At 64.2% G+C, this 228,803-nt stretch carries 221 protein-coding genes, 6 tRNA genes and 5 pseudogenes (2 of these 232 running past the window's edge); 113 read left to right on the top strand and 119 right to left on the bottom strand.

Translation table 11 applies throughout. The features are described 5' to 3' along the window. Positions 1-1,022, bottom strand: the 5' portion of a protein-coding gene (locus P0Y64_14600; GenBank protein WEK42599.1) for a Xaa-Pro peptidase family protein. 226 nt of this gene lie to the left of the window's left edge; the window shows 1,022 of its 1,248 coding nt (coding positions 1-1,022); its start codon is at positions 1,020-1,022; its stop codon lies beyond the left edge, outside the window. A gap of 94 nt (positions 1,023-1,116) precedes the next feature. On the opposite strand from P0Y64_14600, the gene P0Y64_14595 reads away from it, so the two are divergent. Continuing rightward, the gene (locus P0Y64_14595; protein ID WEK42598.1) at positions 1,117-2,439 is read left to right on the top strand and encodes a dicarboxylate/amino acid:cation symporter; all 1,323 of its coding nucleotides are present in this window, start codon (positions 1,117-1,119) and stop codon (positions 2,437-2,439) included. 38 nt (positions 2,440-2,477) lie between these two features. On the opposite strand, the gene recG is transcribed toward P0Y64_14595, so the two are convergent. Then, positions 2,478-4,532 carry an ATP-dependent DNA helicase RecG gene (gene recG, locus P0Y64_14590; protein ID WEK42597.1) on the bottom strand — a complete coding sequence of 685 codons (2,055 nt, stop codon included), beginning with the start codon at positions 4,530-4,532 and terminating at the stop codon, positions 2,478-2,480. A 71-nt stretch (positions 4,533-4,603) separates the two neighbouring features. Here recG and P0Y64_14585 point away from each other — a divergent pair, with 71 nt between their 5' ends. Both P0Y64_14585 and mfd read left to right on the top strand, forming a co-directional pair. After that, a complete protein-coding gene (locus P0Y64_14585; GenBank protein WEK42596.1) occupies positions 4,604-4,870 on the top strand; it encodes a succinate dehydrogenase assembly factor 2 in 267 nt (88 codons plus the stop codon). Positions 4,871-4,931: 61 nt separating this feature from the next. After that, a pseudogene (gene mfd, locus P0Y64_14580) lies at positions 4,932-8,404 on the top strand (transcription-repair coupling factor). On the opposite strand, the gene P0Y64_14575 reads toward mfd, so the two are convergent. Continuing rightward, positions 8,355-10,001 (bottom strand): EAL domain-containing protein, encoded by a 1,647-nt coding sequence (locus P0Y64_14575; GenBank protein ID WEK42595.1) that lies wholly within the window; start codon positions 9,999-10,001, stop codon positions 8,355-8,357. The pseudogene mfd and the gene P0Y64_14575 overlap by 50 nt on opposite strands. A gap of 113 nt (positions 10,002-10,114) precedes the next feature. On the opposite strand from P0Y64_14575, the gene moaA reads away from it, so the two are divergent. The 10 genes and pseudogenes from moaA (at position 10,115) to P0Y64_14525 (ending at position 18,357) form a co-directional block, all read left to right on the top strand. Beyond that, a complete protein-coding gene (moaA, locus tag P0Y64_14570) occupies positions 10,115-11,128 on the top strand; it encodes a GTP 3',8-cyclase MoaA (GenBank protein WEK42594.1) in 1,014 nt (337 codons plus the stop codon). Further along, positions 11,125-11,904: an NAD kinase gene (locus tag P0Y64_14565; GenBank protein ID WEK42593.1), complete on the top strand. Its 780-nt coding sequence runs from the start codon at positions 11,125-11,127 to the stop codon at positions 11,902-11,904. The genes moaA and P0Y64_14565 overlap by 4 nt, the downstream gene beginning before the upstream one ends. A gap of 67 nt (positions 11,905-11,971) precedes the next feature. Further along, a tRNA-Asn gene (locus tag P0Y64_14560) sits at positions 11,972-12,046 on the top strand. Between the two features lie 148 nt (positions 12,047-12,194). Then, positions 12,195-14,259 (top strand): annotated as a pseudogene (locus P0Y64_14555) (S9 family peptidase). A 124-nt stretch (positions 14,260-14,383) separates the two neighbouring features. Further along, positions 14,384-14,458: transfer RNA gene (locus tag P0Y64_14550), tRNA-Gln, on the top strand. 219 nt (positions 14,459-14,677) lie between these two features. Beyond that, positions 14,678-15,172, top strand: a complete 495-nt coding sequence (locus P0Y64_14545; GenBank protein ID WEK42592.1) for an RcnB family protein — start codon at positions 14,678-14,680, stop codon at positions 15,170-15,172. Positions 15,173-15,369: 197 nt separating this feature from the next. Continuing rightward, on the top strand, positions 15,370-16,020 hold the full coding sequence (locus P0Y64_14540; protein WEK42591.1) for a PepSY-associated TM helix domain-containing protein: 651 nt from the start codon (positions 15,370-15,372) through the stop codon (positions 16,018-16,020). Between the two features lie 11 nt (positions 16,021-16,031). Further along, the gene (locus P0Y64_14535; GenBank protein ID WEK42590.1) at positions 16,032-16,505 is read left to right on the top strand and encodes a DUF2271 domain-containing protein; all 474 of its coding nucleotides are present in this window, start codon (positions 16,032-16,034) and stop codon (positions 16,503-16,505) included. A gap of 32 nt (positions 16,506-16,537) precedes the next feature. Further along, positions 16,538-17,374, top strand: coding sequence for a DUF4198 domain-containing protein (locus tag P0Y64_14530; protein ID WEK42589.1), 837 nt, complete (start codon positions 16,538-16,540; stop codon positions 17,372-17,374). A gap of 98 nt (positions 17,375-17,472) precedes the next feature. Next, positions 17,473-18,357: an FAD:protein FMN transferase gene (locus tag P0Y64_14525; protein ID WEK42588.1), complete on the top strand. Its 885-nt coding sequence runs from the start codon at positions 17,473-17,475 to the stop codon at positions 18,355-18,357. 28 nt (positions 18,358-18,385) lie between these two features. Here the strand turns inward: P0Y64_14525 and P0Y64_14520 are convergent, their stop codons facing one another. The 7 genes from P0Y64_14520 to secG all read right to left on the bottom strand — a co-directional run bounded on the left by P0Y64_14520 (position 18,386) and on the right by secG (position 28,465). After that, positions 18,386-19,816: an efflux transporter outer membrane subunit gene (locus P0Y64_14520; GenBank protein ID WEK42587.1), complete on the bottom strand. Its 1,431-nt coding sequence runs from the start codon at positions 19,814-19,816 to the stop codon at positions 18,386-18,388. Further along, positions 19,809-20,735 (bottom strand): efflux RND transporter periplasmic adaptor subunit, encoded by a 927-nt coding sequence (locus tag P0Y64_14515; protein WEK42586.1) that lies wholly within the window; start codon positions 20,733-20,735, stop codon positions 19,809-19,811. Before P0Y64_14515 ends, P0Y64_14520 begins: the two co-directional genes overlap by 8 nt. 224 nt (positions 20,736-20,959) lie before the next feature. Next, positions 20,960-24,196 (bottom strand): efflux RND transporter permease subunit, encoded by a 3,237-nt coding sequence (locus tag P0Y64_14510; protein WEK42585.1) that lies wholly within the window; start codon positions 24,194-24,196, stop codon positions 20,960-20,962. Between the two features lie 121 nt (positions 24,197-24,317). Next, positions 24,318-25,682 carry a HAMP domain-containing sensor histidine kinase gene (locus P0Y64_14505; protein ID WEK42584.1) on the bottom strand — a complete coding sequence of 455 codons (1,365 nt, stop codon included), beginning with the start codon at positions 25,680-25,682 and terminating at the stop codon, positions 24,318-24,320. Further along, positions 25,672-26,349: a response regulator transcription factor gene (locus P0Y64_14500; protein WEK42583.1), complete on the bottom strand. Its 678-nt coding sequence runs from the start codon at positions 26,347-26,349 to the stop codon at positions 25,672-25,674. Before P0Y64_14500 ends, P0Y64_14505 begins: the two co-directional genes overlap by 11 nt. A gap of 28 nt (positions 26,350-26,377) precedes the next feature. Beyond that, a complete protein-coding gene (locus P0Y64_14495; GenBank protein ID WEK42582.1) occupies positions 26,378-28,012 on the bottom strand; it encodes a CTP synthase in 1,635 nt (544 codons plus the stop codon). Positions 28,013-28,099: 87 nt separating this feature from the next. Beyond that, entirely contained in the window at positions 28,100-28,465 is a 366-nt protein-coding gene (secG, locus tag P0Y64_14490) for a preprotein translocase subunit SecG (GenBank protein ID WEK45061.1), read from the bottom strand. A gap of 203 nt (positions 28,466-28,668) precedes the next feature. On the opposite strand from secG, the gene P0Y64_14485 reads away from it, so the two are divergent. The 8 genes from P0Y64_14485 to eda all read left to right on the top strand — a co-directional run bounded on the left by P0Y64_14485 (position 28,669) and on the right by eda (position 35,939). After that, a complete protein-coding gene (locus tag P0Y64_14485; protein ID WEK42581.1) occupies positions 28,669-29,040 on the top strand; it encodes a MarR family transcriptional regulator in 372 nt (123 codons plus the stop codon). Between the two features lie 100 nt (positions 29,041-29,140). Further along, positions 29,141-29,302, top strand: a complete 162-nt coding sequence (locus tag P0Y64_14480) for an SH3 domain-containing protein (GenBank protein ID WEK42580.1) — start codon at positions 29,141-29,143, stop codon at positions 29,300-29,302. After that, positions 29,299-30,219 (top strand): N-acetyl-gamma-glutamyl-phosphate reductase, encoded by a 921-nt coding sequence (gene argC / locus P0Y64_14475; GenBank protein ID WEK42579.1) that lies wholly within the window; start codon positions 29,299-29,301, stop codon positions 30,217-30,219. Before P0Y64_14480 ends, argC begins: the two co-directional genes overlap by 4 nt. A 13-nt stretch (positions 30,220-30,232) precedes the next feature. After that, positions 30,233-31,699 (top strand): glucose-6-phosphate dehydrogenase, encoded by a 1,467-nt coding sequence (zwf, locus tag P0Y64_14470; GenBank protein ID WEK42578.1) that lies wholly within the window; start codon positions 30,233-30,235, stop codon positions 31,697-31,699. 34 nt (positions 31,700-31,733) lie between these two features. Next, positions 31,734-32,441 (top strand): 6-phosphogluconolactonase, encoded by a 708-nt coding sequence (gene pgl / locus P0Y64_14465; protein WEK42577.1) that lies wholly within the window; start codon positions 31,734-31,736, stop codon positions 32,439-32,441. A 106-nt stretch (positions 32,442-32,547) separates the two neighbouring features. Next, positions 32,548-34,359 carry a phosphogluconate dehydratase gene (gene edd, locus P0Y64_14460; GenBank protein WEK42576.1) on the top strand — a complete coding sequence of 604 codons (1,812 nt, stop codon included), beginning with the start codon at positions 32,548-32,550 and terminating at the stop codon, positions 34,357-34,359. A 3-nt stretch (positions 34,360-34,362) separates the two neighbouring features. Continuing rightward, complete coding sequence (gene glk / locus P0Y64_14455) at positions 34,363-35,328, top strand: glucokinase (protein ID WEK42575.1); 966 nt, start codon at positions 34,363-34,365, stop codon at positions 35,326-35,328. Then, positions 35,328-35,939, top strand: coding sequence for a bifunctional 4-hydroxy-2-oxoglutarate aldolase/2-dehydro-3-deoxy-phosphogluconate aldolase (gene eda / locus P0Y64_14450; protein ID WEK42574.1), 612 nt, complete (start codon positions 35,328-35,330; stop codon positions 35,937-35,939). Before glk ends, eda begins: the two co-directional genes overlap by 1 nt. A 13-nt stretch (positions 35,940-35,952) precedes the next feature. Here eda and P0Y64_14445 read toward each other — a convergent pair whose 3' ends face one another. After that, complete coding sequence (locus P0Y64_14445; protein ID WEK42573.1) at positions 35,953-36,849, bottom strand: NAD-dependent epimerase/dehydratase family protein; 897 nt, start codon at positions 36,847-36,849, stop codon at positions 35,953-35,955. Continuing rightward, positions 36,846-37,951: pseudogene (proB, locus tag P0Y64_14440) on the bottom strand (glutamate 5-kinase). Before proB ends, P0Y64_14445 begins: the two are co-directional and overlap by 4 nt. A gap of 85 nt (positions 37,952-38,036) precedes the next feature. Here proB and P0Y64_14435 point away from each other — a divergent pair. Then, complete coding sequence (locus P0Y64_14435; GenBank protein WEK42572.1) at positions 38,037-38,324, top strand: hypothetical protein; 288 nt, start codon at positions 38,037-38,039, stop codon at positions 38,322-38,324. A gap of 9 nt (positions 38,325-38,333) precedes the next feature. On the opposite strand, the gene P0Y64_14430 is transcribed toward P0Y64_14435, so the two are convergent. Both P0Y64_14430 and purF read right to left on the bottom strand, forming a co-directional pair. Next, positions 38,334-39,053, bottom strand: coding sequence for an SDR family NAD(P)-dependent oxidoreductase (locus P0Y64_14430; GenBank protein WEK42571.1), 720 nt, complete (start codon positions 39,051-39,053; stop codon positions 38,334-38,336). A gap of 13 nt (positions 39,054-39,066) precedes the next feature. Further along, positions 39,067-40,524, bottom strand: coding sequence for an amidophosphoribosyltransferase (gene purF, locus P0Y64_14425; GenBank protein ID WEK42570.1), 1,458 nt, complete (start codon positions 40,522-40,524; stop codon positions 39,067-39,069). Positions 40,525-40,639: 115 nt separating this feature from the next. Here purF and P0Y64_14420 point away from each other — a divergent pair, with 115 nt between their 5' ends. Beyond that, entirely contained in the window at positions 40,640-40,891 is a 252-nt protein-coding gene (locus P0Y64_14420) for a Rho termination factor (protein ID WEK42569.1), read from the top strand. Positions 40,892-40,901: 10 nt separating this feature from the next. Here the strand turns inward: P0Y64_14420 and mltG are convergent, their stop codons facing one another. The 6 genes from mltG to P0Y64_14390 form a co-directional block, all read right to left on the bottom strand. Then, positions 40,902-41,870: an endolytic transglycosylase MltG gene (mltG, locus tag P0Y64_14415; GenBank protein ID WEK42568.1), complete on the bottom strand. Its 969-nt coding sequence runs from the start codon at positions 41,868-41,870 to the stop codon at positions 40,902-40,904. 46 nt (positions 41,871-41,916) lie between these two features. Further along, a complete protein-coding gene (fabF, locus tag P0Y64_14410) occupies positions 41,917-43,176 on the bottom strand; it encodes a beta-ketoacyl-ACP synthase II (protein WEK42567.1) in 1,260 nt (419 codons plus the stop codon). 153 nt (positions 43,177-43,329) lie between these two features. Next, a complete protein-coding gene (locus tag P0Y64_14405; protein ID WEK42566.1) occupies positions 43,330-43,566 on the bottom strand; it encodes an acyl carrier protein in 237 nt (78 codons plus the stop codon). A gap of 91 nt (positions 43,567-43,657) precedes the next feature. Continuing rightward, the gene (gene fabG, locus P0Y64_14400) at positions 43,658-44,398 is read right to left on the bottom strand and encodes a 3-oxoacyl-[acyl-carrier-protein] reductase (protein WEK42565.1); all 741 of its coding nucleotides are present in this window, start codon (positions 44,396-44,398) and stop codon (positions 43,658-43,660) included. Positions 44,399-44,411: 13 nt separating this feature from the next. Then, on the bottom strand, positions 44,412-45,371 hold the full coding sequence (gene fabD / locus P0Y64_14395) for an ACP S-malonyltransferase (GenBank protein ID WEK42564.1): 960 nt from the start codon (positions 45,369-45,371) through the stop codon (positions 44,412-44,414). A gap of 50 nt (positions 45,372-45,421) precedes the next feature. Further along, entirely contained in the window at positions 45,422-46,852 is a 1,431-nt protein-coding gene (locus P0Y64_14390) for a glycosyltransferase family 39 protein (GenBank protein ID WEK42563.1), read from the bottom strand. A gap of 191 nt (positions 46,853-47,043) precedes the next feature. Between P0Y64_14390 and rpsF the strand changes: the two genes are divergently transcribed. Genes rpsF through rplI form a run of 3 tightly spaced genes read left to right on the top strand, consistent with a single transcriptional unit; the run spans position 47,044 to position 48,304 of the window. Beyond that, a complete protein-coding gene (gene rpsF, locus P0Y64_14385) occupies positions 47,044-47,475 on the top strand; it encodes a 30S ribosomal protein S6 (protein WEK42562.1) in 432 nt (143 codons plus the stop codon). Beyond that, complete coding sequence (gene rpsR / locus P0Y64_14380) at positions 47,475-47,699, top strand: 30S ribosomal protein S18 (GenBank protein WEK42561.1); 225 nt, start codon at positions 47,475-47,477, stop codon at positions 47,697-47,699. Before rpsF ends, rpsR begins: the two co-directional genes overlap by 1 nt. A gap of 11 nt (positions 47,700-47,710) precedes the next feature. After that, positions 47,711-48,304, top strand: a complete 594-nt coding sequence (rplI, locus tag P0Y64_14375) for a 50S ribosomal protein L9 (protein ID WEK42560.1) — start codon at positions 47,711-47,713, stop codon at positions 48,302-48,304. 187 nt (positions 48,305-48,491) lie between these two features. Here rplI and P0Y64_14370 read toward each other — a convergent pair whose 3' ends face one another. The 3 genes from P0Y64_14370 to glmU form a co-directional block, all read right to left on the bottom strand. Beyond that, positions 48,492-48,842 (bottom strand): hypothetical protein, encoded by a 351-nt coding sequence (locus tag P0Y64_14370; protein ID WEK42559.1) that lies wholly within the window; start codon positions 48,840-48,842, stop codon positions 48,492-48,494. A gap of 112 nt (positions 48,843-48,954) precedes the next feature. Continuing rightward, positions 48,955-50,778, bottom strand: coding sequence for a glutamine--fructose-6-phosphate transaminase (isomerizing) (gene glmS, locus P0Y64_14365; protein ID WEK42558.1), 1,824 nt, complete (start codon positions 50,776-50,778; stop codon positions 48,955-48,957). A 41-nt stretch (positions 50,779-50,819) separates the two neighbouring features. Next, a complete protein-coding gene (gene glmU, locus P0Y64_14360) occupies positions 50,820-52,190 on the bottom strand; it encodes a bifunctional UDP-N-acetylglucosamine diphosphorylase/glucosamine-1-phosphate N-acetyltransferase GlmU (GenBank protein ID WEK42557.1) in 1,371 nt (456 codons plus the stop codon). 62 nt (positions 52,191-52,252) lie between these two features. Here glmU and P0Y64_14355 point away from each other — a divergent pair, with 62 nt between their 5' ends. Both P0Y64_14355 and P0Y64_14350 read left to right on the top strand, forming a co-directional pair. Then, entirely contained in the window at positions 52,253-52,915 is a 663-nt protein-coding gene (locus tag P0Y64_14355; GenBank protein ID WEK42556.1) for an HAD-IA family hydrolase, read from the top strand. Next, positions 52,912-53,271 carry a hypothetical protein gene (locus tag P0Y64_14350; protein WEK42555.1) on the top strand — a complete coding sequence of 120 codons (360 nt, stop codon included), beginning with the start codon at positions 52,912-52,914 and terminating at the stop codon, positions 53,269-53,271. Before P0Y64_14355 ends, P0Y64_14350 begins: the two co-directional genes overlap by 4 nt. Here the strand turns inward: P0Y64_14350 and P0Y64_14345 are convergent. The 4 genes from P0Y64_14345 to P0Y64_14330 are packed head-to-tail and all read right to left on the bottom strand — an operon-like array spanning position 53,240 to position 55,792. Next, positions 53,240-54,265, bottom strand: coding sequence for a nucleotidyltransferase family protein (locus P0Y64_14345; GenBank protein ID WEK42554.1), 1,026 nt, complete (start codon positions 54,263-54,265; stop codon positions 53,240-53,242). The two genes, P0Y64_14350 and P0Y64_14345, sit on opposite strands and share 32 nt — an antisense overlap. After that, the gene (locus P0Y64_14340; protein ID WEK42553.1) at positions 54,262-55,113 is read right to left on the bottom strand and encodes an HprK-related kinase A; all 852 of its coding nucleotides are present in this window, start codon (positions 55,111-55,113) and stop codon (positions 54,262-54,264) included. The genes P0Y64_14345 and P0Y64_14340 overlap by 4 nt, the downstream gene beginning before the upstream one ends. Continuing rightward, entirely contained in the window at positions 55,110-55,373 is a 264-nt protein-coding gene (locus P0Y64_14335; protein WEK42552.1) for an HPr-rel-A system PqqD family peptide chaperone, read from the bottom strand. Before P0Y64_14335 ends, P0Y64_14340 begins: the two co-directional genes overlap by 4 nt. An 8-nt stretch (positions 55,374-55,381) precedes the next feature. Next, complete coding sequence (locus P0Y64_14330; protein WEK42551.1) at positions 55,382-55,792, bottom strand: hypothetical protein; 411 nt, start codon at positions 55,790-55,792, stop codon at positions 55,382-55,384. Between the two features lie 182 nt (positions 55,793-55,974). Between P0Y64_14330 and P0Y64_14325 the strand changes: the two genes are divergently transcribed. The 9 genes and pseudogenes from P0Y64_14325 (at position 55,975) to P0Y64_14285 (ending at position 64,603) form a co-directional block, all read left to right on the top strand. Beyond that, positions 55,975-57,201: an ATP-binding protein gene (locus P0Y64_14325; GenBank protein WEK42550.1), complete on the top strand. Its 1,227-nt coding sequence runs from the start codon at positions 55,975-55,977 to the stop codon at positions 57,199-57,201. A 62-nt stretch (positions 57,202-57,263) separates the two neighbouring features. Further along, entirely contained in the window at positions 57,264-58,313 is a 1,050-nt protein-coding gene (locus P0Y64_14320; protein WEK45060.1) for a substrate-binding domain-containing protein, read from the top strand. A gap of 16 nt (positions 58,314-58,329) precedes the next feature. After that, positions 58,330-59,706 (top strand): phosphate ABC transporter permease subunit PstC, encoded by a 1,377-nt coding sequence (gene pstC, locus P0Y64_14315; GenBank protein ID WEK42549.1) that lies wholly within the window; start codon positions 58,330-58,332, stop codon positions 59,704-59,706. Next, positions 59,699-60,959: pseudogene (pstA, locus tag P0Y64_14310) on the top strand (phosphate ABC transporter permease PstA). The gene pstC and the pseudogene pstA overlap by 8 nt, the downstream one beginning before the upstream one ends. Further along, a complete protein-coding gene (gene pstB / locus P0Y64_14305; protein ID WEK42548.1) occupies positions 60,959-61,729 on the top strand; it encodes a phosphate ABC transporter ATP-binding protein PstB in 771 nt (256 codons plus the stop codon). Before pstA ends, pstB begins: the two are co-directional and overlap by 1 nt. 11 nt (positions 61,730-61,740) lie before the next feature. Further along, entirely contained in the window at positions 61,741-62,427 is a 687-nt protein-coding gene (gene phoU / locus P0Y64_14300; GenBank protein ID WEK42547.1) for a phosphate signaling complex protein PhoU, read from the top strand. After that, positions 62,427-63,119, top strand: coding sequence for a phosphate regulon transcriptional regulator PhoB (gene phoB / locus P0Y64_14295; protein ID WEK42546.1), 693 nt, complete (start codon positions 62,427-62,429; stop codon positions 63,117-63,119). The genes phoU and phoB overlap by 1 nt, the downstream gene beginning before the upstream one ends. Positions 63,120-63,234: 115 nt before the next feature. After that, positions 63,235-63,618, top strand: a complete 384-nt coding sequence (locus P0Y64_14290; protein ID WEK42545.1) for a hypothetical protein — start codon at positions 63,235-63,237, stop codon at positions 63,616-63,618. 85 nt (positions 63,619-63,703) lie between these two features. Beyond that, entirely contained in the window at positions 63,704-64,603 is a 900-nt protein-coding gene (locus P0Y64_14285; GenBank protein WEK42544.1) for an SDR family NAD(P)-dependent oxidoreductase, read from the top strand. A gap of 55 nt (positions 64,604-64,658) precedes the next feature. Here the strand turns inward: P0Y64_14285 and P0Y64_14280 are convergent, their stop codons facing one another. Then, complete coding sequence (locus P0Y64_14280; protein ID WEK42543.1) at positions 64,659-65,009, bottom strand: DUF2794 domain-containing protein; 351 nt, start codon at positions 65,007-65,009, stop codon at positions 64,659-64,661. Then, complete coding sequence (locus P0Y64_14275) at positions 65,009-65,698, bottom strand: serine acetyltransferase (protein WEK42542.1); 690 nt, start codon at positions 65,696-65,698, stop codon at positions 65,009-65,011. The genes P0Y64_14280 and P0Y64_14275 overlap by 1 nt, the downstream gene beginning before the upstream one ends. Before the next feature lie 153 nt (positions 65,699-65,851). Here P0Y64_14275 and P0Y64_14270 point away from each other — a divergent pair, with 153 nt between their 5' ends. Then, positions 65,852-66,622, top strand: coding sequence for a sulfite exporter TauE/SafE family protein (locus tag P0Y64_14270; GenBank protein WEK45059.1), 771 nt, complete (start codon positions 65,852-65,854; stop codon positions 66,620-66,622). Positions 66,623-66,685: 63 nt separating this feature from the next. Here P0Y64_14270 and P0Y64_14265 read toward each other — a convergent pair whose 3' ends face one another. Next, on the bottom strand, positions 66,686-67,207 hold the full coding sequence (locus P0Y64_14265) for a carboxymuconolactone decarboxylase family protein (GenBank protein ID WEK42541.1): 522 nt from the start codon (positions 67,205-67,207) through the stop codon (positions 66,686-66,688). A gap of 71 nt (positions 67,208-67,278) precedes the next feature. Beyond that, positions 67,279-67,824 carry a peroxiredoxin gene (locus P0Y64_14260; protein WEK42540.1) on the bottom strand — a complete coding sequence of 182 codons (546 nt, stop codon included), beginning with the start codon at positions 67,822-67,824 and terminating at the stop codon, positions 67,279-67,281. 161 nt (positions 67,825-67,985) lie between these two features. Here P0Y64_14260 and P0Y64_14255 point away from each other — a divergent pair, with 161 nt between their 5' ends. Further along, positions 67,986-68,888, top strand: coding sequence for a hydrogen peroxide-inducible genes activator (locus tag P0Y64_14255; protein WEK42539.1), 903 nt, complete (start codon positions 67,986-67,988; stop codon positions 68,886-68,888). A gap of 18 nt (positions 68,889-68,906) precedes the next feature. Here P0Y64_14255 and P0Y64_14250 read toward each other — a convergent pair whose 3' ends face one another. The 3 genes from P0Y64_14250 to pgsA are packed head-to-tail and all read right to left on the bottom strand — an operon-like array spanning position 68,907 to position 70,140. After that, on the bottom strand, positions 68,907-69,341 hold the full coding sequence (locus P0Y64_14250; GenBank protein ID WEK42538.1) for a molybdenum cofactor biosynthesis protein MoaE: 435 nt from the start codon (positions 69,339-69,341) through the stop codon (positions 68,907-68,909). Then, positions 69,338-69,589, bottom strand: a complete 252-nt coding sequence (moaD, locus tag P0Y64_14245; protein ID WEK42537.1) for a molybdopterin converting factor subunit 1 — start codon at positions 69,587-69,589, stop codon at positions 69,338-69,340. Before moaD ends, P0Y64_14250 begins: the two co-directional genes overlap by 4 nt. Further along, the gene (gene pgsA, locus P0Y64_14240) at positions 69,589-70,140 is read right to left on the bottom strand and encodes a CDP-diacylglycerol--glycerol-3-phosphate 3-phosphatidyltransferase (GenBank protein WEK42536.1); all 552 of its coding nucleotides are present in this window, start codon (positions 70,138-70,140) and stop codon (positions 69,589-69,591) included. The genes moaD and pgsA overlap by 1 nt, the downstream gene beginning before the upstream one ends. Positions 70,141-70,298: 158 nt before the next feature. Here pgsA and P0Y64_14235 point away from each other — a divergent pair, with 158 nt between their 5' ends. Then, positions 70,299-71,594, top strand: a complete 1,296-nt coding sequence (locus P0Y64_14235; GenBank protein WEK42535.1) for an MFS transporter — start codon at positions 70,299-70,301, stop codon at positions 71,592-71,594. A 20-nt stretch (positions 71,595-71,614) separates the two neighbouring features. Here P0Y64_14235 and xth read toward each other — a convergent pair whose 3' ends face one another. The 3 genes from xth to katG all read right to left on the bottom strand — a co-directional run bounded on the left by xth (position 71,615) and on the right by katG (position 75,043). Further along, positions 71,615-72,385 carry an exodeoxyribonuclease III gene (xth, locus tag P0Y64_14230; protein ID WEK42534.1) on the bottom strand — a complete coding sequence of 257 codons (771 nt, stop codon included), beginning with the start codon at positions 72,383-72,385 and terminating at the stop codon, positions 71,615-71,617. Between the two features lie 8 nt (positions 72,386-72,393). Then, entirely contained in the window at positions 72,394-72,720 is a 327-nt protein-coding gene (locus P0Y64_14225; GenBank protein WEK45058.1) for an iron-sulfur cluster assembly accessory protein, read from the bottom strand. Between the two features lie 121 nt (positions 72,721-72,841). Continuing rightward, a complete protein-coding gene (gene katG / locus P0Y64_14220) occupies positions 72,842-75,043 on the bottom strand; it encodes a catalase/peroxidase HPI (protein ID WEK42533.1) in 2,202 nt (733 codons plus the stop codon). 229 nt (positions 75,044-75,272) lie between these two features. Here katG and P0Y64_14215 point away from each other — a divergent pair, with 229 nt between their 5' ends. Beyond that, positions 75,273-76,787 carry a DUF4403 family protein gene (locus P0Y64_14215; GenBank protein ID WEK42532.1) on the top strand — a complete coding sequence of 505 codons (1,515 nt, stop codon included), beginning with the start codon at positions 75,273-75,275 and terminating at the stop codon, positions 76,785-76,787. Between the two features lie 9 nt (positions 76,788-76,796). Here P0Y64_14215 and P0Y64_14210 read toward each other — a convergent pair whose 3' ends face one another. Then, entirely contained in the window at positions 76,797-76,964 is a 168-nt protein-coding gene (locus tag P0Y64_14210; protein WEK42531.1) for a hypothetical protein, read from the bottom strand. Between the two features lie 90 nt (positions 76,965-77,054). On the opposite strand from P0Y64_14210, the gene P0Y64_14205 reads away from it, so the two are divergent. Together P0Y64_14205 and P0Y64_14200 are read left to right on the top strand one after the other, a co-directional pair. Then, positions 77,055-77,585 (top strand): gamma carbonic anhydrase family protein, encoded by a 531-nt coding sequence (locus P0Y64_14205; protein ID WEK42530.1) that lies wholly within the window; start codon positions 77,055-77,057, stop codon positions 77,583-77,585. 87 nt (positions 77,586-77,672) lie between these two features. Next, entirely contained in the window at positions 77,673-78,644 is a 972-nt protein-coding gene (locus P0Y64_14200) for a nitronate monooxygenase family protein (protein WEK42529.1), read from the top strand. A gap of 51 nt (positions 78,645-78,695) precedes the next feature. Here P0Y64_14200 and P0Y64_14195 read toward each other — a convergent pair whose 3' ends face one another. The 3 genes from P0Y64_14195 to P0Y64_14185 all read right to left on the bottom strand — a co-directional run bounded on the left by P0Y64_14195 (position 78,696) and on the right by P0Y64_14185 (position 79,779). Next, positions 78,696-78,908 carry a hypothetical protein gene (locus tag P0Y64_14195; protein WEK42528.1) on the bottom strand — a complete coding sequence of 71 codons (213 nt, stop codon included), beginning with the start codon at positions 78,906-78,908 and terminating at the stop codon, positions 78,696-78,698. A gap of 116 nt (positions 78,909-79,024) precedes the next feature. Then, positions 79,025-79,486: a DUF1465 family protein gene (locus P0Y64_14190; GenBank protein ID WEK42527.1), complete on the bottom strand. Its 462-nt coding sequence runs from the start codon at positions 79,484-79,486 to the stop codon at positions 79,025-79,027. 95 nt (positions 79,487-79,581) lie between these two features. Next, positions 79,582-79,779 (bottom strand): DUF465 domain-containing protein, encoded by a 198-nt coding sequence (locus P0Y64_14185; GenBank protein WEK42526.1) that lies wholly within the window; start codon positions 79,777-79,779, stop codon positions 79,582-79,584. 187 nt (positions 79,780-79,966) lie between these two features. Between P0Y64_14185 and P0Y64_14180 the strand changes: the two genes are divergently transcribed. Beyond that, positions 79,967-80,125, top strand: a complete 159-nt coding sequence (locus P0Y64_14180; GenBank protein WEK45057.1) for a YdcH family protein — start codon at positions 79,967-79,969, stop codon at positions 80,123-80,125. A 43-nt stretch (positions 80,126-80,168) separates the two neighbouring features. Here the strand turns inward: P0Y64_14180 and P0Y64_14175 are convergent, their stop codons facing one another. From P0Y64_14175 to P0Y64_14165, 3 genes are read right to left on the bottom strand one after another with little or no spacing between them, the layout of a single operon-like run. Beyond that, complete coding sequence (locus P0Y64_14175) at positions 80,169-81,575, bottom strand: coniferyl aldehyde dehydrogenase (protein WEK42525.1); 1,407 nt, start codon at positions 81,573-81,575, stop codon at positions 80,169-80,171. Between the two features lie 13 nt (positions 81,576-81,588). Continuing rightward, a complete protein-coding gene (locus tag P0Y64_14170; protein ID WEK42524.1) occupies positions 81,589-82,023 on the bottom strand; it encodes a hypothetical protein in 435 nt (144 codons plus the stop codon). Then, positions 82,020-82,784, bottom strand: a complete 765-nt coding sequence (locus P0Y64_14165) for an A24 family peptidase (protein WEK45056.1) — start codon at positions 82,782-82,784, stop codon at positions 82,020-82,022. Before P0Y64_14165 ends, P0Y64_14170 begins: the two co-directional genes overlap by 4 nt. 78 nt (positions 82,785-82,862) lie before the next feature. Here P0Y64_14165 and P0Y64_14160 point away from each other — a divergent pair, with 78 nt between their 5' ends. Beyond that, the gene (locus P0Y64_14160; protein WEK42523.1) at positions 82,863-84,050 is read left to right on the top strand and encodes an acetyl-CoA C-acyltransferase; all 1,188 of its coding nucleotides are present in this window, start codon (positions 82,863-82,865) and stop codon (positions 84,048-84,050) included. A gap of 47 nt (positions 84,051-84,097) precedes the next feature. Here P0Y64_14160 and P0Y64_14155 read toward each other — a convergent pair whose 3' ends face one another. Beyond that, complete coding sequence (locus tag P0Y64_14155; GenBank protein ID WEK42522.1) at positions 84,098-84,898, bottom strand: queuosine precursor transporter; 801 nt, start codon at positions 84,896-84,898, stop codon at positions 84,098-84,100. Positions 84,899-84,904: 6 nt separating this feature from the next. Here P0Y64_14155 and P0Y64_14150 point away from each other — a divergent pair. Further along, positions 84,905-84,981, top strand: a tRNA-Arg gene (locus tag P0Y64_14150). A gap of 66 nt (positions 84,982-85,047) precedes the next feature. Here the strand turns inward: P0Y64_14150 and P0Y64_14145 are convergent. The 6 genes and pseudogenes from P0Y64_14145 to P0Y64_14120 all read right to left on the bottom strand — a co-directional run bounded on the left by P0Y64_14145 (position 85,048) and on the right by P0Y64_14120 (position 89,332). Continuing rightward, a pseudogene (locus P0Y64_14145) lies at positions 85,048-85,902 on the bottom strand (IS5 family transposase). A gap of 64 nt (positions 85,903-85,966) precedes the next feature. After that, complete coding sequence (locus tag P0Y64_14140; GenBank protein WEK42521.1) at positions 85,967-86,386, bottom strand: OsmC family protein; 420 nt, start codon at positions 86,384-86,386, stop codon at positions 85,967-85,969. Between the two features lie 86 nt (positions 86,387-86,472). Beyond that, entirely contained in the window at positions 86,473-86,811 is a 339-nt protein-coding gene (locus tag P0Y64_14135; GenBank protein ID WEK42520.1) for a GNAT family N-acetyltransferase, read from the bottom strand. Positions 86,812-86,854: 43 nt separating this feature from the next. Beyond that, positions 86,855-87,733 (bottom strand): pirin family protein, encoded by an 879-nt coding sequence (locus P0Y64_14130; protein WEK42519.1) that lies wholly within the window; start codon positions 87,731-87,733, stop codon positions 86,855-86,857. A 48-nt stretch (positions 87,734-87,781) separates the two neighbouring features. Beyond that, entirely contained in the window at positions 87,782-88,414 is a 633-nt protein-coding gene (locus P0Y64_14125; protein WEK42518.1) for an isochorismatase family protein, read from the bottom strand. 42 nt (positions 88,415-88,456) lie between these two features. After that, positions 88,457-89,332: a pirin family protein gene (locus tag P0Y64_14120; protein WEK42517.1), complete on the bottom strand. Its 876-nt coding sequence runs from the start codon at positions 89,330-89,332 to the stop codon at positions 88,457-88,459. 109 nt (positions 89,333-89,441) lie between these two features. Between P0Y64_14120 and P0Y64_14115 the strand changes: the two genes are divergently transcribed. Further along, positions 89,442-90,332: a LysR substrate-binding domain-containing protein gene (locus P0Y64_14115; protein WEK42516.1), complete on the top strand. Its 891-nt coding sequence runs from the start codon at positions 89,442-89,444 to the stop codon at positions 90,330-90,332. Between the two features lie 940 nt (positions 90,333-91,272). Here P0Y64_14115 and P0Y64_14110 read toward each other — a convergent pair. Next, positions 91,273-92,775 (bottom strand): hypothetical protein, encoded by a 1,503-nt coding sequence (locus P0Y64_14110; protein ID WEK42515.1) that lies wholly within the window; start codon positions 92,773-92,775, stop codon positions 91,273-91,275. A 487-nt stretch (positions 92,776-93,262) separates the two neighbouring features. Between P0Y64_14110 and P0Y64_14105 the strand changes: the two genes are divergently transcribed. The 14 genes from P0Y64_14105 (at position 93,263) to P0Y64_14040 (ending at position 105,865) form a co-directional block, all read left to right on the top strand. Further along, positions 93,263-93,454, top strand: coding sequence for a Flp family type IVb pilin (locus P0Y64_14105; GenBank protein WEK42514.1), 192 nt, complete (start codon positions 93,263-93,265; stop codon positions 93,452-93,454). A 242-nt stretch (positions 93,455-93,696) separates the two neighbouring features. Next, on the top strand, positions 93,697-94,575 hold the full coding sequence (gene cpaB, locus P0Y64_14100; protein WEK42513.1) for a Flp pilus assembly protein CpaB: 879 nt from the start codon (positions 93,697-93,699) through the stop codon (positions 94,573-94,575). Further along, positions 94,547-96,034: a type II and III secretion system protein family protein gene (locus P0Y64_14095; protein ID WEK42512.1), complete on the top strand. Its 1,488-nt coding sequence runs from the start codon at positions 94,547-94,549 to the stop codon at positions 96,032-96,034. The genes cpaB and P0Y64_14095 overlap by 29 nt, the downstream gene beginning before the upstream one ends. Positions 96,035-96,039: 5 nt before the next feature. Next, positions 96,040-96,342, top strand: a complete 303-nt coding sequence (locus P0Y64_14090; protein ID WEK42511.1) for a hypothetical protein — start codon at positions 96,040-96,042, stop codon at positions 96,340-96,342. 1 nt (position 96,343) lies between these two features. Next, positions 96,344-97,861 carry a pilus assembly protein TadG-related protein gene (locus P0Y64_14085; GenBank protein WEK42510.1) on the top strand — a complete coding sequence of 506 codons (1,518 nt, stop codon included), beginning with the start codon at positions 96,344-96,346 and terminating at the stop codon, positions 97,859-97,861. Further along, positions 97,858-98,373, top strand: a complete 516-nt coding sequence (locus P0Y64_14080) for a TadE/TadG family type IV pilus assembly protein (protein WEK42509.1) — start codon at positions 97,858-97,860, stop codon at positions 98,371-98,373. The genes P0Y64_14085 and P0Y64_14080 overlap by 4 nt, the downstream gene beginning before the upstream one ends. Then, the gene (locus tag P0Y64_14075; GenBank protein WEK42508.1) at positions 98,370-98,993 is read left to right on the top strand and encodes a pilus assembly protein; all 624 of its coding nucleotides are present in this window, start codon (positions 98,370-98,372) and stop codon (positions 98,991-98,993) included. Before P0Y64_14080 ends, P0Y64_14075 begins: the two co-directional genes overlap by 4 nt. Positions 98,994-99,003: 10 nt before the next feature. Beyond that, positions 99,004-100,209 (top strand): AAA family ATPase, encoded by a 1,206-nt coding sequence (locus P0Y64_14070; protein ID WEK42507.1) that lies wholly within the window; start codon positions 99,004-99,006, stop codon positions 100,207-100,209. Next, the gene (locus P0Y64_14065) at positions 100,206-101,573 is read left to right on the top strand and encodes a CpaF family protein (GenBank protein ID WEK42506.1); all 1,368 of its coding nucleotides are present in this window, start codon (positions 100,206-100,208) and stop codon (positions 101,571-101,573) included. The genes P0Y64_14070 and P0Y64_14065 overlap by 4 nt, the downstream gene beginning before the upstream one ends. Continuing rightward, a complete protein-coding gene (locus P0Y64_14060) occupies positions 101,570-102,574 on the top strand; it encodes a type II secretion system F family protein (GenBank protein WEK42505.1) in 1,005 nt (334 codons plus the stop codon). Before P0Y64_14065 ends, P0Y64_14060 begins: the two co-directional genes overlap by 4 nt. A gap of 4 nt (positions 102,575-102,578) precedes the next feature. Beyond that, positions 102,579-103,547, top strand: coding sequence for a type II secretion system F family protein (locus P0Y64_14055; protein WEK42504.1), 969 nt, complete (start codon positions 102,579-102,581; stop codon positions 103,545-103,547). Positions 103,548-103,551: 4 nt separating this feature from the next. Further along, complete coding sequence (locus P0Y64_14050) at positions 103,552-104,523, top strand: LytR C-terminal domain-containing protein (protein ID WEK42503.1); 972 nt, start codon at positions 103,552-103,554, stop codon at positions 104,521-104,523. Further along, on the top strand, positions 104,520-105,332 hold the full coding sequence (locus tag P0Y64_14045; protein ID WEK42502.1) for a hypothetical protein: 813 nt from the start codon (positions 104,520-104,522) through the stop codon (positions 105,330-105,332). Before P0Y64_14050 ends, P0Y64_14045 begins: the two co-directional genes overlap by 4 nt. Next, on the top strand, positions 105,329-105,865 hold the full coding sequence (locus tag P0Y64_14040; GenBank protein WEK42501.1) for a prepilin peptidase: 537 nt from the start codon (positions 105,329-105,331) through the stop codon (positions 105,863-105,865). Before P0Y64_14045 ends, P0Y64_14040 begins: the two co-directional genes overlap by 4 nt. On the opposite strand, the gene P0Y64_14035 is transcribed toward P0Y64_14040, so the two are convergent. Both P0Y64_14035 and P0Y64_14030 read right to left on the bottom strand, forming a co-directional pair. Then, positions 105,858-106,484 carry a response regulator transcription factor gene (locus tag P0Y64_14035; protein ID WEK42500.1) on the bottom strand — a complete coding sequence of 209 codons (627 nt, stop codon included), beginning with the start codon at positions 106,482-106,484 and terminating at the stop codon, positions 105,858-105,860. The genes P0Y64_14040 and P0Y64_14035 overlap by 8 nt on opposite strands. After that, entirely contained in the window at positions 106,462-108,000 is a 1,539-nt protein-coding gene (locus P0Y64_14030; GenBank protein ID WEK42499.1) for a histidine kinase, read from the bottom strand. The genes P0Y64_14035 and P0Y64_14030 overlap by 23 nt, the downstream gene beginning before the upstream one ends. A gap of 372 nt (positions 108,001-108,372) precedes the next feature. Between P0Y64_14030 and P0Y64_14025 the strand changes: the two genes are divergently transcribed. Then, complete coding sequence (locus P0Y64_14025; GenBank protein ID WEK42498.1) at positions 108,373-109,170, top strand: DUF2569 domain-containing protein; 798 nt, start codon at positions 108,373-108,375, stop codon at positions 109,168-109,170. Positions 109,171-109,283: 113 nt separating this feature from the next. Here the strand turns inward: P0Y64_14025 and P0Y64_14020 are convergent, their stop codons facing one another. Continuing rightward, complete coding sequence (locus tag P0Y64_14020) at positions 109,284-109,964, bottom strand: PEPxxWA-CTERM sorting domain-containing protein (protein WEK42497.1); 681 nt, start codon at positions 109,962-109,964, stop codon at positions 109,284-109,286. Between the two features lie 312 nt (positions 109,965-110,276). Between P0Y64_14020 and P0Y64_14015 the strand changes: the two genes are divergently transcribed. Together P0Y64_14015 and P0Y64_14010 are read left to right on the top strand one after the other, a co-directional pair. After that, positions 110,277-112,622: a TonB-dependent receptor gene (locus tag P0Y64_14015; GenBank protein ID WEK42496.1), complete on the top strand. Its 2,346-nt coding sequence runs from the start codon at positions 110,277-110,279 to the stop codon at positions 112,620-112,622. After that, on the top strand, positions 112,622-113,305 hold the full coding sequence (locus tag P0Y64_14010; GenBank protein ID WEK42495.1) for a phosphatase PAP2 family protein: 684 nt from the start codon (positions 112,622-112,624) through the stop codon (positions 113,303-113,305). Before P0Y64_14015 ends, P0Y64_14010 begins: the two co-directional genes overlap by 1 nt. Here the strand turns inward: P0Y64_14010 and P0Y64_14005 are convergent. Genes P0Y64_14005 through P0Y64_13995 form a run of 3 tightly spaced genes read right to left on the bottom strand, consistent with a single transcriptional unit; the run spans position 113,298 to position 116,357 of the window. Then, positions 113,298-114,647, bottom strand: a complete 1,350-nt coding sequence (locus tag P0Y64_14005) for a HAMP domain-containing sensor histidine kinase (protein WEK42494.1) — start codon at positions 114,645-114,647, stop codon at positions 113,298-113,300. The genes P0Y64_14010 and P0Y64_14005 overlap by 8 nt on opposite strands. After that, entirely contained in the window at positions 114,640-115,314 is a 675-nt protein-coding gene (locus P0Y64_14000) for a response regulator transcription factor (GenBank protein WEK42493.1), read from the bottom strand. Before P0Y64_14000 ends, P0Y64_14005 begins: the two co-directional genes overlap by 8 nt. Before the next feature lie 38 nt (positions 115,315-115,352). Next, positions 115,353-116,357 (bottom strand): YncE family protein, encoded by a 1,005-nt coding sequence (locus P0Y64_13995; protein WEK42492.1) that lies wholly within the window; start codon positions 116,355-116,357, stop codon positions 115,353-115,355. A 153-nt stretch (positions 116,358-116,510) separates the two neighbouring features. On the opposite strand from P0Y64_13995, the gene P0Y64_13990 reads away from it, so the two are divergent. The 3 genes from P0Y64_13990 to P0Y64_13980 are packed head-to-tail and all read left to right on the top strand — an operon-like array spanning position 116,511 to position 121,941. Next, the gene (locus tag P0Y64_13990; GenBank protein WEK42491.1) at positions 116,511-117,869 is read left to right on the top strand and encodes a TolC family protein; all 1,359 of its coding nucleotides are present in this window, start codon (positions 116,511-116,513) and stop codon (positions 117,867-117,869) included. Beyond that, positions 117,866-118,897 (top strand): efflux RND transporter periplasmic adaptor subunit, encoded by a 1,032-nt coding sequence (locus P0Y64_13985; GenBank protein ID WEK42490.1) that lies wholly within the window; start codon positions 117,866-117,868, stop codon positions 118,895-118,897. The genes P0Y64_13990 and P0Y64_13985 overlap by 4 nt, the downstream gene beginning before the upstream one ends. Continuing rightward, positions 118,894-121,941: an efflux RND transporter permease subunit gene (locus P0Y64_13980; protein WEK42489.1), complete on the top strand. Its 3,048-nt coding sequence runs from the start codon at positions 118,894-118,896 to the stop codon at positions 121,939-121,941. Before P0Y64_13985 ends, P0Y64_13980 begins: the two co-directional genes overlap by 4 nt. Positions 121,942-122,893: 952 nt before the next feature. Here the strand turns inward: P0Y64_13980 and P0Y64_13975 are convergent. From P0Y64_13975 to folE, 11 genes are all read right to left on the bottom strand, one after another. After that, on the bottom strand, positions 122,894-123,580 hold the full coding sequence (locus tag P0Y64_13975) for a TetR/AcrR family transcriptional regulator (GenBank protein WEK42488.1): 687 nt from the start codon (positions 123,578-123,580) through the stop codon (positions 122,894-122,896). A gap of 60 nt (positions 123,581-123,640) precedes the next feature. Further along, positions 123,641-123,946, bottom strand: coding sequence for an AMP-binding protein (locus P0Y64_13970; protein WEK45055.1), 306 nt, complete (start codon positions 123,944-123,946; stop codon positions 123,641-123,643). Then, positions 123,910-124,515 (bottom strand): AMP-binding protein, encoded by a 606-nt coding sequence (locus tag P0Y64_13965; GenBank protein WEK42487.1) that lies wholly within the window; start codon positions 124,513-124,515, stop codon positions 123,910-123,912. The genes P0Y64_13970 and P0Y64_13965 overlap by 37 nt, the downstream gene beginning before the upstream one ends. 113 nt (positions 124,516-124,628) lie before the next feature. Further along, a complete protein-coding gene (locus tag P0Y64_13960) occupies positions 124,629-125,840 on the bottom strand; it encodes a DUF3089 domain-containing protein (GenBank protein WEK42486.1) in 1,212 nt (403 codons plus the stop codon). Beyond that, positions 125,837-127,159, bottom strand: a complete 1,323-nt coding sequence (locus tag P0Y64_13955) for a family 1 glycosylhydrolase (protein WEK42485.1) — start codon at positions 127,157-127,159, stop codon at positions 125,837-125,839. The genes P0Y64_13960 and P0Y64_13955 overlap by 4 nt, the downstream gene beginning before the upstream one ends. Positions 127,160-127,185: 26 nt before the next feature. After that, positions 127,186-128,709 carry a carboxylesterase family protein gene (locus P0Y64_13950; protein ID WEK42484.1) on the bottom strand — a complete coding sequence of 508 codons (1,524 nt, stop codon included), beginning with the start codon at positions 128,707-128,709 and terminating at the stop codon, positions 127,186-127,188. A gap of 243 nt (positions 128,710-128,952) precedes the next feature. Beyond that, positions 128,953-130,467: a M20/M25/M40 family metallo-hydrolase gene (locus tag P0Y64_13945; GenBank protein ID WEK42483.1), complete on the bottom strand. Its 1,515-nt coding sequence runs from the start codon at positions 130,465-130,467 to the stop codon at positions 128,953-128,955. 306 nt (positions 130,468-130,773) lie between these two features. After that, the gene (gene ettA, locus P0Y64_13940) at positions 130,774-132,453 is read right to left on the bottom strand and encodes an energy-dependent translational throttle protein EttA (protein ID WEK42482.1); all 1,680 of its coding nucleotides are present in this window, start codon (positions 132,451-132,453) and stop codon (positions 130,774-130,776) included. Positions 132,454-132,548: 95 nt separating this feature from the next. Continuing rightward, on the bottom strand, positions 132,549-132,899 hold the full coding sequence (locus tag P0Y64_13935) for a dihydroneopterin aldolase (GenBank protein WEK42481.1): 351 nt from the start codon (positions 132,897-132,899) through the stop codon (positions 132,549-132,551). Further along, entirely contained in the window at positions 132,892-133,638 is a 747-nt protein-coding gene (locus P0Y64_13930) for an SDR family oxidoreductase (GenBank protein ID WEK42480.1), read from the bottom strand. The genes P0Y64_13935 and P0Y64_13930 overlap by 8 nt, the downstream gene beginning before the upstream one ends. Next, positions 133,638-134,252, bottom strand: coding sequence for a GTP cyclohydrolase I FolE (folE, locus tag P0Y64_13925; GenBank protein ID WEK42479.1), 615 nt, complete (start codon positions 134,250-134,252; stop codon positions 133,638-133,640). Before folE ends, P0Y64_13930 begins: the two co-directional genes overlap by 1 nt. Before the next feature lie 232 nt (positions 134,253-134,484). On the opposite strand from folE, the gene P0Y64_13920 reads away from it, so the two are divergent. Together P0Y64_13920 and P0Y64_13915 are read left to right on the top strand one after the other, a co-directional pair. Beyond that, the gene (locus P0Y64_13920; GenBank protein WEK42478.1) at positions 134,485-137,454 is read left to right on the top strand and encodes a TonB-dependent receptor; all 2,970 of its coding nucleotides are present in this window, start codon (positions 134,485-134,487) and stop codon (positions 137,452-137,454) included. Positions 137,455-137,678: 224 nt separating this feature from the next. After that, positions 137,679-137,939, top strand: a complete 261-nt coding sequence (locus P0Y64_13915) for an SWIB/MDM2 domain-containing protein (GenBank protein ID WEK42477.1) — start codon at positions 137,679-137,681, stop codon at positions 137,937-137,939. Positions 137,940-138,113: 174 nt separating this feature from the next. Here the strand turns inward: P0Y64_13915 and P0Y64_13910 are convergent. The 5 genes from P0Y64_13910 to P0Y64_13890 all read right to left on the bottom strand — a co-directional run bounded on the left by P0Y64_13910 (position 138,114) and on the right by P0Y64_13890 (position 140,608). Next, positions 138,114-138,190 (bottom strand) — tRNA-Arg (locus P0Y64_13910). Between the two features lie 156 nt (positions 138,191-138,346). Further along, entirely contained in the window at positions 138,347-138,775 is a 429-nt protein-coding gene (locus tag P0Y64_13905; protein ID WEK42476.1) for a DUF1178 family protein, read from the bottom strand. After that, positions 138,772-139,596 carry a carbon-nitrogen hydrolase family protein gene (locus tag P0Y64_13900; protein ID WEK42475.1) on the bottom strand — a complete coding sequence of 275 codons (825 nt, stop codon included), beginning with the start codon at positions 139,594-139,596 and terminating at the stop codon, positions 138,772-138,774. Before P0Y64_13900 ends, P0Y64_13905 begins: the two co-directional genes overlap by 4 nt. Beyond that, entirely contained in the window at positions 139,593-139,850 is a 258-nt protein-coding gene (gene grxC / locus P0Y64_13895) for a glutaredoxin 3 (protein WEK45054.1), read from the bottom strand. Before grxC ends, P0Y64_13900 begins: the two co-directional genes overlap by 4 nt. Positions 139,851-139,882: 32 nt before the next feature. Beyond that, positions 139,883-140,608 carry a ComF family protein gene (locus P0Y64_13890; GenBank protein WEK42474.1) on the bottom strand — a complete coding sequence of 242 codons (726 nt, stop codon included), beginning with the start codon at positions 140,606-140,608 and terminating at the stop codon, positions 139,883-139,885. 103 nt (positions 140,609-140,711) lie between these two features. Here P0Y64_13890 and P0Y64_13885 point away from each other — a divergent pair, with 103 nt between their 5' ends. Continuing rightward, complete coding sequence (locus P0Y64_13885) at positions 140,712-141,545, top strand: methyltransferase domain-containing protein (GenBank protein WEK42473.1); 834 nt, start codon at positions 140,712-140,714, stop codon at positions 141,543-141,545. Here the strand turns inward: P0Y64_13885 and P0Y64_13880 are convergent. The 4 genes from P0Y64_13880 to P0Y64_13865 form a co-directional block, all read right to left on the bottom strand. Then, a complete protein-coding gene (locus tag P0Y64_13880; GenBank protein ID WEK42472.1) occupies positions 141,542-142,732 on the bottom strand; it encodes an NAD(P)/FAD-dependent oxidoreductase in 1,191 nt (396 codons plus the stop codon). The two genes, P0Y64_13885 and P0Y64_13880, sit on opposite strands and share 4 nt — an antisense overlap. A 9-nt stretch (positions 142,733-142,741) precedes the next feature. Beyond that, positions 142,742-142,921 (bottom strand): hypothetical protein, encoded by a 180-nt coding sequence (locus tag P0Y64_13875; GenBank protein ID WEK42471.1) that lies wholly within the window; start codon positions 142,919-142,921, stop codon positions 142,742-142,744. 72 nt (positions 142,922-142,993) lie between these two features. Next, positions 142,994-143,884 (bottom strand): glycosidase, encoded by an 891-nt coding sequence (locus P0Y64_13870; protein ID WEK42470.1) that lies wholly within the window; start codon positions 143,882-143,884, stop codon positions 142,994-142,996. 1 nt (position 143,885) lies between these two features. After that, positions 143,886-144,653, bottom strand: coding sequence for an SDR family oxidoreductase (locus tag P0Y64_13865; GenBank protein ID WEK42469.1), 768 nt, complete (start codon positions 144,651-144,653; stop codon positions 143,886-143,888). A gap of 297 nt (positions 144,654-144,950) precedes the next feature. On the opposite strand from P0Y64_13865, the gene P0Y64_13860 reads away from it, so the two are divergent. From P0Y64_13860 to P0Y64_13845, 4 genes are all read left to right on the top strand, one after another. Then, positions 144,951-145,340: an alpha-L-fucosidase gene (locus P0Y64_13860; GenBank protein ID WEK42468.1), complete on the top strand. Its 390-nt coding sequence runs from the start codon at positions 144,951-144,953 to the stop codon at positions 145,338-145,340. After that, positions 145,318-146,424, top strand: a complete 1,107-nt coding sequence (locus P0Y64_13855; protein ID WEK42467.1) for an alpha-L-fucosidase — start codon at positions 145,318-145,320, stop codon at positions 146,422-146,424. The genes P0Y64_13860 and P0Y64_13855 overlap by 23 nt, the downstream gene beginning before the upstream one ends. Before the next feature lie 232 nt (positions 146,425-146,656). Next, on the top strand, positions 146,657-147,343 hold the full coding sequence (locus P0Y64_13850) for a spermidine synthase (protein ID WEK42466.1): 687 nt from the start codon (positions 146,657-146,659) through the stop codon (positions 147,341-147,343). Positions 147,344-147,509: 166 nt separating this feature from the next. After that, positions 147,510-148,700: a cupin domain-containing protein gene (locus P0Y64_13845; protein WEK42465.1), complete on the top strand. Its 1,191-nt coding sequence runs from the start codon at positions 147,510-147,512 to the stop codon at positions 148,698-148,700. Between the two features lie 68 nt (positions 148,701-148,768). Here P0Y64_13845 and P0Y64_13840 read toward each other — a convergent pair whose 3' ends face one another. The 5 genes from P0Y64_13840 to P0Y64_13820 form a co-directional block, all read right to left on the bottom strand. After that, the gene (locus tag P0Y64_13840; protein WEK42464.1) at positions 148,769-149,623 is read right to left on the bottom strand and encodes a S1/P1 nuclease; all 855 of its coding nucleotides are present in this window, start codon (positions 149,621-149,623) and stop codon (positions 148,769-148,771) included. 234 nt (positions 149,624-149,857) lie between these two features. Continuing rightward, entirely contained in the window at positions 149,858-150,826 is a 969-nt protein-coding gene (locus P0Y64_13835; protein WEK42463.1) for a c-type cytochrome, read from the bottom strand. A 216-nt stretch (positions 150,827-151,042) separates the two neighbouring features. Then, entirely contained in the window at positions 151,043-151,828 is a 786-nt protein-coding gene (locus P0Y64_13830; protein WEK42462.1) for a sulfite exporter TauE/SafE family protein, read from the bottom strand. Then, entirely contained in the window at positions 151,825-153,486 is a 1,662-nt protein-coding gene (locus tag P0Y64_13825; protein ID WEK42461.1) for a TIGR01244 family sulfur transferase, read from the bottom strand. The genes P0Y64_13830 and P0Y64_13825 overlap by 4 nt, the downstream gene beginning before the upstream one ends. 60 nt (positions 153,487-153,546) lie before the next feature. Continuing rightward, positions 153,547-154,473, bottom strand: a complete 927-nt coding sequence (locus tag P0Y64_13820) for an MBL fold metallo-hydrolase (protein WEK42460.1) — start codon at positions 154,471-154,473, stop codon at positions 153,547-153,549. An 80-nt stretch (positions 154,474-154,553) separates the two neighbouring features. Between P0Y64_13820 and P0Y64_13815 the strand changes: the two genes are divergently transcribed. The 3 genes from P0Y64_13815 to P0Y64_13805 are packed head-to-tail and all read left to right on the top strand — an operon-like array spanning position 154,554 to position 156,119. After that, positions 154,554-155,174, top strand: coding sequence for a peroxiredoxin (locus P0Y64_13815; GenBank protein ID WEK42459.1), 621 nt, complete (start codon positions 154,554-154,556; stop codon positions 155,172-155,174). After that, on the top strand, positions 155,171-155,557 hold the full coding sequence (locus P0Y64_13810) for a metalloregulator ArsR/SmtB family transcription factor (protein ID WEK42458.1): 387 nt from the start codon (positions 155,171-155,173) through the stop codon (positions 155,555-155,557). Before P0Y64_13815 ends, P0Y64_13810 begins: the two co-directional genes overlap by 4 nt. Positions 155,558-155,573: 16 nt before the next feature. Further along, positions 155,574-156,119 (top strand): DsrE family protein, encoded by a 546-nt coding sequence (locus P0Y64_13805; protein ID WEK42457.1) that lies wholly within the window; start codon positions 155,574-155,576, stop codon positions 156,117-156,119. 12 nt (positions 156,120-156,131) lie between these two features. On the opposite strand, the gene P0Y64_13800 is transcribed toward P0Y64_13805, so the two are convergent. From P0Y64_13800 to P0Y64_13780, 5 genes are all read right to left on the bottom strand, one after another. Next, positions 156,132-156,208, bottom strand: a tRNA-Pro gene (locus P0Y64_13800). A 70-nt stretch (positions 156,209-156,278) separates the two neighbouring features. After that, on the bottom strand, positions 156,279-157,208 hold the full coding sequence (locus tag P0Y64_13795) for a LysR substrate-binding domain-containing protein (protein ID WEK42456.1): 930 nt from the start codon (positions 157,206-157,208) through the stop codon (positions 156,279-156,281). Positions 157,209-157,211: 3 nt separating this feature from the next. Further along, the gene (locus P0Y64_13790; GenBank protein WEK42455.1) at positions 157,212-159,059 is read right to left on the bottom strand and encodes a CocE/NonD family hydrolase; all 1,848 of its coding nucleotides are present in this window, start codon (positions 159,057-159,059) and stop codon (positions 157,212-157,214) included. A 2-nt stretch (positions 159,060-159,061) separates the two neighbouring features. After that, positions 159,062-160,462, bottom strand: a complete 1,401-nt coding sequence (locus P0Y64_13785) for a YfcC family protein (GenBank protein ID WEK42454.1) — start codon at positions 160,460-160,462, stop codon at positions 159,062-159,064. Between the two features lie 28 nt (positions 160,463-160,490). Continuing rightward, the gene (locus P0Y64_13780) at positions 160,491-163,364 is read right to left on the bottom strand and encodes a TonB-dependent receptor (GenBank protein WEK42453.1); all 2,874 of its coding nucleotides are present in this window, start codon (positions 163,362-163,364) and stop codon (positions 160,491-160,493) included. Positions 163,365-163,563: 199 nt separating this feature from the next. On the opposite strand from P0Y64_13780, the gene P0Y64_13775 reads away from it, so the two are divergent. After that, on the top strand, positions 163,564-164,610 hold the full coding sequence (locus tag P0Y64_13775; protein WEK42452.1) for a CapA family protein: 1,047 nt from the start codon (positions 163,564-163,566) through the stop codon (positions 164,608-164,610). Here the strand turns inward: P0Y64_13775 and P0Y64_13770 are convergent. Then, a complete protein-coding gene (locus tag P0Y64_13770) occupies positions 164,573-165,646 on the bottom strand; it encodes a putative sulfate exporter family transporter (GenBank protein WEK42451.1) in 1,074 nt (357 codons plus the stop codon). The two genes, P0Y64_13775 and P0Y64_13770, sit on opposite strands and share 38 nt — an antisense overlap. 108 nt (positions 165,647-165,754) lie before the next feature. Between P0Y64_13770 and P0Y64_13765 the strand changes: the two genes are divergently transcribed. The 4 genes from P0Y64_13765 to P0Y64_13750 all read left to right on the top strand — a co-directional run bounded on the left by P0Y64_13765 (position 165,755) and on the right by P0Y64_13750 (position 171,512). Continuing rightward, positions 165,755-166,639 carry a LysR substrate-binding domain-containing protein gene (locus P0Y64_13765; GenBank protein ID WEK42450.1) on the top strand — a complete coding sequence of 295 codons (885 nt, stop codon included), beginning with the start codon at positions 165,755-165,757 and terminating at the stop codon, positions 166,637-166,639. A 96-nt stretch (positions 166,640-166,735) separates the two neighbouring features. Further along, on the top strand, positions 166,736-169,225 hold the full coding sequence (locus tag P0Y64_13760) for a TonB-dependent receptor (GenBank protein ID WEK42449.1): 2,490 nt from the start codon (positions 166,736-166,738) through the stop codon (positions 169,223-169,225). Between the two features lie 45 nt (positions 169,226-169,270). Next, the gene (locus P0Y64_13755; GenBank protein ID WEK42448.1) at positions 169,271-170,827 is read left to right on the top strand and encodes a long-chain-fatty-acid--CoA ligase; all 1,557 of its coding nucleotides are present in this window, start codon (positions 169,271-169,273) and stop codon (positions 170,825-170,827) included. A 1-nt stretch (position 170,828) separates the two neighbouring features. Beyond that, entirely contained in the window at positions 170,829-171,512 is a 684-nt protein-coding gene (locus tag P0Y64_13750) for an acyl-CoA dehydrogenase family protein (GenBank protein ID WEK42447.1), read from the top strand. On the opposite strand, the gene P0Y64_13745 is transcribed toward P0Y64_13750, so the two are convergent. The 3 genes from P0Y64_13745 to P0Y64_13735 form a co-directional block, all read right to left on the bottom strand. Continuing rightward, positions 171,500-172,648 (bottom strand): acyl-CoA dehydrogenase family protein, encoded by a 1,149-nt coding sequence (locus P0Y64_13745; protein WEK42446.1) that lies wholly within the window; start codon positions 172,646-172,648, stop codon positions 171,500-171,502. The two genes, P0Y64_13750 and P0Y64_13745, sit on opposite strands and share 13 nt — an antisense overlap. A 53-nt stretch (positions 172,649-172,701) precedes the next feature. Beyond that, on the bottom strand, positions 172,702-173,448 hold the full coding sequence (locus P0Y64_13740; protein ID WEK42445.1) for a LuxR C-terminal-related transcriptional regulator: 747 nt from the start codon (positions 173,446-173,448) through the stop codon (positions 172,702-172,704). Between the two features lie 91 nt (positions 173,449-173,539). Then, complete coding sequence (locus tag P0Y64_13735) at positions 173,540-173,761, bottom strand: hypothetical protein (GenBank protein WEK42444.1); 222 nt, start codon at positions 173,759-173,761, stop codon at positions 173,540-173,542. On the opposite strand from P0Y64_13735, the gene P0Y64_13730 reads away from it, so the two are divergent. From P0Y64_13730 to P0Y64_13715, 4 genes are read left to right on the top strand one after another with little or no spacing between them, the layout of a single operon-like run. Further along, positions 173,751-174,629 carry a hypothetical protein gene (locus tag P0Y64_13730; GenBank protein WEK42443.1) on the top strand — a complete coding sequence of 293 codons (879 nt, stop codon included), beginning with the start codon at positions 173,751-173,753 and terminating at the stop codon, positions 174,627-174,629. The genes P0Y64_13735 and P0Y64_13730 overlap by 11 nt on opposite strands. A 47-nt stretch (positions 174,630-174,676) precedes the next feature. Further along, on the top strand, positions 174,677-175,057 hold the full coding sequence (crcB, locus tag P0Y64_13725) for a fluoride efflux transporter CrcB (GenBank protein ID WEK42442.1): 381 nt from the start codon (positions 174,677-174,679) through the stop codon (positions 175,055-175,057). Beyond that, positions 175,054-176,148, top strand: coding sequence for an RluA family pseudouridine synthase (locus tag P0Y64_13720; protein WEK42441.1), 1,095 nt, complete (start codon positions 175,054-175,056; stop codon positions 176,146-176,148). Before crcB ends, P0Y64_13720 begins: the two co-directional genes overlap by 4 nt. Continuing rightward, positions 176,148-176,756 (top strand): FMN-binding negative transcriptional regulator, encoded by a 609-nt coding sequence (locus P0Y64_13715; protein ID WEK42440.1) that lies wholly within the window; start codon positions 176,148-176,150, stop codon positions 176,754-176,756. Before P0Y64_13720 ends, P0Y64_13715 begins: the two co-directional genes overlap by 1 nt. 4 nt (positions 176,757-176,760) lie before the next feature. Here P0Y64_13715 and P0Y64_13710 read toward each other — a convergent pair whose 3' ends face one another. Continuing rightward, positions 176,761-176,961 carry a hypothetical protein gene (locus P0Y64_13710; GenBank protein ID WEK42439.1) on the bottom strand — a complete coding sequence of 67 codons (201 nt, stop codon included), beginning with the start codon at positions 176,959-176,961 and terminating at the stop codon, positions 176,761-176,763. A gap of 179 nt (positions 176,962-177,140) precedes the next feature. Between P0Y64_13710 and P0Y64_13705 the strand changes: the two genes are divergently transcribed. The 3 genes from P0Y64_13705 (at position 177,141) to P0Y64_13695 (ending at position 178,302) form a co-directional block, all read left to right on the top strand. After that, positions 177,141-177,362 (top strand): hypothetical protein, encoded by a 222-nt coding sequence (locus P0Y64_13705; protein WEK42438.1) that lies wholly within the window; start codon positions 177,141-177,143, stop codon positions 177,360-177,362. Next, complete coding sequence (locus tag P0Y64_13700; protein ID WEK42437.1) at positions 177,359-178,054, top strand: ATPase; 696 nt, start codon at positions 177,359-177,361, stop codon at positions 178,052-178,054. The genes P0Y64_13705 and P0Y64_13700 overlap by 4 nt, the downstream gene beginning before the upstream one ends. A 77-nt stretch (positions 178,055-178,131) precedes the next feature. Then, the gene (locus tag P0Y64_13695) at positions 178,132-178,302 is read left to right on the top strand and encodes a hypothetical protein (GenBank protein ID WEK42436.1); all 171 of its coding nucleotides are present in this window, start codon (positions 178,132-178,134) and stop codon (positions 178,300-178,302) included. 4 nt (positions 178,303-178,306) lie between these two features. Here P0Y64_13695 and gmk read toward each other — a convergent pair whose 3' ends face one another. From gmk to P0Y64_13675, 4 genes are all read right to left on the bottom strand, one after another. Next, positions 178,307-178,963 (bottom strand): guanylate kinase, encoded by a 657-nt coding sequence (gene gmk, locus P0Y64_13690; GenBank protein ID WEK42435.1) that lies wholly within the window; start codon positions 178,961-178,963, stop codon positions 178,307-178,309. Between the two features lie 101 nt (positions 178,964-179,064). After that, positions 179,065-179,295 carry a hypothetical protein gene (locus P0Y64_13685; GenBank protein ID WEK42434.1) on the bottom strand — a complete coding sequence of 77 codons (231 nt, stop codon included), beginning with the start codon at positions 179,293-179,295 and terminating at the stop codon, positions 179,065-179,067. A gap of 47 nt (positions 179,296-179,342) precedes the next feature. Then, positions 179,343-180,734 (bottom strand): class II fumarate hydratase, encoded by a 1,392-nt coding sequence (gene fumC / locus P0Y64_13680; GenBank protein WEK45053.1) that lies wholly within the window; start codon positions 180,732-180,734, stop codon positions 179,343-179,345. Between the two features lie 133 nt (positions 180,735-180,867). Beyond that, positions 180,868-181,356 (bottom strand): ClpXP protease specificity-enhancing factor SspB, encoded by a 489-nt coding sequence (locus tag P0Y64_13675; protein WEK42433.1) that lies wholly within the window; start codon positions 181,354-181,356, stop codon positions 180,868-180,870. A gap of 106 nt (positions 181,357-181,462) precedes the next feature. Between P0Y64_13675 and hisB the strand changes: the two genes are divergently transcribed. The 6 genes from hisB (at position 181,463) to P0Y64_13645 (ending at position 185,138) form a co-directional block, all read left to right on the top strand. After that, positions 181,463-182,050 carry an imidazoleglycerol-phosphate dehydratase HisB gene (gene hisB / locus P0Y64_13670; GenBank protein WEK42432.1) on the top strand — a complete coding sequence of 196 codons (588 nt, stop codon included), beginning with the start codon at positions 181,463-181,465 and terminating at the stop codon, positions 182,048-182,050. Beyond that, positions 182,047-182,367 (top strand): YciI family protein, encoded by a 321-nt coding sequence (locus tag P0Y64_13665; GenBank protein WEK42431.1) that lies wholly within the window; start codon positions 182,047-182,049, stop codon positions 182,365-182,367. Before hisB ends, P0Y64_13665 begins: the two co-directional genes overlap by 4 nt. Further along, positions 182,364-182,969 (top strand): imidazole glycerol phosphate synthase subunit HisH, encoded by a 606-nt coding sequence (gene hisH / locus P0Y64_13660; protein ID WEK42430.1) that lies wholly within the window; start codon positions 182,364-182,366, stop codon positions 182,967-182,969. Before P0Y64_13665 ends, hisH begins: the two co-directional genes overlap by 4 nt. Further along, complete coding sequence (gene hisA, locus P0Y64_13655; GenBank protein ID WEK42429.1) at positions 182,966-183,700, top strand: 1-(5-phosphoribosyl)-5-[(5-phosphoribosylamino)methylideneamino]imidazole-4-carboxamide isomerase; 735 nt, start codon at positions 182,966-182,968, stop codon at positions 183,698-183,700. Before hisH ends, hisA begins: the two co-directional genes overlap by 4 nt. After that, on the top strand, positions 183,700-184,467 hold the full coding sequence (gene hisF / locus P0Y64_13650) for an imidazole glycerol phosphate synthase subunit HisF (protein ID WEK42428.1): 768 nt from the start codon (positions 183,700-183,702) through the stop codon (positions 184,465-184,467). Before hisA ends, hisF begins: the two co-directional genes overlap by 1 nt. A gap of 86 nt (positions 184,468-184,553) precedes the next feature. Then, positions 184,554-185,138 (top strand): YdeI/OmpD-associated family protein, encoded by a 585-nt coding sequence (locus P0Y64_13645; protein ID WEK42427.1) that lies wholly within the window; start codon positions 184,554-184,556, stop codon positions 185,136-185,138. Between the two features lie 63 nt (positions 185,139-185,201). On the opposite strand, the gene mutL is transcribed toward P0Y64_13645, so the two are convergent. After that, positions 185,202-186,974 (bottom strand): DNA mismatch repair endonuclease MutL, encoded by a 1,773-nt coding sequence (gene mutL / locus P0Y64_13640; GenBank protein ID WEK42426.1) that lies wholly within the window; start codon positions 186,972-186,974, stop codon positions 185,202-185,204. Positions 186,975-187,126: 152 nt separating this feature from the next. Between mutL and P0Y64_13635 the strand changes: the two genes are divergently transcribed. The 7 genes from P0Y64_13635 (at position 187,127) to P0Y64_13605 (ending at position 193,442) form a co-directional block, all read left to right on the top strand. Beyond that, positions 187,127-188,167, top strand: coding sequence for a rod shape-determining protein (locus P0Y64_13635; protein ID WEK42425.1), 1,041 nt, complete (start codon positions 187,127-187,129; stop codon positions 188,165-188,167). A gap of 32 nt (positions 188,168-188,199) precedes the next feature. Further along, complete coding sequence (mreC, locus tag P0Y64_13630; GenBank protein ID WEK42424.1) at positions 188,200-189,084, top strand: rod shape-determining protein MreC; 885 nt, start codon at positions 188,200-188,202, stop codon at positions 189,082-189,084. After that, positions 189,081-189,593 carry a rod shape-determining protein MreD gene (locus P0Y64_13625; protein WEK42423.1) on the top strand — a complete coding sequence of 171 codons (513 nt, stop codon included), beginning with the start codon at positions 189,081-189,083 and terminating at the stop codon, positions 189,591-189,593. Before mreC ends, P0Y64_13625 begins: the two co-directional genes overlap by 4 nt. Then, the gene (gene mrdA, locus P0Y64_13620) at positions 189,590-191,689 is read left to right on the top strand and encodes a penicillin-binding protein 2 (GenBank protein ID WEK42422.1); all 2,100 of its coding nucleotides are present in this window, start codon (positions 189,590-189,592) and stop codon (positions 191,687-191,689) included. The genes P0Y64_13625 and mrdA overlap by 4 nt, the downstream gene beginning before the upstream one ends. Next, positions 191,686-192,798, top strand: a complete 1,113-nt coding sequence (gene rodA, locus P0Y64_13615) for a rod shape-determining protein RodA (protein ID WEK42421.1) — start codon at positions 191,686-191,688, stop codon at positions 192,796-192,798. The genes mrdA and rodA overlap by 4 nt, the downstream gene beginning before the upstream one ends. 110 nt (positions 192,799-192,908) lie before the next feature. Continuing rightward, positions 192,909-192,984 (top strand) — tRNA-Lys (locus P0Y64_13610). Between the two features lie 185 nt (positions 192,985-193,169). After that, positions 193,170-193,442, top strand: a complete 273-nt coding sequence (locus P0Y64_13605) for a hypothetical protein (GenBank protein ID WEK42420.1) — start codon at positions 193,170-193,172, stop codon at positions 193,440-193,442. Between the two features lie 85 nt (positions 193,443-193,527). On the opposite strand, the gene P0Y64_13600 is transcribed toward P0Y64_13605, so the two are convergent. The 5 genes from P0Y64_13600 to P0Y64_13580 form a co-directional block, all read right to left on the bottom strand. Beyond that, the gene (locus tag P0Y64_13600; GenBank protein ID WEK42419.1) at positions 193,528-195,042 is read right to left on the bottom strand and encodes a fatty acid--CoA ligase family protein; all 1,515 of its coding nucleotides are present in this window, start codon (positions 195,040-195,042) and stop codon (positions 193,528-193,530) included. A gap of 208 nt (positions 195,043-195,250) precedes the next feature. Then, positions 195,251-196,045 carry an enoyl-CoA hydratase/isomerase family protein gene (locus P0Y64_13595; protein WEK42418.1) on the bottom strand — a complete coding sequence of 265 codons (795 nt, stop codon included), beginning with the start codon at positions 196,043-196,045 and terminating at the stop codon, positions 195,251-195,253. A 47-nt stretch (positions 196,046-196,092) separates the two neighbouring features. After that, complete coding sequence (locus tag P0Y64_13590) at positions 196,093-197,310, bottom strand: CoA transferase (protein WEK42417.1); 1,218 nt, start codon at positions 197,308-197,310, stop codon at positions 196,093-196,095. A gap of 3 nt (positions 197,311-197,313) precedes the next feature. Continuing rightward, a complete protein-coding gene (locus tag P0Y64_13585) occupies positions 197,314-198,591 on the bottom strand; it encodes an MFS transporter (GenBank protein WEK42416.1) in 1,278 nt (425 codons plus the stop codon). Positions 198,592-198,733: 142 nt separating this feature from the next. Further along, positions 198,734-200,938 (bottom strand): TonB-dependent receptor, encoded by a 2,205-nt coding sequence (locus P0Y64_13580; GenBank protein ID WEK42415.1) that lies wholly within the window; start codon positions 200,936-200,938, stop codon positions 198,734-198,736. A gap of 106 nt (positions 200,939-201,044) precedes the next feature. On the opposite strand from P0Y64_13580, the gene P0Y64_13575 reads away from it, so the two are divergent. Then, a complete protein-coding gene (locus P0Y64_13575; GenBank protein WEK42414.1) occupies positions 201,045-202,001 on the top strand; it encodes a LysR family transcriptional regulator in 957 nt (318 codons plus the stop codon). Between the two features lie 4 nt (positions 202,002-202,005). On the opposite strand, the gene P0Y64_13570 is transcribed toward P0Y64_13575, so the two are convergent. After that, on the bottom strand, positions 202,006-202,947 hold the full coding sequence (locus P0Y64_13570; protein WEK42413.1) for a 2-hydroxyacid dehydrogenase: 942 nt from the start codon (positions 202,945-202,947) through the stop codon (positions 202,006-202,008). An 88-nt stretch (positions 202,948-203,035) separates the two neighbouring features. Here P0Y64_13570 and P0Y64_13565 point away from each other — a divergent pair, with 88 nt between their 5' ends. From P0Y64_13565 to P0Y64_13555, 3 genes are read left to right on the top strand one after another with little or no spacing between them, the layout of a single operon-like run. After that, positions 203,036-204,076, top strand: a complete 1,041-nt coding sequence (locus P0Y64_13565; GenBank protein WEK42412.1) for an aldo/keto reductase — start codon at positions 203,036-203,038, stop codon at positions 204,074-204,076. 6 nt (positions 204,077-204,082) lie between these two features. Then, positions 204,083-205,102, top strand: a complete 1,020-nt coding sequence (locus P0Y64_13560; protein ID WEK42411.1) for an aldo/keto reductase — start codon at positions 204,083-204,085, stop codon at positions 205,100-205,102. Between the two features lie 8 nt (positions 205,103-205,110). Then, on the top strand, positions 205,111-205,983 hold the full coding sequence (locus tag P0Y64_13555) for an NAD(P)-dependent oxidoreductase (protein ID WEK42410.1): 873 nt from the start codon (positions 205,111-205,113) through the stop codon (positions 205,981-205,983). A 2-nt stretch (positions 205,984-205,985) separates the two neighbouring features. Here P0Y64_13555 and P0Y64_13550 read toward each other — a convergent pair whose 3' ends face one another. Further along, positions 205,986-206,597 (bottom strand): hypothetical protein, encoded by a 612-nt coding sequence (locus P0Y64_13550; GenBank protein WEK42409.1) that lies wholly within the window; start codon positions 206,595-206,597, stop codon positions 205,986-205,988. 210 nt (positions 206,598-206,807) lie between these two features. On the opposite strand from P0Y64_13550, the gene P0Y64_13545 reads away from it, so the two are divergent. Next, positions 206,808-207,680 (top strand): alpha/beta hydrolase, encoded by an 873-nt coding sequence (locus P0Y64_13545; protein ID WEK42408.1) that lies wholly within the window; start codon positions 206,808-206,810, stop codon positions 207,678-207,680. A 116-nt stretch (positions 207,681-207,796) separates the two neighbouring features. After that, entirely contained in the window at positions 207,797-208,081 is a 285-nt protein-coding gene (locus P0Y64_13540) for a hypothetical protein (protein WEK42407.1), read from the top strand. Between the two features lie 50 nt (positions 208,082-208,131). Here P0Y64_13540 and P0Y64_13535 read toward each other — a convergent pair whose 3' ends face one another. The 11 genes from P0Y64_13535 to P0Y64_13485 all read right to left on the bottom strand — a co-directional run bounded on the left by P0Y64_13535 (position 208,132) and on the right by P0Y64_13485 (position 221,476). Continuing rightward, a complete protein-coding gene (locus P0Y64_13535) occupies positions 208,132-208,608 on the bottom strand; it encodes a MarR family winged helix-turn-helix transcriptional regulator (GenBank protein WEK42406.1) in 477 nt (158 codons plus the stop codon). A 365-nt stretch (positions 208,609-208,973) separates the two neighbouring features. Then, positions 208,974-210,548 carry an AMP-binding protein gene (locus P0Y64_13530; protein WEK42405.1) on the bottom strand — a complete coding sequence of 525 codons (1,575 nt, stop codon included), beginning with the start codon at positions 210,546-210,548 and terminating at the stop codon, positions 208,974-208,976. Between the two features lie 202 nt (positions 210,549-210,750). Continuing rightward, positions 210,751-212,424 carry an AMP-binding protein gene (locus P0Y64_13525; GenBank protein ID WEK42404.1) on the bottom strand — a complete coding sequence of 558 codons (1,674 nt, stop codon included), beginning with the start codon at positions 212,422-212,424 and terminating at the stop codon, positions 210,751-210,753. Between the two features lie 123 nt (positions 212,425-212,547). Continuing rightward, positions 212,548-212,751: a hypothetical protein gene (locus tag P0Y64_13520; protein WEK42403.1), complete on the bottom strand. Its 204-nt coding sequence runs from the start codon at positions 212,749-212,751 to the stop codon at positions 212,548-212,550. Between the two features lie 329 nt (positions 212,752-213,080). Beyond that, positions 213,081-213,821, bottom strand: a complete 741-nt coding sequence (locus P0Y64_13515; protein WEK42402.1) for an enoyl-CoA hydratase/isomerase family protein — start codon at positions 213,819-213,821, stop codon at positions 213,081-213,083. A 40-nt stretch (positions 213,822-213,861) separates the two neighbouring features. Next, complete coding sequence (locus P0Y64_13510) at positions 213,862-215,907, bottom strand: 3-hydroxyacyl-CoA dehydrogenase NAD-binding domain-containing protein (GenBank protein ID WEK42401.1); 2,046 nt, start codon at positions 215,905-215,907, stop codon at positions 213,862-213,864. 79 nt (positions 215,908-215,986) lie between these two features. Beyond that, positions 215,987-217,282 carry a MaoC family dehydratase N-terminal domain-containing protein gene (locus P0Y64_13505; GenBank protein ID WEK42400.1) on the bottom strand — a complete coding sequence of 432 codons (1,296 nt, stop codon included), beginning with the start codon at positions 217,280-217,282 and terminating at the stop codon, positions 215,987-215,989. A gap of 32 nt (positions 217,283-217,314) precedes the next feature. Next, positions 217,315-218,520, bottom strand: coding sequence for an acyl-CoA dehydrogenase family protein (locus P0Y64_13500; GenBank protein WEK42399.1), 1,206 nt, complete (start codon positions 218,518-218,520; stop codon positions 217,315-217,317). A gap of 3 nt (positions 218,521-218,523) precedes the next feature. Continuing rightward, the gene (locus P0Y64_13495; GenBank protein ID WEK42398.1) at positions 218,524-219,627 is read right to left on the bottom strand and encodes an acyl-CoA/acyl-ACP dehydrogenase; all 1,104 of its coding nucleotides are present in this window, start codon (positions 219,625-219,627) and stop codon (positions 218,524-218,526) included. 45 nt (positions 219,628-219,672) lie between these two features. Next, a complete protein-coding gene (locus P0Y64_13490; protein WEK42397.1) occupies positions 219,673-220,455 on the bottom strand; it encodes an SDR family oxidoreductase in 783 nt (260 codons plus the stop codon). A gap of 40 nt (positions 220,456-220,495) precedes the next feature. After that, positions 220,496-221,476, bottom strand: coding sequence for a nitronate monooxygenase family protein (locus tag P0Y64_13485; GenBank protein ID WEK42396.1), 981 nt, complete (start codon positions 221,474-221,476; stop codon positions 220,496-220,498). A gap of 107 nt (positions 221,477-221,583) precedes the next feature. On the opposite strand from P0Y64_13485, the gene P0Y64_13480 reads away from it, so the two are divergent. From P0Y64_13480 to P0Y64_13470, 3 genes are all read left to right on the top strand, one after another. Beyond that, entirely contained in the window at positions 221,584-222,555 is a 972-nt protein-coding gene (locus P0Y64_13480) for a nitronate monooxygenase (protein WEK42395.1), read from the top strand. A gap of 119 nt (positions 222,556-222,674) precedes the next feature. Continuing rightward, positions 222,675-223,454, top strand: a complete 780-nt coding sequence (locus P0Y64_13475; protein WEK42394.1) for an enoyl-CoA hydratase-related protein — start codon at positions 222,675-222,677, stop codon at positions 223,452-223,454. Beyond that, positions 223,451-224,431, top strand: a complete 981-nt coding sequence (locus tag P0Y64_13470) for an NADPH:quinone oxidoreductase family protein (GenBank protein WEK42393.1) — start codon at positions 223,451-223,453, stop codon at positions 224,429-224,431. Before P0Y64_13475 ends, P0Y64_13470 begins: the two co-directional genes overlap by 4 nt. Before the next feature lie 39 nt (positions 224,432-224,470). On the opposite strand, the gene P0Y64_13465 is transcribed toward P0Y64_13470, so the two are convergent. The 3 genes from P0Y64_13465 to P0Y64_13455 form a co-directional block, all read right to left on the bottom strand. Continuing rightward, positions 224,471-225,526: an acyl-CoA/acyl-ACP dehydrogenase gene (locus tag P0Y64_13465; protein ID WEK42392.1), complete on the bottom strand. Its 1,056-nt coding sequence runs from the start codon at positions 225,524-225,526 to the stop codon at positions 224,471-224,473. After that, entirely contained in the window at positions 225,523-226,719 is a 1,197-nt protein-coding gene (locus P0Y64_13460) for an acyl-CoA dehydrogenase family protein (GenBank protein ID WEK42391.1), read from the bottom strand. Before P0Y64_13460 ends, P0Y64_13465 begins: the two co-directional genes overlap by 4 nt. Before the next feature lie 211 nt (positions 226,720-226,930). Further along, complete coding sequence (locus tag P0Y64_13455; GenBank protein WEK42390.1) at positions 226,931-227,827, bottom strand: GntR family transcriptional regulator; 897 nt, start codon at positions 227,825-227,827, stop codon at positions 226,931-226,933. A gap of 39 nt (positions 227,828-227,866) precedes the next feature. Here P0Y64_13455 and P0Y64_13450 point away from each other — a divergent pair, with 39 nt between their 5' ends. Both P0Y64_13450 and P0Y64_13445 read left to right on the top strand, forming a co-directional pair. Further along, entirely contained in the window at positions 227,867-228,664 is a 798-nt protein-coding gene (locus P0Y64_13450) for an enoyl-CoA hydratase/isomerase family protein (GenBank protein ID WEK42389.1), read from the top strand. A gap of 53 nt (positions 228,665-228,717) precedes the next feature. Further along, positions 228,718-228,803, top strand: the 5' portion of a protein-coding gene (locus tag P0Y64_13445; protein WEK42388.1) for an acyl-CoA/acyl-ACP dehydrogenase. 1,009 nt of this gene lie beyond the right edge of the window; 86 of the gene's 1,095 nt are visible here — the first part of the coding sequence; its start codon is at positions 228,718-228,720; its stop codon lies beyond the right edge, outside the window.

The raw sequence follows: 228,803 nt of genomic DNA, 5'->3' as shown, positions 1-228,803 counted from the left end.
CCCGGAAGCTCGTAACCGGGACCATAGCCCCATTTGGTATAAGCAGCGCGCACCGCATCATCGACCGATCCGGCTGGCGCGCCGATCTTCGCCGCCGCCAGCGCGATACGCTGCCCGTCCGCCACCTGAGCCCATAATTTGCGCTGCGCCGCATTCGCCGTTCCGTGCACCCAGCTCCGCGAGATATCCGACTGATACCCCTGCACCGTGCAACCACAATCCATGAGCACGACCTGCCCATCCGCCACGCGATGCACCTCGCGGCTGCCGTGCGGATAGGCGGAGGCTTCCCCGATCAGGGCCATAGAGAATTCCACATCGCCGCCCAGCCGTCGGGTCGCGGCTGTCATCAATGCCCCAATCTCCGCGCCGGTCATGCCCTTTTCGACGCGTGGATGGAGCCAGCGATAGGCTGCGATCGTCACATCGGTTGCCGCCTGCATCAGCGCGAGTTCCGCCGGTCTCTTGATCATGCGACAACCCCGCACGATCGGATTGGCGGAGATTAGCTTTGCTTCGGGCAATGCACGCGCAAGGCCATCGAAGGCGAAGAAGCGCGCCGTTTCCTCGATCCCCACCGGCCGGCCACCGAGCTTGCGATCGCGCAGGAAGCCCGCGACCACGGCGAGCGGATTTTGATCCTCCTGCCATACGCGCACCTCTGCGGGGACGGCGAGCGTTTCGCGCACCGAAGGTTCCTCGAAGAACGGGGTGACGATGCAAGGCTCGCCCTCAACGGGGATGATCGCGGCGGTGAGCCGCTCGCTGCGCCGCCAGGCGACACCGGTGAAATAGATCATGCTCGATCCCGGCTCGATCAAGATCGCGCCAATGCCGTGATCGCGCATCAACGCCTGCGCCCGCGCCAGTCGCGCGGTGCGTTCAGGCGCGTCGATCGCTTTCACATCGGTCGTGATGTCCTTGAGCACGGCCAGATCTGGTTCGGCGGCCCGGACCGCTTCCCCCAGATTGACGAGCGGCAACAGCGCAGCAGCACCCAACAGGCCCCGTCGCGTCGGCATAAAGCGGTCGATCATCATAAGCGAAAACGATACGGTGCTTGACCGCGCTGTCGCAATCCCCTTTGCCTCCAGCCGATTTTTTCCGGGAGTATCCATGGGCAAGAGGCTAACCACCTATATCTTGATCGCGCTGGTGCTGGGCCTCGTCTGCGGGCTGGCACTCAACACATCGATCGGAGACGGCAGCGCCGCATCGCAGGCGCGGCTAGACACGCTCGCCGGCTACTTTTCGATCGTAACCACCGTATTCCTGCGCTTGATCAAGATGATCATCGCCCCGTTGGTTTTCGCGACGCTTGTCTCCGGCATCGCGCAGATGGGGGATACCGCGGCGCTCGGCCGGATCGGGGCACGCAGCCTCGGCTGGTTCATCGGCGCAAGCTTTCTGTCGCTTGGCCTCGGTCTGGTGCTGGTCAACATTTTCCAGCCCGGCGTCGGCGTTCACCTGGCGTTGCCCGCCACCACGGCCGGAAGCGGAGTTGAAACCGCCGCCTTCAATCTGAAGGATTTCATCGCCCATATCTTCCCGACCTCGATGGTCGACGCGATGGCGAAGAACGAGATTCTCCAGATCGTGATCTTCTCGGTCTTCGTCGGCGTCGCGATCACGGCGGTGGGTGAGAAAGCGGCGCCGCTGGTCCGCGCGATCGATGCGCTCGTCCACGTGATGTTGCAGATCACCGATTATGTGATGCGTTTCGCGCCGTTCGCGGTGTTCGCCGCCGTCGCCGGTACGCTGACCGAGCGCGGACCGAAGGTGATCGGCCAGCTCGCCTATTTCATGGGCACCTTCTATCTCTCGCTGTTCGTCCTATGGGCCATCCTGATCGGCATCGGTTTCCTGTTTATCGGGCGACGCATCACTGATCTGGTCCGTTACGTGCGCGAGCCGTTGCTCGTCGCCTTCTCCACCGCCTCTTCCGAAGCAGCCTATCCACGTATGCTGGAAGCACTCGACCGCTTCGGCGTTCCGCCGCGCGTCGCAAGCTTCGTGCTGCCGCTGGGCTATTCGTTCAACCTCGACGGATCGATGATCTACATGGGGTTCGCGGCGATGTTCATCGCACAGGCCTATGGCATCCACCTGCCGATCGAGACGCAGATCACAATGCTGCTGGTGCTGATGGTGACATCGAAGGGCATCGCCGGCGTGCCGCGCGCCAGCCTTGTCGTGATCGCCGCGACACTGCCGATGTTCAATATCCCGGAGGCCGGGCTGCTGCTGATCCTCGCGGTGGATCACTTCCTCGACATGGGGCGCACCGCGACCAACGTGATCGGCAACGCCGTGGCCAGCGCGGTCGTGGCGAAATGGGAGGGCGGTTTCGATCCGCCGCAGCCGATCGACATCGAACCACTTCACGCGCCATCTGGCGGTGGACCGGCTCGCGACGTGGATAGCTTCCGCGGGCTTTGAGAATATGGCCGTTTCCCCCATCGGGAAGCGGCCGAACCTCATCCTGAACGCAGCAGCGCCACGCCCGCATCGCGCTCGAACAGATAGAGCGCGGTGCGGGCGGCCTGCCCGCGATCCGCCGCCAGCCCGCCGTCACGATCGATCAGCAATCGCGCGTCATCGGTGGCAGGCGGGAGCAATTCCCCGAGCAAATCGCTCGTCGCGAGCCGGAACATCGCCTCCCCCGATTGCCGTGTGCCGAGCAGTTCGCCCGCGCCACGCAGCCGGAGATCCTCCTCCGCGATACGGAAACCATCATTGGTCTCGCGCATCAAAGCGAGCCGCGCACGCGAGGTTTCGGACAAGGCATTCCCGCGCAACAGCAGACACACCGAATGCCCCCCACCGCGCCCGACGCGCCCGCGTAACTGATGGAGTTGCGCCAGCCCGAAGCGGTCGGCGTGTTCGATCACGATCAGCGTGGCATTAGGCACGTCGACACCGACCTCGATCACCGTCGTCGCAACCAGCACGCCATGCTGCCCGGCGGCGAATGCGCTCATCACCGCATCCTTCTCCGCGCCTTTCATGCGACCGTGAACGAGCCCGACGCGATCCCCGAAACGGCTGGCCAACGCGGCCGCCCGCGCCTCGGCGGCGGCGAGATCGCTTTTCTCGCTCTCTTCAACCAGCGGGCAGACCCAATAGGCCTGCTTGCCCTCAGCCAGATGGCGGCCGAGCGCTTCGACCACCTCGTCCAGCCGCTCCTCGCTGATCACCCGCGTTTCGACCGGCTCGCGGCCCGGCGGCATCTCGTCGAGCCGGCTCTGGTCCATCTCGCCATGCTGCGCGAGGGTGAGCGTGCGCGGGATCGGCGTGGCGGTCATCGCGAGCAGGTGCGGCGTGGTGCGCCCCTTCGCGGCCAGCGCCATGCGCTCGGCGACGCCGAAGCGATGCTGCTCGTCGACCACCACGAGCCCGAGATCGCGATAGCCGACCGCCTCCTGAAAGATCGCATGGGTGCCGACGAGGATATGGATCGAGCCGTCCGCGAGCCCCATCAGTGTCGCCTCCCGCGCTCGCCCCTTGTCGCGCCCGGTGAGCACCGCAATCTCGATCGGCAGCCCGGCGAGCGTACGCCGCAACGTCTCATAATGCTGTCGGGCGAGGATTTCGGTCGGCGCGAGCATCGCGCCCTGCGCACCAGCTTCGACCGCGATCAGCATAGCGCCATGCGCGGCAACCAGCGTCTTGCCCGAGCCGACATCGCCTTGCAGCAGCCGCAGCATCGGCGCCTCCTGCGCGAGATCGCCCTCGATCTCCCGCACCGTCCGCGCCTGCGCGCCAGTTAGCGCATAGGGCAGCTTGAGCATGTCCCGCAGCCGTCCGTCGCCGGCGAGCGCGCGGCCGCGCCGTTTGCGGCTGTCCGCGCGGACCAGCATCAGCGCGAGCTGGTTGGCGAACACTTCGTCATAAGCGAGCCGCGTCCGCGCCAGCTGATCGGCCGGATCGGTGTGGATGCGGGTGATTGCCTCGCGCCAGCCCGGCCAGTCGCGCTTCGCCTTCAGCCCCGGCTCGATCCACTCGGACAGATCTGGTGCGCGGGCCAGCGCCTGCTCGATCAGTCCGGCGAGGCGGCGCGAGGTGATCCCTTCCGACAGCGGATAGATCGGCTCGCGCTCGCGAAACCCCTCATCGCCCTCGATATCGGGGTGGATGATCTGAAGCTCCTGCCCGTAACTTTCGAGCTTGCCGGAGATGCGCACCGATTCGCCGATCGTGTAGAGCTTGCGCACCCAGCCCGAGGATCCACCGAAATAAACCAGGCTCACCGGATTGCCCGCCGCATCGGTGGCATGGACCCGCGTCGGCGCACGCGCGCTGCCGGTGCTGCGGATATCGCGCGGCACCAGCGTGATCGCGATCGTCCGCCCCGCATCGCTGGCGTCCAGCGTCTCGCGCGGCAGGCGATCGACCCATCCGGTCGGCAGGTGGAACAGCAGATCCACCACGCGCGCGATCCCCAGCCGGTCGAGCGGCTTGGCCAACGCCGCCCCCACGCCCTTCAGCGCGGTGATCTCTGCGAACAGCGGATTGAGGATATCTGGTCTCATGCCTACATGGCGCATTACCCGCACCCGACGCGCGCCGCCAGCGCCCGCCGGGCAATTGACGTTGAGGACCGATGGACCACGCAATCCGCCTAAAGCGCCTGAAATTCCGTTCGTGGCATCGCGGCACGCGCGAGGCCGACATGATGATCGGCGGCTTTTTCGATGCTCACCACGTCGACTGGAGCGCCGCTGAACTGGACTGGTTCGAGACTTTGCTGGAAGAGCAGGACGTGGACATCATGGGTTGGGCGATCGGCTCCATCCCCTGCCCGCCGCAATGGGATGGCCCGATGATGCAGGCGATGCGCGGGCTGAATTACGTGCAGGTTCCCGAATAGCGGGAACGCCGCGCCTCCCGATCCCTTTCAGCCCTCCCTTCCACGGAGGGGAGAGATTTCCATGCCCGACCTGAAACAGATCCTTTCCGCCACCCAATCGCTGACGCTCGCCGGCGTGCCCGCGGGCTTCCTGCCGTCGCTGCTGGCGGATCTCGCGCGCGCGGCGCCGACGAAGCGGGCGGTGTTCATCGCGCCGGACGAGGCGGCGATGCGGGCAATTGCGGGGACTGCGCACTTCTTCGCGCCGGAGCTGGAGATCGTCGAATTTCCGGCATGGGATTGCCTGCCTTACGATCGCGCCTCCCCCACGTTACGCGTGATGGCGGAGCGGATCGGCGCGCTGCATCGCCTGCAGCACAAGCCGCGCGCGCCGCAACTGGTGCTCACCACCGCCAATGCCGCGACGCAGCGCACGCTCACCCCGTTCCGCATCCGCCAGCTCGTCGCCAATCTGAAGCCGGGTGAGCGGATCAGCCTCGACCGGCTCGCCGCGCTGCTTCAGGCGAACGGCTATGTCCGCACCGATACCGTCCACGACGCTGGCGAATATGCGATTCGCGGCGGGATCGTCGATCTGTTCCCGAGCGGCGAGGAACAGGCGCTGCGGCTCGATTTCTTCGGCGACGAGATCGAGAGCGTCCGCACCTTCGATCCAGACGACCAGCGCACCACTGGGCGGATCGACGGCTTCACCCTGCTCCCCGCATCCGAGGCGCTGCTGGACGAGGACAGCGTCAAACGCTTCCGTAGCCGCTACCGCGAGACTTTCGGCGCGACCGCGACCGGCGATCCGCTCTATCAGGCGGTGAGCGATGGGCGCCGGCTGGCCGGCATGGAGCATTGGCTGCCGCTGTTTGAGGAAAAGCTCGCCACATTGTTCGATCATCTCGGCCACGATGCACTGGTGATCCGCGACAACGGAGTTACCGCCGCCGCAGAGGGCCGGTTGGAAGCGATCGCCGACTATTACGAGAACCGCAAACGCGCCGAGGCCGCGCAGCCCGGCAGCTATCGCGCGCTGCCCTGCCAGGACGCTCTACCTCGACGATGGCGAATGGCGCGCGGGCGCTGGACGCGGCGACCGCGCATCGTGACGACCGCCTTCCATGAACCCGAATCGGCCAGGGTGGTCGATTTCGGGGTCGACGGCGCGCGCGATTTCGCGCCCGAGCGCGCATGCCGGCGTGACCATATGTCTACGAGGCGGTGGTCTTTGCGCACCTCGCCAAGCTGCGCAAGGACGGGCTGCACGCCGGTGCTGGCGAGCTATTCGATCGGCGCGCGCGACCGGCTCGGCGACGCTGCTCACGGATCACGGGCTCCACGGCGCCAAGCCGGTCGAGACGTGGCAGGAGGCACTTGGGGGTCGGCGAGACGCAGGTCGCGCTGGTCGTCCTGCCGCTCGATCACGGCTTCACCGCGCCGCGCGTCGGGATGCTGACCGAGCAGGACATGCTCGGCGACCGGCTTGTTCGCCGCCACAAGCGGCGCAAGTCGGCCGACGCCTTTCTTGCGGAACTGGCGACGCTCTCGCCTGGCGATCTCGTCGTCCATGTCGATCACGGAATCGGCCGATATGAGGGGCTGACCTCGATCCCGGTGGGCAAGGCGCCCCACGATTGCGTCGCGCTGACCTATGCCGGTGGCGACAAGCTCTACGTGCCGGTCGAGAATCTCGAGGTCCTCTCACGCTACGGCTCGAGCGAGGAAGGCGCCGCGCTCGACAAGCTCGGCGGCGAGGCTTGGCAGCGGCGCAAAGCGCGGATGAAGGAGCGCATCCGCGAAATCGCGGGTGAGTTGATCGCGATCGCAGCCGAACGCGCGCTGCGCTCGGGCGATGTCGCGGAGCCGGATTCGAGCGGTTATCCGACGTTCGTCGATCGTTTCCCGTATGAGGAAACCGACGATCAGGATCGCGCGATCGAGGATGTGCTGGGCGATCTTTCCGCCGGCAAGCCGATGGACCGGCTGATCGTCGGCGATGTCGGCTTCGGCAAGACGGAGGTTGCATTGCGTGCCGCCTTCGTCGCCGCGATGGCGGGAATGCAGGTGGCCGTAGTCTGCCCCACCACATTGCTCGCGCGCCAACACTACCAGAATTTTGTCACCCGCTTCGAAGGCTTCCCGCTCAACATCGGCCGGATCTCGCGTCTCGTCAGTGCCAATGAAACGAAGGCGACCAAGGAGCGTGTCGCATCGGGCGACATTGATATCGTCGTCGGCACCCATGCGCTGCTCGCCAAAAGCCTTGAATTCAAGCGGCTCGGCCTTGTCATCGTCGACGAGGAACAGCGGTTCGGCGTCACCCACAAAGAACGGCTGAAGGCGCTGAAAAGCGACGTCCATGTGCTGACGCTCACCGCCACACCGATCCCGCGCACATTGCAGATGGCGATGTCCGGCCTGCGCGAGCTATCGGTGATCCAGACGCCGCCCGTCGATCGCCTCGCGGTACGCACCTATGTGATGCCATGGGATCCGGTGGTGCTGCGCGAGGCACTGCTGCGCGAGCATTATCGTGGCGGCCAGAGCTTCCTCGTCACCCCGCGCATCGCGGACCTGCCGGATATCGAGGAATATCTGCGCAACGAGGTGCCCGAAATCCGCTACGTCATCGCGCACGGCCAGATGGCGGCGAGCGAGGTAGAGGAGCGGATGAGCGCCTTCTACGACAAGAAGTTCGAGGTGCTCGTCTCCACCACGATCATCGAGAGCGGGATCGACATCCCCTCCGCCAATACGATGATCATCAACCGCGCCGATCGCTTCGGCCTCGCGCAGCTCTATCAGCTACGCGGACGCGTCGGGCGTTCCAAGACGCGTGCTTACGCATATCTCGTCACCCCGCCGGAACGGCAGATGACCGATGCGGCGGAAAAGCGGCTGAAGGTGCTTTCCGATCTCGACACGCTGGGGGCAGGATTCCAACTCGCCAGCCACGATCTCGACATCCGCGGCGCGGGCAATCTGCTCGGCGACGAACAATCCGGTCATATCAAGGAGGTCGGCTACGAACTCTACCAGTCGATGCTGGAAGAGGCGATCATGGACGCCAAGGCCGGCGGCCTCGCCCAGCGTCCGCGCGATTTCTCGCCGCAGATCACCGTCGACGCACCGATCCTGATCCCGGAAGATTACGTGCCGGATCTCGATCTGCGCATGGGCCTTTATCGCCGTCTGAACGAGCTGGACGACAAGCGGGCGCTCGAGTCATTCGCCGCCGAGATGATCGACCGCTTCGGCAAGCTGCCCGAGCCGACCGAAAATCTGATCCGGGTGATCGAAATCAAGATGAACGCCAAAAAGGCGTGCGTCGCGAAGATGGATATCGGACCGAAGGGCGCGCTCGTCACCTTCCACGATGATCGGCCCCCGAACGTCGACGGGCTGCTCGCTTATGTCCAGCGGCTCGGCGCGATCGCCAAGCTGCGCCCGGATTCGAAATTCGCGCTGACCCGCGCCTGGCCGGACCCGGATGCCCGGCTCAACGGTGCGCTGCAATTGTCGAAGGGGCTGGCGAAGGCCGCGGGTTGAGCGTCCAGGCGGCAAAGAGCGTGGCCAGCGCGTCGCTGTCGAGCGGCCCCGCGCAGAGATAGCCCTGATAGAGATCGCCGCCCTCACCCGCGAGCATATCGCGCTCGATCGCCGTCTCCACGCCTTCCGCGATCGTTGCGAGGCCTAGCGCATGCGCCATCGCGATCACGCCGCGCACGATCACCCGGTCACGCGCGGAACCGGCGATGTCGCGCGTCAGGCTGCGGTCGATCTTGAGATAATCGAGCGGCAACGCCTTCAGATAGGCGAGGCTGGAATAGCCGGTGCCGAAATCGTCGATCGCAACCCGCACTCCCTGCTCCCGCAGCGCGCCGAGCGCGGCTGCGGCGATATCGAGGTCGCTGATCAAACCGGTTTCGGTGATTTCGGCCGTCATCCGTCCGCGTACGATTCCGCTCGCCGTCACGTGATCGACGAAGCGCTGTGCGAAATCGGGGCGCGCCACATCGGCGGCAGTGACATTCACGGCGATCCGCAGATTCCGCAGCATCGCCGGCCATTGCGAGGCGATCGCGAGCGAGCGGACAAGGATATGCTCCGATAGTGCTGCGCCGAGATCGGCTCGATCGGCCGCCGCGAACAAGGTTTCCGCTCCCAATGTGCCGAGTGACGGGTGATCCCATCGCGCCAGCGCTTCCACGCCGGTGATCGCGCCTGAGGCAAGCGCCACCTGCGGCTGGAACAGGATCGCGATCTCGTTGCGATCGATCGCGCGGTGCAGATCCGCGGCAAGGCGCGCGAGCGGCGCCGCATAGGTGCGCGATGCCTGCCGCACCGCCGCGCTGTCGCTACCGCGCGCGGCATCCAGCGCATCACGGGCGCGGGCCGGCAGCTCCGCAACCGAGCCGCCACGCGCCACGCCGATCCGCGCGCCTAGGTTGATCATCGCATCGCCGGTATCGAATGGACGCGCGAGCGCGGCCTCGATCGCGTTCAGCGCCTGAACGATGGCGGCTTCGTCGGTGGCGAGCGCAATCTCGAATGCTGCGCCATCGCCACGCGCTATCTGACGATCATCGGGAGCGATACCGCCCAACGCATCGACGATTCGCGCAAAAGCCGCAGCCAGCAACGCGTCGCCGATCGAGCGCCCAAACGCCGCATTGACGATATCGAAGCGGGTCAGGCTGATCGCCAGCATCGCCGGCGAGCCTCCTTCAGCGTCCCGGGTCGCAAGGAAACGCGCGACCTCGCCGGGGGCCGCTTCCTCGCCGCGCCGCGCGAAGGCCTGTCGTCGCACGCGCCGGGCATGCCGCGCAGCAAAGCGCAGCATAAGCAGCAAGGCGGCCGGCTCCTCACCAATCACGATATGTGTCGCACCAGCATCATAAGCGGCGGCCGACATGCTATCCGAGTCGAGGATCGCGACCAGTGCCGCCTGTTCTTCGAACGCGACCGGCGCCAGTGCGGCGAGTGTCGCCAGCCCGGCGCGCGCATCCACTAGCCGGACGAGCGGCGCGGCATCGCTGCTCAGCCAACCGGCCGCTGCAAGCAGCGGCTCCAGGTCGCCGCGCGCCGCATCGGGGGCGATCGCGATCGTGGTGGTGGGCTTCGGAAAGCGCGGCTGACCCTTCATTAAGGATTTGTTAGCGCCCCAAGGCCCGCTCGCCAATCATTTCATGACCGATCCGGGCCGATATTTACCGCAGACTTGCCGCACCGGGCCGGAGCGCCTAGCTCTCCAGGGCGATGGCGGCCACCGATCTTCATGCGCCCGGCGCGCTCGTCGACGGCTTCGGACGTGGGATTAGCTATCTGCGCGTCTCCGTTACCGATCGTTGCGACCTGCGCTGTCGCTATTGCATGGCCGAACGCATGACATTTCTGCCGCGTAGCAAATTGCTCGCGCTGGAGGAGATCGCGATCATCGCCGAACGCTTCATCGCGCGCGGGGTTCGCAAAATTCGCCTCTCCGGCGGCGAGCCACTCGTAAGACGCGACGTTATCGATCTGGTTCGTCGGCTCGGCACGCATGTCGGGCATGGGCTCGACGAACTCACGATGACCACCAACGGCACGCGGCTCGCGGATCACGCCCAGGCGCTGTTCGACGCCGGCATCCGCCGCATCAACGTCAGCCTCGACAGCCGTGACCCGGATCGTTTTCGCTTCATCACCCGGCACGGTGATGTGGCGCAGGTGCTCGACGGAATAGCGGCGGCGCGGGCTGTTGGTCTGCGGGTGAAAATCAACATGGTCGCGCTAAAGGGCCTGAACGATGAAGAAATTCCGGCCATGCTCAATTGGTGCGTGACCGAAGGGTTGGATCTGACGTTGATCGAAACCATGCCGCTCGGCGCGATCGACGAAGATCGCATCGACCGCTTCCTTCCTCTCACCAACGTGTTCCAACAGCTTTCGGCGAGTCATTCGTTCGTTCGCGAGATGCAGGGCACCGGCGGCCCCGCGCGTTACTGGCGCGTGGCGGGCAGCGATACACGGCTCGGGCTGATCTCTCCGCTCACGGCCAATTTCTGCGACGGATGCAACCGCGTGCGACTGACGACCGAGGGGCGGCTATATTCCTGTCTTGGCCATGACGATCAGATGGACCTGAAGGACGCATTGCGCTCGGGGGGAGTCGCTGCACTCGACTCCGCGATCGACGAAGCCGTCGCCGCCAAGCCGCGGCGCCACGATTTCAACATGACGCCCGGTGCTGCCCCCGCGGTTTCGCGCCACATGAGCGTGACAGGCGGATGACGAGCTATCCCCGGCGGGCGCTGGTCGCCTCGCCCACCGCCACAGCGCAGGCTGCCCGCGCCGAATTGTTCGACGCATGGGATTGGTGCTCGATCGAAGAGGCCGATCTGGTCATCGCACTGGGTGGCGACGGCTTCATGCTCCAGACGCTGCATTCCATGCTGGAGGCACGCCGCCCCCCGCCCCCGGTATTCGGCATGAATCTGGGCACGGTCGGCTTCCTGATGAACGAGTGGCGGCAGCATGGCCTGGATGACCGGCTCGATCGCGCGCGCGCCTTCAAGGTCACGCCGCTGTTGATGACTGCCACCGGCATCGATGGCCGCATCCACACGCTGCCCGCGATCAATGAAGTATCGCTGCTCCGCGAAACACGGCAGACCGCAAAGATCGAGGTGACGGTCAACGACCGCATCGTGCTGGAGGAACTGGCCTGCGACGGCATCCTCGTCGCCACCCCAGCCGGATCGACCGCCTATAATCTCTCGGCGCATGGGCCGATTCTGCCGCTCGGCTCGGCGCTGCTGGCGCTCACCCCGATCAGCGCGTTTCGTCCTCGGCGCTGGCGCGGTGCGATCCTGCCGGAGCGGGCCCGAATCTCGCTGCGCATCCTCGATCCCGATAAGCGCCCCGTCTCTGCCGTGGCCGATCAGCGCGAAATCCGCGATGTCTCACAGGTGGATATCGCGATGGATCGCGCGCGCGAACTCACCCTGCTGTTCGATCCCGAACACGCGCTCGACGACCGGATTACGATGGAACAGTTCATCGCGTGAAAATCCTGATGAAACTGGGGTTGCATCTAAAATTTTGACGGGTATAGACGCGCCTCCCGCACGGCATTCCCTGATAGCTCAGCGGTAGAGCTCTCGACTGTTAATCGAGCGGCCGTAGGTTCGAATCCTACTCAGGGAGCCACCGTGCGGACTTCATCGCCTTGCTGATATGACAGCCGCACGGCGACCGCCGTGCCCGAGAACGGGCGCCAAGCCCGCGATCACATCATACTTGCCACCGCCAGCGCCGCGACGCATCCCTTCCGCCATTATAAACGGGGGAATCATCGATGCGCCTTCTCGCAGCACTTCTTCTCGCGACGGTCGCCGTGCCCGCAATGGCGCAGGCACAGCCGAGCGCGAAACCAGCCGAGGCGCCGACCCGCGCCTTCACCGGCAACGATCTGTTCCAGCTATCGATCGCCGCCGATCCGCAAATCAGCCCTGACGGGCGCAGCATCGTCTATGTCCGCCGGTCCGGCGACGTAATGTCGGATCGTATGCAATCCTCCTTATGGCTGATCGACGTCGCGACCGGGCGGCAGAAACCGTTCGCCGCGAGCGGCTCAAGCCCGCGCTGGTCACCGGACGGCACCCGAATCGCCTATGTCGCGTCAGACGGTGCCAACCCGCAATTGTTCGTCCGCTGGTTGGGCAATGACGCGGTGACGCGCGTAACCGCGCTTCCGAACGATCCCAACTCGCTCGCCTGGTCGCCGGATGGGCGCCGCCTCGCCTATATCGCTACGGTCGCGGGCGACGCCATGACGCTGGGCAAGGCGCCCGCCAAACCCGAAGGCGCAAAATGGGCCGAGCCGCTGGAGGTGATCGACCGCATCACCTACCGCGCCGATGGCGGCGGCTATATCAAGCCGGGCAACGATCACCTCTTCGTCGTCTCGGCGGACGGCGGTGGCGCGCGCCAGCTCACCTTCGGCAAGTTCGACGACAATGGTCCGCTTTCATGGAGCCCGGACGGCCGCGCCATCCTGTTCTCAGCGATTCGCACCCCCGATGCCGAGCGTCAGGTGTTGAACAGCGAGGTGATCTCGGTCGACACCGCGACCGGCGACTTGCACACCCTCACCAGCCGGGATGGCCCGGATGCCGCACCGCGCTTCTCGCCGGATGGATCGAAAGTCGCGTGGCTCGGGTTCGACGATCATCGTCGCAGCTATGAGAATACGCAGCTCTACGTCGGCGGCCGGGCAGCGGAAAACCCGCGCTCACTGACCCCGTCGCTGGATCGCGGGATCGAGGATGCTAGCTGGGCGGCGGACGGCAACAGTCTCTATGCGAGCTATGACGATCACGGGAAGCGCAAGGTGGCGCGGATCACGCTCGATGGCCGCGCCTCGACCATCGTCGAGAACGTCGCTGGCGGCGGGATCGACCGGCCTTACACCGGGGGCGATTTCTCCGTCTCTCGTAATGGCGTGATCGCCTATACGGGCGGCGAGGCGAACGCCCCGGCAGATGTGTGGGTCTCCTCGGGCGGAAAGGCCCGACGGCTCACGGATCTCAACGCGAACCTGCTCGAAGCAAAGACGATGGCGCCGGTGCGCAAGATCGCCGTCACCGCGCCGGACGGCCGGGCCATCGACGCGTGGCTCGCCACCCCCGCCAGGGCGCCAGCCGGGACAAAAGGTGCCGTTGATCCTCGAGATCCACGGCGGCCCCAACAGCGCCTACGGCCCCAGCTTCTCCACCGATGTGCAGCTTTATGCCGCCGCCGGTTATGCGGTGCTGTGGACCAACCCGCGCGGCTCGACCTCCTACGGTGCGGAATTCGCCAATCTGATCGACAAGAATTATCCGAGCCAGGATTATGACGATCTGATCGCCTCGGTTGACGCCGCGATCGCGGACGGCACTGCTGATCCGGACAATCTGTTCGTCACCGGCGGATCGGGCGGCGGGGTGCTCACCGCCTGGATCGTCGGTAAGACCGATCGCTTCAAGGCTGCCGCGACACAGAAGCCGGTGATCAACTGGGCAAGCGAGGCGCTGACGATGGACAACACGTTGTTCACCTCACGCTATTGGTTCGCCAAACTGCCGTGGGAAGATCCAATGAGCTATTGGAAGCGTTCGCCGCTCAGCCTCGTCGGCAACGTCAAAACGCCAACGCTGGTGGTGGTCGGCGGCGAGGATTATCGCACGCCGGTAAGTGAGAGCGAGCAATATTATGCCGCGCTCCAGATCCAGGGCGTCCCTACCGCGCTGGTAAAGGTGCCCGGCGCCAGCCACGGCGGCCTCGCCGCCCGCCCGTCCCAGAGCGCCGCCAAGGCTTCGGCGATAATCGCGTGGTTCGATCGCTATCGCGCGAATCGAGCGAAGCCTAACGCCGAGTGAAACGAAAAAGCGCCGCGCATCGACGCTAATGTCGGTGCGCGGCGACTGGCGTGAGCAATGATCCCTCCAGCGGCAATTGCGGTTCCCGCGAACGCACGCTAAGGGGCCCCTCCGCAACCGATGCTGGGGCGTCGCCAAGTGGTAAGGCAGCGGCTTTTGATGCCGCCATTCGCAGGTTCGAATCCTGCCGCCCCAGCCAGTCGGAAATTCCGAAAAGTGCTTTGACGATCCGGGATCCCGGGCGGGCGCACGCCGACAGCGGCCTCATCTGATTCCGCGCCTCGCTCGAGCATGGCTTGGCGACACGAAATCGTCGCATCCCGTTACCGTGAATTCATCCAGCAGACACGCTCCGGCTGACTCGGCGCTGCTATATCGGCGCATGCCGTTTATCCGCTGATCGATGAAGGAGCATTTTATGCAGAGAATCTCCATGCGCTCACGCGATTTGCTCTACGTTACGCTGATGCTGCTGGCGACGACTGCCGCCGGTACCGCCGATGCGCAACGACGGGAGGGCGAGCACGGCGGCATGCCGCCGATGGGTCATCAAATGATGGCAGAGCCGATGCGCGCGCCGCAAGGCTACGCCCCAATCATGCGTCCACCCGAAACCGCGAACCGCCCGCAGACGATGGATCGCGATGCCTATCGGCATAATTTCACGGCACCGCAGGCCTATCGCATTGGGCCGTATCACCCGCCGCATGGCTACGCCTATCGTCGCTATGCCTACGGCCAGATTCTGCCCCGGCTATATTGGTCACCGGACTATATCCTGTCCGACTATTGGTTGTTCGGGCTGGATTTGCCGCCGGTCGGTTTCGAATGGGTTCGCTACGGTCCGGATGCATTGCTGATCGACATGACGACCGGAGAGGTGGTGCAAACGGTATATGCCATTTTCCCGTAGGCCCCCGCTTTGGCTCCAATCAAAACAAAATGGCCCTCGGATCATTCCGGGGGCCATTTGTACGAATATTCCTGTTCGTATCTTCCGCTGTATCGGATAAAATGAACAACAACGGCTTGCTTAAAATCGGCAATCTTATCGCGAGTGCATCGCAATAGCCGTTGCTCAACGCCCCACGGACAGGCTAGGGGCGATTGGTGACCAGTTCCACATCCCCCTCTCACGCCCCTCGGGCGCCACGCCGGCGATGGCGAAGCTGGTGGCTGAAACAGCTCCACACCTGGCATTGGGTGAGCGCTGCGCTATCGCTGATCGGGATGCTGTTGTTCGCCATCACCGGCATCACACTGAACCACGCCGCAACGATCAGCGCCTCCCCGGTTGTCACCCAACGTTCTGGCGAACTTCCGTCCCCGTTGCGCGCGCAACTGGCCCGTCCTCATGCTGACGCGGCGGCCCTTCCTGCTGCCGTCGCAACGGCCGTGGAAAATGCGGTCGGCCTCGATCCGGCCGGCCGTGCGGGCGAATGGTCCGACGGAGAGGTCTATGTCGCCTTGCCGCGTCCGGGTGGAGACGCCTGGGTGAGCATCGATCGTGGAAATGGGAAGATCACCGCAGAAGTGACCAATCGCGGCTGGGTTTCCTATCTGAACGATCTCCACAAGGGGCGGAACGCGGGCGGCGCGTGGTTCTGGTTCATCGACATTTTCGCGATCGCCTGCATCCTGTTCACGCTCACCGGCCTGTTGCTGCTGCAACTCCACGCTCGGCATCGCCCCTCGACCTGGCCGTTGGTCGCGGCGGGGCTGGTGATTCCGGCGCTGATCGCCATTCTGCTGATCCATTGAGAGGATTTTCGATGCGTCCAACCCTGATGCTTACCCTCGGCGGGGTTATTGCCGCCCCCGCCAGCGCGGGCACGATCACCGTCACAGTGACACGCTTGTCGGTCGCGGAATATCATCGCCCATATGTCGCCGTGTGGCTGGAGCCTGCCGCTGGCGGCCCGGCGCGCACGCTTGCGGTATGGTATGACGTGAAGAAGGGCGGCAACGAGCCAGGCACGAAATGGTTGTCCGATCTGCGTGCCTGGTGGCGCAAGGGCGGCCGCAGCCTCGCGATGCCGGCGAACGGGGTCAGCGGAGCGACCCGCGCGCCCGGCCAGTACCAGATCCCGCTCCCCGCCGATCTCAAGCCCGGCGCTTATGTGCTGAACGTAGAGGCGGCGCGCGAAACGGGTGGGCGCGAAATCGTGACAGTGCCGCTGACGGTGCCCGGTGCGAAGGGCCGCGCCAGCGGCAGCCACGAGCTTGGCGCGATCGAGATCCGCTGACCGTTCAGCGATGATTTTTCTGGGAGGATGATATGAAGAGCCTGACCACCCGCCTGCTCGCCGCGGCCGCACTCCTATCGGTGCCGGCGGGGCTTTCCGCGCATCGCATGTGGCTCCTGCCGTCGGGCACCGTCTTTTCTGGCACTGATAGCTGGGTGACGGTGGACAGCGCCGTCTCGAACGATCTGTTCTACGCCGATCATCAGCCGGGGCGTCTGGAACAAATGAAGGTCTGGCAGCCCGACGGCGCCGCTGGCGAAATCCAGAACGGCTCGACCGGGCGTTATCGCTCGGTGTTCGACGTCAAGCTCGACAAGCCGGGCACATGGAAGATCGGCAGCGAAATGAGCGGCTTCTCCGGAACCTTCAAGGCGGACGGCGTGGAAAAGCGCATCGGCCGTCGCGGGCCGCCGCAGCCCGGCGCGCCCGCACCGCTGACGATCGCCGACATCCCGGCGAACGCCACCGAGGTGAAGGTCAGCGAAACGCTCAGCCGCAACGAGATTTTCGTGACGGCGGGCGAACCGACGACGACGGTGTTCAAGCCGACTGGCAAGGGCCTTGAGTTCGCGCCGATCACCCATCCCGACGAGCTGGTCGCCGGCGAGCCGGCGCGCTTCCGCTTCTTGATCGACGGCAAGCCGGCGCCGGGTTTGAAGGTAACGGTGATCCCGGGCGGCAAACGCTATCGTAACGCCGAGGGTGCGGTCGAAGTGACCACCGCGAACGACGGCATAGCGACAGTCAACTGGCCGACCGCCGGCATGTATTGGCTCAATGCCACCGCCACCGATGCCAAAGCGAGCAACCCCAAGGCGACCGAGCGCCGCATGAGCTACACCACCACCGTAGAGGTGATGACCCCCTGAGCGGCGGCCCGCGCATCGCCTTGCCGGCGGCGATCGATCCCGCCGTCCTTGCGGGGCACGATCACACCGCGCCTATCGTTACGCTGGAAGGCGAAACGATGGGCACGCGTTGGCGTGTCCTCGCAGCCAAGCCGCATGCCGCTGATCCCGCCGCCATCGAAAGCGCGATCATCACCCGGCTCGCGGGGTTGGTCGCGGAAATGAGCCATTGGGACGAAGGCTCCCTGCTCAGCCGTTTCAACCGGGGGTCTGCTGGTGAGTGGATCGCGCTCCCACCCGATTTCGCGACGGTAGTGGCACGCGCGCTCGCGCTCGCCGAGCTTACCGGCGGCGCATTCGATCCCGCGATTGGCCGATTGGTGGATCTGTGGGGCTTCGGCCCGCCCGGCCAGCAGCCTACACCGAACGAGGCGGCGATCACGGCTGCGCGAGCACAATCCGGCTGGCGGCGGCTGGCGTGGGATGCTCCGGCCCGGCGTCTGCGCCAACCCGGTGGCATCGCCCTCGATCTGTCGGGCATCGCCAAGGGCCATGCGGTCGACGCTGTGGCCGACCTGCTGGGGGCGCACGGGGTCCGGCACGCGCTGATCGAGGTCGGCGGGGAATTGGTCGGGCGGGGTATTCGCCCCGACGGGGAGCCATGGTGGGTCGATCTGGAAAATCCGCCCGATGCCTCGCTCGCCCCGCTGCGCATCGCGCTCCATGGGCTCGCAGTGGCGACATCCGGTCGCTATGTGCGCGGCGATCACAATATCGATCCGCATACCGGTCGCCCGCCCGCCAATGACGTGATCGCCGCGAGCGTTATCGCCACCGCAGCGATCGATGCGGATGCGTGGGCGAGCGCCTTGGCCGTGCTGGGCGGCGAAGCGGGGATCGCGCTGGCGGATCGCCATGGCATCGCGGCGCGCCTTGTCTGCGATAACGGAGCGCAAATCGAGGAACGCCTGAGTGCGACGCTACGCGCAATGCTCGTCGATTAGCGCCCCCCGGGCCAACCACTGGTCTTGTTTATCCAGCGACCTTCTTCGCGGCCCCGTCCCATCCGCCGCCGAGCGCGCGCATCAATCCCACCTCTGCCTGCGCACGGCGCGTTTCCAGTGACAGCGCCCGCTGCCGCAGCGTTAGCGCCGTGCTCTGCGCAGTGACGACGTCGAGATAGGTCGCCGCGCCCTTCACATAACGGTTGAGCGCGATGCGTTGCGCCTGCTCGGCGTCATCCGCGGCCTTGTCCTCATTGCCTTGCCCGGCGCCGAGCCGATCCAGCAGGACGAGCTGATCCTCCACGTCCTGAAACGCCTGCAGCACTAGCGCACGATAGCGCGCGGTCGCCTCGGCCCAATTCGCCTTGGCCTCGGCTAATTTGGCGTGCCGCCGCCCGCCCTCGAACAGATTGAGGATCGCGCCCGGGCCGATCGACCAGAACAGGTTCGGCGCGGAAATCAGCCCGGCGAGCGCGGTGCTCTGGAAGCCACCGGCTCCGCCCAGAATGATCGACGGGAAGAATGCCGCCTTCGCCACCCCGATCCGTGAGTTGGCGGCGGCGACCTCTCGCTCGGCGGCAGCCACATCGGGTCGTCGTTCGAGCAAGGTCGAAGGCAGCCCCGGCGGGATCGCCGCGATCCTGAACCGCGTGTCAGCGGCGGCGAGTGTGAAGTCTGAGGCCGGGGTGCCGGTGAGGCTCGCGATCGCGTGCTCGGTCAATGCGCGTGCCGAGCGAAGCTCCTCCACCTCGGCTCTCGCATCTTCCAGCAGCGATCCGGCCCGCGCGGTATCGACGCCCGAGGCAATGCCGCCATTGAAGCGACGCTCGACCAATGCGTCCGCCTGCTGGAAGCCGTCGACCGACTGAGCGAGCAACGCAAGCTGCCGATCCTGCCCTCGCAGCCGGACATAATCGAGCGCGAGTTGCGCCTGAAGGCTCAGCCGCACATCGGCCAGCGTGTCGCCACTCGCCTCCATCTCGGCCTTGCCCGCCGCAACCGAATTACGCACCCTGCCCCACAGATCGGGATCGAAAGAGATCGCGCCGCCGACCGTCTCTGCGCCATAAAGGTCCGGCTGGTTCGATCCGCGCAGCGGGCGATCGTCGGACTGACGGTTGCTCGTCAGGTTCGTGCTCAGCCCGATTTGCGGCATCAGCCCGGATTTCGCCTCGCGCAGATAGGCCCGCGCCTGATCGTAGCGCGCCAGCGCGATCGCCAGCGTGGGATTGCCGGTGGCGACGCGCTCCTCAAGTCGATCAAGCTCCGGATCGCCGAGCAGCGTCCACCACTGCGCCGGCAACGCGGCGGCTGGGGTCGCCGTTTTCCACGTCCCGTCTTCCTTGAAATGCGCGGGCGTGGATATCGTCGGCGGGTGATAGGCTGGCGCCAGCGAGCAACCGCCAACTGTGCACGCCACCGCCGCCAGCGCGATCGAACCGAACCGGCGCCTAGCCACGCGCACCGCCTCCGACACGCACCAATTCGCCCTCCGCCAGCGAATCCGGCGGGTTGTCGACGATCCGCTCGTCCGCGTGGAGGCCGGCGAGAATCTGCACCGTCTGCCCCTTATCCAGCCCGATCTGGACATGGCGCAGCCGAACCCGCTGGTTCGCATCGACCGTCGCCACCTCACTCCCGCCAGCACGGAACAACAGCACGCTGGACGGCACCTCGACGCCGCCGCTCTGCCCCGGAATATCGAGCGACACCTGCGCGAATCCGCCGGGTTTCAACAGGTCGCCCGGATTGTCTGCCTGAAGCTCGACCTGAAACGCTCCGGTCTGCGCGTCGACCGCACCGGAGGTACCGGTAACGTGTGCCGGGAAGCGGCGTCCGGGAAATGCCGGCACCGCAAGCGTCGCCGCCATGTCCGGATGAACCGCCGCCGAATCCGCCTGCGGTACGCTTACGTAAACGCGGATACGCCGCGTATCGGCGACCGCGAACATCGGTTGCTGGCTGCCACCGCTGCCGGGGCCGACAAGGTCTCCGATATCGGCGTTGCGCGCGGTGACGACGCCCGCGAACGGCGCGCGGACAACGGCGAATGATTTCATGGCTTCCAACCGGCCGACCGCCGCCTGCGCCTCGCGCACCGCTGCGATTTTCACCGCAAGGTCACCGTTTTTCTCATCCGCTTCCTGTTTCGAAACGGAAGCGGTGGTGAGCAGATCGTTCCAGCGCGCCGCCGTGCTGCGCGCGAGGCCGGCATGCGCCCTGGCGCTGGCCAGCGCAGCGCGCGCCTCGACGATCTGTTGATCCAGTTCCGGCGTGTCGATCGTGCCGAGCGGAGTGCCGGCGGCGACGGTTGCACCGATATCCTGCGACCATCCGCGCACATACCCGCTGACCTCGCGCGTAAAGCTTGGCCGCATTCCACGCCTGCATCGTGCCGGGCAAGTCGAGCGTATCCGTCGCCGCACCGCCCTTCGCCGCGATCAGGTGAACGGTGGGAATCGACTGCGCGTCGGAAACCTTGGTCGCGGCATCGACATCATGCGAACGCGTCAGCGCGCCCGCGCCCACCACTACTGCCGCGAGCAGGGCAGCGGCGATGGCCGCCGTCTTCAGCCCGCGCGGGGCGGCTGCACTCGCCTCTTCAGGCATGAACCGGGTCTCCAATGGGATCGTGTTGCGGAAGGGAAGGATCGATCGTGTCGGCCGGCCGCTTGCGGCCATGGGCCATCGCAAAGACGACGGGAACGAACACCAACGTGGCGATGGTCGCGCAGATCAGCCCGCCAACCACGGCACGGCCGAGCGGGGCATTCTGCTCGCCCCCCTCGCCCAGCCCCAGCGCCATCGGGGCCATGCCGATGATCATCGCCAGCGCGGTCATCAGCACCGGGCGGAAGCGTGTCGCTCCTGCTTCGATCGCGGCGCGAAACGCATCGCCGCACGCTTCCAGCCGCTCGCGGGCGAAACTCACCACCAGCACGCTGTTCGCGGTCGCCACGCCCATGCACATGATCGCCCCGGTCAGTGCCGGCACGGATAGCGGCGTGTGCGTCGCGAACAGCATCCACACGATCCCGGCGAGCGCCGCCGGCAGCGCGGAGATGATCACGAACGGATCGAGCCAGCTCTGGAAATTGACGACGATCAGCAGATAGATCAGCACGATCGCCCCGGCGAGACCGATCAGCAGCCCGGTGAAGGCGGTGTTCATCGTCTCCACCTGCCCGCGCAGCGCCACCGTCGCGCCCTTGGGCACCGCGCTATGCGTATCCTTCAGCACCTTCTGGATATCGCCCGCCACCGCGCCGAGATCGCGCCCCTGCGTCGTCGCATAGACGTCGAACACCGGCTGCACCGCATAATGCGACACCACCGCCGAACTCGCCTCGCGATGCAGCGTGCCGAGCGCGCCGAGCACCTGAAATGATCCGGGATTCGCGCCCGATACCGGCAGGTTATCGAGCTGCGACAGGCTTTCGGTGCGATATTGCGGCGCCTGCACCACGATCGGATAGGACACGCCGTTTTTGGGATTGAGCCAGAAGGTCGGCGCGATCTGGAAGCTGCCGGCAAGATCGACCGAAAGGTTGCGGGTCACGTCATTCTCGGTGATGCCCACACGATCAGCCTGTGCGCGATCGACGTTGAAACCGAGTTCGGGATAATTCTCCGCCTGTTGCACGCGCACATCGGCGATGCCGGGGATACGGCTCATCCGTGCGGCAAGCTGCCGGGCATAGGTCTCACCACCCTTCGTGTCCGGCCCCGCGACCTGCACGTCGATCGGTGCGGGCGCGCCGAAGTTCAGGATCTGGGTAACGATATCGGCTGGCAGGAAGGAGAAGGTCGATCCGGGGAAAGCGCTCGCCAACACCGGCCGCAGCTTGCGGACATAGCCAGCGGTCGGCGCATGCCCCTCTTTCAATGTGATCAGGATATCGCCGTCCTGCGGACCGACCCCGCCGGTGTTCGAATAGGCGCGGTTGATCCCGCTCACTGGCAGGCCGATATTATCGACGATCGCGCCGAGCTGATCGGGCGGCACGACCTGCCGGATGCGATCCTCGATATGGTCGAACAGCGCCGCAGTCTCCTCCAGGCGCGTGCCGACCGGCGCGCGGACGTGGAGATTGATCTGCCCCGAATCGACCGCCGGGAAGAAATTCCGCCCCAGCATCGGCACCAGCGCGAACGACAGCAGCACCACGGCAAGAAAGCCGATCACGAAGGGCTTGCGTCGCGCGAGCGCGAATTCCAGCACGGCTAGATACCAGGTCCGCACCCGCTCGAAACGCGCCTCGAACCCGTGCTGAAAGCGCCGTAGCGGATTGCGCGTATTCGGCCGTCCCGCCTTTGCGTCATGCGTCGCCATCACCTCGATCGTGTGCGGCGTGGCGTGATCGCGCAGCAGGTAATTGCCCATCGTCGGCACCAATGTTCGCGAGAGCACGAACGAGGCAATCATCGCGAACACCACCGCCATCGCCATCGGCGCGAACAGGAAGCCGGCGACCCCCGGCAGGAAGAACATCGGCAGGAAGGCGATGCAGATGCACAGCAGCGAGACGAACGCCGGTCCCACGATCTGCTGCGCCCCATCAAGGATCGACTGGCGCACCGGCTTGCCCTGTTCGAGATGCCAATTGATGTTCTCGATCGTTACCGTCGCATCATCGACAAGGATGCCGACCGCGAGCGCCAGCCCACCCAATGTCATGATGTTGAGCGTCTGCCCCGCTGCCGCCAGCCCAGCGATCGCCGCGAGGATAGCGAGCGGGATCGACGTCGCGATGATCACCGTCGAGCGCCACGAGCCGAGAAACAGCAGGATCATCAGGCTGGTCAGCGCGGCCGCGATCATCCCTTCACGCACCACGCCTGATACGGCAGCCTTCACGAACAGGGATTGATCCGCCAGCAGATTCACGTTGAGCGATGCCGGCAACGTCTCGCGCAGCTTGGGCAAAAGCGCCTTCACCTGATCGACGATCGCGATGGTCGAGGCGGAGCCGCTTTTCAGCACCGTCATCAGCACCGCGCGGCCGCCGTCGACGCGCACCACATTGCGTTGCGGCGGCGATCCGTCGCGAACATGCGCGACATCACCGATCGTCACCGTTGCGCCATCGACCGTCTTGATCGGCAGGCGGTTGAGATCGTCGATCACCGACGGGCTGTTATTGAGCTTCAGATTGTATTCGTACTGGCCGATCTTGGCGGTGCCGGCGGGGACGATCTGGTTCTGCGCCGCCAGCGCCGCCGCCACGTCAGTCGCGGACAGGCGGTGTGCCGCCAGCGCCGCGGGATCGATATCGATCTGGATCTGCCGCTCCTTGCCGCCATAAGGCGACGGGATCGCGGAGCCCTGCACCGAAGCGAGCGAGGGGCGGATGAAGTTCTGCCCGAGGTCATAAATCTTCTGCTCGGACAGCCCCTTCCCCGACAGCGCGAGTTGCAGGATCGGCACGGTCGAGGCGTTGTAATTCAACACCATCGGCGGCGTGATGCCCGGCGGCATCTGCTTCAGCACGGTCTGCGACGCGGCCGTCACCTGCGCCGTCGCGGTGCGGATATCGACGCCGGGGCGGAAGAAGATCTTCACCACGCCGATCCCGGCGAGCGACTGGCTTTCGATGTGATCGATATCGTTGACGGTCGAGGAAAGCGAGCGTTCGTAATAATATACGACCCGCCCGGCCATGTCCTCCGGCGGCAGCCCGCGATAGGTCCACACCGCCGCGATCACCGGAATTTTGATGTCCGGGAAGATATCGGTCGGCGTGCGCAGCGCCGCCGCCCCGCCGAACAACAGGATCATGATGGCGAGCACGACGAACGTATATGGCTTGCTGAGCGCGATCTTGACGAGCTGGAGCATGTGCTTCCCGATGACCGGTCACGATTGTCGACGGCGCCCCGGACGAGGGGGGTGTCCGGGGACGCCGGCGACGAAGCGGCCTAATCTGCTCACGCGCGGGGATTGGCGAGTGAAATGAATTTCACCTCGCGGAAGGTGACGTCTCCATCGCACGGATGCGCGCGATCAGGCCCGGCTGCGCGTCGAGCAGATCGAGCCGCAGCCCGTGGAGGCCGAGGATTGCGGAAACGACGCTCAGCCCCAGCCCCGATCCGGGTGCGCTCGCGCTGTTGCTGCCGCGATGAAAGCGCCGCAGCACCGCTTCGCGCTCGTCGGCGGGGATGCCGGGCCCGTCGTCGCGCACATCGAGATGCCAGGCGGCGCCTTCGGTAGTGGACACGATGACACGCCCGCCCGCGCGGCCGAACTTGATCGCATTGTCGATAAGGTTGCTGATCGCCTCGAACAGCAATTTCTCATCGCCATGGATGGGCAACGGCGCGCAGGCGATGGTCAGCGTGATGCCGCTATCCTCTGCCAGCGGTTCGTAAAGCTCCCCCACTCGCGATGCGATCGTACCGAGATCGATCGGCGCGAAACCCGCGCGACGATGCCCCGCCTCCAGTTCGGAAATGCGCAGCAGCGCGGCAAAACGCTCCAGCACCGTATCGAGATCGTCCACCGCGTCGCCCAGCCGTTCGCGCCGATCCGGCGGCAGGGCGTCATCGAGCGCGATGCGATGCAGCCCGGCCCGCACGCGGGTCAGCGGCGTGCGCAGATCGTGGGCGATCGCATCGGTCACCCCCTTCACCTGCGCGATCGTCCGCGCGACATCCTCCACCATCGCGTTCACCGTATCGGCGAACAGATCGAGTTCGTCGTGCCGCCCCGCGATCGGCATCCGCGTCGCCAGATCGCCCGCCGCGATCGCCCGGCTCGCTGCCTGAAGATCGCGCACCCGCCGCAGCGGCGCGATGCTGAGGCCAATTGCGGTGAGGCCGACCCCCAGCACGATCGCGAGCCCGCTCCACACCAGTATCTCCAGCATCCTCAGCCGCAGGTCGCGGATCTGGCTGATGTCGCGGCCTACCAGCAGCGTCTCGCCACTGACGGTGCGCCGGGCGAGCAGCCTGATGTCACCGATCCCGCCGTCCGCATCCTCCACATCGACCGGGCGGTCATAGTCGAGCGACGGCGGGGCGGAGAGCGTGCCGGCGATCCGCTCGCCATCGCCACTGATCAGCCCGAAATAATTGAGCCCCGGCTCGTCGCGCGCACTTTCCAGCCGGACGCGTTCCGGTAGCGCCTGCGCCGGGGTCGCCAGCACCCGGCCCGCGATGTCGGCGAGGATGCGATCGCTGCGACTGGTCAGTTCCTTCGCGGTCAACAGATAGATCGTGCCGAGCAACAACACGATGCCCACCGCAAAGGTCGCGCCCAGCATCGCCGTCAGCCGGAACGCGCTGGTGCGGCGGATATCCGCGAAGCGCAGCCGGTCAGCCAGCATCGAGCCGATAGCCCTCGCCCTTCACCGTCGCGATCGCGGACGGCGCGCCCGCCGAATCGAGCTTCTTGCGCAGCCGCGCGATATGCACGTTGATGAGGTTCGCGCCGGGATCGAAATAATAACCCCACACCTGTTCGAAGATGATGCGGCGGCTCACCGTCTCCCCGCGATTGCGCATCAGAAATTCGAGCAGCCGGAATTCCATATGCAGCAATCGCACCGGCACACCGGCGACGCTCACGGTTCGGCGCGCGAGGTTTAGCTCGATATCACCGGCGCGCAGCACCATGACGTCAGCACGCTCACGATGGCGGCGGATCAGCACCTCCACGCGCATCGCCATCTCGTTGGGGGCAAAGGGTTTGACGAGATAGTCGTCGCCGCCCGCGCGCAGGCCGGCGATCCGTTCATCGACATCGCTCAGCGCGCTGATCATCAGCACCGGCACCGCGACGCGGCGTTCGCGCAGGATGCCGACGACCTCCAGCCCCTCCATGCCGGGGAGCATGCGATCGAGCGTGATCGCATCGAAGCTTTCGCGGGTGGCGCGCTCCAGCCCGATCGCGCCGTTATCGACGGTAACGACGTCGTGCCCGTGCGCCGCCAGCTCCGCCGCGATTTCCCGCGCGGTGCTGTCGTCGTCCTCGATCACCAGAATGCGGGCCATCGCGTAACGATAACCCGCGAGCCGCCGGTTAGACCAGTCGGCTCTGTTTCAGGGCGGCCTCGATGAAGCTCGCAAACAGCGGGTGCGGATCGAACGGCTTGGATTTCAGCTCCGGGTGGAACTGGACGCCGACGAACCACGGATGATCCGGCCGCTCGACGATTTCCGGCAGCGTGCCATCCGGCGACATGCCGGAGAAGACCAGCCCACCCTGCTCCATCACCTCGCGATAGGCGGTGTTGACCTCATAGCGATGGCGATGCCGCTCATGGATCGTCGTGGCGCCATAGATGGAGGCGATGCGGCTGTTGCCGCTCAGCGATGCCTCATAAGCGCCCAGTCGCATCGTGCCGCCGAGATCGCCGGTCGATTCGCGCTTCTCCAGCCCGTCGCGGCCCATCCATTCGGTGATGAGACCGACCACCGGCTCGTCCGTCGGCCCGAATTCGGTCGAAGAGGCATTGGGGATGCCGCCGAGATCGCGGACGCCCTCGACGCAGGCCATCTGCATGCCGAAACAGATACCGAAATAGGGAATTTCACGCTCACGGGCGAAGCGCACGCTTGCGATCTTGCCCTCCGCGCCGCGCTCTCCGAACGCGCCGGGGACGAGGATGGCGTTGCACGGTTCAAGGTGCGCGGCGATTTCCGCGTCGTCGCCCTCGAACAGCTCCGCATCGATCCAGCGGATATTGACCTTCACCCGATTCGCGATCCCGCCATGGACCAGCGCTTCGTTGAGCGATTTGTACGCGTCCTGAAGGCCGACATATTTGCCGACCACGCCGATCGTCACCTCGCCCTCCGGATTGGTCAGGCGATCGACAATCTCGGACCAGCGCGACAGATCGGGCGGCGAGGATGGCGTGATGCCGAAAGCGCGCAGCACTTCCGAATCGAGCCCCTCGGCATGATATTGCAGTGGCACCGCATAGATGCTCTTCGCATCCAGCGCCGGGATGACGGCGGATTCGGGAACGTTGCAGAACAGCGCGATTTTGGCGCGCTCGCCCGCCGGCAGCGGCTGTTCACAACGGCAGACCAGCACATCGGGCTGTACGCCCAGCGCCGCCAGTTCGCGCACCGAATGCTGCGTCGGCTTGGTCTTCAGCTCGCCCGCCGCCGCGATATACGGCACCAGCGTAACGTGGATCGAGATCGCATTGCCGCGACCAACCTCGTTCTTGAGCTGGCGAATCGATTCGATGAACGGCAGCGACTCGATGTCGCCCACCGTGCCGCCGATTTCGCACAGCACGAAATCGAGATCGTCCGTCTCCGCCTTGGCGAAATCCTTGATCGCATCGGTAACGTGGGGAATCACCTGCACCGTCGCGCCGAGATAGTCGCCACGCCGTTCGCGCTGGATGATCTGTTGATAGATTCGGCCAGAGGTAATGTTGTCGCTCTGACGCGCCGCTACCCCGGTGAACCGTTCATAATGGCCGAGATCGAGGTCGGTTTCCGCCCCGTCGTCAGTCACATAAACCTCGCCGTGCTGGTAGGGGCTCATCGTCCCCGGATCGACGTTGAGATACGGATCGAACTTGCGGATGCGCACGCGATATCCGCGTGCTTGCAACAACGCTGCGAGCGATGCTGCCATGAGACCCTTGCCGAGCGAGGAGACCACGCCGCCGGTGATGAAAATGAACCGCGCCATGGGAGGTAACGCCTAGCCTTGAACCAGTGAAAAGGACAAGCGCCTGCGATCACGCAAGCGCGAAGAAATCAGCACGAACCGAAAAAATCAGCGCGCGAGCGGCACGCCGTTATCAGCCGCCGGGGGAGCCTGCTCCTGCGGCGCCGCTGCCGCCGGGGCGCCGCTTGCCGGCTGTGGCGCCTGTTGCGTCACCGGCGCGCGTTGCAGCGACGTGTCGACCGAAGTGGAACGATGCGTCGCCGAGACCACCGCCAGGATGATCGAAAGCGCCACGAACAAGGTGGCGAGCACCGCGGTCGCGCGGGTCAGAAAATCCGCTGCCCCCCGCGCCGACATCAGGCCAGCCGGGCTGCCGCCCGTGGTGAGCCCGCCGCCCTCCGATCGCTGCATCAGGATCACCGTCACCAGCGCGGCGGCGATAATGGCATGAACGACGAGGAGAAAGCTGAACATCTGGATTCCGGAAAAACGGCCCTCGGGCTGACCGCCGGGCACATAGGCGAGCGCACCGCCAACATCAACCGTCGGCAATTCGATACACCCCTGAAACCAGTGACGCACTCCGGCGTTTAAGCGGAATGGAAATGTCCACCCTGCCCCCTGTGTATCGGATTGTCCCAGTGCCGAGTTTTTCCAAGCGTGCGTTGAGTTCGTGGATGAGCACTCTGGTGGATTATGTGCGGTCCGGGGAGCCGGATCTCACCAATCGCCAGATGGCGCTGCTCCTCGTGGTTTATATCAACCCGGGCCCTCATACAGTGCGGGGACTCGCGCAAAATCTGAATGTCTCGAAACCGGTTGTCACGCGCGCCTTGAATAGATTGGGCGCGCTCGGCTATCTGCGCCGTCAGCGCGACGACAGCGACAAGCGCAATATCTTTGTCGCGCAGACATCCGAAGGGGCAAATTTTCTTGAGGAGTTCGGCCAACTCATCGGCGACGCAAGGCGATCGCCCGTCCGAACCACGGGGCGCGCCCAGGACGTTCGCATTGACGGGTCGCTCACGCCCGCTCGACCCGCGGACTAACGCGGTACGGCCAGACATCGCCGATGTCCGGCTCGCCGCTTACGTCTTTGCGCCGCATTACGCCGCCGCCGTGGCACGAACCGTTTCGACGGAAGCTACCTTGCGCGCAGGCCGCTCGGCTGATTCCGAAGCACTTGCGACGCTGGCCGCCGGGGAGCCGTTCGAGCTGCTCGACGTGACCGGCGGCGACGGCTGGGGAATCGCGACGCGGCACGGGCTCGTCGGCTATCTCGACGCCGCAATCCTGGGGCAGCCGGAATGACCGCCTCGGTTTTCATCGACGGCGCGGTCGGCACCACGGGCCTTGAGATCCGCGAGCGGCTCGAAGGACGCGACGGACTTTCGCTGGTCATACTCGATGAGGCCCGGCGCAAGGATCGCGAGGCTCGGCGCGAGGCGCTGAACGATGCCGATTTCGTCATCCTCTGCCTGCCCGACGACGCTGCGCGCGAAGCGGTCGCGCTGATCGATAACCCGCGCACACGCGTTATCGACGCATCGAGCGCGCATCGGGTGGCAGATGGGTGGACCTATGGCTTCCCCGAACTCGGCTTCGACGTGGCGAATGCGCGGCTGGTCTCCAATCCGGGCTGTTGGCCGAGCGGCTTTCTCGCGCTCGTCGCGCCGCTGGTGCGCGCCGGGCTGATCCCCGCCGATTGGCCGCTGATCTATTCCGGCGCTTCGGGCTATTCCGGGGGTGGAAAGGCGATGATCGCGGAGTTCGAAAGCGGGGCCGCCGCCACCGCTTATCGCGCTTACGGGCTCAGCCTCGCGCACAAGCATCTGCCGGAAATGCGCGACCATGCCGGGCTTGCCGCCGCGCCGGTGTTCCTACCCGCCGTCGCCGCTGTCCATCGCGGGATGCTTGGCGAAGTGGCGCTGCCGCTCGCCGCGATCCCCGGTTCGCCGTCGCTCGATGCAATCCGTGACACGCTCACGGCCGCTTATGCGCATGGCGGCGTGATCCGCGTGGCGCCGCAATCGGATGAATCGATGATCCGCATCGAGGAAGATGCCGGCACCGACCGCATGACGCTCCACGTTTTCGGCAATGCCGCGAACGGCCATGCACGCCTGATCGCCACGTACGACAATCTCGGCAAGGGCGCCTCGGGCGCCGCGGTGCAGAGCTTGAACCTGATGGCCGGACTGGACCCGCTCGCCGGCCTGACCCTCTGATCCTTCGGGAGAGATGATGCAGCGCAACCCCGTTTCCAAGCTCCTGCTGTTCGGAGCCACCGGCGATCTGGCACAGCGCATGCTGTTGCCCTCGCTGTATGGCTTGCATGCCGATGGCCTGTTGCCGCCCGGGCTCACGATCACTGGCTCCGCGCGTTCAGAGCTGGCCGACAAGGACTTTCGCAAATTCGCCAAGGAGGCGCTCGACAAGTTCCTTCCCGCCGATCGCAAGGACGAGAAGGCCGTTGATGGCTTCCTCGATCGGCTGTTCTATCAGCCGGCGGACCTTGCCGATGCCAAGACGTTCCAACCGCTCGCCGACAAGGTGGGCGATGTATCGGGCGGCCTCGCGATCTTCCTGTCGACCGCGCCGTCGCTGTTCGAGCCGGCGGTAAGGGGCCTCAAGTCGGTTGGCCTTGCGGGCGATACGGTGCGCATCGGGCTGGAAAAGCCGCTTGGCTATGATCTCGTCTCAAGCCGCGAGATCAACGACACGGTGGCGCAGGTTTTCCCTGAGGACCGTATCTTCCGTATCGATCACTATCTCGGCAAGGAGACGGTGCAGAACATCCTCGCGCTGCGTTTCGGCAATTCGTTCTTCGAGCCGGTGTGGAATGCGCGCGGGATCGACAATGTGCAGATCACCGTGTCCGAAACGGTCGGGCTGGAGGCGCGCGCCAGCTATTACGATGGCGCCGGCGCGCTGCGCGACATGGTGGCGAACCATATGTTGCAGCTCGTCGCGCTGATCGCGATGGAGCCGCCCGCCCGGTTCGACACCGGCGCGATCCGCGACGAAAAGGCCAAGGTATTCCGCTCACTCCGCCAGATGAAGCCGGAGGAGGTGCCGCACAACACGGTCATCGGCCAATATACCGGCGGCGCCGTGAACGGAGAAATCGTAAAGGGTTACGACGAAGAGCTGGGACGAGATTCGAACACCGAAACGTTCGTCGCGGTGAAGGCGCATGTCGATAACTGGCGCTGGCAGGGCGTGCCCTTCTATCTGCGCACCGGCAAGCGGATGCCCGCTCGGCGCTCCGAAATCGCGATCCAGTTCAAGCCTGTGCCGCATTCGATGTTCGCCGGGCGCGGCGGGTTGCTCCAGCCGAATATGCTGATCATCCGCTTGCAGCCGGAGGAATATATCCAGCTGCTCGTCATGGCGAAGGAGCCGGGGCTCGATCGCGACGGCATCCGCCTGCGCGAAGTGCCACTGAACCTCAGCCTCGATGCGGAGTTCGCGGGCAAGCGCCGGCGCATCGCCTATGAACGGCTGCTGCTCGATCTGATCGAGGGCGATCAGACCCTGTTCGTCCGCCGCGACGAAGTGGAGGCGCAATGGACGTGGATCGATGCGATCCGCGCCGGCTGGGCCGCGAACGATATGAAGCCTAAACACTATCCGGCCGGCACCTGGGGCCCCTCCGCCGCGATCGCGCTGACCGAGCGCGACGGCGTGACCTGGCAGGACGACTAATTAATTCGCGGCATATGCCGCTACGGGAAGAGACATGAGCGACGAAATCGAATGGTGGGAATATGACGACGCGGCCGAGTTCGCTGCGGCGGTCGCGGGCGATATCGGCTTCATCATCGAAAGCGCGATCGACGCGCGCGGCGCGGCGGTGATCGCGCTTGCCGGCGGCAAGACGCCGGTGCCGATCTACGAAAAGCTCGCCGCGACCAAGCTCGACTGGAAGCGCGTGACGATCCTGCCGACCGATGAGCGCGTGGTGCCGCTGGGCGATCCGCTGTCGAACGTCACGATGCTGGGCAAGACCTTCATTCCCAAGGGTGCGCGGGTGATCCCGATCGTTCCCAAGGCGATGGACGATTACAAGGCCGCCGGCCGCTCGGCCGATGCGCTGTTGCAGGATCTGCACTGGCCGCTCGATCTGTGTCTGCTCGGCGTCGGCGGGGACGGACACACCGCCTCGATCTTTCCCGGCCCCGATTATGATGAGGCGCTGAACGGCCCGCGCGAGCGCCGCGCGTTGGGCGTGATGCCCGATCCGCTTCCGCCCGAGGCGCCGGTGGCCCGCGTCACCATCTCCCGTCAGGGCATCGTCACCGCGCGTGCGTTGATGATCGCGGTAACCGGGGCGGCGAAGAAGAAGGTGATCGAGAATGCGATCGCTGAAGGCGCCGGATCGCCCTATCCGATCGGGCGCGTTCTGGCGGATGCGGAATTGCCGGTGGATATCCACTGGGCGCCATAAGCTCCCGGCGCGCACCTCTCTCCATCGGTTCGGGTCGAGCCATCGCAAGCTGATCAGGGCGTTATGCTCTTGGACAAGCTCGCCCCGAACAGGGTAGGAAAATATCATGAATCCGGTCGTCAGCGCGGTCACCGATCGCATCATCCAGCGCAGTCGTGATAGCCGCGCGCGCTATCTCTCGCTGCTGGAGCGCGGGCGCGAAGCATGGATCGGACGTCCCTCGCTCGGCTGCGCCAATCTCGCCCATGCCTATGCCGGCACGCCGGAGGATCGCGAGGCGATGAAGGCCGATGCCGGCATGAATATCGGCATCGTCACCGCCTATAACGACATGCTGTCCGCCCATGCGGTCTATTATCGCTATCCCGAGCTGATGAAGCTGTGGGCGCGCGAGGTTGGCGCCACGGCGCAGGTCGCGGGCGGCGTGCCCGCGATGTGCGACGGCGTGACGCAGGGCTATCCCGGCATGGAGCTGTCGCTGTTCAGCCGCGACACGATTGCATTGGCCACGGCGGTGGCGCTTTCCCACGGCACGTTCGAGGGCGCGCTGCTGCTCGGCATCTGCGACAAGATCGTGCCGGGCCTGTTGATGGGCGCCCTGCGCTTCGGCCATTTGCCGATACTGCTCGTCCCCGGTGGGCCAATGCCCTCCGGCTTGCCGAACAAGGCCAAGGCGGCGGTGCGCGAACGCTATGCGACCGGCGAATGCGGGCGCGAGGAACTGCTGGAGGCGGAGATCGCGGCCTATCACGGGCCCGGCACCTGCACCTTCTTTGGCACGGCCAACACCAATCAGATGATGATGGAGGTAATGGGGCTGCACATCCCGGGCGCTGCCTTCGTCAACCCCAACACCAAGCTGCGGCAGGAACTCACCCGCGCCGCGGTCCACCGCGTCGCCGGGCTTGGCTGGCGCGGCGCGAATTATCGTCCGCTGGGTGCCTGCGTCGATGAGCGCGCGATCGTCAATGCGGCGGTAGGCCTGCTCGCGACGGGGGGATCGACCAACCATCTGCTTCACGTTCCCGCCATCGCGCGCGCGGCGGGTATCGTGATCGATTGGGAGGATTTCGACCGGCTTTCCGGCGCGGTGCCGCTGATCGCACGAGTCTATCCCAATGGCGCGGCGGACGTGAACGCATTCGAGGAAGCGGGTGGGATGCCGTTCGTGATCCGCGAACTGATCGCCAGCGGTCATCTCCACGGCGATATCGTGACCGCCGGCGGCGACACGCTGGCGGAAGCCGCGCGCAAGCCCGCGCTGGATGATGACAAGCTCATCTGGCGCGATCCGGGCGCGAGTGGCGACGATACGATCCTGCGCCCCGCCGATGCCCCATTCTCACCGGATGGCGGGATGCGCATCCTGCAGGGCAATATCGGCCGGGCCTGCATCAAGGTTTCAGCCGTCGAGCGTGATCGCTGGATCATCGAGGCGCCCGCGCGCGTGTTCGACGATCAGCTTGAGGTGCTAAGTGCGTTCCAGCGCGGCGAGCTGGAACGCGATGTGGTGGTGGTTGTCCGCTATCAGGGTCCACGCGCCAATGGGATGCCGGAGCTGCACAAACTCACCCCGCCGCTCGGTGTGTTGCAAAACAAGGGTTTCCGGGTCGCTCTTGTCACCGACGGTCGCATGTCTGGTGCGAGCGGCAAGGTGCCGTGCGCGATCCATTCCTCGCCGGAGGCATTGGGCGGCGGCGCGATCGGGCTGATACGCGACGGTGATCTGATCCGGCTCGACGCGGTGGCGGGCACGCTCGATGCATTGGTCGATCCCGTCGAATGGGCCTCGCGCGAACAGGCGCCGGCGCCCGCTCCAGCCGACGGCTTCGGGCGGGAATTGTTCGGTATGTTCAGAGGCCTGGCCGACGAAGCTGAAAAAGGCGCGAGCGCGATACTCGCGGGTGCGGGGCTTTAGGTGATGGAAACAGTCGCAGTCGATATCGGGGGCACTCATGCGCGCTTCGCCATCGCCGAAGTGGCGGACGGCAAGGTGGTGCACCTCGGCGAGCCGGTGACGCTCAAGACAGCCGAGCACGCATCGTTGCAGACGGCATGGCAGGCGTTTGCCGCGACGCTCGATCGCCCCCTGCCCGGCGCTGCCGCGATTTCGGTCGCGTCGCCGATCACAGGCGACGTGATCCGCCTCACCAATAATCCATGGGTGATCCGCCCGTCGCTGATCCCGGAGCGGCTCGACGCCGAAATATATACGATCATCAATGATTTCGGCGCGGTTGGTCACTCGGTTGCGCAACTTCCGGACGATCAGTTCGAGCATCTTTGCGGTCCGGACACGCCGTTGCCGCCCAGCGGTGTCACCACGGTCTGCGGCCCCGGCACCGGCCTCGGGGTGGCACAGGTGCTGCGCGCCGCCGGCCGCTATCACGTCCTCCCGACCGAGGGCGGGCATATCGATTATGCGCCGCTGGATGCGATCGAGGATGCGCTCGTCGGGCGCCTGCGCTCAACCTATACCCGCGTATCCGCCGAGCGGGTCTGCGCCGGTCCCGGCATCGTCGCGATCTATGAAACGCTCGCCGCGCTGGATGGACGCGCTGTCCCCAGCCGCGATGACAAGGAAATCTGGCAGGAAGCACTCGAAGGCAGCGATCCGATCGCGCTGGCCGCGCTCGATCGCTTCTGTCTCGCGCTCGGCGCGGTGGCGGGCGATCTCGCGCTGGCACACGGCGCTAACAGCGTGGTGATCGCGGGCGGCCTTGGCCTGCGCATCAAGGATCGCCTGCTCCGCTCCGGCTTCGAGCATCGCTTCATCGCCAAGGGGCGCTTCCAATCGATGATGGCGGCGATCCCGGTCAAACTCATCACCCATCCCCAGCCCGGCCTGTTCGGCGCCGCGGCGGCTTTCGCGCAGGAGCATAGCTGATGTCCGCAACCATCGAGGCGATCATGCGCACCAGCGCGGTGATCCCCGTCCTCGTCATCGATGACGCGGCAACCGCGCGACCGCTCGCCGAAGCGCTCGTCGCGGGCGGGCTGCGCGTGCTGGAGGTGACGTTGCGCACCCCCGCCGCGCTCGATGCTATCCGCGAGATGAAGCAGGTGCCCGGCGTGATCGTCGGTGCGGGCACCGTCGTCTCCACCGAACAGTTCGAGCAGGTGATGGACGCCGGTGCGGAATTCATCGTCTCCCCCGGCCTCACGGAGCGGCTGGCGCAACCGATCGTCGCCAGCGGCGTACCCTTTCTGCCGGGCATCGCGACCGCCGGGGACATCATGCGCGGGCTCGACCTCGGCCTTACGCATTTCAAATTCTTCCCGGCGGAAACGAGCGGCGGGCTGAAGGCGCTGAAGGCGTTGGCTGCCCCGTTCCACCAGTGCCGCTTCTGCCCAACCGGCGGGATCACCGAAGCCAGCGCGCCTGACTGGCTGGCGTTCGATCGCGTGCTGTGCGTCGGCGGAAGCTGGGTGACCCCCGCGGGCGCGTCAATGGCTGAGGTGACCGCAAAAGCGCGCGCTGCGGCGGGGCTCCGATAAAGAGCCGCGCCAGCTACACCAAACCGGCCGCGCGATAGCTTTCGACCGTTTCTTTCAGCCCCGCATCGCCCGCGATCCGGGGTGTCCAGATCTCGGCTGTGGGGCGTTTGGCAGGGTCGACCGTCCAATCGGGGTGACAAAAATAGGCCACCCGGTCGGCGGTGAGTTTCGCGTTTTTGCCGCGCATCAGTCCATCGATCCGCGCGCCAAGCCGCAATAGTGCAGGCGGCAGCGCGATCGGACGAACCCTGCGCCCCAGCGCAGCCCCGATCGCCACCGCGAACTCGTGATGGGTCCAGCCGCCCTCACGCCCATCATCTACCTCATAGATGGCGCGCGACGCGGGCGTTTCCGCCAGCTTCACCAGCAGCCGCGCGAGATCGTCGACGTGGATCCACGAAACCCGCCCCGGCGGCGGCGTGATCGAGAAGCCCGACCGGGCGAAGCGGAATACGTCCAGCATTTCCATATCGCCCGGGCCGTAGATTCCAGGCGGCCGCACCATATCCCATGCAAGGGCGGATGCCGCGATCACGGCCTCCGCCTCATGTTTCGACCAGCCATAGATCGAAAGCTGCGGCTCGCGCGCCGAAAGCGAGGAGACATGGACGAAGCGCGTCCCCGGCGCCGTCGCCTCCACGATCGCGCGCGTCCCGTCGATATTTCCCGCGACGAAGCCCGCGCGATCAGGCGCGTTCACCACGCCCGCGATATGGATCACCGCATCCGCCTGTGCCGTCAGCGTGGCGAGCGCGGCCGGATCGTCGAGCGCGCCGGCGATCCACGTCACGCCGTCCCGCGCGGGCTGTGCGCGTCGGGCGAGCGCCCGCACTTGGTACCCCGCCTCCAGCGCCCGGCGGATCACATGCCCCCCAACGAACCCGGTCCCCCCGGTGAGGGCGAGGATCACAGCAATGCCATATGGTTGCGATGGATCAGCGCCGCGCGCGGGGCGTAGCCGAGGATCGCTTCATGTTCCTCGCTGCGCCGGCCGAGCAGCTGCGTCACCTCCGCCGCATCATATTCGGCAAGGCCACGCGCCACCGCGCCGTCCGGCCCTTCGATCGTCACCACATCGCCGCGTGCGAAACGCCCGGTCACGCCGGTCGCGCCCGCCGCGAGCAGGCTGCGCCCCTCCACCAAAGCCTTCACCGCGCCGGCATCGACCGCGATGGCCCCCTTCGCGGTCAGTCGCCCGGCAAGCCACGCCTTGCGCGCCCGCGCGCGCTTTTCGGGGACGAAGATCGTATGCCGCGCGTCGGTCGACAAAGGGCGCTCGATCCGCCCGGAGGCGATCGCCAGCGCCACCCCGGCGCCGCCCGCGATCCGCGCCGCTTCGATTTTTGACACCATGCCGCCAGAGCCCATGCCGGATGCCGAGCCGGTATCGGCCATCGCCGCGATCTTCGCATCGATCCGCTCGATCCGCGCGATATGCTGCGCGCCGGGTTGCGCCGGGTTGCGATCGTAAAGCCCGTCGATGTCGGACAGGAGCACCACGCCCTTGCGCGCCAGCCGCCTGCGCCACCCGCGCCGCGAGCCGATCATTGTCGCCGAAACGGATTTCCTCCGTCGCGACGCTATCATTCTCGTTGATGACTGGCACTACGCCGAGCTGAAGCAGCCGCCCCAGCGTCGCGGAGGCGTTGAGATAGCGCCGTCGATCCTCCAGATCGTCAAGCGTGACGAGGATCTGCGCCGCCGTCAGCCCGCTCCCCGCCCAGCACTTCCGCCCAGGTATGGCCGAGCGCGATCTGGCCGGTCGCTGCCGCTGCCTGCGCGTCCTCAAGGCTTGCCCGTCCGCCCTTGGCCAGACCCAGCCGCCGCGCCCCAAGCGCGATCGCCCCGGGACGACACGACGGCGACCTGTTGCCCGGCACGCGACTCGTTCGGCGATGTCGGCCGCGATGCCCTTCCAGCCAGGTGCGACGCACGCCGCCTTCGGCATCGACGAGCAACGCCGATCCGATCTTCACGACGATCCGGGGACAGGTATCAGGGGGAAACAGCATCACGCTGGCGTTAGCGCGTGGCGCGCGCGCCGCCAATCATTCTCATGGTAATGGATGGGTAAGGCCCGCGCCCTAGCTAGTACGAATGTTGACCATCGCACTTCTCGCCGCCTCGCTTCAGGGCGGCGCCATCGGCGGAAACACCCCCGCCTACGAACAATCGTTCCGCAAATCGTATCGCGAAAGGGCTGTTAAACAGTGCGTTACGAAAGCACGGAATGCACCCGCCAGAATCGACGTGCCCACGGTCTGCGGCTGCGTTGCCGATCATCAACTCGCCACCAAAACGGTCGCGCAGCTTCAGAAAAAGCCCGCGCGTGGCGAATTTCGGCCGATCATCGCGCAATGCCTTCGCGAGCATCCGCCAAAATAGGCCCGAAAATCAGGCTTCGACGCGCTCGAAATGGTTGTTTTCAAAACCGTCGACGGCCAGCGCAACGATGCGCGCCGCAACCACGCCCGGCTCTTTCACCGAAGCCGGGTCTTCACCCGGATAGGCGCGCGCGCGCATCACGGTGCGCGTCGCGCCGGGATCGACGATCGCCGTGCGGATGCGGCTGATCTCGCCCACTTCGTCACCATAAGCGGTGATAAGCGTGTCCATCGCCGCCTTGGATGCACCGTAAGCGCCCCAATAAGCGCGCGGCTTGCGCCCGACGGAGGAGGTGATCGCGATTACCTTGCCCGCATCGGATTGCTTCAGCATCGGATCGAACGCCTGAATCAGCGCGACTTGCGCGGACACGTTGAGCGTCAGCACCTGCGCCAGTTCCTTGGGATCGATCGCCGGCACTGATGCCAGCGTGCCAAGCATTCCGGCGTTGAGCACCAGCACGTCGAGCGCTTTCCAGCGCTCGCCCACCGCAGCGGCCAACCGCGCGATCGCATCGGTCTCGGTCAGATCGAGCGGCGCGATCGTCGCCGATCCACCCGCATCGAAAATCGCCTGCTCGATCGCCTCCAGTTCCTTCGCGGAACGCGCGGTGATCACGACATGCGCACCCTGTGCAGCAAGCGCGGTGGCGGTCGCCGCCCCAATGCCGCGCGAGGCGCCGGTAACGAGCGCGAGCTTCCCCGCGAGCGGCTTGTTCTGGTCGGTCATATCAGGCTCGGGTTCAGGCGACGCGTTCTTCGAGCAGGGCGAATTGATCGACCTCCGCCAGCTCGTCATGATCGGTCAGCACGGTGGGATAATCGCCGGTGAAGCAGGCGTCGCAATATTGCGGACGCTCTTGGGTGCGCCCCTGTTCGCCCAGCGCTTTGTACAGCCCGTCGATCGAGACGAAGCCGAGCGAATCCGCGCCAATATATTCAGTCATCCTGGCGAGATCGAGCTTCGCGGCGAGCAGCTTTTCGCGCTCGGGCGTATCGACGCCATAGAAGCAGCTATGCTTGGTCGGTGGGCTGGCGATGCGCATGTGCACCTCGATCGCGCCGGCTTCGCGCATCATCTGCACGATCTTCACGCTGGTGGTGCCACGCACGATCGAATCGTCGATCAGCACCACCCGCTTGCCCTTGATCAGCGCACGATTGGCATTGTGCTTCAGCTTCACGCCCAGGTGGCGAACCTTGTCGCCCGGCTGGATGAAGGTGCGGCCGACATAATGCGAGCGGATGATCCCCAGCTCGAACGGAATGCCCGATTCCTGCGCATATCCGATCGCGGCGGGCACGCCCGAATCCGGCACCGGGATCACGAGATCGGCGTCGACCGGCGATTCGAGCGCCAGCTCGGCACCGATCGCTTTGCGCACCGAATAGACGGACAGATCGTCGACGATCGAATCCGGGCGCGAGAAATAAACCCATTCGAAGATGCACGGCCGCGCCGCCGCCTTCGCGAACGGGTGGATCGAGCGCATCTCCGCGCCCTGCACGATCACCAGCTCGCCCGGTTCGACCGAGCGGACGAATTCCGCGCCGACCACGTCCAGCGCGACGGTTTCAGACGCGAACATGATCGCATCGCCGAGCTTGCCGATCACCAGCGGCCGGATGCCCAGCGGATCGCGGCAGGCGATCATCCCTTCCGGCGTCATCACGATCAGCGAATAGGCGCCCTCAACCTGCTTCAGCGCATCGATGAAACGATCGAGCAGCGAGCGATAGCTGGAGGTGGCGACAAGGTGGATGATTGTTTCGGTGTCGCTGGTCGACTGGAAGATCGAACCGCGCCGCACCAATTCGCGCCGCAACCGCATCGCATTGGAAATATTGCCGTTATGCGCAATCGCAAACCCACCGGTGGCGAGATCGGCATATAAGGGCTGAACATTGCGCAGCGCCGTTTCGCCCGTGGTCGAATAACGGACATGTCCGCAGGCGACCGAGCCGGCGAGCGCGCGAATCACGCTGTCGCTGTCGAAATTGCCCGCGACATGGCCCATCGCGCGATGGGTGCGGAACTGCGTACCGTCGAAAGCGGTAATTCCCGCCGCCTCCTGGCCACGGTGTTGCAAAGCGTGAAGGCCCAGCGCCACCAGAGCGGCGGCGCTATCAGCGCCTGACACCCCGAAGATGCCGCACTCTTCGTGCAGATGGTCGTCGTCGAAAGGATTCGTGGTCAGCATTACGGGGCTCGCGTCGTGCGAGGCCGCATATAGTGCCTGTCTCCGATTTGTCACTGTCGGTTCCGGAGCAATTGCCGTTGCTGGTCGTTTTCCCCGAAAACAGCAGGAGACCGGCATGGCACGGGACCACGGCCCGCAGATCAAGGACGACAAGCTTTACGAGGCGTTGCTCAAGCAAGGCGATTCGAAGGAAAAGGCCGCGCGCATCGCCAATGCCCATGCCGCCGGCACGCTGCATCCACGCGGGCAGAAGCTGGAGACGCGATCGAAGGAGGATCTTTACAGCGAGGCGCGGAAGATCGGAATCGCGGGCCGCTCAACCATGTCGAAAGCGGAACTGGTGAAGGCGATCCGCGGGCACGGGTGAGGCTTCTCGCCTACATTTCCCCGCGCGCACGGCGGATGGCGTACCATTTCTTCACATTCGCATTGTGCTGATCGAGCGTGTTGGCGAACACATGGCCGCCGGTGCCGTCAGCTACGAAATAGAGCGCGGCGGTCTGCGCCGGATCCAGCACCGCATCGATCGAGGCGCGCCCGGGATTGGCGATCGGGCCAGCCGGCAGGCCGGCTTCGGCATAGGTGTTATACCCGTTTTTCGCGCGCAGCTCCGATTGCAGGATGCGGCGGCCGAGCGGCTTACCTTTGGTGATCGGATAGATCACCGTCGGATCGGCCTGGAGCGGCATCCCGCGCTTCAGGCGATTGGCATAAACCGCGGCGACCTCACGCCGTTCGCTCGGCTTGCCGGTTTCCTTCTCTACGATCGAGGCGAGGATGATCGCCTGTTCCGGGGTGGTCACCGCGATCCCCGGCTTGCGCCGCTTCCACGCTGCGGCGAGATAGTCGCGCATCGCCTTTTGCATCCGTGCGACCACCGCCGCACGCGTATCGCCCGTCTGATAGGCATAGCTGTCGGGCAGGATCGAGCCCTCCGCCGGAACCGGCACCTCGCCAACCAGCCCGTCGGCGCTCATCAGCGCCTCGTGAACGAGGATCGAAGGATAGCCTTCCGGCACCGGGATCAGCCGCTGGCGGACCTTGCCTTCCTGCATCAGCGCCAGCACCTCGGAGGCGCTGGCGTGAGCGGGAATGGCATATTCCCCGGCCTTGATCGGCTGGCCATTGCCGAACACGCGGGCGTAACCCCGGAAACGCGTCGCCGATCGGATAGCCCCGGCCTTTTGCAGCTCAGTCGCGGCGCGGGAGAGCGATGCGCCCTCCGGCACGATGACCGCGACCGGCTTGGCCGCCGGGCCCGCACCGCTCCAATCATGCGCCAGCCACGCAAGCGCGGCGATGCCCAGCAGGCCGAGCAACATTCCGAAGCAACCGAGCTTGCGCATGGATATTCCTATACCCGCGCCACCGAAGCGGCGCGGGCGTTGCGGATTAAACCGCCTTCATCACCAGCGAGGCGTTGGTGCCGCCGAAGCCGAACGAATTGTTCAGCACCGCGCGCACCTTCCGCTTCTTCGCGACATGCGGGACGAGGTCCACGCCGATGCAATTCTCGCTCGGATTGTCGAGGTTCAGCGTCGGCGGCACGATCTGATCCCGCAGCGCGAGGATGCAGAAGATCGATTCGACCGCCCCGGCGCCGCCCAGCAGATGCCCGATCGCCGACTTGGTCGACGACATCGACAGCCCGCCGAGCGCGTCGCCGAACAGCCGGCGCACCGCGCCCAGCTCCAGCTCGTCGCCAAGCGGGGTCGAGGTGCCGTGCGCGTTGATATAGTCGATGTCGGACAGCGCGAGGCCGCTCTTGCGCATCGCCATTTCCATCGAGCGGAACGCGCCCGACCCTTCCGGGTGCGGCGCGGTGACGTGATAGGCATCGCCCGATAGGCCGTAGCCGATCACTTCCGCATAGATTTTCGCGCCGCGCGCCTTCGCCCGCTCATATTCCTCGAGCACGACGACGCCAGCGCCCTCGCCCATCACGAAACCGTCGCGATCACGATCATAGGGGCGGCTCGCCTTTTCCGGCGCGTCGTTGAAATTGGTCGAGAGCGCGCGCGCCTGCGCGAAGCCGGCGATGCCGAGCGGGCAGATCGCGCCTTCCGCGCCGCCCGCCAGCATCACGTCGGCATCGTCCATCGCGATCATCCGCGCGGCGTCGCCGATCGAATGCGCGCCGGTGGAGCAAGCGGTGACGACCGCGTGATTCGGCCCCATCAGCCCGTATTTGATCGAGACCTGACCGGAGATCAGGTTGATCAGCCGCCCGTGGACGAAATGCGGCGAAACTCGGCCCGGCCCCTTTTCGTGGAGCACGATCGATTCGCTCGCGATGCCCGGCAGGCCACCGATGCCCGCGCCGATCGAGCAACCGGCGCGCAGCCGTTCGGCTTCGCTCATCTCGGTCAGGCCGGCGTCTTCCAGCGCTTGCCCGGCGGCATCGATGCCGAAGATGATGAAAGGATCGACCTGACGCTGAATCTTGTGATCGACGCGCTTCGACGGATCGAAGCCATATTCGTGATCGGCCGGCTTCACCTCGCAGGCGATGCGGCATTTCTGATCCGACGCATCGAAATGGGTGATCGGGCCAGCGCCCGAACGTGCGGCGATGATATTGGCCCAGGCCGTCTCGACATTACTGCCGAGCGGGGTGACCAGGCCTAGGCCGGTGACGACGACACGACGCATTGCAACTCTCCGAAAAATGACAACAGGCCCAGCCCGTTGGGGGCTGAGCCTGTCGAAACCCTGTCCTGCCCGCTTCCCGTTGCCGGTGAAAGGCAGCCCTTCGACAAGCTCAGGGCAATAAGGACAGTCGGGTCTGAGAAATCAGCCCCGGAATCAGCCCTTGTGCTCGTCGATATAGCTGATCGCGTCCTTTACGGTCGTGATCTTCTCGGCGGCATCATCGGGGATCTCAACACCGAATTCTTCCTCGAACGCCATCACCAGTTCGACGATGTCGAGACTGTCGGCACCGAGATCGTCAATGAAGCTGGCATCTTCGGTCACCTTATCGGCTTCGACGCCGAGATGCTCGACGACGATCTTCTTCACGCGGTCGGCGGTCTCGCTCATTCTCGTGCCCTCATATCGTTTGGGGGTTATTGGTTCCTGAACGCAGCTAGAACGGCTAGCGGTTCGTGGCAAGCGGGCGATAGCGATTGCGTTACACCATCGCCATGCCGCCATTCACATGCAGCGTCTGGCCGGTGACATAACCCGCTTCCTTCGACGCCAGATAGACGACGGCGGCGCCAATGTCTTCCCCTGTTCCAAGATCACCTGCCGGAATTTTTCCGAGAAGCGCAGTTTTCTGCGCCTCCGGCAGCACTTCGGTCATCGCGGAACGGATGAATCCGGGGGCCACGCAGTTCACGGTGATGTTACGGCTCGCCAGTTCCTGCGCCAGCGCCTTGGACATGCCGACCAGCCCGGCCTTGGACGCGGCATAATTCGCCTGCCCCGGATTTCCGGTCTGCCCGACGACCGAAGTGATCGAAATCACGCGGCCGAAACGCTGCTTCATCATCGGCTTCGCGGCGGCGCGAATCAGCCGGAAGGCGGCTTCGAGGTTGACCGAGATCACCTGCTGCCATTCGTCATCCTTCATCCGCATCGCGAGATTGTCGCGCGTGATGCCGGCATTGTTGACGAGGATATCGAGTCGGCCGCCGAGTGCTTCGACCGCCGCCGGAACCAGCGCGTCGACCGCCGCCGGATCGGAGAGATTCGCCGGCACCGCGACGTGATCGCCGCCAAGGCTGTCGCGGAAAGCGTTGAGTTTTTCGGCATTCGAGCCGGAAACGGCGAGCCGTGCGCCCTGCGCCGCCAGCGCCTGCGCGATGGCCGATCCGATTCCGCCCGAAGCGCCGGTGACCAGCGCGGTCATGCCTGTGAGGTCGAACATATCAGTCTCCAATTCAGAGCGTCTTCAGCAGCGCTTCGATGTCGTCCATCGTCACGATGCTGGTGGCGTTGGCGTCTGGCGCGATGCGCTTCACCATCGGGGCGAGCACCTTGCCGCCGAATTCCACGAACGTGTCGACGCCGGCTTCCTGCATCGCCAGCACCGATTCGCGCCAGCGCACCATGCCGGTAACCTGCCGCACCAGCCCGGTGCGGATAAGGTCCGCTTCCACGACCGGCGCGGCATCGACATTGCAGTAAAGCGGCACAAGCGGCGCGGCGAGGCGCGCGTCGGCCAGCGCCTTTTCCATCGCCTCGGCGGCCGGCTGCATCAACGGGCAGTGGAACGGCGCGGAAACCGGCAGCAGCAGCGCACGCTTCGCGCCGTGATCCTTGGCCAGCGTGATCGCGCGCTCGATCGCGTCCTTATGACCGCTGATCACCACCTGCGACGGATCATTGTCATTGGCGACGGTGCAGATTCGCTCGCCACCGCCCTCGGCGCGGATCGCCTCGACGGCGGCATTGGCGATCGCCTGCGCCTTTTCGAGATCGGCGCCGAGCAGCGCGGCCATCGCGCCCTCGCCCACCGGCACGGCGGCCTGCATCGCCTGCCCGCGCAGCTTGAGCAGCCGCGCCGTCGTGGCGAGATCGAACGTCCCCGCCGCGCACAGCGCGCTATATTCGCCCAGCGAATGGCCCGCGACGAAATCGGCCTTGTCGGCGAGCGAGACGCCTCCCTCGCGCTCCAGCACGCGCAGCGTGGCGATGGCATTGGCCATGATCGCCGGCTGGGCGTTTTCAGTGAGCGTCAGATCCTCGGCCGGTCCGTCAGTCATCAGCTGGAACAGCTTCTGGCCGAGCGCGTCGTCGACTTCCTGGAATACTTCGCGCGCGTGGCTGCTAGCGTCGGCGAGCGCCTTGCCCATGCCGACAGACTGGCTCCCCTGCCCTGGAAAAATGAACGCGCGCATGATGCCCTCCTTGATCGAAGGGCGCGGTTAGGCGCGACAGCGGCGCGGGGTCAACTATGCGTGCGGACGAGCACCATTTCCGCATCCGGCGCGAACATGCGCCGCGCGATCGCCTGCGGGACGATCGGCTCCAGACCAAGTGCGCGGAGCACCCCGCCAAGCCGCGTCGGCGGCGAGGGATAGCGCGTGACGACCACCCCTGCCGGCGCCTCGCTCGCCGGCATCACGATCAGGCCGCCGGGGGTGGCGGGCGCGTAACGCAGATTGTCGATGCCAGCGAAGGTCATCGGAATTCGCGCGCGGCGCACTTCATGCGATTCGCCCGCCACGATTTCGGTCGGGTGACGGCGCGCGGCATCGACCAGCGCCTCCATCTCCCAGCGCGGATGCATATTGCCGACGCTCATCAGCAACAGGTCGCTGCCGATGATCGCGACGAGCAGCAGCGCCCGCCATCTTCCCGCGAGGCGATCGAGCCATAGCGCCAGCACCACCACCGCCACGATCGCCGCCAGCGTGAAGTATCGCGGGTTGAGCACCAGCTTGGTGTAGAGTGCGGCGACCAGCACGAAGCTCGCCCCCGCCATCGCGGTGAGGATCGTCAGCTGCCGGCGCTGCGCCTCTCCCAGCCCGCGCGCCGCGCCAAGCGCCAGCGCCAGCCCCGCGAGCCAGAACAGCAACCCGAAATCGTCATTGATCAGCAACACCAGCAGCGGATCGATCGGCGGCCACAGCAGGAAATTGCCCTCCATATTGGCCGCCCGGTCGATATGTTCGTCGTGGTGGAAGGCGATTGCGTAGCGGCGCAGCGGATCGCCGGTCATCGCATATTGAAAAAGCGCTTCCGCCCCGAGCGTCAGCGCGAGCCCCACGCCGGCGGCAACGAGCACGCGTCGCGGCACCGGCCGCCCGATCAGGAACATCGGCACGAAAGCCACCAGCGCCAGCACGCTCGTCTCGCGGCACAGGATCGCGATCCCGAAGCACAGCCCCGCGCCTCCGCCCCGCCACAACCCCACGCGGTCGTCCGTCGCGCGCCCGAGCAGCATCGCCCCCGCGATCAGCGCCGACACCTCAAGCAGATCGACACTGACGGTCGAGGCATGGAAGACGACGACGGGCAGCGTCGCCGTCAGCAGCGCGGCGATCCATCCCGCGCGCTGGCCGCCGACACCGCGAGCGAAAAACCCGACAAGCACGACAAGCACGACGTAGAACAGCACCGCCGTCACCGCGAAGGCGGCGTAATTGCGCCCGACCGTCGCGATAACGCCCGCGAAGGTCAGGATCAGCGGAAAGCGGGTGGACCAGTGATCCGCCCCGGCAACCGGGGGATGCTCCAGCCACGCCTGCGCACCGACATAATAGAGCGAATCGTCCGATGCGATGAAGCCGACCCAGCCGATCCATAGCGCCAGCCCTACCGCCACGATCAGTATGGCCGGCCAATGCCAGGAAATCCGCGAATCCGATCGTGTCATGCGGCGCGCCTACGGGGGAAGCGGTGGAGATTCGGTTTAAACGCCGCCGCGCTTGCCTTTCCGCCGGTTTCCGCTAAGGGACGCGCCTCTCACGGCGATGGAGCGATCCGTCGCTCGCGAGTTGTTTGAGACGACAGCCGGAGGGGCATGGCATGGGGCCATGTCAGCGATCGGCCAACGAAGGAAAGCACATGGCTCTTTACGAGCACGTGTTCCTTGCGCGCCAGGATTTGGCACAAGCGCAGGTGGACGCGCTGGCGGAATCCGCCACGAAAATCGTCGAAGCCCATAACGGCAAGGTCGTGAAGACCGAGACCTGGGGGCTCCGCAGCCTTGCTTATCGCATCGCGAAGAACCGCAAGGCGCATTACGTGATGCTCGAAATCGACGCCCCCGGCGATACCGTCGCCGAGCTGGAGCGCCAGAGCCAGATCAACGAAGACATCATCCGCTACATGACCATCAAGGTCGACGGCCACGAAACCGGCCCGTCGGTGATGATGCGCAAGCAGGAGCGTGATCGTGAGCGTCGCGCCGAGCGTGGTGACCGCGGCGATCGTGGTGATCGTGGCGACCGCGGCGGTGATCGCCCGCGTCGTGATCGCGAAGAGGAAGTTGCATAATGGCCCGTCCGTTTTTCCGCCGCCGCAAGAGCTGCCCCTTCTCCGCGAAGGATGCGCCCCGGATCGACTATAAGGACATCCGTCTGCTTCAGGGCTTCGTCTCTGAGCGTGGCAAGATCGTTCCGTCGCGCATCACCAGCGTGTCGGCCAAGAAGCAGCGCGAACTCGCCCAGGCGATCAAGCGCGCGCGTCACCTGGGCCTGCTGCCCTACGTCGTTAAGTAAGGAACGCTCACATGGACGTTATTCTGCTTGAGCGCGTCGAGAAGCTCGGCTCCATCGGCGATGTGGTGAAGGTTAAGGACGGCTTCGCCCGTAACTACCTGCTGCCGAACAAGAAAGCGATGCGGGCCAATGAGGCCAATCGCAAGGTGTTCGAGGCCAACCGCGCCCGGATCGAATCCGAAAACGCTAACCGTCGCGGCGATGCCGAGAAGGAAGCGAAGAACTTCAACAACGTGTCCGTGACGATCATTCGTCAGGCATCGAACACCGGCCAGCTTTACGGCTCGGTCGCGGTGCGTGACATCATCGAGGCGCTGGTTGCTGACAAGCACAAGGTCGCCAAGAGCCAGATCGTGCTCGATCGCCCGATCAAGGCGATCGGCGTATACGAGGTGAAGGTCGCGCTTCACCCGGAAGTCGCGGTGACGATCAAGGTCAACGTCGCACGTTCGCCGGAAGAGGCCGAACTGCAGGCGTCGGGCGTAGACGTTGCGGCACAGATGTTCGAGGAAGGTCGCGATCAGGGCGGCTTCACCGAGGACTATGATCCCAATGCAGAGCCGGGCGCCAGCGCCGAGGTTCAGTCGGAGGAGGAGCAGGCGTAAGCCCGCTCCCTTCGGGGATATGAAAAAGGCCCGTCGGAGCGATCCGGCGGGCCTTTTCGTTGGTGAGAGAAACGCGATTTCGGAAGCCCCGCTATCGATCCAACGATTTGCAGTCGCATCATTTTAGCAGAAAATCGGTTTCCCCTTCTCGCACGATGCGCAGTGATCGAACCGCGTGTAACCCGCCTCAATTATCGCAGGCGGCATAATCCCCCGCGCGACAGGCGGCGACCGCGCGGCGCCATTCGGCCATTTCACGCTCATAACGCGCGCGATCGCTGGCATAGCGCGCCATGTCGCGATCATGATCGCGCGACGCCGCCGTGTAACCGGCATAATCGCCGCCCGCGCGCACCGTGCGCCAACGTGGCCCCGTGATCGCCGCGCCCGCCTGAACGTTGAGCTGCCGTGTCGCCTCGCTGTCGCGTGCGCGCGCCGCGGCGCTGCGCATCGCCGGATCGCGCGCATCATCGGCACCGGCCACCCCCGGCAACATTGCCGCGACCATCGCAGCGCAGATAAATCGCTTGTTTCTCATTGCTGGTCCCACCCCAATATTCCGATTGAGGCTATCAGCGGCATGCGCGGCGCGGCAAATCGAAAGCGACGAACCCCACTCTATTCGTCGCTTTCGTCACGCCGGTCCGGGTTCACTCAACCGTCACGGATTTCGCCAGATTGCGCGGCTGATCGACATCCGTGCCCTTGGCGACGGCGACGTGATAGGCGAGAAGCTGCACCGGCACCGCATAGACGAGCGGGGCGATCAGCGGATGCACCTTGGGCATGGTGATCGTCGCGATGCAGCCCTCACCCGCCGCTTCCACACCGTCATAGTCGCTGATCAGCACCACCTTGCCGCCGCGCGCCTGCACTTCCTGCATGTTGCTGACGGTCTTGTCGAACAACGGGCCGCTCGGCGCGATGACGATCACCGGCACATTCTCGTCGATCAGCGCAATCGGGCCGTGCTTCATTTCACCCGCCGCATAACCTTCGGCGTGAATGTAGCTGATTTCTTTGAGCTTCAATGCGCCTTCCAGCGCCAGCGGATAATCCGTCCCGCGCCCGAGATAGAGCACGTCGCGCGCACCGGCGACCACGCCGGCCATCGCCTCGATCGCCTCGTCATAGGCCAGCGCGGCGTTGAGCGCGGCCGGCGCTTCGGACAGATGCTTGACGATCGCTTTCTCGTCCGCCGGGGTCAGCTTCCCCTTGGCGCGGGCGAGATTGGCGGCGAGCGCGGCCAGCACCGCAAGCTGGCAGGTGAATGCCTTGGTCGAGGCCACGCCGATTTCCGGCCCGGCATGGGTGGGCAGCAGCAGATCAGCCTCGCGCGCCATCGAACTGGTCGGCACGTTTACCACCGCCGCGATCGTCTGCCCCTCGCTGCGCGCATGGCGCAGCGCCGCGAGCGTGTCGGCCGTCTCGCCCGACTGGCTGATGACGATCATCAGCCCGCCCGGCTCCATCACCGGCGCGCGATAACGGAACTCGGATGCGACATCGAGATCGACCGGCACGCGCGCGAATTGCTCGAACCAGTATTTCGCGACCATCCCGGCATAGAAACTGGTGCCGCACGCCACGATCGTGACGCGCTTGATCGCCGACAGATCATATTCCGGGATCGGCAGCGTAACGCGATCCTCCATGCGCTGGAGATAGGCGCGCAGCGTCTGGGCGACGACGATCGGCTGCTCGAAGATCTCCTTCTGCATGAAGTGGCGATGGTTGCCCTTGTCGATCAGCGCCCCCGTCACGCCCGAAATGGTGATCGCGCGCTCGACCGGATTGTTGTCGCGATCGAACACCTGCGCGCCGTCGCGCGTGCACACCACCCAATCGCCCTCATCGAGATAGGCGATGCGCTGCGTCAGCGGCGCGAGCGCCAGCGCGTCGGAGCCGAGATAGGTCTCGCCATCGCCATAGCCGACCACGAGCGGCGAGCCGAGCCGCGCGCCGATCAGCAATTCGGGATGATCGCGGAACAGGATCGCCAGCGCGAATGCGCCGTGGAGCCGCGGCAGCACCTCGCTGACCGCTTCCGCCGGGGCCATCCCCGCCTCGATCTTCTCGCTGACGAGATGCGCGACCACCTCGGTATCGGTTTCGCTGGTGAACACACGTCCCCGCGCGATAAGTTCGTCACGCAACGGCTTGAAATTCTCTATAATTCCGTTGTGGACCACCGCGACATACTCGGTCGCATGGGGGTGCGCGTTGTTGGTGGTCGGGCCGCCATGGGTCGCCCAGCGAGTGTGCGCGATGCCGACATCGCCGGGCAGCGGATTGGCGGCAAGTTCGCGCGCCAGATTGACCAGCTTGCCCGACGCGCGCCGGCGATCGATCGCGCCGTCGCGAACCGTCGCGATCCCGGCCGAATCATAGCCGCGATATTCCAGCCGCTTCAGCCCGTCGAGCAGCCGATCGGCCACGTCTTCATTGCCCAGAATGCCCACAATGCCGCACATGACTGCCTCGATCTTCCAGAGTGTTCAGTTGATTTGGGAAACTATTTGGCCGCTTTCTTACGCGCCGTCATCTGTTGACGGAAACGGGCCGCCCAGCCGGGCTTTTCTTCCTGCGCCGGGCGAACGAGCGCAAGCGCATCCGCGCCCACATCGCGCGTCACTACCGCACCGGCCCCGACGATCGCACCGTCGCCGATCGTCACCGGCGCGACCAGCGCGGAATTGGAGCCGATGAAGGCCCCCGCGCCGATCTTCGTACGATATTTGAAGAAACCATCGTAATTGCAGGTAATCGTTCCGGCACCGATATTGGCACCCGCTCCCACCTCCGCATCGCCGAGATAGGTGAGGTGGTTCGCCTTGGCGCCTTCGCCCAGCACCGCTTTCTTCATCTCGACGAAATTGCCGACGCGTGAGCGGGCGTGCATCACCGCGCCGGGCCGCAGCCGTGCATAAGGACCAACCGAGCAACCCGCGCCGATTTCCGCCCCTTCGATATGGCTGAACGCGTGGATCGTCGCGCCGTCCGCCACCGTCACACCGGGGCCGAATACGACGTTGGGCTCCACCGTCACGTCGCGGCCAATCGCCGTGTCATAGGCGAACCACACCGTTTCCGGCGCGATCAACGTGGCGCCATCGGCCATCGCCTGCGCGCGCCGCCGCTCCTGCCAGGCCCGCTCGACGATCGCCAGTTCCGCGCGGCTGTTGACCCCGGCGACCTGCGCCTCATCCGTTTCGATCACGGCGGAGGGGCGACCATCCGCCCCCGCCAGCATGACGATATCGGGGAGGTAGAATTCGCCCGCCGCATTGTTGTTGTCGACCCGCGCGAGCAGCTGGAACAGATCTTCCGAACGCACCGCCATCAAGCCGGAGTTACAGAGCGTTACCGCACGTTCCTCGGCCGTCGCGTCCTTGAACTCGACCATTTTCGCGATGCGCCCGTCGCCATCGGCGATGATCCGGCCATAAGCGCCGGCATCGGCCGGGCGGAAGCCAAGCACCACCATCGCGGGCCGATCCGCCGCGTGGAGCCGATCGAGCATCCGTTGCATCGTCTCCGTGCTGACCAGCGGCACGTCGCCGTAAAGAATGAGCACGTCACCGGCGAAACCGTCGAGCGCCGTTTCCGCCTGATGCACCGCATGTCCGGTGCCGAGCTGCTCGGCCTGATGCGCAACCTCCGCGCCGACCGGGGTGACCGCCGCCTCGACCTGCTCGCGCCCGGCGCCGACCACCACCACCGTGCGCGCCGGCTTCAGCGCGGCGACGCAATCCAGCAGATGCAGCAGCATCGGCCGCCCGGCGAGCGGGTGCAGCACCTTGTGGAGATCGGACTTCATCCGCGTCCCCTTGCCGGCGGCGAGGACGATGGCGGCAACGGGGGCGGCGATCGGTCTGTCGTTCATAAAGTGCGCTTTCGCATTGGATGCTTGCCATTTCCAGAGCGCTGCTGTCTGGCACCTGTCCGATGCATGTTTTTCCGTTCACAATCGTGGGTTTCGATCTCGATGGCACGCTGCTCGATACGAGCGCGGATTTGGCGGCGGCGGTAAATCACGCGCTGGCCGTTGATGGTCGCGCGCCCGTGCCGGTCGATGCTGTCCGGGCGATGATCGGCGGCGGGGCGCGGCGTATGCTCACCCAAGCGCTGACCGTCACCGGCGGGTATGACGAGCCGCTGCTGGATCGATTGTTTCCGTTGCTGCTCGATTTCTACGCGGCAAATCTGGTGGTCGATACCATCCCTTTTCCGGGCATGATCGCCGCGCTGGACGCGCTGGCGGCGCGCAACGTCACGCTGGCGGTGATGACCAACAAGCGAGAGGATTTCGCCCGGCCGATCCTCGACGCGCTCGGCCTCAGCAACCGTTTCGCGACGATCATCGGCGGCGATACTCTCGGCGTCGGCAAGCCTTCGCCTCTGCCGATCGAGGCGATGATCGCGCGCTGCGGCGGCGGTCGCGCGGCGTTCGTCGGGGATTCGAGTTTTGACGTCGATGCCGCGCATGCCGCCGGGATACCCGCGGTCGCTTGCGCGTTCGGCTTCCTCAACCAACCGGTCGAGACGCTCGGGGCGGAAGCCGTGATCGCGCATTTCGACGAACTGATCTCCGCACTCGAGAAACTATGACCCATCAAGAACGCCTGACCTTCTGGCGATTGCTGCTCGCGATCGCGCTGACCTTCGCGATCACGATGGCGTTGCTGCCGCAGCCGCCCGCGCTTCCCGTTGGCGACAAATGGCAGCATATGGCGGCATTCGGCACGCTGACGGTGCTCGCCATCCTCGCTTATCCCAAGGCATCGCTGCTTCAGGTCGGTGAGCGCCTCTCCTTCCTCGGGGCGCTGATCGAGGTGGCGCAGTCGCTCCCCGCGCTGCATCGCGATTGCGACATCATGGATTGGGTGGCGGACACGACGATCATCATCGGGGTGATCGCCGTCGTCGCCATCTTCAGGCATTTCCGGGGCGACGCCGGCTTTTGATCCACAGGTGCCGCGCCAGCATCATCGGCGGCATCCGCAGCCAATGCGAACGGACGTAAAAGGCGAAGCGGGTCGCGGGGTATGTCCCTCGGCCCCAGCCATCGCGCGCTAGCAGGCGACGGCGCGCCAGCGTGTCGAAACTTTGCTCGGCTTTCCCGTCCGGCACGGGCGTATCGAACAGCTTCCCCGCAAGCCTGAGCGACCGCGCGACCGCGCGCGCCGCCTGATGCTCCACCGCGCGCGCGCGTAGCTTGGTGAGATAATCGCCGTCACGGTGCAGGAATTCGCGCACCAGCCGATCGATATCCCACAGGTTGCGCAGCCCGCCCGACAGATCGCCATCGGCGAACAAATGGATCGCGGCATGGATCACGATATCCTCCGCCGACAGGATCGACAGGCCGTTGCCGAGCGGCTCGGCCGCAGCGATCAGCTTCATGGCGTCGGGCGTCGTCCGCGCGGTCGGCGGCAAAATGGTGTGGTGGACGTCGATCATCCGATCGCGATCGCGGTGGATCAGCGGTGGCAGTTCGTGCATCCAGCGCCGGTAATATTCATCGTCATAGGGATCGGGCTTCACCCATTCCCATCCCGCATCCAGCAACGCCGCCTCGGCCGCATCGAGCGCCGTGCGCGGGACGAGGATATCGAGATCGCCGATATGCCGCCCCTGCCCCGCGTCGAGCCCCGCCGCGACAAAGGCAGTGCCCTTGAGCAGCACGATCGGGCAACCCAGCGGCGCCAGCGCGCGCCGCGCCATCTCCGCCTCCCACAAAGCCTGCCGCCGCCCCTCCTCGGCCGACTGGATCGCGGCGGCGAGTATCGCGTCGACGCGTGGCGGCACCGGCAACCCGCACAGCCGGAACGCGAGCGAGCCGATCAGCAACTCCGCCCGCGCCACCGCGATCACCTCCACCCATTGCGCCGCATCGAGCGAGCGCGCCGTTTCGGGTGCCGCGAGCAGCCGGCAGAGCAGCGCCGCCGCCCGGCTCACGCCGCCGCCTCGATCGCGGCGATCGCGGCATCCGCATCGGGATAGTCCAGCGCGAACGCCGGCACCGTGCTCACGAAACGCGTCAGCGCGTCGAAGCCGCGTTCGCCCAGCGCGACATAATTGGTCGACGCCTGCGTCAGCCGGACGAACGCCTCACTGGCGCCAACCGGCCGTGCGTCCATCGTGAAGCCGAAACGCGGGAATACCAGAAGCGCCGGCCGCGCGGGCGTGTCCATCGCGGCGATTGCGGTCGCATCGGGAACGAGGTGGCGAATGTCGCCTTTCGGGGTTTCGCGCATCAACGGGCCGAAACCGGCGTTCGGCAGCGCCGCGCGCACCACCGCGATCGCGGCGTTCTTCAGGCTCACCAGCCGGGGAAAGGCGTGAAGCAACCCGGTCTCCGGATCGACCAGCGCGAATTCGTCCCCCATCAACCGCCAGCCCCGCGCCGCGAACAACGCCGCCAGCGTCGATTTGCCCGCACCGGATTCGCCGGTCAGCACGATCGCGCGCCCGTCTCGCTCCACCGTCGCCGCATGGAGCAGCAGGAAGCGCCGCTCGCCGAGCGCCAGTTGCAGGTTCATCGCCATCTCGGCGGCAAGCAACCCGTGCGCCAGCGGCAGGGGCGCGGCATCGGGCAGCATATAATCCCCCGCGATCGCCACCGACGGGCGCACGAAGCGCCGCCATGGCCGCGTCGCGGAGAGGCGGACGCTGTAATCGGGGATGCCGCCCACAGACGCCGGATAATCGGCGTAAAGCGTGCGCAGCTGATCGATCGGCGCGCGCCAATCCGATCCGACGCGAAAGGATGCCGGCCCGATACGGACGGAATAGACGTGCCTCATCCCGCCTCGATCAACCCGGCGGCAACCAGTTCGTCGAGCCGCTCGATCAGCGCGCCGCGCTCATCGGCGGCGAGCCCGAACGTCTCCGCCAGCGCATCCAGCGTACGCCATTCGCCCGCCATCGCCTCCAGCAATTCCGGCACCGGCGCCACGACGATATGGGTGATGCCCGACGCGCGCTGATAGATTGCGGTCAGATCATCGAGCGGCGCGATGCGCAGGCCATCCGGGGCCGGCGCGCGATAGCGCGTCGCGGCCATTCGCGTGCTTATTTCCGCAGCATCTGGAGCGAGGCGAAACAGGTGAAGCCCGCCGTCCCGCGCTGCAACCGCCCGACATATTTCATATAGGCGCGGCTGCGTTCGTAATCGACGCCGGGCAGCGTGCCGCCGGTCGCCATCGCGCGGCGCACGTCTTCCCCGTTCAACGGCCGGACCGGCGGCGCGAATGCATTCTTGGTCCCCGCCGGCACGACATTGCCATTGGCATCGATGAAGCCGCCGGCGCGGCTCGGATCGGGAACAGGTATCTCGCAGGTGAGCACCGAACCCGCCGTCTGCGCCAGCGCCGGGCGGATCGAGACAACCGCCGCCGCTCCCGCCGCGCCGAGCATCAGCGCGCGGCGCCGCGTGGCGCCTTCGGCGCGCGGTTCGTCGGCGATGTTTTTCTCGTCGCTCATCAGGTGTGTTGCACTTCCACAATCGGCCGAATCAAACAAGTCGGGCGCACGAACCGTATCGCACCGGGACGTTTACGATCTCATTTACGCGCGATGGCACGCGGGCTCATTTACGCGCGACCGCGCATGAACTCATTTGCGCCCGGATGCGCGCAGGCTCGCGATCGGCTACAGCCCGCGCCGTGCTCGACGGAATCACTCCTCGCGGCTGGCTCGCCGCCGGCATCGTCGCCGTGACGGCGATGGTAACCTATTCGCTGTCGAACGACTGGCAGGTGCCGCTCGTCACGCTCGCGGGCGGGCTGGTCGCGCTGCTCGCTGCGTCGCAAATGCGCGAAGAGCACGACGCGGAGGCCGCAGCATTCGCGCGCGAAATCGCCACCCCCGCCCCGGCGATCGATGTGGCGATCGACGCGATCGTGGAGCCGGTGCTGCTGGTGGAGGGCACACGCGTGATAAGTGCGAACCGTGCAGCGCGCGCGCTCCTCGGCCCCCATGTCGCGGGTGAGGATGTGCGCACGGCGATCCGCCATCCGGCGGCGGTGACGCACCTTTCCGAGCCGCGCCACGGCGAGACGCTTCCCCCGATCGAACTGGTCGGGCTCGGCGCACTCGATCAGCGTTGGGAGATGCGCGCGAACACGATCGGTGGCGATCGGCGCCTCGTTCACCTGATCGACCGCACCGAAAGCCATGCCGCCGAAAAGATGCGTGTCGATTTCGTCGCCAATGCCAGCCACGAACTGCGCACCCCGCTCGCCTCGATCCTGGGCTATGTCGAAACGCTGGCGGACGAGGCCGGCGAAGATCCGGAAATCCGCGCTCGCTTCCTGCGCATCGTGTTCGACGAGGCGCGCCGGATGGAGCGACTGGTCGAGGATCTGATGAGCCTCTCCCGCATCGAGGCGGATAAATTCCGCCAGCCATCGGATTCGGTCGATTTCGCGCGGCTGATCGGGGAAGTGACGCGCGCGCTGGGGGATGCGCGCGATGGACGCGGAAAGGATATTTCGCTTCACGTCACGCCCGGCCTGCCCGCCGTGACGGGGGATGCGATCCAGCTTTCCCAGCTGCTCCACAATCTGATCGGCAATGCGATGAAATATGGGCGCGCGGGCACGCCGATCCGTGTCGAAGCGGCGCCGGCGGCATCGGGCATGATCCGGCTGGTCGTGGCCGATCAGGGAGACGGCATCCCGCCCGAGCATCTGCCCCGCCTCACCGAGCGTTTCTATCGCGTCGATGCCGGGCGGAGCCGCTCGCTGGGCGGAACGGGGCTCGGCCTCGCGATCGTCAAACATGTTGTCGAACGGCATCGCGGACGGCTCGATATCGCGAGCACGCCCGGCGAAGGCACCCGCGTCACGGTGATGCTGCGGGCAGCCGATGCCGCTGTCATATTGGCGTAACCTTAGTGTCACACTGGCGGGCCCGAAACGAACGCCGCCAGCCGACGGCGATTGGGAACATGATGATTCGCCGCCTCGCTTTACTTATGATGATACCGCTTTCGCTCAGCGCCTGCCGCGATCAGGCCTCGGGCGGCGGCGGTGGCGTGCGTCAGCAGATCAAGGCTGTCGGGTCGTCGACCGTCTATCCCTTCACCACCATCGCCGCCGAGCAATTCCTCGCCAACGCGCCGGATGCGAAGCCGCCGGTGATCGAATCGACCGGCACGGGCGCGGGAATGAAGTTGTTCTGCGCGGGGATCGGTGCGGCGCACCCCGATATCGTGAACGCGTCGCGCCGGATGAAGCGCGCTGAATATGATAGCTGCGCGAAGAACGGCGCGGGGCAGTTGCTCGAAATCCAGATCGGCATCGACGGCATCGCGTTCGCCGAATCGAAGCGCGGCGCGAAAATGTCGCTAACGCCGGCGGAACTCTATCGCGCGCTCGCCGCGACGCCGAACGGTCGTCCGAACACCGCACGGACCTGGCGCGACGTGAACCCCGCGCTCCCTGCCACGCGGATACAGGTCTATGGGCCGCCGTCGACCAGCGGCACGCGCGACGCGCTGGCGGAGCTGATCCTCGCGCCGGGCTGCGAACAGTTCGATCCGCAGGCGGCTGAACTCCGCAAGCGCGATCCCGCCGCCTTCGCGGTGCGCTGCCAGCGTATCCGCGAAGACGGCGCCTATATCGACGCGGGCGAGAACGATAATCTGATCGTGCAAAAGCTCGCCGCCAATCCCGATGCGATCGGCGTATTCGGCTACAGTTACCTGGAAGAAAACGCCCCCACCATCGATGGTGTGCCGGTCAACGGCGTACGGCCAACTTATGCGACGATCGCGGACGGCAGCTATCCGGGCGCCCGGCCACTCTATATCTATGTGAAGCAGGCGCATTTGCCTGCGGTGCCGGGCCTGCGCAAATTCGTCGCGCAATATGCGAAGCTGTGGGGCGCCAACGGACCGCTCGTCCGGCGCGGACTGATCGCTGCCCCGCCGGCGACACAGGCTCGTTCCGCCGGGATCATCAGCAACGAGATCGCGCTCGACCCGCGAGAGTTGAAGTGATGCGCGAGAGCCTGCCATGTCACCGCTAGCACTGTTGTTCCTGATCGCCGCATTGGGCGCGGCCGGCTGGTTCAGCGCCCGCGCGCGCGCAGTGCGCTTCCGGCTGGCGACGCCGGGGCGGTTCAGTTCGCTGCCAGGTCATCACGCCACGTTCGTTGCATTGTGGACGATCGTGCCTCCGCTGCTGTTCCTGCTGATATGGCGATTGATCTCGCCCGCGATGGTGACCGATGCGGTGCTGGCAACCGCCGCCGCCAGTAGCCTCCCCGCCCCCGGCTTCGAACGCGCGGCCATCCTGTCCGAAGCGCGCAACCTCGCAAATGGGCAGCTTTATGGCGCGTTCCATGCCCTCTCCGCCACGCTCGCCCCCGCCTATGCCGCCGCGCAGCAACGCTACGATCTGATTGCGGCCGCCGTCGCGCTGCTGCTCGCATTCGGCACCGGCGCTATCGCCTTCCTGCGCGTCGCACCCGGCTTCTCGGCGCGGACGCAGGTGGAGCGGCTGACGATGGGGCTGCTTCTGGCCGCTTCGCTGATCGCGATCCTGACAACGATGGGGATCGTTGCCAGCCTGTTGTTCGAAAGCGCACGTTTCTTCTCGATTGTGCCAATCAGTGATTTCCTGTTCGGCACCCATTGGTCACCGCAGGTGATCGACCCGAACGACCCGGGCGCCTCGCTCGGCGCAGTGCCGCTGTTCTGGGGCACGTTCTTCATCGGCGCGGTGATCGCGATGATCATCGCCATCCCGTTCGGGCTGATGAGCGCGATCTATCTCACACAATATGCCCGACCGGCCACACGGCGCTGGATGAAGCCGATGCTGGAGATTCTCGCCGGCGTGCCGACCATCGTTTACGGCTATTTCGCCGCGCTCACCGTGGCGCCCGCGGTGCGGAGCCTTGGCGTATCACTCGGCGTCGCCTCCGCCTCGTCGGAAAGCGCGCTCGCGGCGGGGATGGTGATGGGGGTGATGATCATCCCTTTCGTCTCATCGCTCGCCGACGATTCGCTCGCCGCCGTGCCCGCCTCGATGCGCGACGGCAGCCTCGCGCTCGGCGCGACGCCATCGGAAACGATCCGCAAAGTGTTGCTCCCGGCCGCGTTGCCCGGCGTGGTCGGCGGCGCGCTGCTGGCGATCAGCCGCGCGATCGGCGAGACGATGATCGTGGTGATGGCGGCGTCCGGCGTCGCGACACTGACGCTCAACCCCTTCGCCAGCACCACCACCGTCACCAAGCAGATCGTCGACCTGCTGACCGGCGAAGCGGAGTTCGACAGCGCCAAGACGCTGGCCGCTTTCGCGCTTGGCCTTACCCTGTTCATCGTCACCCTATTGTTCAACATCGTCGCGCTTGTGATCGTGAAGCGATATCGGGAAGCATATGAATAACGGCCAGTCCAGAACGCCGACCGACTGGTCAGGCGCGCGGATGCAGCGTCGCATCGCCGGCCGCTATCGCGCGGAACGACGCTTCCGATTGCTCGGCATGGCGGCGATAGCAATGTCGGCTGCGTTTCTGATCTTCCTGCTCGGCTCGATGCTGGTGCGCGGGATTGGCGGGTTCACCGAGACACGGATCGCGCTTCCGCTCGACCTCAAGGCGGCGAATTTGGCGATCGATCCGACGCGAGTGAAAGGGCGCGGCGCAGATCTGGCGCTGACCGGAGCGGGGCTGGAAGGCGCGGTGGACGCTGCCGCCAATGCCGCCTGGCCAAGGCTGGGCGGCGCGGAACTGCTCTCCGACGGCGCGTGGCTGCGTGTCCGCGAGGCAGTGAAAGGCGATCCCTCGCTGCTCACCCGTCGCGCGACGCTCGAAGTGCCGGCCGCAAGCGCGATCGACATCGCGTATAAGGGCATCGGCACGCCCGAGGCGGAGGCAACGGTGGCGGCACTCGGCGGCCAATTGTCGCGCGGGCTGAACCTCGATTTCCTAACCGCCGCGGATTCTACGGACCCAACCCGCGTCGGCATCTGGGGTGCGCTCAAAGGCTCGCTGATGACGATGTTCGTCACCATCGCGCTTGCTTTTCCGATCGGTGTGTTCGCCGCATTGTACCTTGAGGAATACGCGCCGCGAAACCGCTGGACCGATCTGATCGAGGTTTCGATCAACAATCTCGCAGCAGTGCCGTCGATCATCTTCGGCTTGCTCGGGCTCGCGGTGTTTCTCGGCACGTTCGGCCTGCCTCGCTCCGCCGCGCTGGTCGGCGGGCTGACGCTCGCGCTGATGACGATGCCGGTGATCGTCATCGCCGGGCGCAACGCGATCAAGGCGGTGCCGCCCTCGATCCGCGATGCTGCGCTGGGCGTCGGCGCATCGCCGGTGCAGGTCGTCTTCCACCACGTCCTGCCGCTGGCGACTGCCGGGTATCCTCACCGGCACGATCATCGGCACCGCACGCGCGCTGGGCGAGACGGCACCGCTGCTGATGATCGGGATGCGCGCCTTTATCGCGGCAGCGCCCGAAAAACTCACCGACCCTGCGACGGTGCTGCCGGTACAGGTGTTCCTGTGGTCCGACGAGGTGAACCGCGGCTTCGTCGAGAAAACCTCCGCCGCCATCATCGTTCTGCTGGTGCTGCTGCTCGCGATGAACGGCCTCGCCATCTATCTCCGCAACAAATTCGAGACCCGCTGGTAATGCGCGACAACAAGCCGCCCAAGATGACCGCCGGACACGTCAACGTGTTCTATGGCGACAGCCAGGCGATCACCGACGTGTCGATCGATATCCTGCAGGATGACGTCACAGCGTTCATCGGCCCGTCCGGCTGTGGCAAATCGACGTTCCTGCGCACATTGAACCGGATGAACGACACCGTCGCCGCCGCACGCGTGACAGGGGATATCCGGCTCGATGGCGCGGATATCTACGCGAAGGAAATGGACGTGGTGCAGCTCCGCGCCCGCGTCGGCATGGTGTTCCAGAAGCCGAACCCCTTCCCCAAATCGATTTACGAAAATGTCGCTTATGGCCCGCGCATCCATGGGCTGGCCAAGGGCAAGGCAGATCTCGATCGCATCGTCGAACAGTCGCTCGCCCGCGCCGGATTATGGGGCGAAGTAAAGGACCGTCTCAACGATTCCGGCACAGCACTTTCCGGCGGCCAGCAGCAGCGGCTGTGCATCGCGCGCGCGATCGCGGTCGATCCCGAGGTGATCCTGATGGACGAGCCGTGCAGCGCGCTGGATCCGATCGCGACCGCGCGGATCGAGGAGCTGATCCACGAATTGCGCGGCCGCTACGCGATCGTGATCGTGACGCATAATATGCAGCAGGCCGCGCGTGTGAGCCAGAAGACGGCGTTTTTCCATCTCGGTCAGCTGATCGAATATGGCGACACATCCGACATCTTCACCAACCCGCGTGAGGAACGCACCAAGGACTACATCACCGGCCGCTACGGCTGAGAGGATTTGCGATGTCAACCGGACAGAAACATACCGTCAAGGCTTTCGATCAGGATATCGGCCAGCTACGCGGGCTGATCGGTGAGATGGGCGGCCTCGCGGAACATGCCATCACCGACGCGATCACCGCCCTGCAACGCGGCGACCTGGAACTAGCGCGCCGCGTGCGTGAAAACGACAAGGCGCTCGATGCGCTGGAGATGGAGGTGGAGCGCACCGCCGTCCGCATCATCGCGTTGCGCGCGCCGATGGCCAACGATCTGCGCGAAGTAGTCGCCGCGCTGAAGATCGCCAGCGTGGTCGAGCGGATCGGCGATTACGCCAAGAACATCGCCAAGCGCATTCCGATGATCGAGGGCGAGAACCGGATCGAGCCGCTCTCGCTCATCCCCGCGATGGCGAAGATGGCGGCGGCGATGGTCCATGACGTGCTCGATGCGTTTGCCGCGCGCGATGCCGAAGCGGCACTTGCGGTCTGCGCGCGCGACGATGCTCTCGACGATTTCTACGACAGCATCTTCCGCACGCTCGTCACCTACATGGTCGAAAATCCCAAGACGATCAGCCAGGTGGCGCATCTGCTGTTCGTTGCGAAGAACCTGGAACGGATCGGCGATCACGCCACCAATGTCGCCGAAATGGTGTATTTTGCCGCCACCGGCACCCGGCTGGCCGATCGAGAGAAGGTAACCAACTGATGCCCCGCGCTCACATGTTGCTGGTCGAAGATGATGCCAGCCTCGCCGAACTGCTGATCTGGCACTTCAAGCGCGAGGATTTCGATGTCGCGCATACCATCGACGGCGAGGAAGCGCTGTTGATGGCGAAAGAGAAGGTGCCGGATATCGTCCTGCTTGACTGGATGGTGGAAGGCATTTCCGGGATCGAGGTGTGCCGACGATTGCGTCGCGCGGCGGAAACCCAAAACGTGCCGATCATTATGCTCACCGCGCGCGGGGAGGAGGAGGATCGCGTGCGCGGGCTGGAAACCGGCGCGGACGATTATGTCACCAAGCCCTTCTCCCCGCGCGAGCTGGTCGCGCGCGTCGGCGCGGTGCTACGCCGTGTGCGGCCGGGGCTGGCAGGCGAAGCGCTGAGCTATGCCGATCTCGAAATGGATACCGTCGGCCACAAAGTACGGCGCGGTGGCGAGGTGATCCCGCTTGGGCCGACCGAATTCCGCCTGCTCAAGCATTTCCTCGAACATCCGGGCCATGTCTTTTCGCGCGAACGCCTGCTCGATAGCGTATGGGGGCATGACAGCGACATCGAGAGCCGCACCGTCGACGTCCACATCCGCCGATTGCGCAAGGCCATCAACGAAGGCGGACGGCAGGACATCATCCGCACCGTTAGATCAGCCGGTTATGCATTGGACTCCGACGGATAAAAATCGCGCGGCACTGTTGAATCGCTAGCGAAACGATGGAGCCAATCGCGCGCTCGCGCGTTGGCCGGCTGCGTAATTTCGACGCGAAGTGCGATTCCTGACAGGAGATTCCCACATGAAATCCATTCTTCTGGCGGCCGCCGCGCTGCTTGCTGCCCCTGCGGTGGCGCAGGGCCAGACGCCCCCGCCCGCCGACAGCAGCGGCCAGATCGGCGGCTTGCAGCCAAACGCCCCAGCGCTTCAGGGAACCCCGGCCCCTGGCTCGTCCGTCGTCTTCAAGCAGGCGCCCTCTCCTGACGCAGCGTTCCCGCCGCCGGCGGCGCAGGAAAGCTATCCGATTTGCAAGAAGGGTCAGTTCGACAAATGCCAGCAGGCCGGCACCGGCGACGGGCATGTCGACAAGGCCGCGCCGAAGCATCACGCGAAGAAGCGTATGCACAAAGCCGTGGTGAAGAAGGCCACCACGACGACGGCGACCGCGACCACCACCACGAAGTAAGGCACCGTCGCAACCGGGCAGTTGCGCCCGTTTGAATGATGAGTATGGGAAGGCGCTTCATTCCGATCGAAGGAGCGCCTTTTCCATGACCATTCGTTTCGACGACAAGGTAGCCATCGTCACTGGGGCCGGCGGCGGCCTGGGGCGCGAATATGCGCTTGAGCTTGCCCGTCGCGGCGCGAAGGTCGTCGTAAACGACCTCGGTGGTGATCGCACCGGCACCGGCGCTTCCGACGCCGCGCAAAAGGTGGTCGCGGAGATCGAGGCTGCGGGCGGCTCCGCCATGGCGAATGGCGCCAGCGTCACCGAATATGATCAGATGATCGAGATGGTCGCACGCGCCAAGGAAAAGTGGGGCGGCGTTCATGTCCTCATCAACAACGCCGGTGTGTTGCGCGACAAGACGTTCGCCAAGATGGAGCCGGCGGATTTCGAATTCGTCGTCAAGGTCCATCTGATCGGCTCGGCCATGGCCACCAAGGCGTGCTGGGAAACCTTCCGCGAACAGAATTACGGCCGTGTGCTGATGACCGCTTCCTCGACCGGCCTGTTCGGTAATTTCGGTCAGGCGAATTACGGCGCGGCGAAGCTCGGGCTCGCCGGGCTCACCAAGACGCTGTATCTCGAAGGCGCGAAGAACAACATCAAGGTCAACACGATCGCCCCGGTCGCGGGCACGCGCATGACCGAGGATCTGTTCCCGGAAGAGGCTTTCAAGGCCTTCTCCCCCGACAAAGTGGTTCCGGCGGCGCTGTTCCTCGTCAGCGAGGATGCGCCGACCAACCAGATCGTTGGCGCGGGCGCAGGCGTGTTCCAGGCCAGCTATGTCACGCTGACGCAGGGCAAGCTGCTCACTGGTGACGATCTGTCCCCCGAAGGCATCCAGAAGCATTGGGCCGAGATCACGGATCGCACGGGCGAGACCGTGCCCGAATCCGGCGCGGCGCAATCGATGCTGATCGGCAAAAAGCTCGCCGGCGGCTGATCCGCGCGGCCATTTTCTCTCCTTCCCCGGCAGCGCATTGTCGGGGAAGGAGGGATCAACTCTCGACCAGTTTGAGCAGGCGGCGCTCGACCGGCGCCAGTACCGGGCCAAGCTCGTGCCCGCGCTTCAGCACCGCGCCTGCCTCATTGACCAGCGCCCACATCCCCTGCCGGTTGCGCAGCGCGGGGCGCTTCTCGATGCGGAATTCAGGACGCTCGGCCGCACGGCGAAAAGCAGCGAAAATCGCGGCATCGCGCCCAAGATCGATCGCATAATCCCGCCAATGCCCGGCGGCGACCATCCGGCCATAAAGATCGAGAATCCGCGTCAGCTCCAGCCGCTCGAAACCGATCTGGCTCGGCCGCCCCTGCCCCGCTGCGGCCGGAAAAGGGGTGACGACCCCCATCAGGCGCGGGTCGCCGCGCGATCGGTGCCGGCCTGTTCCTCCATCAGCGCATCGAGCCGGCGACGCATCACCTCCAGCTCACAGCGCAGCAATTCCACCTTCTGTGTCGCGGGATCGAACACGTCGCTGCAAGGTGTACCATAAGGTACGAACTTTGGTTCGCTCGCCTGCCCGCCTTCCACCACCGTCGCGCGCGCCGGGATGCCGACCATCACCGCACCCTCCGCGACGTCCTTGGTCACCACTGCATTCGCGCCAACGCGCGAGCGGCGACCGATCGTGATCGGGCCGAGCACCTGCGCGCCCGATCCAATGATCGCGCCGTCAAGGATCGTCGGGTGGCGCTTTCCGGCAACGCCGTTATCCGGGCTGGTGCCACCAAGCGTAACGCATTGGTAGATCGTCACATCGTCGCCGATCTCGGCCGTCTCGCCGATCACGACAAAGCCGTGATCGATGAAGAAATTGCGTCCGATCGTTGCACCGGGATGGATGTCGATCGCGGTCATGAAGCGGGAAAAATGATTGACCAGCCGCGCCAGGAAATAGAGCCGCGAGCGATAGAGCCGATGCGCGACGCGATGCCACGCCAGCGCCCATACGCCCGGATAAAGCAGGATTTCGAGCCGGGAATGCGGCGCGGGATCGCGCGCCCGGATCGAATCAAGATATGCCGTCAGTCCCGCCATGACGCGTCTTCCCCTAGAAGACCGAGCATTTAGGCGCTCGCCCGCACGATTTCCAGCAGCGCGCCGATATCATTGCGCCGCAACCAAGGCGCGGCCTTCGGGTTTGCCTTTCTTCCGACCATCCGCGACAGAACATTATCCACGGGAGAAAGTATCTTGGACCTGACGCTCGCCAGCGCCGATGCCTTGCTGCCGTTCATCCTTGTCGGCTTTGCGGCGCAGATCGTCGATGGCGCGCTCGGCATGGCGTTCGGCATCATCTGCAATACCTTGCTCGTCGCGGTAATGGGCATGGCGCCGGCACGCGCATCCGCCAATATCCATATCGTCGAGACCTTTACCACCGCCGTCTCGGGCATCAGCCACCTGCTCCATGGCAATGTCGACCGGCGGCTGTTCCTGCGGCTGCTGATCCCCGGGCTGATCGGCGGGATCAGCGGCGCCTATCTGCTGAGCAATATCGACGCGAGTGTCGTGAAGCCGTTCGTGCTCGGCTATCTGGTGCTGGTAGGCCTGTATCTGCTGATCCGCGCCGCGACATTGCGACACCGTCAGGCGCGACCGAAGGTGGTCGAGCCGCTCGGGCTGATCGGCGGCTTTCTCGATGCCGCGGGCGGCGGCGGATGGGGACCGGTCGTGACGTCCAACCTGCTGGTGCAGGGGGTAGAGCCGCGCCGGGTGGTTGGCACGGTCAATGCGGTGGAGTTCTTCCTCACCGCAGCTGTTTCCGCCACTTTCATCTATGAACTCGGCGTGCGCGATTTCGCCACTGCAACGGTTGGGTTGCTGATCGGCGGGGTGGTCGCCGCGCCGTTTGGCGCCGTGATGGCGAAGCGCATCCCGACGCGTGTGATGCTTGTGCTGGTCGGCATCGTTCTGACGCTCACCAGCAGCTACGGCATCCTGCACACATTCTTGTTCTAGGAGCGCCGTCGGCCGGCCTCACCGCAAAGGATGCGGCCAGGCCGGCCAGCGCGCGGCGAGCGTTCAGGCCGTCGCAGCATGGACGGTCGCGACCGCCTTCATCACCGCGCCAATCCGCGCCGCGGTCTGAATCATCTCTGCTGTAGCGCCAGACTTCTTCAGCACATGCTCATGCGAATCGATGCACATCCCGCAGCCGTTCATCGCGCTGACCGCGAGGCTGAACAGCTCGAAATCGACCTTGTCGATCCCCGGCGCGCCGATCACGTTCATGCGCAGCTTCGCCGGCATCTTGCCGTATTCCTCGTTCGAGGCGAGGTGGACGAAGCGATAATAGACGTTGTTCATCGCCATCACCGCCGCCGCCGCGCGTGCCGCATTGGCAGCTTCCGGAGACAGCTTGTCGGCCACTTCGGCCTCGGTCGCGTCGACCAGCGGCTTGTGCCCCGAACCATGCGCGCAGGCCAGCAGTGTGCCGTATTTGCGCTGATCGTTCAGCACCGTCTCGTTAAGCAGTGACCCGACATTGAGCCGGATATCCTTGGCGAAATCGGGCAAGCTGCCCGCGAATTCCTTGAGCGCCATTTTCTATCTCCGTTGGGCAGTAAAAAGGGCGCGGCACCGCAACGGTCCCGCGCCCTCGACAGGATCAGGGATTACGCTGCGAGTTGCAGAACGTCGTCGCCCTTGTTCCAGTTGCACGGGCACAGCTCATCGGTCTGCAGCGCGTCGAGCACGCGCAGCGTTTCCGCCGGATTGCGGCCGACGTTCAGGCCGTTGACCTGCACCGCCTGGATCACATTGTCCGGGTCGATGATGAAGGTGGCGCGGAACGCGACATGCTCGTTCTTGTCGAGAATGCCGAGCGCTTCCGCCAGCTTCGCGCCATTGTCGGCGAGCCACGGGAAGTCAGCCGCCGCCAGATCGGCGTCGGACTTGCGCCACGCAAGGTGGACGTGCGCGGTATCGGTCGAGGCGCCGATCAGCACGGCGTCACGATCCTCGAAATCGCCCTTGAGCTGGCTGTAGCCAACGATCTCGGTCGGGCAAACGAAGGTGAAATCCTTCGGCCAGTAGAACAGCACCTTCCACTTGCCCGGATAGGCAGTGGTCAGGTCAAGCGTCTCGCCGGCGGGCAGCGCATTGACGCCCTGCTGGACGGGAACGGTAATGGCGGGGAAGGTATCGCCGATGGTCAGCATGCTTATGGCCTCCTGGTTATAGAATCCGGGCCTCCATCGCATCCATCTCCTATTTTCGTTACGCGGGCGATTCGTTCGCCTCTTGCGCAATCAGGCATATAGGCCTTCGCTTGATCGATCCAATGGTCTATTCCGCTCATCTCAATCGATAGAGGCGATCAGTGGCGCAGACCTACCTTCCCACGCTGAAGCAGCTCCAATATCTGATCGCGCTCAAGGAGCATGGCCATTTCGGCCGCGCGGCGGAAAGCTGCTACGTTACGCAATCGACCCTGTCGGCCGGACTGCGCGAACTGGAGGCATTGATCGGCGTCACGCTGGTGGAGCGCACCCGCCGCGTCGTGCGCTTCACCCCGCTCGGCGAGCGGATCGCGGCCAAGGCGCGCAAGGTGCTGCGCGAGGCGGAGGAACTGGGTGATATGGCGCGCGCCGCCGGCCGCCCGTTGTCCGGCGAGATGCGGATGAGCGTGATCCCGACGATCGCCCCCTTCCTGCTGCCGCGCATCCTCCCGCGGCTGCGTTCCGACTATCCCGACCTAAAGCTGTTCCTGCGCGAAGAGCCAAGCGCGGCGGCGTGCGAATCGCTCAACAACGGGCGCGCGGATTGCGTGCTGCTGGCGCTGCCATATGCCTGTGGCGAGGTGGCGACGCAGGCCTTGTTCGACGACCGCCTGTTCGTCGCTTTCCCTGAGGGTGAATTGCCCGGCGTGGCGACGCCTGTTTCGGCGGAAGAGATCGATGAGACCAGGCTGTTGCTGCTCGAAGACGGCCATTGCCTCAAGGAACATGCGCTGGCGGCCTGCAATCGCCCGGAATTGCGTGCCGAAGCACAGATGCTCGGCACCTCGCTCCACACGATCGTCCAGATGGTCGACAACGGGCTGGGCGTGACGATGCTGCCTGAAATGGCGCTGAAGGCGGGCATTCTCGAGCATACCCATATCCGCGCGCGGCCACTCGCTGGCGAGCATCCGTTACGCACGATCGCGCTGGCGTGGCGCAAAGCTTCACCACGCGAGCGCGATTTCCTGTTGTTGGCGGAAGTGTTGGCGGAACAGCGCTAACCTCATTCCGTCTCGCGGTCAGCGCGACCATTTCTCCGCCGCGCGGTGATCGCCCTCGCGCTGATCGACCCAGCGCGCCTCCGCCCCTCGCCTCTCGCGCTTCCAGAACGGCGCATCGGTCTTGAGCCGGTCGATCAGGAACGCGCAAGCCTCCAATGCGGCGGCACGATGCGCCGCGCAGGTGCCAACAAACACGATCCGCTCGCCGGGCCGCATCGCGCCGACGCGGTGGACGATCGACGCGGCACTCAGCGACCAGCGCGCCGCCGCCTCATCCGCCAGCCGCGTCAGCGCCGCCTCGGTCGCGGCGGGGTAATGTTCGAGCGTCAGTTCTTCCACGCCGTCATCGGCGCGCACCAGCCCCGTAAAGGTCGCCACCGCCCCGCCCCGCTCCACCCGCGCATGTTCGCTGGCGATGTCGATCGGCTCGTGCGAGACACGGATGAAGATCATCCGCCCGTCACCGGCGGAAACAGCGCCACCTCGCGCGCACCCGCGATCGGGGCATCGAGCGGCACGAACGCCTGATCCACCGCCGCGCGCAACCGCTCCCGATCGGCAAAGGCGGCGGCGTGGCCTGCGCTGCGCTGCGCCAACCAGTCGACCAGCGCTGAGACCGTCGCAATTTCCGCTGGCGGATCAAGCTGCTCCTCCGCCACGCCGATGCGTTCGCGCACCCAGGCGAAATAAAGCAGCCGCATCAATCCATGTGCTTCAGGCCGACGCGCAAATAGTCCCAGCCGGTGACGATGGTGAGCGCGGCCGCCCCCCACAAGGAAACGAGCCCGACCAGCTTCACCCACGCCTCTCCCGGCACTGCACCGCCGAGGATCAGCGCACCGAGCGCGACGAGTTGCAGCGTTGTCTTCCATTTCGCCAGCCGCGAAACCGGCACGGAGACTTGGAGTTGCGCCAGAAATTCGCGTAACCCCGATACCGCGATCTCGCGCAGCAGGATGACGAGCGCGGCGATCAGGTGAATGCCACCGATATCCCGTGTCGCCACCAGCATCAGGATCACGGCCGAAACCATGATCTTGTCCGCAATCGGATCGAGAAATACGCCGAGCTTAGATACCGTGCCCTGAGCGCGCGCGAGATAGCCATCGAAATAGTCGGTGATGCCCATCAGGCAATAAAGCGCAAAGGCCAGCCAATAGCCCGCCGTCCACGCCGGCCACCACAGGCACGCGACAAGCAACGGCAGCGCGACGATTCGCGACAGGGTCAGCAGGTTCGGCACGGTCAGCATCGCGACAGGACTTAGGCACCCTATCCCCGTGCCGCAACGGCTTCGGCGCAACCCGCCGATCATATCCGCCCCATCCGCGATGTTTAGCGGTTGGCGTCAGTCCCTGCGCTGGTCTATGCCTCCACCAAATCCGTATGTAGCAGGGCATAACCAGCGTCATGATCAACGCCCTCGGGCTTCTCAAGCGTCGACGTTTTTTGCCGCTTTTCTCCACGCAGTTCCTGGGGGCGTTCAACGATAATCTGTTCAAGACGGCGATGGTGCTGTTCGCGACCTATGAGATTTTCGCGGACTCCCGACAGGAAAGCTTTTTCAATGCGCTGGCGGCGGGGCTGTTCATCCTGCCCTTCTTCCTTTTTTCCGCGCTGGCCGGGCAGATCGCCGACACCACGGACAAGGCGCGGATCATTCGTTATGTGAAGATCGCGGAATTCGGCATCATGGCGATGGGCAGCGCGGGGCTGTTGCTCGCGCGCGCCGGGGTTCCGACGATTCCCGTAATATTGATGCTTACGGCGGTGACCGGGCTCGGCGTTCATTCCACCTTTTTCGGCCCAATCAAATACGCGATCCTGCCGCAACATCTGGACGAAGACGACGTGCTCGGCGGCACCGGACTTGTGGAAGCCGGCACCTATCTCTCGATCCTGATGGGCACGATACTCGCCGGCCTGATCTATCATTCGGTCGCAATCGTCGCACTCGTCACTTTCGCGGTAGCGCTCGCTGGTTATCTCACCGCGCGTCAGGTGCCCCCCGCGCCACGGCTCGGGCCGCCGCTTACGCTCGATCTCAACCCGTTTCGCGCCTCTTGGCGGTTGATTAACGGGACAATGCACATCCCGCGGCTGTTCCTCGCGATCTGCGCGATCAGTTTCTTCTGGACGATCGGATCGGTGCTGGTGGTGATTTTTCCGCCGCTGGTGAAGAATGTGCTGACATCGGACGCCAGCGTGGCCAGCCTGGTGCTGGCGATCTTCTCCGTTGGCGTCGCGATCGGATCGGTGGTCATCAACCTGATGCTGCGCGGGCATATTTCCGCGAAATATTCGCCCGCCTCTGTGATCGCCATGGCCGGCGCGGTGCTGGCCTTCTGGTTTTCGGTACGCGGCTGGGCACCGGCACCCGCCGGTACTCTTTACGGGGTCGAAGGGTTCATCCACCATCCCGGCGCGGCGTTCATGCTGCTGTCGCTGGTTGGCATCGCGGTGTTCGGCGGCATGTTCGTCGTGCCGCTCTATGCCTTTCTGACCACCACCGTGCCCAAGGATCAGACGGCCCGGACAGTGGCGGCGAACAACGTCGTCAATGCTGGCGCGATGACGATCGGTTCGGCGGTCGTCGCCGGGCTGACCGCGATCGGCGTCACCGCCAACGATCTGCTGCTGGCGATCGTCGCAATGTGCTTCGTCTCAGCGTGGCTGGCGCAAAAGCTGCACCTCGCTTGCGACTGAGGCGGACGGCCTGACGCGCCCTAGCGGATCTTCACCCAGGTCGGCGCATGGTCGCTGGCCTTTTCACGACCGCGATACTCGCGATCCACGCCAGCCTCGACCAGTCGATCGGCGACCGCCGGGCTGAGCAGCAAGTGATCGATGCGGAACCCCGCGTCGCGCTGCCACGCACCCGCCTGATAGTCCCAGAAAGTCCACACCCGGCCTTGCGGATGGCGCGTGCGCAGCGCGTCCGTCCACCCCTGCGCGAGCAGCGCGCGATAGGCCGCACGGCTTTCCGGCTGCATCAGCGCATCCTCGGCCATCGCGCGGGTGGAATAGACATCATCGTCGTTCGGGATGACGTTATAGTCCCCCGCCAGCACGACCGGCACCTCCTCCGCCAGCAGTGCCCGCGCGCGAGCCGCGAGCCGCTCCATCCAGCGCAATTTATAATCGAATTTCGGTCCCGGCTGCGGATTGCCGTTGGGGAGATAGATGGATGCGACCACCAGCCCATCGACCTCGCATTCGAGATAGCGGCTGTGCTCATCCTCGGGCTCGCCATCCAGCCCACGCTGGCGCTCGATCGGATCGGCCCCGCGAGCGAGGACGGCGACGCCGTTGAAGCCCTTTTGCCCGTGCCACACCGCGCCATAGCCGGCGGCACGGATATCGGCCTCCGGGAAGGTCTCGTCGCTCGACTTCAATTCCTGAAGGCAGACGATATCGGGCTGCTGCTCGGTGAGATATTCCACCAGACGCGGCAGGCGCGCCTTGATGCCGTTCACATTATAGCTGACGATCTTCACGCGCGCGATCAGACCGAAAAGCTGGTGCCGCAGCCGCAGCCAGACGCCGCGACCGGGTTTTCGACCTTGAACGCCGCGCCACCCAGCGATTCGACATAATCGACCAAGGCCCCGCGCACGAGATCGATGCTCACGTCATCAACCACCAACGTCACGCCATCGGTTTCCGCCACGACGTCACCCGGCTCGATCGCATCGGCGAGGCCGAAGCGATATTGGAAGCCGGAACAGCCCCCGCCCTCCACAGACAGTCGCAGGATCGCGGGCTTGCCCTGTTTCGCGGCGATCGCCGCGACCCGCGCGGCGGCGGACGAGGTGAGCGCGATTTCGGAAATGACGGTAGCCATGGATGCGAGATAGGCGGTGCCGTGCCAGTCGGCAACCGGCACGCGCGTTTAGCTGGCAGCGGCGCCGACCCGCTCCCCCGTCGGGAAACGAGCCGGCCCGCATCGCGGCTCAGGCGATATCGAACCGATCGAGGTTCATCACCTTGCCCCACACCTTGACGAAAGCGTCGACGAAGCGGTCCGCGGCGTCGTCAGTGGCATAAGCCTCCGCCAGCGCACGGAGTTGCGCGTTCGATCCGAAGATCAGATCGACGCGCGTGCCGGCCAGTTTCTTCTCGCCCGTCTTGCGATCATGCGCGGCGAACGTGCCGTCGCCAGCCGCCGTCCATTTCATCGCCGTGCTCGTCTTGAGCAGATTGGCGAAGAAATCGTTGGTCAGCGTTTCCTTGCGCTCGGTGAACACGCCGAGATCGGAGCCGCCATGGTTCGCGCCCAACACACGCAGGCCGCCAACCAGCACGGTCATCTCCGGCGCGGTGAGCGTCAACAGATGCGCCCGATCGACCAGCGCTTCCTCCAGCGAAAGATCGGTTCCGCCGCCCGTATAATTGCGGAAGCCGTCAGTTTTCGGCTCCAGCGGGGCGAAGGATTCCGCGTCGGTCTGTTCGGCGGTCGCATCGGTGCGACCCGGCGAGAACGGCACCTTCACGTCGCGTCCCGCCTTCTTCGCTGCCGCCTCTACCGCCGCATTGCCGCCGAGCACGATCAGATCGGCGAGCGACACTTTCTTGCTGCCAGCGTTGAAATCACGCTGGATCGCCTCGAGCTTGGCTAGCGTGTCGGCGAGTTCGGCCGGCTCGTTGACCGCCCAATCCTTCTGCGGCGCAAGGCGGATGCGCGCGCCATTGGCGCCACCGCGCTTGTCCGTTCCCCGGAAGGTCGACGCGGACGCCCAGGCCGTCTTGACCAGCCGCGAGATCGAGAGGCCGGAAGCGAGAATTTTCGCCTTCAGCGCCTCGGCATCGGCAGCGTCGATAAGCGGATGGGAGACCGCCGGCACCGGATCCTGCCAGATACGTGGTTCGGCGGGCACCTCGGCACCGAGCAGCAATCCGTGCGGCCCCATGTCGCGGTGGGTGAGCTTGTACCAGGCTTCGGCGAACGCATTCGCGAAGGCCGCCGGGTTTTCGTGGAAGTGCCGCGAAATCTTCTCATAAGCAGGGTCGAAGCGCAGCGAGAGGTCGGTCGTCAGCATCGTCGGGCGATGCCGCCTCGACGGATCGTGCGCGTCGGGCACGGTTTCCGATGAATCCTTTGCGACCCATTGTTGCGCGCCCGCCGGGCTTTTCGTCAGTTCCCATTCGTGTTCGAACAACGCATCGAAAAAGGTATTATCCCACTTTGTCGGGGTTGCAGTCCAGGTAACCTCAAGCCCGCTGGTGATCGTATCGCCCGCATTGCCGGTGCCATAGCTGTTGGCCCAGCCCAGCCCCTGCTGCTCGATCCCCGCACCCGCCGGCTCCGGGCCGACATATTGATCGGGCGTTGCCGCACCATGGGTCTTGCCGAAGGTGTGGCCGCCGGCGATCAGCGCCACCGTCTCTTCATCGTTCATCGCCATGCGCGCGAACGTCTCACGGATATCATGCGCGGCCGCGAGCGGATCGGGATTGCCGTCCGGCCCCTCCGGGTTGACGTAGATCAGCCCCATCTGCACCGCCGCCAGCGGGTTCGAGAGGTCGCGCTCACCCGAATAGCGGCTGTTCGGCTTGTCGCTGGTGGAAAGCCATTCGCGCTCCGGCCCCCAGCGCACCGCGGTTTCCGGCTCCCAGATGTCGGTGCGCCCGCCACCGAAGCCAGCAGTTTCGAAGCCCATCGATTCGAGCGCGCAATTGCCCGCGAGGATCAGCAGATCGCCCCATGAAAGCTTACGGCCGTATTTCTGCTTAACGGGCCAGAGGAGCAGCCGCGCCTTGTCGAGATTGGCGTTATCCGGCCAGCTGTTGAGCGGGGCGAAACGCTGCGTGCCGTGGCCACCGCCACCACGCCCGTCGCCGATGCGATAGGTGCCCGCGCTATGCCATGCCATGCGGATGAACAGCGGCCCATAATGGCCGAAATCCGCCGGCCACCACTCTTGCGAGTTGGTCATCAGCGCGAAGATGTCCTGCTTTACGGCAGCGAGATCGAGCGTCTTGAATTCGGCGGCATATTCATATTCCGTCCCCATTGGGTCGCCCGCCGGCGGGTTCTGATGCAGGATCGAAAGATCGAGCATGTTCGGCCACCACAACCGGTTGGTCATCTCGAACAGGACGGCATCGCCTTCCAGCTTTCCGCCGTTCATTGGGCATTGTGCTTCGACGTTCATCGCTCTCCGCTCCTATGGTTATGCTCTTTCTGCCAGCGGATGATTGCGCGCGTCTGACAGACTGTCCAATCGCTAAATTCCCTGAGACTGATCGAATGATCGCCTCATGCGGTGAAAGGCCCCGGAACCGGGGAAGGCCAGGCTCGTTTCACGGCCGCATGTCGTTCTCAGGAAAAAATGCCGCGCCGCTATCGACGGATAGCCGAACTCGCGGCACGATAAGCGCGATATGAGCGGCCCCGGCGTTTCGCATCGCAAGTTCGGTCTCGTGGCGCTTGCCGTCACCGCCGCATTCTCGACGCTCGCCGGATGCCATCGCAAGCCCGCGCCGCCGCCTCCGCCACCACGACTCGAAACCCCGGTGCAACTGCCGGAAACGCCATCGACCCTCTCGCTGCCGATTACGGCGCGGCTCAGCGATCTGGAGCGCACGCTCAACCGGGAAATGCCGCAGACTTTGTGGTCGATCGATCGCGTGGAGGACAAATGCGTGCCCGCGCAGCGGGTCGCAGTGTTCGGCAAACGGATCAAGGTAACGCCCGATCTGCGCTGCCGTATCATCGGCACGGTGCGGCGCGGGCGCGTCACGCTGGGCGGCAGCGGGAAGACGCTACGCCTTACGCTCCCCGTCCATGCAACGGTGAGCGCGGAGGATATCGGCGGGTTGATCCGTCGCGAAACCGCGACCGGCGCAGCGACCGTGCACGCCGACGTGCAGCTCGACATCAAGCCCGACTGGACACCCACCGCAAAGGTCGCGATCGACTATGACTGGACGACGCCTCCGGGCGTAACGCTGTTCGGCAAGCGCATCACCTTTGTCGACAAGGCCGACGACAAGCTTACTGGCGTTGTCACCAAGCTGGAGCGCGATCTGCCCAAGCAACTCCGCGCGCTCGATGCGCGCAAAGAAGCGGCGGAGGCGTGGCGGGAGAGCTTTACCTCGCTGGAGCTGAACCGCGAAAACCCGCCCGTATGGCTCCGCATCATCCCCACGCGGATTGGTTTCGCCGGCTATCGGGTGCGCGGCCGCAATCTGGAGCTTACCGCGACGGCGGAGGCGCTGACGCAGACTTTCGTCGGCGATCGCCCCGCCGATCCGACGCCCACCCCTCTTCCCAATCTCGTGCGACAGGCGAAGCAGCCGAAGCTCGCCTTCCAGATTCCGGTGCTTGCCGATTATGCACAACTCGAGCCGGTGGTGGCGCGCGCACTCGCCAAACTCGCCGCGCGCGGGATCACCATTCCCAAGGCCGGGCCGGTAGATGCGCGGTTCGGGGATATCACGATCTACGCCACCGAAGGGAACCGGCTCGCGGTCGGCATATCGGTCGATGCGAAGTTGAAATCGGGGCTGATCGATCGCACCCGTGGCCGGGTCTGGCTGACCGGCGAACCCTATAACGACGCCAATTCCGAGCTGGTCGAAATCCGCGACTTGCGCGTCGCCGCCAATACCAATCGCAACACGGTAAATCTGCTGATCCAGCTTTTTCAGACGCCCGAGGTGGTGGAGGCGATCCGCGAGTCGCTGACACAGGATTTCGCGAAAGATTATGCCAAGGTGCTGCGCTCCGCCCGCGCCGCCATTGCCGAGCGTCGCCAGGGCGATTTCGTGCTTCGGGCCGATATCGGCGAGGTTTCGCACGGGCGCGTCATCCCCACCGGGCAGGGATTGTTCATGCCGGTGCAGGCGTTCGGTACGGCGAGTATTTCCTATCGGCCGCGCGCGCCCAAACGATAACGATCCGTCCTAGGCCAGAAAGGTCCAGAAGCAGATGAAGAAGGCGGTGAAGCTCAGCACGAACAGTTTCAGATCGTGATCATCGCCGCGCGGCGCAGGAAGAACGCGAGGCGGCGGCAGGGACCGGCGAAACGGATGACCTGCGGCTTCATTGGTGAGGACCAGCTGTCGTTTCATGACGCAGAGTTAATATTCTGTTTACGATTTGCGCCATGGCTAAAGAGCGTTAACGCCGGACTGTCCTGACGTGGCACATAAGGAGGGAAGATGCCGCTCTACGAATTCCACGGAAAACGGCCGAATTGCCACGCCACCGCCTGGGCCGCCCCAAGCGCCGACCTGATCGGCGACGTCGTGCTGGCGGAGGAAGCCAACGTGTGGTTCGGCGCGGTGATTCGTGCGGACAACACCACGATCGCGGTGGGCGCGCGCAGCAATATTCAGGACGGGGCGATGCTCCATTCGGATCCCGGCGCGCCATGCACGATCGGCGAGGATTGCACCGTCGGCCATCACGCGATCCTCCATGGCTGCACCGTCGGCGATCGCGCGCTGATCGGCATGGGCGCGATCGTGCTCAATCACGCGGTGATCCCGGAAGATTGCATCGTCGGCGCGGGCGCATTGGTGACGGAGGGCAAGACCTTTGAGCCCGGCAACCTGATCGTCGGCTCCCCCGCGAAAGCGGTGCGCAAGCTCGATGAAAAGACCATCGCCTTCCTCAAGCTCTCCGCGCAAAGCTATGTAGGCAAGGCGCGCGAGGCGACGACGGACCTCAAGCGCATCGATCCGGTATGATATGCGCTCATCGGACCGATGCGGGAAATTCGAGCCGCGTGAGGATGGTCATGGACAGATGGTAACGGCGTTGACATAACGCGAGTTATGTCGATACCAGCAATCCTCTCCCGCCTCCGCCTTCCCATCATCGGTTCGCCGCTGTTCATCATTTCCGGTCCGGATCTGGTGATCGCGCAATGCAAGGCCGGCATCGTCGGCTCCTTCCCCGCGCTCAACGCACGGCCGCAAGGTTTGCTCGACGAGTGGCTCCATCGCATCACGGAAGAACTCGCCGCGCACAATCGCGCGCACCCCGATCGGCCCGCCGCGCCGTTCGCGGTCAACCAGATCGTCCATAAGTCGAACGACCGGCTGGAGGCCGATCTCGCCACCTGCGAAAAATGGCAGGTGCCGATCACCATCACCTCGCTTGGCGCACGCGAGGAGTTGAATCAGGCGGTTCACAATTGGGGCGGCATCACCTTCCATGACGTGATCGACGATCGCTTCGCGCGCAAGGCGGTCGAAAAGGGCGCGGACGGGCTGATCCCGGTCGCGGCCGGCGCGGGCGGCCATGCCGGGCGCCTTTCCCCCTTCGCGCTCGTTTCAGAGATTCGTCAGTGGTTCGATGGCCCCGTCGCGCTTTCGGGGTCGATCGCGACCGGCGATGCGGTGCTCGCGGCACAGGCGATGGGCGCGGACTTCGCCTATATCGGCTCGCCCTTCATCGCCACGGCGGAAGCCAGCGCCGATGAAGGCTATAAGCAGGGCATCGTCGAAAGCCGTGCAGCCGATATCGTCTATTCAAACCTGTTCACCGGGGTTCACGGCAATTATCTGCGCGGCTCGATCGTCGCCGCCGGGCTGGATCCGGACAATCTGCCCGAGGGCGATTATAAGACGATGAACTTCGGCCAGAGCAACGGCTCCAAGGCAAAGGCCTGGCGCGACATCTGGGGTTCGGGACAGGGCATCGGCGCGGTTACCAAGGTCGAGCCGGTCGCCGATCGGATCGATCGGATCGAGCGCGAATATCTGGCGGCGCGCGCACGTCTCGGGCTGTCGGCGGCCGCTTAAGCCGCGAAGGCGGCGCGCGGATACGTTCGAACCGCGCGCCGCCGGTCGGTTTCAGTTCTGGGAATCGTCGCTGGGGGGCGCCGCATCCGCCTCGGCGTTGTCATCGCCGCTCAGCATTTCCTTGATCTTGCCGACGCCTTCAAATCCGGCGACCGCGGCGGCGGCTTTGGCCAGCATCCCGGCATTGGGATCGACAGCCTCCAACCCTTTGTCCGCCGCATATGCGCCGGCGGCTTCCTCGATGAAGTTAGTGATTTCGCCCATCGGTTTGACTCCTCGCGACCGAGATCGGCCACGTCGCAAACATCCCAATGCGCCACGCCGGAGTCGAGTTAATCATCGGTCACCTGTTCCCCAGCAACCGGTAAAATTCGATAGTTTCAGAAGGCCAGCGACAGGCGATCGAGCATGCGCCGCGCCGGGCTTTCGTCCGGCATTCCGACAAGCTGCGCCGCATCGAGTCGCGCGACGCGCCGGTGCAGTTCGATGCTCGACGCCACCATCTGTCGCGCCTGTTCCGGCAGGTCGCGGAGCAGATCGCTTTCGGTCGTCGGCGCATCGCCCAGCCTGCGCGATGGATCGAGCGCGTCGCGGGGGGCAAGCTCGCCCTGTTGCACCGCGCGCTGGGTCAGCAACCAGGCGATGACATGCATCAGCCGCGTCGTCACCTTCAGCGATTCGCAGGAGAAGCTGACGCGCATCATCGGCGGAAGCGCCTCGCGCTCGACGCGGCCGCCCTCGTCGAAATAGCTCCGCGCCTCGTCGGCCAGCAGCATCGCTTCTGTATAAAGACCGTCGATCAGCCGGCGATGTACCGCCGAATCATATTGTCCTGCGCCCATATATGATGGGTGACAGGTTTTGCGTTTTTTGGCCACGGCCGCGGTGATGATCGTGCCTTCGCCTCACGTCCCAAACAGAAACAGGCGATCCGGGCCTAGGCGATGATATCGGGGATCAACTGATCCTCCAGCGCCGCGATCTCATCGCGCAGGCGGAGCTTGCGCTTCTTGAGGCGCGCCATCTGCAGTTGATCGACCGTCCCACCGCTTCCCAGCGCGACGATCGCCGCGTCGAGATCGCGATGCTCGGTCCGCAACGTGTTCAACCGTGCCGCTATGTCGCTGTCGTCCACCCGCTCACCCTCCGCGGGCAACCCTAGCAGAATCCGGCCTGGCTGTGGGCGACAATTTGTCGTGTCGCGCACGCAATATCGCACTGTCGCCGCCGCCCGCCGAAACCTCGCAAAATCAATGGCGACATTTGCCGCGAACGGTGATTTACTCATCCGTTCCTTCAACCTGACAAAGGAGGTTCCTGTCATGCAAACCGCGCATCTTTCGGCTCTTGAGGCCAAACATGCGGTGCTGGACCGGCGAATTGAGGAGGAGGAGCATCGACCGATGCCCGATACATTTCTGGTCGCGGACCTCAAGAAACAGAAATTGCGCGTGAAAGAGGAAATCTCCTCGGCGCATTGATGCCCACACGGGGCGCCCCGGATGACGGGGCGCCCTTTTTACGTCAGCCGATCTGCTTCGCCGCCGTCTTCCGTGTCGCGGCACCATAAGGCGGTTTGAGCCCCGCAAGCTTCGCCACATCGAGTCGTGATTGTTTGAACACGCTCTTCGGGTGGCTGAACGTCACGAAACCGTCGCGGCCGTGATAAGCCCCCATCCCCGATGGTCCGACCCCGCCGAACGGCAGATCCTCCATCGATACGTGGAACACCACGTCGTCCAGCGTCACGCCGCCCGAAATCGTGCGATCGAGCACACGGCGGCGCTCGCCTGCGTCCGGCCCGAAATAATATAGCCCGAGCGGCCGATCGCGGCGGTTGATCTGCCCGATGGCATCCTCGATCCCGTCATAGCGGCGCACCGGCAGGATCGGGCCGAAGATTTCCTCCTGCATCAACGTCATGTCGTCGGTCACATCGCGGACGATATGGAGCGGCATCTTGCGCGAATTGGTGCTCGCGAAATCCTCGCCCGCAGGATTGACGACCTCCACGGTCGCGCCCTTCGCACGGGCATCGTCGATCCACGCGTTGAGCCGCTGATAGTGCCGGTCGTTGACGATGCTGGTGTAATCCGGATTGGCGAGCAGCGTGGGATACATCGCGCTCGCGGCGCCCTTGAGGCTCTCGACCAACTCCCCTTCGCGAGCCGACGGGACGAGCACATAATCCGGCGCGAGGCAGATCTGCCCGGCGTTGAGCATCTTGCCCAGTGCCACGCGTTGCCCGACCTGCCCCAGATCCGCGCCGCCGCCGACGATCACCGGAGATTTACCGCCCAATTCCAGCGTGACCGGCGTCAGATTATCCGCAGCGGCATGGAGGATATGCTTGCCGATCCCGGTCGCGCCGGTGAACAGCAAATGATCGAACGGCAGTTCGGCGAAAGCCTTGCCCACCTCCGGCCCGCCGGAGATGAACACCAATTCGGTCGGGTCGAAATATTTACCGACAATCTCTTCGAACAGCGCGGCGGTGGCCGGGGTATATTCGCTCGTCTTCACCATCGCGCGATTGCCCGCCGCGAACACGCCGGCGAGCGGGGCCATGACGAGATTTACCGGGAAGTTCCACGGCGAGATCACGCCGACGACGCCCTTGGGCTGATATTCCACCCATGCTCGTGCGCCGAGCAGGCCGAGCGGGAATTGCACCGAGCGCCTGTCTCGCCTCGCCCAGCGATCGACATGCTTGAGTGCGTGGTTCAGCGGCCCGATCGAACCCGCGATATCGGTGACCATCGTCTGGTCCGCGCTGCGATGCCCGAAATCCTCCGACAGCGTGTCGCAGAAGCGTGCGGCATTGTCTCGAATCATCGCGATCGCGCGCTTCAGCCGATCCTTGCGCAACGCAAGCGGCTCGGGCAACGCGGCCATGAAGCTGTCACGTTGCGCCGCAAGTATCTCCTGCATCCTCGCCCTCCTGTTATTTTTTTGCGCAGCCGATCAGGCCACCCACCGGCAGCACGATACCATCCTTCGCGCCGCGGTCGATCCTTAGTGTGGCGGAGGATATCAACGCGCCGTCGGTCAACGCCTCCCCGCTGACCAGCGCCATATCGAGCGTGATGGTCACGTCGCCCAGGCGATATTCGCTGGAGGGCGTAAATCCGAAATTCACCGCGCCGCTCTGCGCGACGCGCGGATAATCGGCGACAACACCGTCCAGCGCGAGGCGCATCCCGCCAGGCTCCGCCGTGGCCATCGCGGCCAGCGTCCGGGTGGTGCCGGTCGTGAACAGATATGCCGCGCAGCCATGCGCGGGCAGCGCCTGGGGCGCGAGGCGACCGATCGGCAGGCCGTCGATCGACGCCGGCCGCGCAGGGGGATCGGCCAGTAACGCGAGAAGAAGCGCGATCATCCGGTCATCCCTATCATCATCAACCACGCAGGATAAGCCGCGATAGCCAGGAACGCGCCAAACGGGAGTTTCGCGTCCGCCGCCACCGCTTTCCCGCGCGCGCGTTCAAACAGCGCCAGCCCGAGCCCGACCAGCGCGGCGATCATCACCACCACCGGCAATAGCCGCCAGCCGAGCCACAGCCCGATCGCGCCGAGCAATTTTGGATCGCCCCCGCCAAGCCCCTCACGCCCTCGCACCACGCGATATAGCCGCGCGATCACCCACAGGCTGAGGAACCCCGCGATCCCGCCGATCACGCGCTCCTCCAGCGGCGGCGAGACGCCGAGCGCCCCCGTGGCCAACCCGAGCAGCGCCACCGTGCCGGTGAGCACATCGGGCAGCCACAACACCGCCACGTCCAGCGCGGCGAGCGTCAGTAACAGCCATCCGAACACCGCTCCCGCCACCCCCACCAGCCCCGGCGCTACATAGCCGGCCAGCGCCCCAATCAGCGCACAGCCAAGCTCGATCTGCCAGTGGCGCGGGTCGATCGCGCTCCCGCAGCTCCGGCATCGACCACGCGATGCGACCGCGCTCAGCAGCGGCACCAGTTCCATCACGCGAAGCGTCCGCCCGCACGCGTCGCATGCCGATCGACCGCGCGTTACGCCGCGCCCCTCCGGCCAGCGGATCACGATCGTCGCGAGGAAACTCCCCGCGATCGCGCCCGCCATCGCGAGCAATATCGGCCAGACCCATCCGGGCGGTGAAGCCAGCATATCCATCCTACCCGTCCTATCGTTTGAAAAGCGCGCCGTCCCCGCCTAGATCGCAGGCAAAATCAACGGAGCAGCGAAATGACCACCGATCCCGTCGTGATTCTCTCCTATGCCCGCACCCCCATGGGGTCGTTCCAGGGCAGCCTCGCCGGCGCGTCGGCGACCGAATTGGGCGCCACCGCCGTCAAGGCCGCCGTCGAGCGCGCGGGCGTCGCGGGCGGCGATGTCGAGCGCATCTACATGGGCTGCGTGCTCCCAGCCGGGCTCGGGCAGGCCCCGGCGCGTCAGGCGGCGCTGAAGGCGGGCCTGCCGCAATCGGTCGAGGCGACCACGGTGAACAAGATGTGCGGATCGGGGATGCAGGCCGCGATCATGGGCGCGGAGGCGCTCGCGGCCGGCACCGTCGATCTGATCGTCACCGGCGGCATGGAGAGCATGACCAACGCGCCCTATCTGCTCCAGAAGCATCGCGGCGGCGCGCGGCTCGGCCATGATCGCGTGATGGATCACATGTTCCTCGACGGCCTGGAAGACGCTTACGAACCCGGCAAGGCGATGGGTGTGTTCGCCGAAGCAACCGCCGGCGAATATCAGTTCACTCGCGTCGCGCAGGACGATTACGCCATCGCCTCGCTCACCCGTGCGCAGGCCGCGCAAACCTCCGGCGCGTTCGATCGCGAGATCGTCGCGGTCGAGGTGAAGGGCCGCAAGGGCGTCGAGACGATCGACAAGGACGAACAGCCGCTGAAGGGCGACGCGTCGAAGATCCCCAATCTCAAGCCCGCTTTCGCCAAGGATGGCACGATCACCGCCGCCAACGCCTCGTCGATCTCGGACGGCGCGGCCGCGCTGGTGCTGACGCGCGAAAGCGTCGCCGCCGCAAAGGGGCTGAAGCCGGTCGCGCGGATCGTCGCCACCGCAGCCCATGCGCATGAACCGGCGAAATTCACCACCGCCCCGGTCAACGCGATCGAGAAGGTGCTGGCAAAGGCTGGCTGGAAGGCAGCCGAGGTCGATCTGTTCGAGGTTAACGAGGCATTCGCCTGCGTCTCGATGATCGCGATGCACGATCTCGGGCTCGATCATGCCAAGGTGAACGTCAACGGCGGCGCGACCGCGCTCGGCCATCCGATCGGCGCGTCGGGCGCGCGGATCATCGCCACGCTTATCGCGGCGCTTCAGAACCGGGGCGGCCGCAAGGGCGTCGCGTCGCTGTGCATCGGCGGCGGCGAAGCCACGGCAGTGGCGCTTGAACTGGTCGACTGAGCCGCATCCTCCCTCGTCACCCCGCGCGCCGGGGTGACGAGGGAGGCTTACACTTTCGCGCGGAACGGCGTGAAATTGGTGTGACGATCATAGACGTCCACGCCCTCGCGCCGCTTCAGGAAACCGACCACCGCATAGGTGAAGGGGGTCAGCAGCACCTCCCACGACACTTTGAGCACGAACTGGCTCAGCATCACCAGCAGCATCGCATGGACCGGCCAGTCCGGCGCGCCGAAAAAGGCGAGCGGATAGAAGATCAGGCTGTCCACCGCCTGCCCCACCACCGTGCTGCCGATCGTGCGGGTCCACAGGTGCTTGCCCTCGGTCCAGATCTTCATCTTGGCGAGGACGAAACTGTTGGCGAACTCCCCGGCCCAGAACGCGCAGATCGAGGCCGCAACGATGCGCGGCACCTGCCCGAACACGCTTTCGTAAGCCGCCTGCCCCGTCCATCCTGCATCGGGCGGCAGCTTCACCACCACCCACGACATGAACACCATGAAGATCATCGCGCCAAAGCCGGCCCAGATGCAGCGCCGCGCGCGGGCATAGCCATATACCTCGGTCAGCACGTCGCCGAGCACATAGCTCACCGGAAAGAACAGGATACCCGCCCCGAACGGCCATAGCCCGATCCATGGCAAGTCGATCACCGCGCGCTTCCCCGCGCCGATCACGTTCGACAGCAACAGGATGGTGACAAACGCCGCCATCACGAAATCGAAATAACGGAAATGCCCGCCTGCAACCGCTTGCGCGTCCACCGCCTGAAGCGGTTCGTTCTCTACCCCTGCCATATTGGCATGATGCAACCAGTTTCGCTCGCCCGCAATCCGCGCTAGGCGCATCAGCGGGCGCCCGTAGCTCAGTTGGATAGAGCACGAGCCTTCTAAGCTTGGGGTCGCAGGTTCGAATCCTGCCGGGCGCGCCAGTCCTGTGTAAAAGGGCTTTGTTGCATAACGTCGAGCCAGCGTAAGCAACTCGTTATTCGTGATCATTATGCGATGCGGACCGTGTTCGGCGCTCCTATTTCGGAGAAGCGATTGAGGATTGTGGCGCGGACTTTGAGCTCCGTTGCCTGACGGTGGAAAGTGCGCGCGGCGACACGCTCGCCAAGCAGCTTGAAACAGTGCATCTTGGTTTCGACCAGGCTGCTGCGGTGGTAGTGGTTCCGCTTCTTCCAGACGGTGCGGGCAAGCCGCTTGATGGCGCGCAGCGCTTCATTGCGGGCATCGACGCCGGGCCCCTTCTTTATCCACGTCTTGCCATTGCGGCGAACCGGAATGACCGGATCGGCACCATGTTCGTCGATGGCCGCGTGGCAGTCGCGAGTGTCATAGGCGCCATCGCCTACCGCATTGACCCTGACTGCGATCGCCCGAATGTCCCGGCTCTGCGCATCTATCGCGATGTGCACCTTGCGTCACTGGCGACGACAAGACGCACCGTGCTTCCTTGTTTTCCACGCGCCTTCGCCCGTCATCTTGATCCCGGTGCTGTCGACCAGAAGGTGCAGGCCACCGGTGCTGGGTCTCCCGCCCCGGTCCACCGACAAGGTCTCCTGCCGGCGGCACAGCGTCGTATAATCCGGCACCCGCCAGTCCATCCTGAGAAGACTGGCAAACAGGCCCGTCACTTACCGCAGCGACAGATGTAACAGCCCCTTCAGCGTGAGACAGAACTCGATCACGCGATCGGAAAATCGCTGCAGTCGACCAGGACGGCCGTCCGCCGCCGCGAACCAATCCATCCCAGGATCAAACCACACTTCCACTGAACCGCGCCGCTTCAGCGCAACATTATACTCGGGCCAATTGGTCGTGCGATACTGTGCGGGCGTCGGCTTGGGCATCCCGTCCATCTATAACAAGCGAATCCATCAACTTGTTATGCAACAGAGCCGACGGGCTCTAAGGTTACGCTACCACCGTTCGAATCCTGATCGTTCCCGTGAGCGTCTTGTGGACCGGGCAATTCTCAGCGACGTTAAACAGTTTCAACCGCTGCTCGTTCGTCAGTCGCGGACCGGTCAGGACAACCTTCTTGCGGAATTCGTCGATAGTCTCGTCGGAACCCGCCTCCAACCGCTTGCCGTGCTCTACCTCCACCTCGACATGCTCGAGCGGCCAATCATGCTGTCGGGCGAACCAACGCACGGTTATCGCCGTACATTGCGCCAAGGCTGCGGTCAGCAAATCATAGGGCGTTGGGCCAAGATTAGCTCCGCCACGCGCGATCGGCTCGTCGCCGAATATATGGTGACCGGATACGTCGATCGCCACCGCGAGCGGACTACCCTGCGCATCATGGACCCTCGCCACCGTCTTCTCTGCCATTGCCTAGCTCCCTGCACGCATGATCCTGGCGACAAAACCGGCCACGAACGCCTGCTTAAGCGACACTACTGCGACGGAGATGCCGGTCATTTTCTCTCTCCGCTTCCGATCCGGGGCATTTCGCCTGGAGCAACCGTCATCACGTCCTGCCACTCGGGATGCTTTTCGTATCGCGCACGGACATAGGGGCATAGCGGGATAATCCTGAACCCGTTCTCCCGCGCATCGGCGATGAGGTAATCGACCAGCGCCGCTGCGGCACCGGTACCTTTCAACGCGTCGGGCGCGCCGGTATGATCCGCGCTGATCAGGCCCGGCCCACGATGGGTGAAGGTAAGTTCCGCTTCCGCTGCGATCCCCGTGACACGGGCCACATAGCGGCCGTGGCGATCGCCGTCCTCCTTGGTGACAATGATATCGCTCACCGTCTTTTCTCCCTTTCGTGCATCACGCGCCCATCTGCCCGGATCATGCCGGCATTTCCGGCATCGGGATATATTCCCGATCGTCGCCCACCGGCAGCTTCATGCGCTGTTGCCGCCAGTCCTCGGCCGCCTGCTCCAGCCGCTCCTTCGATGAGGACACGAAATTCCACAGCAGGAAGCGCTCGCCGATCGGCTCGCCGCCCATCACCATCACCGTCGCCGGCTGGCGCGCGAGCACGTCGACGCCGTCACGCCCGGCCAGCACCGCCATTTGGCCCGCGGCCAGCACCGTGCCGTCAACCTCGATCTCGCCGCTGGCACAATAGACGGCGCGCTCCGGATAGGTTCCGCCAACCGAACGCCGCGCGCCCGGCGCCATTTCCCAATGCTGGTAGGACAGCGGCGAATGGACCCGTACCGCAGCCTTCATGCCGTCGGTTTGGCCGGCGATCAGCCGTCCGCGTACCCCATCCTCATCCCATTCGGGCAAGTCCGCCCCTTCGTGATGATCGAAGGTGGGATCACTTTCCTCCGCGTCGAGGGGGAGTGCCACCCACGCCTGGATGCCGTGCATATTGGCACCGTGGGTCCGCGCATATTCCAGCCGTTCGCTATGGGTGATGCCGCTGCCCGCGACCATCCAGTTGACCTCGCCGGGGCGGATCTCCTGATGATAGCCCAGGCTGTCGCGGTGAGTGATCGCGCCGGCATAGAGATAAGTGACGGTTGCGAGCCCGATGTGCGGATGCGGCCGCACATCGAGCGAGCGCGGAATGCCCGACGCAAGTTCGAGTGGCCCCAGATGATCGAAGAAGATGAAGGGGCCGACCATCCGGCGCGCGTGGAACGGCAGCACGCGGCCGACGATGAAGCCGCCGCCCAGATCCCGGCTGCGTCGGTCGATGATGCGTTCGATAGTCATTTGCCCTCTCCTAATTCACCACCACGATTGCGGGGATCGGCTGATCGCTCAGCCCTTGAAATCCTTCTCCGGGTTCGATCCGTCCCAATTCTCGAAGACATGCATGAAGCCGGGCACGGTTTCAGCGCGCGCCCAATCACGCTGCAGCTCGCAATAGAGTTGAGTCTTGCTGATCAGCTTGCCACCCGCCTGTTCGATGCGGCGCAGCGCGGCCTCATGCGCCGCGACCGAGGTGCCGCCGACCGCATCAACCACCACATAGACATCATAACCCTCTTTCAGCGCATCCAGCGCAGGGAACGCGAGGCAGGCTTCGGTCCATAGCGCCGTCATGATCAGTTTCCGGCGACCGGTGGCCTCAACCGCTCGCTTGAACTCGATATCTTCCCAAGCGTTGATCGTTGTCCGATCATAAACGGGAAGGTGGCCGAGTACCTCCTGGATCTCGGCGATCGGCGGCTTGTTGCGACCCGTCGCCACGTTCACCGTCGAATGGATAATCGGCAAACTGTAATTCACGGCGGCGCGGGCGGTGTTGACGATGTTGAACACCAGTTCGCGCCGATCACTCGAACGGATCGAGGAAACCTGGACCGGCTGATAGTCAATGATGATGAACGCCGAATTCTCCGGCGTCAGCAGGTGATCGGTCGCGGGATCGCGAATTGCCTCACTGGTCATTGCACTCACTCCTTGCTTGAATTTGTCTGTTCATTTGCCGGATCAGGCGGTCATCATCCGACCAAAGCGGCCACTGTTAAAATCGTCGACCGCTTCGCGAATCTCGGTTTCGCTGTTCATCACGAACGGACCATAGCCGACGATCGGCTCGTCGATCGGTTCTCCGGTCAGCACCAGCAACATGGCATCGCCATCGGCGTCGATCGTGGTGCCATCGCCATCACGCGAGAGCAGCACCATCTCGGCTTCGCCGGCCGCCTGACTGCCGCCCACGGTGACGTGCCCGGACAGCACGATGATCGCGGCGGTATGTCCTTGCGGCAGATCGAGCTTCACCGAGCCCCCCGCCGTCAGGCGCAGATCCCACATGTTGATGGGCGTGAAGGTGCGCGCCGGCCCTTTGGTTCCCGCGAACTCGCCGGCGATGATCCGCGCCTTCCCGGCGCCATCGGGCAAAGAGACGACTGGAATATCAGCGCTGTTGATCGCCTGATAACCGGGCGTCACCATCTTGTCCTTTGCCGGCAGGTTTACCCAGAGCTGGATCATGCGGAACGGGCCGCCTGACCTGCTGAAGCCCGGCGAGTGGAACTCCTCATGCAGAATGCCGCCGCCAGCGGTCATCCACTGGACATCGCCGGGGCCAATCGTGCCGCCCTTGCCGGTCGAATCCCGATGCGAAACCTCGCCCTCATAAACGATCGTCACCGTCTCGAACCCACGATGCGGATGTTCACCGACGCCACGCGGCGCCACGCCCGTGCCAGGCTCGAAATAATGTGGGCCGGCGAAATCGAGTAGCAGGAACGGGCTGATCTGCTCACCGAGCGCGTTGTACGAAAACAACGACCGCACCGGAAAGCCATCACCGACCCAATGCCGGTTCGGATTGCTGTAGCGCCCCAGGATCGTCTTCATATCGCTTCTCCTCATCCGCGATCTGGTCGCGGGAACGAGCAAATTATGGGTGCAAGACAATCACGCCGCCAGATTGTGATTTTGGACAGTCAGTCCTATCAATAGGACAATGCAAGACCTCAATGACCTCTATCTATTCGTGCAGGCGGTCGATCATGGCGGGTTCACCGCTGCCGCACGCGCGCTGGGGTTGCAGAAATCGAAAATTAGCCGTCGCATCGGTCTGCTAGAAGATCGGTTAGGCGTCCGGCTGATCCAGCGCTCGACCAGAAGCTTCTCGATCACCGAGATCGGCCAGGAATATTACCGCCGCTGCCTCGCCATGCTGGTCGAGGCGGAGGCGGCCCAGATCGTAATCGACCAGTCGCGCGCCGACCCGTGCGGCATTGTACGACTCAGCTGCCCAACCGCGCTGCTAGCGTTCCAGTTCGGCGAACTGCTCGCGCGTTTCATGGCGCATTACCCTGAGGTCGAGCTGCATGTCGAAAGCACCAATCGGCGCGTCGATGTGATCGGTGAAGGTTTCGATCTCGCCATTCGTGTCCGGCCGCCGCCGCTGACTGAGAGCGATCTGGTCATGCGGCGTTTCGACGAGCGGACGATCCATATCGTCGCCAGCCCGGCATTGCTCCACGGCCGGCTCATCGCGACCCCCGCCGATCTCACCGCCCTCCCCAGTCTCGATTCACGCTCGCCTTCAAGCGAACATCGCTGGCATCTGATCCATGTCGACGGCAGCGTGGCCGAGGTGCGCCACAAACCACGCCTCGTCATCGACGATATGGCGGTCCTGCGCGAAGCCGCGCTGGCGGGCGTCGGTGCGGTGCGCCTGCCGACGATGGCGGTGCTGGATGACCTTCAGGCCGGAAGGCTGATGAAGGTCCTGCCGAATTGGCGCCCCCCCAACGAGATCGTCCACGCCATCTTCCCGTCGCGGCGCGGACTGTTGCCATCGGTTCGCGCATTGCTCGATTTCCTTGCCGCCGAATGCGCCGCCTAGCCCAAACCATTTCGAGCGGCGCCTGATGGCCGACATCGCGGCGCCAGGCTGGCGCGCGCGGTGCGATCCTGGATCCTGATTTCCTTGAGCGTTCTTGCCATTTCCTGCTGTCCGCAAGCTGGACGGAATACTAACCGGATTTCGTCAAACCAGCAAAGATGGGTACGGACTAAGTATTTATATTACAATATTTTAAATGACATTCGAGAGTATTTTTGGGGCCCCTCTCACACAGCGAAAACGGCCCCCTCGCTCGCTGCCGGATATGGCAAGTTTCCCAAATCGCACAACGTTTCGGACAACTTCGCGCAATCGAGTTTGCCGGGATCGGGGCAACCCTGCCAACGCCGGTACATTCCCGTTCTATGATGGCAGTGGCACAATCGCCCGCGCGGCAATCTCCTCCAATCCGTCAGCGATATAGTAACTGTAGTGTTTCTCGATCATCTCGACACTCGTGTCCGATAACCGACTGCGAGTAGCGACCTTCGCCGAGATAGGCGCACACCAACCACCAACCCCAAGCTTGGCTTTGCGGTAACCAATGTGGACATCGGAATCGAGCTGCCGCCAGTATCTTCCTGGCTTGAGTTTCGTTCTTACCGCTCGGGTCGCAAGCGACGTTTCTGTGAGGAGTTTTGCCAACGCAAGGCCACCAAACTTGTCAAATATATGGCTATGACCGGCCGGGAACGAGCGTGAGCATATTTATATAAAATATTATTTTTAATTGATATTTATTGATGACGAGGGACATCAAAATCCCGTTTTTGCCGCGTTCCAAAGGCAGAGGCCCCAGGTTCGAAACCTGCCGGGCGCGCCATTTCCATATCCCCTGCGGGCACGGATGCCCACACCACGTCGCATGGAAATGCGCTTCCCTCCACGGCCGAAGATTATAGCGGCATATCGGGGCGGTGCGGCGGATCGCGCTCGATGGTTACCGGGTGGCGGAGAGCCCCGGCCGCATCTGGGCGACGTGGACGACAGCCCATTTGTCGGCGTAAATCCGCTTCCATCCGCGATCGCGATCGAGAACTTTTACGAGCGGATTGTCGGGCGGCAGGATCGTCCAGGCGAATTTCCACTTCGCTTCCGCCGCTCGCCAGCGCGCAACGTCTCCCTTCGCGATTTTGAAGTAATCGACGGTGAACTCGTCGCCATACATGTCCGAGCGGCCGTCGATGAATGGCGCGATCCCTTCGAACGCGAGCAGCCCGCCAAAACTATATTCGTTGAAAACCGGCTGGTCGCGCAGCGCCGCCGGCAATGCGCGTAGCGCCGTCATCGGGACACCATAGCTATCGGGCCGCTCGAACGGCACGAACAGGCGATATGAAGTGGCACCGCAGAAGAGCAACACCCCAACCGCCAGCATCGGCGCGAGCTGCCGACGATCGCGCCACACGCGCGGCAGCAGCGCCGGGCGCGGCCGGTCCGCGCCCTCCGCCCAGGCGCGCCCGATCGGTTCGGCGAGGATCAGCACCGCCAACGTCACCAATATCATCTGGTTGCGCGTGTGCTCCAAGGTGATGTTCAGCGCGACCAACAGGATCAGCAACCGCATCACCGGGATGCGGATGGGACGGAACAGCACGAAGAACAGGCCGCTCAGCAACAATATCTGTAGCGAATTCACCTGACCGAAATTCGCCGGCCGCCATTCCGATATCAGCGGCAGCAGCGCCAGGCCGTTGACATGAAACGGGTATAGCAGCCCTTCGATGCCAGCAGGCGTGGCCAGCGCGGCCGCGAATATCGCCAGCCCGAACACGCCCCATTGTCGTATCACGCGGAGCCGGGCGGCCGGGGCAGCGGCAAACAGCGCCTCCAGCCCGAAGCCGCCAGCCAGCGCCAATCCAAAGATGAAACTGCCATGGGCATTGGCCCACACGATCATCAGCAACGCCAGCGCAAGCGGCGGCGCTCGCCCGCCCTCACGCGCACGCATCAGCGCGATCGTCCATCCGGCGAGCATCGGCAAGGCGATCAGATGCGGCCGCGCCAGCAGCGACTGCATCAGCCCGAGCGAGAGATAGAGCAAACTAAGCGTCGCCGCCCCTGCGCGCTGCCAGCGAAGCAGGTGGAGCGCAACGATGGCGTAAAGCACTGCGGTCGCCGTGCTGAACAACAGGATCAGCCCCGCCCATCCGCCTGCACGCCATGCGCCATACATCAGGACTTCGGACAGCCATTCGTGCGCGATCCACGGTCGGCCGCGTGCGGAAAAGGAAAAAGGATCGACATGCGGGACGGCGCGATGCTCGACGATCCAGCGCCCCGCGGCGATATGCCAGCCGGTATCGCCGTCCCTGAATGCCGAGGATAGCGCAATAACAAACGCAAAGGCGCCAAGCGCGGCAAGCAGAACGAAAAGAAAGTCCGGCAGGTCGGCGTTACCGTCGCCTTTTCCCGCAGCCTTATTGCGCCCAAGCTGCCACATAGACCACCCTCCCCCCGAGATCACATCCGCCGACAGCCCGAGTCGCGACAGCAAATTCTACGCATCGTTCCTTTACACTTCATCCAGCAACTGCAATAAGTTGGATGGAAGCGACACCAAAGGTTAATTCATACAATTTCTGCATATATCGAAAGATATATCGGTTATGACACTCGACCATTGTGGTACATTTTTCTTCCGATTTAAAATAACTTCGTACCGAAGTATTTACGAAAATCGGAAACGTTAAACATTTATAAAATAACGATTTTATTTTAGATGGTTAACAAATCATTTCTACAACTCATTGTGATTCAATAATAAATTAAGCATCATTGACTTTAACAGGTGCTACACCCCTTTTTGTCTCCACATTCCGATGGTGATCGGACCAGGTCAGGCCGGTGGAAGAGCCGGACGAGTTGATCCAACGCCGCCCTGGAATGCCGAAACCGGGCTGTCCGGTTGAGAAAACGGGGAATTGGACATGAGCACTATCAAGCATCTTCTGAAAGACGACAGCGGCGCTTCGGCGGCCGAATATGCGCTGATCCTGGCGATCGTCGGCACCGGCATCGCCGCTGCTGCCTATACGCTGGGCGGTTCGATCAGCAACGCGATGAACAAAGCCTCGAACTGCATCAACAGCGCTGGTGGAAACGTTGCACCCACGTGCTGATCATCTGATGCAGCATTCGCGCGGATCTGGCCCGGTTCGGACTACCGGCGGATCGGGTCAGTTCCCGCGAACCACTGATGAAGTATTGAGCGAGATAATGGACGACGCGAAGATCCAGGCTACGAACGAAATTCGCAACCAAATCAGCGGCGCCTGTTAATCGCAAGAACAGGGGCGCGGAAAACCGTGTCCCTAATCCTGACCAACGGGGGCGGGGCATGCGAGGACAAGGACTCATAATTTTGGGCGTCGCGATCCTGCTGGGGTTCGCGGCGGTTTTCCTTGCCAATTCCTATCTTGGCCGGGTCGAGCAGCGACAGGCCAACTCACCGCAGGGAACCGTGAAGGTGGCGGTGGCGCGTGTACCGCTGGAATTCGGCGCGCAGATCACTGCGGACAAGGTGCGCCTGGTCGATTGGCCGGCGGAGGCGCTGCCGGTCGGCACGTTCACTTCTCTCCCGCAGCTTCTGCCGATGAACCATACCCGCGTCGTGCTGCGCCCCATGACCGCGAACGAGCCGATCCTGCGCTCCAAGATTTCGGGCGAAGGTGGTCGCGCCGCGATCTCCGCCGTGCTGAGCCCCGACAAGCGAGCGGTTGCCGTTCGCGTTGGCGATGTGGCCGGCGTGGGTGGTTTCGTGCTGCCCGGCGACGTGGTCGACGTGCTGGTGACGCGCACTCCGACGGGGCCGAACAGCGGGGGCCGCCAGATCACGGACGTTCTGTTGCAGAAGGTTCGCGTCATCGCGGTCGATCAGGACGCCAACGACAATTCCGACAAACCCGCCATCGGCAAGACGGCGACGCTGGAGGTGGCGCAGGTCGATGCCCAGAAGCTCGCGCTCGCGCAGCAGGTGGGGCAGCTAAGCCTCGCGCTGGCCAATCCGGCGGCGGACGTGACCCCCGTGGTGGGGACGGTCAGCACCGAAGATCTGCGCGACGGCGCGTTCGTCGCCGGCGTCGCCGATGCGCGGCCCCGCTATCAGCCAAGACCGGTGGTTTACACGCGCCCGCCACGCGTCGCGCGGCCCGCCGCTCCCAACCCCGACCTCGCGACGATCACGGTCGTCCGCGGCACCAAGGATAGCAGCTATGAGGTGGGTAGCTATGTCGGTCGCTGATTTCAGGGTGGGTATGGTGGCGCTGGCCACCGCCACCGCCACATCATTGGCCCCTGCCCCGGCGACGGCGCAGGCGGTGCGCGCGGCGGACGCGGATCTGCGCGCCGGGCAACTCGATGTGCCGACGGGCAAGAGCCAGGTGCTCACCGCCGACCATCCGTTCGCCAAGGCGCTGATCGGCGACGCGGAAATCGCGGATGTCCTGCCGCTTACCAACCGCTCGCTCTATGTGCTGGGCAAGAAGCTCGGGACGACCAGCCTGACGCTCTATGATCGCAACAACAATCTGATCTCCGTCGTCGATGTCTCGGTCGGGCCGGACGTGATCTCGTTGCGGCGCCAGTTCGCGGAGCTGATGCCGGCCGAAAAGATCGGGGTGCAGATGTCGGGGGATTCGGTCGTGCTGACCGGCACCGTTTCGAGCGGCCCGGCGGTCGATCGCGCGAAACAGATCGCCACCACCTATGCCGGCGACAAGATCGTCAATCTGTTGTCGGTCGGCGCATCGCAGCAGGTGATGCTGGAGGTGCGGTTCTCCGAAATGAACCGCACGGTCGCCAAGAACCTTGGGATCAACACCGCGTTCACCAACGGCAACGGGCTGCATACCTTCCAGGGCGGGATCGGCAGCACGGGCGGCAACACCGCATTGCTGACCAACCAGAACGGCACGCCGACGGTCAATCTGTCCGGGGTGCTCGATACGTTCGGCATCGTCTCCAAAGGTATCACGCTCGGCAATCTGAACATCTTCACCGCGCTCGACGCGCTGGAGCGCAAGGGGCTGGTGACGACGCTGGCCGAGCCGACGCTGGTCGCCCTGTCCGGCGAATCCGCCTCGTTCCTGGCTGGCGGCGAGTTTCCGGTTCCCGTCGCGCAGTCGAACGGCGGCAACGGCACGAGCACCAACGGCACCAGCAGCGCGATCACGGTGGAATTCAAGCCATTCGGCGTCAGCCTCGCCTTCACGCCCACGGTGCTCGACGACAATGTCATCAGCCTGATCGTGGCGCCGGAGGTCAGCTCGATCGACCCGTCGGCCTCGATCAGCGTCAACGGGCTGACCATTCCGGGGCTCCAGACCCGGCGCGCCCGAACGACGCTCGAATTGCGCGATGGCCAATCGTTTGCGATCGCCGGCCTGCTGCGCAAGGATTTTCAGGACACGGTGCGCCAATTCCCGCTGCTCGGATCGATCCCGATCATCGGGACGCTGTTCCGCTCAACCGGGTTCCAGCGGCAGGAAACCGAACTCGTCATCATCGTAACACCGCGATTGGTGAAGCCGGTTCCCGTCGCGCAGATGCGCCTGCCGACTGATCGCGTCCAACCGCCCGGCGAGTTCGACATGTTCCTGATGGGACGGACAGACAAAGCCGTCGGCACCAATCCCCTGGACCCGAATGCACCGCCCGGAGGCGGCTTCACGGATCCCAACGGCTATTCGCCACGGAGGTGATCGTCATGCGCCTGATAGTTCCGGTGACCCTGGTCGCGAGCGGACTGGCGACCGCCTGCACCCCGTTCGACACCACCCTCGGCAACGCGGTGAAGACCAATTACGCGCTTCAGACGATCAATCCCGATCCACGGCCGGGAACCGCCGATCCGGCGGTGATGGAGGGAGGATCGGGCACCCACGCCGCCGGTGCGATCGAGCGTTATCGCAAGGGGGCTGTAAAGCAGCCCCAATCGATGCAGACCGGGCGTTCCTCAAGCTCCGGCGCCGCAAGCGGCGGCGCCGCGCCGAACCCCGGAACGAACTGACATGCGGCGCGCGGCTTTCCGCATCGGGAAGTCGGAAAGCGGCTCGGTCGCGCCCATCGTCGCGATCGCGCTGTTCGCGGTGGTCGGCGGCGCGGGGATCGCGTTCGATTATGCCCGGCTCGCCGCGCTCGATACGGAACTCCAGAATGCGGCGGATCACGCTGCGCTGGCTGCCGCCGCGCAGCTCGATGGGAAAAGCGGTGCGCAGACCCGCGCGACCTCTTCGGCGCAGAATTTGATCACCAACCTCGCCCTTTTCGCCAATGATGGCACCAATCGAACGGTGACCGTGCCCACCGTCACCTTCTATCAGGACAAGGCGAAGGCGACGCTGGCCACCGGCGACGGCAATTCGAATTTCGTCCAGGTCACGGTGGGGGCAAGGCGCGCCTTTTACGCCCTGACGCCCGTGGTCGGCGCCCTGCAATCCGGGTTGCTTTCGGCCAAGGCGTTTGCGGGTGTGGCTTCCGGGATCTGCAAAGTTCCGCCGGTGATGATCTGCAACCCGCAGGAAACGAGCACGAACAAGTCCTTCGATCCCAGCACACTGGTCGGCGCGGGGCTGAATCTGGTCGCGGGCGGCGCGTGGACGCCGGGCAATTTCGGCTTTCTGGATACTGGCGGCAACGGCGCGAAGAATCTCAGTTCGGCGCTTGGCTGGATATCCCCTCCCGGCGACTGCCAGCCGGTGACCGGCGTCACCACCGAGCCTGGTGCGAACGCCTCCGTCCTCGCCGCCCTCAATACGCGCTTCGACATCTACGACAATGGCGCGCAGACCTGCCCCAGTGGAGGCGTCTGTCCGCCGTCGGCGAATGCGGTCAAGGATCTCGTCAGGAAAAATGGCAACGGCAACAATGTCTGCACGTTGAGCAACAGCGGCTGGCAGGTCTCGAACAATCCCTATCTGCCGAGCAGCGCGACGACGCCGCTGACGAACGCCCAGATGCCCGACGCAATGGGCTATCCGCGCGACATGTGCCACGCGGTCAGCTCCACCGGCACCTGTGCCAACGGCCGGATCGGCAACGGATCGTGGGATCGCAACGCCTATTTCTACGTCAACTACGGTTCGGCGTTCGACTGGCGGACGGCGATGACGAACGCCGGCTACAATTCCAATAACGTAACCCGGTATCAGGTCTATCAATGGGAACTGACCAACGCGGCCTCGCGCATCAATACGCCGCGCGCGGTCGGCAGCCTCACCTCCTATGGCGCGCCGATCTGCTGGAGCGGTTCGCCCTCGGGCGGGATTGCGCCGGGCGGCAGCAACGTCGATCGCCGCCGCATCTCCGCGGCTGTCATCAACTGCCAGCAATATGGCGTAAACGGCAAGACGACCAACGTGCCGGTGCAGGCATGGGTTGAGCTTTTTCTCGTCGAGCCCTCGGCCAAGCGATCGCGCACCGGCGCGAGTGACATCTATGCCGAGATCATCGGCGAAACCAATTCCGGCAACGCGGGGGGCACGGCCGGACAGGTGGTACGCAAGGACGTGCCATATCTGATCGAATGAGCCTGCGCCGCGCCTCGATCGCGTATCGCGCTTTTGCCTGTCGCCGGGGATCGGCGGCTGCGGAGATGGCGCTCGTCACGCCGCTGTTCCTGATCCTCAGCTTTGGCGCCGTCGATCTCGGCAATTATTTTCTGTCGGAGCATGTCGTGGTCAAGGCAGCGCGCGATGGTGCGCGTTATGCCTCTCGTCGCGATTTCACCCAATATAGCTGCTCGACCGTATCGACCAACGTTCGCGACAACACCAGAAATCTGGTTCGCACCAACACGCTGGACGGCACGGGGGGAGCACGACTGGTCGGCTGGACCGATCCGAGCACGATCACCGTTTCGGTCACCTGCAACAGCGATCCGACGTATCGCGGCGGGATCTATGCCACGAAGACGACCGGGGTTCCTGTCGTCACGGTGCGCGCCGCGGTCCCTTACGCATCGCTGTTCAGGGCGTTCGGCTTCTCCAAACTCACCTTGACGCTCAACGCCAGCGCGCAGGCCGCGGTGGTGGGCGCATGACCGCGCTGCGCGCCCTGTTCCGCTCCGAGCGCGCCGCGACGGCGGCGGAGTTCGCGCTGCTGATCCCGCTGTTGCTGACCTTCGTGCTCGGCACCATCGACGTCGGCCGCTACCTCTGGACCTGCAACAGGGCCGAAAAAGCCACCCAGATGGGCGTCCGCTATGCCGTGGTGACGGATATCGTGCCGAGCGGACTTTCGACTTATGATTTTGTCGGCGTCAGCGGGCTGGCGCAGGGCGATCCGATATCATCGGGGGCCTTCACCAAAGCATATTGCACCGAAGCAAGCAGCGGCACCGTCAGCTGTGTCTGCGTTCCATCGTCCTGCCCGTGGGGCAGCAGCACGAACAAAACCGCCTTCGACAATATCGTCGCTCGCATGCGGATGGCTTATCCGGCGCTGAGCGCAAGCCATGTGCTGATCAACTATGATTATGCCGGGCTCGGCTACGCCGGCGATCCTAACGGAATCCAGGTTTCACCGTTGGTCACGATCAAGCTTTCCGGGATGAACTTTACGCCGTTGCTGTTTCGATTTTTCGGAAGGGCGACACTTCCACTGCCGGCATTCAGCGCCTCGCTGACGCTCGAAGACGGCAGCGGCAGTGTCGGAAACTAGGAGTGGTGTGGTGGGAGTGCTAGAGTTGTCCGAATTCGAGCCAAACAGCTGGGCGATCCGTCGACCCGGCGCGGGGATCGAGCTGGTCCTCTCGCAGGAGGAAATCCTGTCGGCTGAATTCGGCGCGAGCATCGTCGGCGGCATGTCGCTCGACACCAGCAAGATCGAACCTGACGAAGACGTTCCCAGCGAGATCGTCAAACGTGCGCGGGTGATCGTGATCGAGGTTCGCCCCGATCATCAGGCGTCGCTCGCCCGTCTGAAAAAGCTGCAGCTGGAGAACCCCTCGATCGCGGTGGTCGCCGCGGTGCGCGACATGTCGATGCCCACGATGCAGGCGCTGCTGCGCGCGGGGATCAGGGACATTATCGCGCTGCCGCTCGAACGGCGCGAGCTGGAAGCCGTGATCGAGCGGATGCGCGAGGAGATCGAGCGGGGGATCGCCCAGAACGCGCCCCGCGGAAAGATCGTCTCGATCATCAAGAGTGTCGGCGGCGTCGGGGCGACCGCGCTGCTGACCCAGATGGCGGCGCTCTATGCGCAGCGCGAGGCCGGGCGCGGAATAAAGGCATGCGTGTTCGATCTGGATTTGCAGGGGGGCAATGCCGCGACGCACCTTGGGGTCGTTCCCGATCTCACCGTCAGCGAATTGCTTGACGCGGGGAAGCGGCTTGATCCCGCCGTGCTATCCTCGGTGGCGGCGGAGCATTCGTCCGGATTGAAGATCATCGCGGCGCCGGTGGAGCTGGTGCCGACCGACACCGTCGGCACGGATCAGATCTGCGATATCGTCCAGCTGGCGACAGCGGAATATCATACGGTATTTCTGGATCTTCCGAGCGATTGGACCAATTGGTCGCTTTCGCTGGTTGCTCAGTCGGATGTCGTCTTTCTGGTGATCGAGCTGTCGATCGCCAGCCTGCGCCAGGCGCAACGGCAGCTCGCGCTGCTGGTCAAGCTCGGCGTCGCGGCGGAGAAAATCCAGGTCGTGGTCAATCGCGTCGAAAAACGGCTGTTTCAGCAGATCAACCTGCGTGACGCGTCGGAAACGATCGGGCGCCAGATCGGCCTTAGTGTCGCGAACGATTTCGCGCTGATGAACACCGCGCTCAATCGCGGGGTGATGATCGGCGATATCAAGTTGAAAAGCGCGGTCAGCCGGGATCTGGTCAAGATGCTCGACGCGGTCGACATGCTGCTGGAGCGCGACCGGTGAGCGTCTGGCAAATTCGCACCGCAGGCGCGCCGCCGGCCTCTGAACAGAAAGGCGCCGCCCGAAGCGAGGAAGCCCATGCGCAGCCGCAGGGCGATATCCACACCGCGCTGAAGGTGGAGCTGCATCAGCGCCTGCTCGATCTGATCAACCTGTCGGCGCTGGAAACGATGACGCGCGATCAGATCCAGACGGAAATCGGCGAAATCGTTCACGAACAGCTCTCGCTGCAGAAACACGCGCTCAACCTCGCCGAGCGCAAGCGGCTGGTCAACGACGTGCTCGACGAGCTGCTCGGGCTCGGGCCGCTGGAGCCGTTGCTCAAGGACGAAAGCATCACCGATATTCTGGTGAACGGCGCCAACGCCGTGTTCGTCGAACGCCATGGCCGGCTGGAACCTTCGTCGATCCGCTTCAAGGACGAGCGTCACCTGTTGCGGATCATCCAGAAGATCGTCGCCGCCGTCGGCCGGCGCGTCGACGAGGCATCGCCTTATGTCGACGCGCGGCTGGCGGATGGATCGCGCGTCAACGCAATCATTCCGCCGCTTGCGGTCGATGGCGCGCTGCTGTCGATCCGCAAATTCGCGCGCGTGCCGATCGACATGGATCGACTGATCGCGTTGGGAAGCGTGCCCGAAACGGTCGCCGCGGTATTGCGGGCGATCGTCGAGGCGCGGCGCAACATCCTGATTTCCGGCGGAACGGGATCGGGCAAGACGACGCTGCTCAATGCGATGTCGGCATTTATCGACGGCACCGAACGGATCGTCACGATCGAGGATTCGGCAGAGCTTCAGCTTCAGCAATCGCATGTTGCCCGGCTCGAAACGCGGCCGGCCAATATCGAGGGAAATGGCGAAGTCACCCAGCGCGATCTGCTGAAAAACGCGCTGCGCATGCGCCCGGATCGGATCATCATCGGCGAAGTTCGCGCCGGCGAGGCATTCGATATGCTGCAGGCGATGAACACCGGCCACGACGGATCGATGACCACCGTCCATGCCAACAGGCCGCGTGATGCCCTGTCGCGCATCGAGCAGATGATTGGGATGAGCGGTATCGACATCGCGCCGCGCTCCGCCCGATCGCAGATCGCCAGCGCGATCAACGTGGTGATCCAGGTCGGCCGGCTTGCCGATGGCAAGCGACGCTTGCTGAGCCTTTCGGAACTGATCGGCATGGAGGGGGATGTCGTCACGATGCAGGAAATCTTCCGCTTCCGTCTGGACGGGCGCGACGAGCATGGCGGCGTGTTGGGGCGCTTCGAGGCGACCGGGATTCGCCCGCATTTCATGTCGGAACTGGAGGATCGCGGCATCCGCCTGCCCAACGACATCTTCAATCCGAATGTGGCGATGCAATGATCTCGTTCGCTGCGATCCGTCTGCTTGTGCTCGCACTGGTCTTCGCCGCGGCCGTGCTGGCGATCGAGGGCGGCGTATCCTGGTTTCGCGCGAGCCGGGGGGGCACGCGCGCGGTAAACAAACGCCTGCGCCTGATCGCCAGCGGGTTCGATCGGCCCGATATTCTGGCGCGGCTGCGGCGCGACGGGCAAGGCGCGGCGATTCGTCTTCCGAGCTTTCTTGCATGGCCGGAGCAACGGCTGAACGCCCTGCTGCGAAGCGGGGTTCTCGGCCTGTCACCGGGGCGCGTGCTGTTCCTGATGATGCTGGCGGTGGCGCTTCTGTTCGTGTTCACACTCGCCGGCGCAATCGCATTGGGGCTGACCATCGGCAGCGGCACGCTGCTGATGGCAGGATGCTTCGCGCTCGCGGTGGGGTTCGTGTTGCCGCTGATGGTCATCGCCCAGCGGGCGGAACGCCGCCACCGGAAGATGGCGGAGCAATTCCCGGTCGCGCTCGACATCTTCGTCCGCGGATTGCGCGCCGGCCATCCGGTCGCTGCCGCGCTCGATCTGCTAACCCAGGAAATGAGCGATCCGATCGGCAGCGAATTCGGCCTCGCCACCGATGAGGTCGCTTATGGCGCGGATTTGCGTGACGCGCTTCAGAACATGGCCGATCGCTGTGATCTGGAAGACCTCCACATGTTCGTCGTTTCGCTGTCGGTCCAGAACGAAACCGGCGGCAATCTGGCGGAAATTCTGGAGAATTTGTCGAAAGTCATCCGCGATCGCGCGAGCATGGTGATGATGGTGCGCGCGCTCAGTTCGGAAGGACGAATGACCGCGACGCTGCTGACGGCGCTGCCGATCCTCGCGTTCGTCGTGCTGTTCCTGGTCAACCCGCCATTCTATCTCGAGGTGGCGGGAGACCCGGCCTTCGCCATCGGGTTCGGCTCGCTCATCGGGCTGTATCTTATCGGTTTCGTGACCATCCGTCGCATGGTCAACATCAAGGTCTAGCGCCATGTGGGACGCCGCCCTTCAGCTATTTCCGCGCTATGCGATCCTCGCCGCGCTCTTTGCCGTCGTGGTGATCGGCGTGCTGGCGATTTCGACCGTGGTGATCGAACGCACCACCATCCGGCGGCGCCTTGTGCAAAGCGCGGTGCTGGATGAACCGGGCGCCAGAAACGCGTCGCTGCGCCCATCCGATGGTTCCGATCCGTGGAGCCGACTGGTAAATGCGATCGAGAAGCGCGGTCTTTCGCTGGCGGACAGCAACAATGCCTCGCTGGTCGGGCGCCTCGCGGCAGCGGGATATACCTCGCCACAGGCCCCGCGAATCTTCACGCTCGCGCGGCTGGTGCTGACGCTGGGGCTGCCTGCGTTGCTGGTGCTTGCCACGGTCCTGCGCGGAACACCGCCCTCTTTGCTCACGCTTTATATTTTCGGCGCGGCGCTGGCCGTATTCGGGCTTTATGCTCCCAATCTGTGGGTCTCGGCGCGCGCGGCGCGGCGACAGGAGCAGATCGTCAACGGCTTTCCCGACGCGCTTGATCTGATGCTCGTCTGCGTCGAGGCCGGGCTGGGCATGGAAGCCGCGTTCGATCGCGTCGGGCGCGAGATGGCGCAATCCCGTCCGCTGATCGCGAACCTGCTAGCGACGGCTGTGCTGGAACTGCGCGCCGGGCGCGGGCGGGAAGAAGCATTGCGGCGTCTGGGCGATCGCGCAGGCGTGGATCAGATCCGCGCCTTCACCACGCTGCTGATCCAGTCGAACAAGCTCGGCTCGAGCATCGGCCAGACCTTGCGGATCTACGCCAGCGAAATGCGCGAGCGGCGCAAGATGCTGGCGCAGGAGAAGGCGCACCGGCTGCCGGTTCTGCTCTCGATTCCGCTCGTCGCCTGCATGTTGCCGGTGATGATCGGCGTCCTGATGCTGCCCGCCGCGATCCGCGTCGTGCGTCAGTTGCTGCCGGTGATGGGGGGATAAGGTGATGCGGCGCGATACTTTTTCGTGGCTGATGTTGTCCGCGCTGCTGGCAACGGCCGGGTGTTCGCGCGCGACGGTCAGGGCCGATGTTCCGGAAGGAACCCGCTTCACCGCCGACGCGAAGGGATCGGCCGACAAGGCGGCTCGACTGCTCACGGACGGCAATTACGGCCTTGCGATCGAAATGTATCGGCGGATGGTCGCCATCGATCCGGATGATGCAGGCGCGACGGCCGGCCTGGCGCGCTGTTACGATCGCCTGCAGCGATACGATCTTAGCGAGGTCTATTTCCAGAAGGCGCTGGCGCTCGCGCCGCGCGATCCGGCACTCTATCGCGCCTATGGAGCATCGCTGCGCGCGCAAGGGCGGCAGGCGGAGGCGGAATTGCTCGCGATCGATATGGACGCGATGCTCGCTCCCGCCGGAGCTGCCGCGGCGGTCGTCGCGAATGCCGGCGCCGGAAAGTCTCCTGCCCCGACGCGCGACGCGGAAGGCATTGGCGTCGTCCTCGCCAGCGTCGCGGCGGTGCCGCCGGCTCCCCCGGCCCTTCCCGGCCAAAGGCTCGAGCGGGTCGCGCCGGGCGTGGTTCGGCTCGTCATGCCGCAAATGCGCTATGCGGACATCGGCCGGCCATCCGCGGCGGCCGGCAATCTGCAGGTCGTGCCTCCCGTAAACGCGCCATTGCGCAACACGCTCATCGTGAATGCGGTCGGTCGCAAGGGCATCGCCGGGCGAGTGCAATCCTATCTGAGCGGGCGCGGCTGGCAGTCGCTCGATCGTGGGGATGCGAAGGGGTATCTGACGGTCAGCCGCATTCTTTATCCCCCCGCCGAACAGGCGACCGCGAAGCGTCTGGCGCAGGCTGTGCCGTTCAGGACACGGCTCTATCCGTTGTCCCAGGCCAATCGCGTACAATTGCTCATCGGCGAAAACGCGATCGGGTTCGACAAGGCGAAGCCAGTCGCGCGGCGATGAGGGGATATCGCTACCTGCAGGCGTTCGCCGCATTGTCGGTGTCGGGCACAGCGCTGGCATCGACCGCTGACGATCTCCCGCTGATCGAAGCGGCGGTCAGGTCCGGTCGGCTGGTGCAGGCGCAGACGATGCTGGAAAGATTGCCCGCCGATATGCCGCAGACGCGCGAACTCGCCGTGATCCGCGCGCAACTCACATTGGCGCAGGGCCAATATGCGGAGGCGGAACAGGCGTTCATCGCGCTCGCCGGCGAGGAAGGCGGCGATTGCCGCGTCGTGGCCGGGCTGGGGGCGTCCGCCGTGGCGCGGGAACATGCCGACCGCGCGATCGCCTATATGGAAAAGGCAGTCGAAAAATGTCTGCCGGATTGGCGAATATGGTCTGGCCTTGGCCGCGCTTATGATCTGCGCGCACGATGGAGCGACAGCGGGCTAGCCTATAATCGCGCGATCACGATCGGCGGCCGGGCGCCGGCGCTGCTCAACGACCTTGCGGTTTCACTGCTTAAGCAGCGACGTTATGCCGAGGCCAAGGCATTGTTGGAGCAGGCATTTGCCGCCGATCCCGCCAATCTGCGGTTCGCCAACAATCTGGATATCGCGGCGGCGGCGATGGGCGAACAGCCGGTGCGGCGCAAGACGGACAATGCGGCGCGCTGGGCGGAGCGCTTGTCGAACGCGGGCTATGCCGCGCTGCTTGCCGGGCGACGCGGAGACGCGCGGGCGTGGCTGAGCCAGTCGGTAGCGGCTGCACCGATCTATCCCGAAAAAACCGCGAAGATCCTTGCATCGCTGGGGAGCACACAATGAACGGGGTTCAGACCGGGTTGCTGATCACGCTGTATGCGGTGCTGGTATCGGCGGCGGTGATGGACATTTGGAAACTGCGCATCTCGAACATCTTTCCAGCCGCCGTCATCCTGCTGTTCCTTTTATGGGCGTATAGCTGCGGCTGGGGCTTTCAGCTGTGGCAGAATGCGATCGGCTTCGCGCTCACGTTCATGGGCGGCCTGTTCCTGTTCTCGCGCGGCTGGATGGGCGGCGGCGACGTAAAGCTGTTCGCGGCGATGGCGCTGTGGTTCGATTTCACCGGCGTGGCGGCGCTGTATCTCTATACCGCGATCGGCGGCGCGATCCTGAGCATTGCCTTCATCCTGCTCCGCCGAATGCTGCCCCAACGCGTGGCGCTATCAGCCGATGTGCCAAGCCTGAAGGTGCGCGGCCCGATCCCCTATGGCCTCGCGATATCGGCGGGTGCGATCCTCGCGATCGTCGGCGGGAACGCCAGTCCGCAGCCCAAGCCGTGGTATCTTCAACCGCCGCCGCTGGTGAAAATCACATAGTCTCGGCCGCCAGCATCATGATGAGCTGAGCGCGCGAGCCGATCCCGAGCTTGTTGTAGATGCGGTGCAGGTGCAGCTTGACGGTGCCTTCGGACAAACCGCAGCGCAGCGCGATTTCGCGGTTGCGCAGGCCCTTGCCAACCAGCTTGACCAATTCTTCCTGCCGGAGCGTCAACCCGTAATTGGGCAGCACCGGCACCCCCTGCCCCGCCATGCTGCGGCGCAAGACCCGTTCGATGATCGTCGGATCAATCCAGGTGTCACCGCGCTCGACCGCGCCGACGCACAGGAGCAGGTTCGCGGGATCATTGTGCTTCAGCACGATGCCGTTGATGCCCAGTTGCACCGCCTCCATCGTTTCGCTGGGCTTCAACCCCACGGTCAGGAAGATCGCGGGCATCCGGTTCCCTGCCCCGCGCAGGGTGCGCAATATGTGCAGCCCCCCTCCGTCGGACATGCTTACGTCCAGGATCAGAAGATCGAAATCGCCGGCAGTGATCCGCTCAAGCGCAAGCGAAGTCCGCGTTGCCGCCTCGACGAAATGGCCATTCGTTTCGAGAAAATGCCGCAGCCCGTCGATAAAGATCGGATGGTCGTCAACGATCAGCAGCTTCGACATATATTTTGGCCTTCAGCGGAATCCGAAGCGATAGCAAAATACCTTGTTCGATCTGGTCGGCATAGGCGCGCCCGTTCAACGCGGTAAGCCGCCTGATAAGGGATTGCGATGCTATACCTTCTGCATCGGTAGTTCCATTTCCTTGTGGGATCACGGCATCGCCGTCACTCTTCAGGGTTACTAGCAGAACGTCTTCCCGTTCCGCGACAATCACCTGTATCGTCGATGCGTTGCCGTGGCGAACCGCGTTCGACACCGCCTCACGCACCAGAAATTCGACTTCCAGCGCGATGTCGGGCGTGATCCATAGTTCGGCAGGTTCAGTGAGAAGCGTGCAATCAATCCCCCATTGCCGGGATAGCAACTCGACCCGCTGTCCGAGATGGAGCGCCAGATCGGTGTTCCCCCCCCTTGGCTGGGCACTGCTGTCGATCAATTCGCGCAGGCATTTTTGCTCGGCCGCGATGATCGATTGCAGCGATTGCAGCCTCTCCTCCCGCGTGGCCGGGGGCATATTCTTGTCCTGAAGGAGCGCGGCGACCTGCATCCTCAGCCCCGCGAGCGTCTGCAGCACCGAATCATGCATGTCCTGGCTGATATCCAGCCGCGCGTTGGCGAATGCGGTGAGGCGCCAGGCCTCGAACATCTGATAGCGATCGAGCATCGCGGCGACGGCGCCAGCAGCATCCACAATTTGTTCAAGCATGATCTCGGAAATTCGCGAAAGTCCGATGAGATAGACGTATCCATGCAGCGAGCTGGCCTCGATCGGGAATGCGCCGATGATCGCGCCCGCAGGAACGAACTCATCGGGCAGGAAGCCCGAACGGATCTCGCATACGATCGGGGCCTTTCCAGGATGGCCGCCTTGCAGCGCACTGCTGGTCGCCGTCTCCCACAGAAAGCTTTCGCCGCTTTCGCTGGGCGACATCATGCGCTCGGCGCGTTCGCGCTCGGGACGGATCGTTGCCCATTCGCCATCTCGAAGGGCGTGGAAATACTGGTCGCCCCCCGCATCCGATTTGCAGGCGATCACGACCGATCCGACAAGGAACCGCTCCGCCAGCCAGTGCGCGATCTCCTCAAGCGGAAGCGCCCGCGCCCTCATGCTGGTCGCCAGCAGTTCCGCATTCCATTGCGTGGCCAGTCTTTCATCGCCCCTTCGAACCCGCAGCGCGAGCGCCGACGCGGCGATGAAGGTGAGCATGATGAACTGCAGGATCACCGCGTCGTCCGATATCCGCGGCACGATCGGCCAGAAACGCGCAATATCGTTGTGCAACAGAACCAGGGTGGAGAGTATGACATATTCCAGCGCCACCCCGCTCACTCTCGACTGAAGTCGCTTGGTGACGAGCAGGAAAATCAGAAACGGGAAGTAAAGAAGCGGAATGCCGACAAACAGGATGACCACCGCGATGCCGATCACCTCGTCGGTGATCGAGCCGAGCAGCCTCGCCTGCCTTGTCGCTTTCCACGAAAAGAGCCGCAGAAAAATGGTCGCGATGGCAACCATCGCATAGCCGACGAACGCGATCGCGATACCATGGTAAAGCGCATGATCGGTCGATAGCGTCCGGGGCAGCATCGCCAGCGCGATGACCGCCAGCAGAACCCGGCCGGCATCAACGATGTCATACACCGCCGAATAGCCGAGATCGCGTGCCAGCCTCTGCTGCAATCTGGCGATCAAGCCGCCTGTCACATCATGCCCCCTTGGCCCGATATCGCGAAGCCTACATCATTGCGCGCTTCTGACAGCATCGAATTTGCACAATCCGACACGTAAAATGAGTTCACGGCGCGTCGAAAAGCACCGGCGACCGCGAACCTTTACGCGACGGCAACGTTTTTGATTGATAGTATTGGCGCATCCAGAGGAAGCGCAATGAAGTCGCTGATCGAACATCCCGCCGGTCGCGCGCTTTCCGCCCGCAGCCTGACGCTGGTCTGCAGGCTGGAAGTCGGGCTTCCGCGTCTTTTGCTGGCGTGGGTGATACTTGCCGGCGCGGCGTGCGGGCTGCGCCTGGCATTCTCCGCGACGCCCATGAACGGCACGGCGGAAGGGATCGCGAACGCTTTGCCATATGCCCTTGTGGTGGGTGTGCCGGTGGCGACCGTGCTGTTCGGCCTGTCGGCGTTTCCAGCCTCCGCGCTCCATGCGCAGCCGACGACGCGGCTGGCGCGGCTCGGCGACTGGAAGGGGGTTGGCGCGATAGCCGCGCGATCGATGCCGCTATACGGCGCCAGCGGTCTGATGGCGTCGCTGATGATTGGCATCTTGATCAACGTGCCGGTGCGCACGCTGGAATTCCTGACCGGCATTCCGGCACTGGGCGGGATGCCACCCGAATGGTTTCGCACGCTCTACACGTTGATGGTGTGGGATCTGCTGCTGCTTTCCAGCCTTTACGGCTTTGCCTTCGTTCTCGCGCTTCGCCACATCCCGCTCTTCCCGCGCTTTCTCGCCGGGGTATGGGTGATGGATATCCTGATGCAGATTTGCATCGCGCGCATCATGGGGCAGATCGCGCATCTGCCGCGCGATGTAGCCGCCTCGCTCGCGGACCTGCTGGAAGGCAATCTGAAGAAGGTGCTGATCAGCGTGGCGATCTGGCTGCCATATCTGGTCTTTTCGCGGCGGGTTAACCTCACCTATCGCTGGCGCGTACCCGCAGCGCGGTGACGAAGGAGCGAAGCGGCACGCCTTTTGTGCCACTTCCCACCAACACCACCGCGCCTGCTTCGCGCATTTGGCAATTGAGCTAAACTAAACCAGTTTGGATAAACGGAATATCGTTACGCCCGGGCAAAACGCAGCTTCGCCTGCGTCGCACCGCGACGTCGCATTATCCCGCCGACCGCGCCGAAACCAAGGATCATCATCGCCCATGTCGCCGGCTCCGGCACTCCGCCGCCATTGCTCAGGCCTTCGACCCGGAACTGCTTGGCGATGGGAATCCCCGGATCAAAGGTGAAGGCAAGATTGGAGATGCCCGGCCCACTTACCGTGAATTTGTTTCCGCCATTGTCGATCAGGCAGAAAGTGCAGGCCGGATCACCCAAATTGGGGGTGGCGGAGAACAGTGCCGTCCCGTTCACCAGCAGCGTGAAGGCAGAAGTCACCTTCTTATCGGCCATGAAATCGAACGTCACGCTGTTCCAGCTCTTTTGGAAGAGGACGTTCAGGTCCGTCATCGACGGGGTACTGTTGATCGTGGCCTCGCCACTTCCGCCGCCGAAGCTCAGTAAGCCGCTTACGCTGCTGAACGTAACCGTCGAACCGTCCTGATTGACGTAGCCGTCAATGCTGTGGCCAGCGGGCGAACCGCTCGAATGAACACCCGTCTGCGCACCGAAAGATCCGGTTTTAAGCGTGTAACCATCGACAGTTACAGCAGCATTAACCACAGAGGGGAAAGCAAGTGCAAACGTCGCCGCTGCAAAACCAACGGCCGTTTTTTTTACGTAGAGTCCCACGGAGACCTCCCAAATGAAGTCGCACATCGAATCTACCGGAGAACCTTAGTCTCAACTTCCTGTTAACCAGTCAAGCGGGGAAAGTCAGATACGTTCCATTTTGACACATCCGATCGCCCATTCGTTGTTATGGGCTTGAGAATTCCCACTATTATTTTTGCGCGGGATGGCGCCCCCGCCGCACCGGCATCGCGCCTGGTTAAAGAAGATTGTGATTTCCCAATCTTCATATTGACACATGACTGCAACCCACCCGTCACAGCATTGAACTAGCGCCGCGCCAGCCGATCTCGGCAAAAAGGGGCGATATTCATGAAGTTCGCGTTCTCCACGCGCCGGCGCTTGCTGGCCGCTACGGCTGTTGCACACGCGCTAACGATCGCGGCGCCGGCATTTGCGGCGCCAGCAGACATCGCCCCCGCCGACGCAACACCGACGACACCGGATGGCGACGACGGCACGCAATCCAACGGCATTGCCGAAGGCTCCGACGTCATCGTCACCGGCACCAAGGCGAACGAGATCGCCCCTGTCACAGCCTCGCTGAAGACGACCCAGCCGCAATCGATCATCTCGCGATCCTTCATCGAGGACTCGCTGCCGGCGACCGCCGACTTCAACCAGATCGCGCTGATCGCGCCGAGCGTTTCCAATTACGGCAGCGCCAATGGCAGCGGCCTGTCGGAATCAAAGGCGCAGATCCGCGGTTTCCAGGACGGCGAATATAACGTCACCTATGATGGCGTGCCGTTCGGCGACACCAACGATCCAACCCATCATTCGAACACTTTCTTCCCGTCGAACACGGTGGAAACGCTGATCGTCGATCGCGGCCCCGGCAATGCAGCCACACTCGGTCAGGCGACATTCGGCGGGAACATGAACCTGTTCAGCCGGGCGACGCGCCAGGATCCCGGCTTCGAAGGCAAGGCCGCTTACGGCACGTTCAACACCTATCTGCTCCGCGCGGTCGCGCAGACCGGCGCGATCGACAAGCTGGGCGGCACCGAAGCGGTGTTCAGCACGCAATGGGTGAAGTCCGATGGCGCGCGCACCTACAGCCCGTTCCGTTCGTGGAATATCTTCGGCAAGGTGATGGTGCCGCTGGGCGATCATGCCCGGCTGACCTTTCTCGGCACCTATAACGTCAATCGCTTCAATCAGCCCGACAAGGACGGCGCGACGCTCGATCAGATCAAGCAATATGGCAAATATTACAGCCTGAACAACGATCCGACGAGCCAGGGCTATTTCGGCTATAACTACACCCGCAAGACCACCGATTTCGAGATCATCAAATTCGAGGCCGATCTCGGCGGAAAATCCAGCTTCGAAAACCGTGCCTATACCTATAGCTACGACAATGAGACGCTGAGCGGCAGCGATGTCACCGCTTTTGGCCGCATCGATCCCAAGACCGGGCTGGTGCAGCCGGAGGGCAACACCGTGACGCTCGCGCCCGGCGCCAAGGCTGTCGCGGGTGTGCCCGGTTATACCAAGACCAACAAATACCGGATGTATGGCGATATCGCCAAGGTCCACCTCGATTTCGGCTTCGGCACGCTGACCACGGGTGCGTGGATCGAATGGTCCGACACCTATCGCCAGCAGCGCGATGTCGATCTGGTGACGATGCTGCCGAATTTCGTGGAGAAAAAGGTGACCAACCCGGTCACCAACGTGGCCACGCCGCAGAACATCAAGTTTGATCAGAACAGCAATACCAATCACACCGAGGAGTTCGTCGAACTGGAGCTTCGACCGATTCCGGGGTTGAGGATCACGCCCGGTTTCAAGCACGTCGATTTCAATCGCCGCATCGACGCGACGTACAATCAGACGACGCGTTACGCGCAGCGCCTGAGCAATAATTACAGCGCCGATCTGCCGTTCGCGACGGTCAATTATGCGATCACGCCCGCGCTTTCGGCATATGCGCAATATGCGCAGGGCTTCCTCGCTCCCGCGCTCGGCGTCCTTTACGTCGACCGGCCTGACCGTTCGACGGTGAAGCCGGAACGATCGACCAATTATCAGGCCGGCGTGGTCTATCACGGCCAGCGGCTGAGCATCGATGCGGATGTGTACAAGATCGATTTCTCGAACAAATTCGCATCGGCGTTGTCGCCCGAACCGGGCGTCGGCACCGTCTGGTTCAATCAGGGATCGGTGCAATATAAGGGCATCGAAGGCCAGATTACCTATGCCTTCCCCGGCGGCCTCGCGGTGTTCGCCAATGGATCGCGCAACTACGCCAAAACGCGCAACAGCGGCTTCATGGCGCTTCAGGTCGCCAATGCCCCGGAATGGACGGCGGCGGGCGGCGTGCTCTTCAAGCATGGCCCGATGGTCTTCTCGCTGATCGACAAATGGACGGGCAGGCAGTGGTTCACCGATCCCAGCGCGATCAAGAGCGACGGCACGCCGGCGTCGGCGGCAGCGTTCACCACTTATGATTTCTATCGCAGCAACGGCTATAACAGCGCGATCCTCTCCGCGCGTTATGATCTTGGCCGTATCCGATTCGGCATGGAGGTGAACAATCTGTTCAACTCGCAGCGTGTCACCAATATCAATACCGGCAAGACCGCCGCATCCGATCAGTATTTCTACCAGGTCGGTCGCACGGTGACGGGCGATATTACGGTGAAATTCTGATGCTCGGGTTGTTGCTGTTCGCCGCGACGCTCGCGGCGGATGCCCCCCGACAGCCCCCGTTGCTGACGGCTGCCGATCTCGATCCGGCGGCGGTGCTCCCACCGCCGCCGGTCGATGGCAGCATGCAGGCGCGCGCCGAGATGGACGAGCTGCACGCGGTGGGGCGCACGCGCTCGGATGCGGAGAAAGCGGATGCGGCGCAGGATGGCGAAACCAAAAACGCCTCGATCTTCGCCAGCGCGATCGGCCCGGCGTTCGATCTGAACGCCCTTCCCGCTACCGCGCATCTGATGAAGCTGGTGCGCGCAACGGGCAAGGACGCATCCGATCGCGGCAAGGACGAGTTCAAACGCCGCCGCCCATGGGATATCGATCAGACGCTCAGCACCTGCACCCAGGGTCGCAGCGAGCCGCTGTCCAGCTATCCCAGCGGCCATACCACCATGGCTTTCTCGATGGGCGCCGTGCTCGCGCGGCTGGTGCCGGCCAAGGCGCCCGCGATCCTCGCCCGCGCCGCGCGCTACGGGCAAAGCCGCGTCGTCTGCCTCCAGCATTTCCGCAGCGACGTTACCGCCGGGGAAGCGCTGGGGCTGCTGGTCGCCGAACGACTGATGACGAAGCCCGAATTCCGCACCGCTTATGACGCGGCGGCGGCGGAATTGAGCGCGGCTGGAATCAGATAACGGCCAGCGGAAAGCGCAGCACCGCGCGCAGGCCGGGGGCGGCGTCCTCGATCGCCAGCACGCCGCCATGCGCCCGCGCGATCGCATCGACAAGGTTGAGGCCAAGGCCGTGGCCGCTCGCCGATCGGCTGCGGTCCAGCCGTACGAAGCGTTCGACGATCCGTGCGCGATCATCCGCCGGCACGCCGGGGCCATCGTCTTCCACCGCGAGCCGCGCCGCCCCACCATCCGCGCGGAGCGTCAGCCGGATGGTGGTGCCCGCGGGCGTATGCGCCTGTGCATTGTCGAGCAGATTGGCGACGGCCTGCGCGATCAGCTCGCGATCGCCGGCAACGCTCACGTTCGCCGCGATCTCGCAGCTCAGATGGCGCCCCTTGTCCGCGATGGCGGGGGCGTAGCTGTCGATCAGATCCTCCGCCAGCCCGCTCAGGTCAACCGGCGCGAAGCCCTGCCGGATATCGCCGGTATCGACATCGACGATACGCAGGATGCCGCCGAACAACGCCAGCAACGCGTCGCTTTGCTGCACCGCCTGCCTGATCGCCGTCTCGCGCGCCGCCGGATCGTTCTGCGCCAGCCCCGCCTCAAGCCCGCCACGCAGCCGCGCGAGCGGCGTGCGCAGATCATGCGCCACATCGGCGGAGACCTGGCGCAGATTATCCAGCAGCCCGGCGATCCGCCCGAGCATCAGGTTGAGCACCTGCCCAAGCTGATCGAACTCATCCCCGCGCGCGGAGACGGGCACGCGGCGGCGCATGTCGCCCGCCATGATCGCCTGCGCGGTGCCGCTGATCCGTTCGAGCCGCCGCCGCAGATAGCCGCCAAGCAACACCGCCCCCGTCAACCCGACGAGCAGCACCAGCGCGAAAGCACCCGCGAACAGATACAGGATCACCCCGTCGATGCGCTCGAGCGCCTGGGAATCGATGCCGACGACGAGGATATGATCGCGATCCAGCGCGGTGGTCAGCACGCGCGCGCTGTCCAGCCCCTCGACCGGATCGCGAAACGTGACATTGGAAAAGCCCGGTTGCGGCAGGCTCAGCTCGAAATCGCCCGCCAGCCGCCGGCCATTTGCGTCAAACAATGCATAGCCGAAGGTTACGACGCCGTTGGTTGCGCTGCGCCGTCGGATCGTTTCGGCCAATGGGGCGATCCCCTGCCCGCGATAATCCTGCACCAACGCCGCCGTGGCCTCCGCCAACGCCAGATCCTGCTGCGCGCGAAAGGCGCGGTCGGCCGCGAAATAGACCAGCCCGCCAAGCAGCGCGACCGCCAGAGCGAGCGCGCCGCTATAGATGAATGCGATCCGGTAGGCGGCGCTGCGGCGCCAGTCAGTCATCGGCGCGCATCCTATAACCGATGCCGCGCAGCGTTTCGATCGGATCGCTGTCAAAGCCTTCGTTGAGCTTGCCGCGCATCCGGCTCAGGTGGCTTTCGACGATGTTGGTCTGCGGATCGAAGTGAAAGCCCCAAATCGTTTCCAGCAGCATCGTCCGCGTGACGACGCGCCCGGCGTTGCGCATCAATTGTTCGAGAATGCCGAATTCGCGCGGCTGCAACCGCACTTCGCGGCCGCCGCGCCGCACCTCGCGCCGCAACAGATCCAGCGTCACCTCTCCGACCCGAAAGCGCGTCGGTTGCTCAGCCAGCGGGGGCCGACGCAGCAGCGCGCCGACACGGGCGGAAAGCTCGGCCAGGGCAAATGGCTTGACCAGATAATCGTCCGCGCCCGCGCCCAGCCCCGATACGCGATCGCCGATGCTGCCAAGCGCGGTGAGCATGATCACCGGCATCTTGATGCCATTCGCGCGCCAGCGCCGCACCAGCTCCAGCCCATCCAGCCCCGGCAGCATCCGATCGACGATCGCAAGGTCGAACGCCCCGGCGTCGGCGGCGAGCGCATCGTCGCCGCGCCCGATCGTTTCGACCACATATCCCGCCTCCCCCAGTCCATGCGCGACCAGTGTGGCGGTTTCGGCATCGTCTTCGGCGAGCAGCACCCGCATCTTTTGCCCCGTCAGTTCCCCCTTCCCTTAGCAGCTTGTCACAGCGGCTTCACCACGACGATGTGAAACGTCCCCGGCATCGCCGACGGGCGTTTGCTGCCGGCCGCGGGCGGCGCGAGCCGCGCGGTGGGGAGATAGACGTTGCCCGTCCCCGGATCGATCGCGCCGGTGCGCGCGCCGCGCTCGGTCGCGATGCTCGCCTTGTGCGTCACCTTGCCGGGCGCCGACAGGTCGAGCACATCGAGCACGCCGTCCGCGCCGGCCGGAATCAGCGCGACAGAGCGCCGCGCGTCGATCAGCACCGCATCCGGCCCGCGCCCGATCGGCACCGTCTGAACCAGCCGCGCGGATTTCAGGTCGACCACCGCCGCGACGCCATTGGCGCAGGCGCTGACGAGGCGAGCGTGCGCCGCGTCCAGCCCCAGCCCGCTCGGCTCCTCGCAGCCCGGCAGCGCGATCGGCTTGCGCATCGTTCCCGTCGCAAGGTCGATCACCTCGATCTCGTTCGCTTCCTCGTTGTTGATATAGAGCGTCCGCCCATGGATCGCGGCGAATTCAAGGCCCGGCTTCACGCGGATCGTGCGGATCAGGCGGTGGGACGTCGGGTCGATCTCGGCGACCGATCCGCCTGCGGCGTTCATGGTCAGCAGATGGCCATTGGCGGGGTCGACGATCGCGGCATCCGGCTTGCGATCGACCGCGACGCTCGCCGTCTGGCGGCCATGCGACGGGTCGAAAAAGCGAACCGTGGAATCGTTTCCGCTGGTGACCGCCAGTTCATGCGTCGCCAGCGGGACGACCGCATGGCCGCGCGCGACCGGCCCCAGCGGTACCCCGGCGCGCATCGTCGCAAGATCGACGACCGCCACCTCGTCGCCATGGGCGACGTAAAGCCTGTGCGCGGCAGGATCGACATGGGCGTAATCCCATCCGCCATCGCCGGGAACGGGGATCGGGGCAGCAAGTTGATAGGTCTGCGCCTGTGCGGCGCTGGAGGCGAACAACGCTGCACATGCCAGCGCGAACGGTCGGGCGAGGAACATCCTTTGGGTCTCCTTCCGCCTTTCCATGGAAGAAATGCCGCCCCACCGGCCAGCGCTTTCGCCCAACATTGGGATAATACAATGTCGGTTCGCGCCGGCTCCGCTCTATTGACGCGACATGATTGTCGCGCGGTTGTGGAAGCGGAAGCCAGAATGACCGTCCGTCCGTCGAAACGGCGGCGCGTGAGCAGCGTCATGCTGCCGGCTCTGCTCCTCGCCGGGTGCGCGCATTATCAGGCGGCGCCGCTCGCGGAACGCCCCGCGCTCGCCGGCGACATGCGTGAATTGCCGATTGTTCCTGCCGGGCCATTGTCGGTCGCCGATGTCACGGCGCTGGCCGTCGCGCGGTCGCCCGATCTTGTCGCGGCGCGCGCGAAGCAGGGCGTGGCCGATGCGCAGCTTGTGCAGGCTGGCGTGTTGCCCAATCCGTCGCTCACTGGCGCATTCCTGCCGCTCATTTCCGGGGCGGGGACGGTTCCCGGGTGGAATTTCGGGCTCGCGCAGGATCTGAAGGCGTTGCTGATCTACAAGCCCAAGGTGCGCGGCGCGCGCGCCTCCGCCAATCAGGTCCGCGCCGATCTGTTGTGGCAGGAATGGCAGGTCGCCGGCCGTGCGCGGCAGCTCGCGGTCGACATCATCCAGCGCGAACGGTCGCGCCCGTTGCTGGAGGAAGCCACCGCCCTCCTCCGTCATCGCTACGAAACGACGCAGCGCGCGCTGGCCGCCGGCAATGCGACGCTGGTGACGGCGGCGCCAAGCGCGGTTGGTTACCAGCAGGCGCGGGCCAATCTGCAGGCGCTCGATCAGCAGCAGTTGCAGGATCGGCATCGGCTCAACGCGCTGCTTGCGCTCGCGCCGGATGTGATCGTGCCGTTGCGCTCCACGCCCGATCTCGCCCCGCTCGATATCGCGGCGGCGCGCGCCGGCCTTGCCTCGCTTCCCGAACGGCGCCCCGATCTGCTCGCGCTGCGCTTCGGCTATGCCTCGCAGGATGAGGCGCTGCGTGCGGCGATCCTTGCGCAATTCCCCGATTTCATCCTCGGCGGCAGCGTGTCCAGCGACAACAGCAAGGTGGTGAATGGCGGCCCGACTGTGCAGGTAAGCGTGCCCCTGTTCGATCGTAATCAGGGCAATGTGGCGATCGCCCGCGCCACCCGCGAACAACTCCGCACCGAATACACCGCCCGGCTCGATGCCGCGACGGGCGAGGTCGGCGCGCTGCTATCCGAGATGGAGCAGCTTCGCGCGCAGCTCGCGACGGTCGAGCGTGATCTTCCCGCCGCCCGCAGCGCGGCAGCGCGGGCGAGCAGTGCATTCGCCGCATCGGCGCTCGACGAGCGCGCCTATGTCGATCTCGTCACCAACCGCTTCACCAAGGAACAAGAAGTGTTCACGCTGCAACTCGCGCTGCTCGATCGGCAGGTCGCGATCGAGGCATTGCTCGGCACCGGACTGCCGGGCGTCGATACCCTCGGCACGCCCGATCCCGGCACGAAGGGCGCCGCGCGATGAGGCGCGCGATCCCGTTGCTCGCGCTGGCGCTCTGCGGATGCGGCGCGACCGAACCCGCTGACGAGGCGGCGCAATCGACCACGCTCGTCTCAACGATGCCCGCGCGACAGGGCAGCCTTCCAAAGGTCATCGAGGGCTATGGCCAAGCGACCCCGGCGGCGAACGGCGTGACAACGCTCAGCGTCCAGCAGCCGGGACAGGTCGTCGCGATCCCCACCGTCGCGGGCGCGCAGGTCGCGGCGGGTCAGCCGGTGATCGTGTTCGCGGTCGCCCCGATCGCGCGGAGCAACTACCTTCAGGCGCAGGGCGCTGTAAAAGCCGCGGAATCGCAACGCGCAACCACCGCGCAGCTCGTCACGCAGCAACTCGCGACACGCGATCAGCTCGTGCAGGCGGAAAAGGCGCTAGCCGACGCCCGCGTCGCGCTAGCCGCGCTGGCAAAGGAGGGCGCAGGCGCGGCGACGATCACGCTGCGTGCGCCTTTTGCCGGCGTCGTCAGCACCGTTCCTGTCGCGCCGGGCGATCGCACCCAGCCGGGCCAGGCACTGGCGACGGTGGCGCGCGCCGGATCGGTGATCGTCACGGTGGGGGCCGATCCCTCGCGCCGCGCCGAACTGCATGTCGGCGCCCCGGTTTCGCTGGCCCGGCTCGATGGCGGCGCGAGCATTGCCGGGCACGTTCAGCGCGTCGATGCGATGCTCAACTCGCGCACACGCCTGATCGATGTCGATATCGCTTATCCCGCCGGCGCGATCCTGCCCGGCGAAGCGACGCGGGTGGAGATAGAAACTGGTCGCGCAGCGGGCTGGCTGGTGCCGCATCGCGCGGTGGTGATCGACAGCGACGGCAAGGCGCGCGTGTTCCAGATCGCTGCCGGCAAAGCGAAGGCGGTGCCGGTGACGGTAGAGGTGTCACACCCGGACAATGATCTCGTTTCCGGCCGCATCGATCCCAACGCCCGGCTGATCGTCGATGGCGCCTATCAGCTCGCGGACGGCGACGCGGTGCGGGTCGCACGGTCGCGATGAACTACGCCACGCTGCTCCAGCGGCAGTCGCGCGCCTTTCTGACGATCGCCATCGCACTGGCGATCGCGGGCATCGTCGCCGCATTCGCGCTGCCGATCGGGCTGTTCCCCCAAGTCTCCTTCCCGCGCGTCGTGGTCGATATCGACGCCGGCTCGCGCCCCGCCGATCAGACCGCGCTCACCGTCACCACCCCGGTCGAACAGGCGTTGCGCGCGGTGCAGGGTGTGCGCAGCGTACGATCGGAAACGACGCGCGGATCGGCGCAGATCTCGATCGATTTCGGCTGGGGCCGGGATATGGTGGCGAGCACCTTGCTGGTGGAGGGCGCGATGTCCCGCGCGCTCGGATCGCTGCCGCCGGGCACCACTTACAACGTCCGGCGGATGGACCCGACCGTCTTCCCGATCATCTCCTATGCGCTCGAATCGAAAGAGACGACGCCGGCGCGGCTGCAGGATTTCGCGCGCTATCAGATCGTCCCGCTGCTGAGCGACATCCCCGGCCTCGCGCGCGTCGATGTGCAGGGGGGCGAGACGGCTGAAATCGAGGTGCTGGCGGATCCTGCGCGCCTTGCCGCGCATGGCCTTGCGATAAGCGATCTTTCCGCCGCGATCGCCAACGGCAATGTGCTGAGCGCGGTCGGGCGGGTGCAGGATCGCGGGCGGCTTTCTCTCGTCATCGCCGATCGCACCCTCCCCGGCAGCGCCGCCGTCGGCGAGGTGGTGGTGAAGGCCGATCCGGCCGGCGTGGTGCGCGTGCGTGACGTGGCGACCGTCCAGCAGGGTGTGGTGCCGCAATGGCTGCGCGTCAGCGAGGATGGGCGGCCGGCGGTGTTGCTCAATATCTTCGAGCAGCCGGACGGCAATGCGGTGCAGATCGCGCAGGCCGTCGAACAGAAGCTCGCGCGTGTGAAACTGCCGCCCGGCACGCGCCTTGTCTGCTGGTACGATCAGAGCGAGCTCGTCACGGAATCGGTCGCGAGCGTGCGCGATGCGGTGTTGATCGGGCTGGTCCTCGCGGCGTTCGTCCTGCTGCTATTCCTCAAAAGCTGGCGGATCACGCTCGTTGCGGCGATCGTCGTTCCCGCGACGCTGGCGACGACCGTGCTGGTGCTGACGATCTGCGGCATGAGCTTCAACATCATGACGCTCGGCGGGATCGCCGCGGCCGTCGGGTTGCTGATCGACGATGTGATCGTGATGGTCGAACATATCGTGCGCCGCGCGGGCGCAGAAGGCGCCGGCAAGGCGGCGGTATTGCCCGCCGCGCGCGAGTTCATGACGCCGCTGACCGGATCGAGCCTCGCAACGCTGATCGTGTTCCTGCCGCTCTCGTTCCTCACCGGGGTGACCGGCGCATTTTCCAAGGCGCTATCCGTGACGATGGCGGCCGCGCTGGCGATATCCTGGGCGATGACCGCCTTTGTCGTCCCGGCGCTGACCACGCTGCTGGTCGATTTCGATACCGTGCGTGATCCCGCGAGCGCCGGCGAGGGGCGGCTCGCGCGATGGCACGATAACGGGCTGGATCGGCTGCGTGCACGGCCATGGCTGCTCGCCGCGATCGGGGTGCCGCTGCTGATCATCGGCTATATCGGTTACGCCAATGTGCCGACCGGGTTCATGCCCAAGGTCGACGAGGGCGGCTTCGTCATGGATTATTACACGCCGCCCGGCACCTCGCTCGACGAGACCGAGCGGCGGATGGGCCAGGTGGATGCGCTGCTCCGTGCGGATGCGGACGTGCTGACCTTCTCGCGCCGGCTTGGCACCGGGCTCGGTGGCGATCTCGGGCAGAGCTATCACGGCGACTATTTCGTCCGGCTGAAGCCCGATCATGCCCGCGCCACCGAGGAGGTGGCCTCCGCCGTCGCGCATCAGGTTGCCGCGAAAGTGCCGGGGGTGCAGGTCGAGGTCGCGCAGCTTATGGAGGATCTTATCGGCGATCTGACGGCGGTGCCGCAGCCGATCGAGATCAAGCTGTTCTCGTCCGACCCGACGATCCTCACCACGCAGGCGCAGAAGGTCGCCGCCGCGATCGGCAAGGTTTCCGGGGTGATCGAGGTGAAGGATGGCGTGCAGCTCGCCGGGGATGCGATCGACGTCCGCATCGATCCGATCCGATCCGCGTTCGAGGGGGTGAGCCCGGCCGAAGTGCAAAACGCGATCGACGCGGCGCTCAACGGAACGGTTGCGACCACCCTTCCCCAGGCCAGCAAGGCGATCAACGTCCGCGTTCGCCTGCCCGATGCGTTGTCGATCACCCGTGAGGGGCTGGCGCGGCTCCCGATCCGCGCGAGCGACGGGCATGTCTTTGCGCTATCGCGGGTCGCCAATCTCCAGCCGGTCACGGGCCAGCCGCAGATCGCGCGCGAAAATCTGGAGCCGATGGTCGCGGTGACGGGCCGGATCGAGGGGCGCGGGCTCGGCGCAACGATCGCGGATATCACGCGTGCCCTCGCGCAACCGGGCCTGCTCGCGCCCGGCGTGCGCTATGAGCTTGGCGGGCTTTACCAGCAGCAGCAGATCGCCTTCGCCGGGCTGACGCGGGTGTTCCTCGCCGCGCTGATCGCGGAGTTCATCCTGTTGCTGGTCCTCTATCGCCGCTTCGCGACGCCGCTCATTATCATCGGGTGCTCGCTGCTCTCGACCACCGCCGTGTTCACCGCGCTGTGGCTGACCGGCGTCGATCTCAATATCACCGCGCTGATGGGCATGACGATGATCATCGGCATCGGCACGGAAATGGCGATCTTCTACGTCAGCGAATATGAGGAACTGGCGCACCACATGCCGCACCGCGCCGCCGCGCGCGAAGCCAGCCGCAACCGACTCCGCCCGATCACGATGACGACGCTCGCGGCGATCCTGACGCTGCTGCCGCTCGCCCTGTCGATCGGGCGTGGCGCCGGAATTCAGCAACCGCTGGCGATCTCGATCATCGCGGGTCTGTTGCTGCAATATCCGTTGGTGCTGTTGGCGATGCCGGTGCTGATCGGCCTCACCGGAAGAAAAACCGCGCCCGCAAGTGGCTACACTCCCTAATCCCCCCCCAAAAAAACCCCGTTAACGCCCCTTTTTCCTGATGAGCACCGCGTCCACCGCTTTGCGAGCCAGTGGGGCAGTGAGAACATAACTCGCTTCGTTCGGAAGAACTTCTTCACCTGAAATATCCGGACGAAATCCTCCCATTCTGTCATCCAAAGCGGAATGACAATCGATCAATATCAGGCCTTTGCGCGCACGAAATGACCTAAGCGAATGATTGTAGCTCACGACCTTTTCGACCGGAGCGATCGCAGGGCGCCAGCTGAACCGTACCTCCGCGAAAGAGTGCGCAATATCACGACGACATGGTGAGTTTCGGCCAGATCGACCATAAATTCGATATTGACCTTGATCCATACCAGCGATGTTGGCCCGGTATTGCAGGCAATATCGCTGGTTCCCGCTACGAGATGAACGACCGGGGGGCAAAGTCCGATCATGTCGTGCCTGAAGCGGTAGAGCATCTGATCGGTTGTTTGCCCGCTGATACCGCGATTTATTACGTCGTTCTGAAAAAAACGCGGGGTCGGTCAGGTCCTATAATTCGGCTATCGAATCTCCGAAGTAAATTCCTCGTCAGCCTGTTGTTCGACCAAGCTTTCCATTCGCGGTATCATAATGGTAGCGCCCGGCGAAACCACTATCCAGAAGTTGTTTCGGCCAGTTTTCATAGATTTTCAAATCCGTCACCGATGAAACTTACACCTGCCGGCGCAGCGTTCTCGCTCTTGCAGCATCATGCATACAGGCGGTGACGGCTGGCCGCATCGCTCGCAAAGCCACGCATAGTGCGTCCATTGCGCCGACAGCCGGTTCGATCGAGGCGCCCGATTGCGCCATGGCCGCACCGGCGATCGCAAGCATGGCCCCAAAGATCGAATATGTGAGATTCAGCTCTCTCCCTCCGACGCGTCTTACGGCCCAGCGGATCGATCGGCGCGGATCACACCTATGCCCTGCTCGCGGCACGCTCATTGCAAAGCACGACGAAGCCCCCCGCCATGAACTTTGCCATCCGGTCCTTCACCGCAACGAAATCATCCGATTTGCACAGGCCGCCCGACAGCTTGTCGATACGCCCCGTGCGGGCGAGCGTGAGCATCAGCGCGCCGGTGACGAAGTGATAGCCCCAGAACAAATCCTCTTCGGGGCAGTCAGGCAAGGCTTGCTGCAGCAATTTGATTAGCCGCAGCACGACATCGTCGAACAACGTGTCCATCAGCTCCGCCCCCCATTCCGGGGTATTGCTGACCAGCGCGCCGAGTGCGCCATAGTGCCGCCATCCCTCATCTGGCTGGCCATAAAGATCGAGATCGGTATCGAGATAGGCGCGCAAGGCGCCCTCCACCGTTGGCCTCCCTGCCGCCTCGCGCTCATAGCTCGCCAGCGCGTCCATCCGCCGCTCGATAGTGATCGGCGCGCGGCGCGCGATGACTTTGTCGAACAGTTCTTTCTTGTCTTCGAAATAGTAGTGCAGCAGCGACGTGTGAACGCCAACGCGCTTGGCGACGTCTTTCAGCGTGACGCCGTACAAGCCGTGCTGCGAGAACAGATATTCGGCCGCGTCCATGATCTGCTCAAGGCTTTCAGCGCGTTGTTCGGCTTTGGTGCGGCGCTTGGGCTTGGGCTCGGGCATCGTCTTTTACATCTCCTTGGGCCGTTTGCGGGCCTGGCAAACGAATGTCGGATATCGCGCTCACAGACCCGTTTGTCGATCTTGCCCGCGCGAGCGATTCAGCTTCGATCGCGCGGGTGACCGCCCCGATTTGGCCGCGTTGCGTGTGATTGCTTTGGCGGGCGTCACCGTGCCGATCGACGAGAGCTCGGTCATGCCCCAACTGGTCTGAACCACGACACCAAGCCGGGCCTGGATCCGGTCCATCAGCGCTTGCGGCACCGGCGCACCGCCCAGCAGCACTCGATCGAGCGAAGGCAATTCCATGCCCATGACGTCGAGATGATCGATCAAACCCAGCCAAACGGTCGCGACGCCAACCGCGATCGTGACTTGCTCCCCCGCGATGAGCGATGCCAGACCGGCGCCGTCGAGATGCCGCCCCAGGGGATCGCGGTAGCCGGCTGATCTATCAATTCCCGCTGCGTCCAGATCCGCACGCCGTCGACAATCGGGAGCGGCACCCCCGCTGCGCCGGGCTCATCGAGGATCAGGACATGTTCGACGGCCGTGCAGAGCGCGACCAGTTCCTCAACCAGCGCAGCCTGATCCGGGCTCGCCACCAATAACCGATCGCCCGCCTGCCCCGCCATTTCCGCAAGCGCGGCGGCGCCGATGCGCGGGTTGAGCGTATGGCACACCACGCCGATGCCCGGCGCGGCATACCAGCATTCCATATGTGCCTGGCTGTTCCAGGCCCGCGTCGCGATACGATCGCCCTGACCAAGCCCAAGCGTAGCGAAGGCCGCGGACAGTTTAACGCTGCGATCGCGCAGCCTGGCATAGCCGATCGGCGTCGCCGGCGCGGTGCCGCCGCCGGTCACGATCTCGGCGTCGCCATGCCATTTCGCCGCGTGATCGGTGAACTTGTGCAACAATAGCGGATAGGGCTGCACTACTAGCTGACCTCGCGGGTAAAACGGTGGCGCTCGCGCCGGCCCGGCTCGCGGAACTGCCACGACATGAAACAATGCGAAGCGCTGGCAGGCGACTGGCAGCAGGTCGAAACTTATTCGCTATTTGACCCGTGAGCCGCCGCAGCCGCTATCTTGGACGGTGGCTGTTTCGTTCTCCATGCGTCCACGCGACCGATCGCGTTTTGGCGGAGCGCATCGTAGAAAAAGCCGTAATCGTTGAGGTGATAGCTGCCGAACACGAGGCTCAATTTGTCGATGAAGCCCGATGGCGCGGACCATGGCACGTCGACCTCAAGCAGGCTGTCGCGACATGCGGCGCCCGTCAGGTTGCGGACCAGCGGCGGAAGCGGCTTGGCGGCGCCTCCGAATGGTGCCTCCGGAAAGGGCAGACTGCCGGTATTGGCGCTTGCCGGGGCTGCGACCTGCCGTCGCCAGGTCAGCGGGTTCACGCACACCGCATTGGGCGCCCCGTTGGTGACGAGCTTCCCCCGCCACCAATAGTTTTTGCCGTCGACGATCATCCGCGCGCCGCTCCGCCCGACCTGACTGGTATTGTAAGAGATGACGCAGCCGGTTTGTCTGGCATCGTCACATACCGGCAACCCCAATTCACCAAGTGTATCGGGAACATAGCCACCGATCAGATATGCAGCGACCAGATGCTCCTTGAGCGGCTTATCGAGGATTTCCTCCTGCAACAGCCGGATCGCGTGCGCGGTGCCCTGGCTGTGCGAGGCGATGATGAGCGGGCGGCCGTTATTCAGATGGGTGATGTAATAACGGAAGGCGCTGACGATATCGCCATAAGCGACATCCATCGCCGCCGGCACCTTCAGCGCGGCCAGCGTCGCCTGACGATAATGCGGCGCATAGAGGCGGCAACACCCGTTGAACACGCTCACCTGATCGAGCAGCACCGGGGGATTGAGCGGGGCTGCTTCGTCCGATGCGTCATAGGGCGCGATCCATACGGAGCTGCCGCGAAAGGTGGTCGGGTGCACGAAAAACACGTCCGCCGGCGCATGGTCTTCGGCGACAGGCGCCACGCCCGGCGGCGTTGAGCGTTCGAGGCCATTGCGCCCCGGAAAGGCGAGCCACGCCTTTGCCTGCGCGTAGTCGGGCGCTGGCGGAACCTGCCTTGCATCGAAAGGCGATGCCGGCCCGCGCAGACGCGCCAGCGTAATCCACCCGTCGAATGCGGTGAACACGCCGAGAAGGACGACGAGGATCACGCCCAGACCGATGAGAATACGACGGAGCCACCGCCGCTTCCTGCGCGGTGCGGCGAACGGGGCGGCGGTCACAGCCGGTTCGCCCTGGCATGCGCGGCCAGGGCGAACGCGCTGGGCTTCAGCGTTCGCTTGAATGTCGTGCGATCGACGGCGACCAGCCCGAACTGCTTCGCATAGCCGGACGTCCACTCGAAATTATCGAGCAGCGACCAATAGAGATAGCCATGCACCTCGATCCCCTCGGCGATGCATTTGGCGACCTCGGCGATCGTCGCGTCGATGAATTTTGCGCGGATTGCATCATCCGTCGCCGCGATGCCGGTCTCGGTCAGGTAGATCGGACGGCCGATATGCTTGGCGGCGTAGCGGATCGTCGCCCCGATCGCGTGCGGATAATTCTCGTAGCCCATGTCGGTGAGCGCGACCCCCGGCTCGGGCGGCATCAGCCCCTTGGCGTCGATACGCAAGCGGGAGTAAGTCTGGACCCCAACGAAATCAGCCGTGCGTGCGGCCTCGATCCAGCCGCCATACATCGTCTGTTCGGCCTGCGTGGCGTGATTGCCGGGCCCCACGCCCTGAATCTCCTGCATCGACAGCGTGACGCCGACCGGGAAATCGCCCGGCCCCGCCTTGATCGCTGCATACCCCTTGGCATGGGCATCGAGCATGACTGCGCTGATCCTGTCAGGATCGCCGAACAGCATCGACGAGAATTGCGGTGACGCGGTGCGGCGCGCCGCTGCCGCGATCATCGCGCGTGCATTTGCTGCTGCGGCATCGCTCGCGAAACGCGGCAGAACCTTGCGCAGCAGAACGATATTGGCTTCGTTGAAGGTCGATGCCATGCCGATCAGATGCCCCAACCGCTCGGTCGCGCGGGCGCAGAAGCGGGCGAACAGATCGGCCCCGTCCGCCACCTCGAACCCGCCGCGCATCGCAAACCACAATGGCACCGTGAAGTGATTGTAGGTGACGATCGGCATCAGCTTGCGCGCGTGGCATGCCTCGAGCACGCGGACATAGTGATCGAGCGCCGCTTCCGAAAACATGCCTGAAGCCGGCTCGATCCGCGCCCATTCGATGCCGAAGCGATAGCAGTTCAGCCCGAGCCGGGCGGCAATGTCGAGATCTTCCTCATAACGATGATAGCTGTCGCAGGCATCGCCCGAAGGATCCAGAAACGCGGTCGGGCTGTTCGTTTCGAGATACCAGCTATCCGAATTGGTGTTCCCTCCCTCGCTTTGATGCGCCGAAATCGCCGCGCCCCACAAGAACCCCTTGGGCGCATATTTGCGCGGTGCCGAAGCGGCCACGGCCGGCGTCGCGGCGCTCAGCCCCAGCAAAGCCGCCGCGCCGGCAACCGCTTCCCGCCGTGTCGGCTTGTCGATCATGTTCCGCCCCCTTGCCGCGATAAGATTCAGGGCTTCGGCATCGCCGCCCATCTCTTCGACGAATCCGCCATCGTCTCGGCCTTCGCGCGCTCCTGAACGGGTTGCAGCCGCGCCGTATGTGTCGTGGCGCCAACCGCGAGATAGGTGGTCGGCTGCGTCGTCACTGCCGGCCAGTTCGGCGCGCCGGCGCCGTTAGGATTGCCGGTGCGGGCGAAGCGCACCCAATAATCACCCATCATCTTTGACACTTTGGCGTCCTGCGCATCCCAACGATGCTCGACGGGCTTGTTGCCGAAGACATATTCCAGCTCGCCGCCATGATCTGTCCCGGCCGCATCCGCGCGCTGATCGACCGGCACCTGATCGAAATAATAAGCATAGGTCGGCGCTCCGGCCGCAGCATGCTTGTCCGCTATCGCATAGGACGGCAGCACGAAGCCGACATCCTCCGCAAGATCGATCGCCGCCGTCGCGCTCGGTTTGCCGGTAAAGGCGATATAGCCGGCCAAAAGATCGGGAAACGCATCACCCAGCAAGCCCCTGGCGGCGGCTTCGGTCATCCCGCCAAGGCTGGATTCATTCGAATTCGCGCCGATCATCAGCGGAATGCGCATCTGCTTGCCTTGATAGAAGGAATCGCCGGGACTGCGCACCACGACCGTGCCGTCGATGAACGGAAAGGCGCGACCGTTCTTGACGACGTCGGCCAGCGGGATTGCGCGAAGCTGTTCGACCGTTGCATCCTTGAGACCGAGGCTGGTGGTCCAAAGCTCACCCAACTTCTCCGCGTTGAGCGGCCCACCCCGGATCGGGAAAAGCGCACTCCCCCCTGCCCCTGATTCCGAAATCGCCTTTTGGAACAGCCCTGCCGATGCGGGGGAGCCCATCAGGATCTGGACGGTGCCGGCCCCGGCGGATTCGCCGAACACCGTGACATTCGAGGGATCGCCGCCAAAACCGGCGATGTTGCGCTTCACCCATTGCAGCGCCGCGACCTGATCCATGATCCCGTAATTGCCGAGCAGACCGTGCGGATCTTCACGGGTCAGCGCGGGGTGAGCGAAGAAGCCAAGCCGGCCGAGGCGATAATTGACCGTGACGATCACGACATCGCGCTTCGCCAGCGCCGCGCCATCGTAAAGCGGCACCCCGGCCGCGCCATAAGTGAAGCCGCCGCCGTGCAGGAACACCATGACGGGATATTTCCCCGCGCGCTTCGGCTGCCACACGTTGAGGAACAGGCAATCCTCGCTCATCGGGCCAACCTGTGCCCATGGCTCCTTATGCTCCGGTCCTTGCGGGCAGGCTGCGCCAAAGCTGCGAGTTTCGCGGACGCCGTTCCAATGCGGCGCGGGCTGCGGCGCCTTCCAGCGCAGGGGCCCGACAGGCGCCGAAGCATAAGGGATGCCACGAAAAACGGCCAAATCGCCTTCGAACGTGCCCGATACGGTGCCGCTATCGGTATCGACCCGAGCCGCCGATGACTGAGCCATTGCGGCGGCGGGGGCAGTCAGCGCGACCGAGGTCGCGAGCAGCAGGCGCAGAAACATCAGGTCCATCTCCCTTGGCGCGGCTCATCGAGCAGCGCTCGCGATCCGTCTGCGCCCAGTAACATTTTAATTCATGTGTTAGTCAATATATGATTCGTGCGGATCATCTGCTGGGCCACCGCGTGTCGGCGCTCCACCGCGCGCGCATCGTTCTCCCGAATCACGTCGCGCGATTCGGGGTCCAGCAATCAGGGCATGCCGGGCTTGGGGAGACGGGCGAGCCTTCTGTCTCGCCCGGATACCTTACATCTTCATCGTCATGATCGCGGCCGCGGTCTCGATCGCGTTCCAGAGGTTCTGGATGCGGACATTCTCGTCCTCGGCATGTTGATTATTGTCGTAATTCGCCGAGCCGACGGAAATCAGCGGAACACCGAAATTCTGCTCGATCATGAATAGTGGCAGGCTGCCCCCAGATGTCGGGAGGGCCACCGCCGGTTGACCGTCCAGCGCGCCCAGCGCGTAAACGATCGCCTGACCGATCGGCGCGTCCATCGGCGTGCGCACCGCGTTATAGCCGCCATCGCGACGGTTGACGCGCACGATGGCGGGGTAGCGCGCGCGCTCCTCGTCGGTCGGTTCCGCGTCGGTCACATGGAAGCCCTGAGCGGCGATATGCGCGATAACTTTGTTCACCTGGCGCAGGTCGTCGGCGCCCTTGGCCAGCCGCATGTCGATCGTCGCGGAGGCAGTGGCGGGGATTACATTGCGGGCGTTCGCGCCGACATCGGCACTCATCAGCCCGTCGACATTGAGCGACGTGCGCATCAGGCTGTCGAGCAGCGCATCGCCTCCTTCTGACGCGGCGATGCCCAGATCCTTCATCACCGCCTTGTCCGAATCCGGCGCGGCGGCGATCGCCGCTCGTTCCGCCGCGCCGACCGGCGCGTCGTCATCGTAAAAGCCCTTTACCAGCACATGCCCTTTGTCGTCCTTCATCGACGCGAGCAGGCGGGAGAGCATCATCGCCGGATTGGGAGACCAATTGCCGTAATGGCCGCTGTGCAGCGGACGGCGCGCGCCATAGACGGTCAGGTCCACGCCGGTCACGCCGCGCACGCCGAACACCACCTGGCGCCGCCCGGATTGATGAACCGGCCCGTCGAAGATCACCCAGCCATCTGACGCGAGCAGCGCCTTGTTGCGCGCGAGGATATCGCCAAGATGCGGTGATCCGGCCTCTTCCTCGCCCTCGAACACGATCTTGACGTTCATCGCGGGCAGCCGCTTGTCCGCCTTCAGCGCATCGACCGCGGTGAGCAGCGCGATCACCCCGAGTTTATCATCGGAGGTGGAGCGCGCGTAGAGCCGCCATTCGGGATCGATCTTCTCTCCCGCGGCGGGCATCGGCAGGACGGTGCCGCCCGCTTCCATGGAACGCGTGCGCAGCGTCGGCTGCCACGGCGGGGACGCGGTCCATTTCGCGGGCACGGTCGGCTGCCCGTCATAGTGGGCGTAGAGCACGATCGTCTTCTTCGCGCCCGGCACCTTCCATTCGCCATAAACGACCGGCGGCACCTTGGGATCGGCGCCCTCCAAAAGGCGGGGCGCGAGGCCCCGCTTCGCCATCATCTCCATCAGCGCCTGTGCGTTGCGACGGATATTGGGAGTGTCCGACGCCACGTTGGGGATCGCGAGGAGATCGACGAACTCGCCAAGAATCTTGTGCTCGTTCGCGACGCGGTAATCACGCACTCCGGCAAAAGCCGGCATCGCCATGGTGGACGCCATCAACACGCCCAAGGCCACAAACCGCATCGCTATCCCCCGATTATTTGAATTGCCCGGACCCTAATTGGAAATGTCGCGGTTGGGCAACAAGCTTGCGCGCATCTCAGCAGGAGGGATTCGGGCGCGAACTGATGCTGGTTACCGCCCCCGTTTGAGCGGAGCGGCAGGGTTGGGCATGCCGTCTTTCGCCTATTAGCCCCCGCACAGAGGGGTCACGAATCTCGGCGGATCGAGCGGATCGGCGAGCGGCAACATGCGTGCGCCGCTTTGGCTATCGTTGTCCGTTCGGTGAGACGGCGGGCGCAGCGACTTCGGCCGCGCCCGCGCCTGTCGTCAGCGCGTGAGCTTCTTGTACGCCAGCCGCGTCGGGCGGTCGGCGGCATCGCCCATGCGGCGGCGCTTGTCTTCTTCGTAGCTTTCGAAATTGCCCTCGAACCATTCGACGTGGCTGTCGCCCTCGAACGCGAGGATGTGGGTGCAGAGGCGATCGAGGAAGAAGCGATCGTGGCTGATCACCACGGCGCAGCCCGCGAAGCTCTCCAGCGCCTCTTCAAGCGCGCGCAGCGTCTCGACGTCGAGGTCGTTGGTCGGTTCGTCGAGCAGCAGGACGTTGCCGCCCTCCTTCAGCATCTTCGCCATATGGACGCGGTTGCGCTCACCGCCGGAAAGCTGGCCGACCTTCTTCTGCTGATCCGGTCCACGGAAGTTGAACGCGCCAACATAGGCGCGCGTGCCCAGCTCCTGCTTGCCGAAGCGGAAGATATCGAGGCCGTCCGAAATCTCCTCCCACACGTTCTTATTAGGATCGAGATCGTCGCGGCTCTGATCGACATAGCCGAGTTTCACGGTCTGGCCGACGTCGATCGTGCCGCCGTCGGGCTGCTCCTGCCCGGTGATGAGCTTGAACAGCGTCGATTTGCCCGCGCCGTTCGGCCCGATCACGCCGACGATGCCGCCCGGCGGGAGCATGAAATCGAGGTTCTCGAACAGCAATTTGTCGCCGTAAGCCTTGGTCAGCCCCTTGGCTTCGATCACCTTGCCGCCGAGCCGTTCGGGGATCTGGATCAGGATCTGCGCCTTGCCGACGGCGCGGTTTTCCTGCGCAGCCATCAGCTCGTCGAACGCGCGGATACGCGCCTTTGACTTGGTCTGCCGGGCCTTGGGGGTCTGGCGCATCCAGGCGAGTTCGTCGGCGATCGCCTTCTGCTTGCCGGCCTCCTCGCGCTCCTCCTGCTCCAGCCGCTTGGCCTTCTTCTCCAGATAGCCCGAATAATTCGATTCGTAGGTGTAATAACGCCCGCGATCGAGCTCGAGCACCCAGTTCACGACATTGTCGAGGAAGTAGCGATCGTGGGTGACGAGGATGACGTTGCCGGTATATTCCTTCAGGAAATTCTCCAGCCAGCCCACGCTTTCTGCGTCGAGGTGGTTGGTCGGCTCGTCGAGCAGCAGGATATCCGGCTTCTCAAGCAGCAGCTTGCACAACGCCACGCGGCGACGCTCGCCGCCGGACAAATTGGTCACCGGATTGTCGGAGGGCGGGCAGCGCAATGCCTCCATCGCCTGTTCGAGCTGGCTGTCGAGGCTCCAGCCGTCGGCGGCGTCGATCTTCGCCTGAAGATCGCCCATTTCCTCCATCAGCGCGTCGAAATCGGTGTCGTCCTTCGGATCGCCCATTTCGGCCGAGATGGCGTTGAACCGCTCGATCATGCCGACAACCGGGCCGGCGCCCATGCGGACGTTCTCGATCACCGTCTTGGTGGGATCGAGCTGCGGCTCCTGCGGCAGATAGCCGACGCGGATTCCGTCGGCCGCCCAGGCTTCGCCGCTGAACTCGGTATCGATCCCGCCCATGATCTTCATGAGCGTCGATTTGCCCGCGCCGTTCGGCCCGATGATCGCGATTTTCGCGCCGGGAATGAACTGCAGATGGATATTGTTGAGTACCGGCTTGTTGGCGCCGGGGAAGGTCTTGGTCAGACCCTTCATGACATAGGTATATTGCACGGCCATGGCGGTTCGGTCGCTCCGTCGATCAGGTCTTGTCTGCTGGATTTGAGCGCCATGTAAGCGCGCGCGCGCCCGTTGGCAATTCGGCCGCGCCGCGATCAGCGGGTGCGGTCGATCTCACACCCCACGGCGGCATCTGGATACACATCCGGCTTCATCGAACGGACCCGCACCCGCCGCACGCGCGGATCATCGAAGCACAGCGCCGCGACCGCCTCCACCAGCGTTTCCTGCAACGCGAAGCCGCGCTTCTCCGTCAGCGCGCGAATGCCCTCACGCACGAAATCGTAGTCGAGCACCTCGCCGATCTCGTCGCAGTGCGGCGGCGCGGGATAATCGACCGTCATCTCCACTGTCAGGAAAACCCGCTGCGGCACCGCTTCATGGGGATGGATGCCGAGTTGCATCTGCAGTTCTAGCCCATCCAGGATCGTCGTATATTCAGCCATCACGCCCTTCGAACATCACGTCACCATCGCGTTTCAGGAATCGCTGCCCGCAATCGACGAACAAATTCTGGCCGGTGACGCTGGGCGCGTCGAGCAGATAGACGATCGCGCGCGCCACTTCCGCCGCCCCCACCGGACGCTTGAGCAGGTTGGCGCGGGCGACACGATCGAACTCCGCCGCGCTTTGATCGCCGCTCGGCAAGGTCAGCCCCGGCGATACGGCGTTAACCCGCACGTGCGGTGCCAGTGCCTGCGCCATCATCTCGGTAGCCCCCGCCAACGCATATTTGGTGAGGCTGTAAGAGAAGAAATCCGGATTCGGGTTGGCCAGCTTCTGATCGAGCAGATTGACCACCGCCCCATCCTCCAGCCCCGGCTGCGCCGCAAGCGCCTGTGCGAGCAGCGCGGGCGCGATGCAATTGATCGCATGGAGACGGAGCGCCAACGCCGAATCGACCTTCTCCGGCCGATCGAACTCGAACGCCGAGGCGCTGTTCACCAGCCCGTCGATCACGCCGCCCGCCGCATTCACCGCACGGGCGAACAGCGCAGGCACGTCCGCCAGATCAGCCAGATCGCCCGAAACGGTCACCGCGCCCGTCTCGCTCGCCAGCGCTTCCGCATCAGCACACGATGTCCCGAAATGGATCACCGGCCGGTGACCCGCCGCCGCGACGGCGCGGACGATCGCCGCGCCCAGTCGCCGCGCACCGCCGGTGACCAGGACGGTGCGCCCCATCAGCCGCCCTGCCCCATCAGCGCCAGCACCTCCTTGCGGCTGCGCTCGTCATCGCGGAACACGCCCATCATTCGGCTCGTCACCATCGTCACGCCGGGGGTACGCACGCCGCGCGCGGTCATACAGGCGTGGCTGGCCTCGATCACGACGGCGACGCCCTGCGGCTTCAGCCCGTTCCAGATGCAATCGGCGACCTCCGCCGTCAGCCGCTCCTGCACTTGCAAGCGCCGCGCGAAGGCGTGGAGCACGCGCGCCAGCTTCGAAATGCCGACGACATGATTCTTGGGCAGATAGGCGATGTGCGCCTTGCCGATGATCGGCGCCATGTGATGTTCGCAATGCGATTGGAACGGAATGTCCTTCAACAGGACGATTTCGTCATAACCTCCGACCTCTTCGAACACTTTCGCCAGATGATGCGCGGGGTCGTCCGCATAGCCGGCGCAATATTCGCGCCATGCCCGCGCGACGCGATGCGGCGTATCGAGCAGCCCCTCGCGCATGGGATCATCACCGGCCCAGCGGAGCAGCGTGCGCACAGCTTCCGCTACGGCATCAGGCACTTCGATCTTGCCGTCCGGCCCCCGCCGATCGTTAGGGGTATAATCATTCACGTCCTTCTCCCCGAGCCATCATACCGCATTTGCGAAAAATACATGACAACGCCTCCGCAATTAAGTTCTTCAATGCAACTGTTTCCTTTCCATCACAGTCATAAAATCTCCGTCACGGCCAAGTCGTGATTTCGTTTGACTGTGCAATTTCCCGAGGGTTAGTCTCCATACCGCACCATCAAACCCGCGAAACCGGCAATAGACCGGCGCGGACCGTAGGAGGGGGATGCATATGACTAAATCCACGTTGCTCGCCGCGTCTGCTTTGACGTTGGCGTTTGCCGCTCCGGCCTGGGCCCAGGAAGCCCAAACAGGAACCGGCACGATGCCGCAGGACATCGTCGTCACCGCGCAGCGGCAATCGCAAACACTGCAACAGGTGCCGATCGCAGTCTCCGCCTTCACGGCCGAAGCGCTGCAGAAGCAACAGATCGACAACGCGTCCGATCTGCAGCTCACCCTGCCGAACATCACCTTCTCCAAAGGCAACTTTACCGGATCGAGCTTTACGATCCGCGGCATCGGCGATCTTTGCGTCGGCATTTCGTGCGACGCGGCGACCGCGATTCACCTGAACGGCTCCCCGCTGCTCGCCACCCGCATCTTCGAGACCGAATATTTCGATCTAGAGCGTGTCGAGGTGCTGCGCGGTCCGCAGGGCACCCTGTTCGGTCGCAACGCCACCTCGGGCGTGATCAACTTCATCACCGCAAAACCCCGCACCGATAAGTTCGCCGCTTCCGGCGATGCTGAATATGGCAATTACAACTCCGTTCGGGCCAAGGGGATGATCAACGTCCCGCTCGGCGACACGCTCGCCGTGCGCCTCGCCGGCTTCTATCTCAACCGCGATGGCTATACGACCAACGTATATAATGGCCAGAAGCTTGACGGTCGCGACATGTGGTCGGTGCGCGGCTCTATCCGCTGGGAGCCTTCGATCGATACGACCGTCGACCTGGTCGGCAGCTATTTCAGCGAAAAAGACAATCGTCTGCGCATTCAGAAGCAGCTCTGCCAGACCGATCCGACCGGTGTGCTCGGCTGCCTCAACAACCGGCTGGATGCAGGTCGAACAAATACCAATTCCACCTTTACCGGCACGCTCGGAAGCGCCCAGTTCCTCAGCTTCAACGGGATTCCGGCACCGACGGCGTTCGGCCTGAACTCGATCTATGGCGCGGACAGCTATTCCGGCAACCCGATCCTGACCGATCCTCGTCAGGTTTATACTGCTTATACGCCGACCTATTCCACCGACGAATTGCAACTGCAGGGACGCATTGAGCACAATTTCGGATCGATCAAGGCTCAGCTGACCGGTTTTTACCATACCACTTACGTCAATTCCTCGCAGGACTATAACCTCGGCGTTCAGAACCGTGCGCTGATCCAGCCCGCATTGAACACGCTGGCCGCCGCGGCCGCAGGTGGTATTCCGGGTCTTCCGGCAAGCTATTTCAGTCCGATCGCTTCGGCTTTGATCCCCAATGGTCCGGCCGGCCCGGTCTGCACGTCGTTGGCGGAAACAACCGGCCTCGGCGCCTATGGCGGCTACAAAACCTGCTCAAACGTCCCGCTCGCGTTCGACCGCTCGACGCAGAAGACGCGCGACTGGTCGGCGGAGGCGATCATCTCGTCTAACTTCGACGGGAAGTTCAACTTCCTGCTGGGCGGCATCTATGTCGACGGCAAGGTCACCAACGGCGATTACTATGTCAACGCGTTCGCTATCGACTATATCGCCGGATTGCTGGGCAGCTTTACGTCACTCGGAAATGGCTTGCCCCCCGCATATTTGGCGACCCCGTTCTTCCGCAACGCCACTGCCGAATTCGGCCTTAAGTCGTACGGGATATTCGGTGAAACTTACTACAATTTCACCGACAGGCTGAAACTGACCTTGGGTTTGCGCTACAACAACGACAAGAAAAATGTTGTCTCTCGTTCAACATTGGCAAGCTTTCTGACGCCCTATACGCAAACCGGGAGCGCATTTAATTCGCCATATTTCGCCGGCTATGATGTCGATCCGGTTACGCCTGGAATTCAACCGTTCGCCATCCGCAATAAAACTTTCGATCGCATGACCGGTCGGGCGGTGCTGAACTATGAGATCGACAAGAGCCACATGCTCTATGCGTCATATTCGCGCGGCTACAAATCGGGTGGCTTTAACCCGCCGGTGCAGGTCCCTGGCCTGACGGTGCCCGACTCCTTCGCCCCGGAACAGATCGACGCATTCGAGATCGGTTCGAAGAATACATTCGACGGCGGCAGATTCACGCTGAACCTCACTGGGTTCTACTATAAATACAAAGGCCTGCAGCTCAGCCGGATCGTGGCACGCACCTCGATCAACGACAATGTCGACGCCGACATCTATGGCGTCGAAGCGGAAGCCTTCTTCCGGCCCGCACCCGATTGGTCAATCAACATGGGAGGAAGCTACCTCCACACCAAGGTGACCTCCAGCAAGCTGTTCGTGAACCAGCGCGATCCGGGCGGCGGCCGTGCCGACGCCGTGATCATCAAGGATATCACCAACGGCTCGAACTGCGCCATCATCCCGACAGTTGCGGGGAATGCGGCCGCCAGCAACGGCTTCCTTGCCGCCGCAAACACCTATATCAACGGGAACACCTTCTCCGGTGGCGTGCCGACGCCGCGCACTGGGGCAAATCCGAATACCGCCCCACTGCAAACCAGCACATTCGCATTCCCGGCAGACGGGAACATCAAGTCGACTGGCGCATTCAGCGTCTGCTCGGTTCTATCTGCTCTCTCCGCGACGCCGGGCAGCGGCGTCCAAGTTCTAACGGACGGCGTTGCGCAAAGCATCAAGGGCAATGAACTGCCACAGGCGCCGGTGGTGAAATTCTCCGCCGGCATCGAGAAGACGTTCAACTTCTCGAACGGGATGAATATCGTCCCGCGCTTTGATGTCACCTACACCGGCGAAAGCTACGCCAACATCTTCAACGGCCGGGTCAACCGTATTCAGGGCTATGAAGTGGCCAATGCGCAAATTCAGCTCAATGGCGCGAATGACCGCTGGTATCTCCGTGGGTTCATCCAGAACATCTTCAACAATAGCGCTACCACTGGCGAATATTTGACGGATCAATCGTCCGGCCTGTTCACCAATATCTTCACGCTTGAGCCACGTCGCTATGGCGTGGCGGCTGGGTTCAAGTTCTGAACCATGTCGATCCCGACCCGCTGATGCGGGTCGGGATTTTCATTCCCTCCGCCGCCTCAGGCATCCGGCGGGGCGACGTTTCATCGCACAGGCGCAACGAAAGCCCCTTTTTCCGTCACGCTAAGGCGTGACAATGACGAAAAGGCGGCGCACAAGCGGGTGGCGCTCCAGACGGCGTGATTTCCGATAGAGGCTGGTCAACCGGCGCAACAGGAAGGAATATAATGGCTACGACTACCAAGAGCGGCGGCATCCACGCCCCCGTCCAACCCTCGGCGGAGTTGGGCGCGATCGTCGGCAACGACAAGCTGCCCCGCAGCCAGGTAATCAGCAAGGTGTGGGACTATATCAAGTCGCACAACCTGCAGAATCCGGAAAACAAGCGCGAAATCCTCGCAGACGAAAAGCTGAAAAAGGTCTTCGGCCGGGACAAGTGCACGATGTTCGAGATGAACAAGTACATCTCCCAGCACGTCAAGGCCTAACAACTCTACGCCGGCGCCGGTCGACCCGATCGGCGCCGTTTTTCTGCCACTTATCGCTCAGGCAACGGGGTGGACTTTACTCCGGATAGGCCTGTACGCCCGGAATGTCGTGCGTGCTCCGCGAGCTCAAATACATGGGCACTGCGGGCCAATGTTTCGCGGTGGCGGAAAAGCTGGCGTCCCCGAGAGGATTCGAACCTCCGACCTGCGGTTTAGGAAACCGTCGCTCTATCCTGCTGAGCTACGGGGACTTGCCGTTTCCGGCCCTATAGGTTGCTCCGGGCGCGGTCAATTGACCGGATCGGGCCGATGATTCATCGCCGATCCGGCCGACCGGCCACGCCCGAACGATCGAAGAATAAAGTTCGATCCGCCGACAAATCGCCCGTCGCAGCCCAGTTTTCAGATCAGTTCAGCGTATCTGGCGGACGCGTCGGGAATGGCAGCGGCGCGACGGGAACCCCTTCATCGACCAGCGCTTTCGCTTCTGCCGGGGTAGCCTGACCGTGAATCGGGGCATGTTCGCGCTCCCCCAGATACATCGACCGCGCCTCCTCCGCGAACCGATTCCCCACCCAGCGCGAACCTTCCAATGCCTTGGCTTGCGCCGCCGCAAGCGTTTCCAGCGCTTGCTTCACTTGTTCAGGTGCGGGCGCCGCAGCGCGATCCCCCTTCGGCGAAACGCGCGGCGCCATCACCGCTTTGGAGATATCGTTGGCCCCACATATCGGGCAGGCGATCAGCCCACGACGCTGCTGATCCTCAAACGCCTCCGACGAGGCAAACCACACTTCGAAGACATGTTCGGACGGGCAACGCAGATCGAAAACGATCACGGCATCACCTCGACGGGCGGGATCGCACGGCGATGGTCGATCACCGGAACGCGCGCGCGCACCGCGTCCACCACAGCCGGATCGAGCTCGGCAAAACCAACGCCGGGCGCGTCCTGCATATCGAGCAACACGTCGCCCCACGGATCCACCACCAGCGAATGCCCGTAGGTTTGGCGGCCATCCTCATGCGTTCCGGTCTGTGCCGCGGCGATCACGAATGCGGCGGATTCGATCGCGCGTGCGCGCATCAGCACATGCCAATGCGCCGCGCCGGTTGGGCGCGTGAACGCCGCCGGGATGCTGAGCATCGTCGCGCCCGCATCGCTCAGGGCCGCATAAAGGCCGGCGAAGCGCAAATCATAACAGATGCTCAATCCCATCCGGCCGAGCGGGGTATCCACCACCACCGCGGAGGAGCCGGGGGCATAAGCCGCTGACTCGCGCCAGCGTTCCCCCGTAGGCAGATCAACGTCGAACAGATGGAGCTTGTCGTAACGCGCCCGTATCCGGCCCGTCGCGTCGATCACAAAACTGCGGTTGGCGAAGCGCCCATCCGCCCCGCGCAGCGCGAGCGAACCGAGCTCAACCCAGATGCCAGTCTCGGCCGCTGCCGCACGAACCGCGCCGAGCACGCGATCCTCCCCTTCATCCACGATCGACACAGCGGCCCGCGCCCGATCGCGATCGAGCAGGCCGGACATTTCGGGAGTGAATAGCATCGCCGCGCCGCCGCGCGCGGCGACATGGACGGCCTCGACCAGTTCAGCGGCATTACGTGCTGGATCGATACCCGTCGTCGTCTGGGCAAGCGCGATCTTCACGACGCGAGCAGCGGGTCCAGCTTCCCGTTCGCCTCAAGCGCGGCGAGATCGTCCGATCCGCCGACATGTTGCCCGCCAATGAAAATCTGCGGAACGGTGGTGCCGCCATTCGCGCGCTCGATCATCTCCGCGCGCTTCGGGCCGCCGAGCGTGATGTCATATTCGACCGTTTCGACGCCCTTGTCCGCGAGCAACCGCTTCGCGCGCACGCAATAGGGACAAAAAGCCTTGGTGTAGATTTCGACGTTCGCCATGCCTTGTGAATTGTGGTCCATCGCCATGCTTGTCAATGCGGCCCCACGTCTTCCAGCACACGCGCCCAGCATAAAATTGTGACCGAGGCCGCGCCCGCCGCAAGTAAGGTCGCGGTCGCGGCGTTCGCGGTGGCTCCGCTAGTATGCACATCGTCGACCAACATCACCGCGCGTCCGGCGACGTGAGGCTCACGCCCCGGCACCACCCGGAACGCGCCGCGCAGGGCCGCCTGACGCCCGCGTGCGCCGAGCCCGCGCAACACCGGCGTCGCCCGGATTCTCTCCAGCGTGCGGTGATCTTGCGGAAGCGCCGTGAGACCAGCGAGCGCGTTCACGATCAGCCCGGCCTGATTGTAACCACGCCGCCACATCCGCCAGCGATGCAGCGGCACCGGCACCAGCAATTCGGCCTCCGTCGGCATCAATCGCGCCATTTGCCGTGCAATCGTTTCCGCATAAGCAGCGCGACCGCCATATTTGAGCTTTAGCGCCAGAATCCGCGCGACATCGCCATAAGCGACCGCCGCCCGCACGCCGCGATGCCGCGGGGGATTCGCGATACAGCCCGCACATTGCGCGCCATCGCCTCGCGCGAATTCGAACGGGGCATTGCAGGCCGCGCACCACGGCGGCCCGATAAAGCGAAGGTCTCCCCAGCATGCGGCGCAGAACCGGTGATCCGCCGCCGTCACCGCGCCGCATCCGGGGCAACGCGGCGGCAGCGCCAATGCCAACATTCGACGCATCGCCTCGCGCATCTCGTCCCCTTCCCCCTCCGCCCTTGTCCCGCCGATCGAGCGAGGGCACAAGCCGCCGATCGCGTACTTTTCGCGCGACCGCCTGACAGGACAGTTTTCGCCCATGCGCCCGCCTGAAATCTTCGATCGCACCGCTCGCCGGCTGCGCCGCGATCGCATTGCCGGATCTTATGCCGAGCATGATTTCCTGCGGGCCGCGATGATCGAGGGGTTGGCCGATCGACTGGCGAGCGTGAAGCGCGAATTTCGCGACGTACTCGATCTCGGCAGCTTCGAGGGAGACTTTACGCTGCCCGGCGCGCGCATCACGCGGCTCGATGCCGGCGGGCGCTTCGCGGCAATAGGCGGCGGGGTGCAGGCGGATGAGGATCGGCTGCCGTTTGCGGACGGTTCGTTCGACCTGATCGTATCGGCTGGCGTGCTCGATACGGTCAACGATCTACCGGGCGCACTGACGCTGGCGCGGCGCGCGCTGCGGCCGGATGGGCTGTTTCTTGCCGCGCTGGCCGGCGCCGGCAGCCTCCCCACGCTACGCGCGGTGTTACGCGAGGCTGAGGGCGATCGCCCGGCGCCGCGCCTGCATCCGCAAATCGACGTGCGCGCGGCCGGAGACTTATTGGTGCGCGCCGGCTTCGCGCTGCCAGTGGCGGACGTGGAGATGCTTGACGTGCGTTACGGCAGCTTCGGGCGATTGCTTGACGATCTGCGCGGGATGGGTGCCGGCAATCTGCTCACCGAGCGCCGGGCGATGCGACGCGACGTCCTCGCCCGCGCAGCCGGCGCCTTTGCGGCGAAAGCCGATCCGGACGGCCGAACGACCGAGCATTTCGCGATCCTCTATCTCACGGCCTGGGCGCCCTCCCCGGATCAACCCGTGCCGGCGCGGCGCGGCAGCGCGACGGCCTCACTCGCGGCGGCGATCGGGAAGAAAAACTAAGCCCTGTCGCCCAGCGCTTGGCCGGCGGCGGAGCCGCTGGCCCACGCCCATTGGAAATTGTAGCCGCCCAGCCAGCCCGTCACGTCCACCGCCTCGCCGATGAAGTGCAGGCCCGGCACGGCGCGCGCCTCCAGCGTCTGCGAGGATAGCGCTGCGGTGCTCACGCCACCGGCGGTCACCTCGGCCTTGGCATATCCTTCGGTCCCGTTGGGCGCGAAGCGCCATGCGGAAAGCGACTGCTCAGCGGCCGCGAGCTTCGCATCGGCGAGATTGGCCAACTCGCCGGCTAACCCAATCCGATCCGATAACGCCACCGCCAGCCGTTCGGGCAATGCCTTGCCGAGCGTTCGAACGAGCGTAGCGCGCGGGGTCGTCCGCTTGGCCTCTCTCAGCCACCCCGCTACGCGATCCGGCAGGAAGTCGATGGCGACAGGCTCGCCGTGCCGCCAATAAGACGAGGCCTGAAGGATCGCCGGGCCCGAAAGGCCGCGATGAGTGAATAGCGCGGCTTCGCGGAACGCCGCCTTGCCCGCAGTGGCGACCACCTCCGCCGACACACCCGACAATGTGCGGAACAATTGCTCGTCATTGCCGAGAGTGAGCGGCACCAGCGCCGGTCGCGGCTCGACCACCTTGAGGCGAAATTGCCGCGCGAGATCATAAGCGAAGCCAGTCGCCCCCATCTTGGGGATCGATGGCCCGCCCGTCGCCACGACCAGCGCGGGCGCCTGAGCCGCCCGCCCGCCCCACGTCACCCGGAAGTGTGCATCCGCGTGATCGACCGCCTTGACCGGCTGGCCCAGCGCCAGTTCCACCGCGCCACGATCGCATTCGTCGAGCAGCATCTCCACGATCTGCCGCGCCGAGCCATCGCAGAACAATTGCCCTAGCGTCTTTTCATGCCACGCGATGCGATGGCGCTCGACCAGTTCGAGGAAATCGGCCGGCCGGTAACGCGCGAGCGCCGAGCGCGCGAAATGCGGATTGGCCGATAGGAAGCGGTCGGGCGTTGTGCCGATATTGGTGAAATTACACCGACCGCCCCCGGAGATCAGGATTTTTTTGCCCGGACGGTCAGCGTGATCGATCAGCAGAACGCGCTGGCCACGCTGGCCAGCAACCGCTGCACACATCAGCCCGGCTGCCCCGGCGCCGAGCACGATCGCATCATAATCCTTGATAGACATTCCCTTCGATCAGCGCAGCTTGGCGATCGAAAGCCCGTCGAATTTGGCGCGATCCTTAACCGATTCCTCGCTGCGCGTCAGCGCTTTGGCGATCGCCTTTAGCGCCATGCCCTTCTTGGCGAGCGTATGGAGCTTCTGGATTTCATCGGGGCGCCACGGTTGGCGATGTCGTTCGAAGCGTTCGGCCATGACGCTCTTTAGCGGCTGATCGCCGCCGCGGCTATCACTGGATCGATGGCATGCACGAGCCGACGAGCCGCCTCACTCATATCGCCGGATCAGCGCTCGTCGCAAAATGCGATCCTCCAGCGAATAATAAAGGGCGATCCGGTCGCCCTCGATCACGGTCGATGCGGCGAAAGCGATGTCGGTCGAGTCACGATGGGTCGGTGGCGGAGGCACCAGCATCGGCTGGATTCCGCGCCCCGTCACCCGCGTGAAATCTGGATCGAAGCTCACCCAGCCGATCCTCCAGCGGGCATCATGCGTCGCACCGTTGTAGAACATCACCGGATCACGCCCCGGAAGCTGGACGACGGGGCCGGTCGAGAGATGCCAATTATCCCAGCTATCCTCGCGGATCGTGAACGGATCCGCCAGCACGGTCCATGGCCCTTCCGGCGAGGCGGAGGTCGCAAGGCCGATGCGAGAAGCCTCGTTGGCGGCATATTCATAGAACAGGCGCCAATCGCCGCTCGGCGTCTGCGCCAGCGTCGCCTCCTTGATATTCCCCTCCCCCGGCGGGGCCTTCAGCACGAGTTTGGCTTTGCTGAGGCTATCGAGCGTCGGGCCGGTCGCGAGGATCATCGAACCCTGCTTCCGCGCGGCATCGACGCCGGTATAATAGACCAGATAGCGATCGTGCAGCGGGACGACGGTGGGATCCTCGCACCCGCCGAGGTCATCCGGGCCGGGGCCCGGCGTGATCGCCAGCTTGTCGTCCATCGCGAAGCTGAGCCCGTCGCCGCCACGGCCGCTGATGACGATGCCTGTCGGGTCCGTCGGCGCGAGTGGCCATCGCAACGCGCGGACCATGATCCGATATTCGCCCTTCTCCTGCCAGACGAAGGGGCTCATCAGATCATATCCCTCGCGACATGGCCCCCCGGACAAGGTGACATGATCGAGCTGCTCGACCGAATAGGTCGCCATCTCAGGCCCCCTGCGCCACGACGAGTGAAAGCGCACCGTCGATCGTAACCGTCGTGCCGGTAATGTAATCGGCGGCGGCTGAGAGCAGGAAGCACACCAATGCCGCGACTTCATCCGGCCGCCCGACGCGGCCCCAGGGTATCGCCGCTTCCTTTGCCTTCAACTCGGCCGGGTCATCGATCGCGGACTGGTTCATCGGGGTGAGGATCATGCCCGGCGCGATGCCGTTGACCGCGATTTGCTTGGGCGCCAGTTCGAGCGCGAGCGTGGCGGTCAATTGAGCAAGACCGCCCTTGGCGGAATCGTAATCGACCCCACCCGGCCGCGGCGCCTTTTCGTGGATCGACGATATGTTGACGATCCTTCCTTTCATCCCCTTCGCCTCGAGCCCGCGGACGAACCGCCGGCAGGTCAGGAACGGACCATAAAGATCGGAGCGGATCACGCGATCAAACTGCGCCAATTCCATATCGACCAGATCGACGCCCGACATATTGAGCCCCGCCGAGTTCACCAGCAGGCTGACGGGTCCGAAGGCCCGCTCGGCGGCGGCGAAAAGCTGCTCGACCTGCGTTTCGTCACCCACGTTCGTTTGCACCGCGACGGCTCTGGTCGCGTCACCGATCGATGCGCGGATGGCGTTTGCGGCAGCCTCATCCTTGAAATAGGTCAGAACGACGCGTGCCCCTGCCGCACCCAGCGCCCTGGCGCACGCCGCGCCGATACCCGATTCGCCACCCGTAACGATGGCCACCCGATTATCGAACATCACTTCTCCAACGGGTTACCATCGTCGTCGTAACGATCCTCCCCCGTCCCCGTTCCGCGATCGATGGAGAGTCGATCGCGCGAGCGCGTTCCGTTTGGCGATATGATCAGTGTTGAATATATAATTCTATATCAATATATCCATGTCCCAAGATGCGCTCGCGAACCGGCGGGATGCGGTCACGGAGATGGCCGGATAAATCAGGGGAGAGATAATGGACGGACAATTCCGCCCGAAAAACTGGTTCGATGCTCGCCAGAAACCGCATCGCGCCGAACCTTGCGCGGGCCTCAACTGATGGCGGCGCCCGATGCCGATCTGGCCACGCTCAATGCCCGCCCCGTGCCCACATGGTATGAGGATGCGAAGTTCGGGATTTTCATCCACTGGGGCGCGTTCGCCATTCCCGGCTTCGCGCCGCGCCTCGGCTCGATCGGCGAAATCTTCGCCAAGGACTATGATCGCGCGGTCGCCATGGCGCCCTATACCGAATGGTATTGGAACGCGATCAAGGTGCCCGGAACGCCTTCGGCTGAGTTCCACACCGCCAATTACGGCGACGCGCCATATACGGATTTCAAACAACCGTTCGAAGACGGGCTGAAAAACTGGGACCCCCGCCGCCTGGGCAGAGGCCTTCCGCGATGCCGGCGCGCGCTATGTCGTGCTGGTCACCAAACACCATGACGGCCTGTGCCTCTGGCCGAGCGATATCGCCAACCGCCACGAGAGGAACTGGACCACCAGACGCGACATCGTCCGCGAATTGGCCGACGCGGTGCGCGCCGCCGGCCTGCGCTTCGGGGTCTATTATTCGGGCGGTATCGATTGGACCTTCAACCGTCGCCCGATGCGCACGCTTGGAGACTTCCTAGCCTCCACGCCCGGCGGCGATTATCCCGCTTATGCCATGGCGCAAGTCCGTGAGTTGATCGAGCGATACGAGCCTTCGGTGCTTTGGAACGACATTTCCTGGCCGACGCGCGCCGGACCATTGTATCAATTATTCGCCGATTATTATCGCGCGGTGCCGGATGGCGTGGTCAACGATCGCTGGGTTGCGACGAGCTTTCAGCGCGATTTGCTCAAGATCCCGCTCGTGCGACGCTATGTTGACTACAAGATCAAAGGCGCGATGAACCGAGCCGACGCGGGACAGTCCAAGGGAATCATTCCGCCGCCGGTGCCGCACAGCGACTTCCGCACCCCCGAATATGCGGCTTTCAGTGAAATCCAGGCGAAGAAGTGGGAATCGACCCACGGAATGAGCCATTCCTTCGGCTTCAACCGGCATGACACCGACGCCGATTATGCCAGCGCCGAAACGCTGATCCACGATTTCGTCGACGCGGTATCGCGCAACGGGAATCTGTTGCTGAACGTGGGTCCGCGCGCCGTCGACGCATCGATACCCGACGAGCAACTGAGCCGCCTCAAGCGCTTCGGCGCATGGCTGCGGGCGAATGGCGAGGCGATTTACGGCACCCGGCCGTGGACACGATCGGATGGCCAAACCGACTGCGGCCGCGCCGTTCGCTTCACCGCTTCACCCGGCCGCCTGAACCTGATCTTCAAGGGGCCAATTTCGTCACTTCAACTGACGGTGAAGGATTTGCCGATCGCGGGCACTGCCCGTCGCCTCGACGATGGCAGCCCGGTAACGTTGCAAGCACGAGGGCCGGATTTGCAGCTCACCTTCGCCAGCGCCTGTTCAGATCCGATCGGTACGGCGGTTGCCGTCGAGATATCCGGGGAGCAGCCGGGGCCGTAAGAGCTGGTAACGGCCGGCGCCGCCGACGGCGGCATGCGCAGGAAACGCTTGTCAGGAGCGCGGGTATATGACCAACGTGCAATCACGCATCGCGGTCGCCAGTCGGGCAAAACCGCGCCTCCTCCGACATGTCAGGATTTTCATTGGCCAGCTCCGCACCGCCAGCAAGCGGCGCACACGTGCCCTTTGCGCGCCCGGTTGATCCAGTGAACCATCGCATGGGGGCGCCGCTATGAAGCCGATCGAGCTTATCGACGCGGCGGAGATTCCCGGCGGTGGTCAGTTGCGGCTGCTACGCTGTGGCACCGATTTCGCGATTCAGTTCGGCGAGGACGAACTGATGGGCAGCACCGCTTTCGATACCGAGGAAGCGCTCGCCACACTCGCCATCAGCCGATTGGGCAGCCAGCGCGATCGCATCCTGATCGGTGGGCTGGGAATGGGTTTCACGCTGAGAGCCGCTTTGTCGTCGGTGCAGGAACACACGTCGATCGTTGTCGCCGAACTTGTGCCAGGCGTCGTGACATGGGCGCGCGGCCCGCTGGCTCATCTTTTCGGCGATTGCCTTGCCGATCCACGGGTTTCGATCGCAATTTGCGATGTCCATGATTTCATCGCGGACTCGCCACTCGGTTTCGATGCAATCATGCTCGATGTCGATAACGGTCCCGACGGCTTCATTCGAGACGCGAACGATCGCCTTTATTGCGACTGGGGCCTCCGCTCCACTTTCGCCGCCTTGCGGCCGGGCGGGGTGCTGGCGATATGGTCTGCCTATGACGACCCGGCCTTTGTCGGGCGGCTGAACAAAGCCGGGTTCACAGTGGAAGAGGCAAGGATCGACGACGTCTGGAGCCGCGTCAGCAAACATTACACAATCTGGCTCGCATCCAAGCCGATGATCGGGAGCGGATCGTAAACGCACAGATCTTGTGCGCTCGTCGCGTTGACAACGGCAATACCGGGCCCACTGTGGTGGGGCACACTGCCCTCTCCTCCTTGCTGCTCAAGAACATTCGGTCGGGCATTTGTCAGCCGCACTGCGTCCCCATAAGGACGATCGCGGCGATGGAAGGACGTGCTCCGTGATTCTCGAACAAGCTCGCGCAACATTGACAACGATTTTCGCGCCGCTTTCCATTGATCGCTTTTTCGACGACATGATGGGGAAATCCCTTTTTGAATTGTCGGGTGAGCCAGATCATTCGCGGCGATACCTGTTAGGGGCAGACCCCGCACAGACCGTCCTGAAAGCGTTTGCCACGCATGGCGATCAACTCGCCTGCCACGCGGAAGCGCCGACCGGTCCAGCGCCGCGCGCGCTGCCCGTTGATAGTGAGGAGGGCTTTCGAGCCTCGATCAGGGCATTCCATGAGCGCGGCTACACCGTGCGGATTCCCGATGTCACCGCGCTCTCGCCGACGCTCAATCAATTTACCCGTGCGCTGGAATTCATGCTCCATCAGCCGGTCAAGGCCTCCCTGTTCTGGAGCGCCAATGAGGCGCGGGCTCCCGTCCACTACGACGATAACGACAATATCATCATCCAGTTGGCTGGCCGAAAGCGGTGGCACATCTCGTCTGATCCCAGCGATCTGCACAACCCGTGGCGCGACGTAGCGGAGGTGCAGCCGTCGCTCGGCAATCATCGTACACTTGATTTGAACCCGGGAGATTTCCTGTATGTGCCGCGCGGGACGCCGCACACCGTGTATTCGCAGTCGGAATCTCTGCATCTTTCGATCATTTTCACGCCCGTAACGCTGCGCGATGTCGTCATCGCAGCGCTGGACCATATGTCCGACCAGAATCTTCTCCTGCGCAAAGGCGCTCTCGGAAGGGTCGACGCGAGCGCCGACAAGGCATCTCTTTCACGAGACATCGGCGACGCGCTGGAGCGTCTACTTAAGGCGACCCGCTCGTCCGATTTCATCGACTCGGCGTTGCAGCGTCGCTCATCACGCACGATCGGGAGCATGGCGAAGTTGACCGGGGGATCGCCGGCGAGCGCGCTTTCCCCGACTTCGATCGTGCAGCATAATCCGCTGGCCATGTGCTACATGCTAGCGACACCGGCGATGATCGATTTCTGTTATCCGGGCGGCCACATCAACATCCATCGCGGAGTCGAAGCAGCGCTGCGTTTCATCAGTGTCACGCCGTCATTCCGGGTCGCGGATTTGCCAGGTGAGATGCCTGATGAAATTCGCGTCGCACTCGTCGAACGCCTGATGATCAGCGGCTTTCTCGAATATCCGTCGAGCAGATCAATCTAAGCTGAAGCGCACGAGGGGATTCTTGCGCGCCCCGATTTGCGCAGGAACGACCCGCCTGCCTCCATCCTTTAGCTCGATAGCGCTGAACGGATCGCGTCAGCGATACGATGGCCGCCGAGCGCGATGCGGCGCTCTCCGATGTTTCGACGCGACGTCTCGTATCCCGGCGGGACCGGCTTGGCTGCCGCCGGTTTATCGGCGCCTTCGTAGGTTCCCGCCCGATAGGCGGCCGCACGTGCCAGTTCGAAGCTCTCGTCGGTCCACAGCCGGAATGCCTCCGCATCCGCTTTCCCGTTCAGCTCCTTGAGCGCCGATCGTGGCCACGCTTGTTCGAGCCGGAGGCGCACCGCTTCCACATTGGCATCGTCTTCATTGTCCCCGCCGATGGCGTTATCCCAATAAGCGTGCAGCGTGGTTGCATCGCCCTTGTCCGCCGGCCGGACGAAATCGCTTGTTCCCGCTCGATCGCTCAGTGGAAAGCGGCCGGAAATCAGATGGCCGGCGTGGAGCGGCTGCTGAATGTCCCCCGCCAGATGGAACAGCCAACACAGCGAGACCGCTCGATCCGCAGCCGGTGCGTATGGGTCGCGGACGGTCGCGAGGTTAAGCCGATACGCATCCACGGCCTGTCCCGTCGTCATCGCCAGCATTGCCGGCGGAAGATTGACGGGATCGGTCTGGGACGGGATGAGCCGAAGCCAGTAATGCCAGCCCGGATGATCATAGGGCCCGTCGCGCGCGTCATCCGGCCAACGCGCCATCAGCTCAAACAATCGGCGGGTGCGTGCTTCGCCCGAATACCCTGCCAGCCCGCGCTCGAAGCGCGCCTTGTCGGGGTGTTCGGCCATTATCGCCTCGATCTTGGCGACCAGCGCCGGATCGGCTTTGGCCAGATCATCATAAGCGATGGCGCCCGTGACCATATGCCCCTGATTCGACCATGCGAAGGCGTCATTCGGCCGCGCGCCCACTGCGGCAACGCACAACACGCAAGCCATCCAGCACCTGATCCGCATTTCGGACGCTCCTCATCGAAGATCTTGCCCTTGGGTTGACGATCGCCCTTTGCTGAACCGGCAATACATGAGCGCGATCCGTCAACGCCGATGTATAACATGTATCGGGACGGGAAGCCCCTGTCTCCGCCCGCGAACGGCCTATCGAACGCCCGCGCCCAGTGTGTGGCCGTCCAGTTCCTGACCATAATAATCGCCGGATGGATGGAAGCGGCTGCGGGCGTCTTCGACGGTTCCCGTTTGCCTCGGGTCACGCGGTCGCTCGCGACTGTCGATATAGGCGGCGACGTCCCAGGCCTGCTGGTTCGTAAGCGTGTTGCCCTGTCCATAAGGCATGTTCACCTTGATGAAACCAGCGGCCGAGGCCACGCCGGCCATGCCCGCGCCCCAATTGTAGGATTGCTGACCCCAGAGCGGCGGCGTCGAATAGCTGCCGTCGGGTTTGATCTGCCCTTTACCGTCGCCACCATGACAAGCCGCGCATTGGCTGGCGAAAACCTCCGCTCCGCGCACCGGATCGTGACCGAGCGGCGTGGGCGTGAGCTTTGCAAAGCCCCGCCCCGGGAGCGATCTGCCCGCCGGCGCGCCAGTCGCCAGCCACGCAAAATAGCTTTGCAGATCGCGGTAGATATCGTCCCCGAACGGCGGAGGGCCGCCCGATGGCGAGGCCGGTGCGTTCATCGAATATGTGAAACAGTCCCGGATACGATCTTCCATCGTATTCATCCGGCCGTTCTTGGCGCGATAGGCGGGATAGTTACCCCATGCCGCCCACATCGGAGCGGCATCTGCCCTCCTGCCGGCATCGAGATGGCAGTTACTGCACGTCATGCCATTGCCGACATATTTGCCGGCGTGCGCCGCAGTGGCGACGAATATCTGCTGTCCGCGCCGGATCGCATCGCCATCCGGCCCGGCGGGGATCGCCGCCTCCGCCGGGGGAGCGAATGGCATGTCCGGTGGGTCCCCGCCCGTGGGAGGCAGCCGGGGTGCTTGCGCCTCACCCAATCGATAGGTCACGCCCAGGATCAGCAATGCCGCCGAGATTGCGAGGACGATCCGTTTCGCATCGCTATCGTCGCCCGGCGGCGGCGTTTGAGCCGGATTCATGGCCGAGCGCGACGGGCCGAAATTCCCCTTCGCCTCCAATCGATCGGGTACGCCGATGAGCGCATCATTTCCCTCCCTGTCTCGCGTTCCTGCGCGGCCGAGGATCTCGCGACAGGCGCCGAAAAGCGGTCAAACGACACCGTGGGAATAGCGGTATCGCGCGCTCCCCGATCGAGCAATGGAGCGCCACGGCCGCTGAAACAATGTGGTTCCGCGTCAGGCGAACGCCCCCGCGCTCTTCCACAGCATATAGGCCGCGACGACGAAGATCAGCGCGGCGAAGACGGTGGTGAGCGCACCCCGGCTTTCCGACAGCCGGCGCGCGGCGGCGAGGCCGAGCAGGCCACCCACAATGCCGCCCGCGATGAACACGCCAGCGAGCGGCCAGTCCACCAACCCGGAAAAGGCGTAGTTGAGCGCCGTCGTCAGGCCGAAGGCGGCAACCGCCACCAGCGAGGTGCCGACCGCGTTCAGCATCGGCATCCGCGTCGACCCGATCAATCCGGGCACGATGAGGAAGCCGCCGCCAATGCCGAAGAAGCCTGAGAACAGCCCGGTGACCAGCCCATAGCCCAGCACCTTCGGGGCGTTCTCGCGGTTACATTGCGCGCCGGGCACACCTTCAGCCTTCCGGCCGCGCAACATCACCACGCCGACCAGCACCATGACGAGTGCGAACAGGAACAGCAGGCGCGCGCCGTCGAACGCTTTGCCGGCGGTCGATCCTGCCAGCGCGCCCGCCACGCCGGCCGCCGCATACATCCCGCCACACCGCCATTTGACCGTCCCGGCCCGCGCATGGCCGATCAGCCCGGTCGCCGCATTGGCCGCGACCGCGAATGCGCTGGTGCCAATCGCCATATGCGCGCTCGGCACCCCGACGAGATAGACCATCAGCGGCACGGCGAGGATCGACCCGCCGCCACCGACCAGACCAAGCGTGAAGCCGACCAGCGCGCCGGACAGGCTGCCAAGCAGGTACTGGATCGGCTCCAGCATCATGCCGCCGTGCCGACAGTGCGTGGCTTGGCCAGCAGTTCATACCCCTTGAGCATGCCGCGCCAATATAGCGGCGGCAGCATCCGTTGTTTCAGAAACCACGCCGCTCTGGTCGGGCGGGTGCCGTCGAGCAGCCACGCCGGGAAGCTCGGCAACAATTTGCCGCCATAACCGAACTCGGCGAGCACGATCTTCCCCCGCTCCACCGTGAGCGGGCACGAGCCATAACCGTCATAACCGGCGACCGGGGGCTTGCCATCGAGCGCCGCCAACACGTTGACCGCCACGATCGGCGCCTGCTTGCGCGCGGCGGCGGCAGTCTTCGCATTGCTGGTGCCCGCACCGTCGCCCAGCCCGAACACGTTGTCATAGCGTTTGTGGCGCAGCGTCCCCTCATCGACCTCGACGAAGCCACTGGCGGCAGCGAGCGCGCTCTTCGCGACCACATCATGAGACACCTGCGGCGGCACGACGTGGAGCATGTCGAACTCACGCTCGATCCGTTCGCTCGCCCCATTCCGGTTGCGCTCGAACGTAGCGACGCGGCGTTCCCCATCGACGGCGACCAGATTGGATTCGAACTGCAGGTCGATGCCGTACTTTTCGATATATCCCATCAACGCAGGCACATAGGCTGCGACGCCGAACAAGGCGGCGCCCGCATTCTGAAACTCGACGTCGATCGCCGGCAGCACGCCGGCCTCGCGCCAGATATCGCAGGACAGATACATCGCCTTTTGCGGCGCGCCTGCGCATTTGATCGGCATGGGCGGCTGCGAGAACACCGCCCGGCCCTTCTTCAGTTCCCGGACGAGTTGATAGGTATAGGGCGCCAGATCATAGCGATAATTGGACGTGACGCCGTTACGCCCCAGCGCTTCCGTCAGCCCGGCGATCTTCTCCCACGCAAGGCGCAGGCCGGGAGCAACGACGAGGACGCTGTACGTAAGGGTTCGCCCGTCCTCCAACTCCACCGCGTTGCGATCGGGATCGAAACCGGCGGCCGCCACCTGCATCCACTCGACGCCTTTCGGCATCACCTCCGCTTCCGCCCTGCGAGTCTGCTCGGGCGTGAACAGGCCGGCACCCACCATCGTCCAGCCGGGCTGATAATAATGATCCTTGGCGGGATCGACGATCGCGACAGTCACCCGCGAATTGCGCTTCAGAATGCTGGAAGCAGTGGCGATGCCAGCCGCGCCGCCCCCGATGATGACGACGTCGTAAGTCATGTTGTGAGCCTTGTTGCGGCGCCGGAGTGCGGGTTCGAGCGCGGCGATATCGTGATCGGCCCCGGCCGCCTGTCGCACGAGCACGCCGGGTTCCGAGCGCCCCGCCTGCGCCAGCGCCCACAGGGTCGTCGAGCGCGCGCCGCTGCGACAATAAGCAAGGATCGGCTTCGGCAGCGTATCCAGCGCCCGTCCCATTGCATCGGCATCGGCGTCGCTCGCTTTGCCGGGCTCGATGGGGATATGCATGAAGGCCAGACCGTGGCGCTCCGCCTCCGCCCGGATATCGTCCGCACTCGGCTGCCCCGCCTCTTCCCGGTCGGGCCGGTTCGAGATGATCGCGCAAAAGCCCTCATTCGCCGCGCGTTCGACATCGGCGAGGCTGAGTTGCGGCGACACTGAGATACTGTCGTCCAATCGCTTAAATGCCATGTCGCTGTCCTTTGTTGGCGGATCGGGGCGCCGACGAAGCCGTCAACGGAAAGCCCGGCATCAGAGCACGTCCAGCGGAATGCGCAGGTAGCGCGTGCCGTTCGCTTCGGGCTCCGGCAGTCGCCCGCCGCGCATGTTCACCTGAATGGAGGGCAGCATCAGCCGGGGCACGGCCAGCGTCGCGTCACGCGCGGCGCGCATGGTAACGAACGCATCTTCGTCCACGCCCTCATGGACATGGACATTGCCCGTGCGCTGCGCCGCAATCGTGGTTTCCCACGCATAATCCTCACGGCCCGGCGCCTTGTAATCGTGACAGAGGAACAGCCGGGTTCGATCGGGCAGCCGCAACAGGCGCCGGATCGAGCGATAGAGATCACGCGCATCTCCGCCCGGAAAATCCGCACGCGCGGTGCCATAGTCCGGCATGAACAGCGTATCGCCGATGAAAGCGGCATCGCCGATCACAAAGGCCAGGTCCGCCGGGGTATGGCCGGGAACGTGGAGCACCGTGGCTTCGAGCCCACCGATCGCGAACCGGTCTCCATCGTCGAACAGCCGGTCGAAATCGGAGCCATCGCGCGCGAACTCGGTGCCGGCGTTAAACATCTTGCCGAATACATCCTGGACACGCGTGATCGCGCGACCGATCGCGAGCTGCCCTCCGAGCGCCTTCTGGAGATATGGCGCGGCCGAAAGGTGATCGGCATGGACATGGGTTTCCAGCAGCCAATCAACAGTCAGCCCGCGATCACGCACATCGGCGATGATCGCGTCCGCTGGCGCGGTGCCCGTTCGCGCCGCCGCCGGGTCGTAATGAAGCACGCTATCGATGATCGCCGCGCGACCCGTTCCGGGATCGGAAATGACGTAACTGACGCTGTTGGTCTGCTCGTCGAAAAAGGCGCGAACATCGGGTGCAGGAGCGCCGCCGAGCGTCGCGTCGACCTGCGCAGACGCCCATTCGAGATGTGGATCGGTGGACATGGTCCGCACCATATATTCTTACCCAATGTATGTCTGTAACTATCTTGCCTCGACTAGTATGCACTGCCATGCTCGCGGCGATGGACGAAGCAACCCCACCCCTCCGCCCCCTGCGCATCGGTGACGTCGCGCCGAATTTCACCGCGCGGACCACCAAGGGCGAGGTGAGCCTCCAGCAATATCGCGGGCAATGGCTGGTATTTTTCTCGCACCCGGCGGACTTTACGCCGGTGTGCACGAGCGAGTTCATCGCGCTTGCCCGCGCGGCATCCGATTTCGCGGCGATTGACTGCGCGCTGCTGGGCCTGTCCGTCGACAGTCTTTACTCACATGTCGCCTGGCTACGCTCGATCCATGAACTGACGGGCATCGAGGTGCCCTTCCCGGTCGTCGAGGATCCTTCGATGGCCGTCGGGCGCGCCTATGGAATGCTCGATGCGAGCGCCTCCGATTCTTCCGCAGTACGCGCGACTTATTTCATCGATCCCGAAGGCGTGATCCGCGCGATGAACTGGTATCCCATGAACGTAGGGCGCTCGGTCGAAGAGATGCTGCGCACAGTTCAGGCGCTCCAGCGGGCGGCAGATGGCACCGCGTTTACGCCGGCGGGGTGGCGTCCCGGCGATGAAGTGCTCCTGCCCCCCCAGCTTCCGGTCGATGGCTCAGCGGACTGGTTCCACCGGCTAAGGCCGGATCGATGAGCAAGAACGTCGATCGCGGCCGCGCCGATGCGATGGTCGAGCGGCTACGGGCGTTCGCTCAGCCGCAGCGGCTGATGGTTCTCGCCATATTGCTCGACGGGGAGCAAACCGTGGGCGAGATCGAAACAGCAACCGGCATCGGCCAGCCGGCGCTCAGTCAGCAACTCGCCGAACTGCGTCGAGCGGGGCTGGTGGCGACACGGCGCGCGGCGCGGCAGGTTCACTACAGCATCGCCGACGAGGACACCGAGGAACGGGTGCGCATATTGTTTGCGGCATTCAGCGCGGTAAAACCCGTGGCGCGCGCCAAACACGCGGAGGCCAAGCGTCAGCGGGTACCGTCGAGCCCGATTGGCGCCGCGTCGTTCGCCCGTATCGGATGATCGAGGAGTGAGGTGGATGTACAGGAACTTATGGCTGGCCGCATCGCTGGCGCTCTGCATGTCGAGCGGAAGCGCCATGGCCGCAGACCCGCAGCACCCCGTCCTTCCAAACTATGGCACGATCGTGCCGATGCCCGATGCGAAAGAGCGGCCCGATCCGTCGCTGCGCTATCGCGTATTGTTCGAAATCACCAAGGGCGCCCCTACGCCGGATCGACTGAACCCCAGCCTTGAGAAGGTCGCGCGCTTCCTCAATCTGCTCGGCGCCGATGGCGTGCGCCCCGCACCGGGCGACGTCGTGGTCATCGTCCACGGGCCAGCTACGTCATTGGTCATGACGGATGCTGCCTATGCCGAACGGAACAAGGTCGACAAAAATCCCAATCTGCCACTGATCGATGCATTGCGCGGCGCCGGCGTTTCGGTGCGCGTCTGCAGCCAGGCGCTTGCGGGCAATCACATCGCCCCCGCCCAGGTCGCGGACAAAATCGAGATTGACGTGTCCGCGCTCACGACGCTGGCAGCGCTTCAACTCAGGGGTTGGGCGCTGATCCCGGACTGATCCGCGAAAAAATGGTCGGGGAGACAGGATTCGAACCTGCGACATCCTGCTCCCAAAGCAGGCGCGCTACCGGGCTGCGCCACTCCCCGACGCGAGGGGTGGCGTTAGGCGTGCCGCGCGGAATGTGCAAGCGCGCGTTGCATCGGCAAGCTAATCTTCTCAAGCAGCCGGCGCGATATTCGAGAGCGCGGCACGCGCTTCGTCGAGAAACGCGGAAACGAGCAGCGATCCGCGCAGGTTGATCGATGTCACAAAGGCATATTGGTGGACGATCGGCGGTGCGAAGGTACGCATCACCAGATCCTCCCGCAGATAGCTGCGGGCGAGCAGGCGGTTGACCAGCGCGATCCCCACCCCGCGCGCGGCGAGCGCGCAGGCTGAGCCATGGGTGTGCGTCTCCACCGCGACCATCGGGCGCAGGTGGTAGCCGGCGAACGCCTGATCGACCTGGATGCGCCATTGCCGCCCGGAACCGAGCAGGATCAGCGGCTCGTCACGCAGCAAATCGGGCGTCAGCACCTCATGCGCCGCAAGCGGATGACGCGCCGGCAGCACGCAGGCCGAATCGCTGGATACCAGCGGCTCGCAATGCAGGTCGTCACCCGCGACCGGCATCTTCATAAACCCGCAATCGACGACGCGCGTGGCGATCATCGCGCGGCTCGTTTCCAGGCTGCGGGTATCGAGGTTGAAGCGCACGCCAGGGTGCTTTTGCAGGAAATTGGCGACGATCGTCGGCAGCACGCCCTCAGCGAAGCTGGGGGGTGCGACGACGCTCAACTCGCCCGCAGCCGAATCGGCGATATCGGCGGCAAGATTCGCGACGCGCTGCAGCCCGGCGAGCGCGAACTCCACTTCTTCAGCGAGCAGCCGGCCGTCCTTGGTAGGCACCAATTTGCCGCGATCGCGATAGAAAAGATCGAAGCCGATCGCGCGCTCGAGCTGCGCCAGCGTGCGGCTCACCCCTGGCTGCGTCATGCCGAGGTTTGCCGCCGCCGCCGTGGCGGAACCCGTGCGCATCACCTCCGCCAGCGTTTCGAGCGCACGCACGCCTAACGTTAGCAACGGCCGGTTGGTCTCCGGCCTCATCGCTCAGCCGTCCGCGTCAGGCACGATCGGCAGGACGACGCGCGACGGATAACGGCGATCGACGAAGATGCTGTTGCGCGCGATCTGCGCCGGGGCATCGGGCACGCGCCAGTCGCTGTTCGGATTGACATCGAAGTGCGGGAAGTTGCTGCTCGACACTTCCACGCGGATGCGATTGCCCGCGCGAAACAGGTTGCTGGTGGGAAACGCCCGGATGGTGACGGCATGGACCTTTCCGGGCTCCAACGGCTGCGGATGTTCGAACGAGTTGCGGAAGCGCGCGCGCAGGATGCCATGCGCGAGGTTGAGCGCATAGCCCTCAGGATAATCCGCGTTCGCCGGATAGACATCGACCAGCTTGATCGTGAAATCGGTGTCCACGGCGGTTGAACTGACGTGGAGATGCGCGACGATGCTGCCCGTCACCTCCGTATCGCGCGCCAGCGGCTCGGTTTCGAATACCAGCACATCGTCTCGATCGGCCAGCGCACGACCGGGATGGCGTGCGCCGAACAACTCCGCCGTCTCGCGCTGGTCATAGCCACCGGCGTACATCACCGGCGCGCCGGATGCGATCGCGCCGCCGATCGTAGGCACCGGATCGGCCGGATCGAAATCGTAGGAGAGCGGCTCCGCGCCCGCCGCCGGTGGCGTCAGCCGCAACACGCCGTCACGATGCATGAACATCGCCACGTCGCCAGCGCGCGCCAGCGGCCATTCCTGCTCGTCTCGCCACGCGCCGCCATGATCGAGCCGCCCCTCCGGCGTGCGCCGACCGCTGCCGCCGCCCATCACGAAGATGCGGACCGGCGCGGGCAGATGCTCGGGGGCTTCGGCGCGGCCCAGCATATGCCGATCGAACCAGTCGCGTCGCAGCGTGAAATAGTCCGGCCCGACATTCCCGTCGAGCGTCGCGGCCGGGCCGAAATCCGCGTCACCCGAATAGGTTACCGATCGCTGACCATGAGTCCACGGCCCGAGCACCAGCTTGATCGGCCCGCGTTTGATCGGGGCGAGCCCGGTAAAATTGTCGATCGCGGTCTGCGAGTAAGGATCGTACCAGCTCGACATGTGCACCGCCGGCACGTCGGCATAGTCGCCATAGCTGTCCAGCGCGTAGATGCCGCGCTGCTTCCAGAAATCGGTCAGCCGGTCATTGTCCCACTGCTCGACGACATAGGCTTCATATTCGGGCGCGGCGGTTAGCGGCGAATATCCGAGGCGCCATCGGCGCCCGATCCATTCCTCGATCGATTCCCGCTTCAGCGCCGCGCGCCGCGCCGGATCGGCGGCGGTTTCGGGTGACAGCAGCGCATGCTTTCGCGCCCAGGTGAGCTGCTTCAGCTCGAACGCCCCACCCTGTCGCGCGCCGCCGTGATAGGCGCTGGAGAAGCCCCCGGAATCGAGGAACATCGCCGCCAGCCCTGGCGGATCAAGGCAGGCCAGCGCATTCTGGACGTGCGCGCCATAGGACAGGCCGAGCGTGCCGATGCGCCCGTCGCACCATGGCTGGGCGAGCAGCCATTCGAGCGTGTCCGCCCCGTCTTCCGCCTCGCTCAGATACTTGGTGAACACGCCTTCCGAGCGGAAGCGGCCGCGGCAATCCTGCAACACGAACGCATAGCCGGCATCCGCGAACCAGCGCGCGATTTCCGGCTTGGAGCGCGTTTCGGGGCTGTCCGCAGTTAAATCGCCGTGGTTGGTGCCGCGCTTGTCATATGGCGTGCGCTCCAGCAGCACCGGGAAGGGCCCCCGACCTTCGGGCAGATAGATGTCCGTCGCCAGATGTACGCCGTCGCGCATCGGCACCATGCGATCGCCCAGTTCACGGGCGCGCGGAATCGTCGTCATCGTCAATATCCGATCAGCACGGCGATCATCAGCGCCACGATCGAGAGCAAGGTCAGCAATCCGAACAGCGGCGCCGCAAAGCGGAACCAGCGGTTATACGGAATGCCCGCAGCCGCGAGATAGGCGAGCAGCATCCCCGAAGTCGGCGCGAGCATATTGACCAGCCCGTTGCCGAGCAGGAACGCGAGCACCGTCGTTTGCCCGGACACGCCCGCCGATGCAGCGATCGGGCCAAGCACCGGAATGCTGAGCGCGGCCTTCGCGGAGGTCGAGGGGATCAGCAGCGTAAGGATCATCTCCACGCCCATCACGATCGGCGCGACGATCACCGGCGACAGTCCGTGGATGCCCGAGGACACCGCCTCGATGATCGTATCGAGGATCTGCCCGTCGCGCAGGATCACCTCCACCGCACGGCCCATGCCCACCAGCAGTGCGGCGAGCATCATCGCCTTCATGCCGTCGACGAACAGCGTGACACCGGCACGCGCCGGCACCCGCGCCGCAACCACCATCGCGGCGGCGGCAGCGATGAACAAAGCGGTGAACTCGCCATCGTGCCAGCCGAACTTGAGCGACCCCACCACCAGCAGCGCGAGCGTCGCACCGGCGATCAGCAGGATCGACAGATGGCGCGATGACAGCCGCTCGTTCTCGATCGGTGCCGGGGTTGAGACCACGCGCCCTTCACGCAGCACATAAAGCATCGCGATCGTCAGGAAGACGACCCAGATCGCGAGCCGGAACCCCAGCCCGCTGAATACCGGCACGTTGACGATCGGCTGCGCGATCAGCAGCGCGACCGGGCTGGTGACCGAGGCGAGATATCCCACCTTTGCCGCGAGCGTCAGCAGCGCGAAGCCGAACATCGGACTGCGCCCGAGCCGTCCGGCCAGCGCGACCATCACCGGAATGAGCAACAGATATTCGGAAATCATGCCGAGGAAGGTGCTGCCCGCCGAGAAGGCGAGCATCAGCACCGGCACGAGGATCACCATCCGCCCGCGACTGACCCCGATCAGTCGCTGGATGCCGGCATCGAGCGCGCCGGTAGAGCGCATCACGCCAAACATGCCGCCGAGCGCGAGGATCATGAAGATCAGCGGCGCCGACTTCTTCAGCCCCGCCGGAATGGAGGTGGCGAGCGCGACCGGGCTTACCGGCCGCGCCTCACCTTCGCGGGGCTTTCCCGGCAACAGGCTGTCCAGCCCCACCGGCTTGGGGAGCCCCTGATAGGTGCCGGCGATCACCGGCGCGTTTTCCTTGTCGGAAACGCGCTGATGTTCACCGGACGGGATGATCCAGGTCAGCGCGATCGCGAGGATCATCGCCGCCAGCATCATCAGCACGGGATCGAGCGATCCATGGTGCCTGCCCTGCCCGCCTGCCGCCGGTCCCGTCATGGTGTCAGCGCCCCGCTATCGTCTTCGCTTACAACTTCACCGAGAAACGGGCGTAAAGGAACCGTCCACGCGCGTCATAGGTGTAGATGTCATAATTGATCGGCGCGTTGGCATAGGACGCCGGCGGCTGGGTATCGAACAGATTGTTCACGCCGAGGCCGAAGCGCGTGCGCCCCTCCGCCACGTCGAAACCGATCTCCGCATCGATATAGGTCACCGCGCTGGTACGCGCGTCCTTCACCGGGTTCACGACATCAGTGCTGCTGCCGATGTAGCGCGCGCGCAGCGTGGCGTTCGCGCCCTCGCCGTCCCAGTTGAGCGACGCCGCGCCCTTCCAGTGCGGATAGGTTGCGCGGGGTTGATCGCCCTTGCCGGCACGCTCGTCGATGATCGTGCCGCCAGTCGCCGGATCGGGCGACACGGTACGGAACGAGTTGAGATACGAGGCATCGAGCACCGCGCCGATCCGCCCGATCGAGGTCGAGAAGTCGTAACGCAACGTCGCATCCACGCCGTCGGTCTTGATCGAATTGAGGTTCTGCGATCCCTGCAACAGGTTCAGGATCGCGCCCGTGCCGGCGTCACGCTGGACGAGATCGCAGAACACGCCCGCACGCTGCGCGCAGAGTTGCAGGATCTGCGTCGCCGATTGTGCCGCGATCGCGTTCTTGATCTTGATGTTGTAATAATCGACCGTCAGCGAAAGCCCGCGCAGCGGGGTCAGCGCGATGCCGGCGCTGATGCTGTCGGAGGTTTCCGGCCGCAGGTTGCGATTGCCGCTGATCACGCCGGGGATCAGGCCGTTCAGATTGTAATTGGCCTGATTGTAGCCGGTGGGCACGCCCGCGCAGCCCGGCAGCGTCGCATGTGCCGACGCCCCGCCGTTGCACGGATCGGTGCCCTGGAAGCTGGTCTGCCGCGCGCCCTGATAGAGTTCGAGGATCGATGGTGCGCGGAAGCCCTGCGCATAGGTGCCGCGCAGCAGCACGCCCTCGATCGGGCGATAGCCGGCGCCGCCCTTGAACGTCGCCTTGCCGCCAACCGTCGAATAACGCGAATAACGCCCGGCGAGGCTCAGATCGAGGCTCTTGCCCAGCGGCGAATCCTTGAGGACCGGCACCGACAATTCGCCATAGACCTCATGCAGATCATAGCTGCCGCTGGTCGCGGTCCGGGTCTGCGCGGTGGTCTTGGTATAGAGCGCGCCGTTCAGATAGGTGGGCGCGGCATTGGCGATGGGATCGGGATTGTCGACGCCACGATTGCGGCGATATTCATAACCCACCGCGAGCGCGACCTCGCCCGCCGGCAACGAGAACAAGGTGCCAGTGGCGTTGACGGTGCCGTTCAGCAGCTCGGTATAATTCGATTCACGCGTGGTGAATCGGATATAGTTCGCTTGCGCCGCCGTCATCGGCCCGAAGAGGTTGACCGGCACGCAGCCTGCCGTGGCCGCACAGGTCGCCGGATTGCCCAGCGCCAAATACAGATTGTCGTAGTTGATGCCGTTCAGCGCGGTCGAATCAATATGGTTCTTCGAATAGCTGCCGAATGCATCCCAGTGCCAATTGTTGCCGAACAGGTTGAACGACCCGTCGAGTCCGGCGGCGATGCGCCAGGTCTGCACGTTCTGGATATTGTCGCGATTGCCGACGTCGCTCATTACCTTGCGGATGCGGAACGCGGAGTTGGCCGCGAAACCGAGCGCGTTGGCGGCGGGCACGCCATTGGCGGTCCCGAACGGATTGAACGCCTGGTTGTTCGGAATGTAGAACCCGCGCACCGTGCCGGCGGTCCCGCCGATATCGAGCAGCACCGGCGAGAACAGCTGATCCGATTTGCGCTCGTTATACATCCCCTCGAACTTGAAGTTCAGGTTGTCCGCGAGCTCATAATCGAACCGACCGTAGATCCCGTAACGCTGTGACGGGCCAGCCGAATAGATACCCTGCGCCTGCGTGTTGTAATAATCACCCGGCAGCGAAGCGGTGTGGAACGCATTGTCCGCGCTGGCGCCCGCGCCATAGATCGTGCCCGGCGAGTTGAGTGCGACCGGCGCACTCGATCCCGCAAAACCTGCAGGCGTGCCGAAATAGCCGTTCGAGGCTAGGCCCGGCAGGATATAGAGGCCGGACGGGCTGGTGCCCGGCGTCGTCACCGGCACCAGCGAGGTGGTGGTCAGCGGGCGCGCGTCGGTGCGGATCGGCTGGGACTTGTAATAGCTGCCCGACAGGATGATCGAGGCGCGGCCGAAGCGCTTGCCGACGTTCAGCGTCGCGGAATATTCGGACCCATCGCCCTTGTCGGTAACGCCCATGCGGGTCGAGCCGCGAATGCCGTCGAACGGGCGGATCGTCTTGATGTTGACGACGCCCGCGATCGCGTCCGCACCATAGATTGCCGAGGCGCCGTCCTTCAGCACCTCCATACCCTCGATCATCCCCATCGGGATCGTGTTGAGATCGACGAAGTCACGGAAACCGCGCTGACCGACCGCATCGACCCAGCGATGGCCGTCGACGAGCACGAGCACGCGGTTGCCGCTGCCCTCGCTCCCGCCGAGATAGCGCAGATTGATCGACGAAGCGCCGTAGGATGTGCCCTGCGTGCCGTTCGAGTTCAGGCTGACACCGGCGGATGGGAGCTTCTGCAACAGATCGCCCGCGCTGACGCTGCCCGACTTGGCGATATCGTCCGCCGTGATCGTGAGGAGAGGGCCGACCGCCGCCGCATCGCGCCGCTGGATGCGCGAGCCGGTGACCACGATGTCTTCCGCTGCCGCCGCCGGGCCGTCTGCCGCTGGCAGTTCCTGCGCCTGAGCCGGTGCGATCAGTGCGATCGTCATCAGGCTCGCGCCCAGCATCATCGCGCCAGCGCGCCTCGAAATTCCCCGTTCGATCATGGCCAAAGCCCCCCAATATTTTTTACTGATTCGCGGCGTTCCTATCGGATCACGTTCCGCGCGATAGCTGATGGCGTAACTTCATCAGCCCATATCAAATTCGGTATATGGTTGCCGCAATCGAGCACAAGCGGATTATGGCTGCGAAATCAGAGAGAAAATCCGGGCGATGTGGCGAAATATTGATCGGCGTCGAATGATGGGGGCGATAGGCGCGATGGGCGCAACGGCACTATTCCCGCCGATGGCGCTTGCTCGCGGTCGCCGCCCGATGCGCGTCATGCTGCTCGGCCAGTCACTGATCCAGCGAGAGATATGCCGCGAGGGCTGGCCCGGCATGACCGCGATCGCGCGGCACTTGCGGCAGGCGGATGTGGTCTTCACCGATCTCGAAACACCGATCGACGGCCCCGGCGCGGGTGCGCCGACCCGCGCCGACGCTACGCTGCACCACGCCCCAGCCACGGTAATCGATTGCCTGAAATCGCTCGGCGTGACGATGGTGACGACCGCCAACAATCATGCATGGGATCTCGGCACCGGCGGGATCGGCTCGACCATCGCGGCGCTGGATCAGCGCGGCATCGTCCACGCCGGATCGGGGCGCGATCTTACGACGGCGGCGGCCCCGGCGACCCAGCGGACGCCCGCCGGAAGCTTCGCGCTGGTCGCCGCGGCGGCAGGCGCGATCCGGCCCGGCGCGGCGGCTGCCGCCGATCATGCCGGGGTCAATGAACTCCGCCGGCGCACAGACGGCTCGCTCGAACCCGCCGACGTTGATCGCGTACTGGCGGCGATCCGCACTGCAAAGGCGTCGGGTGCGACAGTGCTGATGTGCCTCCACAATCATTATTGGGAGCCGAAACAGGCCGACACGCCGGCATGGCAACGAGAACTGGCGCGCGCCTGTGTCGATGCCGGCGCGGCGACCTTCGTCGGACATGGCACGCCATTGATGCAGGGCCATGAACTCTATCGTGGAGCGCCGCTGTTCCACGGGCTCGGCAATTTCATCTTCCAGACGCGTAAGGAGGATGGCGCTTACGGCGCGGATACGTGGCGCTCCATGATTGTGGACGCGCGCTTCGCGGATGGGCAGTTCGTCGACGCGCGACTCTATCCGATCCAGCTTGAGGCGGCAAAACGCGGCGAACTCTCCTGGGGCGTGCCCCGGCTCGTATCCGCGACCGGCGAGCGGCTCGCGCCGATCAATGCAGGTGCAGCAACGAAACCAGCGCGAAGCTGATCGCACCGAGACCGGCGAGCGACAGCATCACCGCCGCGGTCACACGACCGCCTGCCTTCGCGACCGAGCGGATATCCACCCCGAGGCCTAGCGCCGCCATCGACACGACGGTCAGCGTCGTCGCGGCGCGGCCGAGTGGTGCGACCGCCGCCTGCGGCACCAGCCCAAACGAGCGGCAGGCGACCAGCGCGAGAAAGCCGATGATAAACCACGGCACCAGCCGGCTGAACGACAGCCCCGGCGCAGCTGACGGGTCGCTCGCCGTATCCTCCGTTTCCGGGCGCCGCATGATCAACGCGAGGACTAGGCACACCGGGCCGAGCATCAACACGCGCACCAGCTTCACCAGCGTGCCCATCTGGACAGCAGCTGCCCCGATCGGCGCGGTGGCCGCGATCACTTGCGGCACGGCATAGACAGTCAGCCCGGCGAATGCGCCATAAGCGATCGTGTTCATGCTCAGCGCGATGCCCAGCAACGGCAGCCCCAGCACCACCCCCACCCCCAGCACGGCGGTAAAGGCGATCGCGGCGGCGACGTCATCGGAGTCCGCGTCGATCACCGGCGCCACGGCGGCGATTGCCGAATTGCCACAGATCGAATTGCCGCACGCGATCAGCAGCGCCATCCGCACCGGCAGCCCGAGCAATCGCCCAACTCCAAAACCGAACAGGATCGTCAGCCCAACGATCGCCGCGATCCCGCCCAACAGCGCAGGCCCGGCATGAAGGATCGTCGCCGCGCTCACCGACGCGCCGAGCAGCACCACCGCGATTTCCAGCAGATATTTGGCGCTGAAGTTGATCCCCGGCAGCCAGCGCGCCGAGGGCGTCCACAGGCTGCGCACCAGCGTGCCACCAACGATCGCCAGCACCAGCGCCTCCAGCCACGCCTTGCCGAACAGCGCCTCCTCCACACCTTCGAGCAGATAGGCGCCGGCGGTGACGATCACGCACAGGATTACCCCTGGCGCGATCTGCGACACGAAATCGATGCTGTCGCGCGGTGAGCGAGTGGCGGAAATGGCCGTGGCCATGGGGATGATCCTTTCGCCTCCCGTCTAGGCCAGTCAATTTAATCGATCCAACGCGATATTTTTGTCTTTCCAATCGTAAATCACGATGATTCATGGCAGGATCGCCGCATGACCTTGGAGCAACTTCGTATCTTCGTCGGCGTCGCCGAGCGCGAGCATGTGACGGCGGGGGCCCGCGCGTTAAACGTCACGCAATCCGCAGCCTCGGCCGCGATCGCCGCGCTGGAGGCACGCCATGCGATCAAGCTGTTCGATCGCGTCGGGCGCGGCATTCGGCTTACCGAGGCCGGCCGCGCGTTTCTGGAGGAAGCGCGCGGCGTGCTGGCGCGGGCGGCAGCGGCGGAATTGCTACTGGAGGAATTCGGCGGATTGCGCCGTGGCTCGCTACGTGTCGTGGCAAGCCAGACGATCGCCGCTTACTGGTTGCCCGCGATCCTCGCCGCCTTCCGCGATCGCTATCCCGGGATCGCGGTGAACCTCATCATCGGCAATACCGAACAGGCCGCCCATTTGATCCACGAAGGCGAGGCGGATATCGGCATCGTCGAAGGTCGCGTGGACGATCCGATGCTGGCGCACTGGCCGCTCGGCGAAGATCGTTTGGTCCTGATCGCCGCGCCGCATATCGAACCACAGCCGATAGACACTGCATGGCTACAACGGGCGCGCTGGGTGATGCGCGAGCCCGGATCGGGCACGCGATCAACGCTCAACGACAGCCTGCGCCTGCTCGGCGTCGATCCCGCCGCGCTCGATGTAGCGCTGGTGCTGCCGTCGAACGAAAGCGTGCGCACTGCGGTCGAAGTCGGAGCCGGCATCGCCGCACTGTCTTCGCTGGTGGTCGTGCCCGCGATCAACGCCGGCCGGCTTCAGGCGCTGCCGATCGACCTTGGCCCGCGATCCTTCTTCGGGCTGCGCCACAAGGAACGCTATCGCACCCGCGCGGCAGACGCGCTGCTGGAATTGATCGCCGAAATGCGCCCTTCCCTCTAGCCCCTGTCATAGGTGTCAGGGGCCGGCGGCGAGCGGGCCTGCTACCCCAAGGTCGACAATCGGCTCGTAGAAGCCGTTCATCACTGGAGGGGATCTATGAGCATGACGATCCGGCATTTTTGTACCGCGCTCTATGGCAGCACCGCCGCTGTTGCGCTGATCGGCGCTGGCGCGGCCCACGCGCAGCAAGCCGAACCGGAAACGCCCGCCAGCGCGCAGCAGACGGCGAGCGCCAACCCACAGATGCCGGGCGACATCATCGTCACCGCGCAGCGTCGCGCGGAGTCGATCAACCGCGTCGGCATCTCCGTTCAGGCGCTCACCGCCGAAACGTTGCAGGAGTTGCGCGTCAATAACGTGCGCGATCTCGCCGCCGTCGTGCCCAGCTTCACCGTCGCCCAGAGCTATCAGGGCGTGCCGACCTACACGCTGCGCGGCATCGGCTTCAACACGATCAACCTGTCGTCCACCTCCACCGTCGGCACCTATACCGACGAAGTCGCCTACGCCTATCCGATCATGAACACCGGCCCGATGATCGATATCGAGCGGGTAGAAGTGCTGAAAGGCCCGCAAGGCACGCTCTACGGCCGCAACACCACCGCCGGTCTGATCAACTTCGTTACCGGAAAACCAAGCGAAACCGCGTCGGGCGCGATGACGATCGACGTCGGGAATTATCGCACGTTCAACGTCGGCGGCTATGTCACGGGCCCGATCGCGGAGGGCGTTCAGGCGCGCCTGGGCTATCGCGCCGACATCAGCGACGAGGGCTGGCAGGTCAGCAACAGCCGTGGGGATCGGCTCGGCAAGGTAAAGCGTTACGGCGTGCGCGGTTCGCTCGCGCTTCAGCCGGGGCCGTTCAAGATCGATCTTTCGGCGACCTATTGGATCAACAAATCCGATACCGTCGCGGGGCAAGGTATCGGCTTCACCCCGGCGACCACGCCGGGCAGCGGATCGACCGCCAGCCTGTTCAACGCGCCGGGCGTGGCGAGCTATATCGCCAACAATATGCCGACTAGCGGCAGCCAGGCGGATTGGGATCCGACGGCGGCGCGATCGGCCAATATCGGGCGCGGCGCGGGCCTGTCCGGGCCGCTTGCCGAGAACAACTGGTTCCTGGGGCTGAAGGGCCGCATCCAGCTCGATCTGGGCGAGCACACGCGGATCGTCTCGCTCACCGGCTATAATGAGTTCGACCGTCAGGCGACGTTCGACTGGTCAGGCGTGCCCTATGAAATCCTGATCCAGCAGGCGGATGGCCATATCAAGAGCTTCGCGCAGGAATTGCGCGTCGAGGGCGACGGGCCGGGCTACAACTGGTTGATCGGCGGCTATTACGCCAAGGATACGATCCTCGACAGCAACCGCACGTTGCTCGGGCAGAACGCCAATGTCGGGCTGGTGCGCGCAGGCACGCTGCAATTGCTCGCCTCCCCGCTCAACACCTTCGGTTATACGATAGCCGATGCCTCCACCGCGTTCCGTACCTATCGTGACGTCGGCAATATCGACACGCGGACGTGGAGCATTTTCGCCAATGGCGATTATGCCTTCAACGATCTGCTGAAGCTGACGCTGGGCGGCCGTTACACGCGCGACAAGCAGAATTACGATGGCTGCTCGCGGGATTTCAACGGCAGCATGTTGCCCAACGTCAACCTCGCCAACCGCGCGTTGTTCCTGCAACTCTATGGCACGCTGGCCGCGCCGATCAGCGCCAATCAGTGCAACACCTATAACCCGGCGACGAACAGCTTCGGCCTCGTCAGCTCGCTGATCGATGAGGACAATTTCGCGTGGCGCGCCGCGCTGGATCTGACGCCCAGCCCCACCACCTTGTTCTATGCCTCGATCTCGCGCGGCTACAAATCGGGGACCACGCCGATCAACGCCGCGAATATCGCGCGCCAGAATGGCCCCGTGAAACAGGAACAGCTCACCGCATACGAAATCGGCGCGAAGCTCGGGATGCTGGATCGCAAGGTACAGCTCAATGTCGCCGGATTTTACTATGACTATAAGGACAAGCAGATCAGCACCTATTTCGCTGATCCGATCTACACCGCGCTGGCACGGCTCGATAACGTGCCGAAATCAAAGGCTTATGGCGTCGAGGGCGAACTGACTATCCGCCCGACCACCGCCTTCACGCTGATCGGCAATGCCCTGTGGCTGAAAACGCGGATCGACCAATATATCGGCACCAACGCCGCCGGTCAGACGCAGAACTTCGCCGGCGCGCGCTTCATCTACAGCCCCGAACTCACACTGTCGGGCACCGCATTGGTCGATCAGCCGATCACGGACCGGCTCAACCTCACCGCCAATGCCAACGTGCGCTATCAGTCTCGGCAGACGACGGTATTCGAGATCAATCCGCTTTACGACATCAAGCCCTATACCACGGTCAACGCCGGGCTTGGCGTGAAGGCGAGCGACGATAGCTGGTCGTTCAGCATCTGGGGCCGCAACCTGTTCGATCAATATTATTGGACTGCGGTGGCCAGCAACGCCAACGTGGTGGTGCGCTTCCCCGGACAGGTGCGAACCTGGGGCGCGACCGCCGGGTTCAAGTTCTGATACGATGCGTGGGAGAGGAAGCGTGATGCGATCCGCGAGGCCGGCATGACAAGCGCCCCTCTCCCGCAAACCTTCGGCGACGCGCTGCGCCATCATGCGGCCGAGCGGCCCGATGGAATCGCGCTGCGCCATGACGGCCGGGTAACGAACTACGCCCTGTTCGACGCCCATGCGGATCAGGTTGCGAATGCGCTGCTCGCGATGGGGCTCAGAAAGGGCGATCGCATCGCCTATGTCGGTAAGAACAGCGATCACGCAATCGAGCTGACGCTGGGGGCCGGGCGCGCCGGCGTGGTGTTCGTGCCGATCATCTGGCGCCTCGCTCCACCGGAGATTGATTACATCCTCGCGGATAGCGGCGCGGCGGCCCTGTTCGTCGAACCCGCCTTCGCCGCGATCGGCGAAGCGGCGGCGCGACGTGGTATGCGCGTCGTGACAATGGACGAAGCGGACTATGTAGCATTCCGCGACGCGGCTCCCGCGACCCCGCCTCCGGTTTCGGTGAACGAGGATGACATCATCCTCCAGCTCTACACCTCCGGCACGACGGGCAAGCCCAAGGGCGTGATGCTGAGCCACGCCAACGGCATCCGGCAGCGCGCCAACCAGATCGCCGCCGGCATCGAGTGGCTGCTGTCCGAACCGGGCGACCCGACGATCATCGCCATGCCTTATGGCCATATCGGCGGCGTCGGCGTCGTATTGGGGTCGATCAACAGCGGGCAGGAATTGATCGTCCACGCCGAATATGATCCCGGCGCGGTGATCGACGCGATCGCGGCGCACCGCGTAAAGCGGCTTTTCCTCGTCCCCGCCGCGATCGGCATCATGCTCCAGCATCCCAAGGCGGCGGACGCCGATTTCTCATCAATCGAAACGCTCTCTTATGGCGCCAGCCCGATTCCCTTGCCGTTGCTCAAGCAGGCGGTGGCCCGGATCGGTTGCGGCTTCGTTCAGGTTTACGGCATGACCGAGACATGGGGGGCGGTCGTTGCGCTACCGCCAGAAGATCACCTCCCCGATCGCGAGCATAAAATGGCGGCGGCGGGCAAGGCGCTGGCGGGCGTCGAGCTGAAAATCATCGACGCGGACGGCGCGACGCTGCCGCCCGGCGCGATTGGTGAAGTCGCGATCCGTAGCCCGAACAACACGCCCGGCTATTGGGGCAAGCCTGACGAGACCGCCAAGGCGCTGGTCGGCGACGGCTGGCTGCGCACCGGCGACGCCGGGCTGCTGGATGAGGAAGGCTATCTCTTCATTCAGGATCGCATCAAGGACATGATCATCACGGGCGCGGAGAATGTCTATCCGGCGGAGGTGGAAAGCGCGATCTACGGCCATCCGGCCGTCGCCGACGTGGCGGTGATCGGCATCCCCGATGCGCGCTGGGGCGAAGCGGTGAAGGCGATCGTGGTGCTCAACCCCGGCGAAAATGCCGACGCGAACGCGATCATCGCTTATGCGCGCGAGCACATCGCCGGATTCAAATGCCCCAAATCGGTCGACTTCATCGCCGCTTTGCCGCGCAATCCCTCCGGCAAGATATTGCGCCGCGAATTGCGAGAGCCATTCTGGGCCGGACACGAAAGAAGGGTGAATTGAGATGACCTTCGCGCGCACCGACGAGCAACGGATGCTCGCCGAAACGCTCGACGCCACCTTCGCGCGCGGCGCGGCGGATTGGGTGACGGCGATCGAGGCCGCGGGTCTCGATGCGCTGGGCATAGCGGAGGAGGATGGCGGCCTCGGCACCAGCCTGCGTGATGCGGCCGTGGTCGCGGCAGCATTGGGCCGGGCGAATGCCGCGCTGCCCTGGGCCGAGCATTGGGTGGCAACGCGTTACGGGCATGGCTCGAACGACGAAGCCTCTGCCGATGCGCTCGCCCTACTGCATTGCGCGGAGATCGTCGGCCTGTGCCGCACGATGCTGCGCGATACCGCATTATTCTCTCACGAGCGTCGGCAGTTCGGCGTCGCGATCGCGAGCTTTCAAGCGTTGCGGCATCGCATGGCCGACATGGCGATGATGCTCGAACAAGCAGAGGCGATCACCAGTTCCGCGACCGATGCGCTGGAAAACCATGTGCCGGAAGCCGCGCGGACAGTTAGCGCGGCGCGTGTGGTGTGCGACGATGCCGCGCGGATCGTCGGCGAGGGTGCGGTGCAGACCCATGGCGCAATGGGACTGACGGCCGAATTGCGTCTCGGTGGCTATTTCCGGCGAACATGTGCGCTGATGCAAGGCGACGGCGGCGCCCGCGCGCACCTCAGCCGCTACGCCGCCTGATCGACCACCACGCGCGCGATCAGATCGCGCTGAATCTCGTTCGACCCGGCATAGATGCTACCCGCCCGATTGTTGAGATAGCGCGGCAGGGCGACGGCGATCGCATCGGGCGCATCTTCGATCGCGCCCTCCCATGTCGCCGCCATCTCCAGCGCGAGGTGATCGAGCCGCTGCGAAGCCTCCGTCCCCAGCACCTTCAGCATCGATGGCCGCACCGCATCCGCCGGGCCGCTGCCCTCCAGCGCAGCGACCTCAATCGCGCGCAACGCATCGATCGCGATCGCCTCACGCGCCAGCCGCTCGCGATTGCCGGCATGTTCCAGCCAGCCGATCCGCTCCGCGGCTTCGTGCAACGATGAATGAAAGGCCGCGAGGTGCGGCGCGTAACGCCCTCCGCGCTCGAAGGTCAGCAGGTGCTTGGCGACCGTCCAGCCATCATTCTCAGCGCCCAGCCGCCCGGCCACCGGCACGCGCGCGTCATCGAAAAACACCTGATTAAGCTCATGGTCTCCGGCGAGCGTCAGAATTGGTGCGACGGTGATACCCAGCGTCGCCATTTCGAGCAGCAGGAAGGTTATGCCGGACTGTGGGCGTCCTTCGGTGCTCGTGCGGACGAGGCAGAACATGCGGTTGGCGAAATGGGCATGCGTCGTCCAGATCTTCGATCCGTTGAGCACATAATCGTCGCCGTCTCGTACCGCACGCATCCTGAGCGCGGCGAGATCGGAGCCGGCCCCCGGCTCCGAATAGCCCTGGCACCAATAGTCATCGCCAGACAGGATGCGCGGCAGCAGCGTCGCCTTCTGCTCGTCGCTGCCATAATACATGATCACCGGCGCAACCATCTTCAGCCCCTGCGGCGGGAGCGATGGGGCGTGCGCGCGGGCGCTTTCCTCGGCGAAGATATAGCGCCTGATGCCATCCCATCCCGGGCCGCCATGTTCGACCGGCCAGTCCGGCGCGACCCAGCCTTGCGCGTGGAGAATGCGCTGCCATGCCAGCGTTACATCGGGATGGAGGAACACGCTCGTCGCGCGGCGCGCGGCGCGGCTCAGATCAGCGGGCAGCCGCTCGTTCAGGAAAGTACGCACCTCATCGCGAAAAGCGCGTGTCTCAGGGGTCAGCAAATGATCCATTCCCGCATCATGCGTTGAACGCGCGGCCTGTCCACCTGACACACGCGTCAGGGTCAGACATGGCGGCCAAGGAACCCCATGCCGGTGGCGAGTTGAATCATCCGCGAACGCGTCGTCGCGCCTAGCTTCTCCCCGGCATTGCGCAGGTGGAAACGCACCGTCGACACCGAAAGCGACAGGATGGTCGCGATCTCCGCATTGGTTTTGCCCGCCGCCGCCCAGCGCACGCATTGCGCCTCGCGCGGGGAAAGCGTTGCCGGCGTGACCCGCTGGCGGTGGGTTACCAATTCGCTGTGCGCGGCGAGGAATTGCAGCGCGGTGGTGAACATATCGGCTGCGTGCGCCGCGAAGATCGCGGGCATGTCGATCGGCGCCGTCGTCACCCACACCACCGCCCCCACCTGTCCGCCCGCAAGGTGCGCGGGGGCGATGATCGCACCGGTAAAGCCGAACTCATCGGTCACACGGCTGCAATCGATCGCTTTCAGACTTTGCGTCGGTCGCCACGAGCCTAGCTTTCCGCCGGCGAACCAGATCGGCTCAGCAAAAACCCGTGCGGCGAGGAGAAAGCTGGAACGCAGCGCCAGCGCGCGATTGCGCCAGTAATAGGGATCAGAATCCACCCACGGCAGGGATTCAGCATAAGCACGCCCTTCGCCGTCCGTCATCGGCGCCGGATCACCAAGATCGCTCTGTGCCGCGACATAGGGAAAGCCCGCGTCACGCCCCGCCGCAACGACCGACAGCGCCAGGCGGTCCACCACCTCCCATGACAGTTCCGGCATCGACCCGACGTTCATATGATACGGATATCCGAATGGTCCCCCGCCCTGCAGTGGACGCAAAGCCGCGCCACCGCAATCATTTAGGCGGATCGGCTGGGTGGTCAGATCAGAGGAAACCGCCGCCCAGCGCGAGGCGCACGATTGCGATCAGCAGCACGAGCAAATTGAAATTGCGCCCGGAATCGCTGGAAGAGATCATGCCGAACAGCGCGCCGACCGCCGCGATCGGCAGTGCTGCCCAGTTGAGCCAGCCAAGCAAAGGCAACACGCCCGGTATCGCGAACAGCAACGCGACCAGACCGATCAGGATCGAGATGATGTTGAACATGGCGGACAACATGGCGCGGCGGCGGGTGTATTGCAAGGATAAGACGCAAGCGTGCGTCAACGCTTCCGCAATCATGATCGGGCATGGTTTGGCTGAATTGTTCAAGGGGTTTGCCATGTTCCTCCCGCGCCGCCGTGCGCCGCTATTGGCGCCGATGCTGGCGATCGCGCTCGGTGCCTGTGGTTCGGCACCCGGCAATGAGGACGCCGTGGCGGACGAACTCGATAACACGCTAGCGGCGACCAACGAATCCTCCCCCGCCAACGATCCCGCGCTCAAGAGCGCGTTGCGCGATCAGATCATGGTCGATCCCGCGCTGGTACAGCAGGCCAATGCCGATGTCGTCCGCCCACCCGCTCAACCCGCGAGCGGCATGCTGCCGCGCGACGATATCGCCGCGCGCAAAGGTCCGGCAGAGCGGGATAGCCTGCGCGCCGCGCCCGCGCCCGGCCCCTGCCCGCAATGCGCCGCCGCGCGCCGCACGCTGACGCTGGGCGCGCTCGCGGAAAGCCAACACTTCGCCGCGACCTGCTCGGGCAACGTCACTTATTCGGCGGGCTGGGCCAACCGACTGCCCGCCGTCGCGCCGCTTTATCCCGATGCACGGGTGATCGAGGCGGCCGGGGCGGACGGCAAGGGCTGCGCGTTGCGGGTCGTCAATTTCTCCAGCGCCGCGCCGCTCCAGCGCCTGCTCGACTGGTATTACACCAAGTCGGCCGACGCAGGCGTTGCCGCGCAGCACGGAATGGACGGCTCCGATCATGTGTTGGCGGGCACAACACGCGGCAAGGGCGCGCTGTTCGTCATGCTCCGCTCACGCAAAGGCGGAGGCACCGAAGTCGATCTGATGGCCGACGGCGGGAACTGATCACCGCTTCCCTTCCGCCAGCGCGCCATCCGCGCTAGGGCAGCGAAATGCAGAACCTTCTGATCGTCATGCTCGGCGGGGCCTTCGGGTCCGGCGCGCGGCATCTTACCGGGCGAATGATGCTCGGGTTGCTCGGGCCGAACTGGCCCTGGGGCACGTTGACCGTCAACGTCGTCGGCGGTTTGCTGATGGGGCTGCTCGTCGGCGTGCTGGCGCGCTTTTCCACGTTTGGTGGCGAAGGCTGGCGGCTGTTGCTCGGCGTCGGCGCGCTGGGCGGCTTCACGACCTTTTCGTCTTTCTCCCTCGAAGTGGTGACGATGATCGAGCGCAGCGCATGGACAAGCGCCATCGCTTACGTCTCCCTGTCGCTGGCCGGCGCGATCCTCGCGCTGTTCGCTGGTCTGTTCGTCGTACGGGTGGCGGCATGAGCGAGACTGTCCGCCAGTTCACCGTCGCGCCGGACGACGACGGGATCCGCGTCGATCGTTGGTTCAAGCGTCATCTGCCCGACACCAGCTTCACCATCGTCGCAAAATGGGCACGGACCGGGCAGCTTCGGCTGGATGGCGCACGCGTCGGGCCGGGGGATCGTCTGGTCGCCGGTCAGGTGCTGCGCGTGCCCCCCGCCGAGCCGGTGCGCGCCACCGCCAAGCCGGTGCGCCAGCGCCCGGCGCTGTCGGAGGACGAAGCCGCCTTCGCGCAGGAAATGGTGATCCACAAGGACGCCGCCGCACTGGTGCTCAATAAGCCGCCTGGCCTCGCGACGCAGGGCGGTACCAAGACGACCGAGCATGTCGACGGCCTGCTCGATGCGCTGCAATTCGATCTGGAGGGGCGGCCGAAGCTGGTCCACCGGCTCGATAAGGATACGTCCGGCGCGTTGCTCGTCGCGCGCACGACGCGCGCGGCTGCATTCTTTTCCAAGGCGTTTTCCAGCCGCACCGCGAAAAAGGTCTATTGGGCGCTGATCGTCGGCGTGCCCTCGATCGAGGACGGCACGATCGATCTGCCGATCGCAAAGCAGCCCGGCACCGGCGGTGAGAAGATGCACGTCGACGAAAGCGGCGAAGGTCAGCCGGCGCGCAGTCGCTATCGCGTGATCGAGCGCGCCGGCAACCATGCCGCATGGGTCGAGCTGCAACCGTTCACCGGCCGCACCCACCAGTTGCGCGTCCACATGGCGGCGATCGGCCATCCGATCGTCGGCGACGGCAAATATGGCGGCAAGGCTGCGTTCCTGACCGGCGGGATCAGCCGCAAGATGCACCTGCATGCGCGGCGCATCCGGGTCGATCACCCCGATGGCGACAAGATCGACGTCACCGCCCCGCTGCCGACGCATTTCGCGGAAAGCCTGAAAAGCCTCGGCTTCGATGCGGCGCTCGGCGACAACATGCCGCCCGATACCCCGCCCCCGCCGACCCGCGAGGATCAGAAGGCCAAGGCCCGAGCCCATGCCAAGACGGTGCGCAAGGCACGGCGCGGCGAGCGGCGCGGGCGCGGAACCGCGCGCGACTGATGCATCCAGGCGCCGCCTTCGCCATGAGCGTGGAGGCGGCGCGCGCCTTCGCCGCCGATATCGCCTTCGCGCATATCTTCCTAGCGGCGGCGGAGCGGCCGATGGTCGTGCATGCGCCCGTGGTGGTGGATGCTGCGGGCAATTTGTTCTTTCACATCGCGCGTCGCAACCGCGCGATGCCGATCGCGGCGGGCACGCGTGCGATCGCCAGCTTCGGCGGCCCCGGCGCCTATATCAGCCCCGATTGGTATAAGAGCGCGGATCAGGTGCCGACGTGGAATTATGTTGTCGCGGAGGCGGAGGGCATCGTCGCAGCGCTGGACGACGCGCAATTGATCGCACACCTCGACGCCACTTCTCATATCCATGAGCAGCGGCTCGCCCCGAAAGCCGAATGGACGCGAGACAAGATGGACCGGCGCCGTTTCGACGCGATGCGCGCGGCGATCGAGGGCTTCGTACTGACCGTGAGCGAATGGCGCGGCACCGCGAAGCTCAGCCAGAACAAATCCGTTGCCGATCTGCGCGGCGCGATTGCCGGGCTGCGCGACGCGGGCAAGCAGCATCCCGCCGATCTGGTCGAACGCGCGAACCGCGGGCGGCTGTAGCGCGTCAGATCAGGGGCGTGCCGAAGAAACCCAGCGTCGCGACGGCGAACAAGATCACGGAAAGCGCACCAGTCAACCCGCACATGATATAGCCGGTATATTGGATCATCGGCGGATTGGGCCGCCGGAGTTTCGCGTTGCGCGACGCCCCGGCAAAGATGAAGCTCATCAACAAGCCATAAGTGAACACTGCTGGGCCGACCATTCGCCCTCGTCTCCAAAAACCAATCGTGAAGAAGCTGGCGTGCCCCCCGGGCTCCGCTCGCTTCGCGCCCTTAACCATAATGAGCCGGTGTTACCAACCCGTTCACGCGGCATCCGGCGCTTGCACGGCCCGGTTCATCGCGGGTGGCGCGAGCGTCGCGGATCGGCCATATCGCGGCTATGTCCGTTCCTGATCGCGACCCCGCGAAAATCCGCTGGTTTTATATCACCCTCGCCCGGCTCGCCGCGTCGGGCGGCGCGGTGCTGGGCGTGCTGCTGCTGGCGGAGGGCGATACGACCTGGCGCAAGCTGCTCGGTGGCGCGATCATATTGTCCGCGCTGGCCATGATGGCGATCGTGCCGCGCAGCCTGGCCCGCCGCTGGCGGAGCCCGTCGGAATGAAGCGGTTCTGGAAAGACGTGGCGCTGGGCGCCGATGGCGGCGTGACGCTGGATGGCCGCCCGGTGCGCACGCCGGGCCGGGCGCCGCTCGCCTTGCCGACAGCGGCGCTGGCCGAAGCGGTGGCGGACGAATGGCGCGCAGTGGATGAAACGATCGATCCGCGCGCGATGCCGCTAACCGGGCTCGCCAATGCGGCGATCGACCGGATCGCGGCCGATCCCACGCCATTCATCACCGATATCGCCCGCTACGCAGAGACCGACCTGCTCTGTTACCGCGCCCACTCGCCATCCGAACTCGTCGCGCGGCAGGAAACCGCATGGGAGCCGCTGCTCGATTGGGCGCGGCAACGCTATGACATTCACTTCGCCACGATCCTGGGCGTGATGCATGTCGCCCAGCCCGACGCGACCCTCGCCCGGCTCGCCGAAGCGGTCGCCGCGCGCGATCCATTCACCCTCGCGGCGTTGCAGACGATCGTTTCGCTGACCGGCACTATCGTCGGCTCGCTTGCGCTGGCCGAAGGCGCGATCGACGCAGAGACCTTGTGGCGCGCCGCGCAGGTCGATGAGGATTGGCAGGCCGAACAATGGGGCGAAGACGAACTCGCCACCCGCGCCCGCGAGGCGAAACGCGCCAGCTATGACGCAGCGGTGCGTTTTCTTGCAGCGGTGAGCGCCGCCCGGCGTTGAGAGCGATTATGCCGCCGGTTCGCCGGACGCGATGAAAGCGTTAGGATAAGGGCGCGGCGAGCGTTGCCAAAAGGAATGTGGCGATGACCAAGCTTCCGACAGCGCTGTTGATCGTGGCGATGGCGGTCGTCATCATCAGCGTCGACTTCGCGTTCTTCCGCCATCGTTTCTGGGAACGCCTGATCGCGAATATCGCCATCGTGGCCACATTCGGCGCGATCTACTGGATTTTCCTCCGGCGCTCCTGACGCCTTAACCCGCGCGGCGCAGCTTGCGAATGAAGCCGATCAGCCCGGTCTGCCGCGAACGCTTCAGGCGCTCCGCCGCGAGGATCGTGCGGACGGACTCGAAGCATTCCTCGATATCGTCGTTGACGAGAACGTAGTCATAGCCGTCCCAATGGCTCACCTCATTGGCGGCGCGCGCCATGCGGCGATCGATGATCTCGGTCGAATCGGTCGCCCGCTTCAGCAGCCGCTGGTGCAATTCCTCCATGGAGGGCGGGAGGATGAACACGCGTACCACGTCGCCGCCGGCGATCTGGTAAAGCTGCTGCGCGCCCTGCCAGTCGATATCGAACAGCACATCGTTGCCCGACGCCAGCATATCGTCGACCGGCGCCTTTGGCGTGCCATAGCGTTCATCGAACACATGCGCCCATTCGAGAAATTCGTGCCCCGTCGCCATCTCGCGGAAGCGATCGAGCGAGACGAAGTGATAATCCTTCCCGTCCACCTCGCCGGGGCGCATCGGGCGCGTCGTGGCGGATACCGACATCGAAAGATCGGGTTCGGCGGCAAGCAATTTGCGCGCGATGGTGGACTTGCCCGCGCCCGACGGCGAGGACAGCACGAAAAGCACGCCGCGGCGCTTGAAACCGTGCGGATCGGGCTGAGAGGGAGCGGCCATGCGCGCTAGTGCCGCGCGCATGGGGCGGGCGTCAAGCCGACAAGCGCGGATCGGCTGCGATTGCGAGCGCGATCATCCCCCGCGCGACATCTTCGCGGTGATCAAACGCTGGTGGACGGACTCGTTTTCACCGTCCCGCCGACCTGACGCGCCTTATGCCGATCATAGGCCTTTTTCGCGACATATGCCCCGCCGACCGCCAGCCCGAGCGGACCCATCCGCGTTACCATCCGGGTCATCACCGCGCCGACGATCGCGCCCTTCACGCCACCGCCGCCTTCACGTCGATCGAGTTCGCTGCCGACAAGTGCGCCGATAATGGTACGAAGCATCTGAAACCCTTTGGAAGGTAGAGGACGATCAAGCGCGCGACGCGGGCTCAGGTTCCCAGCATCGCTTCCGGCCGGACGACGCGATCGAACGTCGCCGCATCCACCAGCCCCAGTGCGATCCCCGCCTCGCGCAGCGTAAGCCCCTCGATATGGGCGTGTTTGGCGATCTTAGCCGCATTGTCATAGCCGATTTCCGGCGCGAGCGCGGTAACCAGCATCAGCGAGCGATCGAGCAAATCGGCGATGCGCCGCTCATTCGCCTCCAGCCCGTCGACGCAGCGCTCGGCAAAGGATTCCATCCCGACCGCGAGCAGGTCGATCGAACGCAGCACCGCCGCGCCGATCATCGGCTTGAACACGTTGAGTTCCAGATGCCCCTGCGCGCCGCCGATGGTGATCGCGACGTGATTGCCCATCACCTGCGCGGCGACCATCGTAAGCATCTCGCATTGCGTGGGATTGACCTTGCCCGGCATGATCGAGCTGCCGGGCTCGTTCGCCGGCAGATCCAGTTCACCGATGCCGCAGCGCGGGCCGGAACCGAGCAGGCGGATATCGTTGGCGATCTTGGTCAGCGCCACCGCCAGCGTGTTGAGCGTGCCGGACAGATTGACCAGCGGATCGTTCGAGCCCAGCGCCTCGAAGAAATTCTCGGCCGGAATGAATGGCTCGCCGGTGATCTCACGCAGCGCGGCGCAGAAATCCTCCGCGAACCCCGCCGGAGCGTTGAGCCCCGTGCCCACCGCCGTGCCGCCCTGCGCCAGCCGGTGCGTGCCATGCTCCAGCGCGGGTTCGATCCGCCTTCGGCAGCGATAGAGCTGGTTGGCGTAGCCGGAAAATTCCTGCCCCAGCGTCAACGGAGTCGCATCCTGCAAATGTGTGCGCCCGATCTTGACGATCGCTGCCCATTTTTCGGATTTGAGCGCCAGCGCATCATGCAGCCGGGTCAACGCGGGAAGCAGGCGATCGCGCACGCCGAGCGTCGCGGCGATGTGCAGTGCGGTGGGGAAGCTGTCGTTCGAGGATTGGCCCCGGTTAACGTCATCATTGGGGTGGACCGGGACTTTGCCGCCGCGCTTGCCCGAAAGGATTTCGTTGGCGCGGCCAGCGATCACCTCATTGGCATTCATGTTCGATTGCGTGCCGCTGCCCGTCTGCCAGATGACCAGCGGGAATTGATCGTCATGCTCGCCGGCCACGACTTCGGCCGCCGCCTGTTCGATCGCGTCGGCCTTGTTCGCCGCAAGACCGTGCCGTCGGTTAACCCGTGCCGCCGCCTGTTTCACCAGCGCGAGCGCGTGGACGATACCGATCGGCATCCGCTCGCGTTCGCCGAACGGAAAATTTTCGACCGATCGCTGCGTCTGCGCGCCCCAATAAGCGATGGCGGGGACTTCGATCGGGCCGATCGAGTCGGTTTCGGTGCGCGTGTCGGTCATGTTCGCGTGCTCCACAACGAGGGCCGTCATAGGGGTAAATCCCATGACGTCGGTCGCGGCAATGCCGCGCCGGCTGGCCGTTCGCGTCGCTTTGCGAGCGCCGTGCAACGACGTTACGCGGCTCGCGTCCGGCTTACTTCTTCCGTTTGAAATCCACGGCGACGACGTTCGATCCATCCTCGATCGGCGCCGCGCTCGGCCCGTCGTTTTCGGCTGGATCATGCCCGCCGGGGCCATCCTCCGGCCCCTCCTGCGCCTGGAAGCGCAGTTCGAAATTAACCGCGGGATCGTGGAAACCGGTGATCGCCGAATAGGGAATCACCAGTTTCGACGGCACCTGATTGAAGCTCAGGCCGATCGAGAATCGGCGATCATCCACCGTCAGATCCCAGAAACGATTCTGCATGACGATCGTCATCTCGTCCGGGAACCGCTCGACGAGCCGCTTCGGGATATCGACCTCGGGCGCCTGCGTCTTGAAAGTGATATAGAAATGGTGCTCGCCCGGCAGATTGCCGCCATTTTCGGCGACCGAGCGGAGCACGCGGCCCACCACGGCGCGCAGGGCTTCCTGCACGATCTCGTCATAAGGGATCAGGCTGTCGGGCGCGTTTTCGTCCATAATGCGGCTATGGGTAGCGGCGTCGCGGGCGTGGTCAAGCAAAGCTTTACTTGCCAAATGCCGCACGCGCCTTCCCAAATGCGGCACGCGCGCTATGGAGCCCAGCATGCGCACCGCGACGATCACACGCGCCACCAGCGAAACGGATATCGCCGTTACCGTCAATCTCGACGGGACCGGCCAATATGACGTGGAGACCGGGGTCGGCTTCTTCGATCACATGCTTGAGCAGCTTGCCCGGCATTCGCTGATCGACCTTAAAGTCCGCACCAAGGGCGATCTGCATATCGATCAACACCATACGGTCGAAGATACCGCGATCGCGATCGGCCAGGCGGTGGCGCAAGCGCTCGGCGACAAGCGCGGCATCCGCCGTTACGGCGATGCACTTTCCCCGATGGACGAGACGCTGACACGCGTCGCGCTGGACATCTCGGGTCGGCCGTGGCTCGTGTGGAACACCGAATTCACCCAGAAGCGGCTGGGCGAGATGGATACCGAGTTGTTCAAACACTGGTTCCACTCGTTCGCGCAGGCCGCTGGAATCACGCTGCACGTCGAGACGCTGCACGGCGAGAACAATCATCATATCGCCGAAAGCGCCTTCAAGGGCCTCGCCCGCGCGTTGCGGCTGGCGGTGGAGATCGATTCGCGCAAGGCAGATGCGATTCCCTCGACCAAAGGCACGTTGTGACCGCGCTCAGCGAGTTTCACGTCGACGAGCATCTTTGCGTCATCCTGCTCGATTATGTCGGCCCGCTGGAGCAGGTGGACGCGCAGATCGAGGCACATCGCGCGTTCCTTGAGCGTGGCCTTGCCGAAGGCGTGTTTCTCGTCGCCGGGCGGCGTGAACCGCGCACCGGCGGCGTTATTCTGTGTCGCGGCATCGCCGAGGATATCGAGGCGGTGGCACAGACGGATCCACTCGTCACCGCCGGGCTCGCCACGGCAGAGGTGATCGAGTTCAAGGCGGCGCTTGCGGTGCCCGCGATCGCGAAGCTCGCGCAATGACGCTCGCACTGGTCGATATCCAATCAGGCAACCTGCGCTCGGTCGAAAATGCGTTGCGCGCCGCAGGAGCCAGCGACGTAACGATCACCGCCGATCCCGATCTGATCGCGCGCGCCGACCGCATCGTATTGCCCGGCGTCGGCGCGTTCGGCGCCTGCGCGGCCAACCTCCGCGCGGTGGATGGGCTGGAACAGGCGCTTTCGGCACGCGTGCTGAAAGAGGGCGCGCCGTTCCTCGGCATCTGTGTCGGCATGCAATTGATGGCCGATACCGGCGAGGAAATGGGCACGCACGCCGGGCTCGGCTGGATCGCCGGCCGCGTCCGCCTTCTCGCGCCCACCGATCCCGTCGCGAAGGTGCCGCATATGGGGTGGAACGACGTGGTTCCGCTCACCCCTCACCCGCTGCTGACGGCGGGAGAGGCCTATTTCCTGCACAGTTATGCGTTCGAGGGCGAGCATGTCCTCGCCCGCACCGATCATGCCGGCCCGGTCACCGCCGCGATCGGCCGCGACAATCTGCTCGGTGTGCAATTCCATCCCGAAAAGAGCCAGCGCTATGGCCTTGCGCTGCTCGAACACTTCCTTGCGTGGCACCCATGACCCTTATCGTTTTCCCCGCGATCGACCTCAAACAGGGGCAGGTCGTGCGCCTCGCCGAAGGCGATATGGATCGCGCCACCGTTTATGGCGACGATCCTGCCGCGCAGGCGATGCTGTTCGCCGACGCTGGCGCGGAGCATCTCCATGTCGTCGATCTCGATGGCGCCTTTGCGGGCGAGTCGGTCAATGGCGAGGCGGTGCGTGCGATCGTTGAGCGCTTCCCAGGCCACGTCCAGCTCGGCGGGGGCATCCGCACGCCCGCCGCGGTGGAGGGCTGGTTCGATCTCGGCGTTTCCCGCGTGGTGATCGGCACTGCGGCGCTAGAAAACCCGCAATTCGTCCGCGACATGGCCGGCGCCTTCCCCGGCGGCGTAGTCGTCGCGGTCGATGCGCGCGACGGCATGGTCGCGACCAAGGGCTGGGCCGAAGTGTCCACCGTCAGCGTCATCGATATGGCGCGCCGGTTCGAGGATGCGGGCGTCGCCTCCCTGCTCTTCACCGATGTCGGCCGCGACGGGCTGCTCAAGGGCTGCAATGTCGAAGCGACGGTGGACCTCGCCCGCGCAGTGGCGATCCCGGTGATCGCCAGCGGCGGGGTGAAAGGGATCAGCGACATCCACGTCCTCGCGCTCCATGCGCGGGACGGCGTGGAAGGCGTGATCACCGGCCGCGCGCTTTACGACGGCAGGCTCGATCTCGCCGCCGCGCTAGAGGTGGCGAAGGCCGCCTGATGACCGTCCGCGCACGTGTCATCCCCTGCCTGGACGTCGCCAACGGGCGCGTGGTGAAGGGCGTCAATTTCGTCGATCTCAAGGATGCGGGCGATCCGGTCGAGCAGGCCCGCGCCTATGATGCGGCCGGTGCGGACGAGCTGTGCTTCCTCGACATCACCGCAAGCCACGAGGGCCGCGACACGATCCTCGATGTGGTGCGGCGGACGGCGGCGGAATGCTTCATGCCGCTCACCGTCGGCGGCGGCGTGCGGACGGCGGAGGATGCTCGCGCGCTGCTGCTGGCCGGCGCGGACAAGGTCGCGGTGAATTCCGCCGCCGTTGCGCGGCCGGAGGTTGTATCTGACATCGCCGAGCGTTTCGGCAGCCAATGCTGCGTGGCGAGCGTCGACGCGCGGCGGAGCGGTGATCGCTGGGAGGTGTTCACCCACGGCGGCCGCCGCGCGACCGGGATCGACGCGGTGGAACATGCGCTGCACCTGGCCGCGCTGGGCGCGGGCGAATTGCTCATCACCTCGATGGACCGTGACGGCACCCGCGACGGCTATGACCTCGCGCTGATCCGCACGATCGCGGATCGCACCAGCGTGCCGGTCGTGGCATCCGGCGGCGTCGGCAGCCTCGCCGATCTCGTCGCGGGGGTGACGGAAGGCCATGCCTCGGCGGTGCTGGCCGCATCGATCTTCCACTTCGGCGAAGCGACGATCGCACAAGCGCACGCCGCGCTGGCGGCGGCTGGCGTGCCGGTGCGTTCATTCGCGGGGTAAGGCGCCGCGCGTTTTCCTTGGCGAAGTTGGGCTGATTATGGTGGATTCCGCGCGCGGCTATCCACGGATCGCGCTGAGGGAAGAGAATGACCGAATTGCGCTCTGGCCTTCCGATTGTTTCATTCGCCGATCAAATCGCGCTGGAAAGCTGGTTGGCGGAGCAGCCGAGCGATTCCAATGGTGCGTGGTTCAGGTTTCGTAAAAAAGGTTCGAGCCTCGCCAGCATCACGAAAGCGCAGGCGGTCGACAGTGCTATTTGCTATGGCTGGATCGACGGCCAGCTCGACAAATATGATGCCGAAAGCTGGTTGATACGCTTTACCCCGCGCAGACCGCGCAGCAAGTGGTCAGCGGTCAATCGGAAACGCGCGCTGGAGCTGATTTTGGCGGGCCGCATGCGGGCGTCTGGACAATTGGCAATAGATAACGCGAAGACCGACGGCAGATGGGAAGCCGCATATGCCCCGGCCAGCAAAGCTGAGGTTCCACTGGATTTGCAAAATGCGCTCGATGCGAATCCGAAGGCGGCGGCTTTCTTCGCTACGCTGACGGGCGCTAACCGATATGCGATCTTGTATCGAATTGGCGCGGCGAAGAAAGCCGAGACCAGAGCCCGAAAGATCGGGAGTTTCATTGATATGCTGGAACGCGGTGAAACTGTTCACGGCTGAAACGGCCGGTTTCAACCACATAATCCTCTGGTTCTGGCAGCCGCCATTAGGGCGCTCGCCCCCTCACTTCCGCCCGAACAGCTTTTCGATATCGCCATGCGCCAGCTTCACCCAGGTCGGCCGCCCATGATTGCACTGGCCGGAATGCGGCGTGACTTCCATTTCGCGGAGCAAGGCATTCATCTCCGCCACCGATAGCACGCGCCCCGCACGGACCGAGCCGTGGCACGCCATCGTTCCGGCCACCGCGTCCAGCCGCTCACGCAGCGACAGTGCTTCATCGAACGCGGCCAGTTCGTCGGCGAGGTCGGTAATCAGCCCCGCCGGATCGCCGCTGCCGAGCAGCGCGGGCGTCGCGCGCACCAATATCGCGCGCTGGCCGAAGCGTTCGAGATCGAGGCCCAGTTCGGACAATTCCGCCGCGCGCGCCTCCAGCCGGTCGCAGGCGGTTTCATCCAACTCGACGACCTCGGGGATCAACAACGCCTGTGATGCGACCCGCCCGTCGGCGAGCGCGCGGCGCATCCGTTCGAGCACCAGCCGCTCATGCGCGGCGTGTTGATCGACGATGATCAGACCGTCCTCAGCCTCCGCGACGATATAGGTCTTGGCCACCTGCCCGCGCGCGACGCCGAGCGGGTGATCGACGCGTTCCGGCGGCGGCGCCCAGGCCGCCTCGGCCCGCGCTTGTGGAGGCGGCGCGAAGAACGACGGGCGGCGATCCGCGACCAGCCCGCCCACCGCTTGCGGCGCGGATTGCCAGATCGTCTGCTGTTGTTCCGGCGGCGGCGCGGCGACCGGCTCGCTGCGCCACATCGCCAGCGCATCATCGGCGGGGCGATGCGAGACGCGATGCCCCGCCCCGTCCAGCGCGCGCCGGATGCCGCTGACGATCATCCCGCGGATCATCGCCGGATCGCGGAAACGCACCTCGGTCTTTGCGGGATGGACGTTCACATCGACCTGGTCCGGCGGCACTTCCAGGAACAGCGCGACCACAGCGTGCCGATCTCGCGGCATCATCTCGGCATAAGCGCCGCGAATCGCGCCAATGAGCAATCGGTCTTTCACCGGGCGGCCGTTGACGAACAGATATTGGTGATCGGCCACGCCGCGATGAAAGGTGGGCAGCCCGGCGACGCCGCCAAGCACCACCCCTTCCCGCTCCAGATCGACCGCGACCGAATTGTCGGCCAAGGCGCGATCGGTGAGCAAGGCGACGCGCGCCGGGCGATCTTCCGCCTGCAATGCAGCGAGCGCACGGCGGCCGTCATGCTCGACGGTGAAGGCGATGTCTGGCCGCGCCATCGCCAGCCGGCGCATAACATCGAGGCAGGCGGCATATTCGCCACGCGTCGAGCGCAGGAACTTGCGCCGCGCCGGAACGCGCGCGAACAGCCCCTCAACCACGATCCGCGTGCCGGGCGGCAGCGCCGCAGGGCCCTCGCGCACCAGCACGCCATTATCGATCGTCCGCGCCCAGCCGTCGCTCCCACGCGGCCGGCTTTCCAGCGTCACCCGCGCGACGCTGGCGATCGAGGGCAAAGCCTCGCCGCGAAAGCCGAGTGTCGCGACCGCGTCGATATCGTCGCCGGGCAGTTTGGAGGTCGCGTGGCGCTCGCACGCCAGCGCCATTTCCTGCGGAGACATGCCGCAGCCGTCATCGGCTACTTCGATCCGCTCGACACCACCGGCAACCAGCAGAACAGCGATGCGCGTCGCTCCAGCATCGATGGCGTTCTCAACCAGTTCCTTCAACGCGCTGGCTGGTCTTTCCACCACTTCACCGGCAGCGATGCGGTTGATCAGGTGCTCGGGTAAACGTCTTATTGACACGCCCACTCCCCTAGCCCAAGCGGCGCCATCCCGCGACCGTTAAGACGCTGATAAATTCGTGCAGAATGCGCCTTGCGGCAGCAAGCGCGGGATGGTTGGCGTATTGTACTGCGCATCTGGCGTGGCGACTCGGGGACGGAAACTAGCGCATCATGGCTTTTTCGCGATTTTTCAAGTTCATGTCGCACGACATGGCGATCGATCTGGGTACGGCAAATACGGTCGTCTATCTGCGCGGTCGCGGCATCGTGCTCAACGAACCGTCCGTCGTGGCGGTCGAGACGATCAACGGCCAGAAGAAAGTGAAGGCCGTCGGCAACGACGCCAAGCTGATGATGGGCAAGACGCCGGGCAATATCGAAGCGATTCGTCCGTTGCGGGACGGCGTGATCGCGGACATCGATGTCGCGGAACAGATGATCAAGAGCTTCATCTATAAGGTGCACGGGCAGCGCCGCTTCATGCGCTGGCCGGAGATCGTGATCTGCGTCCCCTCCGGCTCGACCAAGGTGGAACGCCGCGCGATCCGTGACGCCGCGTCGAACGCGGGCGCAAGCCAGGTGTGGCTGATCGAAGAACCGATGGCCGCCGCGATCGGCGCCGACATGCCCGTGACCGAGCCGATCGGCAGCATGATCGTCGATATCGGCGGCGGCACGACCGAAGTGGCGGTGCTGTCGCTGCGCGGCCTGGCTTATACCACCAGCGTCCGCGTCGGCGGGGACAAGATGGACGAGGCGATCGTCAGCTATGTCCGCCGCAATCACAATCTGCTGATCGGCGAAGCAACCGCCGAGCGGATCAAGCAGGAAGTCGGCATCGCCAAGCCGCCAGCCGATGGCATCGGCGCGACGATCCACATCAAGGGTCGCGATCTGGTCAATGGCGTGCCGAAGGAAATCCAGATCAACCAGGGCCAGATCGCCGAGGCATTGAGCGAGCCGGTCGCGACGATCGTCGAGGGCGTTCGCGTCGCGCTGGAAAACACCGCGCCGGAACTGGCCGCCGATATCGTCGATCAGGGCATCGTGCTGACCGGCGGCGGCGCGCTGCTTCAGGGGCTGGACGAGGTGCTGCGCGACGAGACGGGTCTCCCCGTCACGGTGGCGGAAGATCCGCTGACCTGCGTTGCGCTGGGCACCGGCCGTGCGCTGGAAGATCCGATGTATCGTGGCGTACTGACAAGCGGTTGAACGGGGAACTTTTTCTCAAAAAGGCATAGGTGATGGCGCCGTCGCGGGATCGGCGCCCGGGTTTTTCAAGGCGGGCGCAATATTCGCTATTCCTGACCTATATTCTTGCCATCGCGGGCGCGGTGGTGGGCGCGGTGTTGCTTGTCCTGTCGGCATTCAACCCCACCGCCTTCGCCGCGTTGCGCGCGACGGTTCGTGAGGTGACCACGCCGGTATCGTCGGGCGTGTCGGCGGCTTTCTCCACCGTCGCCGGGGTGCCCGATGCGATCGGCAGCTATTTTCGCGTCCATGGCGAGAATGAGGAATTGCGCGCGGAGGTGAAACGCACCCATGCCGCGATGCTTCAGGCGCAGATCATCGTGCGCGACAATCGTCGCTTGCGCGGGCTGCTGAAACTGCGCGACGGCACGCCCGGCACGGTCGTCACCGCGCGCATCGTCAGTTCCAGCGCGTCGAGCACGCGGCGCTTCGGCGTCCTCAATGCCGGAAGCTGGCAGGGAGTGCGCGAGGGGCAGCCGGTGCGCGGGCCGGACGGCCTGCTCGGCCGCATCGTGGAGACCGGACCGAATACCGCGCGGGTGCTGCTGCTCACCGATCCCACCAGTATCGTTCCGGTGCGCCGCATCAGCGACGGAATGCCCGCGCTCGCCGCCGGGCGCGGCGATGGCATGATCGATATCCGCTCGGTCAATACCGCCGACGCCAAGTTACGGCCGGGCGACCGCTTCGTCACCTCCGGCACCGGCGGCATCTATATGCCCGGCGTGCTGGTCGCCCGTGTCGTTCGCGCGGGCAGCGACGCTGCGCCCGCGCAGCCTTATGCCCGACCCGACACCTTCGATTTCGCGCTGGTGAGCGAAGCGTTCATTCCGCCGCCCCCGCCGCCCCATCCGATACCCGCCAAGGTCAAGCGATGAGCATGGCGCCGCGCAAACCGTTCGAGCCGGTCATCCCCGCCGGTCGCGCGCGTGCGATTCCATGGATCACGGTGATGGCCGGCTCGCTCGTCACAGTCGCTCCGTTCGGCGCGACGCTGGCACTGTTGCCGCCGTGCGGATTGCTGATGCTGCTCGCGTGGCGGCTGCTCGCCCCTCTCGCGCTGCGGCGTTGGGCCGCGCCGCTGCTCGGGCTGTTTGACGATCTGCTGAGCGGACAACCGATGGGCAGCGCGATGATATTGTGGGCGCTCGCTTTCTTCCTGATAGACCTGTTCGATCAGCGGACGATATTCCGCGATTTCTGGCAGGATTGGATGATTGCCGCCGCGGCGATCATTTTGTGCCTGGTCGGCGGCCGTATCGTCGCGTCGCCGCTTACCGCGCACGTCGATGGCGTGCTAGTGATCCAAATCATCGTGTCGATCCTCGCCTTCCCCCTCGCAGCGCGCATCGTCGCCTGGATCGATCGCAAGCGGGCGACCGAATGAGCCGGCCGCCCCGGATCGCAACCGAGGCGCAGCAAGGCTACACCTTCTCGCGCCGCGCCTGGCTGCTCGGCTCCGCCCAGCTCGGAGTCGGTGCGCTGCTTATCGGCCGCATGGGCTGGCTCTCGATCGCCGAGAACGAACGCTACAGCACGCTTTCCGAAAGCAATCGCGTCAACAACACGATGATCCCGCCGCGTCGGGGCTGGATCGTCGATCGCGGCGGCCATCCGATCGCGGACAATCGCACCGATTTCCGCGTCGATATCATCCCCGATCGCGTCGAGGATCTCGAACGCACGCTGGCGCTACTGCAAAAGCTGCTCGATCTGACGCCGGACGATTTGCTCCGCGTTCGTGCCGACATCAAGAAAGCCGCCGGTTTTCAGCCGGTGCAGGTGATCGACGGCATCTCATGGGAACGGTTCGCGGCGGTGCAGGTGCGCCAGCCGGAGTTGCCCGGCGTCGCGCCGACACGCGGCTTCGCGCGAAATTATCCGGCCGGCGCGGCGGTCGCGCATCTCACCGGCTATGTCGGCACCGCCACCGCCGAACAGTTCAAGAAAACACGGGAGCAACTGCTCGTCACGCCCGGTTTCAAGCTCGGCAAGGACGGGCTGGAAAAGACGCTGGAGAAGGAACTTCGCGGCTCCCCCGGCGCCAAGCGCGTCGAAGTGACGGCGCGCGGCAAGCTGGTCGCGGAGCTGGCCACCCGGCCCGATATTCCCGGCAAGACGCAAAAGCTGACGATCGACGCCGGGTTGCAGGAATATGCCGCGCGGCGGCTGGGCACCAACTCCGGCTCGGCGGTGGTGTTCGATTGCCATACCGGCGAGATGCTGGCGATGGCATCCATGCCGGCATATGATCCCAACAGTTTTTCGGCCGGGATCAGCCATCTCGAATGGCAGATGTTGAGCGCCAACGATCACGTTCCGCTGATGAACAAGGTCACGCAGGGGCTTTATCCACCGGGATCGACCGTCAAGCCGATGAACGGCCTCGCGCTGCTGGAAGCCGGGGTGAGCGCGCATGATCGCGTGGTTTGCACGGGCGCGTTGAAGGTGGGCACCGGCGTGTTCCACTGCCACAAGCGCGGCGGCCACGGCGCGCTCGATCTCAGCGGCGCGATCGCGGCGAGCTGCGACATCTATTTCTATGAGATGATACGCCGGCTTGGCTACGATCACGTCGCCCCGATCGCGCGCATGCTCGGCCTCGGGCAGAAATTCGATCTGCCGCTGTCAACGCAACGTTACGGCACTGTGCCCGACAGCGCATGGAAGCTGCGGAAATACAAAAGCAGCTGGACGGTCGCGGATTCGCTCAACGCCTCGATCGGTCAGGGTTATGTGCTGGTGAACCCGCTGCAGCTCGCGGTGATGTCGGCGCGGATCGCATCCGGGCGGATGGTGGAGCCAAGCCTGCTGGCGGATCATGTATCGCGCAATCCCGCGGCATTGCCGGTGAAGCCGGAAAACCTGCAAACCGTCCGCGACGCGATGTGGCGCGTGGTGAACGGCGGCGGCACGGGCGGCGCGGCGCGGCTGTTATTGCCCGGCATCCAGATCGCCGGAAAAACCGGCACCGCGCAGGTGCGTCGCATCACCATGGCCGAACGGCGCACCGGCGTGCTGAAAAATGGGCAGCTGCCGTTCAAGCTCAGGGATCACGCATTGTTCGTGTGCTTCGCGCCGATCGAAAACCCGCGCTATGCTGCCGCGATCGTGCTGGAGCATAACGGCCATACCGTGCGCAATCTCGACACCCCGATGATCGGCCGGGATATCATGACCTACCTGTTCGATCGCGATCGCGCGATGAAATCGCTGGCAGAGGTGGAGCCGACATGGGGCGGCGATATCCGCACCCGTATGGCGGCCGAGTCAGCCGCGTATCGCGCCGCAGCCAATGCGCAGGCGAATGAGGAAGGGATGGCGACCGAAACCGACGCCCCCGCCCCCACTGACGCCCCGGCGGTCGAAGCGGTTACCAGCGCGAGCAACGCCAATGCCGATGCGACGCCGGGCGATATCGCCAATACCGGCGGCGTGGCGGGCACCACCGGCTCGCCCGAACCGGGCACGCCCAATCAATGATGCTCAATTCGGTCATTCCCGCGCCCCTCGCGCGGCTGCCGTGGCGGATCCTCCTGCTGGTCGCCGCGATCGGCTCTTTCGGGCTGGTCGTGCTGTTTTCGGCGGCCGGAGGCAGCCTGCGTCCATGGGCGCTGCCGCAAGGCGTGCGTTTCTTCGTTTTCCTTCTCGCAGCGATCGGCGTCAGCGCGGTTCGTGAGAATGTATGGCGACGCGCCGCCTTCCCCGCCTATATCGTGCTGGTTGTGCTGCTGCTCGCGGTGGAATTGCTTGGCGCCGTGCGCGGGGGAAGCCAGCGCTGGCTCGATCTCGGCTTTATCCGCCTGCAACCTTCGGAGCTGATGAAGCCGGCGATCGTCCTCGCCTGCGCGCGCTTCTATGAGATGCTGCCCCCGTCGGAGACGCGGCGTTTCGGGGCGATCTGGCCGCCGTGCGTGCTGATCGGCATCCCGGCCGCGCTGGTGATGCTGCAACCCGATCTCGGCACCGCGCTGATGATCTCCGCCGGCGGCGTGACGGTGATGTTCCTCGCTGGTGTTCCGTTGCGGCTGTTCGTCGGCGGGGCGCTCGCGCTGGCGATCGCGGCGCCCCTCGCCTTCAACTTCGTGCTCCATGATTATCAGCGCAATCGCGTGCTGATCTTCCTCGATCCCGAAAGCGACCCGCTGCGCACCGGCTATCACATCACCCAGTCGAAGATCGCGATCGGGTCGGGCGGGATGTTCGGCAAGGGCTTCCTGAACGGCACGCAGAGCCACCTGGACTATCTCCCGGAGGGGCAGACCGATTTCGTGTTCGCCACCATGGCGGAGGAATGGGGGCTGGCTGGCGGCATCTTCATCATCGCCGCCTATCTGATGGTGATCCGCTGGGGCGTGAACGTCGGCGTGCGCGCCAAATCGCGCTTCGCCAAACTCACCGCCGCCGGGCTGTCGACGACGATCTTCTTCTATGTCGCGATCAACCTGATGATGGTGATGGGGCTCGCCCCCGTAGTCGGCATCCCGCTGCCGCTGGTCAGCTTCGGCGGCTCGGCGCAGATGACGGTGCTGCTGTCGCTCGGCATCCTGATGTCGATCGATCGCGAAAGCCGGCGAAAATCGGGCTGGTGAACAAAAATCGCGCGGTTGAGCGAAAAAAGGGTTTGCACATTCGGTTACTCCTGCTAACCGCGCGCTTCCCGATCGGAAGGCAGCCGCAACGCCGCCCCCGCCGCCGGAATGGACGCATAGCTCAGTTGGTAGAGCAGCTGACTCTTAATCAGCGGGTCCTTGGTTCGAGCCCAAGTGCGTCCACCATATTTTCACAGCAAATACAGTAATTTACCCCGAACGGGGCCAGCTTCAAAAGCTGCTTACGATTTGCTTCCTAGAGTATTTCCAGCCCCTCAAGCCGCGCCCGCCCCGCTAGGGTTCAGCGCATTGCCAATTGCTCCACCTTCCTTAAGACTGGAAATAGCCTGTCTGAGAAGCGGGGCGCTGAGATGGCGTGGTGGAATCGGCTGTTCAAGCGAACAGGGCACAAGTCACTCGATGGAGCCATGTATCGTGTGACGTCCACGCTCTACAGCAGCGATGGCAAGCGCGCTGCTGAGATACGTGAATTCGACCGCGGCGAAACTTGCCTCCTCGAAAGCGATTGGATTGAGGATACTGTGTTCAAAGAGCGGCATGGCGGTAGCCTCGTCGGCCCGTTCGCCTCTCCGACACATGCCGAACGTTTCATCGTAGCTACATCTTGGTTCAACGGTGAATAGCAGCGTCCCATGGCCGCCCGATCAGTCCGGCGCAGCCGATAACAAAAATCCTCATCTCGTGATCGCTTGCCAGTTCGCCGACCAATCAGGCGCGGAAGAGCGCCTGGAGGCCGGGAGTTGAGGGCTTCATCGACGGCGTGCGCGGGAAATCGTCGACGAACTGGATATAAACCGGAACCTGATAAGGGATCAGTCTTTCCCGGAGCCAGTTTCTGAACAAGGCCGCGTCCGGCTCCGCCGCATCTTCCTTCAGGATCACTGCTGCCGCAGGTACAGCGCCAAGCCTTTCGTCCGGCACACCCACCACCGCGGCCTCGCGAACCGCTGGGTGCTGGTTCAGCACCGCCGCGACATCGTCGGGATGGACCTTGAAGCCGCCGCGAATGATCGCGTTGTCGGCCCGGCCGCGGATATAGAGGAAACCATCGCCATCCAGCATCGCCCGATCGGTGGTCCGCAACCAGCGATCACCGCCCGCTGCATAGACCGGACCGAGTTGCTCGCCCTGCAATTCGAGCAGTCCCTCCGCGCCAGGCGGCAGTTCGATGCCGGTTTCGATATCCACTATTCGAGCGACGACGTTGCCATGCACACGGCCAACCGAGCCACGCTTGTCGCGCCAATGCGCGCGAAAATCGTCAATCGTCCAGCCCGCGACCGCACCGGCGAATTCGGTCGCGCCGTAATTGCCAAGGATCGGCACGCCGTATTTCTCATAGAACGTGTCCACCAGTTCCGGTGGGAGCGGCGCAGTACCGCTAATCATGGCGGAGAGACTGGCAAGAGCCGCTGGATCGACATTCGCTTCAAGCAACATCCGAACGGCTGAGGGCACCGCAGGCGCCACCTTCGGCCGGTTTCGGCGTACGGCATCGACCCACTCGTCGACGGTGAATTTCTCGAGCAGCGCGATCCGGCGCCCTGCCATCAGCGCACCGATACAACCGTAGATGCCGCCGATATGCGTCAAGGGGTTGGTGACCATCACAACGCCCGATCGCAATTGTGGCCGATCCTCAAATGAACGCCCGCGCTCGTAGCTCGTGAAACCTGCGAAGCTCGCGTCGAAGGCCGCGCGGCTTAGCGGTACGCGTTTCGGCGCACCTGTCGTACCGCTTGTCAGCATTTCAATCGCTATTCCCGGCGCGGTGCGGATAGGTGTTCGCGGCCGGATGTGATCATCAAGCACTCGTACGCCTTCGAGCCGCCCGCCGATCGCGACCACCGCGCTGCCGGCGACGGCGGCTGCTTCCAGGAAGCCGGCGCGCGCAATATCCTCCTCGTCCGCGACGATGACCGGCAGGTCCAGCCCGCGCAGATCATCAAAAAGCTTTGCATCAGGCAGAAGCGGATTGAGTGTGACCAGACACCGGTCCGTCGAGAGGATCGCGAGTATCGCCGCAATATGTCCTGGGCGATTGCGCAGCAGTGTGCCGACGCAGGCTTCGGATGAAAGTCCCATGCTATCGAACGCGGCCTCGATCGCATCCACTGCTCGCGATAGCTCGCCCCAGCTATAATCCCGCCGCTCGAAATCGATCTCGGCCCGCTGCGGATCGAGCGCCATGATCGTACGAAGTTTTTCGGTGATAAGTGCCATTACAACGGATACCTCCAGCCCTCAGGGATGGCGCGCGATCCGTCGATGACGACAGCGGCCGAACCTTCAACACATCTCGCGCGGGTAATCTGACACACTTATATTACCAAGTGCAACAACAGTCATTCGGTCAGATCATCGTCTGGATGAGCGCGGGGCAAGCGTGGAGATCCAGGACTGGATGACGACCGGCGAAAGGGCGTCATCGTTAGCGCCCGGCGAACACTGGCGGCCGCTTCCCCTTCACCGCCGCCAATCCTTCCTTGAAATCCTCCGTGCCGAGCAAAATCGCCTGATTGAGCAGGTTGGATGACCATTCGGCTTCCATCGAGGTTTCAAGGCCCCGATGCAGCCCCTCCTTGACTGATGCGTAAGCAAGCGGCGCGATCGCGGCCAGATCCTTCGCGAAAGCAGACCCTCGATCGGCAAGCGTGTCGACCGCGACTATTTCGCCGGCCAGCCCGATCCGCCCGGCCTCCTCGGCCTTCACTGCCTGTCCAAGCAGCACCATCTGCGCGGCGCGGCCCAATCCCACCAGACGCGGCAACAGGAACAGGCCGCCAAGCGGTGGCATGATGCCGAGTTTGATCCAGCTCTCCTGAAAGAAAGCATTCTCCGCGACAATGCGAAAATCGCAGGCCAGCGCCAGTTCGCATCCGACCGTAACGGCCGCGCCCTGGACCAGCGCGAGCGTCGGCTTGGGGCATTGATAAAGGCGCTTCGCAGCCCCTTGGAAATGCTTATAAATCTGTGCCTTGATATCGCTCGCAGGCATTTGCGTCAGATCGTCGAGAAAACTGAAATCGGCACCCGCGCAGAAATGTTTGCCCGCTGCGTCCAGCACGATGACACCAACGTCGGGATCAGCGGTCAATTCGTCCAACCCGGCGCAAATTTCCGCGAGCGTCTGCGGTCTGAGAGTATTGCCTTTTTCCGGACGATTGAGCGTCAGCGTCCCGATCCGTCCGGCGCGCCCGACAGCGATGTCCTCATATTTCATCATCAGCGATCCTGAAGAGTTAGCTATAGATCAGACCAATCGCGCTTCGCTCAAATCGCTCCCTCGCCTCGGAGCGCCGCTACCGTTTCCTCGGAATATCCAAGCAACCCGCGCAACACATCGTCGCTGTTCTCGCCCAGCCGGGGCGGCGGCGCGATGTCTTGTATCGGCGTTTCCGAGAAGCGGATCGGATTGGCGATCATTGGCATCATCACGCCCGCGCTGTCGGCAACGGTTCGCGCCAGATCGCGGCTGATCACCTGGGGATCGGTAAAGCATTGGTCGACGGTGTAGATTGGCGAGCAGATGATATTTGCGGCAACCAGTGTCTCGTAGAGATCGGTCAGCTTCCACTCGGCAAGTGTCCGCGTGATCTCGCGCTCCAGATCGACGACATGGATGAAGCGATCGGCGCGGGTCTGGAAACGCGGGTCCGCCATCAGATCTAGGCGATCGATCACGCCGCAGAAGATGCGGAATTTGTCCTCCGCACTGGCCTGAATGTTGATCATGCCGTCCTTGCAGGTGAAAGTCTGCGCGGGCGCCGATCCCGAGGCGGACGTACCCAGCCGACGCGGAATTTCCCCAGTCATCAGATAGTCGATGGCGCGGTGCGACATGGTGGCGACCGCCACGTCAAGCAGCGCCATGTCGATATGCTGGCCCGGGCCGCCCTGCTCGCGCACGCGGATCGCGGCCTGTATCGCGTTCGCGGCATATAGCCCGGTAATGAGATCGCTGATGATCAGCCCGATCTTGGTCGGCGGCTGATCCGGCTCGCCGGTAATGCTCATCATCCCGCTCATCGCCTGAAACACGCTGTCGGTGCCTGGGCGGCTGGCATATGGCCCGGTCTGCCCAAAGCCGGTGATCGAGCAGTAGATAATGTCTGGCGCGCCCTTTCGGATCGCGGAGTAGTCCAGGCCATAGCGCGCAAGATCGCCGACCTTGAAATTCTCGACCATGACATGGCTGATCGCCGCAAGATCGCGAACGATCTGCTGCGCTCCGGGCTTTGACAGATCAACCTCGACCGACTTCTTGCCGCGATTGGCGCCGATGAAATAGCTCGACAGCGGCAATTCCGCGCCATCGGCATCCTTGATGAACGGGGGGCCGTAGTGACGCATCTCGTCGCCGCGCGTCTTGCGTTCGAGCTTGATGACCTCGGCTCCCAGATCAGCAAGCATCTGGGTGCAGAATGGCGCGGCGAAGGTACGGCCGAGATCGACCACGCGGATACCCGCCAACGGCTTAGGAAACGTCATGCTTTATTGTCCCTTGGAAGCGTGCATCGCGCGCAGATTTTTACCAACCCACATCAGCATCAACACGACGAGTGGCGCGAAGATCGCCATCACCGTGACCATCGACAGCCCGATCTTGGCCTTGTCGACGAATATCGATTGCGTGATGAAGGCAGTGATCGGCGCGCCGATCAGCGACCCGATGACGGTGATGACGGCGTAGAACCATGCCGACATGCGCCCGCGCAGATGTGGTGGCGTGTGAAGCTGCAACGCGGCGACTGCGTAGCCGAGGAATGGATAGCAGAGCACCGAATAGATCGCCATCGTGCCAAGGAATATCCAGGGGTTACCAGACAGCAGCCCGATGATGGTCGCCGGCACGCCGATCAGCACGCCCACCCACTGATACCGGACATGCGCGTCCGCCATGCCGCGCGCATAGAGTCGATCGACCAGCATCGCGCCGCCGATCTGCCCGAGCGCACCCGCGAGAATATGTTCGGTTCCCCAGGCCAGCCCGATATCGGCGATGTTCCAGCCGTAAGTACGCTGCATGAAGGTGGGGACCCATGAAAGCAGCGAATTGGTAATGATGTTGAGCATCCCGAAGGCGATCGGCAGACCGAAGAACAGCCGCGGATTTTTCAGGCAAAAGGCAAAGAAAGCAGCCATCGACATGCCCGCCCCCGGCGCTTCCGCGCTCTTCTGGCGACGATCGACCCGCTCCTTCACGAGCAACGCCAACGGCGCGAGAAGTACGGTCGGGATACCCACCGCCAGAAACACCATCTGCCACGGCTGCACCGTGCCGATCACCGGCACGACCGCTGGATTGCCTTCCGCGATCAGGTGAACGAGCTGCCCCCCCAATATGGTGGCGATGCCGGTACCGATCACGGACCCCAGCGAATAGGTGGCCAGCGCGGTCGAAAGGCGTTCGCGCGGGAATTGCTCGGTAATCAGCGAATGCGCAGCCGGCGTGAGCGCGGATTCCCCAACGCCGACGCCCATCCGGCCGAGCAGCAGGATCGGAAAGGTGCCGGCCAATCCGCATAGGCATGTCGCCATACCCCAGATGATCACCGCTCCGGTCGTCAGCCAGCGGCGCGAGAAGCGATCAATCAGCCCGCCCATCAGCAGCCCGCACAATGCGAAGAACAACCCGAAGGACGGCCCCATTAGCCAGCTCATCTGAAGCTCGCTGAAGCCCATTTGCGCCTGAATCGGCTTGACCATCATGTTGATGACCTGCCGATCGATGAAGGCAACCACGTAAAAGCCCAGGAACAGCGCGACCATCGCACCGCCCTCCAGATACCCGCGCGTGGCGCCTCGCTGCCGGGATGAGGTTAGCCTGTTCGTTGACGTCAGCATGATGGCACGCAACCCCCTTGAATCCCGGAGTCGACACTTTGCCGACCCCGAACCCGCTTGGCCCGGATCAGAATTCCACGCCCAGCTTCACGCCCACCGAACGCGGCCGGGCGAACACTTGCGTGTCACCGGAGGGCGACGAGAGAATATAGAGCTGATGTTCGGCATTAAGGAGATTTTGCACCCAGACCGAGGCGCGGAAATGCCGATCGGGCGATTGCCAGCCGAGTTCGCCATTGATCAGCGTGTAGCCGGGCTGGACGACGCGATTGCTCGCCTCCCAATATTGCTTGCCGCTGTAATAGGCATTGCCCGCGATGGTGATCCGGCTCTCCCCGAGATCAAACCCGTAGTCGAAGCCCCCGCTAACCGTCACGAACGGCGTGCGGATGATGTTATTGCCGGTGGCATCGATGAAAATAGTCGAATTACCACCTACCGGAACTCCAGTTGGAGACAGCGTGGGGGTCGTCACCTGAGCGTTTTCATATTTGGTGTATTTGGCGTGAAGCAGCGACAGGCCGAAACGCAGGTTCAAACCCGCCATCGGGTTTGCGAACAGCTCGGCTTCGCCACCATAGAGTTCGGCGGAACCGGCATTCTGAAGATCGGACGCCAGCGTTACCGGGTTGCGAACGTTGACCTGCAAATCGTTGTAGTCGGTATAGAAGGCCGACAAGGTGCCACGCAGCCACGGCAGCGGGCGGAATTTGGTGCCGATCTCATATTGCGTGACGATTTCGGGATTGACCGGGGTTGGTTGCGCAGTTCCCGACGGATAGGTCGAAGCATTGAATATGCCCGATTTAAACCCCTGACCTGCCTTGGCGTATATGTTGGTATCGTCATCGAACTTATACTGGATCGTGCCGCTTGGCGTGAACTGCGTATAGCGCCGGCGACCGAATTTCTCATTCCCGACCGGAAGGTTCAGGTTGGTGATGCCGATCGAACGTACTTCATCGGTATAGCGGCCACCGACCGTAACCAGCAGTCGATCCGTCAGGTGGTACGTTCCCTGCGCATAAACCGCGACTGAATCCGTTTTCACAACAGACTGAATATTCGTCGGAATAGTGACGACACCGGCCGCGCTGGTGGTGATGACTTGCGAGGGGTTATTACCGGCGGTAGCGTTGAAATAGGTGCCGCCGACAATCCAGTCGAGTTTGCCGCTATGCCCGGTCGCGTAAAGCTCCTGTGTTATCGATCGTGAGTAATAGCCCACGGACTGGATCGAAACCGGCTGGAATGTCGCATCATTGTCTGAATAGATATTGAGTTTGGATCGATCGATCCCGGTGATCGATGTGACGTCCACCGCCCCGCCATGATATACGATGGTGAGCGAACCGCTGTTTTGGCGGAAGCGTGAATCACCGCCGTTGGTCGATGCTTCAAACGGACCAGAAGGAAGCAAGACGTTTGGATTCCGCACTCGCGCGACGGTATTTCCGTTAAGTGGTTGCGCGGACGTGGCCAGCGTGTCGCGGGTCGCATTGTGCGCCAGCGACAGCGTCATCTCCAGGTTGTCCGCCGGTGTCAGGCGCACTTTGCCGCGCAGCGACAAGCTGTTCACATCGCCACGATTGGGGCCGCCCTGCAGGTTGCGCAGGTAGCCGTTATCATCCTTGTAAAGCGCGGCGAGATCGGCGGCGACTACGTCGTTACCGCCCGTGGCATAGCCCTTTAGGACCACTTCGTCATAGCTGCCGTAACTGGCCGATGCTTTGAACGCTTCCGTTGCGCTGGGCGTGGAAGTGATGATGTTGATCGCGCCGCCAGTGCTATTGCGCCCGAGAAGCGCCCCCTGCGGCCCACGCAACACCTCGATGCGGTCGATATTGTTCAGCTCCATTACCGACGACGCCAGAAACGGCTGGTAAACGCCATCAATATAAACCGGCACCACCGATTCATCCCCAGCGCCCACGCCCCGGGTACCGATGCCGCGAATCGTCGGCTGAGGCGAAAACGAGGACTGGGCAAAATTGAAGCCGGGAACGATTTGCGCCAGTTCCTTGCTCGACTGGATGCCCGAACTTTCCAGCGTCTTGCCGCTGAATGCGGAGATTGAGATCGGTACGCTCTGGAGTCGTTCTTCACGACGTTGCGCGGTGACGACAATGTCGCCGGTGTCCGGTTGGCCGGCCGGCCCGCTCGCCTCGGGCTCAGGGGCTACCACCTGCTGCGCGATCGCCTGGGTCGAGGTTCCCCCCAGCAGGATCGCGACGATCGCGAGGCGACACGCGGACACCGTTGGAATTCTCATTTTTCCTCTCCTTCATCCGGCTTGTCTCAGGTCGGCAGGCGACCTCTCCGGTGAAGGCTCAAATTCCATAGTCAGCGCGCACGATCATCTTCGAATAGCCGCTCAATTGATCACGAAACGTGCTAGATCGGTCGCCGGGAGAGCCGCGATGATTGATCCGTCCGAGGTTAAAAGCTTTGTCACCGTCGCCGAAGAGCGCTCCTTTTCCGCCGCCGCACGGCGGCTTGATCTTGCGCAATCCGCCGTCTCGCAGAAGGTGAAGCGACTGGAGGATCAGCTTTCCCTGCACCTCCTCGAACGCACCTCACGCCGGGTCCGCCTTTCGGTCGAAGGCGAATTGTTCATGCCATATGCCCATCGGCTGCTGGAGATGCACGACGAGGCACACCGCGCCGCCGCCCTCATCCGTAGCCAGCGCGGTTCGACGCTGCTGCTCGGCGGCTACAATTTTCTAGTCGAAGAGCGGCTTAGGCTGGTGGAGCATTTCCTTGCGCTCAATCCGACGACACAGGTCGACGTCCATCACGGTACGCGGCAGGATCTCTATCACCGGTTGAGCATTGGCGGTCTCGATGCGGTGATCGCGCTGGCGCTCCCCGGGCAGACTCGATCCGATCTCGACTTCATCTGTATCGAGCGGCGTCGGTGCCACGTCGCTTTTCCGCCCGGCCACCCCCTCGCCTCCCGCGATGCGATAACATACAGCGATCTGTGCGGGCGCCAGTTGGCGATTTCACCCGGGCGACAGGACGCCGAAATCCTGAACGTGATCACCACGGAACTCACGCGACGCGGCGTCGAATTGATCTCCGCGCCCGAGGCTGATCGTCGGGCGATCGAGCAATTCGCTCAGGTGCGCGGCCTCCCGCATCTGCAATGGTATCCCAGCCAGCGCGCGCGCCACGAGCGCGGCAACTCCGTCGTGCTGCCGATCACCGACAATATGCTGCTCACCGATCTCGTCGTCTATTTCGAGAAGGGGCGCCGGCGCGACGTCGCCAGACGCTTCGCGGAAGCCATCCAGAATTACGTGGCGCTCGGACTGAACGAAGCTGTCACCTGACCGCTCATACCACCCGACGCAACAGCGGCTGTCCGGCAAAATGTCGCCGAATATTGTCGAGCGCCCCGGCAAACACCGCCGCAAACGCCTCGTGCGTAACCCCGGCAACGTGCGGCGCCATCAATACATTGGGCACGTCTGCCCATTCCGAGCCCCTGATCGGCTCATGTTCAAACACGTCCAGCGCCGCGCCACCGAGGCGGCCGTCTTTCAGCGCGGCTATCATCGCCGGCTCGTCGATCACGAAGCCACGTGACACGTTGACGATCACCCCATCGGAACCGAGCGCCTCGATCACCTTTTTGCTCACAAGCCGTCGCGTACCGGCATCTCCCCGCGCCGCCACGATCAGAATGGTCGCCCATGCAGCAAGTTCATCAATCGAATCGAACCGGGGCCATGATAGATCGGGCTTGGGTCGCGGCCCCCACCACGCGATCTCACAGCCAAACGGCGCAAGTCGGGTGGCGATAGCCTGACCGATATGACCAAGCCCCACGATGCCGACCTTATGTGTAGCAATCGAGCGCGCCGGACGACGGCGCCCTTCCGGCCAGCGATCCTCGCGTACCCAGCGGTCGTTGGCGACCACTTCACGCGCGTGCGCCAGCATCAGCGTCACCGCGAAATCGGCGACATCCCCCGCGTTGAGATCTCCGGCATTGGTGACCGCAACGCCGCGCCTCGCCGCCGCATCGAGATCGACGCCGGATACGCCCGCCGCGATCGCCGCGATCAGCCGAAGATCGGGGAGCAGGTCGAGGCGCGCCTGATCGAAACGCTCCATGCCTGACGTCAACGCGGCGGCAATTCCCGCGCCATGCTGACGGAGGAAGGCGTCGCGGTCCCTTACTCCTTCCAACCGGACGATATCAAATTCCGCCTCCGGGGGCCGCACCAGATCCTCGATCGCTTCGTTCATGACAAGCAGCCTGGGACGGATCATGATTGCTCCTCTGTTCTGTTGACGAAACGGCCGGTCACGTCGATGACGTAGTTATATATCATGGAAGACTAGCAAGGAGCGGAGAATGATGGAAACGCGTTTTCTCGGCAGGAGCGGCCTCGAGGTTTCGGTCTTCGGCTTCGGCACGATGACCTTCAGTGACGGCCAGGGCAGGTTCGCCGGCGTAGGCACGACGCAGGGTGAAGATGCCCGGCGGCAAGTCGATATGTGCATCGATGCCGGCGTAACCTTGTTCGACACCGCCGACATTTATGCCGCCGGTCGTTCCGAAGAGATACTCGGCGAGGCTCTGGGGGCTAAGAGGAAGAACCTGGTCGTCGCCACCAAAGCGTTCAGCCGGATGGGCCGCGCGGCGCACGATACCGGCCTGTCGCGCCGCCACCTGATCGACGCGTGCGACGCCAGCCTGAAACGGCTCGGCACGGATTGGATTGATCTCTATCAGGTCCACAGCTTCGACGCGCTGGTGCCGATCGAGGAGACGCTACGCGCGCTCGACCATCTCGTGACGGCCGGCAAGGTGCGTTATATCGGCTGCTCCAATTATGCCGGCTGGCAGCTGATGAAGGCGACGGCCACCGCCGAACGGCTTGGTACCGAATGCTTTATCAGCCAGCAGATTCAATATTCGCTGATGGTTCGCGATGCCGAGGATGAACTGCTCCCGTGCGGCGTCGACCAGCGGATCGGCGCACTGATCTGGAGCCCGCTCGCGCAAGGTTTCCTCTCGGGCAAGTTCCGTCGCGATGGCGCTGATATCGCGCAACGGCTGGCCCTCAACAACGGCCTGAAACTCTACGATACGCCGCGCGGCGCGACGGTGCTCGATACGCTGTTTGAGATAGCGGCCGATCATCCCGGCGCGTCGCCAAGTCAGGTTGCCCTCAACTGGTTGCTCGCCCGGCCCGGCGTCTCGACCGTGCTGATCGGCGCGCGCAGCGACGAGCAACTGGCGGACAATCTCGCCGCCGCGACCTGGTCGCTGTCGGCTGAGGAAGTCGAAAGACTCGACAAGGCGAGCCAGACGGCGATGCGCTACCCCAATTCGCACCACCGCCTGTTCACGCTGGAGCGCAACCCGCAAATTTTCCCGCGTTATAAGGATTGAAGTCTGATGCATTATACTTCGCTCGGACGAACCGGCCTTCGCGTATCGCGCCTGTGCCTAGGGTGCATGACTTATGGCATCGCACAGGCCGGCCAGCACCAATGGACGCTCGATGAGGAAACGAGCCGTCCGTTCTTTCGTCAGGCGCTGGAGGCTGGGATCAACTTCTTCGATACGGCAAACGCCTATTCGGGCGGCACGTCGGAAGAAATCACTGGCCGCGCGCTCAAAGATTTCGCGCAACGCGACGAAGTTGTGATCGCCACCAAGGCGTGGGTTCCGTGGCGCAATGCCCCTAACACGGGGGGCCTGTCCCGCAAGGCGTTGCTGCAGGCAGTGGACGACAGCCTGAAACGGCTCGGCACCGACTATATCGACCTCTATCAAATCCACCGCTTCGACCCCGACACGCCGGTCGAGGAAACGATGGAAGCGCTTCACGATATCGTGAAGGCGGGCAAGGCGCGCTACATCGGCGCCTCATCAATGGCGGCGTGGCAATTCTCCAAGATGCAATATACCGCGAGCGCGCATGGATGGACACGGTTCGTGTCGATGCAACCACAGGTCAATCTGATCTATCGCGAGGAAGAACGCGAGATGCTGCCGCTGTGCGCCGACCTGGGCGTCGGCGTGATCCCGTGGAGTCCACTCGCACGCGGCAAACTGACGCGAGCGCCCGACTCCACGACCGCTCGATCGGAAACCGACCAGTTCGGCAAGGCGATCTACGCACGCACCGCGCAGCAGGACGCGGCCATTGTCGACGCGGTGCTGAATATTGCCACCGAACGCGGCGTACCGCCGGCGCAGATCGCGCTCGCGTGGTTGCTCGCCAAGCCCGAAATCACGGCGCCGATCGTCGGCGCATCGAAACCCGCGCAACTTGCCGACGCGATCGCCGCGCTGGACTTGCGATTAAGTACCGATGAGATCGCGGCGCTCGAAGCGCCCTATGTGCCGCACGGGGTTACCGGCGTAAGCTTCCCGTCGCGCTTCAATGGCCGCGTTTCGGTGCGATCGTGAGTGCCCCGATGCGCGTCGTCGTTACCGGCAGTGCGGGGAAGATCGGTCGCGAAGCGATACGCGCACTAAAGGCGGCAGGACATCGCGTCATCGGTCTCGACCTGCGCGCCGCGACGATCGACGGGGTGCGCACCGCTGCGGTCGACTGCACTGATTTCGGCGCAGTGGTGGGCGCCCTTTCGGGCATCGATACGATGTTCGGCATGGCTCGGTTACCGCAATTGCCGGACGCGGTCGTCCACCTTGCCGGCATTCCCGCCCCCGGCCTCGCGGACGATGCACACACCTTCAACGTCAACACCATCTCGACCTACAATGTCTTCTCCGCCTGCGCGCGGCTCGGCATCAAACGGATCGTATGGGGATCGAGCGAGACGATCCTCGGGTTACCCTTCAACACGCCCCCGGTTTTCCTGCCGATCGACGAGACGCACCCCGATCTGCCCAATTGGTCCTATGCAATGGCAAAATTCCTCGGGGAACAAATGGCCGACCAGATGCCCCGGTGGCACCCCGAACTCTCAATCGTCTCACTGCGTTTCTCTAACGTGTTCGATGCCGCCGACTACGCCCAACAGCCCAGCGCCGCGGCCAACCCGCATTTCCGCAAGTTCAACCTCTGGGGTTATGTCGATGCTCGTGACGCGGGCGAAGCGTGCCGGCTCGCGGTGGAGGCGAACTTCGCCGGTCATGAGCGGATGATCGTTGCGGCAAGCGATAATATCACCGGCCATCCGAGCGCCGAGCTGGCCGCGACCCATTTCCCGGAAAGCGCCATCAGGGGCGAACTGGACGGCGATATCTCGCTCTTGTCGTCGGCCAGGGCGTACGCGGTAATCGGTTACAGATCCTGTTTCAGCTGGCGAGGCACACCAACCTGAACTTATTCGCCGCGCGCCCGCATTACCTCCACCGCGCGACGCATGCGGGCAAGGCCGAGGATGAACGCGACCATCGCGATCGGGCCGAGCGTCAACGCGCTCGCCGCGAGCGACAAATTGATCCGCCCGTCATCCCTGAACACAAAATCGGTGAACAGCCCCACGATCCCTGGCCCCACCGTTAGCGCGAATAGCCCCGTAAACAGCAAGTAGATCGCCGACATCCGCCCTCTCAATATCGGCGGAGCCACGACCTGTATCGCGCCAGCCGCAATCGCCGCCATGCCGAGCGGGACCGTCGCGATCGCAGAAAGGACGAAAAACAAGGTCGCGTTGGGCATCAAGAAGCAACCAGCGCCAGCTAAGGTCAGCGCGATGGTTCCATAGACATAGAAACGAATATGCGCATCAAGGATGCCACGATCAAACCAGCGATCAACTATCGCACCGGTAATCGGCAACGAAAGGCCGCCGACTATGAAGCCGAACATTGCAAGAGCAAGCCCGGTCTGGGCCGAAGATATAACCGGGACGGGTTGCGGCCGTCCTGGAACACCCTGGGCCTGCGCTGGCGGGCAGACAATAGCCGCGAAAGCAACCGAACACGAACCCAACGTCGCCGATCGAAGCGTTATTATGTGATCCCCTCACCCACCGCGCCACGCTCGATCCGGGGTGATTCGCACTCTCAAACGAGCTTCTCATATATATTACTTATATGACATAGATATATAAGTTTGCGTATTGTCGATACGCTCTGGTAACGGCTTGCTCGCGTCGGGCGACAAGGGGCGCACGCAAATGCGACAATCATGGAGGACCGCATGAACGACGATATCGGCCCAACCTCACATAGCTTCGTGTCCCAGCGCCTGAAGCTCAACTACCTCGATTGGGGCAATCCGAACGCGCCGGTGTTGATCCTCGTTCACGGCGGGCGGGATCATGCGCGTAGCTGGGATTGGATCGCGCGCGCGCTCCGGCGTGATTGGCACATCATCTGCCCTGATCTTCGCGGGCACGGCGACAGCGCCTGGTCGCCCGACGGCGCTTATACGATGCCCTATTATATCTGCGATCTGGCACAGCTCATTCATCAGCAGAGCGCAGCGCCGGTCACGATCGTGGCGCACTCGCTCGGCGGCGCAATCTCATTGCGATACGCAGGGCTATACCCCGAACGCGTGCGAAAGCTCGTCGCGATCGAGGGGCTGGGCCTGTCGCCCGACAGCATTGGCGAGCGCAACGCCATCGCCTTCGCCGATCGCTGGCGCGGCTGGATCGAGGAAAGGCGCGGCATGAGCGCGCGAACCTCACGCCGCTACGCCTCGATCGAGGACGCACTGGCCCGGATGCTATCCGAGAACCGCCATCTTTCAGAGGAGCAGGCGCGGCATCTGACGGTTCATGGCGTCAACCGCAACGAGGACGGCACCTTTAGCTGGAAATTCGACAATTACCTTCGCTCCTCGCCGCCCCTCGATGTGTCCGACGAAGAACTCCATGCGCTATGGGGGCGGATCGAATGCCCAACGTTACTCGCTTACGGCAATGACAGCTGGGCCTCAAATCCGGCCAAAGACGGTCGCGCCGCCTATTTCAAATCGGCCCGGATTATTGCCTATGACCATGCGGGTCACTGGCTGCACCATGATCAGTTCAACAGGTTTCTGGCGGATTTACAGGCTTTTCTGTGAGCGTCGGGACATCAATGCTGCGGCGCGGCATTTCACTTGACAGAAATACGCAAGCTTATACTAAGCTTGCGTAAGATTACTTTAGATCACGCTATCCGTATTAGATGGAGCTCTCAATGCGCCTTGTAATAGCACTTTCCGCCGCCGTATTCGTGGCAACCCCGCTTGCCGCCGCTACCCTCGACGCCACTCCAGCCACGACGGTTGCACCGAAGCGCGGTGCGACGCTGCGCGATGCGAACGCAACCCGTCTCGGCACGATCGATCGCGTCAACGCCGACGGCTCCGTTCAGATCATCTTCAATGCGAAATTCGTGACCATTCCCGCTGACAAGATCGTTGCGTCGCAGGACGGCGTCACGACGTCACTGACCAAGGCGGAAATTTCCAAGCTCCATTAAGCGCACTCAGCCCGGCGCGGCGCGCCGGGCTGAACGAACGCCTTTCATTATCAAGCATCGCAGGCAACCCGTTCGCCGACAGGATCGATTTCCACCACAGTTGGTGCAGACTCGATATTGGCAATCACGCGATCGAGTACGGCAAGCGCGACCTCCAACGCTGCGGGATCTACCCCGTCGAGCGCGAGCATGTCTTCGTCCGCGCCGAGCTCGGCGAGCTTGGCAAGCACCGGCCCGGCCAATGGGGTAAGATACAGGCGATGTGTGCGACGATCCGCTACATCGGCTCGACGCTCGACCCAGCCCTTATCGACCAGCCGATCGATCAATCGGCCTGCAGTCACGTCGCCCACCTTGATCAGTTCGGAAATCCGGCGCTGTGACGCGCCTTCATTACCGCTGATCGCGTAGATAGCGCGCCACTGCGCCCGCGTGATTCCCAAGCTGCGCGCGCGCGCATCGAACCGGGTTCGCTGGAGCCGCCCGATGACGCTAATCCGATAGCTGATAGAAGCGCCCTTCTTCATCGGCTCTCCTCGTATCGGTCGCAATATCTCTTCCACCTACCAAATATGGCCAGGCATCTTGCAACCGATGCCTTCGCCAACACCATGATAAAAAGGCGATCATAGAGGAAGGAAGGGCTCGATGGCCAGCCATGGGATCCGCGTGGAGCAAACGCGATCCAAACTTAGAATATGCGCGGCATGATCTGGTCGCGCGCGCTCGACACGATGGCGCCCGCCGATCACCGGGCATTGTGAACACCCGTTCGGCGCGCGCAATCCATTTTCCAGCTCACCCGCGAACGCCGTAATAGTCTTCAAACAGCCCTGAATTCGGCTGTGTGGCGGCGCGACGATCGGCGATCGACACCCGCAATCGAATAAGACTAAACCGTGATCTCTCGAGCCTCGCTGCGCGCCCGGGCTCGCAGCTCGTGCTTTAGCACCTTACCCATATTGTTACGTGGCAGTTCGCCGACGCATACAATCCGCTCTGGAGTCTTCTGCTTCGCCACCCCCGATGCTGCGAAGAACGAGCGCACGCTTGCGAGCGTCACATCGGCATCGACGCGCGCGACCACATAGGCGCAGACGATCTCCCCCATCCGTTCGTCGGGAAAAGCGACCACAGCCGCATCTGCGATCGCGGGATCGGCGAGCAGGATGTCTTCTACCTCGCGCGACGAGATGTTCTCGCCTCCACGAATGATGATGTCCTTCTTGCGATCCGAGATGACCAGAAAGCCATCGGCATCGAGATGCCCGATATCCCCGGTGCGATACCAACCGCCCGGCAGCATGGCGGCGGCGTTCAGTTGCGTATCGAAATAGCCCGTGAACAATTCGGGCCCGCGGGTAACGATCTCTCCGTCCACCCCGGCTGGCACTTCGCTTCCCTCGTCATCGACAAAGCGCATTTCGGAGCCGATCATCAGCCGCCCCTCAGTCGTGAGGCGCTTCGCCATTGCGTCGTCCGGATCACCAGTGGTGACGGTTGGATGTTCGCTGGAACCATAGCAGCGGAACGTGGCCAACCCCCGCGTAGCACAGCGTTCGATCAGCGTAGGCGGAACCGGTGCCGCGCCAACCAGACAGCTTGCAAGGCTCGAAAGGTCTCGGCCGTCGCGATCAGCCGCATCCAATATTCCGTTCAAGTGGAACGGTGTGAAAGACGATGCACTGATCTGATGCCGTTCGATCAGCATGGCCGCGTCCGCAGCATCCCATTGATCCATCAGGACCAGCTTTTTACCCTGCGCCAAATAGCGCATCATGGTGCACGCACCCGCGACATGCCCCGGAGGCCAGGGCGAAAAATTAGTCTCGACGATCCGACGCCGCGCGTGGGACACCGCTGCCAGCTCGGAGAGTAACGTGCGGCTGGAATGACATACGCCCTTCGGATCCGCGGTCGTGCCCGACGTATAAACCAGCATCGCCAGATCGTCGGGATCGCCCGCGGTTGGAGGCGCGCCGTCGTCATGCGCGAGCATATCGTCCCAGCCGATCGCCCCGACCGGCACATTGTCGCCGATCACGACATGGCTCGATAGCCCGGGCAGTTCACCGCAAGCCGCCAACACGTCACCATATTCAGCATCGCGCCAGCGATCCGGCGTGACGAGCAGCTTCGCGCCCGACTGTCGCAGGATGAAGCCGATCTCCTTCGCGCCGTAGATGGAGACGATCGGCAGCATGACCGCACCAATGTGGGCAATGCCAACACATGCGACCAGCCACTCGCTCCAGGCGGGCAGTTGCACCGCAACGATATCGCCCGGACCGACGCCTCGCGCGCGAAGCCCGGCCGCGAACCGGATGCCGCTCGCGACTACATCCGCGAGCCGGCTCGTCGCGGGGCGCATCGCAGAATGTACGACCAGTTCCGCATCGGGTCGACGCGACACGCCATCAAGAAACGCGTCAATCAATGTGCGATCGGCACCCTGCAAGGTCGTCATCCCTTTCCTCTCCCATACCAAGGCATCGCCGCGACCGTGAAGAATTGCGCTCTCGCACGGTCCTCGAGTGGCGGCACCCACTCAAACAACGCTTACCTAGATAGCGATGTCGCTTCAATCCGGCGTATCGATCCGATGTGGTGCCTGCGGATCTTCACCATGCTCCACCGTAGCGTCGCAGCGACGTGGGAGACGGTTCGCGTCACGGATCCTCGTTCGAAAAATTCGCGGCACAGCCTCCATGGACAGCCGTTTGCTCCGACCGCCCTGCCCGGAGGCCCATCGACTGGTCCAAACATTTTGATCCCATCTTCGCCCGCTGGGCATCGGTGAGGGAGGCGACGATCTGGTTCGTCCCTTCCTTCCAATAATGTTTGCGCAATTCCCGCTTGAGCAGTTTGCCGGTGGGCAGGCGCGGCAATTCATCGACGAAGTCGATGCTTTTCGGACATTTGAATTTCGACAGCCGCGCACGGCAATAATCGAGAATTTCCTCACCCAGTGCGTCGGTCGGTTGCAACCCGGACTTGAGCTCGACAACCGCCTTGACCGCCTCGCCGAATTCCTTGTCGGGCACACCGATCACCGCGACGTCGCGGATCGCGGGATGAAGCGTCAGTACCGCCTCCGCCTCCTGCGGATAGATATTCACCCCGCCTGAGATAATCATGTTGCTCGACCGATCGGCGAGGAAAAGATAGCCATCCGCGTCCATCCACCCCATGTCGCCGGGGCGCGACCAGCCACGCGCGTCAAAGAAGTCGGCAGTCTTCGCCGGTTCATTGTGATATTCGAAAATCTCAGGAGCCTCGAACATCAAATGGCCGACCTCACCCGGCGGTAATTCGTTGCCCGCGTCATCAACAACATGGATCGGCCCGGTCACCGTACGCCCGACGGTGCCCTTACGCACCACCCATTCCTCCGGACGGACGATCGTGAAACCGCCACCTTCGCTCAATCCGTAATATTCATAGATGATCGGACCGAGCCATTCGAGCATCCGTTCCTTGACGTCCACCGGGCACGGCGCGGCAGCGTGGACGACCATCCGCAAACTCGACAAATCATATTTCGCGCGCGTTTCGGGCGGTAGTTGCAGCATTCGCACGAAATGCGTCGGCACGAACTGCGCATGAGTGACACGGTAGCGTTCGATATGCGCAAGCGTCGCTTCGGCATCGAACCGGCGCGGCACCACCACAGTGCCCCCGAGCATCTGCGCGCCCATCGACCAGCCCATCGGCGCAGCATGATAGAGCGGGGCCGGTGAGTAGAACACGCTGGTGTCGTCGAAGGTGAACAAGCCGGCCATCATCTGCTCGATGCGCAGCGGCGTATTGAATGGATCACCCGACAGGGCACGCAGGATGCCCTTTGGCTTCCCCGTCGTGCCTGAGGAATAAAACATATAGTTGCCCTCGGTCTCGATGCCGAACGGTTCGTTAGGCTCGGTATCGATCGCCACAGGGAGGCTGGTGAACGGGCCGAACGCCTCGCCCGAACTGAACAGCAATTTGAGGTGCGGTACCACCGTCGCGAGATCGAGCGCGAGTTCGGCCAGCCCGGGCGAGACGATCAGCGCCTCGGCATCGCTATTGGTGAGGACGTAGGCGGCCTCATCTCGGCTGAGATGCCAGTTCACCGGCACAAATCGCAGCGCCGATCGACGGCAAGCCCATGCCGCAACATAGACGGCCGCGACATTTTCCATCAGCAGCGCCACGCGCGCGCCCTCGCCAAGCGAACGCCGCAGCACACGCGCCAACCGCATTGACTCCGCGTTCAGCGTAGCAAAGTCGATCGCCTCGCCGGCTTCCCCGCCGATCATCGCGGGCTTATCGGGGGTGGTGCGCGCAAAGGCCAGAATCGACACGATTTCGCTCTCCTTATGGCAGCCGTTCGCGGCCGCCTGTAATCATTATGGTATCCGCCCGAATCGAGATGCGCCTCGAGAAGAATAACCTAGATACATAGGTTGATGCCGCAGCTCGCTTAGTCAATTCCTCTCTGAAACATCCAGTGGCGCCGTCGCCTCATGGGCGTCGGTCGTCGCGGTTTTCAGGCACAAAACCGGGCGTGCGGCCATCCCGATCAGGCCAGGCAATAACGCGGCCGCGCCCTGTTTAGGCATCGTGTCGAGCTTGAGAAAATGCGAAGGAATAGCTCGATGACTCAGGACCGATCCGCCGATCGCGTGCACGAATCTGCGTGACACCCCCGCCGATCACGCCCCTGCACCACCGCGTTTACCGGCCTGGACCGGGCGACGAAGTGAAGCCGGCTATGCCCGGCCGTCATCGACAATGTCGCCATATTGGCTCGCTGGCCAGTCACCAGGCGCGAGGCTCACGGAGTGCCTTCGAGTCAACGCCGGCGCGGCTTACCAGCCCGGTTGCGGCGATTACGATCGCGCCGATTGTCGACTCCACATTTCCGCGCCGCATCCCGAGAACCCATGCGGTGCTGCGGTGCGACCGATCATAATTGGCAATCGACACCGGTCCTTCCGTCGCATAGCGGGCATAATGCTCATCGCTGCCCGAAGGTCGAACCAACGCGCTCGGCAAAATCGGGTGCGATACCAGGGCTGCGATAGATTTCATGCGCCAGCCCCTGTGCAAGAGGCAGGTCCTGCGTTTCCGTCAACAGCCGCTTGTTGCCACGATGGCTATGCCATGAGAGCGCTGTGATATCGTTCACCAGCGCCGCAAGTTCGGCTTCAAACGCATCGTCGGGAACGCAAACATTGGCGAGACCGATCCTTTCTGCGGTGCGCCCATCGACCTGGCGCGCGGTGAACATCATCTCCCGCGCTTTGTAAGCACCGATGCGGCGCGGCAGCCGCTGGCTCATTCCCCATCCGGGGACGAGCCCCCATTTCGCGTGGGTATCCGCGAAGCGCGCGGACTCGGCGGCGAGGATGATGTCCGCGCCCAATACGAGCTCAAGCCCTCCGGTAAAGCATGGACCATGAACCGCGGCGATCACCGGTTGGGGTAGTTGCGCCAGCCGCTCGATCGTTCGTGCCTGAAAATTCGTTGCCGGTGCACGTTGCTGTTTGCCAAGATCCGCGCCCGCGGAAAAAACCGGCCCGTTGGCGCGCAGCACGACCGCCCCCACACTATCGATCTGCCGTTCGAGCGTGGCGAGATGCGCGTCGAGCGCCACGAACATATCCACGTTGAGCGCGTTGCGCTTTTCGGGCCGGTTGAGCGTCAGAGTGGTGACGCCGCCGACATCGCCGCGCAGCACTAGCATCTCGTCTGACATGCATTTTTCTCCTTGCGTGGCGCTACGGAGCCGAGCGGGATCAAGCGCGCGTGAAGCTCTTGCCCTCCGCCGCCATCGTCTTGAGTAATGCAGCCGGTGCGATCCCCATCGCTTCCAACCCGGTAACGATCTTCGACAGCCCGATCGTGTCGGCCCAGAACATTGGGCCGCCAGTATAGACCGGCCAGTTGTAGCCAAGGATCGCCGCCACATCGACATCCGATGCGCGGATCGCGATTCCTTCTTCGAGTACCTTCGCGCCTTCGTTAACGACGGGATAGAGCAGCCTCGCAACGATCTCCTCCGCCGGGATCGATCCCCGCGAATTAACGCCCTTATACCGGGCGAAATCGGCGATCAGCTCGGCCGCGAGCGGCGACGGCGTGGCTTTGCGATTTTCGTCATAATCATAATAGCCGCCATTCTTCTTCTGGCCGAGCCGATCGATCTTGACGAGATCGCCGCGCACACTGCGCTCCGTCTCGTCGCGACCGATCACATCCAGCCCAACCAGATCGATCATCTGGAATGGCCCCATCGCGAACCCATAATCATAGAGCGCGTTGTCGACCTCCGCCGGACTGGGCCCTTCGAGGATCAGTGCATCGGCCTGCCGCCCGCGCGGGGACATGATACGATTGGCGATAAAGCCGTGGCACACGCGGCTCAGCACCGGCACCTTGCCGATCTGCCGCGCGAGCTTCATCGCGGTCGCGATAACCTCGATCGCGGTCGTCTCGCCGCGCACCACCTCGAGCAATCGCATCACATTGGCGGGCGAGAAGAAGTGCAGGCCAATCACCCGTTCCGGCCTTGAGGTCGCCCCCGCTATCACGTCCAGATCGAGGAACGATGTGTTTGACGCGAGAATGGCGCCCTGTTTGCAGATCTTGTCGAGCCGGCCGAAGACCTGCTGCTTGACGCTCATTTCCTCGAACACCGCTTCGATCACCAGATCCACTTCGGCGAGCGCTTCCAGCCCCAGCGCGGGGGTGATGAGCGCCATGCGCTGTTCGACCTGCTCCGCGGTCATGCGCCCCTTAGCGGCTGTATTCTCATAATTTTTTCGGATCACCGCGATACCGCGATCGAGCGCTTCCTGCTTCATCTCCACCAGCGTCACCGGGATGCCGATGTTGAGAAAGTTCATGGTTATGCCGCCACCCATCGTCCCGGCACCAATCACGCCGACCGCCTTTACTGGGATCGTAGGCGTCGCCGCGGGAACGTCGGGTATCTTTGAAGTCTCGCGCTCGGCGAAAAAATAGTAACGCTGCGCGGCGGATTCGGCGCTGGTCACGAGTTGCTGGAACAGTTCCGCCTCACGCGCGAGGCCCTTATCGAAATCCTCGATTTCGGCCGATGCCTCGATCGCCCTGACGATGTTTAAAGGCGCCTTGAAGCCGCGAAAGGCACGCGCGTTCTTCTTCAGGAAATTCGCATAGATCTCCGGGTGACCCCGCGATGGCGCGACCTTGTCCTGGCGGTCTCGCACCCGCACCAGCGGCTTGTTCAGCACCGTTCGGGCAAAGCCGACAGCATCTTCCTTCAGCCTGCCTTCCTCCGCGAGAGCGTCGATCATGCCCATATCCAACGCTTTCCGCGCGGGAACGGGGGCGCCCGTCGTCATGATCTCCAACGCCCGCTCCACGCCAACGATACGCGGCAGTCGCTGCGTACCGCCGGCGCCCGGCAGCAGGCCGAGATTGACCTCCGGCAGCCCTACTTTGGCGGACGGCACCGCGATGCGATAATGGCAGATGAGCGCAAGTTCGTAGCCGCCGCCAAGCGCGGTGCCATGGATAGCCGCAACGACCGGCTTGGCGCCGTTCTCGATGATATTGAATACCTCGTGAAGCCCCGGCCCCTGCGGAGGCTTGCCGAATTCGGAGATGTCCGCGCCGGCGAAGAAGGTACGACCACCGCAAATCAGCACAATCGCCTCGACGCTGTCGTCGGCGGCGAATTTTCGGAACCCTTCATCCAGCGCGACACGAGTCTTGAAGCCGAGCGCATTCACCGGCGGACTGTCGATCATGATGATCCCGATGCCGTCCTCGACCGTGTATGTGCCAACTTCGCTCATGATTCCCCTTCCGTAAATCCGATGGATTGGGCGCATGACGGGCGCGCCTCGACAAGGATACGCCCGTGCATGGCCGGTCTTATTTGCGCTTCGAAGCCGCCAGCAATTCCCAATGGCGCGCCATCATCGTTGCTGCCTGTTCCTGCAAATCGTGCGGTACATCGGGATAAAGCGGCAGTTTTCCGCCTGACGGCAGCGCGATCGTGGCGGTGGCGCGCACTGTCTCGTCGCCGCGCTGATTGATGAAACGCACCGCGACATCGACGAGATTCTGGCCGCCCTCCTCGCGCTTGGCGGTTACTTCGCCGGTCACGAACTGAGTGTCGCCCATATAGTTGAACTTGCGGATCTCATCATGGACGCGAAGCACGATGCCGTCGTCGCCCGCCCAATCGCTGAGATAGTGGAACAGATAGTTCTCACGCATCACGCCGTAATCATACGCCATCGGATTGCCGATCGCCTGCGCCCACTTCGGATCCCAGTGCAGCCGCTGCGCGACATCCGGGATGCCATATTCGTTCTTGACGTAGAACGGCGCGATCCGCTTGCGGTTCTTGTGGGCGAGCCGGCCGACCGTCGGCGCATAGGGCACGAAACCATAACCCCCGGCGTGGAAGCAGATCACGTCGGTGACGGTGAGCGGCCCTTTGGCCATCTTGCCTAGCGAATCCCCGACATTGACACTCGCGAAATCGCGCCTCGCTGCGCCTTGGACTTTCTCATTGGCATATACCGCGTCGATGTCCGCGATCTGTTCATCGGTATAGCTCGCCGGCTCGAGCGCGGCATATTTGCCTTTCTTGGCCGCAGTCTTGCGCTCGGTGAGCACACGCAGGATGCGATAAACGGCTACCACTTCGCCGCGCTGGTTGATCTTCACATCACGGCGGACGTTAATGACCGAACGGCCAGAAAATTCGGACTGTTTTACCTCGCAGCTCTCTTCGCCGTTATAACTGTAGAGCGTGTCGCCCGGAAAGATCGGCCGATACCAATCCCAGGTGGATCCGGACACGAAGACGTGGACACCGCGGAACAGCGACTTCTTGAGCGCTTTGATTTCGTCGGGAATTGGATCGCCCATCATCGGCGCGTTGATGATCCCGGCCATCATGCCCGGCGCGATCACGCTGCCCCAGCGGGTCGTTCTCGCATAGTCCGGTTCGCAATAGAGCGGATTGTCGTCGCCGTTGCCATGGCTGAAGTTGCGGATGTTATCGCTCGTCGCGGTCTGGATATATTCACGCGTCTTCGCTGGTTCGTAAAAACCGACGAGCTTCTTCTGCCGTTCGATATCCTCGTCGGTGATCGCGTAGTCGACGGCCTTCTTCCATTCGTCGCTCTGCAGAATATCTTCGCTCTTGCTCGCCATGATCGTCTCTTTCGTTTGAAAAGGGGTCAGCCTCAAAGCTGATCGAACGGCACGTTCTTGTCGAAGCGCACATCGCCCGGCATGCCCAGCACGCGCTCGGCGATCTGGTTCTTCAGCACCTCATCGGCGCCACCGGCGATCCGCATCACCGTCGACCAGATATAATCGTAGTGAAGCTCGCGCGTCGCGGTATCGCCAGCTGCGGGAGCCAGCGCCTCGGGGCCGCGTATCTCCATCGCGAGGCCGAGCGCGCGTTGCTGACGTCCAGCATAGGCAAGCTTGACCATACCCGCGAGCGCCCCCGGGTTTTCGCCGCGCGAGACCATCGTGCGCAACCGCGCCTCGAAATATTTGCCCCCGCGTTCCTCGGCCAACGCATCCGCCAGCGCTAGGCGTACCGCCGAGCTGTCGAGGGCGGTGCCCATACCGCGCGGCGTGGCGGCGGCGTATTCGATGATCGGGGTCATCGCGCTTTTCGAACTACCGCTGCCCAGCCGTTCCCCCATCAGCACGGTCATGCAGCATGCCCACCCCTCGCCGACGGCGCCGATGCGGTTCGCATCCGGGATCCGCACATCGGTCAGAAACGTCTCGTTGAAATCGGACGCGCCTGAAATCTGTTTGATCGGTCGAACCTCAACGCCCGGTGTCTTCATGTCGACCACGAAGAACGTCAGGCCCTTATGCTTGGGAACAGTGGGATCGGTGCGAACGACCAGAATGCCCCAGTCGCTTTCGTGTGCCCAACTCGACCATACTTTCTGGCCGTTGATGATCCAGTCATCGCCGTCGCGCACCGCTTTGGTGCGCAGATTGGCGAGATCGGAGCCGGCCGACGGTTCCGAAAAGAGCTGGCACCAGGTCAGCTCGCCCTTCAGCGTCCGGTCGATGAAGCGCGCGCGCTGCGCGTCATTGCCGTGCTTGCCGATCACCGGGATCGCCATTCCCAGCCCGATGCCCATATACGGCCCCTTCGGAAGGCGGTGTCGCGCTTCCTCCTCGGCAAAGACCACCCCTTCGATCACCGTGCCGCCCCGGCCGCCAAGCGCCTTGGGCAAGGTGATGCCGGCAAAACCGCCATCATAGAGCGCGCGTTGCCACGCGCGGCCGCGCCTGACCTCGTCGGCGTCATCCAGCTTCACGCCTTCGGCAACTTCATGCGCTGGCGCATTCGCATTGAGCCACGCGCGCGCGTCGGCGCGAAAGGCGGCTTCTTCGGGCGTATCATTGAAATCCATCGTTCAAGCCCCCTTTGCCTGCTCGGCCGGGAGGTGACTCATCAGGCGATCCGCCCATGCCTCCCTGTTGCCGAGAGAGACTGCCAGCGTGCGTTCGCGGCGGTAATAGAAGTGGCAATTGGCTTCCCAAGTGTAGCCAATGCCACCGTGAACCTGCAGATTTTCACGTGCGGCGCGCTCGAACGCGCTTATCGCAGTCAGCCGGGCCGCCGCTGCCGCCGACGGCAAATCACCCGTGGACTCGCCCGCGGCCCAACCACCGAAATAGGCATTGGAACGCGCCAGTTCGAGCGCCACCGCGATGTCCGCAAGCTTGTGCTTGATCGCCTGATAACTGGCGAGCGGGCGACCGAACATCGCGCGCTCCATCGCATAATCGCGCGCCATCGTCAGACAGGCATCGGTGCCCCCGACCGCCTCGAACGCGGCCTGCACGGCTGCGCGATCGAACAATTCCTCGATCGCCTGCCCCGCCAGCAACTCAGCCGAGGCATTGGTGAAGGTTAGCGTATAATGCGGGCGAAGCTGATCGAAGCTGTCGAGCTTCGTGCGGATCACGCCCGGCTGAGCGAGATCGACCAGCACCAGCGCAGGCTTTCCCCCCGTCTGCGCGAGCACCACCGCGACAGTGGCGATGCCGCCATCGGCCACCGGCGTCTTGGTCGCGTTCAGCGCGCCACCCTCGAATGTCGCCTTGAGCGCGGGGCCGGCCCAGCCTGCGGCGCCCTCGGCATAAGCGAAGGTACCGATCGCCTCCCCGCTCGCCAGTTTCGGCAGCCACACCGCTTTCTGTTCCTCGCTACCGGCCAGCCGGATCGCATCGGCGGCAAGCACGATCGACGAGAAGAACGGCAGTGCGACATTGGCCCGCCCCATCTCCTCGCTGATCACGCCGAGATCGAGCTCGGTCAGCCCGAGCCCGCCGAAACTCTCCGGAATGGTCGCGCCGAGGAACCCCATTTCGGCGATCTCCCGCCAGAGCGGCTCATCCCATTCAGCCCCGGAATCGATCAGCGCCCGCAATCGATCTGGCGTCGACCGCTCGCCAAGCAGCCCGCGCGCCTGCTCCGCAAGCATCTTCTGTTCGTCGGAAAGATCGAAATTCATCCTGCATCCTCGAAGGCACTGCGACGTTGACGATGTGCGCGATGTTTAGCGCGGCGGCATACGGATTGCGCCGTCGAGCCGCAGGTTCTGGCCGTTGAAATAGCTGTTACGCACCAGCTCCATGACCAGGCTACCGAACTCGCTAGGCTTGCCCAGCCGCTTCGGGAACGGAACAGAAGCCGATAACACTTCGAGCACCTTGGGCGGCACACCGAGCATCGGCGGCGTCGCGAAGATGCCGGGCATGATCGAATTGACGCGGATGCCCAGGTCCATCAGATCGCGCGCCATCGGCAGCACCAGGCCGTTTACGCCTGCTTTGGCCGAACCATAAGCCACCTGCCCGACCTGCGCATCTTGTGCCGCCGCCGATGCGGTCAACGTGATGACCCCGCGTTCGCCGTCTTCGAGCGGGTCGAGGCTCGCCATGCCGATCGCCGAGAGCGAGGCGAGCCGGTAGCTCGCGACGAGAATGCCAAGGACGGAGAATTCATAATCCTCGGTCGAGAAGCGCTTCAGGCCGCCGGTTTCCTTGTTTCTGCCAACCGTCTTGCCGCCGCGCGATACCTGCGCGCAGTGAACGAGAATGCGTTCCTGACCATGCGCCGCGCGCGCCTTTTCGAGCCCAGCGACGACGCTTTCCTCGCTGGTAATGTTAACGTTGCAGAAAAGGCCGCCAATTTCACTCGCGATCGCAGCGCCTTTTTCCTCGTTGAGATCGAAGATCGCCACCTTTACGCCGGCAGCGGCAAGCGCGCGGGCGCTGGCCTCGCCCAGGCCAGAAGCGCCACCGGTAACGACGGCTGCGGTCTCGTTGGTGATTTCCATTCTAAAACCTCCCTGAATTTCTCAATATCGGATGGGGCGATCAGGCGAGGAAGCTCGCAAGCCGGCCGCGAATGATCGCTTCGGCCTCGGCGACAATCCGATCGATCAGCACCTGGCACGTGGGAATATCGTCGATCAGACCCTGCACCATGCTCGCCCAGAACACGCCCTTCGACAGATCCCCGGTTTCGAGCAGTTCGCGCCCGGCGGTGCCCGCGACCAGCTCCTGCACGTCGGAGAATTTCGCGCCCGGCACGGCGAGACGACGCACCACTTCCTCCGACACGGCGTTCTTGCCGACGCGCGCGGTATTCTTGAAGCTGCGGAAGATCAGAAACGTGCCGCGCTCATCATTGTCGATATAGGCCTGTTTCACGTTCGCATGGATCGGTGCTTCCTGCGTCGCGCAGAAACGGGTGCCCATATTGATGCCGTCCGCGCCCAACGCCAGCGCCGCCGCCAATCCCCGCCCGTCGCCGAAGCCGCCGCTCGCCAGCATCGGGATCTTCACCTTATCGGCAGCTGCCGGAATCAGAATGAGACCCGGAATATCATCCTCGCCCGGATGGCCCGCGCATTCGAAACCGTCGATCGAGATGACATCGCACCCCGCCCGCTCGGCGGACAGCGCGTGACGGACGGCGGTGCATTTATGCAGAATGATGATGCCGTGCGGCTTCAGCTGCTCCCAAATCTCGCGCACCGCCGGTGTGCCCGCGGTTTCGACAATCCTCACGCCTCCATCGATGATCGCTTGCGCATAAGCCTTGTAATCGGGCGAGTTGATCGTCGGGAACACCGTCATGTTCACGCCGAACGGCTTCGCGGTCATCGAACGGCAACGCTCGATTTCATCGCGCAACGCCGCCGGCGTCGGCTGAGTGAGGCCGGTCAGGATGCCGAGGCCCCCCGCGTTCGAGACGGCGGAGGCCATTTCGGCGGTGCCGACACCCTGCATCCCGCCCTGCACGATCGGATGCTCGATACCCAGAAGCTCCGTGATCCGCGTTTTTATTGCCATGTCCTCCCCCGCTCCTTTGAAAACCCTGGACGGGCTTATCACACCTAGTTACCTATGACGAGCATCTCGCTAGCCGCTTTGACGGCGTTCGGCAACAGGGAGGTTCGGTGAGTATCGATTGGTCACAACTCCGGTTGCCGGTGATGCAGGCGCCGATGCTGATCTGCTCCAGTCTCGAACTGGTGATCGCCTCGTGCCGCGCCGGCGTGATCGGCGCATTCCCCAGCGGCAACCCACGTGCACCGCACAGCCTTGAATCGTGGTTGGCAACGATTCGCGAGGCGGAAGCCGAGAGCCTTGGGCGTGGCGAGCGCTTCGCGCCATTCTGCGTCAACCTTCTCGCCTCGACCGCGATCGACCAGCAGGTCCGCGCCGAGCGGCTGGCCATCTGCAAACGCGCGCGCGTGCCGCTGATCCTAACCAATCTCGGCGATCCGAAAGCGGAGGTCGAGGCCGCGCACGAATGGGGCGGCACCGTCTTTCACGATGTGACGACAATGCGTTTCGCCGAGAAGGCGATCGCGGCGGGAGTCGACGGGCTAATGCTCGTGTCCGGCGGCGCGGGCGGGCATGCCGGCACGCTCAACCCGTTCGCTTTCCTACCGCAGGTACGTCGCATTTTTGACGGCACGATCATGCTTGCGGGCGGCATTGCCGATGGCCACGGCATCGCCGCAGCACTCACCCTCGGCGCCGATATCGTCGTGATGGGCACGCGCTTCATCGCCACGCGCGAATCGGGCACCTTCGATCCGCACAAGCAGATGCTGGTAAACTCACGCAGCGAGGATGTGTTGTTTACCGACGCCATCGCCGGCATGCCTGCAAGCTTTCTACGCCCTTCGATGATCGAGAACGGGCTTGATCCAGATAATCTGCCGCCGCCCAAGGGATTTCATCGCCCTGATCTGCCCCCCGGTATCAGGGCGTGGAAGAATATCTGGAGCGGCGGCCATTCGACCGGACTGATCGACGACGTGCCGAGCGTGGCCGAGTTGATCGACCGGCTCGAAGCGGAGTTCCACGCCGCGCGCGATCCCGGCGGATGGCGCGCCGCGCTGCTCAAAAGCCTGTCGTGACGTCGGCGACCATGGATCGCGACGCGATCCGCCGTTCGATAGCGATTGATAATATCAATAGCGGCGGCGACTGTCGGCGCGACCAAGAACCCACCCCGCGCCCCTGCGAGGACAACACGATGAAATTCATCACGGTTTCCAAGGCCGATCACGTCACCTCGATAACGCTCAACCGACCCGCGGTGATGAACGCGATCAACGGCGAGATGCACCACGAACTGCAAAGCGCATTCGATGCCTTCGCCGAGGATGACGACCAGTTCGTCTGCGTTGTCACGGGCGCGGGCACCAAAGCTTTCTGCGCCGGTTCCGACCTGAAGGCGGTGGCGCTGGAGGGCGAGCGGCATGTCTATCCCCGCAACGGCTATGCTGGCCTGATCGAGCGTTTCGATTGCGCGAAGCCGATCATTGCGGCGGTCAATGGCGTGGCGCTTGGCGGTGGGTTCGAGATGGCGCTGGCCTGCGACGTTGTCATCGCCGTGGAGACGGCGAGCTTCGGCCTTCCCGAGCCGCTTGTGGGAGCAATTGCACTGGGGGGCGGGCTCCACCGGCTCGCGCGGGAGATCGGGCCGAAACGAGCCATGGGCATGATCCTCACCGGACGACGCGTAACTGCGAGCGAGGGATATCGCCTCGGCTTCGTCAACGAGGTTGTCGCGCCCGACGGTCTCGATGCCGCTGTCGTGCGCTGGGTAACCGAGATATTACGGGGGGCACCACTAGCTCTACGGGCATCGAAGGAAACGGTCTATCGCGGTCTCGACGAGCCGAGCCTCGCAGCGGCCCTGGCGCACCAATCCTCCTATCCGGCGTACATGGCATGGAGATCCAGCGCGGATCTTGCCGAAGGAGCCCTCGCCTTCGCCGAAAAACGCCCACCAAACTGGACCGGTAAATGAGCCGCGCCGTCGTCATCCACGCGTTCGGCGCGCCATCGACGTTCCGATTGGAAGAACGTGAGGTCCCCTCGCCCGGCCCTGGTAAGCTGACCATCAAGACTCACGCGGCCGGCGTCAGCTTCGTCGATGTGTTGGTCTCGGCGGGCGAATATCAGTTGAAGCCACCGCTCCCCTTCATTCCCGGCAGCGAGTTCGCCGGTATCGTCACCGCCGTCGGCGACGGAGTTGATCCCGCACGCATCGGCCAGCGCGTGCTGGCAAGCGCGTTCGGGGGCGCCTTCGCCGAAGAATCGATCGTGCCGGCCAAGCTCGCGCTGCCGATCCCCGCGGACATGAGCTTCGCCGAAGCGTCGGTGTTTCGGGTGAGCTTCGCCACTGCTTATTATGCGCTCATACAGCGCGGCAGGTTAAAGGCGGGCGAGACAGTGCTGGTGCTCGGCGCTGGAGGCGCGGTTGGTTATGCGGCGATCGAGGTTGCCAAAGCACTTGGGGCGACCGTGATCGGATCGGCCTCCTCAAATGCCAAGCGTGCGCTGGCGATTGCCGCGGGGGCCGACGCGATCGTGGATTCACGTTCCAATACATGGCGTGACGACGTGAAAGCGGCGAATGGTGGCCGCGCGATCGATGTTGTCATCGACCCCATCGGCGGCGAGGCGACCGAACGCGCTTTCCGTTCGCTCGCGTGGAATGGGCGGCTGCTGGTGATCGGGTTTGCCGGTGGATCGATCGCCAGGCTACCGGTCAATCTTGCCCTGCTAAAAGGCGCCGCGCTTGTCGGCGTCGATCTTCGCCAGTTTGGCGACAATGAACCCGAGGCGGCGGCGGCAAATGTAGCCGTCTTGTTCGAGCTATATGAAGCCGGCCGCCTGCACCCGCCAATTGCCAAGACTTACGCCCTCGACGATTTCGCCGCGGCGATGGTCGATGCGAGCACCGGTGAGACAGCGGGACGGATCGTGCTCACGATGCGCTAGCTGGCGACGCCATCGCACCGGCCTGCAGCCGATCACGCCCTACCAGCCCGCCAGATCGGCGGCGTGTGCGCGGTGGACGGCAGGGCTGCCGAGATAAGCGCGATCAAACAAAGAGCGGCGGAACCAGTTGTTCAGGCCGTACTCCCAAGTGTAGCCAATTCCACCGTGCGCGGCGATCGCGGCGCGTGCGACCGAAACAAAGCGATCCGCGAGATGGGCTTTGGCGATCGCGGCCGCGCGCGACGCATCAGGCAGATCGGCGTCATGCGCATAGCCCGCATACCAGACAAGTGCGCGTGCCGGCTCTACTTCAAGCGCCATCTGCGCAAGCTGATGCTTGAGCGCCTGAAAGCGGCCGATCGGCTGGCCGAACTGCTCACGCTCCCTGGCGTAATTTACCGACAGATCGACGCAATATTGCGCCCCGCCAAGCGCATCGGCGGCGATCAGCACCAGTGCCGCGTCGAAGATGCGGGCAACGAAGGGATCACCCGGCTCGAACAGCATATGCGCCTTGGGGTTAGCGAAACTAACGGTCGAGAGCCGGCGGCTGCGATCGCTCGACCTGACCGGCTCGACCGTAACCCCCTCGCCTGCTTCGACCAGCGCGATGCCGCCGCCCTTCGTTCCGAGCAAAAACACGTCCGCTGCGCTGGCCGACTGGACAAAGCGCACCTTACCCCCCTCCGGCGTCGCATCCCAGTTTTCGGGAAGCCAGCCGCCACCGAACGCAAAAGTCGCCACGGTGTCGCCGCTCGCCAATCCTGCGAGATGCGCCTTGCTGCTCTCATTGCCGGATTTGGCGACGATCATCGCGGTCAGCATCTGCGCGCCGATCGGCCCCGTCGCGGCAGCCTGCCCGGCAACCTCGGCGACCATCGCGGCATCGAGCAGGCCCAATCCAGCGCCGCCCTGATCCTCCGGCAACAGCAGGCCGCCAAGCCCCAGCGCCATCAGCGAACGCCAACTATCCGGATCGAAGTCGGCTTCGCCGTCGACGAAGGCATGGAGCCGTTCCGTCGGCCACACATCCGCCAGCGTTCCGCGTACCGCATCCTGAATTGCGAGCTGTTCCTCGCTCGGGTGAAACCTCACTTGCCGGTCTCCATCGCCAGATCGCGCGGCAGGCCCAGGCCTCGCTCGCTGATAATGTTGCGTTGAATGTTGGTGGTACCGCCCGCGATCGAATTGCCGAGCGACCCCATGATCTGATCGAGCCACTTTTCGGGCCCGCGGCCGCGCGTGCCCGCCGCAGCCGGCTCGATCAGTCCTTCATCGCCGATCAATTCCTGTGCGGCGAGCGCCATTTCGTGGCCCGTTTCCGTCAGCAACAGCTTCATCATCAACTGTACGATTCCGGGCTCTTCCCCCGACGCCGCCAGACTGAACAGTCGATAGCTCGTATAACGATGCGCCATCACATAGCCTTCGATGCGACTGAGCAGTTGGCGGATTTCGGGATCTTCAATCGCCGGCTTGCCGTTGCGCGTTACTTCCCGCGCCAGTTCGACCAGTTTGTCGAACTGCGAGCCAAGCCCTGTCGCCGATCCGATCGAGGCACGCTCGTGCTTCAGCGTGGTGCGCGAGACATTCCAACCATCGCCACGCTCGCCGACCAGCCATGAGGCGGGCGTCGTCGCATTGTCGAAAAAGAATTCGTAAAAACCCGATTCCCCGGTCATCTGCCGGATCGGGCGACGCGTGATGCCCGGCTGATTCAGATCGATCAGCAAATAGGAAATACCGGCGTGCTTGCTTGCCTCCGGCTCGGTCCGCACCAACGCGAACATGTGCGTCGCGCGGTCCCCCTGACTCGTCCAGATCTTCTGGCCATTGATCACCCACTGGTCGCCGACCAGCTCGCCCTTGGTGCGCACGGAGGCAAGATCGGAGCCGGTGCCGGGTTCCGAATAGCCCTGCCCCCATTGATAATCGCCCGACATGGTCTTGCGGACGAACAGTTCCTTCTGCTCGGCGGTGCCTCGTTCGAGCAAGGTGGGAACCAGCATGTTCATGCCGTTGCCCGTTATTTCCATCGGCGCGCGGGCGTGGCCGAACTCCTCCCGGATAACCTGCGCACGTACCACGTCGGCGGGTTGCTCCGCCCCCCCGAACTCCTTCGGGATGGATCGGTACAAGTAACCCGCACCAGTCGCGTCGTCGCGAAAAGCACGAACGTACGCCTTAAGCTCAGCGCCACGCAGCGCGCCCGGTTGCCACTTGGCGCGCAGGAAATCGCGTACCTCCGTGCGAAACGCCTCGGCGTCCGCGCCGTAGCTAAGGTCCATCTCGTCCTCCTCGCGCATGTTGCGCCCGTCGTCGCCATTCCATGCCCATGATAGGCAACCTAGTCAAATATGTTATCGCACCTTTCGCGAAGCACCGGGCGCGGCGCCCGTGGATGGAGCGGACTGCGAAGTTGCGCGGGATGCAACGCGTCCGCGCCCCGTTTCAACGCCTTGTGCCGATGATCTGCCCCGCTCGCGACGTCTCGCCGCCTTACTCCAGAAGATCGACCAGCCGTTCGCCATCGCCGGTATCGAGCCAGGACTGGTTCGCGTTCATCACATGCAGCCGCCAATGCGCCGCCGCGTCATCGCCCCGGCCCGCTTCGATCAATTCGATCAGCTTATGAAACGAGCGGATTCCCCACAGCGATCTCCGGCGCTGTAAATCCTCGGGCATATTGCGGCGCGACAGGGACGCGACCTGATAATGCTCGACCACGTTCTGCAAAACCGAGATCAGAAACAGCAACGTCTGATTGCCGCCGAGTTCCACCAGCAACCGGTGAAACTTGGCGAGCCCGATCATGAAGTCGACATATTGCCCGGCCTCGACAAAGGCTGTGAGGCGCATCGCTTCGGCGCGCAGCCGATCGGTGGCGCCCGGTACCGGCGCCTCGGCCAGCCGGCGCGCGATGAAAGGCTCGATCGCCAGCCGAGCCTCGTAGATGTCGGCGATCGTGGTGCCCTGCGCGGCGAGAACGAACCCGGCATAACGCGCGACGCTCTGAACGCGTGGCTGATGGACACGGGCGCCAGTGCGCGAGCCACGCACCACGCTGATGAGCAGTTCCGCTTCAAGAATACGAAACGCCTCGCGCAGGGTCGGCCGGGAAATCCCCAACGTCGCCAAGAGCTTCCCTTCGGGCGGCAGATAGTCGCCCTCTTTCAATTCGCCACGAATAATGCGTCGGCGGATGTGATCAGCCACGACCTCGGCAGTTTTGGGTACGCGGATCGCCTGCCGCACCGGATATCCGTCTTGAAAGTCAGCCGACTGTTCGGCCGGTATGTTCGCGCTGGTTTCTTCGTCCACATCGCCTCCCCGACGGTGAATCGAAATGCTACCCACGGACTGCTGGCGACGCATGGTTGCGCCGACCCGATCCACCGCATATAGCTATCTAACCTAGTTAGAGGACCGACGACAGTGCAATTCGAAACGATCCTTGTCGATAAGGCCGATCACGTCGCGACCGTCACGATCAATCGCCCCGAGGCCCTGAACTCCTTCACCAAGCGAATGCTGGAGGAATTCGATTTCCTCTGGAAAGACCTCAGCGAAGACGATTCGATCCACGCCGTCGTGCTGCGCGCGGCACCCGGCCGTGCATTTTCCACCGGGGTCGATGTCAAGCTTGCACGTGAGCCGGATCAGGCGATCATGCATGAAAATATCTGGACCGCGCGAGATCCTGGCGATTTTCTCGGCCCCAAGGCCAGTCGCTGCTGGAAGCCTGTGGTGACCGCCGTGCATGGCATGGCCGCCGGGGGTGCCTTCTACTGGATCAACGAGAGCGACATCATCATCTGTTCGGAAGAAGCGACCTTCTTCGATCCTCATGTTACTTACGGGATGACGGCCGCGTTGGAACCGATCGGCGCAACCTATCGCATGCCGCTGGGCGATGTGCTGCGCATGGCACTCCTCGGCAATGACGAACGGATCAGCGCGGAAACCGCCAAACGCATCGGCCTGGTCTCCGAAATCGTGCCAATCGACAGATTGTGGGCGCGCGCGGACGAACTGGCCCGCATCATCGCCGCCAAGCCGCCCGCCGCGACGCAAGGTACGGTGCGCGCGATCTGGGAATCGCTCGATCTGCCGCGCTCCGCCGCATTGGCGCAGGGCCTGAAATATTGTCAGGTCGGCAATCCGGTGGGGGTGCCGCAAGTCGATCGCGCCGCACTGATGGCAGACAAGGCCAAGCACTTCACCGTTCGATGAGCGCCCTGTTTTATATAATCCAGTTAAACACTTAACGAAAAACGGAGGTGGGGATGTCGTTACTTTACGACGACGGCCAGCAGGCAATCGCGACCGAATCGCGTCGTGCGCTCGAAGCAAGGATGTCGCTTGAGGCGCA

This window comes from Candidatus Sphingomonas colombiensis (genome assembly GCA_029202845.1).
Lineage (GTDB): Bacteria > Pseudomonadota > Alphaproteobacteria > Sphingomonadales > Sphingomonadaceae > Sphingomonas > Sphingomonas colombiensis.
The sequence above is the reverse complement of the archived record's forward strand: the minus strand, read 5'-3'. Positions and strand labels throughout refer to the sequence as shown.

Bases quoted from the DNA above. Each gene is read 5' to 3' on its own strand.
- P0Y64_14595 (WEK42598.1), top strand. From the start codon at position 1,117: ATGGGCAAGAGGCTAACCACCTATATCTTGATCGCGCTGGTGCTGGGC.
- recG (WEK42597.1), bottom strand. From the start codon at position 4,532: ATGAGACCAGATATCCTCAATCCGCTGTTCGCAGAGATCACCGCGCTG.
- P0Y64_14585 (WEK42596.1), top strand. From the start codon at position 4,604: ATGGACCACGCAATCCGCCTAAAGCGCCTGAAATTCCGTTCGTGGCAT.
- P0Y64_14575 (WEK42595.1), bottom strand. From the start codon at position 10,001: ATGAAGGGTCAGCCGCGCTTTCCGAAGCCCACCACCACGATCGCGATC.
- moaA (WEK42594.1), top strand. From the start codon at position 10,115: ATGGCGGCCACCGATCTTCATGCGCCCGGCGCGCTCGTCGACGGCTTC.
- P0Y64_14565 (WEK42593.1), top strand. From the start codon at position 11,125: ATGACGAGCTATCCCCGGCGGGCGCTGGTCGCCTCGCCCACCGCCACA.
- P0Y64_14545 (WEK42592.1), top strand. From the start codon at position 14,678: ATGCAGAGAATCTCCATGCGCTCACGCGATTTGCTCTACGTTACGCTG.
- P0Y64_14535 (WEK42590.1), top strand. From the start codon at position 16,032: ATGCGTCCAACCCTGATGCTTACCCTCGGCGGGGTTATTGCCGCCCCC.
- P0Y64_14530 (WEK42589.1), top strand. From the start codon at position 16,538: ATGAAGAGCCTGACCACCCGCCTGCTCGCCGCGGCCGCACTCCTATCG.
- P0Y64_14525 (WEK42588.1), top strand. From the start codon at position 17,473: ATGGGCACGCGTTGGCGTGTCCTCGCAGCCAAGCCGCATGCCGCTGAT.
- P0Y64_14515 (WEK42586.1), bottom strand. From the start codon at position 20,735: ATGCGGCCAAGCTTTACGCGCGAGGTCAGCGGGTATGTGCGCGGATGG.
- P0Y64_14510 (WEK42585.1), bottom strand. From the start codon at position 24,196: ATGCTCCAGCTCGTCAAGATCGCGCTCAGCAAGCCATATACGTTCGTC.
- P0Y64_14505 (WEK42584.1), bottom strand. From the start codon at position 25,682: ATGCTGGCTGACCGGCTGCGCTTCGCGGATATCCGCCGCACCAGCGCG.
- P0Y64_14500 (WEK42583.1), bottom strand. From the start codon at position 26,349: ATGGCCCGCATTCTGGTGATCGAGGACGACGACAGCACCGCGCGGGAA.
- P0Y64_14495 (WEK42582.1), bottom strand. From the start codon at position 28,012: ATGGCGCGGTTCATTTTCATCACCGGCGGCGTGGTCTCCTCGCTCGGC.
- secG (WEK45061.1), bottom strand. From the start codon at position 28,465: ATGTTCAGCTTTCTCCTCGTCGTTCATGCCATTATCGCCGCCGCGCTG.
- P0Y64_14485 (WEK42581.1), top strand. From the start codon at position 28,669: ATGAGCACTCTGGTGGATTATGTGCGGTCCGGGGAGCCGGATCTCACC.
- argC (WEK42579.1), top strand. From the start codon at position 29,299: ATGACCGCCTCGGTTTTCATCGACGGCGCGGTCGGCACCACGGGCCTT.
- zwf (WEK42578.1), top strand. From the start codon at position 30,233: ATGATGCAGCGCAACCCCGTTTCCAAGCTCCTGCTGTTCGGAGCCACC.
- pgl (WEK42577.1), top strand. From the start codon at position 31,734: ATGAGCGACGAAATCGAATGGTGGGAATATGACGACGCGGCCGAGTTC.
- edd (WEK42576.1), top strand. From the start codon at position 32,548: ATGAATCCGGTCGTCAGCGCGGTCACCGATCGCATCATCCAGCGCAGT.
- glk (WEK42575.1), top strand. From the start codon at position 34,363: ATGGAAACAGTCGCAGTCGATATCGGGGGCACTCATGCGCGCTTCGCC.
- eda (WEK42574.1), top strand. From the start codon at position 35,328: ATGTCCGCAACCATCGAGGCGATCATGCGCACCAGCGCGGTGATCCCC.
- P0Y64_14435 (WEK42572.1), top strand. From the start codon at position 38,037: ATGTTGACCATCGCACTTCTCGCCGCCTCGCTTCAGGGCGGCGCCATC.
- P0Y64_14430 (WEK42571.1), bottom strand. From the start codon at position 39,053: ATGACCGACCAGAACAAGCCGCTCGCGGGGAAGCTCGCGCTCGTTACC.
- purF (WEK42570.1), bottom strand. From the start codon at position 40,524: ATGCTGACCACGAATCCTTTCGACGACGACCATCTGCACGAAGAGTGC.
- P0Y64_14420 (WEK42569.1), top strand. From the start codon at position 40,640: ATGGCACGGGACCACGGCCCGCAGATCAAGGACGACAAGCTTTACGAG.
- mltG (WEK42568.1), bottom strand. From the start codon at position 41,870: ATGCGCAAGCTCGGTTGCTTCGGAATGTTGCTCGGCCTGCTGGGCATC.
- fabF (WEK42567.1), bottom strand. From the start codon at position 43,176: ATGCGTCGTGTCGTCGTCACCGGCCTAGGCCTGGTCACCCCGCTCGGC.
- P0Y64_14405 (WEK42566.1), bottom strand. From the start codon at position 43,566: ATGAGCGAGACCGCCGACCGCGTGAAGAAGATCGTCGTCGAGCATCTC.
- fabG (WEK42565.1), bottom strand. From the start codon at position 44,398: ATGTTCGACCTCACAGGCATGACCGCGCTGGTCACCGGCGCTTCGGGC.
- fabD (WEK42564.1), bottom strand. From the start codon at position 45,371: ATGCGCGCGTTCATTTTTCCAGGGCAGGGGAGCCAGTCTGTCGGCATG.
- P0Y64_14390 (WEK42563.1), bottom strand. From the start codon at position 46,852: ATGACACGATCGGATTCGCGGATTTCCTGGCATTGGCCGGCCATACTG.
- rpsF (WEK42562.1), top strand. From the start codon at position 47,044: ATGGCTCTTTACGAGCACGTGTTCCTTGCGCGCCAGGATTTGGCACAA.
- rpsR (WEK42561.1), top strand. From the start codon at position 47,475: ATGGCCCGTCCGTTTTTCCGCCGCCGCAAGAGCTGCCCCTTCTCCGCG.
- rplI (WEK42560.1), top strand. From the start codon at position 47,711: ATGGACGTTATTCTGCTTGAGCGCGTCGAGAAGCTCGGCTCCATCGGC.
- P0Y64_14370 (WEK42559.1), bottom strand. From the start codon at position 48,842: ATGAGAAACAAGCGATTTATCTGCGCTGCGATGGTCGCGGCAATGTTG.
- glmS (WEK42558.1), bottom strand. From the start codon at position 50,778: ATGTGCGGCATTGTGGGCATTCTGGGCAATGAAGACGTGGCCGATCGG.
- glmU (WEK42557.1), bottom strand. From the start codon at position 52,190: ATGAACGACAGACCGATCGCCGCCCCCGTTGCCGCCATCGTCCTCGCC.
- P0Y64_14355 (WEK42556.1), top strand. From the start codon at position 52,253: ATGCATGTTTTTCCGTTCACAATCGTGGGTTTCGATCTCGATGGCACG.
- P0Y64_14350 (WEK42555.1), top strand. From the start codon at position 52,912: ATGACCCATCAAGAACGCCTGACCTTCTGGCGATTGCTGCTCGCGATC.
- P0Y64_14340 (WEK42553.1), bottom strand. From the start codon at position 55,113: ATGAGGCACGTCTATTCCGTCCGTATCGGGCCGGCATCCTTTCGCGTC.
- P0Y64_14335 (WEK42552.1), bottom strand. From the start codon at position 55,373: ATGGCCGCGACGCGCTATCGCGCGCCGGCCCCGGATGGCCTGCGCATC.
- P0Y64_14330 (WEK42551.1), bottom strand. From the start codon at position 55,792: ATGAGCGACGAGAAAAACATCGCCGACGAACCGCGCGCCGAAGGCGCC.
- P0Y64_14320 (WEK45060.1), top strand. From the start codon at position 57,264: ATGATTCGCCGCCTCGCTTTACTTATGATGATACCGCTTTCGCTCAGC.
- pstC (WEK42549.1), top strand. From the start codon at position 58,330: ATGTCACCGCTAGCACTGTTGTTCCTGATCGCCGCATTGGGCGCGGCC.
- pstB (WEK42548.1), top strand. From the start codon at position 60,959: ATGCGCGACAACAAGCCGCCCAAGATGACCGCCGGACACGTCAACGTG.
- phoU (WEK42547.1), top strand. From the start codon at position 61,741: ATGTCAACCGGACAGAAACATACCGTCAAGGCTTTCGATCAGGATATC.
- phoB (WEK42546.1), top strand. From the start codon at position 62,427: ATGCCCCGCGCTCACATGTTGCTGGTCGAAGATGATGCCAGCCTCGCC.
- P0Y64_14290 (WEK42545.1), top strand. From the start codon at position 63,235: ATGAAATCCATTCTTCTGGCGGCCGCCGCGCTGCTTGCTGCCCCTGCG.
- P0Y64_14285 (WEK42544.1), top strand. From the start codon at position 63,704: ATGACCATTCGTTTCGACGACAAGGTAGCCATCGTCACTGGGGCCGGC.
- P0Y64_14280 (WEK42543.1), bottom strand. From the start codon at position 65,009: ATGGGGGTCGTCACCCCTTTTCCGGCCGCAGCGGGGCAGGGGCGGCCG.
- P0Y64_14275 (WEK42542.1), bottom strand. From the start codon at position 65,698: ATGGCGGGACTGACGGCATATCTTGATTCGATCCGGGCGCGCGATCCC.
- P0Y64_14265 (WEK42541.1), bottom strand. From the start codon at position 67,207: ATGGCGCTCAAGGAATTCGCGGGCAGCTTGCCCGATTTCGCCAAGGAT.
- P0Y64_14260 (WEK42540.1), bottom strand. From the start codon at position 67,824: ATGCTGACCATCGGCGATACCTTCCCCGCCATTACCGTTCCCGTCCAG.
- P0Y64_14250 (WEK42538.1), bottom strand. From the start codon at position 69,341: ATGATCTTCATCCGTGTCTCGCACGAGCCGATCGACATCGCCAGCGAA.
- moaD (WEK42537.1), bottom strand. From the start codon at position 69,589: ATGCGGCTGCTTTATTTCGCCTGGGTGCGCGAACGCATCGGCGTGGCG.
- pgsA (WEK42536.1), bottom strand. From the start codon at position 70,140: ATGCTGACCGTGCCGAACCTGCTGACCCTGTCGCGAATCGTCGCGCTG.
- P0Y64_14235 (WEK42535.1), top strand. From the start codon at position 70,299: ATGATCAACGCCCTCGGGCTTCTCAAGCGTCGACGTTTTTTGCCGCTT.
- katG (WEK42533.1), bottom strand. From the start codon at position 75,043: ATGAACGTCGAAGCACAATGCCCAATGAACGGCGGAAAGCTGGAAGGC.
- P0Y64_14215 (WEK42532.1), top strand. From the start codon at position 75,273: ATGAGCGGCCCCGGCGTTTCGCATCGCAAGTTCGGTCTCGTGGCGCTT.
- P0Y64_14210 (WEK42531.1), bottom strand. From the start codon at position 76,964: ATGAAACGACAGCTGGTCCTCACCAATGAAGCCGCAGGTCATCCGTTT.
- P0Y64_14205 (WEK42530.1), top strand. From the start codon at position 77,055: ATGCCGCTCTACGAATTCCACGGAAAACGGCCGAATTGCCACGCCACC.
- P0Y64_14200 (WEK42529.1), top strand. From the start codon at position 77,673: ATGTCGATACCAGCAATCCTCTCCCGCCTCCGCCTTCCCATCATCGGT.
- P0Y64_14195 (WEK42528.1), bottom strand. From the start codon at position 78,908: ATGGGCGAAATCACTAACTTCATCGAGGAAGCCGCCGGCGCATATGCG.
- P0Y64_14190 (WEK42527.1), bottom strand. From the start codon at position 79,486: ATGGGCGCAGGACAATATGATTCGGCGGTACATCGCCGGCTGATCGAC.
- P0Y64_14180 (WEK45057.1), top strand. From the start codon at position 79,967: ATGCAAACCGCGCATCTTTCGGCTCTTGAGGCCAAACATGCGGTGCTG.
- P0Y64_14175 (WEK42525.1), bottom strand. From the start codon at position 81,575: ATGCAGGAGATACTTGCGGCGCAACGTGACAGCTTCATGGCCGCGTTG.
- P0Y64_14170 (WEK42524.1), bottom strand. From the start codon at position 82,023: ATGATCGCGCTTCTTCTCGCGTTACTGGCCGATCCCCCTGCGCGGCCG.
- P0Y64_14165 (WEK45056.1), bottom strand. From the start codon at position 82,784: ATGCTGGCTTCACCGCCCGGATGGGTCTGGCCGATATTGCTCGCGATG.
- P0Y64_14160 (WEK42523.1), top strand. From the start codon at position 82,863: ATGACCACCGATCCCGTCGTGATTCTCTCCTATGCCCGCACCCCCATG.
- P0Y64_14155 (WEK42522.1), bottom strand. From the start codon at position 84,898: ATGCGCCTAGCGCGGATTGCGGGCGAGCGAAACTGGTTGCATCATGCC.
- P0Y64_14140 (WEK42521.1), bottom strand. From the start codon at position 86,386: ATGGCAGAGAAGACGGTGGCGAGGGTCCATGATGCGCAGGGTAGTCCG.
- P0Y64_14130 (WEK42519.1), bottom strand. From the start codon at position 87,733: ATGACTATCGAACGCATCATCGACCGACGCAGCCGGGATCTGGGCGGC.
- P0Y64_14125 (WEK42518.1), bottom strand. From the start codon at position 88,414: ATGACCAGTGAGGCAATTCGCGATCCCGCGACCGATCACCTGCTGACG.
- P0Y64_14120 (WEK42517.1), bottom strand. From the start codon at position 89,332: ATGAAGACGATCCTGGGGCGCTACAGCAATCCGAACCGGCATTGGGTC.
- P0Y64_14115 (WEK42516.1), top strand. From the start codon at position 89,442: ATGCAAGACCTCAATGACCTCTATCTATTCGTGCAGGCGGTCGATCAT.
- P0Y64_14110 (WEK42515.1), bottom strand. From the start codon at position 92,775: ATGTGGCAGCTTGGGCGCAATAAGGCTGCGGGAAAAGGCGACGGTAAC.
- P0Y64_14105 (WEK42514.1), top strand. From the start codon at position 93,263: ATGAGCACTATCAAGCATCTTCTGAAAGACGACAGCGGCGCTTCGGCG.
- P0Y64_14095 (WEK42512.1), top strand. From the start codon at position 94,547: ATGAGGTGGGTAGCTATGTCGGTCGCTGATTTCAGGGTGGGTATGGTG.
- P0Y64_14090 (WEK42511.1), top strand. From the start codon at position 96,040: ATGCGCCTGATAGTTCCGGTGACCCTGGTCGCGAGCGGACTGGCGACC.
- P0Y64_14085 (WEK42510.1), top strand. From the start codon at position 96,344: ATGCGGCGCGCGGCTTTCCGCATCGGGAAGTCGGAAAGCGGCTCGGTC.
- P0Y64_14080 (WEK42509.1), top strand. From the start codon at position 97,858: ATGAGCCTGCGCCGCGCCTCGATCGCGTATCGCGCTTTTGCCTGTCGC.
- P0Y64_14075 (WEK42508.1), top strand. From the start codon at position 98,370: ATGACCGCGCTGCGCGCCCTGTTCCGCTCCGAGCGCGCCGCGACGGCG.
- P0Y64_14060 (WEK42505.1), top strand. From the start codon at position 101,570: ATGATCTCGTTCGCTGCGATCCGTCTGCTTGTGCTCGCACTGGTCTTC.
- P0Y64_14055 (WEK42504.1), top strand. From the start codon at position 102,579: ATGTGGGACGCCGCCCTTCAGCTATTTCCGCGCTATGCGATCCTCGCC.
- P0Y64_14050 (WEK42503.1), top strand. From the start codon at position 103,552: ATGCGGCGCGATACTTTTTCGTGGCTGATGTTGTCCGCGCTGCTGGCA.
- P0Y64_14045 (WEK42502.1), top strand. From the start codon at position 104,520: ATGAGGGGATATCGCTACCTGCAGGCGTTCGCCGCATTGTCGGTGTCG.
- P0Y64_14040 (WEK42501.1), top strand. From the start codon at position 105,329: ATGAACGGGGTTCAGACCGGGTTGCTGATCACGCTGTATGCGGTGCTG.
- P0Y64_14035 (WEK42500.1), bottom strand. From the start codon at position 106,484: ATGTCGAAGCTGCTGATCGTTGACGACCATCCGATCTTTATCGACGGG.
- P0Y64_14030 (WEK42499.1), bottom strand. From the start codon at position 108,000: ATGGTTGCCATCGCGACCATTTTTCTGCGGCTCTTTTCGTGGAAAGCG.
- P0Y64_14025 (WEK42498.1), top strand. From the start codon at position 108,373: ATGAAGTCGCTGATCGAACATCCCGCCGGTCGCGCGCTTTCCGCCCGC.
- P0Y64_14015 (WEK42496.1), top strand. From the start codon at position 110,277: ATGAAGTTCGCGTTCTCCACGCGCCGGCGCTTGCTGGCCGCTACGGCT.
- P0Y64_14010 (WEK42495.1), top strand. From the start codon at position 112,622: ATGCTCGGGTTGTTGCTGTTCGCCGCGACGCTCGCGGCGGATGCCCCC.
- P0Y64_14005 (WEK42494.1), bottom strand. From the start codon at position 114,647: ATGACTGACTGGCGCCGCAGCGCCGCCTACCGGATCGCATTCATCTAT.
- P0Y64_14000 (WEK42493.1), bottom strand. From the start codon at position 115,314: ATGCGGGTGCTGCTCGCCGAAGACGATGCCGAAACCGCCACACTGGTC.
- P0Y64_13995 (WEK42492.1), bottom strand. From the start codon at position 116,357: ATGTTCCTCGCCCGACCGTTCGCGCTGGCATGTGCAGCGTTGTTCGCC.
- P0Y64_13990 (WEK42491.1), top strand. From the start codon at position 116,511: ATGACCGTCCGTCCGTCGAAACGGCGGCGCGTGAGCAGCGTCATGCTG.
- P0Y64_13985 (WEK42490.1), top strand. From the start codon at position 117,866: ATGAGGCGCGCGATCCCGTTGCTCGCGCTGGCGCTCTGCGGATGCGGC.
- P0Y64_13980 (WEK42489.1), top strand. From the start codon at position 118,894: ATGAACTACGCCACGCTGCTCCAGCGGCAGTCGCGCGCCTTTCTGACG.
- P0Y64_13975 (WEK42488.1), bottom strand. From the start codon at position 123,580: ATGCCCGAGCCCAAGCCCAAGCGCCGCACCAAAGCCGAACAACGCGCT.
- P0Y64_13955 (WEK42485.1), bottom strand. From the start codon at position 127,159: ATGATCGACAAGCCGACACGGCGGGAAGCGGTTGCCGGCGCGGCGGCT.
- P0Y64_13950 (WEK42484.1), bottom strand. From the start codon at position 128,709: ATGTTTCTGCGCCTGCTGCTCGCGACCTCGGTCGCGCTGACTGCCCCC.
- P0Y64_13945 (WEK42483.1), bottom strand. From the start codon at position 130,467: ATGCGGTTTGTGGCCTTGGGCGTGTTGATGGCGTCCACCATGGCGATG.
- ettA (WEK42482.1), bottom strand. From the start codon at position 132,453: ATGGCCGTGCAATATACCTATGTCATGAAGGGTCTGACCAAGACCTTC.
- P0Y64_13935 (WEK42481.1), bottom strand. From the start codon at position 132,899: ATGGCTGAATATACGACGATCCTGGATGGGCTAGAACTGCAGATGCAA.
- P0Y64_13930 (WEK42480.1), bottom strand. From the start codon at position 133,638: ATGGGGCGCACCGTCCTGGTCACCGGCGGTGCGCGGCGACTGGGCGCG.
- P0Y64_13920 (WEK42478.1), top strand. From the start codon at position 134,485: ATGACTAAATCCACGTTGCTCGCCGCGTCTGCTTTGACGTTGGCGTTT.
- P0Y64_13915 (WEK42477.1), top strand. From the start codon at position 137,679: ATGGCTACGACTACCAAGAGCGGCGGCATCCACGCCCCCGTCCAACCC.
- grxC (WEK45054.1), bottom strand. From the start codon at position 139,850: ATGGCGAACGTCGAAATCTACACCAAGGCTTTTTGTCCCTATTGCGTG.
- P0Y64_13890 (WEK42474.1), bottom strand. From the start codon at position 140,608: ATGCGCGAGGCGATGCGTCGAATGTTGGCATTGGCGCTGCCGCCGCGT.
- P0Y64_13885 (WEK42473.1), top strand. From the start codon at position 140,712: ATGCGCCCGCCTGAAATCTTCGATCGCACCGCTCGCCGGCTGCGCCGC.
- P0Y64_13880 (WEK42472.1), bottom strand. From the start codon at position 142,732: ATGTCTATCAAGGATTATGATGCGATCGTGCTCGGCGCCGGGGCAGCC.
- P0Y64_13875 (WEK42471.1), bottom strand. From the start codon at position 142,921: ATGGCCGAACGCTTCGAACGACATCGCCAACCGTGGCGCCCCGATGAA.
- P0Y64_13870 (WEK42470.1), bottom strand. From the start codon at position 143,884: ATGGCGACCTATTCGGTCGAGCAGCTCGATCATGTCACCTTGTCCGGG.
- P0Y64_13865 (WEK42469.1), bottom strand. From the start codon at position 144,653: ATGTTCGATAATCGGGTGGCCATCGTTACGGGTGGCGAATCGGGTATC.
- P0Y64_13860 (WEK42468.1), top strand. From the start codon at position 144,951: ATGGCGGCGCCCGATGCCGATCTGGCCACGCTCAATGCCCGCCCCGTG.
- P0Y64_13850 (WEK42466.1), top strand. From the start codon at position 146,657: ATGAAGCCGATCGAGCTTATCGACGCGGCGGAGATTCCCGGCGGTGGT.
- P0Y64_13840 (WEK42464.1), bottom strand. From the start codon at position 149,623: ATGGTCACGGGCGCCATCGCTTATGATGATCTGGCCAAAGCCGATCCG.
- P0Y64_13835 (WEK42463.1), bottom strand. From the start codon at position 150,826: ATGAATCCGGCTCAAACGCCGCCGCCGGGCGACGATAGCGATGCGAAA.
- P0Y64_13830 (WEK42462.1), bottom strand. From the start codon at position 151,828: ATGATGCTGGAGCCGATCCAGTACCTGCTTGGCAGCCTGTCCGGCGCG.
- P0Y64_13825 (WEK42461.1), bottom strand. From the start codon at position 153,486: ATGGCATTTAAGCGATTGGACGACAGTATCTCAGTGTCGCCGCAACTC.
- P0Y64_13820 (WEK42460.1), bottom strand. From the start codon at position 154,473: ATGTCCACCGATCCACATCTCGAATGGGCGTCTGCGCAGGTCGACGCG.
- P0Y64_13815 (WEK42459.1), top strand. From the start codon at position 154,554: ATGGACGAAGCAACCCCACCCCTCCGCCCCCTGCGCATCGGTGACGTC.
- P0Y64_13810 (WEK42458.1), top strand. From the start codon at position 155,171: ATGAGCAAGAACGTCGATCGCGGCCGCGCCGATGCGATGGTCGAGCGG.
- P0Y64_13805 (WEK42457.1), top strand. From the start codon at position 155,574: ATGTACAGGAACTTATGGCTGGCCGCATCGCTGGCGCTCTGCATGTCG.
- P0Y64_13795 (WEK42456.1), bottom strand. From the start codon at position 157,208: ATGAGGCCGGAGACCAACCGGCCGTTGCTAACGTTAGGCGTGCGTGCG.
- P0Y64_13790 (WEK42455.1), bottom strand. From the start codon at position 159,059: ATGACGACGATTCCGCGCGCCCGTGAACTGGGCGATCGCATGGTGCCG.
- P0Y64_13785 (WEK42454.1), bottom strand. From the start codon at position 160,462: ATGACGGGACCGGCGGCAGGCGGGCAGGGCAGGCACCATGGATCGCTC.
- P0Y64_13780 (WEK42453.1), bottom strand. From the start codon at position 163,364: ATGATCGAACGGGGAATTTCGAGGCGCGCTGGCGCGATGATGCTGGGC.
- P0Y64_13775 (WEK42452.1), top strand. From the start codon at position 163,564: ATGGGGGCGATAGGCGCGATGGGCGCAACGGCACTATTCCCGCCGATG.
- P0Y64_13770 (WEK42451.1), bottom strand. From the start codon at position 165,646: ATGGCCACGGCCATTTCCGCCACTCGCTCACCGCGCGACAGCATCGAT.
- P0Y64_13765 (WEK42450.1), top strand. From the start codon at position 165,755: ATGACCTTGGAGCAACTTCGTATCTTCGTCGGCGTCGCCGAGCGCGAG.
- P0Y64_13760 (WEK42449.1), top strand. From the start codon at position 166,736: ATGAGCATGACGATCCGGCATTTTTGTACCGCGCTCTATGGCAGCACC.
- P0Y64_13755 (WEK42448.1), top strand. From the start codon at position 169,271: ATGACAAGCGCCCCTCTCCCGCAAACCTTCGGCGACGCGCTGCGCCAT.
- P0Y64_13750 (WEK42447.1), top strand. From the start codon at position 170,829: ATGACCTTCGCGCGCACCGACGAGCAACGGATGCTCGCCGAAACGCTC.
- P0Y64_13745 (WEK42446.1), bottom strand. From the start codon at position 172,648: ATGGATCATTTGCTGACCCCTGAGACACGCGCTTTTCGCGATGAGGTG.
- P0Y64_13740 (WEK42445.1), bottom strand. From the start codon at position 173,448: ATGAACGTCGGGTCGATGCCGGAACTGTCATGGGAGGTGGTGGACCGC.
- P0Y64_13730 (WEK42443.1), top strand. From the start codon at position 173,751: ATGTTGAACATGGCGGACAACATGGCGCGGCGGCGGGTGTATTGCAAG.
- P0Y64_13735 (WEK42444.1), bottom strand. From the start codon at position 173,761: ATGTTCAACATCATCTCGATCCTGATCGGTCTGGTCGCGTTGCTGTTC.
- crcB (WEK42442.1), top strand. From the start codon at position 174,677: ATGCAGAACCTTCTGATCGTCATGCTCGGCGGGGCCTTCGGGTCCGGC.
- P0Y64_13720 (WEK42441.1), top strand. From the start codon at position 175,054: ATGAGCGAGACTGTCCGCCAGTTCACCGTCGCGCCGGACGACGACGGG.
- P0Y64_13715 (WEK42440.1), top strand. From the start codon at position 176,148: ATGCATCCAGGCGCCGCCTTCGCCATGAGCGTGGAGGCGGCGCGCGCC.
- P0Y64_13710 (WEK42439.1), bottom strand. From the start codon at position 176,961: ATGGTCGGCCCAGCAGTGTTCACTTATGGCTTGTTGATGAGCTTCATC.
- P0Y64_13705 (WEK42438.1), top strand. From the start codon at position 177,141: ATGTCCGTTCCTGATCGCGACCCCGCGAAAATCCGCTGGTTTTATATC.
- P0Y64_13700 (WEK42437.1), top strand. From the start codon at position 177,359: ATGAAGCGGTTCTGGAAAGACGTGGCGCTGGGCGCCGATGGCGGCGTG.
- gmk (WEK42435.1), bottom strand. From the start codon at position 178,963: ATGGCCGCTCCCTCTCAGCCCGATCCGCACGGTTTCAAGCGCCGCGGC.
- P0Y64_13685 (WEK42434.1), bottom strand. From the start codon at position 179,295: ATGCTTCGTACCATTATCGGCGCACTTGTCGGCAGCGAACTCGATCGA.
- fumC (WEK45053.1), bottom strand. From the start codon at position 180,734: ATGACCGACACGCGCACCGAAACCGACTCGATCGGCCCGATCGAAGTC.
- P0Y64_13675 (WEK42433.1), bottom strand. From the start codon at position 181,356: ATGGACGAAAACGCGCCCGACAGCCTGATCCCTTATGACGAGATCGTG.
- hisB (WEK42432.1), top strand. From the start codon at position 181,463: ATGCGCACCGCGACGATCACACGCGCCACCAGCGAAACGGATATCGCC.
- hisH (WEK42430.1), top strand. From the start codon at position 182,364: ATGACGCTCGCACTGGTCGATATCCAATCAGGCAACCTGCGCTCGGTC.
- hisA (WEK42429.1), top strand. From the start codon at position 182,966: ATGACCCTTATCGTTTTCCCCGCGATCGACCTCAAACAGGGGCAGGTC.
- hisF (WEK42428.1), top strand. From the start codon at position 183,700: ATGACCGTCCGCGCACGTGTCATCCCCTGCCTGGACGTCGCCAACGGG.
- P0Y64_13645 (WEK42427.1), top strand. From the start codon at position 184,554: ATGACCGAATTGCGCTCTGGCCTTCCGATTGTTTCATTCGCCGATCAA.
- P0Y64_13635 (WEK42425.1), top strand. From the start codon at position 187,127: ATGGCTTTTTCGCGATTTTTCAAGTTCATGTCGCACGACATGGCGATC.
- mreC (WEK42424.1), top strand. From the start codon at position 188,200: ATGGCGCCGTCGCGGGATCGGCGCCCGGGTTTTTCAAGGCGGGCGCAA.
- P0Y64_13625 (WEK42423.1), top strand. From the start codon at position 189,081: ATGAGCATGGCGCCGCGCAAACCGTTCGAGCCGGTCATCCCCGCCGGT.
- mrdA (WEK42422.1), top strand. From the start codon at position 189,590: ATGAGCCGGCCGCCCCGGATCGCAACCGAGGCGCAGCAAGGCTACACC.
- rodA (WEK42421.1), top strand. From the start codon at position 191,686: ATGATGCTCAATTCGGTCATTCCCGCGCCCCTCGCGCGGCTGCCGTGG.
- P0Y64_13605 (WEK42420.1), top strand. From the start codon at position 193,170: ATGGCGTGGTGGAATCGGCTGTTCAAGCGAACAGGGCACAAGTCACTC.
- P0Y64_13600 (WEK42419.1), bottom strand. From the start codon at position 195,042: ATGGCACTTATCACCGAAAAACTTCGTACGATCATGGCGCTCGATCCG.
- P0Y64_13595 (WEK42418.1), bottom strand. From the start codon at position 196,045: ATGATGAAATATGAGGACATCGCTGTCGGGCGCGCCGGACGGATCGGG.
- P0Y64_13590 (WEK42417.1), bottom strand. From the start codon at position 197,310: ATGACGTTTCCTAAGCCGTTGGCGGGTATCCGCGTGGTCGATCTCGGC.
- P0Y64_13585 (WEK42416.1), bottom strand. From the start codon at position 198,591: ATGGTCGCGCTGTTCCTGGGCTTTTACGTGGTTGCCTTCATCGATCGG.
- P0Y64_13580 (WEK42415.1), bottom strand. From the start codon at position 200,938: ATGAGAATTCCAACGGTGTCCGCGTGTCGCCTCGCGATCGTCGCGATC.
- P0Y64_13570 (WEK42413.1), bottom strand. From the start codon at position 202,947: ATGATCCGTCCCAGGCTGCTTGTCATGAACGAAGCGATCGAGGATCTG.
- P0Y64_13565 (WEK42412.1), top strand. From the start codon at position 203,036: ATGGAAACGCGTTTTCTCGGCAGGAGCGGCCTCGAGGTTTCGGTCTTC.
- P0Y64_13560 (WEK42411.1), top strand. From the start codon at position 204,083: ATGCATTATACTTCGCTCGGACGAACCGGCCTTCGCGTATCGCGCCTG.
- P0Y64_13555 (WEK42410.1), top strand. From the start codon at position 205,111: ATGCGCGTCGTCGTTACCGGCAGTGCGGGGAAGATCGGTCGCGAAGCG.
- P0Y64_13545 (WEK42408.1), top strand. From the start codon at position 206,808: ATGAACGACGATATCGGCCCAACCTCACATAGCTTCGTGTCCCAGCGC.
- P0Y64_13540 (WEK42407.1), top strand. From the start codon at position 207,797: ATGCGCCTTGTAATAGCACTTTCCGCCGCCGTATTCGTGGCAACCCCG.
- P0Y64_13535 (WEK42406.1), bottom strand. From the start codon at position 208,608: ATGAAGAAGGGCGCTTCTATCAGCTATCGGATTAGCGTCATCGGGCGG.
- P0Y64_13530 (WEK42405.1), bottom strand. From the start codon at position 210,548: ATGACGACCTTGCAGGGTGCCGATCGCACATTGATTGACGCGTTTCTT.
- P0Y64_13515 (WEK42402.1), bottom strand. From the start codon at position 213,821: ATGTCAGACGAGATGCTAGTGCTGCGCGGCGATGTCGGCGGCGTCACC.
- P0Y64_13510 (WEK42401.1), bottom strand. From the start codon at position 215,907: ATGAGCGAAGTTGGCACATACACGGTCGAGGACGGCATCGGGATCATC.
- P0Y64_13505 (WEK42400.1), bottom strand. From the start codon at position 217,282: ATGGCGAGCAAGAGCGAAGATATTCTGCAGAGCGACGAATGGAAGAAG.
- P0Y64_13500 (WEK42399.1), bottom strand. From the start codon at position 218,520: ATGGATTTCAATGATACGCCCGAAGAAGCCGCCTTTCGCGCCGACGCG.
- P0Y64_13495 (WEK42398.1), bottom strand. From the start codon at position 219,627: ATGAATTTCGATCTTTCCGACGAACAGAAGATGCTTGCGGAGCAGGCG.
- P0Y64_13490 (WEK42397.1), bottom strand. From the start codon at position 220,455: ATGGAAATCACCAACGAGACCGCAGCCGTCGTTACCGGTGGCGCTTCT.
- P0Y64_13485 (WEK42396.1), bottom strand. From the start codon at position 221,476: ATGGCAATAAAAACGCGGATCACGGAGCTTCTGGGTATCGAGCATCCG.
- P0Y64_13475 (WEK42394.1), top strand. From the start codon at position 222,675: ATGAAATTCATCACGGTTTCCAAGGCCGATCACGTCACCTCGATAACG.
- P0Y64_13470 (WEK42393.1), top strand. From the start codon at position 223,451: ATGAGCCGCGCCGTCGTCATCCACGCGTTCGGCGCGCCATCGACGTTC.
- P0Y64_13460 (WEK42391.1), bottom strand. From the start codon at position 226,719: ATGGACCTTAGCTACGGCGCGGACGCCGAGGCGTTTCGCACGGAGGTA.